The organism is Novosphingobium nitrogenifigens DSM 19370, from assembly GCF_000192575.1.
GTDB lineage: Bacteria > Pseudomonadota > Alphaproteobacteria > Sphingomonadales > Sphingomonadaceae > Novosphingobium > Novosphingobium nitrogenifigens.
This window is the reverse complement of sequence record NZ_GL876926.1, coordinates 1,246,105-1,473,783: the sequence shown is the minus strand read 5'-3', so window position 1 is coordinate 1,473,783 and position 227,679 is coordinate 1,246,105. Positions and strand designations below refer to the sequence as shown.

Here is a 227,679-nt window from a genome sequence, read left to right as displayed (position 1 = left end):
AAAGCCAAGGCGCTGGATTTCTTTGCTTGGGCCGACGATGTGCTGTCCAGGGCATCGGCCCGATCACCGCTGGCCGAGGCGCTGCGCTATGCCGTAAAGCTAAAGCCTCAATTGCTAGCCTACACAGAGGACGGCAGGCTGGAGATCGACAACAACCCGGCGGAGAATGCTCTGCGGGGGATATGCCTAGGCCGCAAAAATTGGCTTTTTGCCGGTGCCGACTGCGGCGGTGAGCGCGCCGCCGCCATGTATTCCCTGCTGGAAACCGCAAAGCTAAATGGCATCAATCCGCAGGAATGGCTCGCCGATGTGCTCGACCGCATCGGCAAGGGGCATCCCATCAACCGGATCGACGAACTGCTGCCGTGGAACTGGGTAGTAGAAAGCGTATCCGCCAGCTTTGATGAAAACGGGTTGTGAGGGGGCGAGCTACGATCAGCGCAACCTCTGATCGTCGAGAATGATTTCAGCTTGCATTCCGGCCTCAAAGTTGCCCGTCCTGGCAATGTCTTCCAGCAACGCCTTGATTGAGGCGCAATCATGGGCCTCAAGGCAATAAATCAGTGTGCCGCGCCTGTTTTCCAAATCCGGCCGCTGGATAAGCCTCACCAGAACATTAAAAATCCGTGGGTCTGAATTATCTGCTAATTCCAACGCGAGCGAATGTCGCTCCGCATGATCGCAGGTTTCCTCAAACCGCTTTAGTTTCTCGATTAGCTCGGCGTCAGTCATGGATTGCGGCCATAATCTGGAAACGCATCGCCCGCTACCGGGCAATTTCTGACCACCGCCTATGTTAGAGCGGTCGAGGCCGGACGCTTACCCATCAGGAGGCCATTCCAGCCAATACTCTCACCTCTCCCGCGTCAGCGGGTTCGTTCAATCACATCAACGCCTGACAATTAATGGGGCTTGAGCCTACGTAAAGCGGAAGCCCGACAGGGTCGTGCGCATGACGTCCTGCGAATAGATGCACTCGCCCGGCCCCTGCGCGGCACCGGCCGCGACCATCAGGGGCAGCAGGTGTTCCTCTCGAGGGTGGGAGAGGCGTGCGGCTGGGGCGCTTGCCCATTGCTTCAAGCGTTCGGCGCGCGCACCGTCTTCGAGCGCGAGGCTTTCCTTGAGCCAGGCATCGAATTCATGCGAGGGGCCGGTGAAGCGGGGATCGCCATAGCCGCGCATGTTGTGAAAGCTCATTCCCGCTCCCACGATCACCACGCCTTTGTCGCGCAAGGGGGCGAGCGCGTGCCCTGCCGCAAGATGGAGCGCGGGGTCGAGGCTGTGGTCGAGCGACATTTCGACGACCGGGATCTGTGCATCGGGCAGCACGACCTTGAGCGGCACGAAAACGCCGTGATCGAGGCCGCGATCCGGGTCGATCCCCGCCTGAAAGCCGCCCTTTTGCAGCAGTTCGACTGCTTCGCCGGCAAGTTTCGGGCTGCCGGGAGCATCATAGCGCAACTGATAGGTGTGAGGCGGGAAACCGTAATAGTCATAGACCAGCGGCGGCTTGGCATTGCCGGTGAAGGCGAATCCGCGCGTTTCCCAGTGGCCGGACACGATCAGGATGGCCGAGGGCGTCTCGGGGAAATCGGCGGAAAGGCCGCGCAGGAACTGCTCCATCCCGGCCCAGACGCCTTGGGGATCGTCCATGAAAAAGCACGGGCCACCCCCGTGAGGAATATAATAGGTCGGCTGGCGAGACATGGTCGTTCCTTTCGAGGGCAGATATGGCGCGATCTCCATTGGGTGAAAATAGGCTCAATTGGAGAATGCGTTTCAACCGTGAGTGTGAAATTGTGCGAAGGGCGGCGACACATTGTCCGCTGCCGGGATCAGCCCGCGTCAGGGCCTCAATTTACAGCGGAAATGGGATCGGCCATATCCGGTACATGTCCGCAAAAGTCCTGAGTGTCGTCCCGCGTGTTTTCGCTGCCGCCCTGGCATGGATTTTGACCGTTTCGGTTGCTCACGCGGCCAATTGTTCGGTCGCGACGGCACAGGGAACGACGGGCCCGTCCGACTGGCAGACTTATTGCTGGATCGATTTTTCGTCCTACAACGACACCACCGCGCGTTCGTCGTCGGGCCAGGCATTCAGCCTGACGCTGCAGGACGGAACCGTCCTCAATTTCACGCTCAAGACGAGCGGGACCGCGCTGACCGCGACGGGGAGCCCGTCGTGGAGCGGAGCCGCGATCGGCAATACCGCGATGACCGGAATTGCCGGTTCGCCGGTGCTGTATCAGACCGGGGCGGGGACCACGACCGTGACAGTCTCCTCGATCCGGATGACCCCACCGGCTGGGGCGGGCGGGGTGACCAGCTACATGCTGGTGGCGGCCGATGGGGAATCCACCAACAGTGGGGAAACACTGCGTTTCACGACCAATGGCGGGGCCTGGCAAACGCTGGGGCAAGCAGGAGCGGTGAGCGGCAGTTCCTATCCCTCGCTGTCGGGGGCGGGGACGACCTCGGTGACGGAAACGGGCGCGACCGCCAATTACACGGGGGCCTATATCTTTGGATCCTCGACGCCGACGCAGATCGGGAGCACGCTGGTCGGGGGAGGGCTTGAGGGTTTCATGCTGGCCGTCCGCTATGCCTCGGTCCGGCTGACCATGGCGATTTCGGGTGCTCGGGTCAGTTCGTCGGATCAGTTCACTTATGCGATCACCGCGACCAGCAATGGCGCGACGCTCGTGTCGGGTACGTCCAGCGGAACCGGATTGGGGCCGTTCACGACGGCGGGCGTTTCGGCAGCCGCATCGGTTCCCCTGACGCTGACCGAAACGATGGCCTCGGGCAGCACGAACAGCCTTTCACACTATGTGACGACCTTGACCTGCACCAACAGCAATGGCGGTTCGTCGACGTCCTTGCCCAGCGGACTGGCGACAACGAGTTATGCCATCCCGAGCCTTTCCTTTGGCGATGCCCTGCAATGCACGTTTACCGAAACGCCCTATCCCCACCTTACGCTGCAAAAGGCGCTGGGAAGTGGTGGGCGCCAGTATTCGACCGACCAGTTCACCATGAACATCGCGCAGGGCAGTACGGTCGTCGCCACGACAACGACCAGAGGAACCGGCTCCACCTTGACCAATCCGGCGACCGCTCAGACGCAGGTCAGCGCGGGGACTGCCTATACACTGGATGAAAGCACTGCGGGAACCACCGTCGCGTCCCAATACACATCCGTCCTTGGTTGGACGAACGCGAACGGGAGTTCGTCGACCAAATTGCCGACCGCGCCGGGCGGTTCAATCACTCCCGCACTCGGCGACGTGGTGAGTTGCACGATCACCAATACCAAGGTCGCCACGAATGCCTCGCTGGCCGTCGTCAAGAGTTCGACGGTCCTGTCCGATCCGGTCAACGGCAGCACCAATCCCAAGGCAATCCCGGGGGCGATCGTTGCCTATACGATCACGGTCTCCAACACGGGCCCCAGCGCGGTCGACAAGAACACCGTGCTGCTGATCGACGCCTTGCCGTCGCAACTCTCGGTCGGAACGGCGGCATCCCCGACGTTCGTGCAGGGCTCTCCGTCGAGCAACCTGACTTTCAGTGCGGCGTCGAACATCGCGTTTTCCAGTTCGACGATCGCGCCGACCAGCTTTGCCGCCTGCACTTACACACCGACCACCAGCTACGATCCGGCGGTTCGCTTCATCTGCCTCAATCCTCGCGGAACCATGGCCGGTTCCACGGGAACCCCGCCGAGCTTTGCGATCACTCTTCAGGCCAGGGTGAACTAACTTTTGCGCCGCACGCCGCGGTCGAGGCCGAGGAAGCCGAACGTGCTGGTGTCGAATTTCAGCCTCATGCTGGCAAAGACCCCGCGACGGGTGTTGTTGCTGGCCGAAAAGTCGGCGTCGCGATAACCGGCAAGGTTGTAGCCGACCATGAGCAGCATATTCTTGGCCGGAACCACGCCGATGCTGGGCCCGACGGCAAAGCTGGTGGTGCCGTCCGAGACATTGGCCCGAACCGAGGCTTGTCCGCCGATCTCGATGCGGTCGCCCAGGCCGATATGCGCCGAGATTCCGGCCATGACGGTGGTTCCGCTGAGGTTGTAGCCGTCATAGGCATCGAAATTGTGGCGGATTGCCGCGAAGAGGCTGACTTCGCTGCGTTCGACGAACTGGTCGTCGTGATGGCCGCGCGGGCTCCAGTCGCTGGAAACCGATACGATCAGACGCCGTGCGTGGGCGTTGCCGCTGGTCACGCTGGTCAGCGAGGAGCCCGCACTTGCGTCCGAGAGCGAGGAGACCGTGCTGGTGGTCGTGCCGGTTCCGGCCTGGGCAAAGTCGCTACGGTATTCGGCGCGGGCGAGCCATGCCGCCATCGCGAAATGGGGGCGCCAGGCCATCGCCAGCGTCGCGTCGAGCACATCGGTCAAAGTGCCGTCGGTTCCCTGCGCATGGGTCCAGGTGACGCCGGTGCCGACCATGCGTCCATCGCCCAGCTGGCGGATGGCGCCGAGCGTCATCCCGTGGCGCGAGGACCATTCGCCGTCGCGCCATTCCGCACGCAAGGTCGTGCTCCACAGGTCCTTGCGCCAGGCGATGCCCGCCGTGACGGCAGTAAAGTTTTCGACCAGCGTGCTTGTCGTCGATCCGCTCGTCGTGCTGCTGCTGATCCCGGTCACGGCCGAGGACAACCCGGTCAGACGCGATCCTGCCAGAACCCGATTGCTGTCGACGGTCGTATCAAGCGTGACATGACGATTGAGCGACAGGCTCTGTGACAAACCGAAGGCGGCGAACGTACGCTGGCCGTTTTCGGCAATCGCCTGATCGCCGAGCCCGGCGGTCACATGGCTGCCGCGCCAGGGCTGCATGTCGAGGCCGACGCGGCCGGTCGCGGTCGACAACTGGCTCGAACTGGCCTGTTCATAGGAGGCGACGACGCGGGTGTGGCTGTTGATGGCATAGCGCAGGCCGACGGTTTCGGTGACGGGCAGGCTGGCGGCCTGGGCATTGCCGAGCGGGATCGACGAAGCCGCCGTTACTTCCAGCCGGTTATCGAGCAGCTTGTGCGTGAGGCTGCCGTCGATCAGCGTCGTCGTGCCGCTGGTGGTGTCGTCACGCTCGCGCAGAGTGGTCACGCCGAGATTGGCCTGGGTCTGGCGATCGCGATATTGCAGCTTGATCGAGCCCTGCTTGCGGTCCTCGACCGTTTGCAGGCCGGTATCGGTCCACAGGCTCGTGGCGATCGCGAATTTTTGGGAAACCTTGCGGCGCAGGTCGACGCCGATGCGGCGATGGCCGACTTCGGCTTCGCTGGTCTGGCCCACGCCGAAATTCTGGTCGGCACTGCGTGCATAGGCGAGCACGTCGAGCGCCTTGTCGTGGTGTTCGCCTTCGATCAGCCAGGCTTGCGAGAGGGCCCCGGCCAGCGTGGAAACACCGCCTTCGGCCCGGATTTCGGTATTTGCTCCGACGCGCAGGCGAAGGTCGGCGGCGGCCTCGTTGCTGCGGCCATTGTCGCCCGCATCGGTGATCGCGGTGGCGCCGATCCGCAACCGCTTGTCCCGGGTGGTATAGTCGGCGCGTCCGGCCCCGACGAGGGCATTGGCGCCGCCCAGCGTGGGGTCGATGTCATAGTCGATCACTGCATATTGCGGATTGAGCGAGGCATCGCGGGAGAGCAGGGGCTGCTTGAACGTGATCGTCCCCGAAATCGCGTCGAGCGTGTAATCGGTGTAAAGCGTCATGGTCGTGGTGGAGAGCACGACGTCAGGACGGAACCGGTCGCGCACGACCACGCTGACGGTTTCCGAATTGAGAATGATCGCGCTGGAGGACAGCGGATAGGGGCCCGACAGGCCGGTGCCGGCGATTTCGTCGTGGCGGTGGGTCGTCGATGTGCGCGCGCCGAACCCCTGGAGATGGACGCGACCCAATTGCGCCTCGGCTTTCACGCCGGTTGCGGTACGCTGGTAATGGGCCAGCCTGGTCTGGTTGAAACCGGCCTCGACGTCGCCGAAAATCGCATAGAACGTCGCGGTTTCGATCCGCAGATACAGCTTGTTGCGGCTGGCAGCGTCGAACCGGCGGCTCGTTCCGTCGCCATAGACGGTGTAATAGGCGCGCGGGTCGATCGTTCCCATCAGGGTCTGGTCGCTGGTCTGCTTGGCGCTGTCATAGGCGAGCGTCAGCAGGAATTTGCCGAGGATGCGCCCCTTGGCATAAAACGCTGCGCGGGCGTGACGGCCCAGATCGCTGGCAATGCCGCCGGTCTTTTCCATGTTGTCGGCAATGGTGCGAGCGCCGAGGCTGCCTTCGGCAAGGCCCACGAGAGTCCAGTCGACTTTGCCCGGCTTGACCCAGCTTTCGAGCGTCTGGGAATGCCGCTGGTCGTTGTCGACAAAGGCGAAGTCGAGTTGCAGCGCGCCGCTCGCCATGGTCGGGGCAAGCTCGATACGCGCGATGCCGTCTTCGCCTTTCACGGTCCAGTGCGGGCTGGCACGGCCAAGCCCCGACAGCGCGCGCGACTGCTGCATGTCGATGGCGTCGGCGCTTTCATAAGGGCTCGACAGCGTGACATCGCCCGAAATTCCGGCATGAACCGGGCGACCGTTGCGGTCGACGATGCGGACCGCAACGACCGGACGGGTGCGACCGTCGGCGACCAGATGGGTTTCGGACGGCACGATCTGCGCCGCGAAAGGGACATGGTTGAAATGGACGGTCCGCGCGAGATGCGCGGCAATCGAGCCATCGGCATTGCGCACATCGGCCGTCAGTTCGGTGGTGTCGCCTTCGAGCGGGACACCGCGCCAGATGCTGACGGCAAAGCTGTTGTCGGGTGCGACCTTGACCGCGTCGCGCATGACGCGCGGCACCGGAGTTCCGTTGGCCGACAACTCGACGGTCTGGTTGGGGCGATGGCGGATGACGACACGGATCGCGGGCGCGCGCGGGTTGTGGTCGGTTGCCGGGAACAGGAAATCGGTCGGGCCGTTCCCCATCGCCAGCCAATCGGTTTCGGCCCCGGCGGCGACGCGTTCCTCGTGAGTTTCGCTGTCCTTGTCCTTTTTGGGATCGGCGGGGGTGGTTTCGGTCCCACGCTCGTTCGGAGCGGCCGGTTGGAGCGGAGGAAGCGATCCGGGGACCAGTTGCGCATGGAAATTCGCAACCATCAGCGCGCCGCCCTGGCCGATCACGAAACGGCTGGTCGCGCTGCCCGCAGCACGGCTGCCCCCGTGGCAGGCAATGAACCGGCCGCCTTCGGGCAAAGTGTGCGGGGCGACGGCAACAACGTGGGTTCCCGGCACGATGCCGTCGAAATGATAACGGCCGTTGCGATCGGTGATCGCGAAACTGCCGTCTTCGAGCATGACGCGGACGCCGGGAATGCCGCGATGCTCCGCCGCGATCGAGCAGCCGCCCTCGGTCACTTCGCCGACAAGCGTCATGCGGCTGGCAAGGCCGTCCTCGGTCACGCGGACGAGCGCGCTTGCCGTGGAGCTGGTGCCGGTGATGTCGGTGACGGTGACGGTGTTTTGCGCACGCCCCTGGCTCGCGTCGTTGCGGACGCTGGCGGCATAAGTGATCGTGTGCTTTGCGCCTGCCGCGAGCGTGCCGAGCGAGACCGTCAGCCTGCTGCCGTCAGCCGCGAATGTGGCGTTCGCACCCGCTCCGGTGCCGTCGATGCGGACCGAATCCTTGCGCAGACGCAAAAGCGAGGAGGGAACGTCGACCATCTGCACCCCGCGCATGGCATGGGTCGTGTCGGGATTGGTCACGGTGACGGTATAGTGGACGAGATCGCCCGGCTGGGCTTCGCTGACCGAGGCGGTCTTGGTCACTTTCGCAGCTGTGACCGTGCGATCGGCGGGAATGTCGACGCGTACCGCTGCCGTGCTCGAAATCTGGAGCGTATTGCCCCACGAGGCCGGGATCAGCGTCATCGCCGTGCCGTCCGAATGCGTCAGGCCCGAGAGCTGCGCGGCGGAAAGCTTTGAAGGCGCCGTATAGGGCGAGGGCGGCGTGACCTGCAGGCGATAACTGCCCACGGCAACCTTGGGAAAGCTGTATTCGCCCGTCGCCATGGTGTGCGTGACGCCGTTTCCGTCGGTCACGGTGCCGCCGGTCTGAACGGTCGAAGGCCATGTGGTGGTGCCGTCAGGCCCATAGACTTTCGCCGGTTGCAAGGTGGTCGCATCGACGATGGTGACAGTGGCACCATTGATCGGCGTGCCGTCGGAACTGTCGAAGACTTCACCGGCCGGATCGCTCAGCACCGTCAGGCTGGTGCTTGCGGCAACCTGGGTGGTGCCGGGCAATTCGGGGGAAATTGTGACGATATCGCCATCTGCGACCGACAACGTGCAGTCGCCCGCGACCGGCTGGGGCGGAACCGCCGCCGTCGCGATGGACCCGGCGAAAAGGCCGGTGTTGATGCCGGTTTCCGCAACGGTCAGTGTTTCGCGATCGCCGCTCCTGGTGGAAATGACGACGGTGATCTGGTCGATGGCCGTGGCAGAAAGATTTCCCTGCGGCATCGAGATCTGGAAATAGAATGCGTCGCCGATCGTGATCGCGCTGGCAGGCGTGACCGAGGCCTGGGCATAGCTGGCCGCCGTTTCGGCCTGCGTCGTCGTGGCCGTGGCCGTGGTCGCCGACGCCGAGCATTGCGACGCGTGATAGGTGAGGACGGTCGAGCCGGTCGGCGATGCGACATAGGCATTGACCGTGATCGGGATCGTCGTCTCGACGAGGCTGACCGTGTTCGAGGCAACCGTCACCGTCTGGCCGCCGACGGGCCAGGATGCATAGGCGGTGTTGGTAATGGTCTGAGCCCTCGCGGCACCCCCGATGAGTGCTGCAAGCAGGCAAAACAATCCCATTACCGCCTTTGCCAGGGAAAGGTCGGCTCGAACGATCATGTGGAAATGTGATGGGGAGCGGTGTCCCGACCGCTCCCCGGCCCCCCGGAAGTCTTAGTTGATGGTGGCGCGGAAACGCATGGTGGTTGCCCCGCCTGCGGCCACGTTGTTGAGCGTGCCGGCGACCGATGCCGGGTTGCTTCCCGAGGCAGCGGTGTAGCTGCTGTTCGAGAGGTTCGCGGTGCCGTCCGAATTGCAGGCGGTGCCGGAATAGGTCCCGTTGAGCAGGATGCCAAAGCTCGAGAGGTACGTGACTTGCGTCGGCAAGGGGTCGCTGATCGAGAGAGCCGTGGTCGAGGCCGCGCCCGATGCGTTCTGGACCACGATGCAATATTCGACGACCGCGCCGGGAATGGCCTTGGGATTGGTCGTGCCGTTGATCGGGTCGGAAACCACCGAGGACAGCTTGGTCACGGTGAGCACCGGCGCATAGACGGTATAGTCGCCCTTGGCCGAGTACTTGCCGTCATACTGGCTGTCGGTCGCGCCGGTCAGGTCGGCGAAAACCGTCTGGACCGTTCCGGGTGTCCAGGCGCCGGTGCTGTTGGTAAGGACCGTTCCTTGCGATCCGCTGCCGCCGCCCTGTTCCGCAGTCGCGGTCAGAACGACGCCCGAAACCTGCGCATTGGTCGCGCTCAGCGGAACATTGGCGAGGACGAACACGGTCTTGGTCGTGTCGGGCGCCAGTTCGTCGAGATAGGTGATCTGCTGGTCGGTGCCCGCGTCGTACTGACCGTTGCCGTTGGTGTCGATGTAGTACGAGAAGCTCGTCACCGAATAGGCGCTGGTACCGCCGTGCGCAGCGGTGGCGCCGGTCGACTGGTTGACCGCACCCAGAGCGAAGTCGAGCGTATCGTTCGAGCTGTTCTGGATGGTGTAGGCGGTGACGGCGCTGGTCTGACCGGGCGAAACCGTGGTCGTCGCGGCGGCGCCTGCAACCGTGAAGATCACCTTGCGATCGACGACCACCGAGTTCGAGGCCGTGGCCGCGTTCTGGGCAATGCCGCTGACCGAGTAGTTGACGGTCGCGGTATTGGTAATGGTCGTTCCGGCGAGCGTGCCGGTCGCGTGGGCAGTGGTCGATCCAAGCATCGCAAGCACGAGCGAGGTGCTCACGCCCAGCAACTTGCTGGCGTGTTTCATGTCAGTCTCCTGATGTGTTTATCCGGTCCGGCCCCCAGAAAATGCCCGCGGACCTTGGGCTGTCTCCTGTCGCGGTTCAGCGAACCACGGCGTGATAATCGAGCGTTCCCGTTGCTCCCGGCGCGATGGCCGGAAGGACCCAGCGGACATGGGTGACGTCGGCCGCCTGCGCAGCACGGCCCGCGCCGTTCGGGCCTGTGACCTTCAGCTCGGAAAGTTTGCCCCAGGTCTTGCCGCCGTCCACCGACACGTCGAAGGCATCGGTCGCATCGGTTTCCAGGGCGACGGCCGCAGGAACCGGATTGGTCACGACGAAGTGGTCGACGCCTTGCTTGCCGGTGTTGTGATAGGTCGTTTCGAAGACGAGGTGGTTGCCCGGAACGACTTTCTGCGGTGCGACGAGTTCATGACGGCTCTGGCCGTTTTCGGTCACGACCTTGTCGAGCTTGATCGTACTGTCGAGCGTCACCGGGCCGGAGGGAGCCGCAAGAGCCATGGAGGGGGCCACGATGGCCGGAGCCACGGCCGCGACCAGACCTGCCAGCAGATGGAGCGAGAGAGTGCGCATGTCGGTCATCCTCAGTTGATCTTGACTTTGAAAGTGATGGTCTTGTCGGCGCCGCCGCCGGTCACGTTGCCCAGTGACACCGCGACACCTGTAGTCGTGGCCGTTCCCGCGTCGCTGTCCGAGGCATCGGTCAGGGCCGAGCCGTTGAGCGTGAGCGTGCCTGCCTGATACGTCGTGCCGGTCGGAAAGGCGTCGGAGACCTGAAGGCTGCTTGCCGTGCCGGACCCGGCGGTGTGGGCGACGATGCTGTACGTCACGGTCGCGCCGGGGACGGGCAGGGTGCCGCCGTAAGGATCGCTGACCGCTGCCGATTTGGTGAGCGTGACCGTGGCAAGGCTGGCGATCAGCGAGGCCAGGGCATTGGCGGTGCCGCCCGACGCGCCCACGACCGCGTCGACTCCGCCCACCCCCTTTCCGGCGAGCAGGGTTCCGGGCGTTCCCGACCCGGTTGCCGAAGTCGCGGTCAGGCGGACTTGCGAGGTTTGCGTGTCGGTTGCCGTGCTCGGCGCGCTCGTAACCAGAAACACCTTGATCGAACCGTCGGGCGCGATCTCGGGACTGGCGGTGCCGTTCGTCAGGGTGGTGTCGACGCCCGGGTCATAGGTGCCGTTGCCGTTGGTATCGATGGCGACCGTCTGAAGCGTGGCGGTAAAGCCGTTGCCGGACACCGTCGGATTGCCGGTCAGGTTGAACGTGTCGTTGCCGTTGCCGGTGTTCGACACCTGATAGGCAAGGACGGCGGTCGAACTGCCGATCGTGACCGGGCTGGTGGTAAGGGCGGTCACGGCTACGCCGACGAGCTGGTCGACTTTGACGGTCACGGTGTTCGACTGGATCGAGCTTGTCGAAGTCCCGCTCGAGAACGTGGCCGTCGCGGTATTCTGGATCAGCGTTCCGGCGAGCGTTCCGCTGGCCAGTGCCGGTTGCGCGCCGAGAAGGCAGCCGACGAAGGCGGCTGCGACCGGAAGGGTGATGGAACCACGAAAGGTGGATGTGCGTTGCATGGTTAATGCAACTAGGGTGTACGGGTTAAAACCTAGTTATTGCCCTTAGCAATTCGATCGCCATTTCGGTGTGATTGATTAGTCAATCAACTCCGAATCGCTGGTTTGGAAAATGCCAGCAAACCATTGCTTTTTGCTGCAACTGCGAACTCGGTGAAGTCATGAATAACAAGGGGATCACTGTGGGGTTCGTGCCGATGCGGTGATCCCGGCTGGTCGCGGCATTGCCGGGGATGGCGCGCAAAGCTCGGTCATGAAGCTTTGAAAATAAGGAAAAAGAAGCCGGAAACGCGTGGCGTGCAGAGAGGGATTGGGCGCGGTCACGCAGGGGAGAACGCCGATTCGGCGCCCGGCGAGATGGACCGGTTCGGAGTGGGTTCGCCATGTTTTTGACCTCCGTCGATGGGGAGGTTTGTTCAACGCCAAATTAACTTGGCTGGGTTAGCTCGGGCATCGTCCTCATCCGATGTGGTTAACTATCGTTGGGGTTAATGGTTAACGCCTGTTGTGAGGCAAGGAGCCGGGGCTTTGGAAAAGAGAATTGAGGGACGCGCTGTTGTCGGGATCGAAGCCAAGTGCAGCACGGTCATTCAGACTTGCGAGATCGACGTCGTGAATATCTCGATCAGGGGGTATTGCATTCGCCATGGCCGCATGTCGCTCCATGTCGGGCAGAAGATCGTGCTGCGGATCGATTGTCTTGAAGGGCTGGGTGGCGAGGTCGTGTGGCTGCGCGACGGTTATGCCGGCATCCTGTTCGAGCGCGCGATGTACGAACCTTCGATCGATCACATCTGTCGCTATAATCGCGATGTGAAAGGCGACGACATGTGGCAGTTCGCCGCCTGACACGGCGATAGGACAGGCTCCGGGGAGCCCCGCACGACCTTTCGCGAAGCGATCAGCCGGTCAGTGCGGTTCGATGCGAAGGTTGCGCACGTGCGCCGGATTTCGGGGCGAGGCGCGCGATGGTTGCCGCCAGCGATGCCGAGGCGATGGCCTGTTGCGCATCCGGCAGACGGGCCAGCAATCCGGGACCGGCAATCCCGTCTGCGCCATAGCAATTGGCCAGATCGATGAACTGTTTGCCGACGGCCTGTCCGGTGTTCATGTCGAAGAAGATCGCGACGATGGGTCGGTCGGGTCGGTCGCTGCTCTGGTCGATGACCACGGCCAGCCGTCCCGACCGCAATTCCAGCAGCGATCCGGTCGGCCAGATGCCGATCGTCGCCTCGAATGCGGCAAGAAGCGCGCGGTCATAGGCGCCGTGGTCGGATTTCATCTGTTGCAACGCTTCGGCGGGGTCGAGGCCGGGCCGCTCGCTGGTCCCGGTCGCCAGAAGGTCGTAGGCATCGCAGATTGCGGCCATGCGACCCAACTGGCTGAGCGATGATCCCGGTCTGGCCTGGGGCCATCCGGTGCCATCCATGCGCTCGTGGTGTTCAAGGCACGCGCGGGCGACGTTTTCCGACAATTTGCTGCGGACGACAAAGGCGTGCCCCAGCGGCACATGTTGCTGCCAGATCTCCGTTGGCAGTCGATGCGGTTCGATTTCGCGCTGCGCGTCGTCGAGCGGCAGCAGGCAGACACCGGCATCGAGCAGCAATCCGGCGAGCCCGGCTTCGTGCAGGTCGAGCTTGGACAGGCGCAGGGTGCGTCCAAGCGCGATCATCAGCGCGCTGACAGCAAGGGCATGGCGATAGGCGAACTCATTGTCCCGCCGAAATCGCATCAGGCCGTTGAAGGCAAACGGGTTGCTTTGCATCGAATCGATGATCGCATCGATGACCGGAATGATCTGGTCTGGTGCGATGGTCTTGCCCAGCCGCATCTCCAGAAAGACGCGGGAGACGATCTTCATGCCCTTTTCCGCAGCGCTTTCTGCTCGGCCGAAGCCGCGCGACGTCGCTGCGGGCAGTGTGGACATCAATCGCGTCCGGGTATGGAGCGCGACCGGCGCCGGGACGCGGGACAGGGGAGTGGGCGAGGGGGCGCTTGGTGCCGCCGGAGTCTCCGGTTCGGGCACCGCATCCGCGGCGAAGATCGGGGCATCCGCGCCCCGTTCGGTATCGATGACGATTCCCGACAAACCGCTGGTGCGGATCTGTTCGAGGCGATCGGGATCGTTCAGCAAAAAGCGCGCGCGCCAGAACGGATGACGGAACCAGCTACCTTCCAGCTTGTGGATGAACATGCCGAGCGTGACATCGGATGGATCGATCCGTTTGAGCATGGCCGCCGCTGATTTACCCCCGCTTGCTTGTCATTGTTTCCGGTCGGGATGCGACACCGTACCGATTGGCAACCAATGAACGACGAGGATGAATTCCGCTTGATCCGGGGCTATGGGAAATCCCCTAGATTCAGGGTATTGGTTTTCCGGCGTGGGGGGTCACGCAGTGGCGCGGCGTCCCAGTCGGGGAAGCCGCGTGCTGGCCAGTACGATCCCGCCAAGGATCATGCAGCCGCCGATGGCAAAGTTGGTGTCGATCTTTTCCCCAAGCAGGGCGATCCCGGCAACGACTCCGAACACCGGCGTCATGAAACTCAGCACGCCAAGCCGCGATGCGCTGTAGCGGCGCAGCAGGGCAAACCAGGTCAGATAGCTGGCAAAGGCGACGACGAGTGTTTGCCAGGTCAGCATGACGGCCAGCCATGCGGTCGGCTTGATCGCCGTCTCGCCCAAGGTCACGGCCATCCCGCCGGCGAGCACGAAGGCGCCGCACAATTGGTAGAACAGCGAGACCGAGGCCGGGGCATTGGCCAGACGCGATCCGCGCAGGATGAACGAGGAAACCGCCCAGGACGCGGCGGCTGCAAGGGACAGGGCATCGCCCAGCCGCATCGCGGGATAGCGGTCGGGATCGCCGCGTCCCAGAAACGCAAGGGCCACACCGGCAAAGGCGATGATAACCCCGATCCATTGTGCGGGGTGCAAACGCTCGTCCCGATAGCGCAGGCCGAGCCCGACAGCGGCCATGATCGGCGCGGAATAAAGGTAGATCGTCACGTGCGAAGCTGTCGTGTAACGCAAGGCTTCACCGGCAAAGACGAATTCGAGGCCGAACGTGCTGCCGACCAGCAATCCGGGCACGAGCGTCGCACGGTTGAGCCATCGTTGTTCGCGCCGGTGAAACGCGACCGCGAGTGTGCCCAGTGCCGCGAGCCCGGAACGCAACCCCATCTGCAAGGTGGCGCTCATCGCCGGGGCCGCCCATTTGATGGCAACCTGTTGGGTGCCCCAGATGAGGCAGAGGATGACCATTACCGTGGCGGCCGTGCGGTCGATCGGCTTGCGTTCGGACATGAAGTGTGTGCCTGGAATCTTTTGGATAAGGGAAATTGCGCAAACGCGAAGGAATGCCTGCCGAATCGACGGCAAGTTGCTGTCATTGCCCGTTAACGGCGTCTTTTGCACGAGCAATCGGCTTTTCTGTTGCTTGCGCCCCAGTCCTGCTTATTGCACAAAACCAATGGCCTGATCGGGCCGCATGGTAATCTGGGAAAGCGAAAAGCCCGCGATGCTGCCTGTTCTTTCCGCCGCTCTTGCCTTCGCTCCGCTCACTCTTGCCGGGGCGATGGTGCCGGACGATCCGCTGGCCCCGTCGGACAAGGGAATGGTGCAATGCTACCAGCCCGATACGAGCGGTCATACTTGCCAGTCGATCGCGGCCTATCGCCGCAATCGTGACGGCACGTTTGCCAATACGGCGACGGTCATGCCCGATCCGACCCAGCCGCTGACGCTTGAGACCGTGACCACGGTGGTCGTGCGTAATGGGGAAGTGTGCGGAACCTTGAGCCGGGACGCGGTTCTGGGCGGTAAGCTGTGGTTTTTCGGGCGGCCGGTTCCCGAGGACCATGCCGTTCCGCTGCTCGATCAGATTTCAGGGACATATACGGGGATTTTCGATCGCGAGATCTGCACGACTTATATCCCGACGCCCGGCGGCTTCATCGCCAAGGGCCGGATGGTCGGCAATCCGCATCCGTTCCCGGCACAGCGGATGATCTGGATCCGGGCCGACGCCGGGTATCGCGTGGCTCCGGCCGGCTCCCCGGCCAATCAGGGTTGAACCAGGGAAGGGCAAGGCTTGGCTGAAATCACATCGCGCACGTGTGTCTACGACGGCTGGTACCGGTTTTACCGGATCGGCGTTCGGCTGGATACCGGGGTGGAAGTCGAACGCCACCTGCTCGACAATGGATCGGCCGTGATGGTGTTGCCTTATGATCCGGATCGGCGGGTCGTGCTGTTGATCACCCAGCCGCGTGCGGGGGTTCTGGCGGCTGGGGAAACGCCGATTTTCGAGGCGATCGCGGGGATGCTCGACGGCGCCCATCCTGTCGACCGCGCGCGCGAGGAGGCGATGGAGGAGGGTGGCTTGCGGCTGGGCGATCTCGATCATGTCGCCACGGTGTGGTCGCTGCCGCCGGTCTCGACGGAAAGGACGGCGCTCTATCTCGCGCGGTATGGTGCGCAGGATCGCGTCGGGCCGGGCGGCGGCGCTGATGGCGAGCATGAGGCGATCTCGGTTTATGAAATCCCGCTCGACGATTTGCGCGGCATGGTCGAGGGCGGCACTCTGACCGATGCAAAGACGCTCATCCTGGCCCAGGCGCTGATGCTGCGGCATCAGGGGCTCTGGAACGCCTGAAAAAGAAACTCTATCAGGTCGATTGAGATTTTTGCTCTCGATTTCCCGGCTCGGCGGTGCAAAAAGCGCCGCGTTTTCCGGCAGCCCGCTGTGCGCCGGAGGGCAGGGGATAATAATTGAGGGATTCCTGATGTCTGTCGATCATCGCACGGTGCGCTTGCGCCGCCTATTGCTTGCAGCCGCTCCTCTGGCCATCGCCGTGCCGACATGTGCCTTCGCCGCCGATCAGGCGCCTGCCGAAGATGCTTCCTCCGCCCCCTCCACCGCTGCCGTGCCGGGCAACAACGACATTGTCGTCACTGCCCAGAAGCGTCAGCAGCGTTCGCAGGATGTGGCGATTCCGCTTTCCGTCGTTGGCGGGCGTGAGATCGAACGGCTGGGGCTGGTTTCGCCGAGCCAGATTCCGCAGATCGCGACCGGCGTGCAGCTGGCTCAGCCCAACGGCACCGGTTCCTACAGCTTTGCTGTGCGCGGGGTGACGCAAAACGACTTTGCCGATCACGAGGAAAGCCCCGCGGCCATCTATGTCGATGGCGCCTATGTCAGCCAGATGTCGGGCCTCGCTTTCCAGCTGTTCGACCTTGATCGTGTCGAAGTGCTGCGCGGGCCGCAGGGGACGCTGTTCGGACGCAATGCCACCAGCGGACTTGCCCAGTTCATTTCGCGGGCTCCGACAAAGGATCTCTCGGGCTATCTCAGCGTTTCCTACGGCAGCTACAATGACGTGAAGACCGAGGGTGCGGTCAGCGGTCCGTTGGTCCGGGGCAGCGACGCGGTGCTCGCGCGTCTGTCGTTCGCGACCGACAACCACGATCCGCTCTTCAAGAACACCGCCGGGTATCAGGATTCGGAAAACGGCAATTCGCAGGCCGTTCGCGGCCAGTTGCAGTTCAACTTGCCCGACGACGCGGCCAAGCTCACTCTGATCGGGCGCTGGGGGCATCAATCGGTCAAGGCCGGGGCGTGGGAAAGCGTGCCTTCGATTGCCGATCCTGTGTCCGGGTACGGGTATTTCGGAGGCAGTACCAACGCGCTCGGCTATGGTCCCAGCGGCGATTTCCAGACCCAGGGCAATGCCAACGGCTATTCCCGGATCAGCACGCTTCAGGGGACGGCGACGCTCGACGTGCCGGTCTCGGCGATTGGTGGCACCTGGACGACGGTCTTCGACTATCAGTGGCTGAAAAAGGACTATCAGGAAGATTCCGATACCACGCCGCTCAGCGTGTTCGAATTCTACAACGGTTCGCGCGTGCATCAGATTTCGACCGAAACCCGCCTCAACGGCGCGACCGGTCGGCTGAAGTGGATCGCCGGGGCCTATTGGTTGCACATTGCCGGCAATTATGACGAGGGTGCCAATGGTTCGTCCTATGGCGGGCTCGCCGATCTCTATCGCCTGACGACTGGGTCGGTCGCCCTGTTCGGGCAAGTCGAATATGCCCTGACCCGCAAGCTCAACCTGACTGTCGGCGGGCGCTATACCTGGGACTGGAAGGATATCGGCTATTCGGCGAGCTATCCCGGTTTCAGCTATGCCTTCGATGCTGCGACTTATGGCGCGCTCGCCCACCGCAACGACGGCTTCTGGTCGGGCAAAGTCGCGCTCGACTATCATTTTACCCCGACCGTGCTCGGTTATGTCAGCGTCAATCGCGGGGTGAAGGGGGGCAGCTTCAACGCGCCGCTCGATCCGACGACGGTTGTGGGCAATCCGGCGTCCTTTTCGTTCAAGCCCGAAACGCTGGTCGATTACGAAGCCGGGGTGAAGAGCGATATTTTCGGCAAGCGCCTGCGTGTCAATCTCTCGACGTTCTATTACGACTACAGCAATTATCAGGCGCTGCGTTTCATCAACCTGACCCAGCTCGTATCAAATGCGAATGCCGAATATTACGGCGGCGAACTGGAAACCCGTTTCACGCCCAATGATCGCTGGACCTTCGAAGCGAACCTTGCCTACAGCCACGGCACGGTGAAGGATATCGCGCTCAATTCCGAAGGAGCGCGCGACTATGTTCCGGCCAATGCGCCGCGCTGGTCGGGCAATGCCGTGATCCGCTACACCGTGCCGTTGAAATCGGGCAAGTTTGCGGCACAGATCGACGGAAATTTCGTTTCAAAGCAGTATTATGCGCTGACCGACGCGCCTGACACGGCTCAGAACTTCTATGCCCTGGGCAACATTCGCCTCAATTACACGACCAACAACGGGCATTGGGACATCGGCTTTGCGGTCGAGAACGTGACCGATCATCACTATGCCACGATGGCTTTCGACGTTGCCTCGTTCCTGGGGCTGGCGCAGCGGTATCCGGGCCGTCCGCGCTGGTTCTCGGGCACGGTGTCCTACCATTTCTGAACCGACGGAGATTTTCGGCTCATGCGCTTTCTTCGTTCCCTCCTGATTGCCGGGGCTGCCTTTGCGGCAGCTCCCGCTCTCGCCGCGCCGACCGCTGCCGATTTCGATACCGCGTACACGGCCTTGCACGCCGGGCGCTTCGTCGATCTGACCCATACGTTTGCGCCGGGCATTCCTCATTGGAAGGAAATGCCCAACGAAACCGTCGAGCGTCGCTTCACGATCAAGCATGACGGCTTCAACATCGACATGTTCACCCATTCTGGGCAGTGGGGCACACATGTTGATCCGCCTGCCCATTTTCACGAAGGCCTGAAGACGGTCGATCAGATTGACCCCGCGCAGTTCCTGCTGCGCCTCGTCGTTCTCGACGTGCACGAACAAGTGGCGAAGAATCCCGATTACACGGTGTCGATGGACGACGTGCGCGCCTGGGAAAAGCGCCATGGCCCGGTTCCTGAAGGCGCCTTCGTCGCGTTGCGCACCGACTGGTCCAAGCGGTGGCCCGACGATGCGGCGCTCCAGAACAAGGATGCGAAGGGCATTGCGCATTACCCCGGCTGGAGCCAGGCGGTGCTGACCTATCTGTACGAACAGCGGCACGTCACCGCGTCGGGGCATGAAACCACCGACACCGATCCGGGCCTTGCCACCAGCAAGGACGACTATTCGCTGGAAAGCTATATTCTGGGCATCAATCACTATCAGATCGAGATGCTCGCCAATCTCGACCAGGTGCCCGAAGCCGGTGCGCTGGTCATGATCAGCTTTCCCAAGCCAGAAGGCGGTTCGGGATTTCCCGCCCGCGTCGTCGCTATCGTTCCGGGAGCCTGACCATGCCCAAGCCCATCGAATATGAAGCCTCCACCGGCGAAGTCCGTGCAGTCTACGACGACATTCGTGCGACCCGGAAAACCGATTTCATCAACAATTTCTGGAAAGTGATCGCCCATCACCCCTCGACGCTGTCGCGGATCTGGGACTCGCTCAAGCGCGTTATGGTGCGTCCCTCCTCGATCGATCCGCTTACCAAGGAAATGATCTATATCGCGGTCAGCGTGACCAACAATTGCCAGTACTGCATCGCCTCGCACGGCGCGGCAGCGCGGGCGAAAGGGTTGACCGACGAACAGTTCGGCGAACTTCTCGACATTGTCGGACTTGCCAACGAAACCAATCGCCTCGCAATCGGCTGGCAAGTCGAAGTCGACGAAGCGTTCCGTCAGGACGCCTGACGAGAGAGGAGGGGCGACCTTGTCCAGACCGCCCCTTCGCTTGCAGCAAGGTCGCTCGCGAGACCGCGTCGAGGTCGGCCGCGCCCGACAATTGCATGGCGATCCGCAATTCCTCGGCAAGGCGGGCATAGGCAGCTTCCACGCCTGCGCTTGCGGCCAGCATTTCGCGACGGCGGATGCCCTGATGCGGCCCGGCCATCAGAAGTTCACCGACACGCGGCCATAGTAATATCCGCCGCTTGGCGCGAAGGGCGATGGCCCATAGACGAGCGAGGCCACGCCGGTATTGGCATCGATCGGCCCCGCTGCATCGGGGCGCACGTTGAACACGTTGGCCGCGCCGACGGAGAGCTTGGCAAAGCGCGTCACGTCGACACCGATGTCGATGTCAGTGACCCATTTGGCACCATAGCGCAGGTCCTGGCTCGAGAATTGCGAGCGCCAGTACGTCAGTTCACCGTAACGGGTAGTCTGGACGTTCACATTGACCGGATGAAGGGCCCAGTTCGCTGTCAGGACCAGCTTGGTCTGCGGATTGCCGACCGAAAGTTCGCCCTGACGGTCGCGGCCGAAGAAATAGAACCCGCTGTCGAGCGAGCCGATCGCGCCGGGGGTGTCGGCAATCTTCTGGATGACGGCCTTGTTCCAGTTGAACGAGGCCGTGAGATCGAGCTTTCCGAACCTGTCGAAGTTGTGACGGCCGTTGATGACGACATCGAGCCCACGGCTGCGCGTATCGACCGCATTGGTGAAGTAGGTCACGTATTCGGTCCCGGTATATCCGTTGGCGAGCAATGCCGCGCGGACATTGGCGCCATAGAGATTGCCGGTGCGGATGATGTGGTGCTTTACCGTCACCTGATAGGCGTCAGCCGTGATCGAGATGTCGCGATTGATTTCCCACACCGCCCCGAACCCGAAATTGACCGATTTTTCAGGCTTCAGGTTGGTTGCGCCGAGCGCACGAGCGAGAGGTGAATCATTGCGTGCAAGAACCGACAGGGCAGGCACGATATTGCCGTTGAGGATCGTCGTGCGGTTGTCGGTCTGGGCATAGGCGATTTGCGACAGCGACGGCGCGCGAAATCCCGTGCCGATCGTCCCGCGCAAGGCGAAATGGCTGGTGAAGTCGAAGCGCGAATTGAATTTGCCTCCGACAGTCGTGCCCGAGGCGTCACTGTAATGTTCGACCCGTCCCGCGACCCCGATATACCATCGACGCAGCGGATAGAGGCCGATGTCGCCATAGCCGGACAGGACACCGCGATGGATCAGTGCCTCTTCCGAAGGACGGATGGTGAAGGACGATTGCGCTCCGACCAAGGCGTATTTGCCGACGTTTACATCCTCGAACTGGTCGCCGGACTGATAGATATAGCTGCCGTTGCGATAACCGTCGGGATCGCCTGCGACCGTTCGGAACGTGTCATAGCGATATTCGGCGCCGAACGAGACTTGCAAAGGCTTGGCAAGGCCGATGTCATAGGATTTGGTCGCGTCGAGATTGCTGACCCATTCCTTGAACTTGTAAGTCGCAAGATTGCCGAAAGAGGTGGGGCCATTCGGACCCAGCGAAGGATTGATCGTCAACTCGCTGAAATGGTGCGCGCGATCACGGCCGTAACTGGTCGAAAGATCCCATTTCCAGCCCGAGAGATCGCCGTCGGCGCCGAGCACGAATTGCCAGTCGTTTTCGCTGATGTTGTTGATGGGAATGTAGCCGTTGGGGAACAGGGAATCGAAACTGGCCTGCCCGTTCTCGCGACGCACATTGTTGCCCGCCGCCGACAGACGCTGGCCGTACGTGCCGAACGAATAGAGCGCGACCGTGTCTGAAATGGGCAGGCGAGCGTTGTAGGCAACGTCCCACGCGTCGATCCGGGGATCGCCATTGTGCGCGCCGTCGCGGTTCCACGTGGCGTTTTTCGCTTGTGCGGCGGCATCGGGGGCTGTTGCCGAGCCATAGAAATTGCCGTTGGTCGCCGGGAAATTCCACCAGGCCATGCCGCGATGGCGTCCGTCGGCGCTGATGTGCAGGAACCCGCCGTCACCCAGTTTGAACCCGGCGTCGGCCTGCGCTTTCCAACTCTGCAATTCCCCCTGTCCCTGATAGAGGCTGCCTGCGGTGAATTGTGCTCCGAAACCGTGATCGGCATTGCGCAACTTGACGTTGACGACCCCGGCGACCGCGTCCGACCCGTATTGGGCCGCTGCGCTGTCTTTCAGCACTTCGACTTGCCCTACCAGACCTTGGGGAATGAGATCGAAATCGGTCGGATTGACGCCGCTGTTGTCGCCGGTCCCCGCTGTGATCTGCGCACTGTTGTGGCGGCGTTTGCCGTTGACGAGCACCAGCGTATAGGCAGGGCCAAGGCCCCGGTTGACGATCGGACGTACGATCGACGTCACGCCCGCCTGATTGTTGACGAAGTTGATCGATGGCAGCAACCGCGCAAGGGCTTCGCCGAATTCGGCACGTCCGGCCTGGGTGATCTGGCTGCCTTGAACCACATCGACCGGCGCCGGACTTTGCGTCAGGCTGCGCAGATGGACGCCGCGCAAGCCGGTGACGACAATCCCCGATGCATCCGCAGGCGTTTCGGCGGGAGCGGTATCGGCGGATGGAGGTGTGGTTTCCGGCGCTTCGGCCGTGGCTGCGCGTGCCATGCCTGCCTGCGTCAAGGCAGCCAAAGCAATCCCTGCAGTCAAAACTGCAAAAGTCGATTTCCTCATGATTTCCCCCGATCTCTCGAACGGGGGGAGCCATGGGCGAGCCTGTTGCAGTGCAGAAATCAGGATTGCTCAATCGGTTATTTCTGCGTGTAACATGCTGCATCATCGTTATGATTTAAAATGTATATTTTATTTTTATGGGAATTTCTTAAGTGCTTATGGTCTTGCCGTGTTTGGTGGGCGGTTTTTATTGGTGACATGCCCGGCTATCAGTTTTGCTCATGCTGTAACAAAGATTTCATCGTTGGCGGCCAGCTGAGTCATCCTTCACAGCGCATCCTTGGCCCGGAATTGCCCGGTTTGGTCTGGAGAGTGACATGATCGTCGAACCACTGACTCCCTCCATTGGCGGGCTCGTGACGGGAATGGACCTGTCGCGGCCATTGACTGACGAAGCGCGAGCCGAATTGAAAGCAGCGCTGGTTGAGCGTCAGGTCCTGTTCTTTCGCGACCAGACTCTGACCGAAGTCGAGCAGCGCGATCTGGCTGCCGGGTTTGGGCCGCTGCATATCCATCCGATCTATCCGAGCGCGCCCAATGTGCCGGAAATTATGGTGCTCGACACCGCGCTCAACGATTTGCGTGACAATGCGACCTGGCACAGCGACGTCAGCTTTACCAAGTCACCGTCGTTCGGGGCGGTTCTTCTGGCCAAGCAGGTTCCCGAAGTCGGGGGCGACACGCTCTGGGCGAGCGCCGCGGCGGCTTACGATGCCTTGCCCGAAGGGATGAAGACCTGGCTGGCGACGCTTGAAGCGACGCACGACATCGCCAAGTCGTTCCCGGCTGAACGGTTCGGCTTCGACGAGGAAACCAAGCTCAAGCTGGAGGCGGCCAAGCGGTCCAATCCACCGATCACCCATCCGGTCATCCGCACCTTGCCCGATACCGGTCGCAAAGTGATCTTTGTCAGCGAGGGGTTTACGACCGGGATTGTCGGTATGGAGCCGCCGCTGGCCGAGCCCTTGCTCGCGATGCTGTTTGCCCACGTCATTCGCCCGGAATTTACCGTGCGGTGGAAATGGCGGGCCGGAGACGTGGCTATCTGGGATAATCGCAGCACCCAGCACTATGCCACGTACGATTATGGCAAGACGCGCCGGGTGATGAACCGCGCCACGATCGTCGGCGATCCGGTGGTCTGATACCAACCTGCGCGGCGCGGTTCTCCCGTTCGGGGATCAGGCGATGGCGGGCGTTTCGGCCATCGCCGCGTAAAGCGCAAAGGGATCGATGACCGCCCGGCCGAGCGCGGTCTCGAACTCGGCCTGTGACGAGACTTGCGAATAGTCACGGCGTGCTTCGCCCGACAGGTTCGACTGGAAAATCCCTGCGGCACTGACGGGCAGGAAATCCTCGTAGGTGATCGGCGCGAGGGTGCCGTCGTCCTTGCGGCGGACATAGATCAGGCCCTCGGCGACGAGCGTGTCGAGGTCGTCGGGAAATACGGCAAAGGCTTGTGCCAGACGCTGTTCGTGCGGGATCGAACGGTCGCCGGACTGGGCTTCGCCCAGCAGGCGGTCATAAAGATCGCGGCCCTTGGGCGTGAGCGCCGCGCCGCGCTGTTCGATTTCCCCAAAGCGCGCGGTGTGGCGTCCGGCTTCGCCCGCAGCCTGATCGGTGAAGCGCACGGCTTCGGTCAGCGCCTTGAAGCTGGTCTGGCGCAAGAGGATCGGCACCGCGCGGGCCGGTGGCCCTTCGATCACGTCCTTGGCATCAATGCCCCGGCGCAGCATTTCGGCCTGCACTGCATCGATGTCGAGCGTGCGCGGCGTGAGGTGGTTGATATGCGGCCCCTTGAACGCGACGATGTCGGCGACAAGCCGATGCTGCGCGGCAAGGTGCTGGTACGTCGTCGAACTGACCGTCGCGTCGGCGTGCCAGCGGAAGGTTTCGAGCAGCGCGACGACAAAGGCATCGGCCTGCGCGTCGTCGAGCCCGCCCGCGCGTTCGGCCTGCGCGATCAGGGCGAGTGCCTCGGGGGTGAAAATCGATCGGCGCGCGAGAATGGCGCCGACTTCCGCGCGCAGGGTTTCGTCCTCGATCAGTTCATGACGCAGCAGCGAGCAGAACACGCGGAACGGATTGGCCGCAAGAGCGGTTTCGCTGGTCGGGCGGAAGGCCGTCGAATGGACCGGGACCCCGGCAGGAGCGAGGTCGTAATAGCCGACCGGTTCCATGCCCATGACGGCAAAGGCGCGCGCCATCGTCGCCAGTTCTTCGGCGGTGCCGACCCGAATGGCGCCATGGCGTTCGATCTCGATGCGGGCTTCGGCCTCTTCGCCGCGTTCGGCAAGGACCCGCGCGTTCACGTCGGCAACGATCGCCAGCAGGTCCGCATAGAGCGGCACTTCGGCCCGGTACATGTCGGACAGGGCCGCGGCAAAGCGGGTGCGGATCAGATCGGGATCGACGAGGGCGCTCATGGGAATTCCTTGACACATCTTGCCGGTCTTGCGGTTCCGGCATACCGATTGGTCATGATTTGCCTTTGCCCAGCCGCGTCATCAAGCAATGATTCCGACTGAAATCATTCCAAACGGGAATGAGCTGCCGTCGGCGCGACGCCATCTGCCGCCGACCGGGCTGTTGCAGGCGTTCGAAGCCGTGGCGCGTCTGGGCAGTGTGACGGCGGCCGCGCGCGAACTGGCCCTGACGCAAAGCGCGGTCAGCCGGCAGATCCGCGCGCTTGAGGACATGGTCGGTCGCGATCTCTTCGTGCGCGAGCGGCAGAGCCTGCGCCTGTCTCCGGCCGGGCGGACTTATGCGGGGGAAGTGCGCCGGGCCCTTGCGATCCTGAGTGCAGCGACGCTCGGGTGCCGGGTCAATCCCGAAGGCGGGGTGCTGACGCTGGCGGTCCTGCCCACGTTCGGAACCCGTTGGCTCGCGCCCCGGTTGGGGCGCTTTGGCGAGCGGCATCCGGGGATCACATTGCACTTGTCCACCCGGCTGGAACCGTTCGATTTCGCGCGTGATCCGCTCGATCTTGCCATCCATTTCGGGTCGGGCGACGACTGGCCCGGTGCAGAGTTGGTCCCCTTGATGGCTGAGCAGGTCGTGCCGGTTCTGGCTCCCGCCCTGGCCGCGCAATTGGGGCTTGAAGTGCCCCTTGCACCAAATGATGCGATTGCCGCCCTGGCCCGCGCGCCGTTGATCGGGCTCGCTTCCCGTCCTGACGGCTGGGGGCGCTGGTTTGCCGGGCACGGCGGGACGGCGCCGGTTCCGGGTATGGTGCTCGATCAGTTCGCGACTGCTGCGCAAGTGGCGATGGCGGGGCTGGGCGTGGCGTTGATGCCGGTCTTTCTGGTCGCCGATGAACTCGCGAGTGGGGCGCTCGTGGTGGCAGGAGGGCTGGACCCGGTCGACAGTGCAGAGCGGTACTGGCTCGCCTTCCCGCCGCATCGGCGCGATTACCCCCCGTTGCTCGCCTTCCGAGACTGGGTCTTGTCCGAGGCGGCCTGATCGACCAGCCAGTCGCGAAACCGGGACAAGGCGGGGGAGGCGGCGCCCCGCGCGTGGACCAGATAATAGGCCGAGCGGCTTTTCAGGCGATGGGCGAACGGTTCGACCAGAGCGCCCGAGGCAAGTTCCGGTTCGATCAGGAAACTTGGCACCATGGCAAGACCCGCCCCGGCTTGGGCGGCCTGTGCGAGCATCATGAACTGATCGAATCGCGCTCCGCCAAGGGGCGGGGCGTCTGCGATCCCCTGGCTTTCCAGCCATTCGTTCCACGCGCGCGGGCGCAAGGTCTGGAACAGGAGGGGCGCGCCGATCACGTCCTCCGGGTGAACGATCCCGTTGACCTGTGCCCAATCGGGGGCGGCGACGGCGGCCTGCTCTTCCTCGAACAGGAACAGATGGTCCGCGTCGGGCCAGTCAGGGGCGCCGAAATGGATCGCGGCATCGAACCCCTCGCGCGCCAGATCGAAAGGATCGATCCGCACGGTCAGGTTGACGATCATGTCGGGATGTCGCGCGCTCAGTTGCGGCAGGCGCGGAGCGAGCCAACGCATGCCGAATCCCGGCAAGGTTGCGATCGTCAGTTCGCTGTCGCGGGCGCGCACGGCCCGCATCGCCCCGGCAATCTGGTCCAGTGCAGGCAGCAGCGCGGCGTAGACTTTTCTTCCCGCGGCATTGAGCACGACCCTGCGTCCGCGCCGTTCGAACAGCGCGGTTCCGGCCATGGCCTCGACCACGGCGACCTGACGGCTGACGGCGCTCTGGCTGAGGCCGAGCCGAGCCCCGGCGGCGGAAAAATTCTCGGTCTCGGCCGCTTCGATAAAGGCATGAAGCGCCCCCATCGGCGGCAGCAGGTTGCGGTTGAACATGATGTCCTTGATGCGTCCGATGCATCAGTCGATGCGGATTCCGTGTTTTGAGATGTCGTTTCAAACCGATAAAATCAACCGCTCATAAAGGCCCAGCCCAGAAAGCGTCCCGGGCCTTGGTTCATGCAATCCGGTCATGATGCGGTGCGGCTTGGTTCGCACCTTTCCATGGCTGCGGTCACAAGCGAGGTCGGCAATGAGCGGGAACGAAGCACTGATGGGCGTCTACAACCGGGCGCCGCTCGAAGTCGATCGGGGCGAGGGCGTCTGGCTCCATGCGACCGATGGCCGTGTCTATCTCGATTGCGTCAGCGGGATTGCGACCAATGCGCTCGGGCATTGCCATCCGCGTCTTGTCGCCGCGCTCAAGGACCAGGCCGAAAAGCTCTGGCACGTGTCGAACATCTTCCGCATTCCCGCGCAGGAACAGCTCGCGCACAAGCTGACGCAGGCCAGTTTTGCTGACGTCGCGTTCTTTGCCAATTCGGGCACCGAAGCGATCGAATGCGCGATCAAGACCGCGCGCCGCTATCACGCCGCGCGTGGCGACGGGCACCGCATCGACGTGATCGGCTTTGCCGGATCGTTCCACGGCCGGACGTATGCGGCGGTCAATGCATCGGGCAATGCCGCCTATCTCGATGGTTTCGGTCCGCGCCTGCCGGGCTATGTCCAGATCGATCTCGATGACGAAGCGGCGCTCGTTGCCGCGATTGCGGCGCCGACGGCGGCGGCCGTTCTGGTCGAGCCGGTGCAGGGCGAAGGCGGCGCACGGGCGCTGTCGCCCGAATGGCTGCTCCGTCTCAAGGACATGTGCCGCAAGGCGGGCGTGCTCGTCATTCACGACGAAGTGCAGTGCGGCATGGGCCGGACCGGTCGCCTGTTCGCGCATCAGTGGGCGCCGGGTGCGGAGCCGGACATCATGGCGATTGCCAAGGCAATGGGCGGCGGTTTCCCGATCGGCGCCTGTCTTGCGACCCGTGACGCGGCCTCGGGCATGGTCGTGGGCAGCCACGGCACCACCTTCGGGGGCAATCCGCTCGCCATGGCGGTCGGCCTCGCGGCATTCGACCTGCTTGCCGATCCGACCCTGCTCGATCATGCGCGCCAGATGGGTGAACGCTTCATGTCGGGTCTCGGCAAGCTGGTCGTGGCCTTTGGCGACATCGCGCTCGACGTGCGCGGCAAGGGGCTGCTGATCGGGGTCAAGCTTGCCGTCAACAATCGCGAGATGATGGCGACTGCACGCGATCACGGGCTTCTTGTCGCAGGGGGCGGGGACAATTGCATTCGCCTGCTGCCGCCGCTCATCATCACGGACAAGGAAGTGGACGAGGCGCTCGACCGGCTGGCCACGGCCTTTGCCGCGACTCGTCGCCGTCTGGCGCAAGCGGCCTGAGCCGGACTTCGATGCTGGTCGTACGGCCGGGCGGTCCGGCGGATACCGACGCCCTGCTCGAACTCGCCTATCTCTCCGGCAAGGGCTTCACCAGCCTGCCGGAGAACCGCGAGACACTGGCGCAGCGGCTGGAGCTCAGCGCCGCAAGCTTTGCCGGGCAGGTCGATCCGACCGAGGCGTGGTACGTGCTGATGCTCGAGGACACTGCGACCGGGCGCATCGAAGGGGTTGCCGGGGTCAAGGGCGCGGTCGGGTTGCAACGCCCGCACTTTTCCTTCCGCGTGGTGACCTTCACGCAGTTCAGCTCGGCCACGTCCACGCGTTTCGATCATCAGGCGCTGGTTCTGGTCAACGAATGCACCGGCCATTCCGAAGTCGGTTCGCTGTTCCTGCGTCCGGGGCGGCGGCAGGCGGGAACCGGGGCCTTGCTCGCCCGCGCCCGTTACATGTTGATCGCGGCGGCGCGTGAACGGTTTTCCCAGACGGTCATGGCCGAATTGCGCGGCTGGTTCGACGAGCGCGACATCAGCCCGTTCTGGGAAGGGATCGCGGCCAAGTTCTTTCGCCTGCCGTTCGAACAGGCCGACCACATGATCACCACGACCGACGGGCAGTTCATCGCCGATCTCGCCCCGCGTCACCCGATCTATCTCGAACTGGTCCCGGCCGAAGCGCGCGAGGCGATCGGCATGGTCCACCGCCATGGCGAGGCGGCGCGGCACATGCTGGAAAACGAAGGGTTCGCCGCCTCCGGCCTCATCGACATATTCGATGGCGGGCCGACCATGGTGGTTCCGCGCGACCGCATTGCGACGGTCCGCGACGCGCGTATCCTGCCTGCACACGTGGCGGACGATCCGTCGCTGGCGGCGGCGCCCGAACGCCTGCTCGCGGTTCCGGCGGCGGCTGCGTTCCGTGCCTTGCGCGCAGGCGTGCTTGTGGGCGATGAAGCGATTGTCCTCTCCTCCGCAGTCGCCCGGGGGCTGGGGGTAGGGTCCGGCGACATGGTCATGGTGTGTTGATGGTTGAGCTGTTGCAGTCGTTCGATCCCGCGACGGGCGATCTCGTCTGGGAAGGCCGCGTGGCTGATGCCGCCGACTGTGCCGCCGCTGTTGCCCGTGCCCGTTCGGCGGGAGCCGACTGGGCCCGTCGTCCTCTGGAGGACCGCGTCGGGATCGCGCGCGCCTATGCCGAGGAACTGGTTGCCCGGCGCGAGGATCTGGCCTGCCTTATCAGCCGCGAGACCGGCAAGCTCTTGTGGGAAGCGCGGACAGAAGTCGCCGCGATGATCGGCAAGGTGGAAATCTCCATCCGTGCGCAGGCAGAGCGCGCCGGGACGAGCGAGACCGCGCAGCTGTTCGGACGGGCGGTCCTGCGCCATCATCCCCATGGGGTCATGGCCGTGCTCGGGCCTTACAATTTCCCCGGACACTTGCCCAACGGGCATATCGTTCCCGCGTTGATCGCGGGGAACACGGTGGTGTTCAAGCCTTCCGAACAGACACCTGCCGTCGGCGCGGCGATGGTCGAGGCCTGGCATGCGGCGGGCGTTCCGGCCGAAGTCCTGCAAGTGGTGCAGGGCGGGCGCGATACCGGCGCGGCGCTCATCGATGAAGACATCGACGGCCTGCTGTTCACCGGGTCGGCCACGGCGGGGCGGCATTTCCGTCAGGCGTTCGTCGATCGGCCCGGTGTCATTCTGGCGCTCGAACTGGGCGGCAACAATCCGCTGGTCGCGTGGGACAGCGAGACCGATCCCGAAACGCTCGCTAATCTGGTCGTCCATTCGGCTTTCATCACGACCGGGCAACGCTGTTCGTGCGCGCGGCGCCTGATCGTGCCGGTGGGCGCGGCGGGCGACGCGCTGGTGACGGCGCTTGTCGATCTTGCCGCGCGCCTGCCCATCGGGGCGGGTGAGGACGAGGCTTTCATGGGGCCCCTGATTTCACCCGAAGCCGCACGCGGCGGGCGGGCGGCGCTTGCCGGGCTGGTCGATGCGGGATGCCGCGTCCTCCTCGATCGCAGCATTGTCGAGGAGCGGGGCGAAGCCTTTTTCGGTCCGGTCATTCTCGACGCGACCGGGATCGACGTGCCCGACGCCGAAATCTTTGCTCCGGTGCTCCGGGTCGTGCGCGTGGTCGATTTCGATGCGGCGGTCGCGGCGGCCAATGCGACGGCCTTTGGCCTGAGTGCCGGGCTGCTGTCGGCCGATGCCGATCTCTGGGATCGGTTCATCGACACCATTCGCGCCGGGGTAGTCAACTGGAACCGTCCGACCACGGGGGCCGCGTCGGCTGCGCCTTTCGGTGGCCTTGGCGAATCCGGCAATCACCGGCCCAGCGCCTATTACGCGGCGGACTATTGCGCTTATCCCGTGGCCAGTTTCGAAGCGCCGCAACTGGCACCTGTCCCGATTCCGGGGCTGGACTGACGTCCTGATCCGGAGCCGCAGATCCAAAAATATTTCGCGCCGCCCGGAATGGTGTAACCATTGCCGGGCGGATTGCGAAATCCAGGGGGATGCGCATGCGGCCGGATGAACAGCACCTCAAGGCCCTTATGCTAAAAGGGATGGACGGCGATGGCACTGCCCACGCCGCCCTTCTGCGTGCGCTCCTGCCGCTGCTGCGCGGATTTTTCCGGCGTCGGTTGGGCGGCAGTAACGACGATGTCGAGGATCTGATACAGGAAACGCTGATTGCCGTGCACCAACGACGCGCCACTTACGATCCGCAGCGCCCCTTTGGCGGGTGGTTGTTCGCGATCGCCCGATACAAGATGATCGACCGCTATCGTCGTCGTGGCCATGCGGTCTCGTTCGACGATATTGGTGACTTCGCCGACGAATTCGCGTTCGAGGAAGCGAGCGATGCCCGCGCCGATGTCAATCGTCTGCTCGAAGGGATACCGGCCAAGCAGGCGGCGGTCCTGAGGGCGACGCGCATCGATGGATTGAGTACCGCCGAAGCGGCAAGTCGTCTGGGGATCGGCGAGTCGGATGTAAAGGTTTCAGCCCATCGCGGGCTCAAGGCTCTTGCCGCACGCGTCAGGGACAGTTTGCGATGAATGAGGAAGACCTCATCGAAGCGCTCGCGCGCGACCTCCGCCCGGTGTCCCGGCACACGCTGGGGCGTCGTCTTGTGGGCGGGATCGTCCTGGGTGGCGTGGCGACGGCCTTGGTGGTCGGCGGCTGGCTCGGATTTCGTCCCGATCTGGCGCTTGCCATGCATGGCCCGACGTTCTGGATGAAATGGGCCTATACGATCAGCCTTGCGTTTTGTGCGACGGCGGCGACCGCGCGGCTGGCCCGGCCCGATGGCGGCGTCGGTGGCTGGCTGTGGATCATGGCGCTGCCGGTGCTCGGCCTTGCCGCGATCGGTATCCATGAATTGATGACGACCCCGCGTGCGGGCTGGCTGGCGATGTGGCTGGGGGCAAGCTGGCAGGTCTGCTCGCGCAATGTCTTCATGCTGTCGCTGCCGATTTTCGGCGGCCTGCTGTGGTCGTTCCGCCGTCTGGCGCCGACACGGCTGGGGCTGGCCGGGGCGACGGCGGGATTGTCGGCTGGGGCATGGGGGGCAACGCTCTATTGCCTGCATTGCCCCGAATCCTCGGCGCTGTTCGTGCTGACCTGGTATACGCTGGGAATGGGACTGGCGGCGATTGTCGGGGCACTGCTCGGCCCCCGTCTGCTGCGCTGGTAAAAGGCGAACGCCGCGATCAACCGATCGCGGCGACAAGCCCTTCGCCCAGCCATTGGCCGAGCAAGGTTCCGGCCATGTTGACCGCGACGTCCTCGTCATGGTCACCGGCAAGATCCGCGCAGATCTCTGCGAACGTCAGCCCTTGCGCGCATTGGCGCATCACGCGTGTTTCCATGGCATCGGCCCGGCGCAGGACCGGCTCGAACCCCTGTCGCCAGATCACCAGCGTTTGCGGCTGGGGCAGGATCTGCGACGCAGGGCTTCCTTCGTCATGGGCCCCTTCGTCATGGGTCAGCGCCAGCCACAGTTCGTCGGCATTGGTCGCGATTTCGAGCAGCAGAAGCGAGGGGACAAGCGTGATCCGCGCGGTGTCCCAGTCGACTTCGCCCAATGCTGCAGGGGCGATCGGTTCGGCGTCGGGCGCGACGAAGGTGTCGCCGACGGCGCGGTCGATCATGGCAAGCTCGCCCGCCTCGGGCCGGTCGGGCCACAGCGCGGTCAGCGTGTCGGGAAATCCGTCGCCATAGGCATCGAGCGTCCAGCTTGAAGGCGGGCGGGCATCGACATGATGGGCCGCCGCCGCGTCGAAATCGCTTTCGCCCAGATAGAGCGCCGCGCGTCCGTGCGTTTCGCGCAGGGCTTCGACCAGCGTGACGCGATAGTTGTTCTGATAGACCGACAGGCCGGGCCCGACGCCGAGCACGGCGGCTTGTTCGCTTGCCCGATCCTCGTCGGGTTCGCGCAGCCATGCGCAGAACCGGCGCTGAAGTTCGGCAAGGGGGAGGATCGTGGGCGTGCTCATGCGGCAAGCTCCCCAGTCTGGACGGTTTCCGTCTGTGCGGCGTCGCGGGCGAGATCGAGTTCGACCACGAGTTCGTCGAGTTCGGGAATGTTGCCGTCGCGTTCGATCATGGTCGGCACCGGACCGGTGCGGCGGATCGTTTCGGCATAGAGCGCCCAGACTTCATCAGTCACCGGCTGGTCATGGGTATCGACAAGCCCATGGGCGCCCATGCTGTGCCCGGCCAGATGGATTTGTCCCACTGCGCCGAGTGGCAGGTTGTCGAGCCAGGACAAGGGATCGAGCCCGTGATTGGTCGCGCTGACGAAGATGTTGTTGACGTCGAGCAGCAATCCGCACCCTGTGCGCCGGACCATTTCCGACAGGAATTCCCATTCGGGCATGGTGCCGGGAAAGGCGATGTAGCTGGACGGATTTTCGAGCAGCATCCGCCGCCCGAGATGGTCCTGCGTAATCGAGACGGCCCGGCATACGGTGTCGAGCGCTTCCTCTGTCAATGGCACGGGCAGGAGATCGTGCGAATTGAACCCGTCGATCCCGGTCCAGCACAGATGGTCCGACACGATCGATGGCTCGATCATGTCGACCAGGGTCTTGAGCTTGTCGAGATAGGCGTGGTTGGGGCCATCGGCCGAACCGACCGACAGTGAAACGCCGTGCAACGCCATGGGATAGTTCGCCCGCGCCCGCAGCAGCGTGTCACGCGGACGCCCGGCGACGCCCATGAAGTTTTCGGAAATGACCTCGAAGAAATCGACCGGCGCAGTGCCGTCGATATAGGCGCCGTAATGGGGGCGTCGCATGCCGAGGCCAAAGGCACCGAGTGCGGGGATGGGGAGGGAAGACGACATCGGCATGTCCTGCTTTTGGCAAGCCCCATACGACAGACGGGCGACCGGTCGATCCGGGGAGAGATCGTCCAGCCGCCCGCGTGCCAGGGATGATTTCGTGCTGCAACGAGCTCATCCCGTCGCAGAAGCGTAAAGTCGCTCCGCTTACTTCGCCGGAGCGGTCAGGCTGCCGCCGTCGGCCTTGCACTGTTCCTTGCTCTCGGCCTTGAAACCCTGGCCCTTGCACGAATTCTGGCCCTTGCACGAATTGTGCGCGGTGGCGCAGTCCGACTGGCCCTTGCAGGCGTTGACGCCGTAGCAGTGAACAACCTTGGCCTGCTTGGCCATGGCCGGGACCGGCATGGCGGCAACCGCAGCAGCGACGAGCGCAGCCTGGCTGGCAAGGGCGAGCGTGTTGAAAGCGAACTTGGCGGTATTGGTCTTCATGATCGGTTCTCCCGGTTGTGCCGGATCGGCGTCCGGTTTTTCGTCCGGCGACGCTCGGGCGTTACAGGTCGGACGAAATATTTCCGCATCCGAGCACCGGGCGCAAGAAATTTGAATGCGCTGTAACCGTGTTTCCGGACCGAGCGAATTGCCGAACACAGGCGGCGCCGAACGCTCGCGCTGCTCCCGAAACACGCATTTCAAGGAATAGACGAATGAAGCTTTCCCATGCCTCTCTTGCCGCGACACTGGCTCTGGGCCTTGCCGCAGGTGTCGCCCATGCAGCGGACAGCAAGCCCGCGATGGAAAAGTGCTATGGTGTCGCCCGCGCCGGACACAACGACTGTGCGGCCGGTGCCGGCACCACTTGTGCGGGAACGCAAAAGACCGATTACCAGGGCAATTCGTGGAAGCTGGTCAAGGCCGGTACTTGCACCTCGATCAAGACGCCCAAGGGTCACGGTTCGCTGACCCCGCGCTGATCGCGTTGCCCTGACTCGCTTCCCTTGCACGGGTGCCGGTTCATGTTCCGCCTCGCCTACTGGAACCCGCGCCAGCCTGGTCCAGCCCCCCTCGGGACAAGGTCGTCAAGGGAAGCGCTTTTTTCCTGCCAGTCGAAAGGCCCGGCGATGACTTCTCTGACCCATCTCTACCGTCGTGCGACCGGGCTCGCCGAGCGACTGCTGCCTGCCTCGGTTCTCCTGTTGGTGGCCCGGCTCGGGATCGCCTCGATCTTCTTCCTGTCGGGACGGACCAAGGTCAGCGGCCTGCTGACGATCACCGACAGCGCCTATTACCTGTTCGAAACCGATTACCGGTTGCCGTTCCTGCCACCCCATGTCGCGGCCCATATCGCGACCTATTCCGAACACCTCTTTCCGATCCTGCTGGTCCTTGGCCTCGGCACGCGCTTTGCCGCCTTGTCGATTCTGGGCATGACGACGGTGATCGAGGTTTTCGTCTATCCCGACGCCTGGCCGACCCATCTGTCATGGGCCGGTTTGCTGCTCCCCCTGATCGCCCAGGGTGGCGGCACATTCGCCTTGGATCGATTTTTTGGCGAGGATAATATTTAATTTTCAGATTGTTTTTTAATGAATGTGATGGCGTCTCTTATGGCGAAGTAAATATTGTGAAGGTCAAGTCCCATTGATTCTTCATCAATTTTATTTTTGTTAAATATTGCGCAATGGAGTGGGATTTTATTTTTTAGAGTTGGCTGTTTTTCGAAATAACTCTGCACATGTTTGAAGTGGTGTGCGACCATGTCGACTAATAGAAAATCAAATGATCTTTTCCTCCACTCCTGTCGAAGGGTGCTCGCTTTGCGTGGATGCGCGGCTCGATCGACAGCATGAAACACCGCTACGCAAGCGAGAAAAGCATGGCGCCCTGATCTCGGATTGCTGCGAAAATCTGCAAATGTCGGATCGACTATTCGCTCGAGATAATCGGCTAATTCCACATCATCTCCATTGTGTGATTTCGGTTGCCCTGAGCCCGGATCAGCCTTCCGCGCTGCTGGTCGAGAACAGGTTGATGACCAGCGTGCCTGCAACGATCATCGCGATCCCGGCAAGGGCGGCGGCGTCGAGCTTCTGGCGATAGACGACCAGTCCGATCAGTGAGATGACGACGATCCCGACGCCCGACCACAGGGCATAGGCAATGCCCATGGGGATCGTGCGCAATGTCTGGGACAGCGCATAGAACGCGACCGCATAGCCGAAGATTACCGCGATCGAGGGCAGGGGGCGTGTGAAACCGGCGGCGGCTTTCAGAGCCGAAGTCGCCATGATTTCACTGCCGATGGCCAGTGCCAGCCAGATCCAGCCCATCCCGTCCTTCATCATGCCCCCTTTCGCGCTGCACCGGCGGTGATCTTTGCCCAATTGGGGGAAGGGGGCAACCGCTCGCACCCTTTTTGCGCAGCAAAGGGTTTTGCCTTGCCTCTCGACAGGCGCGCAATCCATGCAGGACCCACTTCGTCTCGAGGGGGAATCCATGCGCACCGTGACTGTTGCCGCCACTCAGTTCGCCTGCACCTGGGATCTTGCCGCCAATCTCGACACAGCCGAAGCTCTCGTGCGTGAAGCGGCGGGAAATGGCGCGCAGGTCGTGCTGTTGCAGGAGCTGTTCGAGACGCCCTATTTCTGTCCGGACGAACGGGCGAAGCATTTCGCACTGGCTCGTCCGCGCGAAGGGCATCCTGTCCTTGCCCGCTTTTCCGCGCTCGCCCGCGAACTGGGCGTGGTCCTGCCGTTCAGTTTCTTCGAGAAGGTCGGCTCCACCCATTTCAATTCTCTTGTCATGCTCGATGCCGACGGGCGCGACCTGGGGCTTTATCGCAAGAGCCACATTCCGCAGGGGCCCGGCTATCGCGAGAAATTCTTCTTCGCGCCGGGCGATACCGGTTTTCAGGTCTGGGACACGGCGTTCGGGCGTATCGGTGCCGCGATCTGTTGGGACCAGTGGTTCCCCGAATGCGCGCGGTCGCTGGCGCTCAAAGGCGCGGAGCTGATTCTCTATCCGACCGCAATCGGCACCGAGCCGCTCGACCCCGGTTTCGACAGCCAGCCACACTGGCAGCGGACGATGCAGGGCCACGCCGCCGCCAACATGGTGCCGGTGATCGCGTCCAACCGTATCGGCCATGAAGTCAACGAAGACGCCGACATCACCTTTTACGGCAGTTCGTTCATCACCGACCAGTTCGGCGCGCTCGTCGCGCAGGCCGGGCGAGACACGCGCGAAGCCATCGTCGCGACATTCGACCTCGACGAAATCGCGCCGCAGCGTGCCGGTTGGGGCCTGTTCCGCGACCGGAGACCCGAACTGTACGGCACGCTGACGACATACGGAGGTTAGGGTACGCGGTTAGGCGTCCACTGCGGGCTGGTTTTCCATGTGCCAGCCCAGTGCGTCGACTTTCTCGAGGATGGTATCAGCGAGCGGCGAGGGCGGAATGATCTCTGCCCAGGCGATATGGAAACATGCCAGCCAGCCTTCGATCTCCGCCTTGCCGATCGGTGCAACGAAATGTCGCATGCGCAAGCGCGGGTGACCGTATTTGTCGGTATAGAGCGGCGGCCCGCCGAGCCATCCGGTCAGGTATTCGTAGAGTTTCTGCTCGGCGCGCGACAGATCGGGCGGATGGACCGCGCGACATTCGGCGGCTTCGGGCAGAGTGTCCATCAAGGCGTAGAACCGGGCGCAGAGTGCGCGGATGACCGGTTCGCCGCCAAAGGTTTCGTAGGGGGTGACTTCTTCGCTCATGATTTCTTTATCCCCGGGCCCATTCGACGATCCGGCGTGCATCCATCGCTCCGGCAATGCGCCGGATTTCGCGTCCGCCCGAAAAGAGCATCATCGTCGGGATCGACCGGATGTCGTGTGCCCCGGCCAGGGCTTGTTCGGCCTCGGTATCGACTTTCAACAGGCGGACATGGGGTTCCAGCATGTGCGCGGCCTGTGCAAAGGCGGGCGCCATCATGCGGCAGGGCCCGCACCAGGAAGCCCAGAAATCGACCAGGACCGGCAGGCTGCCCTTGCCGACATGGGCGGAAAAGGCCGCAGCATTGACCGGCACCGGATGCCCGGTGAAAAGAGGTTGATGGCACTTGCCGCAATTGGGCGCTTCGTCGAGCCGTTCGCGCGCGACCCGGTTGCCTGCAAGACAATGGGGGCAAACGACGATTTCGTTGTCGCTCATCACTTTGATCCCTTCGCCGGTCGGTTCCGACCGGGCCCGGTGTCCATGTAGGTATCGAACCGCATAATGCCAGTGCGGAAAGCGCTTGTACGCCTTTCGTCGCAGCGATAGAAAGTTGCCATGTCAACGATAATCCATGGGGAAGAGGAAGAGCGCGCCGCGCTCTATGCCCTGACCAACGCCATTCAGCCCGCGCGCCGCGCGTGGCAACAGGTCGCCGCTGCGGCCTTGTCGCAATCGGGACTTTCGGTCGCGGTGGCGATGCCGGTGCTGTTCGTTTCGCGTCTGGGCGACGGAGTGTTGCAGGCGCGATTGGCCGAGGAAATCGGCGTTCATCCCGCAGCGCTCGCCCGCGCTCTGGTCAGCGCGGAAAAGGACGGCTTGATCGAACGGCGGGCGGTTCCCGGCGACCGCCGCGCGCGCGGGGTCTGTCTCACCGAACGCGGACGCGATCTGGCCGCGCGGATGGAAGAGGAACTGGCCTTGCGCCGCCGCATCGTGCTTGGGGACATGCCGATCGGCGATGTCGTCACGGCGGTGCGCGTGCTACGTCGACTGGAAGAACAGGTGCGGGCCGGGTTCGGGCGCCATGACGACTGACTTCCCAAAGGGGGAGGTCGACTGAAATGCCCCGGATCGGCCGTGCCGAGATCACCTTTTCGCTGACGACTTTCGCGGCGGCGATGCTGGCGCTCTACATCTCGTTTCTGGTCGGGCTGGAACGCCCCTACTGGGCGATGTTGACTGTCTATATCTCCAGCCAGCCGGTCGCGGCAGCCGCCTTGTCGAAAGGGATCTTTCGGGTCGCGGGTACCCTGATCGGGGCGGCAGCCTCGGTCCTTGTCGTGCCGATGTTCGTCGATGCACCGCCGGTCCTGTCGCTGGTCCTCGCGCTCTGGGTCGGAGTCTGCCTCTTCATCTCGTTGCTCGACCGCACGCCGCGTGCCTATCTTTTCATGCTGGCGGGCTATACCGCCGCACTGATTTCCTTCCCCGCCGTCGACAAGGCGGAGGACATCTTCAACATTGCGGTCTTGCGCGGCATGGAAATCGCCATCGGTGCGGCCTGTTCCAGCCTGCTGCATACACTGATCCCCGCCCATGATTTCGAAGCCGCGATCGGTGGGCGCATCCGGACGGTGCGTACCGAGATGGGGCGCTGGCTGGACGAAGTGCTCGACGGCAAAGTCGATGCGGAGCGTCCCGACCTGCCCAGTCGCATGGCCGGACACATGACCGAATTGCGGTTGATGGCAACACACCTGCGGTTCCATCCTGACGGTGGGAAGCTGGCGCGGGGCACGATCATGGTGCTGTGGGATCATCTGGTCCTGCTGATGCCGCTGGTCGATGCGATCGAGGACCGACTGACCGTGCTGCGCGAACCGGAAGGCACCTCATGGCCCGAAGGTCTTGCCGACGTGCTTGCCCATTTGCGGGACTGGGTGGGGCAGGAGCCTCAGACGCTGTCGGCAACCCGCGCGGGCGTCGAGGCGAGGCTTGCGGCATGGCATGAAACCCTGTCACCCGACGACTGGCGCGGTCTCATCGCGCTCAACCTCCATGCCCGTCTTGCCGAGCTTGTCATGCGGTACGAGGCGACGCAGTGGCTGGCCGAACACACCCTGCATCCCGCAACGCCGTTGCCTGCCCCGCTAACCCCGCTTTTGCGCGCGAAGGGGCGACGCCTGTGGCATCGCGATGTCGGGCTGGCCTTCCGTTCGGCACTTGCGGCGGTGATCGGCGTGCTGGGGTCCTGCGCAGTGTGGATCGTGACGATGTGGCCCGACGGTGGGACCATGGCGATGATCTGCGCGGTGGTGTGCAGCTTCTTTGCGACACTCGACGATCCGCGTCCTGCGCAGGCGAGCTGGCTCAAATGGACCGCGCTCAGCCTGCCGATCGCGGCGGTCTATCTGTTCGGGATCCTGCCCCATGTGACCACGTTCGAAGGGCTGGTGCTCGCGCTGGCGCCGACTCTGCTGGTCATGGGCGTTTTCCTTGGCGATCCGGCGATCTATGTGAAAACGATGACTCTCGTCGTCGGCTTTTGCGGGGCGCTGGCGCTGACCGCCGCGCTCGAAGCCGACTTTGCCCGCTTCATCAACAGCAACATCGCGCAATTGATCGGCGCGGCGGCGGCGATCGTGACGACAGGCTTGTTCCGGGTGATCGGTGCGGAAGCTGCGGTCCAACGTATCCTGCGGCGAAACTGGGGCGATCTGGCGCGGCTTGCTGCCGGGCGGCTGGCCTTGACCGGAGAAGCGTGGAACAGCCTGATGGTCGATCGGGCGGCACTGCTGTCGCCCCGCATTGGCCATCTGGCCTCGCTGGACGGACGGGATCGGGCGGCGGGCGATGGGTTGCGCGAAGTGCGCATCGGTCTCAACCTGATCCAGATCCGGCAAATGATCGGTGTCGTTCCTGCCGATACGCGGCAGGAACTCGTGAATCTTCAAAATGCGGCGGCAGGCTTGTGCCATGCCCAGAGCCTGCCTGATCGGACAGGGCTCGACGAGTACCGGGCCGAAACGCTCGTGGCCTTGCGTGCGGCTGGGGCAAAGTGCCGAGAGCCTTCCTCGGGCAGCGCGGAGCGGGATCTGCTCAACATTCTCGTCGGCATGACCCGGGCGCTCCTGCCCGAGGAAAGCTTGTAACCGTTACGCTTTTTCGGTGAGCCAAGGGAGGTCCGGGCCGACCGGAACGATCCCGTTGGGATTGAGCGTCTTGATTGAATAATAGCCGCGCTTGATGTGGTCGACGTTGACCGTTGCGCGCACGCCGGGAAGGGCGATTACGCGTTCGAGGTAGGCACTGAGCGCGGGATAGTCGAGCAGGCGCTGCCGGTTGCACTTGAAAATGCCGTGATAGGCCGCATCGAACCGTACCAGCGTGACGAACAGGCGAATGTCCGTTTCGGTCAGGGCGTCGGCAAAGAGGAAGGGGCCTCCCGAAGCAAGGCGCGTTTCCAGCTCGTCGAGCATGGCAAAGACATCGGCATAGGCCTCTTCGTAGGCCTCCTGCGTAGTGGCGAAACCGGCGCGATAGACCCCGTTGTTGAGCATGGGGTAGATCCGCGCATTGAGCGCGTCGATGTCCTCGCGCAGGGCTGCGGGGTAGAGGTCGAACGACGGGTCGGCCAGATCGCCGAAACCGCTGTCGAACATGCGCAGGATGTCGGCGGATTCGTTGTTGACGATCGTCTGCCGTTCGCGGTCCCACAGTACCGGGACCGTTGCCCGTCCGGTATAGTGCGGATCGGCACGGGTATAGAGCTCGTGCATGTAGGTCACGCCGTTGAGCTCGTCGCGGTCGGCACCGGGGTAGTCCCCGAAACGCCAGCCTTCATCGGTCAGCGCCGGTTCGACCACGCTTACCGAAACCGCGTCGGCCAGGCCTTTGAGCTGCCGGGCGATCAGCGTACGCGAAGCCCAGGGACAGATCAGCGCGACATAGAGGTGATAGCGCCCCTTTTCGGCCTTGAACCCGGCCTCGCCGGTCGGACCCGCGCTGCCGTCCGGGGTCACCCAATGGCGAAATCCCGAAACCTGACGGACGAAGCCGCCCTTGGCATCGGTAGCCTGGACCGGTTGCCAGTCCTGCGTCCATTTTCCATTGACGAGCATCGCGGCGACCTTGTGCAGGGGGAGGGTGGAGCCGCGCCTGAGTGGGGGGCTGGGTGGCGCGGCTCCTGGGGGGGGCTTGGGTCAAAGGACCACGCCGCCTGGGGCGGCGTGGCGAAGGGGTATCAGTTGGTCTTTTCGAAAGCGGCGCTGATCTTCAGCTTCACTTCGTCGCTGACATAGGGAACGTACTTGCTGACGCCGAAGTCCGAACGCTTGAGCACGCCCACGGCGCTGAAGCCGATGGTGTAGGCCTTGTCCATCGGGTTGACGCCCGCGCCGCCGAACGTCGCGTTGAGCGTCAGCGGCTTCGAAACGCCGTGCAGCGTGACGGTACCGATGATCTGTGCGGTGCGCGGGCCGGTCTTCACGACCTTTTCCGAGACGAAGTGGAGATCGGGGTACTTGGCCGCGTCAAACCATTCGGCGCCCTTGAGTTCGGCGTCGAGCACGCTGTTGGTGGTCGAAATGCCCGAAACCGGCAGCGACACGTCGAGCTTGGTCGCGGCAATCGCCTTGGGATCGAACGTCAGGGTGCCGGTCGCGCCGGGGATCACGCCGAAGAAATCGTTGAAGCCGAAGTGGTTGACGGTGAATTCGGCGAGCGTGTGGTGGGTTTCGACCTTGTAGGTGCCGGCCTGGACCGTCGGCACGGCAGCCGGAGTGGCGGCGAGCGCAACGGCCGGAGCGGCGATCAGCGCGAGAGCGGCAAACGAGATGGCTTTCATGGGATCAATCCTGTCAATGGGCGCGACCTGACGGAGCGCGACTGTAAGGCCAAAGGGCCAGGCAGATCACGGCGTGAACCGGCCCGGTTGACGACTATATGCCTTCATTGGGATAGGGTGATAATCCGCTCAATCGACGAATATCTTTAAACTGACAGTTTCAAATTGCTCGCTTTACCACTCTTCGGCAAGGCGCGGCATGCGTTCGGCGAGGAAGTCGATCCACGCGCTGGTGCGCGCGTTCGGGCGCCGGGTCGGGTGGGTGACGGCATAGACGGCGCCCATGTCCATCGCCGGGATGTCGAGTTCGAATTCGACGAGTTCGCCGCTGTTCAACGCCTCTGCGGCGATGAAACGCGGGCCATAGACGATGCCCTGACCAGTGCAGGCCGCTTTCACCAGCGCCTCGCCGTTGTTGGCCAGCATGCTGCCCTTGATCGCCACGCGGACCGACCCGTCGCGTCCGAAGCCCCAGGTATTGCCGCCCAGCCGCGAACTGAGCGTGTAGCTGAGGCAGTTGTGGTGTTTGAGATCCTCGACCGAGCGCGGCGTGCCGTGTTGTTCGAGATACGAGGGCGCGGCGCAGAGCGCGAGATGGACGGCGGCCAGCTTGCGCGCCTTGAGACTGCTGTCGGCCAGTTGCCCGATGCGGATGGCCACGTCCCAGCGTTCTTCGAGAAGGTCGACATAGCGGTCGTTGAGGCCGAGTTCGATCGTGACGCCGGGATGGCGCACGCCGAATTCAGCCGCGAGCGAGGAAATGTGCATGACCCCGAACGAGGCCGGGGCATTGACGCGCAACAGGCCCTCGATCACTTGCGAGCGGGCCGAGGCCTCGTTTTCCGCTTCGCGCAGTTCGGCAAGGATGCGTTCGGCGCGGTCGAGATAGTCCGCTCCCGCCTGCGTCAGCGACAGACGGCGCGTGGTGCGGTTGACCAGGGTCGTGCCCAGCCGTTCCTCAAGCTGTCCCAGATGCTTGGCTGCCATGGCCGCCGACATGCCGAGTGAGCGTCCGGCCGCCGAAAGGCTGCCCAGCCGCATGGCAAGCACGAACACTTCGATTCCGGTCAGTCGATCCGCCATGCGATCCTTTGTCTGTCATTGCGATAATGCCGATTGCGCAAGGGGTGTTATCATCCCCACAGGCGAATGCCACCTTTGCGGAAAAAGGGACGATGCGGTTCGGAATAGGGATAGCACTGGGCGGAGCGGTCGGGGCGATCGCGCTGGCCTGTTCGGGCCCGGCGACGCGCGGCGCGCCCGCTCCTTTGCTGGCCGCTGCCTCGCTGACGGTGCCCGACATCGCCCGGCTTCCCGACGATGAGGCGGGGCGGCTGGTCCGGCGCGGGCGCGATCTTGTCGCCCATACCGCCGACCGGATCGGACCGGGCACGGCGCGCGCCTATTCGGGCAACGGGCTCGATTGCCAGAGCTGCCACATCGAGGCCGGAACGCGCGCCTTTGCCTTGCCGCTGGTCGCGGCCTATGCCGACTATCCCCAATATCGGGCGCGGTCGGGGCGCGTGGAAACGATCGCTGATCGCGTCAACGGGTGCATGATGCGCAGCCTCAACGGGCGTCCCCTACCGGTTGACGGGCCAGAGATGACGGCGATCGTTGCCTATCTCCGCTTCCTCTCGAGTGCAGGAGCTTCTTCGTTCGGACGCGGGACAGGGCAGATCGCCGAGCTTTCCCGCCCAGCCGATCCGCAGCGGGGGAGCGGGATCTATGCGCGGGTCTGTGCGGCCTGCCACGGCGTGGATGGCGCCGGACAAAAATCGGATGAGGGCAAGGGATATGCCGTGCCGCCCTTGTGGGGGCGGGACAGTTTCAACGACGGCGCGGGGATGGCCCGGCTGATCCAGGCGGCCAATTTCATCCATGCACAGATGCCGCCCGGTGGTCCTGGGCTCGCGGGCGAGGACGCATGGGACGTTGCCGCCTATGTCGAAGCGCATCCGCGTCCGCACAAAGCGGACCTCGATGCCGATTACCCCGATCGTCGCACCAAGCCGGTCGATGCGCCCTATGGCCCTTATCCCGACGGCTTTGATGCGCGGCAACATCGCTTCGGTCCTTTTGCCCCGATCCGACAGGGCCACGATGGAAAGGGGATGTAGCAAGGGGCCGGCTGTGGCATGGAGCGACCGCATCATTTCTTCAACGACCGGGGTAGGCTGACATGAAGGCAGGCAGGGTCTTGGTTCTGGCCATGGCGATTTGCGCAGGGCTGGGGCTGGCCGGAACGGCACAGGCGGAACAGGCATCGGCAGGCGCCGCTCCGGCCGGGTATTACACCTTTCAGAAAGTCGTCTATCAGAACGACGGCGGCGGGCCCGATGCCAAGGCCTATTTCCAGCGTCTGCTGCATCACATCGGCGCACATATCGCGGCCACGAACGGACAAGTCGAAATCCGCGTCGTCAATTTTGCCTCGGGCGTGCAACTCTTCGTGATGGCGCGCGAGGATGCCGATCTCGCCAAGGCGATCGATGGCCTGCGGGCCAAGGGCGTGCGCTTCATGATCTGCCACAACACGCTCGCGGGCATGAAGCTTACGCCCGCTGATCTCTATGGAGTGAAGGACGAGGACGTAGTGCCGAGCGGGGTTGCCGAGATCGCCCGGCTGCAAGGTCTGGGTTTCGTCTATATCCATCCCTGATCGAGGTCCCTTGCGGCAGGAGTGAGCGATCCATGACGGACGCGGTGTTTCGGCGCGACTGGTCGTCGCCTGTGCCACGGGTGGTGCGGGCGAGCGGGATCGAACTGTTCGATGCCGACGGGCGGCGCTATCTCGATGCGGTGAGCGGCATCTATGTCGCCAATATCGGCTATGGCCTCGGCGAAATCGGCGAGGCGATGGCGCGACAGGCCGCGCAAGTGCCCTTTGTCTATGCAGGTGATTTCGCCACCGAGGCTGAAACCACGCTGGCCGAGCGGGTCGTCGCGCTCGCGCCGGATGGTTTGGCCAAGGCCTATTTCACCAGCGGCGGATCGGAAGCGAACGAAGTCGCGTTCAAGATCGCCCGCCGCTATCAGCGCGCGGGCGGGAACGAGAGCCGCTGGCGTATCGCCAGTCGCTGGCAAAGCTATCATGGCGCGACCATGGCAACGTTGGCGGCGAGCGGCAAAGTCAGCCGCAGGCGCGATTTCCTGCCCTATATGCTCGACTTTCCCAAGCTTCCGGCCGTCAGCCTCTATCGCGCGCCGCTCGGGCTGACCGCGCAGGCCTATGGCGAGGAGCAGGTCCGCGAAGTCGAGCGGCGCCTGATCCAGGAAGATCCCGCGAGCATTGCGGCCATCATCATCGAGCCTGTGACCGGGGCCGGATCGGGGGCGCTGGTCCCGCCGCCGGGCTATATCCGGGGTTTGCGCGCCCTGTGCGATCGCCACGACATCCTGTTGATCGCGGATGAAGTCGTCACGGGGTTCGGGCGGACCGGGGCTGCCTTTGCCTCGTCCAATCTTGAGGCTTTGCCCGACATCATCACCTTCGGCAAAGGCGTGGCGGCAGGCTATGCCCCGCTTGCCGGGGTTCTCATCAGCAGCAAAGTCATCGAACGGCTGGAACGGGCGGCTCCTTCAAGTCTTTTCACCGGCTATACTTATTCGGGGCATGCCGTGTCCTGTGCTGCGGGCCTTGCGGTGCTCGATTATCTCGACCGGCATGACCTCATCGCGCAAGTCCGCAAACGGGAGAGCGCATTCCTTGCTCGCGCGCAGGCGGCATTCGGTCGCCACCAACTGGTCGGCGACATTCGCGGCAAAGGCGCGCTCATGGGGATCGAATTCGTTGCCGACCGGGAAAGCCGCGCACCGCTTGATCCCGCGCTCGGGTTCCATCGCCGGGTGGTCGAGGCTGCGCGCGGGCTCGGTCTGCTCGTGCGTGGGGAAGCGGGCGTGGTCGATGGGGTGAGCGGGGATCATGTCCTTGTCGCGCCTGCCTTCAATGCGACGGAGGCCGAGCTCGACGAAATCTTTGCCATGCTCGCTGTGGCGATCGAACAGGCGGCGCGATCCTTGCATTGATCGTCCGCTTAAAATGTAGCTTTTTGTATCACTACAACAACCTGTCACAAATACGGAACGAGGGAAGAATAGCGGCCCGTGACAAGGGGTTAGTCATTCTTCCGTCGGGCTGGGGCGGAGGGTTTGGCGCGCCCTCAATCCGAAAAAATGACAGGGGTTTTATCGATGATTGTACGGGGTCGCCGCCACGCCGGGTTTGGTCAACTGGGGCTTGTTTCGTTTCTTGCCCTGGCCATGGCGGGAACCGCCCATGCCGAGGCGCCCGCCGCGCCCGAAGCCGGGGCAAAGGATGATGCCGCATCCGGCGAGGTGACCGACATTGTCGTTTATGCGCGCAAGCGGCCCGAAAACGCGCAGGCGGTGCCCATTGCGATCACCACGCTCGGCGGTGGGGAGCTCGCGAAGCAGAACCTTGTCAATTTCACCGATTTCCAGACCCGCTTTCCGGCGTTCTCGGTCTATCTGACCAATCCCAAGCAGCTCAATCTCGGCATTCGCGGGATCGGCAACAACGGTTTCAACACCGACGGCATCGACGGTTCGGTCGGCATTTTCGTCGACGGTATCTACACCGGCCGTCAGGGCATGGTCAGCAACGATTTCAACGACATCGCCGACGTCGAATTGTTACGCGGACCGCAAGGGACGAGCTTTGGCAAGAACACGACGGCCGGTGCTGTTCTCATCAACACGGCCAAGCCCAGTTTCAAGCTGGGGGCCAATGCCGAAATGAGCGTCGGCAACCAGGGCCTTGTCGAAGGGAAGGGCAGCATCACCGGGCCGCTTATCGCCGACAAGCTCGCGTTTCGCGTTTCGGGCTATTACACCCAGACCGACGGCAATTACCGCAACCTGTCGAGCATCGAGAAGCAGAACGCCCGGCAAGGTGAAGGCGTTCGTGCGCAATTGCTGTTCACGCCGACCAACAACCTGTCGATCCGCCTGATCGGGACGTGGAACCACCAGGCGTTCAACACGATGTCGCCGGTCATCACACAGATCTACAATCCCGCCGCGCTGCAGACGCGCATGGCCAATGCGGGCTATACGCTCAACACCAGCGATGCGTCGAACCCGACGGTCAATCTCGATTCCGCGCTCAATGCCCGGACCAATCTCTATTTGGGCAGCGGCACGATCGACTGGGATCTGGGCAAGGGCGGCACGATCACCTCGATCACCGCGTGGGAAAACTGGAAGTGTCTGACCAACAACGACAACGACTATACCCAGCTCAACGCCATTCCCGATTACGGCTCATGCAACAACGAGCATCAGTTCAGCCAGGAACTGCGGTGGGCGACGCCCAAGGGCGGGGCGATCGAGGCGACCGTCGGCGGTTTCCTGTCGCGTCAGCAATTGCAGGTGGATTCGCGCATTCGTTTCGGTGACCAGTATTACATCTGGGCCTCCAATCCGTCGTCGACCGATTTCCCCACGCTCAACGGCAAGACCTGGGCGCAGGGGGCCTATGCCGATGGGATCGCCGGGCTCGGCATGCAGAGCCACGCCTTGTTCCACACCAATACCGAAGCCCTGTTCGGCAATGTGAGCTGGCATCCCGACAAGGCGCATCGCCTGTCGATCGATGGGGGGCTGCGCTATACCTGGGAGCACCGGACCGAAGCCTATGCGGGCTGGGTCACGTCCAATCTGGGCAATCTCAACACGGCGCAGATCAACGACATGTCCTCGGCAGCGGCCAATTCCGCGCTGGGCTCGGTCAATCAGGCCCTGTCCGACAATTCGCTCTCGGGCGAAGGCAGCATCAGTTACAAGGTGTTCGCCGACACGATGGTCTTCGTCAAATATGCGCGCGGCTACAAGTCGGCCGGTTTCAATCTTTTGCCGGTGACCGATGCGCGCATTCTGGCGCTAGGCGGCGGGCAGTCGGTGAAGGGCGAAACCACCGACGATTTCGAAGCCGGGATCAAGAGCGAATGGTTCCGCCATCACTTGCTCGTCAACCTGACCGCGTTCCATACCGTCGTGCAGAACTACCAGGCCAACGAGTCGGTGGGCGTCGGGAATACCGCGCTCAAGTTCCTGGCCAACGTCGGTTCGCTGACCTCGAACGGCGTCGAACTGGAAGCGGAGGCACAGCTGGCCAAGGGGCTCCATGCCAAAGGCTTCATCGCCTATGACCACGCCTATTATTCCTCGTTCCACAATTCGGCTTGCCCGGCCGAAGTCACCACGCTTTCCTGCGACCTGACCGGACGGCAAGTCGCCTGGGCGCCCAAGTGGACGGCCGATGCGACGGTCGATTACACCCATGACCTGGGGCGCGATGTCGTGGGGTACGGCCTGGTCGACGTGAACTGGCGCAGCTCGCAGAACACGACGATCACGCTCGATCCGCTGGCGTGGATCAGCCCTTATGCGCTGGTCAATGCGCGGGTCGGCCTCAAGCTCGCCGGTGGGCGCTACGATCTGCAGATCTGGTCGAACAATCTGCTGAACAAGGCCTATTACATCAACATGCTCGGTCTCACGAAATCGACCGGGATCGTGCAGGGCTATCCGGGCAATCCGCGCACTTTCGGCATTCGCGTCCGCGCCGCGTTCTGATCTCCTGACCCAAGAGGCATCCGCCATGTCGCAATCGCTTCAATTCAACCGCCGTCGCCTGATGCAGGTGCTGGCCGGAACCGGGGTGCTGGCGGCGGGCGGGTGGCCGCTTGCCGGAGAGGCTGCCGTCTGGCCGCGCAATCTCTGGGCCGATCCGCGTTTCGCCGATCATCCCTTTTCGCTCGGCATCGCCTCGGGCGATCCCGCGCCCGATGGCTTCGTGATCTGGACCCGGCTGGCTCCGCGTCCGACCGAGCCGCACGGGGGGATGCCGCCGCAGCCGGTGGTGGTGCAATGGGAAGTGGCGGGCGAGGAAACATTCGCCCTGCCGCTTGCGCGTGGGGAAGCACTGGCCAGCCCGGAACTGGCGCATAGTGTCCATGCCGAAGTGGCCGGGCTGGCGCCCGACCGCCCCTATTTCTATCGTTTCCACGTCGGGGGCGAAACGAGCCCCATCGGGCGCAGCCGCACATTGCCGCTGCCCCATGCCCGGCTCGACCGCCTGCGGTTCGCTGTCGCCGGGTGCCAGCATTACGAACACGGCTATTACACCGCGTGGTGGGGCATTGCCGAAGAGCCGGTGGACTTCGTGTTCCACTATGGCGACTACATCTACGAGACCAACGAGAAGGGCGACAACGAGATCACCTATCTCGGCAATACTTATCCGCGCGCGCGGCGTCACAGCACGCCCGAACCCTATTCGCTCGACGATTACCGCCTGCGCCATGCCCAGTACAAATCGGACCGCGATCTTCAGGCCGCCCATGCGGCGCACCCGTTCTGGATGAGCATCGACGATCACGACGTCGACAACGACTGGGCGGGGCAATGGGATCAGGACGGAACGCCCCCGCAAGCCTTCCTGCTGCGCCGGGCTTCGGCGTTTCAGGCCTATTACGAGCACATGCCCCTGCGGCTTGCCTCACTGCCCGACGGGCCCCGCATGCAGATGTACCGGTCGGCGCGTTATGGCGATCTCGTCAATGCTTTCGTGCTCGACACGCGGCAGTATCGCACCGATCAGGTCTATGGCGATCGCATGGTACCTTTGGGCCCGGACTGCTCCGCACCGCAAAGCGCGATGATGGGCGCCGCGCAGGAAGCCTGGCTCTATGACGGTCTCGCGCGGTCCGACACGCGCTGGAACCTCATCGCGCATCAGGTCATGCTGATGAACCTTGTCTATCGGGATACACCGGGCGGGGCCAAGGTCTACAACATGGACCAGTGGTCGGGCTATCTCGCCAATCGCCGCCGTCTGCTTTCGGCAATCGAGACGCATGGGGCAGGGCGGACCGTGACCGTCAGCGGCGACGCGCATCGCCATTACGCGGGCGACCTTGTCCAGGACGAAGGTGACGGCAAAGTCGTCGCGTCGGAATTCCAGACCACCTCGATCAGCTCGGGTGACGACGGGCAGGGTGACGATGATTTCCGTGCCGTACAGGCGCGCGCGGACAATCCGCACTTGAAAGCCACGGTGGACCGGCGCGGCTATCTCCTGTGCGACGTCGACCGGGCGGCTTGGCACGCCGACCTCAAGATCGTCGACCGCGTCTCGACACCCGGCGGAAAGCTCTCGACATATGCCCGCCTTGTCCTCGAACACGGCAAGCCGGGATTGCAGCGTGCCTAATCAAGACATTCGATGACAAGGCTGGAAGGGTGGTCCTCTCCGTGATGGACCACGAGCGTAATCACGCGCGCTGAAAAGGCTGTGGCGTCGGTGCCTTCGCCCGTGCCCGGATTGACGGCAAAGGCGGGAAAGGCAGCTCCCGCCAAAGACAGGCGCAGGCTTTCGCCCGGCGCCAGCGTGATGCACGTGGCCTTGAGGTCGAGGTCCACCGGGACGACGCCGGTCGCTCCGGCAATGCGGGTATGTCCCTCGGCAAAGGGCAGGACTGCGCCCGACGCAGTCACTTGCGAAAGGACCGCGTGGATATCGAAATGGGCGCTGTCGGACGAAAGGTGAAGCCGTGCTCCGATCCACCCGGACAAAGTCAGCGGCTGATCCAGCGGGGCTGTCGTGAAAGTCGCAATGTCGCCGCGTTCGTCGATGGCACGACGATCGACCGGGCCCGGCGGATTGCCCATGCGGCCCCCGACACTCGGAGCCGGACGCCAGGGGTCATGAACGATCACCTCGCTTCCGGTCGCACCGGGGCGATCGAGCAGCTTGCCTGTTGCGGCATCGATACTGACCCTGCCGGTTCCCGAAAGGAACAGCGTTCGGGCGCTGCCGCCCAGCCTGTCGGCCGAACGCCACGTGCGGGTGCCCATGTCGAACAGCCGGACGCGGGAGCGGTCGAGCGGCTTTCCTTTCAGCCAGTGATCGAACCACGCGACCTGATGCCGGTCTACATCGGAGACTGCGTCGGGGCCGTAATCCTGTCCGCCGACATGACGCCCCCACGGGATATGCGGCCAGGGACCAAGATCGAGCCAGGCCAGCCCGGTCGCCTCCATGGCCCGCCATCCGGCTAGCGTACCGGCGAGCGTGAAATCGTGCCAGCCGCCGATGAACAGCATGGGCAGGGCTCTGGCCGCCAGCGTTTCGGCATGCGCCATCGGGGCAATGGCCTGCCACAGGGGATCGTCGGCTTCCGCCTCGCTCCAGCGCAGCAGATGGTTGTAACGGGCATGGCGGACCAGTGGTTCGGGGCGCAAGGGCACCGGACTGTTGCACGGAGGATTTTGCGCCGCAGCACGCAAGTCGAGCCACGCGGCCTCGTCCCCCTGATGCCGGGCGGTATCGGCGCCGACTTGCGCTGCCCAGCCGATCGCGCCTGCCAGCTGGGGAACGCCTCCTTCCTCGACCAGTTCCCCGCGCAAGTCCCAGCCGATCATGGCCGGGGCAATCGCCTTGAGTTCCGGCCCGGCAAGGGTGGCCGCCAGCAGTTGGTTCATCCCCTGAAACGAAAAGCCGTACATGCCGACCGTGCCGGTGGTGTCCGGTAGGCTTGCGCACCACGCGATGGTATCGGCGCCGTCCTCGGCTTCCTGTTCCAGCGTCCGAAAAACCCCTTCAGACGTGCCGCGCCCGCGCACGTCCTGCACCACCACGACATAGCCCTGATCGGCATACCAGCGGGGATGGGCATAGCACACCGCCGCCGCGACACGCCGACCATACCCCTGGCGCAGCAGCAGCACCGGCCACGGTCCCTTGCCGGACGGACGATAGACATCCGCGTCGAGACGAATGCCGTCGCGCGTGGTCATCGAAAGAGTTTGAGGCAGGATCTGCGCCATCGTCGCGGGGCCTTGTGGAAGGAAGGGGTGGGAGCGGTTTCAGGCGGCGTCGGGGACGTCCCAGCCGGGCATCTTGCCGGGGTTGAACAGGCCATGGGGATCGGACGTCCGGCGGAAGGCGAGTTGTTGCGGATCGGCGACCTGCATGCCTCCGTTTTCGAGAACGTAAGTATGCGGGTTGAAGACCTGACACCCGTGGCTGCGCAGGATGGCATGGATCTGGGCGAGGCGTTCGGCACTGGTAAAGCGCAGCAAGGGGATGCCGAAACAGACGAGTTCGCCATCGATGGTTGCGAATTCGAGGTGCATCGGCATTTCATCGCCGAGTTCGGCCGCGACGGCCAGGACCACCGGGCGGTAATCGGCAGGGAAACCGCATTGCAGGTAACTGATCGACTTGTCGCGCCCGATCGCGTGAAGCGTGGTGTGGTTCCAGCACATTTCATAGATCGCGGGAACGAGGCCGGTCTTTTCGCCCGGAGCGCGGGCAAAGGCGACGGAGCCTCCGAGCTCGTTCGCAGCTGCATCGGCCGACGCAAGGCTGTCCTCTCCGATCATTGCCAGAACGAGCGCGCTGCCGGCCGGAACGGTCTCGGCAAGCGGACGGACCAGAGGGATGACCGCCGCATCGACAACGGCGAGCTGCTTTTTGGCAAGGGTACGATCGCGCCCGATCCGGTCGGCAAGGTCCATGGCCGCGCCAAGGTCGGGCAGGGCATAGATGCGATCATGCCAGCGACCGAGCGGGGCCAGGGCGAGTTCGGCTTCGACGATGATGCCGTTGGTGCCATAGGCGTGAACCGCAGCCTGCGCTTCCGCGCCAGTCAGTTCGATCAGGGTGGGGGTGTCGCCTGCCGTCAGGATCTTGAGCGCAAGGACATTGCCCGGCGTATGCAACGTGCCGTGGCCGATGGCTCCGCAACCGGTCGTGCCTCCGGCAATGAAGCCGCCCAGCGTCGCGCTGCGCCATGTCGAAGGGAAAAAGCGCAGTTCCTGCCCGGTCCGGTTCAGTTCCTGCTCCAGGTCGTACATGCGGATGCCGCCCTGGGCCCGAAATGTGCCCTCGCCGATCGACAACACGCGGTCGAGCCGGGTCAGGTCGACGACCACGCCGCCATGACGCGGCATGCATTGTCCGTAATTGCCGGTTCCCGCGCCGCGCACGGTGATCGGAAGACGGTGGGCAACGCAATAGGCGACGAGTGTTTCCAGTTCGGCCAGATCGGCGGGCGTAGCGATCAGATCGGCGCGCCAATCGTCGATCTCGGCCTTGAGCAGAGGCGAGAACCAGTAATAGTCGCGCGATTTGCGGCGGGTTTCCCGTTCCCCGGTATCGCAGGCGATCGGGGCGAGATCGGCGGCGACGTGCGCCCAATCGGTCGAAGCGGCAGCATCGTGGCTGGTGAAAGACATCGGCGGAACCCTTTTCGGATCAGGGGAATGTTGGATCGGGCGCAGTGGCCAGCCGTTCGCAGAGCTGCCTGCCCATGGTGGAAAAGCCGAAGCATTGCCGGATGTTGTAAAGTGCAGCTTGTGCGCAATACTCGGGCGAGGTCGTCGCCGCGCAATCTTCGAGCAGGAGGCAGTCGTACCCGCGAAAGCTCGCATCCTGTAAGGTGCACAGGACGCACTGGTCGAGGTTGACCCCGGCAAACAGCAGAGTGGTGATCTGGAGATTGCGCAGGATCGCGTCGAGCGGCGTGTCCCAGAAACCCGACATGGCATATTTGGCAACGTGGATGTCGCCGCTGGTGTCGCCCAGTTCGTCGATGACCGCTGCGGCCCAGCTGTCGAGTTCGAGTACCCGCGCACCGTTTTTCAACGGTTGTCCGAGCCCTGCGCCCAGTCCGGCCATGTCATAGGTGTGGAGCGTCGAAGGGCCGAGATTGAGGCGATCGGGACGATTGCCCCAATTGAGCCAGATGACCGGCATTCCGGCCTTACGCACAGCAGGCAGCAGGTCGAGCAGTGGAGCGACCGGGGCTCGCGCGGGCGTAATGTCGACGCCGATCGATGCAAGCCAGCCGTCGGGGTGGCAAAAATCGTTCTGCATGTCGATGACGACAAGGGCCGTGCGCGACAGGTCGATCCGGACATCCTGCGGCGAGGCAGGAAGGTCGACGGCACGAACCGGCGGCATCACGCGCACGAAATCGGCATGCGTTTCATCGACATGCCATCGGTTGCGGGGGGAACTGCCCAAGGGACGCAGCGATGTCATGCGGCAATCCCGGTCAGGATGCGCAAGTCGTCGGCATCGAGTTCGAGCCGCTCGCCTGCGCGGATCAGTTCGGCGAACCCTTCGTTGGGCACCATGAAGGTCAGGGTGTAGAGCTTGTCGGGGCCGGTGTTGAAAATCCGGTGCTCGGTGCCGGGGCGCAGCATGAGTGCGTCGCCTTTGCCGATGGGCTGTTCAACCCCGTCGCACAGGGCTTTGCCGGTGCCCGACAGGACATAGAAGAATTCATGGGCATGGCTGTGGGTGTTGGGTGGCGTCGATCCCCCGACAGTGAAGATCTCGACCACGGCAACCGGCGTGACGCCTTCGTCCTCTGGGTCGAACAGCAAGGCGAAATAGTTGCTGTCGTCAGGAGAGATGCGGCGGACCTCGACTTCGCCGACGCGGCGGGCGATGAGGCCGTTCAGGGTTCTTGACTGCATGATGGGCTTGTCCTGATGAAGGTCAGGGAACGGGGTGAAAGCGTTCCAGCGGAAAGCGGGCGACTTCGCGGGCAAGCTCGTGGAAACGCGCAACGGCAGCCTCGGCCAGAATGCGACCGCGTTCGGCATCGGCGCCGGCGGCATTGCCCACGGCTCCGGCCGGGTTGAGATCCTGTGTCTGCCAGCCGAAACCGAACTTTCCTTCCGGGGACAGCAGGGTGAAATCGCCTTCCATGTCCTGACTCAACGACCGGAAATCGGCGGCCTTGGTCATGTCGACCAGATCGGGGCGCAAGTGCAGCATGAGCGAGGTTTCAAGCTCTCCGCCGTGGATGCCGTGGTGCAATTCGTCGGGCGCGAACAGGCCCGGAGGCATACCCATCGAATACCATGCCGCATTGACGGCCAACATGCCGTGACGGATGCGCAGTTCGCGCGCCACGACGTCGAGCACTTGCGGCTGGCCGCCATGGGAATTGAGCAGGATCAGCCGCCGCACACCCGCTCGCGCCACGCTGTCCCCCAGATCGAGCAGCAGTGCGGTGAGCGTTGCGTTGGACAGCGACAGCGTTCCAGGAAAGGCAAGGTGTTCGTTGCTTTTGCCTACGGCCTGCAAAGGCAAGGCGACGACGTCGAGATCGGCCGGGGCCGTTGCAAGCGCGCGGTCGAGCAATTCCTGATTGATGCAACTGTCGACATAGACCGGCAGGTGGGGGCCATGCTGTTCGATCGCTCCGACCGGAAGGACGGCGACGGTCGAGGCGGGCAAGGCGGTAAACGCGGGCCAGGCCATGTCCTGCCAATACCGGGCAACTCCTGACGCGCTTTTGTCCACGGAATGCAGTCCTTTGATGGAAGGACGCCATGAACATTGCGGTCGCGCCCTTGATGCGAGGAGACTAGGGCGGAGATGGATGCCGATAAAGCATCAGTTTTAGCACAATGTGTACTCTTTCAGGCATCGGTTGGTGTGGTGTCCTCTGCAATCGCCAGTTCGGCAGTCTCGTTCGAGGGCATTGCGATCGGGCCTGCATATCCGGCCTCGTCGATCATCGTCTTGAGCTTTTCGGCAAGGACGCTGGCGAGGGCATTGGGTTTGCGCTGGCTTTCGACGACCATCAATCGCTGCGCATGGCGCGAGAATTCGTGGATCGGCACATAGGCCAGACGCCCGTCGCGACGCTCGGCCTCGATATCGAAAGGCGTGAGGAACACGACGCCGTCGCTTGCCATTGCGACATGGCGCATGATCTCGATCGAATTGGTTTCCGCAATCGTCCGGTAATCGAGGCTGAGGCTGGCAAAGGCGTGATCGATATAAGGGCGGATGGCGGTGCTGGTATCCGCCAGGACAAGCGGAAACGCCGCACAATCGGCCAGCCGCAATTCGCTTTCCTGGGCAAGGGGGTGGCGCGGATTGACCACCGCGCCCAGACGCCCCAGTGCCGAATGGGCGACACGGATGGTCGGGCGGCGCGGAAAGTCGAAGCCGAGCCCGAGTTCCGCGTCCCCGCGTTCGACCGCGTCGAGAATCTGGTCGCCCGTTGTCATCAGGCGCAACCGGACATCGACGCGCGGGTTGGCTTCGCGAAATTCGACGACGGCGCGGGGGATGATGTTGGCGGCAAGGCCGCTCATCAGGGCAAGCGTGACCGAACCGCGTCGCAGCCCTTTCAGTTCTTCGACCAGCGAGAGCGTGCGGTTCATGTCGCGCATGGTTTCGCGCACGTGGCGTATGACCAGTTCGCCTGCCGCAGTCAGGACAAGGCGGCGGCCCGACCGGTCGAAAAGCGGGACGCCCAGATCCTGTTCCAGCCCCAGGATCTGGCGGCTGATCGCGGAGGCCGCGACATTGAGGCGTTCGGCAGCCTTTCGGATCGAGCCCTGGCGGACGACTTCGTCGAGGTAGCTGAGCAGGCGGGCATGGAGCACGATCGGGCACCTTGCGTCTTGATTGTGAGTGGAGTGATCTCTCAATAGCAACATTATGTGCGAAAAACGATGCTGTTTTTAGCACACAGGTCGCGTTAGCTTTCTCTTCGAAGACCAAAACGGGCCCCGGAGGGCAGGCCCGGCGCGCAGAATGAGGGGCCGCCGGGACAGGGTTTCTTGCTTCACCCCGGGCGAACACCTTTTCGATGACGATGGGCATGACGCGATCGCCGGGTCTCGTTGTGCCCGCCGACTGGACACACGAGGTCGGCAGGGCAGCAGCCATCGTTCGAACTGCGGAGAGTTTGCCTTGGGGATGCGATCTTCAGGGAGAAAACGACATGACTTTGCCTCTTATCCGCCTGTCCGGTCCGCCGCTGGCGCTGGCTCTCGTTCTGGCCGGATCCGTGCCGGCCATGGCTGCTTCGCCCACCGATGCCGGTGTTGGCGACACCAATGCGGGTGACAATGGCCAGCTCGGCGAAATCACGGTCACCGCGAACAAGGTGAGCAGCAATTTGCAGACCACACCGGTTGCAGTGTCGGTGCTGTCAGGAGCGACGCTGGATCGCGAACACATCGCCAATCCGGTCGACCTGTCGAACAAGGTGCCCGGGCTCACCATTTCCAATGCCGGCAACTATCCGCCCAACGCCACTCTGCGCGGGGTCGGGTATGACGGATTGCAGAACAATTCGGCATCGCCCGGCGTCTCGATCAATCAGAACGGCGTCTATCTGGGTACCCCCGTCAGCCTGTTCACCGACTTTCTCGACGTGGGGCAGGTCGAAGTGCTGCGCGGACCGCAGGGAACGGTCTTTGGGCAGAATTCCGATGGCGGCGCGATCAACGTGACGACGGCCGCGCCCCAACTCGGCAAGCTCGGCGGCAGTGCTGAACTGAGCTATGGCAGCTATCAGTACGGGCGCGCGCGGGGGACGATCAACCTGCCGGTGGGGCAGACTTTTGCCTTGCGCGCTTCGGCCCAGGTGACGGACCAGAACGGTTACATGAACACGCCGAACATGGCGGGGAACAAGGCCGTGGGGGACACGCACAACGTGATCACTCGCGTCGATGCGTTGTGGAAGCCGGTCGACCGGCTGTCGATCGATGTCTGGGGCGAATACTTCCACAGTTTCGCGCACGGTTCGGCGGTCAAGAACTCGGTCGATCCGCTGACCGACCCGCGCGAAACCAGCAACGACTATTATGCGCCGCAGCGGATCACGAGCAAGATCGTGGCGGGGACCGTCGCCTATGACCTCGACTTCGCGACTGTAAAGTCGATCACCAGCTACCAGTCGTTGACGTATCGCGCCCCGTGGAGCGGCGACCTGCTCGACCATGCGACGGCGGTCAGTCTTTACGGAGTGAAGGACCAGCTTCCGATCAACGATCGTTTCGCCGACACTTGGACCGAAGAAGTCGATCTGGCTTCGCGACCGGGCGGTCGGTTCAGTTGGATCGTCGGCGCCTTCTATCTGCACACCGCGAGCCACATCAACGTGCTCGAATTCCAGCAGACGACACCGATCGCCTATACGCCCACGCTCGATCCCGCGCAGGCCGGGGCGATGTACGCGGCGGGCATGAATTTCGAGAGCATTTCCCATCAGCGGCACCGCTCGGTCGCGCTTTATGGGCAGGCGACTTACGACATCACGAGGACGCTCAAGCTGACGGGCGGGTTGCGCTACACTTGGGATCGGTCGACGGCCGAAACCTCAAGCTATTATGCAACGCCGGTGCCGATGAAATCGGAATTCAACGGCCTGACCGGAAAAGTCGCGCTGTCGTGGCAAGTGGCGCCGACCAACAATCTCTATGCGCAGTTTTCGACCGGGGTGAAGCCGGGCGGTACCAATCTCAATCCGGTTGCGGTGATCATTCCGACCGCGTTCCGCAACGAGCTTGTCCGGGCCTATGAAGTCGGCAGCAAGAACGAGTTCCTGAATCGCAAGCTGCGGGTCAACGTTTCTGCTTTCTATAACGATTACCGCAACTTGCAGCTCGATTCGGAAGATCCGCTGCCATACGAAGGCGGCATGACCAATGTGGCCAAGGCCCATGTCTACGGCATCGAGGCCGAAGCGACTGCCTTGCTTCCCGCCGGGTTCCGCATCGATGCCAATGCTGCGTGGATGAACAGCAAGGTCGACAGCGACAGCTATTTCCTCGACCCCTATATCGCGCAGGGGATCAATCGCACTTACGGCATCTACACGGCGGCCGACCTGGCCGCGCGCGCGGCCGCTTTCGAGAATATCAAGGGCAATCAATTGCCCCGGGTGCCGACCTTCGCGGCCGGAGGGACGTTGGGCAAGACGACCGAAATTCCCGGCGTCGGCACGCTCGATACGTCCCTGCAACTGACCGTCCGTGCGGCGCATTGGGGACGCATCTACAACCGTGCGGGAACCGATCGCCTGCCGATGCTGACGCTCGTCAATTTCAACGCACATCTCGATATCGCCCGGACCCGTTTCTACACCGAGCTGGCCGTGACCAACCTGTTTGATGTGGCGACATTGACCTCGACTTACGCCGAGAATTTCGGAGTGGGCGGGATCTATCAGGTCTTTGCCCCGCCGCGTCAGGTCATCGGCCGGATCGGCTTCAAATTCTGAGAAAACAGCATCATCTCTTGTGAAGGGAAGTGATCCCGCATGACGACATTGACGGCAAGGTCGGGGGAATGGACACCGCGCACGACGGCAGTGGTGGCGACATGCGGGATCGGCAACATCGTCGGCGTGACGACCGTGATCAACGCGACCTTTTCGGCGTTTCTGATCCCGGTGACGGATGATTTCGGGTGGCCGCGATCGGAGTTTTCCTTCGTTCTGACCATTCTCAGCCTGATGGGGGTCGTTTTCTATCCACTGGCTGGGAGGCTGATGGACCGGGTGGGGCGACGCCCGGTCGCGCTTGTCGGCAATGTCCTGTTCGGGGCATCGATCATGGCGCTGTCGGCCATGCCGCGGTCGCAAGCAGTGGCCTATGGGCTTTTCGCGCTTGTCGGAATGGCTGCGACTTTGCCGAGCACGGTTCTGTTCGCGCGGGTCGTTTCGACATGGTTCGAGGCACGACGCGGGCTTGCGCTCGGTCTGTCGGGCGGACTGGCTTTCGGTCTTGGAGGCATGACGGTGCCGGTATTCGCCCAGGCGCTGATCCAGATGGTCGGCTGGCGCGAGGCCTATCTCGGGTTGGGGGCTCTGGTGATTGCAGTGGGGTTTCCGGCGTTCTGGTTCGGTCTGCATGAGAACGACGGGGCGGTTCATCGGGGGCAGGACGATGGGGCGATCGAACCCGAGCGCAGCTTCCTGCGCGACGCCTCGATTGTCCCGCGTGAGGCCGTGCGGACAAGGGCCTTTCGCCTGTTGTTTGTCAGCGTGGCAGCCGGATCAGGGTCGATCGCGGCGATCACTACCCACATGGGGCCGATCGCTGCGGAAAACGGGCTCGCGCCGATGGCCGGGATTGTCGCTTTGGGGGGCCTCTATCTGGCCAATGCGGTGTGGCAGATCGCGGTCGGGCTGGTGCTCGACCGTACGCGAACGCCGCGCCTTGCTGCGCCGTTTGTTTTGACGGCTGTCATCGGAACGCTGATCCTGACGCAGACCCATACGCCGGGCATGGTCATGCTGGCGGCGATCCTGATCGGGTTGGGGTGTGGAACCGAATACGGGCTGCTGCCCTTTTGCATCCCCCGCTATTTCGGCTTTCGCTATTACGGCGAGATCTACGGCTGGATCTTTGGCGCGATCATGCTGTTTCAGGGCGTGACGCCCTTCGTCATGGACGTCCTTTACGAAAGGACCGGCAGCTATCACGCGCCGGTCCTTCTGATCGGGGCAATCCTGATTGCCTGTTCCGGATTGCTGCTCGGTTTGCCGGGCTATCGCTTTGGCCGGGCAGTCGATTCCTAGGCGCGGGAAGGCCTGTCCGTAGCGCCTGCATCCGACTGCGCAGTCGGATGCAGGCGCTACGAAGACTTTCAGGTCAACCCGGCTGCATCGTGCCGGTTTCGAGGAAGCGATGGTGCCAGCCCAGCGCTTCGTTGAGGAGGTGCGGGGTGTCGCCGCCATAGCGGCTGCTTTCCGCGCGTTCGAGATAGCCGAGCAGCATCGGGCGATAGGCCGGATGGGCGCAGTTCTGGATGACCGCGCGGGCGCGCTGGCGGGCGGAGAGGCCGCGCAAGTCGGCAAGGCCCTGTTCGGTCACCATGACCTGGACGTCCTGGTTGATGTGATCGACGTGGGAGACCATCGGCACGATCGCCGAAATGCTGCCGCCCTTGGCAACCGAAGGCGCCATGAAGATCGACAGGTGGGCCGCACGGGCAAAGTCGCCGCTGCCGCCGATGCCGTTCTGCACGCGCGAGCCCATGACGCGGGTCGAATTGACGTTGCCGTAGATGTCGGCCTCGATCATCGTGTTCATGGCGATACAGCCGAGACGGCGGATCACTTCGGGATTGTTGCTCACGTCCTGCGGGCGCAGCACGATCCGCTCGCGCAGGAATTCCATGTCGGCGTTGACGCGCACGGCTTCATCGGCGCTGACCGCAAAGGCCGCGCCCGAGACCGAGAGCATCTTGCCCGAACGGAGCATGGCGAGCATGCCGTCCTGAATGACTTCGGTATAGGCGACCAGATTGTCGAACGGCCCGTCGCCGAACGCGGCCATGACCGCATTGGCGACATTGCCGACGCCCGACTGCAGCGGGGGCAGGGGCGAGGGCAGGCGCCCGACCCGGGTTTCGTGAAGGAAGAATTCCATCAGGTGGCCCGCGATCATCTTGGCGCCTTCGTCGATGTCGCGGAACTTGGCATTGAGGTCGGGTTCGTCGGTCAGGACGACGGCGCGGACCTTGTCGGGGTTAACGCGCAGAACCGGTTCGCCGATACGATCGGCAACCTTGCGGATCGGCATGTCGAACTGGCCGTTGGGAGCGATGCCCGAGGTGACGATGTCGTGCATCCCCTCGATCGCGGGATTGTGGTAGGCGTTGACTTCCACGATCACGGTCTTGGCCAGATCGAGCCAGGCCTGGTTGTTGCCGATCGACAGGGTGGGGACGATGCCGCCGTCCTCGCGAATGGAAGTCGCCTCGACAATGGCGACGTCGATGTCGCCGAAAAAGCCGGAGCGGGCCCAGGGGGCGACCTTGCTCAGGTGGGTGTCGACATAGGCGGTCTTGCCCGCGTTGATCTTGTCGCGCAGCGATGCGTCGCCGTTATAGGGAACGCGCAGGCTGATCGCATCGTTGCGGGCCAGTTCGCCGTCGAGATCCGGGCTGGTCGAGGCCCCGGTGAACAGGCGCACGGCAAACGGGTCACCCTTGGCGTGGGCATCGGCGGCTCGCTGGGCGAGGGCCCGCGACACGGCCTTGGGCGCGCCCGAAGGCGTGAAACCGCCGCAACCAAGGCCCATGCCGTCCTCGATCAATTCGGCAGCCTGTTGTGCGTCGCAGACTTTGGCGCGCAACGCCGGAGAATTGATCCGGTTATTTCCCATGGTATCCTCTTCCCTACTCTTTGAAACCAAAAAAGGCCTATCGGTGGCCTCCGGGCAACGAAACCTAGACTATGGCCTGTCCAATTGTGGTCTTTATTCGGTGCGCGATCTTTGCCAATCTGGGCGGCTGATTCCAATTCGGCGCCAATTGGGATGGCGGCTTCGCACATGGCAGCGCGACAAGAAAAACCCCGGTCCGCTCCTCCACTCGACCACCCAGTCCAGGGCATGACATGGGAAGCGGGGGTGCGGGCCGGGGCAGTTTTCGCACTTCGCCGGGGGCAAAGGCGAATCCGGACCTTGCATGGTCAGAGTGTCGAGAGACCAAGGTCGGATAGAATGGCAAAAATCCCGTCGTTTCCTGTGTGAGAGGTCGTTCCTGACCGAGTGGCCGCAGCAGGCGGAAAGTCGGGGACACGATCGCGATTTTTCTCGGCGACCGCGTCCCCCCTCTCCAACGCGTTGCGGATCGGTTGGCCGATCCTTCTTGTGATGCATCCTCAACCAAACATTTGTTTGAACGCCATCTAGAGGGTGGTGCGGGGGGCTGTCAAGCGACAAGGAAGAGCCCCCTCCGGCCGGATCAGTAGAACAGGTGGCTGCGCATCGTGCCTTCCTCGATCAGGGCGCGGCAACTGGCGATGAAGGCTTTCACTTTGGCCGATTGGCGCCCGTGCCGGGGACGCAGTGTCGAAATCGCGAGCGAAGCGGTGGCATGGGGATCGGCCACCGGGGCAAAGGCCAGTTCATCGCCGAGGGGAGACCAGGGATGGGCCGGGCGCACGATGCGCAGCGAGATGCAGTCGCTGGTTCCGACAAGCGCTTGAGCCGCCGTGCTGATATTGGTGACCATGGCCTGTCTGGGGGTGAGGCCCTGATGACGATAGAGCCCGCTGAACAGTTCAAGGGCGGGCCCGTCCTGAATGTAGATCTGCGGGAATTGGGCAAGCTCTCGCAAGGTGAGCGGGGCGCCTTCGCGATCGAGCGGGTGATGGCGGCGCATCATCGCGCAAGGCGTAGGGCGGCACAGGTGCAAGTGTTCGACCGCCGGGTCCGGTTCGGCATCGACCAAGAACGTGATGAGGACATCGACGTCTGCATCGAGCAGGGGGGCGTTGCCCTGATCCATGAAAATCGTCTTGAGTTCGACATCGAGGCCGGGGTGCTTGCGCCGGACATGCTCGATCGCGCGGGGGGCAAGGGCCCAGCTGAGCCCTTCCTGACAACCGACCGTGAGTTCGCCGGTCAGCGTGCGTCCCTTGGGGGCGAACAGGTTTTCGACTTCGGCCAGATCCTGAAGCAGCCCGTGCGCGAGTCGAAGCAGCCTGCGTCCATCGGCCGTCAGCGAGACCCCGGCCGAGCGGCGACGAACCAGAAGGCGCGTTTCCAGCTGCTCTTCAAGCGCATCGACGGCATAGACGACAGCCGACGCCGACAGGTTGAGCCTTCCTGCCGCCGCAGCGAAGCTACCGGCCTCTACCGTAGCGGCAAAGCACCGCAATTGCTCTGTTTTCAGCATCCATACCCCGAATTTTTCGATGTTGTTCCGCAGATAATAGCATTTTTCCGGTCTAGTCTTCCATGCAAGTCTTCCTCCCACAAGAGACGACACTCTCGACGACATTGGGCAGGAACGGAAAGGGCAAGCATTTCCCCGGCGCTGTGGGACAGGATCAACCGGGCAAAGTCCGGCGACTGTGGACGGCATTTTTGCCGCGCAGGATGATTTCATGAAAACAAGCTGAAACAAAGCCTTGCTGCGCAGCATGCGGCAACGGGCGGCCTTCCTGTGCCGACCCGGCCGTCCCCCCATGCGCAGTCGGGGTATGAGAGGAGGAAGCAAGGCGAAATGGGCCGGATCACCGACGACACTCTGGGTGCGCTTGCCAATCTGGGCGAGCTGTTCGCCTGCCGTGCACGCGATTGCGACGGGTCTGTCGCGATCGTGCAGCAGGACCACGCGCTGTCCTTTGCGCAAGTCTGGGACGAGGCCGGTGCGCTCGCCGGTTTCCTGCAACAGGTCTGCGGTGTCGAGCCGGGCGATCGTGTTGCCCTGATGCTGTCGAACCGTCCCGAATTTGCAGTGGCAACGGCCGCCATCCATGCGATCGGCGCGGTACAGGTCAACATCAATCCCCACTATGTCGCGCGCGAACTGCATCACCAGCTCGTCGATTCCGGCGCCGGGACGATTATCCTGTCGGGGCGCGAGATGGCGGTCCTGCGGGTGGCGGATGCGGATTGCGTGCGTCATGCCGTGGTGATCGACGCTGAAAATGTCGAAACCTCGCCCGGTCTTGCAGTCACGTCCTATGTCGAGGCGGTCGCGGCGGGGATGTCCTTCGTGCCTTCGCGGCGCGGACGCGACGATCTGGCGCTGTTGCAATATACCGGTGGGACGACCGGACGCGCCAAGGGTGCGATGTTGAGCCACGGCAATCTGCTGTCGAATATCGCGCAGTTCACCGGCTGGATCGAAGGGGGCCTGAAGGAGACGGGGCTGGGAGGCGTGCCGCCAGTCGTGCTGACGGCCATCCCCCTCTACCATATCTTTGCCCTGACGGTGAACCTGCTCGGAACCTGGGCAATGGGCGGTCGCAACGTGCTGATCCGCGATCCCCGCGATATTGCCCTGTTGAGCGAGGAATGGGCCCGCCACGGCGTCTCGTTCGTGACCGGGGTCAACACGCTTTACAAGGCGCTGCTGGCTTCGCCCGAATTTGCCGCGCTCAATCTGTCGCAGGGGGTGGTCGCCATGGGCGGCGGGGCCCCGGTTCAACGCCCGGTGTCCGATCGTTGGAGCGAAAGGACCGGGCGCCACATCATCGAAGGCTACGGCCTTTCGGAAACCTCGCCGATCCTGACTTGCACGCCGTTTTTCGAGCGGCGCTTCCTCGGCAGTATCGGACAGGCGATGCCCGGAACCCGGATCGCCATTCGCGATGAATTCGGACAGGATCTGCCGATCGGGGAAACCGGCGAACTCTGCGCCAGCGGGCCGCAAGTCATGCAAGGCTATTGGGGACAACCCGAAGCGACGGCCCAAGTTCTGGGCGAGGACGGCTTCCTGCGCACGGGCGATCTCGCGCGGCGCGATGAAGAGGGCAATTACTATATCCTCGACCGGGCCAAGGACATGATCCTCGTTTCCGGGTTCAACGTCTATCCCAACGAGATCGAGGAAACCGTGTCGGCCTTGCCCGGCGTCGTCGAGTGTGCCTGCGTCGGCGCGCCCGATCCCAAAAGCGGAGAGGCGGCCGTGCTGTTCGTGGTTGCCGATCCTGCCGCGCTCGACGAGGCGGCGGTCCTCGATCACTGCCGCGCCAATCTCACCGGGTACAAGGTGCCACGCCGCGTTTTCGTCGTGCGTGAAATTCCCAAGTCCGCAGTGGGCAAGATCCTGCGCCGCGAATTGCGTGATGCGGCTCCGGCCATGCTTGCCGGGGAGGTTCCGGCCGAACCGGTCCGGGCGGCCTGATCCCCCGCAGGCGGTGCGCAGAGCCGCTTGCGGGAAATAAAATTCAACAACGACAACAAGACGAGGATGTCATGAAAGCTGTGCGTATTGGCGCCGCGATTGCGGCGATGGCGATGCTGTGCCCGGAAACCGGGCATGCGGAGGAATTGTGGAACGCTTACCCCTTGCGCGGTTTCTGGGAAGGTCTGCCTGCCGGGGCAACCCCGCCCAAGGGTGTCTACACCGCCGTCAGCGCCTATTGGGCCAACGATCGGTATTACGGCGAACAGGGCAAGGCAGTGCCGGGAACGGACCTTACCGCCTTCGTGGTGACACCGGTGATCGAATGGGTTCCGGGGGTGAAAATCCTGGGTGGCACATACTCCGTCGGGATCGCGCAGCCGTTCGTCTACAATACGTCGCCGGGTCTTTCGGGCAGCACCGGACGCGGGAACTGGGGCACGTTCAACACCGTGCTCTTGCCTGCCCAGCTTGGCTGGAAACTGCGCAATGTCCATGTGAAGCTGGGCGTCGGTGTCTATCTTCCCAATGCCAGTTCGACAGTATCGGATCTCTATGCGGGCAAGTTGCATAATGGCGGGTTGCCGTCGGGCAGCAATTTTGCCGCCGTCGAACCTGATCTGGGGATCACCTGGATGCACAAGGGCTGGAACGTTTCGGCTGCGCTTCATGCCGCCATTCCGGTTTCGGCATCGACGACGCCGGGATATCGCTACTGGTCGGGGTCGGAATTTGCCGCCGATTATACTATTACCAAGGCACTGGGCAAATGGACGCTGGGTGTCGGCGGGCATCAGATCAACCAGTACGAGGATGACCGCTTCAATGGCGAAGTCGTGCCCGATCATCGCTCGCAGCTTTACGGTGTGGGCCCCATTGCCGGGGTTCAGGCCGGGCCGCTCAATATCACGGCCATGTGGAACCGCACGGTTTCGGCCCGCAATGCGGTTGCCGGCGACATGGTCCAGGTGCGCTTTACCACGCGCCTCTGACCCCTTTCCTTTTCCGGTTTTTCCCTCGGCCGTGGCGGCATGGGTCCGCCACGGCTTCCTCGTTCGGGAGTATGTGTAATGTCGGATGTGTTTCTTCTCTCGGCGGCGCGCACCGCCATTGGCGGCTTTGGCGGCTCGCTCAAGGACTATCAGCCGGGCGAACTGGGCGCGGTGGCGTTGCGTGCGGCGATCGAGCGGGCGAACGTCGATGCCGCGCAGATCGGCCACGTCGTGATGGGGACTGTGATCCCGACCGAACCGCGCGATGCCTATGCGTCGCGGATCGCTGCGGTTGGGGCGGGTATTCCGCATGAAACCCCCGCTTTCAACGTCAACCGCCTGTGCGGTTCGGGCATGCAGGCGATCATTTCGGCGGCTCAGGCCATTCTTCTGGGCGATTGCGGCATGGCGATCGGCGGCGGAACCGAAGTCATGAGCCGCGCCGCGTTTTACGCGCCGACCGCGCGTTGGGGGCAGAAGCTGGGCGATACGGTTCTGCTCGACGCGCTCAACGGCGCCCTGACCGATCCTTTCGACAAGGTCCTGATGGGGATCACCGCCGAAAACGTCGCCGAGCGGTACGGCATCACCCGCGAGATGCAGGATGCGCTTGCCGTCGAAAGCCAGCAGCGTGCCGCAGCCGCACAGGCAGCGGGGCATTTCAAGGATCAGATCGTCCCGGTCGAAGTGAAGGCGCGTGGGGGCAAGCGCCTGTTCGATACCGACGAGCATCTCCGCCCGGATACCACTCTTGAAAGTCTGGCCACGTTGAAGCCGGTTTTCCGTCGCGACGGGGGAACCGTTACTGCCGGGAACGCCTCGGGCATCAATGACGCGGCGGCCGGGGTCGTGCTCGCCGGAGAGGCGGCGGTTCGCGACAGCGGAGCCAAGCCGCTGGCTCGTCTTGTCGCCTATGGCCACGCCGGGGTCGATCCCGCCTATATGGGCATTGGTCCGGTTCCGGCGAGCCGGGCTGCTCTCCAGCGGGCCGGGCTCACGGTTGCCGACCTCGACGTGGTTGAATCGAACGAGGCTTTCGCTGCGCAAGCCTGCGCCGTGGCGCGTGAACTCGACCTCGATCCGGCTCGCGTCAATCCGAACGGCAGCGGCATTTCCCTGGGCCATCCGATCGGCGCGACCGGGGCCATTCTCGTGACCAAGCTGGTCTACGAATTGCACCGCAGCGGCGGTCGCTATGGCCTTGCCACCATGTGCATCGGGGGCGGGCAGGGGATCGCGACGATCTGGGAACGGATCTGATCTCTTTGGGGATCGATGTCGCCCTTCAATCGGCGACCTCGATCCCCGCCAGCCGCAGCGCCGCGCCCAGATCCGGGCCGGCGCTGTCGGCAGCGGGCGACAAGGGTTCGGTCGCGACCCCGAGCCGATTGATCCATGCCGTGCGATAGCCGAACCATTTCGCCCCGAGCGCGTCCCAGCCGCCGAACGCGACGAAGCCGATGTCCTCGACCGGCAGGCCGAAATGCGCAGGACCCATGGCATAGGCCTTGGGCGAGGGCTTGAACGCGTTCACCCGGTCGGTGCTGAGCGGTGGTTCCATCACGCGTTCAAGACCGTGGCGGCGCATGGCGCTTGCCAGCATGTCCGCGCCGATGTTGGAGAGAAAAGCAAGACGCAGCCCCGCCTCGTGCATTCGCGTCAGCGTCGGCAGCGCATCGGGCCAGAGTGGCAAGCGCGCAAAGACCGCGACCAGTTCTGCGCGCTGCGCCGGTGTCAACGTCACGTGCATGGTCTGCGCCGTGAACGCGAGAGCCGCATCGGCAAGCGGGGCAAACCCGCTGTAACGCCCGGCCGAGGTTTCGAGCCACGAGAGCGCAAACAGCTTGTTGGTCCATGCCGAGGCAAGTGCCGCTCCCTGTTCGGGGACCATCGCGATGACCGCTGCGGCAACGGCGCGCACGTCGAACACGGTAAATCCGTCGAAGGCCAGAGCCCGCAGCTTCCGGGGTGCGTCGACGGCAAGGGCGCTTTGCGGCGCGACGAGGGCTGCCGACAGCGCGAGGCGCAAGGCATTGCGACGGTCGAGGGGAATGGACATCGGGGGCCTCCTTGCGAAGAGGCGGCTTTAGGCCATGTCTGTTCCCGCGATAATCGGCCGATACCGGCGGACACTCTTTCGTGAGGCGGGATTATCCTTGGGAGGCGGCCCGCATCGCCTCGACAAAGGCGCGGACATTGGCCGAGCGGGCGCGATTGGCCTGAAACACCAGCGAGACGGGAACCTGGGGCGGATCGTGTTCGGGTAGCAGGGGAACCAGACGCCCGCTCTCGACATGGCGTTCGACCTGATAGGACAAGGCGCGGGTGATGCCGCCCCCGGCAAGCGCCGCATCGATGGCCGCGTCGACGCTGTTGGTCAAAAGCCGTGGTTCGAACCGGATGGCCATGCGTCCGTCGGTGCTGAAGCGCCATTCGCCGTTCTGCGCGAAATTGTCGAAAGCGATGAGATCGTGGTCGTGGAGAGCGGCAACCGAGGTGGGGTATCCCCGCTCTTCGAGATAGGCAGGGCTTGCGACGAGAACGCGCCGGGTCTCGCCGACGCGGACCGCACGCAGGGCGCTGTCGGCCAGATGGGCAATGCGGACCGCAACGTCGATGCCCTCGTCGACCAGACGGACGACCCGGTCGGTCAGTGTGAGGCGGACCGAAAGGCCGGGATGGCGCCGCATCAGGTCGAGCGTGACGGGCAGGACTTTCATGCGGCCGAAGACCACCGGAGCCGTGACGATGAGAACGCCGCGCGGCTGGGTGTTTTCTCCGCTGAGGCTGCTGGCGGCGCTGTCGAGTTCGGCGAGCGCAAGGCGGCAATGCTCGAGATAGGTCGCCCCTTCGGGCGTCAACTGGACCGAGCGGGTCGTGCGGCGCAGCAAGAGAACGCCAAGCCGCGTTTCCATGTCCGAGATGGCCCGGCTGGCCGCAGTCGGCGAAATCCGGCGCGTGCGGGCCGCTTCGGCAAAGCTCTTGTGCTCGGCAACGGCGATGAAAGTCCGGATGGCGTCCAACTGGTCCATACAATCCCGATTTTCGCGATAATGTCGTGCGAATGTGACCGATTATCGCAAATCATGCGAGCAATTATTTCGATCTCCATCCCGACGGCCTCGCTTTTCCGCCGTCGCGAAAGGAGTTTCAGCCATGTCGCGCATTGCCATTCCCTCTTACGAAGATCAGCCGAGCGCCTCGCAGCCCTTGCTCGATGCAGTACAGGGCCAGTTGGGGGTCATTCCCAATCTCTTCCTCCTCGTCGGCAGCAGTCCGGCCGTGCTCGAAGGGCTGATCGCGCTCAACGGTGCCCTCGGCCGCACGCTGGACGTCCGCACGCGTGAACGGATCGCGATCGCCGTCGCCGAGGCGACCGGGTGCGACTATTGCCTGTCGGTACACAGCTTCCTCGCCGCCAACATGGCGGGGCTCGATGCGGACGAGATCGCGGCCAATCGTGCCGGACATTCGCTCGACGCACGCGCGGATGCGGCGGTCGTTTTTGCCCGCGCCGTCGTCCGCACGCGCGGCAAAGTCGACGGGACCGACATTTCGGCGGTGAAGCTGGCCGGATTTTCCGATGCGCAGGTGATCGAGATCGTCGCCAATGTCGCGATCAACGTCTTCACCAATCTCACCAACAATGTCGCCCAGACCGATATCGATTTCCCGATCGTGCGGGCCGGGGCGTGACGATGTTGCGTCCAAAGCCGCTCGCTTCCGCCCTCGCGCTGGCTCTTGCCGCGCTTTCCGTTCCGTTTTTCGCCGCGCCCGCCGTGGCCGCGCCCGAAAGGCTTCTGTCCGTGCACGAAACCTACCATTATGCGACAGTCAAGGGCCGTCAGGTCTTCTATCGCGAGGCAGGCGATCCTTCCCTGCCGACGATCGTCCTGCTCCACGGGTTCCCGAGCAGCAGTCACATGTATCGCGATCTCATTCCCGCGCTTGCCGATCGCTTTCATGTGATCGCGCCCGACTATATCGGCTTTGGCCAGTCGGATGCTCCGGCAGCCGGTGCGTTCACTTATACGTTCGAGGCGTTGACCGATCATGTCGACGGGTTGCTCGATCAACTGGGGCTGAACCGCTATGTCCTTTACATGCAGGACTATGGCGGGCCGGTCGGCTTTCGTCTGTTCACCCGCCATCCCGACCGTGTCGCCGGGTTGGTGGTGCAAAACGCCAATGCCTATCTCGACGGCGTCGGCGACATGCCCAAGCAGGTGTTCCTGCCGCTGTGGCAGAACCGCAATAGCGAGACCGAGGCAGCGGCGCGCAATTTCCTCGCGGCGGGTACGACGAAGTTCCAGTACACGGTCGGCGCCCGCGATGAAGCCGCGATCAGCCCCGACAACTGGACACACGATCAGGCCTTGCTCGATCGACCCGGTACCGAGGCCTACCAGCTCGACCTGCTCTATGATTACCGCACCAATGTCGCGCTCTACGACAGCTGGCACGAGGCCTTGCGCAAATATCAGCCGCAGACGCTGATCCTCTGGGGCAAGCACGATCCGTTCTTCATCCCGGCAGGCGCCGAGGCCTTCCTGCGCGATGTGCCCAAGGCGCGGCTGGTCTGGCTCGACGCGGGGCATTTCGTTCTCGACGAAAACGCCGGGGCCGTTGCCGCCGCGATCAAGGCGGATTTCGCCCCCGCGCATTGATTGCCCGAAGAGCCGCGTTCCGATGCCTTGCACCCCCACTTCTGCGGGGCATCGTCGCGGCTTGCGGGTCGCCCGGCCCGTCGTTGCGCCTCACGTCTCCCCGAGCGTGACGGCGGGTCGGTTATCCAGACAGGATCATCATGATGGATGAAGGATTTGAGGCCGGACGCGTGGCTTTGGTCACCGGCGCCAGTCGCGGCATCGGGCGGGCCACGGCCATTCGCCTTGCGACCGATTTTTCCGCTGTCGCCATCGTCGCCCGTTCCGAAACGGGGTTGGAAAGCGCGGCAGACGAGATCCGTGCTGCCGGTGCGCGGGCGCTGGTCCTGCCGTTCGACTTGCGCCATCCCGATGCCGCCGCCCGCGCGGTCGCGGCAACCGTCGGCGTTCTCGGTCGGCTCGACGCAGTGGCGACCATTGCCGGGGACGTCAGCCAGAAAGGGCTGTTCGATCTGGGCGACGGCGACTGGCACGATAGCCTCGCGCTGAAGTTCCACGGGATGCGGCGCATGGTTCTGGCCGCCTGGCCCCATTTGCGGAAAACCTCGGGGGCCGTGGCGATCACTTCGGGAACCTCTGCCTTCGTGCCCAAGGCTGCCTTTGCCGCCGTCGGCGCGATCAATGCCATGATCCTTGCCCTGTCGCGGACATTTGCCGAGCAGGGGCAGGCCGACGGCATTCGCGTCAACTCGGTCTCGCCGGGACCGGTCATGACCGACCGCCGCCGCCAGATGCTGCACCGCTTTGCGCAAAACCGGGGCCTCGATCCGGATAGTGCCGTGACCGTCTTTGCCCGCGAAAACGGGATCATCCGCTTTGGCGAGCCGCAGGATGTCGCCGAAGTCTATGCCTGGCTGCTTTCTCCTGCGGCTTCGTGGGTCTGCGGATCGAATTTTCGCGTCGACGGGGGCGAGGTCAAAGTGGCATTCTGACCGGGTTGCACGCACGGGCACTTGAAACCATTTGCCGCGCTGGCGCGAATAGCAGGCATCCTCTTTTCCCAGAGCGAGCGAGGCACATGCTGATCCGGAACCCGAACCCCCATCATCCGACCGAAGCCGAAGCCACGGCGGAAGGGCATTACTGGAACCGGCGCGCCATTGTGGCGGGGATGGTCGGGGTGGGGCTCCTGCCTTCCTCGGTGCTTTCGGCCGGGGAGGAACCGGCCTTGGCGCGTCTCGTCGCAAAGCGGACGCGCGACGCCGGGGAACCGGCAACGTCCTATGAAAACGTCAAGCATTACAACAATTTCTATGAGTTCGGCTTTGGCAAGGAAGACCCGTCGCGCAATGCCGGGCGATTGCGTACCCATCCCTGGACCGTGAAAGTCGACGGTCTGGTGGCAAAGCCGGGCGTGGTCGACATCGATCGCCTGACACGCCTGTTTCCACTGGAAGAGCGGGTTTATCGCCACCGTTGTGTCGAGGCGTGGTCGATGGTCATTCCCTGGACGGGATTTCCGCTCGCGGCCTTGCTCAAGATGGTCGAGCCGCTGTCAAACGCCCGCTACGTCGCCTTTGAAACGCTGCACGATCCTTCGCAGATGCCGGGGCAGCGGACCCGTTCGCTGCAATGGCCCTATGTCGAGGGACTGCGGATGGATGAGGCGATGCACCCGCTGACGTTCATGGCGCTCGGTCTTTACGGGCGCGTCCTGCCCAACCAGAACGGCGCACCGCTACGCCTCGTGGTGCCGTGGAAGTACGGGTTCAAGTCGATCAAGTCGATCGTGCGCATCCGGCTGGTCGATCGCCAGCCCCCGACGAGTTGGAACCTGACCGCGCCCGACGAATACGGCTTTTTCGCCAATGTGAACCCGGCGGTTGATCATCCCCGCTGGACACAGTCGCGCGAACGGCGGATCGGCGACTGGCTTCCCCGACGCACGCTGCCGTTCAACGGTTATGCCGACGATGTCGCCGGGCTTTATCGCGGCATGAATCTCGTGCGCAATTTCTGACCGTGGGCACGATGACCAGGGGACGAAGTCTTGCCTTGCGCTGGGGCGTGCAGGTGGCGATGGCACTGCCGCTTGCGATCCTTGTCGGGCGCTGGCTCATGATGGCGGGCGGAGTGTCGCCGCTCGATGCGGGGCTGACGGCAGAGCCGGTGGCGGAAACGATCAATCGTCTCGGTCTCTGGGCCTTGCGCGCCTTGTGGCTTGCCCTGGCGATAACGCCGCTGCGTCGGCTGACCGGTTGGGCCTGGCTGGCTCCGTGGCGCCGTCCGCTTGGTCTCTGGGCCTTTGCCTATGGCTGCATCCATCTCCTCGTCTATTTCGTGCTCGATCAGGGGGCGGCGTTCGATCTGCTCTGGGCAGATGTCGTCAAGCATCGCTTCATCCTGCTCGGCATGGCGACCTGGCTCATGCTTCTCCCACTTGCGCTGACATCGACCCGCGCCTCTATCCGTCGTCTCGGTGGCCGCCGGTGGCAGGCCCTGCATCGCCTCGTCTATCCGGCAGGCGGGGCGGCCGCGATCCATTTCATCCTGCGGGTCAAGGGGTTCCAGATCGAACCGTGGATCTATGCCGGTCTCCTTTTGACCCTGCTCGGCATGCGCATGGTTCCGCGCCGCCGGATCAAGGTGTGACTTAAATTGTAAAAAACTTTCGGTGTTCCCCTGACGATCGGGTTTTGCGGATCGTCCATGATGTGAAACCGGATCGATCCGCTTCGTGGGCAGCGCAGGGATCGGTCGGGAAGGGGAGCACATCGAATGAAACGGAAACCCAGTTTCGCAGCCATCATGGCAGCGCCCGTCATGGCCGTGATCGCCATGGCCCATCCCGTGCAGGCGCAAGCCCGGCCGCAGGGCTTTCATATTCCCGCCCAGCCGCTGTCGGCGGCCTTGCTCGAATTTTCGCGCCAGTCGCATGAACTCGTGGTCGCGGCCGGGGCGCTGACTGCGGACAAGCGTTCGCATGACGTCAGCGGACGGTTCGAAAACGAGGTGGCCATTCGCGAATTGCTGCGCGGGACCGGGTTGCTGGCCGTGCGTAATGCCGGGGGCGGCTATCGCGTGACGGCAGGGGCGCCCCGGGCCGATGCGACGCCGGTTCCGGGGGCGGGGGAAGAGACCCCCGGCATCGTCGTGACCGGGGCCCAGAGGCGCGACCAGCAGATCCTGAAAGTCCCGGCCAGCATCGCCGCGCACGACAAGGCTTCGATGGACCGGCAGGGGGTGCGTTCGCTTGACGATCTCGTGCGCCTGACCCCGGGGCTCAGCAATATCGCCACGTCGAGCTACGGCGGCGAGACGATTTCCATTCGCGGCATCAATTCGAACACCGGGGCATCGACCACGGGGATCTATATCGACAACACCCCGATTCAGACCCGCAACTATCTGGGCGTGGTCAACAACAACTATCCGCTCATTTTCGATCTGGACCGGGTCGAAGTGCTGCGGGGCCCGCAGGGCACGCTGTTCGGGTCGGGTTCGGAAGGCGGCGCCGTCCGCTTCGTCACGCCGACGCCTTCGCTCGACCGCACGCGGATTTACGGTCGCGCCGACGTAAGTTTTACGCAAGGCGGTGACCCCAGTGGCGAACTGGGTGTGGCTCTCGATACGCCGCTGGTACAGGACCGCATCGGTCTGCGGGTCAGCGCGTGGGGACGCCACACCGGGGGCTATATCGACCGGGTATCGCCCACGACCGGAGCCTTGCTGGCCAGCAATACCAACAGCGAAAACGACATGGCTTTCCGGGCGGAAATGCGCATCGTCGCCAGTGACCGGCTGACCATCACGCCGAGCGTATTCTATCAGAACACCCGCCGGGACGACATCGACCTGTTCTGGCCCTCGGCAGGGACGTACAAATCGACATACGGGATGGCCCAGCCCGATCATGACCGCTTTGTCCTGCCGGTCCTGAATATCGACTATGATGCGGGCCCTTTTACCGTGAAGTCGGTGACATCCTATTATGACCGGCGCGGCGAGCGGGTCGAGGACTATGCGCCGCTTTCGGTGAGCGCCCTTACCGGAGGGGCAATGACCTATGTCCCCGGCGTCGATTTTCACGAACGCAGCAATACGATCACGCGGCAAAAGAACTGGTCCGAAGAACTGCGCCTGACTTCGCGCGATGCGGGGAATGCCCGCTTCACCTGGGTTGTCGGCTTCTTTTTCCAGAACAGCACCCAACGGTACGATCAGGCCGAAGTCGACAATATCGACACGCTGATCCCCGCATTGTTCCCCGGATGGACCACCGAGACATTCTATGGTCGCGGCCAGTTGCCCGGCAATGTCAGCTTTCTCGAAGGGCTGACGTATGAAACGCAGGAACGGGCCGTCTTCGGGGATGCCAGCTATCGCATCACCAATCGCCTGAAAGCGTCGGTGGGCTTGCGCGTGGCGCACAACCATTTCAGCTTCGTCGACAATCAGGACGGCCCTTTCGTCGGGACCGAGGCCCTGCATTACAGCGGCGAGCAAAGCGAAACACCGGTCACCCCGCGTTTCAACCTGTCGTATCAGGCAGGGGCCGCACAGGTCTATGCAACCGCGGCCAAGGGGTATCGCATCGGTGGCGCCAATCCGCAGGTTCCGACGACTTGCGCCGGGGATCTTGCGACGCTTGGGCTCACGGCGGTGCCGTCCACCTACAAGTCGGACAGCCTGTGGAGCTATGAACTCGGCGCGAAAGGCAAATTGCTGGGCGGCAAGCTGAGCATGGCAGGCAGCCTGTTCTGGGTGGACTGGAACGGGATCCAGGCCAATGTGCCGCTGCCTTCGTGTGGTTTCGGCTACAACGCCAACCTGGGAAAGGCGGCCAGTCGCGGTTTCGATTTCCAGCTCGACGCCAAGCCCATCCACGGGCTGACGCTGTCGGCGGCGTTCGGCTATACCAAGGCGACTTATCGCACCGATGTCTTCGGCGCCGTCCCAGACGGCAGCGACAGTGCCGTTCTCCTCGCCCGCAAGGGGGACGATCTGGGAACGCCGAACTGGCAATCATCGTTCAGCGGTGAATATGCGCGCGACATTGCCCAGAATACCTCGGCCTATTTCTACGGCGCATGGCAATATTCGAGCGCCTATCACCGGACCGGGTCGGAAGGGGTGAACGGCTACAATCCCTATACCTATCGCGGAGCGGCTCTCAACAGCGTGAACTTGCGCGCAGGGGTGCGCCACGGATCGTGGGACATTTCGGCCTATGTGTCCAACATGCTGAACAGCCGCGCCTATACTTATTACTATCGCGCGCAGGCCGACCAAGGGGATGGCGGACGCGCCATGACCATGCGCCCGCGCACTATCGGCCTTACCGCCACCTTCCGCAACTGAAGGGCCACGGACCATGTCGTTTCCCACTGTCTTTCGCCTCGCCGCGACAGCCGCCGCTCTGGCCGTTCCGCTCTTGTCCGGTTCGGTCCGTGCCGAAACCTCGGCGACGTATCCTCCGGTGGTTCTGCCCGGTACGCAGGATCGTGTGCTGGCGATGATGCCGGGGCGTCCGTGCTGTCGCCTGCTCATTTCCGTGCCCGAGGGGAAAGCACCGGCTGCCGGCTGGCCGGTGATCTACATTCTCGACGGCAACAGCGTGTTCGGCACCCTGCGCGACGAAGTCCGCCGCGAAAGTGCCGACACGTACGAAGCCCCGGCGGTGATCGTGGCGATCGGCTATCCGGGCGATGACCCGTGGAACGATGCGCAGCGTCAGCACGATCTCACCCCGGCGCTTCCGTCCGGTCGTGCGCCGATCGGTCCGGCGGGCTATGCCATTCCCGACACCGGTGGGGCCGAGCGGTTCCTCGATTACATCGCCAATGTCGTAAAGCCCTCGATCACGCGGGATTTTCCGGTCGATCCCCATCGTCAGACGCTGGCCGGACACTCGCTGGGCGGATTGTTCACGCTCTACACGGCTTTCACCCGTCCCGACCTGTTCCAGACGTATGCGGCGATGAGCCCGTCGATCTGGTACGGCGATCGCTATATTCTGGATATCGAGGACAAGACACGTGCCCTGCGTGCGGGGCGACCGGTTCATGCCCGCCTTTTGCTGACCATCGGGGGGTGCGAACAGACGCCCGGCGAATGCGACCCCGGCGTGCCCGGCAGCGTTCAGAAGAACGACTGGTTGCAATGGCAGGGGCGCATGGTCGACGACGTTCGCCAGATGGCCGACCGCCTGAACGGCGCGCGGACGGGGATCGATGCACAGGCGGTGGTCTTTGCCGGAGAGCATCATGAATCCGTGCTGGGAACCTCGATCGCCCGGCTGGTGCGGTTCGCCCTGAGCCCGGCCGAGCAGCGTCCAGTTGCCGGGGAGCGCAAACCATGAAGCGGGCCGCTGCAGTATTGGGAACGCTTGGCCTGTGGCTGGCCCCGGTGGTACCCGCCCATGCGGCCGATGCATGGCCTCCCGCCGAAGGGCAGGGGCCATGCAAGGTTTCGGTCGAACGCGACGTGCCCGCGACCATGCGGGACGGCACCGTGCTCAAGGCCGATGTCTATCGCCCGGCGACCGACCGTGCAGTCCCGGTCATCCTGATGCGGACCCAGTATGGCAAGGCGAGCGCACAAGTTCGCCCGGCTCGCTTCCAGTCCCCGTCATGGTACGCTTCGCACTGCTATCTCGTCGTCATTCAGGATATCCGCGGTCAATACGCCTCTGGCGGCGCATTCTATGAATATGCCCATGATCGAGACGACGGCTATGACACCGTCGAATGGGCCGCGCGGTTGCCCGGTGCCGATGGACGGGTCGGCATGTACGGTTCCTCCTATGTCGGCGCGACGCAGTGGCTGGCGGCTACGGCGACGCCGCCTTCGCTCAAGACCATCGTGCCCTCGAACACCGCCTCGGACTATTACGAGGGCTGGACTTACGAAAACGGGGCATTCCGACTGGGCTTCATCGTGCCCTGGATGATGGAGACGATTGCGCAAAGTGCGGCTCGCAATCGTGGCGACACCGCGCTCGCCGACCGGATGAAGATCGATTATCGCGAAGCGGCGCGGTGGATGCAGAGCCATCCTTACAACCGGTTGCAACCGCTGCACCCCGACGATCCGGCCGTGGCGCCCTATTTCTTCGACGCGCTGCGCCACCCGACCCGCGACGCTTATTGGAAAGCCCTGTCGATCACGGGCCGTTACGACAAGGTCACGGTGCCGGTGCTTGCATTCGAAGGCTGGTACGACAGCTTTCTTTCTGGCGCGCTCGACAACTTTACCGGAATGCTGGCCAAAGGGGGATCGAGGGACGCCCGCACTGCGCAGCGCATCGTGATCGGTCCCTGGGAACATCTGGGCTGGGGGCGCCCGACCAGCCCGGTCAGCCCGCGTCTTGCCAATCTTGGATCGGGTGCGGACAGCCCGGTAAACGGATTGACTCTCGCGTGGTTCGACCATTTCCTGAAAGGGATCGACAACGGCGTTAGCACGGGCCCGCGTGTCGATTACTATCGTCAGGGCAGCAACGACTGGCACAGTGCCGACAACTGGCCTTTGCCTGGAACCGCCTATCGCCGCTGGTATCTGGCGAGTGCAGGGCATGCCGCAACGCTCAACGGCGACGGGACCCTGCTGCCGCAAGTCGGCGCCGGGCGCGGTCAGGGTGTCGATGCGGGCAACGAGATGGGCAGCGCGGCAATCGACGGGCAGGCGCAGGCTGCGATCGACGAATACCTCTACGATCCGCGCAATCCGGTGCCCAGTCTGGGTGGGCATTCGTGCTGTTCATGGACCGGGACCGCGCAGGGACAGTTCGATCAGTCCCCGATCGAACAGCGCGCCGACGTGCTTGTCTATACCAGTGCCCCTTTGACCGAGGCGCTCGATGTGACCGGACCGGTCAGCGTCACGCTGTCGGCTGCGTCCGACGCGGTGGACACCGATTTTACCGCCAAGCTGATCGATGTCTTTCCCGATGGGACGGCCGTCAATCTTTCCAACGGCATTCAGCGGGCAAGTTATCGCGACAGCGTCGAGCGGCCCACGCCGATCGAACCGGGACGCATCTATAGCTACACGATCCACTTGTGGCCGGTCAGTAACCTGTTTCGGCCGGGTCATCGCCTGCGCGTCGAAATTTCCTCCAGCGACTTTCCGCAGTTCGACCCCAATCCGAATACGGGACGCACCTTTGCGACCGATACCGAGGCCAAAGTCGCGCGCCAGACCATCCATCACGAGGCCGCGCACCTTTCCTATGTGACTTTGCCGGTCATTCCTGCGGCCGGGGAGGGCAAGCCCGAGGCCCCGCAACGCTGAAGCGGTCGATACCCGAGCCGGGGGTCAGCTGTGGCTCCCGGCACCGGGTTCGATGACGAAGGCGCCCGCCGCATCGCGCTTCACTTCGACCGGAAGAACTGCGTTCAGCGTGTCGAGAAACGCGGGAATTTCTCCCGATCGGAACGCCGCCGTCACGCGCAGGTCGCCGATGGCGGGCGAGGCGATGTGGACGCCGGGCGCGTAATAGCGGTTGATGTCCGAAGCCAGGTCGGCGAGGCGCGTGTTCTCGAACACGAGTTGTCCGTCGTGATGCGGTTCGAGCAAGGGAAGATCCTTTGCCGTCGCCGGACTGAGGACGATCGGATCGGTCGCGCGCACCGGGATTTCGAGGCGTTGACCCTGATGCAGCATTCGGGACTGCCCCGTTGCCGCCTTGTTGCGGGTCTCGACCAGCCCCTCGACCACTTCGACCTGTACCGATGCTGCGCCGCGATTGACGTTGAAGCGGGTGCCGATGTCGCGCACTTCCGTCGCTCCGGCTTCGACTACGAAGGGGCGGTCTGTCCTGTGCTTCACGTCGAACAGGGCTTCCCCTCCGACAAGGATCACGCGGCGCTCGTTCGCCGAATAGCGAACCACGAGCGAGGAATGCGCGCCCAGCGTGACGCGGGAGCCGTCCGAGAGGGTAATGTCCCGCGCTTGCCCGATGTCGGTCGCAAAGTCGCTTTCGCGGGTGGTCGGAGCAAGCATCAGCGCGAGGGTCGCGGCAATGGCGGCTGCCCCCAGACCGAAACCGATCAGGGCCCGGCGACCGGGGCCATGGAATGCGCGGGCCGAGCGGGCAGGGGCCAGGTCGGAGAGGTCGGGCAAGTCGGCGATGTCCTGCCATGTCTGCAGGATCTCGTGATAGGCGCTCGCGTGACGCGGGTCGGCATTGATCCACGCCTCGAAATCCCGCCGTTCATCCGCATCGAGTTCGCCGTTCTCGATCCGCACCAGCCACATGCTGGCCTCTCTGTCGATGTCGTCCTGAGGCTGGGCGCTGGATGGGGGGGCGTCTCGGAGCATGGGGCGGCTTATCCTTCCCCATCGGCGTCGCGCAAGGCGCGCTGGCATAAAGCGACCGCTTCGGCGAGGCGCATTTTGACAAGGGTGGGGGAACACCCGAGGGCGCGGGCGATCTCGGCGCAATTCATGCCCTGTATCCGATTCATGATCAGCACGCTCCGCCGCCGTTCGTCCATGTTGCGAATGGTCTGGTCGATGATCGCCAGGGGTTCCCTTGCTGATAAGACGCGCTCAGCGGTCAGATCGTCAGTGTCGGTTTCCAGATTCTCCTGCGACCGGGTGTGGGCATTGCGCACTTTTTGCGCGCGATGGTAATCGATCACGAAATTGCGGGCCGACCGTCGCAGGAATGCGCCCGGATCGAGGATCTCCCGGGGATTGCCCAGCCGGGCGAACCGTTCGAACGCGGCCTGAACGGCATCTTCGGGATCGGGCGGTCCCTTGCCGAAACGGCGTTCCAGATATTGGCGGATGGCCGTGCCGTAGCGGCGGTAGAGCATGTCCACTTCGCGCGCGGCCTGCCTGTCGGGATCGGCAAGAACTCTGTTCGGATCCGTGCTCACGCAGGACGAAACCGTCGAGGCAATGATCCTGATGGGAGCGGCAATTCCGATGGCCTCAAGAAACTCTACCGAAGTAGTTATAATGAGGGTGCTTTTCGCCGAACTCAACTTCTTTGTTGGGGAGGCGAGTGCAGGTTGGCGGATCGCAGGCGGGCGGAGCGTTTCCGTGCCCAGAGCAGGATGCCGGTGACGCTCAGCATCGTGACTGCCGCGCCGATGACCGTCATGAAGACCCGCCATGGCCAGCCGAAGACGCGCGCCATATGGAGAGCGACGATCCAGTCGGTGAAACGGTTGGCGGCAGGCGTGGTGTCGGGCGTGCCGAAGTGCAGCGCGGCGCCCGTCCTGTCGTCGAAAGCCAGTCGTGAGCCGCTCCCTTCGTCGGGAATGTCGCCGCTCGTGGTAAAGCCATAGACATAGGCGCCCGCTGTCGGGACATGCCAGAGCCATGACGTGCCATCGGCGAGTGGCGGCGTGGGGCCACGCAGCGCGAGGCGCATGCCCACTCGTGCCGCAGTCCCGAAATCCATGACCGGCGTTGCGGCGGGCGCATGGCGATGCAGGCTTGCCAGCAAGGCACGTTCGTCCTTTTGTCCGGCAAGGGCCATGACCGGCGCATAGACTTGCGGCAGATTGAACGAGACGCTCGACCACGCCAGAACCAGGAGAACGGGCCAGACCCAGAGCCCGCCGGCGCGGTGCAGGTCGAACGTCAGTTTGTGGCCCCGCGCGCGGCGCCGCACTTTCCACGATGGTTTCCAGCGGTGCCACCATGATGCACTGCCGGGGCGTGCGCTTGCCGGGCGGACCGGCAGCGTCAGGTAAAACCCGATGAAACAGTCGAGTGTCCAGATGAGCGCGGCAATCCCCATTGCCAGTTGACCGGGCGTTCCGAGCAGCAGCGAATAGTGCAGGCGATAGAGGAAAGGCAGGAGATTGACCGATCCCTGCGTGATGTCGCCCCAGCGGCGATGACCAAGTTCCCGCCCGGTATAGGGATCGATGAAAAGTTCGTCCCAGTCCGGTGCCGCCTGATGGGCTTGCCGCGTCCCCGGCGCAGGAGCCCAGGTCATGCGCAGGCGCAAGGCATGACCGGGCTCGACCGTCAGCGGCAGGAAATTGGCCGTCATCCCCGGATGACGCGCCAGTGCCCGGGCCCGCAAGTCCAGCGGATCGAGCATGGGCGCGCCGGGGGTGGGCTCTGGCGCCAGCAACAGCGCAGGCGCCGTCCAGCTTTCCAGCGTGTCTTCCCAGGCCAGTGCCATGCCGGTCAGCCCGGCAATCGACAGGAACAGCGCGAGCGTCAGTCCCGCCCAGCGGTGGAGCAGGACCCAGGTCGCACGGGAAACGGTCGGTCGAACCACGGGCGTTGTCACCAATGCCAGGAGATCGTGCCCTGTACCGTGCGGCGCTGCCCGTACCAGCACCAGCCGACCGAGGTGATGTAGCAACTGGTCAGGTACGTCTTGTCGAAGAGATTGGTGACGTTGAGCGCAAGTTCCATGCTCGACAGGCGGTGGCTGGCTTGCCCGAGATCGTAGCGGACGAGCGCATCGGCCAGCGTATAGGCCGGGCTATACGTCGCGACGCCGTCCACTTGCCCGCCATAGACATGTTCGACATGGCGCAGACCCGCCCCCAGCATCAGCCCCTTGAGAGGGCCGCTACGGGCATGCCAGTCCAGATTGACGGCGAGATTGCCGTTGCCCACGCCGATGATGCCCTGACCGATGTTGGTCGGCGTCTCGACATCGGCGACCGTGCGCACTTTCTGGTGCCCATAGGCCCCGCGAAAGGCGAACCCGCCGGGCAGGGGCACCTTGGCCTCGATCTCCAACCCTTCGGAACGGACTTTGCCCGACTGGGTGGAATAGATCGACGAGGGGATTGCGGTCAGCAGGTTCGACTGCTCGATATGGAACCATGCCGCGCTGATCAGCATGGCGCTGCCCGCAGGCTGGTACTTGATCCCCGCCTCGACTTCCTTGCCCATCGACGGCTTGGCCATGGAAACGCTGGCGTCGCTGTGCAGCACTTGTCCGCTCTGGGGCTCGAACGACGTGGCATAGGATACGTAAGGCGCGAGGCCGATCCTGGTCTTGTAGAGAACGCCGACGCGGCCCGTGAACTTGTGGTCGTGCTGATCGGTCGAGCCGTCATTGGCCACGGACCAGTCGTGGCGACCGGACAGCAGCACGCGCAATCCACCCCAGCTCATCTGGTCCTGCGCATAGATGCCGGTCTGTTCCTGATGGACGTCATAGGAATAAGGGCTGGAGGAAATGTCATAGGGCGATTGGGGAACGATCTGCGTCCCATAGACCGGCGCAAAGGCGTTGATCGGATCGGCACTGCCGAACGCGGCCAGCTCGCGGGAGTGGGCGGACTGGTGATCGATCCCGAACAGCAGATCGTGCCGGATCGGTCCGGTCGTTACATGGCCGCTCAACTGGTTGTCGAACGTCCAGTTCGAGAGGTTTTCGTTGGTGGCATAGGATCCGCGCCCGAATGTGGACATGGTAGCGTCCGTCGCCACGCCGGTTTGATAGACGGCGCCAAGGTCGGTGGTCACATGCTGATACCGCCCGGCCGCGCGAAAGGCCCAGCCGCCGCCGAAATCATGGTTCAGGATATAAGTCCCGGCAGCCTGGTTGCGGCGGAAGAAATCGCCCGGTTCCCCATCGGCAAACTGGGTGGAAATCCGTCCGTTGGGATTGGCGAACAAGGTTCCCGAGGCCGGTGCGCCGCCATAGTTGCCGTTATTGGGATCGTGGGAATAGGCGCCCAGAACCGTCAGGGTCGTGCGTTCGTCGATCTTGGCGGTCACCGCGCCGCTCACCGTCTGGCGCACGCGCTTGCCGAAATATTGCTGGGTGTCGGCGCCGTTGACGCTGCCGTAGAGCCGCGCGCTGAACCTGTCGGAAAGCTTGCCCCCGACGTCGGCATCCACCCGGTAAAGGTTGTAGGTGCCGTAAGTTGCCGAAGCCGAGCCGTAGAATTCCTTGTCGAGCGGCAGCTTGCTCGTCATCGCGACCAGGCCGCCGGGGCTGGACTGGCCATAAAGTGCCGATGCCGGTCCCTTGACGACTTCGATCCGGTCGAGGCGGGAAACGTCGATCTGTGGCGCGGCATAGCCGGTGGCACTCGAAAACTGCTTCAATCCGTCGAGGTAGATCGGCGCGTCGAAACCGCGCAGTTTGAACTGGTCATAGATTTCGGCGTTGGCGCCGCGCGTTTCGGGCGTGATGCCCGCGACATAGCGCAAGCTCTGGTTGAGGTTGGCGAGACCCAGATGGTCGATGTCTTCCGAAGAGATCACGCTGATCGATTGCGGTGTTTCGGCAATCGGCAAAGTGCCCTTGGTTCCGGCCGCTGCGCGCGTGCTGTCAGCGGTTCCCGTCACGACGATGTCGCTCGCTCCGGAAGCATCGTCGCCGATCGAGGTGTCTTCGGCATAGGCATGGGAGGACAGGAAAATGAGCGAAGTCGTCAGGAGCAGCTTGGAAACAGGTCTCATTTTCTTTCTCTCGATCCGGAACATGTCCCACACGGCGGATGCGGGAACGGTCACTCATGTCGCTGATGCGATGGCCCCGAGGGCGGGATTCCGCTCTCGATGATTTGCTAATGCGATTCGTTCGCATTTGCAAGAGTGAGGGGATGTTTCGTCGAGTTGTCCGCCCGGGCGCCGATGCATTGATCGCCGTCAAATCCGGCGCCGGACCGAGAGTTGAAAATTATCAAGAATCCGCCGCGACAAGTCGTTTTTACCGGCGGCCGCGATGCGGCACCTTGGCGCCATGCCCGCATTTCGGCGGGGCGGTGTTCACGGAGATTGCCATGCCCGTCGAGTTCGTCGGATTCCTGCATTACAATGAATCGTCCGAAAGCCTGGCTCCGCACGGGGCCGTCGTGCAGCCTGAATTCATCAAGGCATTTGCCCGCGCCCAGGAAGAGGGCGGTTTCGACAAGGCCTTGATCGCCTATCATAGTTCGGCCGGGGATGGTTTTCTGGTCGCCCAATATGCGGCGGCTTTTACCGAGCGGCTCGGGCTCCTGGTCGCGCATCGTCCGGGTTTCGTCGCGCCGACGGTCGCCGCGCGCAAATTCGCGACGCTCGATCATCTTTCGGGGGGGGCGCGCCTCGGTCAATATCATCTCGGGCGGCAACGATGCCGAACAACGGCGCGACGGCGATTACCTCGACCACGACGCGCGGTATGAACGGACCGGGGAATTCATCGACATCCTGAAACGCGTGTGGACGAGCGACACTCCGTTCAGCCACGAAGGCAAATACTATCGCTTCGAGGACAATGTCTCGAACGTCCGCCCGCTTCAGAAACCGCATATCCCGGTGTTTTTCAGCGGATCGTCGGATGCTGCGGTCGAAGTCGGCGCGCGAACGGCCGATACCTATATGCTCTGGGCTGAATCCCTTGCTGGCACCCGCGAGCAACTCGACCGGATTCGCGCGGCCGAGGCTCGGTTCGAGCGCGCGAATCCCCTGCGTTTCAGCCTGTCGGTCCGTCCGATCATCGCGCCGACCGAGGCCGAAGCCTGGGCAAAGGCCGAGGATATTCTCGGCAAGGCCCGCGCGCTTCAGGCCAAAAGCGCGCAAGCCTTCGGCATCGGTCGGCGCGAACGGCCAGGCCAGCCCCAGAACGTCGGCTCGATCCGCCTGCTCGAAACCGCAGCGAAAGGGCGTGTGGTGGACAAGCGGCTCTGGACCGAAATCGCCCAGTTGACCGGCGCCAGCGGCAATTCGACCGCTCTGGTTGGGACGCCCGAGCAAGTCGCGGAAAGCCTGCTGGATTATTACGATCTCGGCATCGACACCATTCTTATTCGCGGTTTCGATCCCTTGCGCGATGCTATCGCCTATGGCCGCGAACTGATCCCTCTCGTCCGCGCCGAAGTCGCGCGCCGCGACGCCGAGGCTGCGGGAAAATCACCGCTTCAGGCCGCTCGCGCCTGAACAAACCCGACGGGCGTGCCGCCGAGGGTGCGCCCGTTTTTCATCAAGTTTGTGAAAGAAAGGGGGAATGGTGCCGGCTGAGGGATTTGAACCCCCGACCTTCGGTTTACAAAACCGCTGCACTACCACTGTGCTAAGCCGGCCCCCTTGGCGCGATTGCTGTGGCGTCGGATGCGCATAGCCTTATCTGGCCCCGAAGGTCCAGCCCTCGGATGCAGCGATTTCGGGGGTAAGTGATTTGGGGTGCCAAAGAGTGGGGTCCGGAGCGGCCCGGCGGAGCCAGGCGGCGGTGAGGAGAGCGTCGCTCGAATGGTCATCGATCGCGCCGGTGTGGCCGAACGGCGCGCTGTCGAGAGCGGCAAGGGCGGTGTCGAGGTCTTCGCCGGTGCGGATTTTCGATCGGGATGCGCTGCGCCCGGCAGTGATCGCCGCGATGGTTGTATAGATTTCGCAGATGACCGAGCCGCTCGGCGGCAGGGGATCGATCGGCCAGACTGCGATATGGCCGGTCAGGCGATGGAGCACGCGCATGCCCGAGAGGCTCGACTTACCGACTTGCGCGGCGCCGACGAGGTTGAAATTCGAATAGGGTCTGCAGCCCATCGCCTCTTGTGCGTGTTCGGTCCTGCGCATGCGTCCTCGCCCGATGCCGAAACGATCGCCGCAACGCCCGCCGTGGCGGCGGAAATGGCGGGCGATTTCCGGGTGATCGATGAAGGCGTTGACGGCAAGGTGCGCGTCTTCGTCAGCCATGCGATCGACCATGGCCCAGAGACTGCGCGCGTCGGTCGGGCTTTCGCTCCAGCCGGGGAAAAAGGCGCCGACATCCGTGAAAGGGAGTGAGATTCCAAGATCCATGCCGACCAGCGTGTCGGGTGGAAGGTCGTCGCGCAGATAGGACAAGACTTCCGTGCGTGACCAGACATGCCCCGGACGGACCGGGGCAGGGGCCTCTCTTCCGGCCGAACACAAAGCGACCGCGATGCCGCGTTGACGTTCTCCGGCAGCACCCGACCAGTCGATCGCGAGGAAATTCGCGAAACGTTCGAGGTTCATTTGTCGCCGCGCCGTTCCTGACGCTTTTTGTCCCACCATTCGAGGCGCCGCAGCACTTCGCGCTCAAAGCCGCGTTCGACCGGGCGATAGAAGGCTTGCGGCCTCATGCCTTCGGGCCAGTAATCGGCGCCGGAAAATCCGTCTTCGGCATCGTGGTCATAGGCATAGCCCGCACCATAGCCGATGTCCTTCATCAGCTTGGTCGGGGCATTGAGGATATTGGACGGCGGGCTGAGCGAGCCGGTTTCGCGCGCGCTGTTCCACGCGGCCTTTTGTGCGACGTAGGCGGCATTCGACTTGGGGGCAGTGGCGCAATAGAGGCAGGCCTGAACAATCGCCAGTTCGCCTTCGGGGCTGCCGAGAAAGTCGTAGGCATCCTTGGCGGCAAGGCACTGGATCAGTGCCTGCGGGTCGGCAAGGCCGATGTCCTCGCTGGCAAAGCGAACCAGTCGGCGCAGCACATAGAGGGGGTCTTCCCCGGCCGTCAGCATCCGGGCAAGGTAATAGAGCGCGGCCTGCGGGTCCGATCCGCGCAGGGATTTGTGGAGGGCCGAGATGAGGTTGTAATGCCCGTCGCGATCCTTGTCGTAGACGGCCATGCGCCGCATCAGGAACTTCGACAGTTCCGCCGGATCGAGCGGCGCGGCGAGGGATACGTCGAACAGCGTTTCGGCCTGATTGATAAGGAAGCGACCGTCGCCGTCCGCCGACGCGATCAGAGCGTCGCGTGCCGCCGGGGTCAGCGGCAGGGGAACGCCGATCGTCTCTTCGGCCCGCGCCAGCAACTGGCCCAGTGCGGCAGCGTCAAGGCGATGGAGGATCAGCACCTGCGCCCGGCTGAGCAAGGCGGCATTGAGCGCGAAGCTGGGATTTTCGGTCGTCGCCCCGACCAGCGTAACGGTGCCGCGTTCGACATAGGGCAGGAAACCGTCCTGCTGCGCACGGTTGAAGCGGTGGATTTCGTCCACGAACAGCAGCGTCCGACGCCCGAGTCCAGCCATGCTCTCGGCCTCGGCAAATGCCTTGCGCAAGTCGGCCACGCCGGAAAAGACCGCGCTGATCGAGACATAGCGCATGCCCACGGCATCGGCGAGCAGGCGGGCAATGCTGGTCTTGCCAGTGCCGGGCGGCCCCCACAGGATCATCGAGGACAATTTGCCCGCCGCAACCATCCGTCCGATCGCCCCGTCCGGGCCGGTCAGGTGATCCTGTCCGATCACGTCATCGAGAGTGCGGGGGCGTAGCCGTTCGGCCAGCGGACCGTTTTCCGGCGCGGCGGCAGTGGGCGTGGGCTCTTGGGCTGGGGGAGGGGCAAACAGATCGGCCATGGTTGGAGCCAAGATAGGCGTCTTGAAAAAATTTTGCATCCGGCTCTTGCTGAACTCGTTCCGAGATATATCTTAGAGCCATCGAAATGAAAGGAGTATATATGCGTTTCGACAAGAGCCGGTGCCGCAAGGGCCGGATGGATCGTGCCGGATGGGCACGTGACGAAGACGAGGGGACGGACACCGAAATGATGGGCGGCCCCGGCATGGGGCGTCGCGGTCGGATGTTCGGGCATTTCATGGGCCGGTCGCGTGGCGGCTGGGGCGACGATGAAGGTGGTCCGTTCGGTCGCCGTGGTGGCTTTGGCGGCTTTGGTGGTCGCGGAATGGGTGGCCGGGGCGGTGGTCGTGGCGGACGGATGTTCGCACAGGGCGAATTGCGCCTCTTGCTGCTGAGCCTGCTCGGGGATGCAAGCCGTCACGGCTATGACCTGATCAAGGCGGTCGAGGAGCTGACCGGCGGGGCCTATGCGCCCAGCCCGGGCGTGGTTTACCCGACGCTGGCGCTGCTCGTCGATGAAGGGCTGATTGTCGAGGCGCCGGGCGAGGGTGCGCGCAAGGCGTTCGTTGCGACCGAGGCCGGAAAGGCGGAGATTGCGGCTCGGAGCGAGGAAATCGGCGTGATCGTCGATCGGCTCAAGGCTCTGGGCGAAGCCAGCGACCGTGAAGCCAGTCCCCCGGTCATGCGGGCGATGACCAATCTCAAGCTTGCGCTCAAAGGCAGGGTTTTTGCCAAGGGCTTCGACGAGGACGTGGCGCACAAGATCGCCGAGATCCTCGATGAAGCCGCGCGGCGGATCGAACGCCTGTAAAAACAGCAGTGCCGGTTCATCGCGATTGTCCAAGGGGCGCCGACCGGGCGCCCCGAGGGCAAGGCTCCGGAACAGGCGTCAGCGGTGCTTTTGCTTCTGCCGGATCAGGCGGAGATAGGTTTCGGCCACGGCCTGGTTGATCCGGTCCCAGGCGAAATCGAGGCTGCGCTTCTCGCCCGCTTCGCCATGGCGTCGACGCAAGTCGGCGTCGGTCACATAAGTGCGCAGGGCCTCGGCAAAGGAATGGACCGCGCCGGGACGGATCAGGCGTCCGTTGACGTGATCGACGACAAGGCTTTCGCTGCCGGTCGCTTCGGCCGCGACAACCGGAACGCGGCAGGCCATGGCTTCGAGCGTGACATTGCCGAAAGTCTCGGTGATCGACGGGTTGAACAGCACGTCCATCGAGGCAACGGCCCGGCCGAGGTCGGCGCCGCCCTGGAACCCGACGAATGCGGCATTGGGCAGGCGTGCCTCGAACCATGCGCGCGCCGGACCTTCGCCTATCACCAGCACCTTGTGCGCGAAACCGCGCTCGACGAGTTCGTCGATGGTGTCGGCAAAGACGTCGAGCCCCTTTTCCATGACGAGGCGGCCGAGAAAGCCGATCACGACATCCTCGTCCGCAATTCCATGCGACCGGCGCCAGGCAAGGTCGCGCTGTCCGGGGTGGAAGATCGTGCGATCGACTCCGCGCGACCACAGCGAGATGTCATAGTTCATCCGCTGGTCGCGCAGGACTTGCGCCATCGATTCCGAAGGGGCGACGAGCGCGTCGCAGCGACGATAGAACCGGCGCAGAACCGCAGTCAGCATCGGTTCGATCCACGCCAGATTATAATAACGCGGATAGGTGTCGAAGCGGGTGTGGACGCTGGCCAGGACCGGCAGATTGCGTTCGCGGGCCCATGACACCGCCCGGTGTCCGGCAACGTCGGGCGACGACACATGGACGATATTGGGGGCGAAGGCCTCCAGATCGTGCCGGGCCTTGTGCCCGAGCGCGATCGGGATGCGATATTCGCTGCGTCCCGGAACGGGCAGGGCGGGAACGTTGACCATGTCCCCGGTGGCGGGGAAAGCCGGTTTTTCGACCACGGGCGAATAGATGCGCACTGACGCGCCCTGGCGTAGCAGATAGCCGACAAGGCGGTTAAGAGCCTGGTTCGCGCCATCGCGTACATAGTTGTAGTTGCCGCTGAACAGGGCGACGCGCAGGCTGGACAAGTCCGGATTGGTGTTTCCGGCGGCAGTGGGGGACTGCGAGAGGGGCAAAGAGGTCTCCATCGCGCGGCCCATACTCCGGCAGAGGCAGCTTGTCGCCTCTCGAAAATGCGGTTGGTCGCGCAAGACTATACGACAGATCGCTAAACGAGCCGTGCCGGCAAGCCGGTACGGCGCTGGCCGTCAGGGTATCGGTGCGAGTTTGGTGTTGAGCACCCAGCCGACATTGTCGTTGTCGTCGGCCACTTCCCACCATAGGCCCGCTTTGTTCCCGGTCGGATAGACCGCCGCTCCGGCAGGCAATGTGCGCAAGGCCGGGCTTCCGGCCACGGGCTTCTTCCGGATCGCCGTCGGGGCGAGCGTGGAAAAGGCTTTCGTCGGGGCCGCTTCGGCGGTGCCGGTCGAGCCGGGTTGCAGCCCGCCAAGCTGGGTCACCAGTTTGGAATAGGCATCGATGAAAGCCAGTGTGACGATCCGGCCGATGTCGGTGTTGTCGTAACCGCCGCCGACGATGCCGCCTCCGATCGCGCCGAAAATACCGCCGCCCGCACCGAAACTGATGTCGTTCTTGGCCGCATAGCCTTCGACTGTGGCGATCGTTTCGGTGGTGCGCACGTTGGTCACCGAAAGCACCGTGTTCGCTTCGAGCTTGCGCGAGCGGATGCCGCCGACAAGGCCACCGAACGTGCCTCCGAGCAGGCCGCCCACGGCAGCGCCCGCGTTGGACCCTTGGACATTGCGATTGGCGCCCTGGATCTCGGCCTGCAATACATAGTCGGCGGCCTTGATCTGGCCCCTGCCGACGTTCGAGCCGCGTTGCAGGCCAAGGTCGCCGCCGATGTCGCGTTCGCGCTGGGCCGCCTGGAGCCCAGAACCTCGGTCGACGAGATTGAAGCAGCCGGAACGCTGGACGATCACTTTCAGCAGTTTTTGCGGCGGTGCCAGATTGTACTGGGTCCAGCCGTAGGAATCGTCGCCATCCACGATCGAGATCGTGCCGAGATTGCGCAGGCAATGTGGCACGTCGTTTTCGGCGCGCTGCTGCATTTTCTGTCCGTTTGACGGATTGGCCGGGCCCGATTGAGCCAAGGCCGTGCTATGGGTTGAAATCATTGCCAATAGCGGCAAGACAAGCGCCAGTCGTGTCATGGCATTCCCCCAATCCGGCTATGAAACCGGAAAAACCCCAAGGCGTAATGCATAAGTGTCCTGGCGATGTGTATCAAGTCCGGCATGTCGGGGTCGTGACATGCGGTAAAAATTGGCTTTGCCATATTGCCATCGCGGTCGCGGTCTGGTCACCATGGGTGTCACGGAATGTATGGATCTGGAGGCAAAATGACGAAGTTTCCCAAACACCTGTTCGCCGAACCTGATCCGGATACCGACACTCTGGCCAATCTGGGGCCGCTCGCGCCGCTGGCCGGGGTGTGGGAAGGCGAGAAGGGCGAGGACGTCAAGCCGACTGCCGACGGCGCGGCTTCCCAACGCTATGTCGAACGGATCGAACTGGTGCCGATCGACCCGCAGATGAACGGGCCGCAATTGCTCTATGGGCTTCGCTATCACACTCACGTCGTCAAGCCAGGCGAAGTCGAGACGTATCACGATCAGGTCGGCTATTGGCTGTGGGAACCGGCGACGGGCCGCATCCTGCACAGCCTGACCATTCCGCGCGGGCAGGTCGCGCTCGCCAAGGGCAAGGCCAAGGCCGATGCGACGACCTTTACCGTCAAGGCGCGCCGGGGGCGGACCGAGAACGGAATTTGCTCGGGCCTGTTCCTCGAAGAGAATTTCCGCACCGACAGCTTTCGCATGACGGTGACGGTCCACGATCAGGACTGCTGGAGCTACGAGGAAACGACCGTGCTCAAGATCAAGGGCGTGGGCAAGCCGTTCGACCACAGCGACCGGAATACCCTGCGCCGGGTCGGACCGGCACAGCCCAATCCCCTGGCCCGGGACAAGGCCTGATTGCATCGGGGCGCCTTTCATCAGGGCCCACATGAAAACGGGGCGCGGAAGTGACCTTCCGCGCCCCGTTTTTTACAGTCCCGAAAGGGACGTCGCGATTACGCGGCGTCCTTCTTGCGCGAAGCCTTCTTGCGTTCGTTCGGGTCGAGGATCGCCTTGCGCAGACGGATCGACTGCGGGGTCACTTCGACCATTTCATCGTCGTCGATGTAGGCGATCGCCTGTTCCAGCGTCATCACCCGCGGCGGGGTGAGGCGGATGGCGTCGTCCTTGCCCGTCGAACGGAAGTTGGTGAGCTGCTTGGACTTGAGCGGGTTGACTTCGAGGTCATCCGGCTTGGCGTTTTCGCCGATGATCATGCCTTCATAGACCTTTTCCTGCGGGCTGACGAACAGCACGCCGCGATCTTCGAGGCCGTTGAGAGCATAGGCGACCGCTTCGCCGGTGGCGTTCGAGATCAGCACGCCGTTGGGGCGGCCTTCGATCGCGCCCTTGTGGGGGCCGTACTTTTCGAACAGGCGGTTCATGATCCCGGTGCCGCGCGTGTCGGACAGGAATTCGCCGTGATAGCCGATGAGGCCGCGCGAAGGAGCCGAGAAGATGATGCGGGTCTTGCCCTGGCCCGAAGGCTTCATTTCGGTCAGCTCGGCCTTGCGGCGCTGCATCTTTTCCACGACCGTACCGGCATATTCGTCGTCCACGTCGACGACGACGGTTTCATAAGGTTCGGTGCGGCTGCCGTCTTCGTCGGTGCCGAACAGCACGCGCGGGCGGCTGATGCCCAGTTCGAAGCCTTCGCGGCGCATGGTTTCGATCAGCACGCCCAGCTGAAGTTCGCCGCGACCGGCCACTTCGAAGCTGTCCTTGTCGGCGCTTTCGGTCACGCGGATGGCGACGTTGGTTTCCGATTCACGCATCAGGCGGTCACGGATCATGCGGCTCGTCACCTTGTCGCCTTCGCGACCGGCGAACGGGCTGTCGTTGACCGAGAATCGCATGGCCAGCGTCGGCGGGTCGATCGGCTGGGCGGCGATGGGCTCGGTCACCTGCGGATCGGCGATGGTGTTGGCGACGGTCGCCTTTTCGAGACCGGCCATGGCGATGATGTCGCCCGCGCGGGCTTCTTCGACGGGGACGCGTTCAAGGCCACGGAACGACAGCAGCTTCGAGGCGCGGCCGACTTCGATGATCTTGCCGTCGCGGTCGAGCGCGTGGATCGGCTGGTTCAGCTTGATCGTGCCCGACTGGACGCGACCGGTCAGCACGCGGCCCATGAAGTTGTCGCGGTCGAGCAGCGTCGCGAGGAAGCTGAACGGCCCTTCGGCATCGAGGTTCGGAGCCGGGACGTGGCTGACGATCTTTTCGAACAGCGGAATCAGCGTGCCTTCGCGTGCGGCTTCGTCGTCGCTGGCATAGCCGTTGCGGCCCGATGCGTAGAGCACGGGGAATTCGAGCTGTTCGTCATTGGCGTCGAGGCTGACGAAAAGGTCGAAGACTTCGTCGAGCACTTCCTGCGCGCGGCCGTCGGGACGGTCGATCTTGTTGACGACGACGATCGGCTTGAGGCCGAGCGCGAGCGCCTTGCCGGTGACGAACTTGGTCTGCGGCATCGCGCCTTCCGAGCTGTCGACCAGCAGGATCACGCCGTCGACCATGCTCAGGATGCGTTCGACTTCCGCGCCGAAGTCGGCGTGGCCGGGGGTGTCGACGATGTTGATGCGGGTCGTTTCGTCGGTCTTGGGGTTTGTCCATTCGACCGAGGTGCACTTTGCGAGAATGGTGATCCCGCGTTCCTTTTCGAGGTCGTTCGAGTCCATTGCCCGTTCTTCGACCCGCTGGTTGTCGCGGAACGTGCCCGACTGGCGGAACAACTGGTCGACGAGCGTGGTCTTGCCGTGGTCGACGTGAGCGATGATCGCGATATTGCGCAATGCGCTGGACATGAAACAACTTTCGTTAAGGGACACGGACCGACCGGACTTGGCAGGCCGGTCTCACATGGGCCCTGGCTGCATGGCATGCGCCGACAGGGCAGCCGATCAGGCTCCATGCGCGCATCCCCGGCGCAGGGCCTGGACACGCGCGCGCTTACAGTTTTGTGGGCTCTGCGGCAAGGGCGTTTGCATCTCGGACGGGCTTTGCACGCCTGCAGACTTGCGCCGGACTTGAGATTGCAAACCGTTCATGCCTTTATCCCGTGCATTCCGCAATGGGAGCTGGCGCGATGATGAACTGGATGTTGATGCCTTATCGGCGCTATGCCGAATTCGACGGGCGGTCGCGGCGGCGGGAATACTGGTCGTTCATGCTGTTCTACTGGCTGGTGATCATAGCGCTCGACGTCGTATTCGGCTTCAATCAGATCATGCGCGGTCCCGGGTCGATGATGGTCGCCTCGCAGGTCATGGGCATGGCCAGTTTGCCCAACGCCATCTTTGGTCTTGCAAGCCTCATTCCCCATCTCGCCGTCAGTGTGCGGCGCTTGCACGATCAGGATCGCAGCGGCTGGCTGCTCTTGCTCTCTTTTATCCCCATCCTCGGCTGGTCGGCGCTGTTCGTGCTGATGTGTCTGGAAGGAACGCGGGGCCCGAACCGTTTCGGACCCGATCCGAAGCGCCCTTATGACATGGATGCATTCGGCTGAGTTTGGAGTCTATAGTTCACGCAAGGCGCGGGCCGGGCGGGTGCGGAGGACCGGGTACGAGCCGCCGAGCGCCAATGCGATAACCAGCACGAGGCCCAGGGCGAGGACCCCGACGATGCGGCTCCAGTCCGGAAGCCAGGCAAAGTCGAACAGCCAATAGATGACGGCCCAGGCGGTGGCCGTGCCGAGCATCAGCGCGACCACCGCCAGAATGGCCGACAGCAGCCCGTATTCGGCAAGGACGAGGACGAGAAGCTGGCTTCGGCTGGCACCCAGTACGCGCAGGATGACGGTATCGTATTGCCGTCGCGCGCGCTGGGCAGCGATGGCGCCAGCAAGCACGGCAAGACCGGCCAGAACCGCGACCGAGGCCGCTGCCAGCACCGCCGCGCCGACTTCGCCGAGCAGGCGGCGGGCTTCGCCAAGTACGGGCCCGACTTCGATCACCGAACTGGCGGGCAGGGCGCGGACAAGGCTGGAGAGGATCGCGCGTCGCACCTCGGGCCGCTTGCCCGCGCCGGGCAATTCGATCGTCGCGGCCAGGTTGTGCGGGGCATCGGCAATTGCGTTCGGACTGAACACCAGCACATAGTTGAAGCCGAACGAATCCCAGTCGATCCGGCGGAGCGAGGCGATCGTCGCGCTGCGTTCCACGCCCAGCAGCGAGATCGTCAACCGGTCGCCCAGATGCAGGCCGAGCGTATGGGCGAGGCCTTCATCGACCGATACGAGCGGCGGCCCGGCATAGCCGCGCGGCCACCAATGGCCTGCGGTGATGACATTTCCTTCCGGAATGCTGTCGGCATACGTGAGGCCCCGATCCCCACGCAGCGCCCAGGCATCGTCGGGAATGGCCTTGAGATCGGCAACCCGGGTGATGTGGTCGGCGGGGCCATAGGCGAGGATCGAGCCGCGCAGGGCGGGGACCGTACGCACCGTAGCCCCCGGCGCAATTCCGGTCACGAGCGTGCGGAATTCGCCCTCTCGGGCCCGGGGGACGTCAAGGACGAAATAGTCGGGCGCGCGGGCGGGAACCCGGCGGGCGATATTGCCGTCGAGACTGGTTTCCACCCCGGCAAGCAGGACGAAGGCGGAAAGCGCAAAGCCGAGCGCGACGACCAGTGCCGGGGTCTGGGCTCCGGGCCGATGGAGATTGGCAAGGGCCATGCGCGCGATCGTCCCGCGCGGGTGCGGCAGGCGGGCGGCAAGGGCGGTGAGCCCCGCGCCGAGCGCGGCGAGCAGAACGAAGAGAGCGGCCGCCCCGCCGAGAAAGCCCAGCGCGAGCAGGGGCTGTGGCGCGGGCAGGACCGCGAGTGCGAGAATTCCGGCAAGCCCGATCGTGACCGGCAGGGCCGCCGCACGCCAGGGCAGCGGCAGGGGAGCGATACGTGCCCGCATCAGTGCCATCGCCGGAAAGGTCCGCGCTCGAAGCAGGGGAGGCGCTGCAAAAGTAAGCGCGATCAGCAGGCCGTCGGCAGTCGCAATGGCAAGGGCGGCCGGATCGAAGACGATCCCCGTCGCCACCGGCAGAACGCCCTTGAGCGCAAGCCCTGCCAGTGGGGTGAGCATCAGGCCGAGAGCAAGGCCGACGGCGATCGCGACGAGACTGGCCGCCCCGATCTGCAAGGCAAAGATGCGGGCGATGTCCGCGCTGGTCGCGCCGAGAATCTTGAGCGTCGCGATGGTCCCGCGTCGCGCGTCGAGGAAACCGGCGACGCCGTTGCCGATGCCGATCCCGGCAATGGCGAGTGCGGCAAGCGCGACGAGCAGCAGGAATTGCCCCATGCGGGACACGAACCGGTCGAGGCCGGGCGAAGCCTTGTCCCGCGTGCGGAATTCGAAGCCCGAGGTGGGAAAGGCCGCCTTGAACGCGGTAACGGCGGCCTGGGGCGAAGCGTTGGTGGGCAAGGCCACCCGGTATTTCCAGCGCGCCATGGTTCCGGTGGCAACAAGACCCGACCGGGTCAGGGCTTCGCCGCTCACGATCATTGTCGGGCCAAGTGCAAATCCTTCGCCAAGGCCGTCGGGTTCCTCGCCGATCACCCCGCCGACGACAAGGACCGTATTGCCGACCTCGACATGATCGCCGGGCTTGAGCCCCAGTCGATCGGCAAGCCCCGGTGCGATCCAGGCGGTATCGCCCGACGGCGCCCGGGCAGGCTTTCCGTCCGCCAGGGTGAAACGGTCATAAAGCGGCCAGCGGCTGTCGACGGCCTTGAGTTCGACCGGGACGGCGGTGTCTTCGGCTCCGGTCTTGCGGACCATGGCCTGCATCCGCACGCCTGCCGAAACCCGGCCGTTGCGCGCGATCTCGGCATATTCGGCGCGGGAGGCCGGGCGCGACGCGACGGCAAATTCGACGTCGCCGCCCAGCATGCTGGCCCCGCGTGTCGTCAGTTCGCGGTCGATCGCCCCGGTCAAGGTGCCGATCGCAGAAAGCGCGGCGGTGCCAAGGACAAGGCAGACCAAAAGCAGGCGCAGGCCCGAGAAGCGCCAGTCGAGCCCGCGCAAGGCGAGGCGCCAGGCCATGCGCCAGGACAGGCTACGCCTTTCGCTTGCGCTCATGCCCGAAGGTCGCTCTGGATGCGTCCGTCGGCAAGGCGGAGGATCCGTCCGCAGCGTTGGGCGAGGGCTTCGTCATGGGTGACCATGACCAGAGTGGCGCCAGCCTTGCCCGCGCGCTCGAACAGGAGATCGGCAACGGCAGTGCCCGTCGCGTGGTCGAGATTGCCGGTGGGTTCGTCCGCGAACAACAGGTGGGGCGCGGGGGCAAGCGCGCGGGCAATCGCCACGCGCTGTTGCTCGCCGCCCGAAAGCTGGGCGGGATAATGATGGAGCCGGTGGGCAAGGCCGACGGCGGCAAGTTCGACCCGCGCTCGCTCCATGGCATCGGAAACCCCGGCAAGTTCAAGCGGGGTCGCGACATTTTCAAGCGCGGTCATGGTCGGCAGGAGGTGAAACGCCTGTAGCACGATACCGATCCGGCCGCGCCGAGCGGTTGCCAGTCCGTCTTCATCAAGGGCCGTGAAATCCTGCCCTGCGACCATGAGCTTCCCCCCGGTCGCGCGCTCGAGGCCGGAGAGAACCGCGAGCAGCGAGGATTTGCCGGACCCGGATGGCCCGAGCAGCGCCAGCGTCTCACCGTTTTCGACCCTTAGGTCGATCCCGTCGAGCACGGCAACGCGGCCATCGCCTTCGCCCAGAACGAGGTGAAGATCGGTGGCGTCGATAATGGGGCTGGTGCTTGTCACTTGCGTTTGGTGACATAGATTGGGCGGACCCGGCAACTGTCCCGATCGGACCTTGTATGCATTTCGTCGACAAGCATTTTCCCGTGCGCCCCGCCACGGCTGGCTCCATGACCGGAAAGGGGCTGGCGCTCGCGGCACTGTTCCTTGCGCTGGGCGGATGCGGGCATGGGGTGGGCGGTGAAGCAGGCGGTGAAACGGGGCAGCAAGCCCCCGATGCAGCAATGGTCGCGCCCGAGGTGGCAGCGTCCGCCCCGCCGCGCGTGGCTCCACCGCCTGATGCACCCGTCATTCTCGCTTTCGGGGACAGTCTCTATGCCGGGTATCGCCTTGATCCGGGGGCGAGCTATCCCGCCCAGCTGGAAAGCGCGCTCAATGCAGACCATGTCCCCGCGCGGGTCGTCAATGCCGGGGTTTCCGGCGACACCACGGCGGCGGCTCTGCAACGGCTGGCCTTCACGCTCGACAATCAGCCGAAAAAGCCGGTTCTGGTCATGGTCGGGCTGGGGGGCAACGACATGTTGCGTGGCCTTCCTCCCGCCGACACTCGCGCCAATCTCGACGCGATCCTCAAGGCGCTCGAGGCGCGGCATATCCCCGTCCTGATGACCGGCATGCTCGCGGCACCCAATCTGGGGCAGGACTATCGTCAGGCGTTCAACCCGATCTGGCCGCAATTGGCGCGCAAGCACCATGCCGGGCTGGTGCCGTTCTTCCTGCAACCGGTGATCGGCAACAATGCACTTCTGCTCGACGATCACATCCACCCCAATGCGCAAGGAGTGGCCGCGATCGTCAAGGCAACCGAGCCGACCGTTGTCGCGGCCCTGAAAGAGGCAACGCGCTAGATTCTTTCGACTTTGCCTTCGTCGACGCGCCAGAATGCGGCCGGCGCGGGAAGGTCGGCGAAGGGGGATGGCTCGGTGCCGGTCATCCACACTTGTGCGCCGGAGGCAGCTAGGCGTTCGTAAAGCGCGCTCCGGCGCAAGGGGTCGAGATGTGCGGCGATTTCGTCGAGAAGCAACAGGCGCGGCCGCTCGCCTCCTGCATCGGGCAAGGCGGCATGGGCGAGCACGATGCTGATCAACAGGGCTTTCTGTTCCCCGGTCGAACAATGGGCCGCCGGGGCATTCTTGGCCGCCATGACAACGTCGAGATCGTCGCGGTGCGGGCCGGTCAGGGTGCGTCCCGCGGCGCGGTCGCGACGACGCCCGTTGCGCAGGGCGGCGGCAAAGGCGGACGCATCGACCGGTGTCTCGCCGTTATAGGCCAGAATGGGGCGGGCAAAGGGGCCGTCGTCCTGCGCGGCGAGCGCCGTGTTGAGCCGTTCGACCAGAGCGCGGCGCGAGGCTGCGAGCTGGGCCCCGGTTTCGGCCATCTGGGTTTCGAGAGCGTCGAGCCAGACCGGATCGGGTTCGTCGGCTTCGCCCAGCAATCGGTTGCGTTCGCGTAAGGCGCCTTCGTACCGGGTGGCGATGCGTGCATGGCCCGGTTCGCCCGCGAGCACGAGCCGGTCGAGAAAACGCCGCCGCGCGGTCGCTCCTTCGGCAAAGAGGCGATCCATGGCCGGCGTAAGCCAGGTCATCGCCAGCCATTCGGCAAGGCGAGTGGCGGGGGTTTCCGCGCCGTTGATCCGCACCGTGCGGCGTCCGGGGGTTGCGGGCGTTGTCGCCGTGTTCAACTGAACCGCCCCGTCTTCGAGTTCTGCGGCTACTGCGAAATCCCCGGCGCCCTTGTTCGACGCCATGTCGGCGGGGTGTGCGCGTCGCATGCCCCGTCCGGGGGAAAACAGGCTGATCGCCTCGAGCACGTTGGTCTTGCCCGCGCCGTTTTCCCCGACCAGCACGTTGAACGTCGCCATGCCGTCCAGCCGGGTCGCGGCGTGGTTGCGAAAATCGCGCAGGGAAAGGCGGGTGAGGGCCATGACGCGGGCCTTTAGGTGACTTTGCCGAGGAAGGCGAGCGGGGCCTTTCTCGGCAAGGGCAAAGCGGTCCTCCCGATCGGATGCCCTGTCGCACGGCATGACGTGCATGAACGAAAGTCAATGATGACATCATGCGGCGGTAATGTTTAATGGGGCGACAAGACGTTGCTGCAGCGCGATAGGCCGAGCCAAAGAGACGCTTCGGCGGGAACCATTTCTGCTACCGGCAGTTGAAGTGCGAATGCTTTTTCCCAGTGATCCCCGTGTGGTCCGGCTGTCCCTGCTGGCGGCTCTTGCCTGTTCCGCGTGCACGCCGCAGCGGCAGGCGAATGGCGCGTTGCACCTTTTGTCGGCCCCGGTTCACGCCGGAGATGTTTCCGCGCCGTGGTGGACGGCGTCGGGCGATCCGGTGCTCGATCACCTGACGGCAGAGGCGCTTGGGCGCGAACCGGCGCCGGTTTGTGCAGCGCCGCATGGCACGTTCGGGCAACGGCTGGTCCGGGTCTTTCATGGTGAACGCGCCGCACGGGTCGAGGCTGCGGCACAGGCCTGGGACAAGGCCGGTGCGCGGCTGACCCAGGCGCGCGACATTGGCCTTGCCTATCTGCGTGCCCGGGCGTGGCAGGCACGGCTCGCCGAACGCATGGCGAGCGAGGCGGCAATCCGCGACAATGGGGAAATCGCGCATTTTCGGCGCGAAGCCGGACTGGTTCCGGGGCTGGACGAGGATATGGCGGGGATCATGGTCGGACTTGCTTCGTCCGATCTTGACGGTGCGCGTGCCGGACTGGACCGCGCGCTCGCAGAACTGGCGCGCCTGACCGGAAAGACGCAAGCCGATTTGCGGACCTTGCTGGAAACGGGGCAGGGCGCAGGGATCGCGGTGGTTGCCGACAGGGCTGGGGACGTCGACAGGGATGCCCCGATCGAGGTTGGCGGGCGTCCTGATCTCCATGCGCTTGAAATGCGAACGCTTGCCCGGCGGGACGTGCGCCATCTCGATGCCGCTGCCCTGCAGAAGCAGATCGCCTCTCCGACCCAGCCTTGGGCGGCGCAGTGGGTGCAGGCTCTTGCCGGGGCGCAGGACGCGGTGCGCAAGGACAGAGGCGATCTTGCCGACGCCCAGGTGTTGCACCGCGATCGCGAGGACGTCGTGAACCGGGCGGACAAGGCGCTCGCCAATGCGCGGCTCGCCTATCGCAACGGCATGGCCGCTTTTTCGACGCTCTATGTAGCGGAGGCTGCGGGGCTTGCCGCGCGGGAGGCCCGCGTCGAAAGCCTGCGGGCGATCGGCGAAGCGAGCGTCCAGCTCTGGACTGACGAAGGGCGGGGCGAAGTCCCCGGGGGAGCGCCCTGTGACTGACCGTGCGGACCTCGACGTCTTTCTCGGTTCGGTGCCGCGCCGTCGGCGTCGGCATTGGCTCACGCTCGGGTTGCTCACGCTGACCGGGATCAGTGTGCTCATCCTGTTCGGGCGTTTTTTTTACGGGTCGCCTTCGCCCTATTACACGGTGCCGGTCGAGCGGGGTGAGATTGCCCCCGTGCTCGCCTTGCGCGGGCGCCTGCATGGTGACGGCGAAGTGACGATCGTTGCCGCGCAGGATGGAACGGTCGTTGGCCTTCCCGATCCGCGTGCGGCACAAGTCTATGCGGGGCAGGAGCTGGTGGTCATGGATACCGCCCAGCTGTCCCGCACCTTCGATGCCGATGTCGCGGCCAAGGCGCAGGCCGATGACGCCCAGACCCGCGCCCGCGACGCCTTGCGCGAAGCGGCGGTGCGGCTCGATCGCTATGAAAGCGTCTGGCGCCGTTCGGGCGGCCGGGTTCCCTCGCTCAATGAAATGGAAGGCGCACGTGCGGCACTGGGGCGTGCCCGTCTCGATGTTGCCGATGCGGCAACCCGTGGCGAAGAGGCCGAGCGGCAAGTGACGCGCGACCGCATCGCTCTCAGCAATGCAGCGGTGCGGGCACCGTTCGACGGTGCGCTGCTCGGATGCCAGGTGCAACCGGGCCAGATCGTTCACGCCGGGCAACCCTTGTGCACGATCGCATCCCATCCCGAGCGCCTGACGGCGACGGTGTCTCTCGGCGCAGTTGATACGGCAAGGCTTGCTCTTGGGGCCAGTGCCGAAGTCGAAGTCGATGGCATGGGCGAGGCGCGTTTCGAAGGGAAATTGTTGCGCGTCGAAGCCGTTCACGGGGCGACCGGGATCGAACAGGTCGCTGTTTTTGATGTGCACAAGGGTGAAAAGACACCGGATCGTCCCCTGCCTTTGCCGGGGCGCGACGTGACGGCCCGGATTGCCCTGCCGGGACGGGCGGACATGGTTCTGGTTCCCAACGTGGCGCTGGGTTTCCGTCTGCATGACGAGACCCGCAAGCGGGGAACCGGCGTCTATGTGACCGACAGCGACGGCGGGGAGGCGCGTTTCGTCCCCGTCACGCTGGGCGGCACCGACGGACGGCACAGCGAGGTTCTCTCGGGTGAACTGAAGCCCGGGGAGCGGGTGATTATCGGATGGCGGCGCGAAGGGGGGACTGCGCCTGCGGGGTATGGCTTGTGACAGGGTTGGATCGTTCCGACCCGACACCAGTGTTTCGCACAAAAAGGTAAGGCAGCGACCATGGACAAACCGGAACGTAGCGACGTCGGACAGATTTCCCGTCGAACTTTTGCCGGAGGCGGGATGGCTGCAGTGATGCTGGCGCTTGGTTGCGCCGTGCCGGGCGGTGCGGCTCTGGCGGCCTCCGCGAACGGTCGTTTCGGTCCCCCGCGTCGTTTCGATCGAGCCTGGCTGGTGGCCGAGGCACAGCGCCGCGCGCAACGCCCGATGGTCGCGCGGCTGGCCACGCATGCGGTGCCCGATTTCGACAGCCACGTGCGCCTGAGCTATGGCGCGGCCGAGACGCTTCCGGGTGGGTTGCGGTTGTTTCCCGCCCGTCGCGATGTGGCGACCAACATGGTGGCGATCCACGTTCTCGATAGCGGAATGGCTCGCGAGATCGTCGATACCCACGGCCTGTTCGGTGGAGGCGAGAGCGCCGACGTTGCCGGTTTCCGCGTCATGAATGCCGACGGCGCGTCGGACTGGCTTGCATTTCTGGGCGCGGCCTATTTCCGCGCTTCGGGCCCACGCGGGCAATATGGCCTGTCCGCGCGGGCCGTCGCGGTCGATACCGGGATGCCCGAGCCCGAAGAGTTTCCCGCGTTCACCGATTTCTGGATCGAGGCGAAAGGCGGCGACCGGCTGATTATCCACGCGTTGGTCGATGGTCCCTCGTTGACCGGAGCCTTCACGCTCGACACCCGGCGAGAAGGGCTCGCCATGACGCAGGCGGTCGAAGGCACGCTGTTCCTGCGCAAGGCCGTGCGCCGTCTGGGGATCGCCCCGATCACCAGCATGTTCGATTTCGGGGAAGGGCATCGTGGTGACCGGGCCGACTGGCGCCCCGAAGTGCATGATTCGGACGGCCTGGCGATCCAGACCGGCAGCGGCGAGCGCATCTGGCGTCCGCTCGACAACCCGCCGTCGCCGCGCGTCCACATGTTGCGCGCCGATCACCTGAAAGGGTTCGGGATGATCCAGCGGGATCAGGCTTTCGACCATTATCAGGACGATTACAGCTTTTATGACCGGCGCCCCTCACTGTGGGTCGAACCGGTCGGGGACTGGGGCGCCGGGGCGATCATGCTTTATGAAATGAACGGCGCCTCCGAGACGGTCGACAACATGGCGGCCATGTGGATCGCCGATGCGCCCGCGCGGGCAGGCCAGCGGCGCGATTTCGCCTATCGACTGGTGTGGACCAGTCGCGATCCGAGCGCGGACGCCAATGCCCATTGTGTCGACGTGTTCGAAGGACCGGGCGGCGTTCCCGGCGCAGATCCGATTGCCGGGGCGACGCGCTATGTCTTCCAGTTCCGGGGTGGCGGCCTTGCCGAACTCGATCGCCGCAGCGGGATCGAGGCGGTGACCGACTTGCCGCCCGCGAGCGTCCTGCTCAACAAGGCAGAGCCGGTAGGAGGCCAGCCCGGATTGTGGCGCGTGACGCTCGACGTGCGGACCGAAGGGCTCAAGCAAAGCGAGTTTCGCCTGTTCCTGCGGCGCGGACAGGACGCGTTCAGCGAGACCGTGATAAAGACAGTCCGTCCATGACCATTCCCGTGCAGCTTCCCATGCAACTTCCGGCAGAGGCACCGTTGGACATGCCGGTCCAGCGTCTTGACGGCAATCCCCCGGCCGCCATCGAGGTCAAGACGCGTCCGCATGGCATGGCGGTCAAGCGTCTGCTGATGATCCTGCTGACGGCGATGTTCAGCCTTGCCGCGTCGAGCGAAGTGCGCCTGTCGTTTTCGCGCGACGGGCTCGACCTGTTCGACGCGATGCTGCTCTTGTGCTTCGTGCCGCTGTTCACCTGGGTCGCGTTCGGGTTCGTCGTTTCGACCATCGGTTTCTTCAAGCTGATCAGCGGGGAGCATCCCGGTTTCACCGCGATCCCCAGTCCGGCATCGGCCTTGCGCCATCGCACCGCAGTTCTCATGCCGGTCTACAACGAAAGCGTCGAGGACACGTTCGGTCGGGTTCGCGCCATGGCCCGTTCGATTGCCCAGGCCGGTGGGGCAGGCTGGATCGATTTCTTCATCCTGAGCGATTCCAATCCGTTCCACGGCAAGGCGGAGCTCGCTGCGTGGGAAAAACTGGCCCCGCAGGCACCGATCCACGTCTATTACCGCCGTCGCGAACAGAACATCGCGCGCAAGCCCGGCAATATCGCCGAATGGGTGCGTCGGTTCGGCGGCGCCTATGAAAACATGCTGGTGCTCGACGCGGACAGCATGATGAGCGGGGCCGCGATCGTCGGCATGGCCGCGATCATGGAGGAGCGCCCGTCGATCGGTCTGCTTCAGACCGTGCCGATGATCACCAATGCCCGCACCCTGTTCCAGCGCTGGATGCAGTTCGCGAGCGAAGCCTATGGTCCGATCGCATCGGCGGGGCTGTTGTGGTGGTCAGGGGCGGAAGCCAATTTCTGGGGCCACAACGCGATCGTGCGCACGCGGGCCTTTGCCGAGAGCTGCGGCTTGCCCGAATTGCCCGGCAAGGCGCCGTTCGGCGGCCATATCCAGAGCCACGACATGTTCGAATCCGCGCTGTTGCGGCGGCGTGGATGGGCTGTGCACATGATCATGATCGGCGGCAGTTACGAGGAATTCCCGCCCAGCATCGTCGATTTTTCCATTCGCGATCGCCGCTGGATGCAAGGGAACCTGCAACACTTGCGCCTGCTCGGGGCCTCGGGCCTCAATGGGGCGAGCCGCTTGCACCTGTTCCTTGGCGCCACCGCCTATCTCACTTCGCCGGGCTGGCTGCTCCTGCTGCTGACCTCGATCCTGCGGGTGGGGGTCACGGGAGACTATCAGCCTGCCGGGGGCATGCCGTTCAATGTCCTGTGGTTGACGCTCGTCTTGCTGTTCGGACCGAAAATCATGGGGGCGATCTGGCTTCTGGCCGATGGGGCCCGGCGTCGGGCTTTCGGCGGTGGGTTCGCGGTGGTGCGGTCGGTCCTGACCGAGACGCTCTTTTCCATCCTGCTGGCCCCGATCACGATGGTGACGCAGACCAAGGCGCTGGTCGGATTGCTGCTCGGCATTCCGTCGGGATGGACGACGCAGACCCGGGACGCGCATCGGATCGAGGTGCGCAGCGTTCTGCCGCTCTTGCGCGAACACCTCGCGCTTGGCGCGCTGTTTGCGGCGACGGCGCTGCTCAATGCGTGGCTCGCGATCTGGCTGCTGCCCTTGACCGTGGGATTGCTCTGCGCGCCCTGGCTGATCAGCCTGACCTCGAGCGATGAGCTTGGCGATGCTGCCGGGCGAGCGGGGCTGTTCCGTGTGCCGCCTCCCGATATCGAGGACGTGGCGAGCGACGAACCGCAAGGGGAGGCGGCGACCGCCTGATTCCTATCCGTTGATGCCGATGCCGTGGCGGCGGAGGCAGTGGCGCAACTGGTCATAACTCAGCCCCAAGGCCTTGGCTGTCTGCCGCTGGTTGAAGCGATTGCGGGCGAGGTGGTGCTCGACGATGGCGCGTTCGTGCGCATCGACTGCCGCGCGCAAGTCGGTCACGCCATCGAGATCGAGGGAGGCGGATGGGGGCAGGGGTGACGGAGCCACCTCGGGCGCGGGGTGAACGCCCGACGATGGCCCGACGGGTTTCCACGGGCTTGCGAACGGATCGAATTGCATCTCCCCGACCGGGCGGTCGGGGTAGTCCCAGCGATAGACCGATCGTTCGACCACATTGCGCAATTCGCGGACATTGCCGGGCCAGGCGAATGCTTCCATTTGTGCTGCGACATCGGGGGTAAAGCCGGGCCAGGTTTCCCACCCCAGTTCCGCCGCCATCCGGCGGGCGAAATGCTCGGCGAGCACGGCCACGTCGCCTTCGCGCACGCGCAGCGGCGGCAGGGTGATGACTTCGAAACTGAGCCGGTCGAGCAAGTCTGCGCGGAACCGTCCGGCGGCGGCCATGGCGGGCAGGTCTTCGTTGGTGGCGGCAACGATACGCACATCGACGCGGATCGGACGGGATGCGCCGATGCGGGTGACTTCGCCATATTCGATCACGCGCAGGAGCCGTTCCTGGGCTGCCATCGACAGCGTTCCGAGTTCGTCGAGAAAGAGCGTGCCGCGGTCCGCTTCCTCGAACCGGCCGGTGCGGGGCCGTGTCGCGCCGGTAAAGGCGCCCGCCTCGTGCCCGAACAGTTCCGCCTCGATCAGTGTTTCGGGGAGCGCGGCACAGTTCATCGTCACCAGCGGTTCCTGCCACCGGCTCGACAGGCGATGGAGGCGCTCTGCGATCAGTTCCTTGCCGGTGCCGCGCTCGCCGATCACCAGTACCGGACGGCGCAAGGGAGCGGCCCGGCTGGTCCGTTCGACCGCGTCGAGAAAAGCGCCTGACTGGCCGATCAACTGGGTCGTGCGATCCATCGCCAAGAAATAGCAGATTTTCCCAAGTCTGGGCAAGATTTCCCAATTCCCGTGCGGGGCTTTTTGATGAAAATGGCGGTATTTCAAGAGAATGCGGATTTGGCACGCGGCTTGCGATTGGGAGGGCGAGGCCCAGCCGGGCCATTCGGTTTTTCGGGAGAGTGCTTGTGACCCAGACTGTCCGCCTTTTCGCATCGCCGCTCGGACGCGCCGTATGGGCCGGGTTTGCCGTTCTGGCCGCGCTCGGCGGTGTGGCCCATGCCAATCATGTGGTCGCCGCCCCGCATGTCATTGCCAGCCCCGCAGCGATTACCGGCGAACTGGCATGACGCCTGAGCCGGTCACGCTTTCCCGGCTTGATCGCGCCATCGTTGCAAGGCAGCGTGGCGCGGATTTTCAGGACATCGAAGGGCGGGCCGGTCCCTCGTCTTCACCGCCTCGCCACGGAGCATCGCTTATGAGCATCTTTTCCCGCACGCGCGACATCATCGCGGCGAATTTCAACGACATGCTCGACCGGGCCGATGATCCGGCCAAGATGATCCGCATGATCATCCTCGAGATGGAGGAAACGCTGGTCGAAGTCCGCGCCTCGGCTGCGCGCAATATCGCCGACCAGAAAGAAATGCAGCGCCATGTCGATCGGCTCGACCGGCTTCAGGCCGACTGGGCGGACAAGGCCCAGCTCGCCTTGTCCAAGGATCGAGAGGACCTTGCCCGCGCGGCCTTGATGGAACGCAAGAAGGCGGGCGACATGGCCGAGCAGTTGCGCGGCGAGATTGCCGTGCTGGCCGATGCGCTCAAGGCCTATGAAACCGACATCGAAAAGCTTCAGAACCGCCTGCGCGAAGCCCGCAGCCGTCAGGGCGCGATCGCCGCGCGACTGGAAAGCGCGGAAAACCGGGTTCGCCTGCGCACGCTGATGACCAGCGAGCGGGTGGATGAGGCGCTCGCGCGGTTCGACCAGCTCGAACGCCGGGTCGATTATGCCGAGGGCCGTGCCGATGCGCTCAATCTGGCGGGCGAAGGCAAGCAGAACCTTGCCGACGAGATCGCCGCGCTCGCGGCCGAGGATCGCATCGACGAGGAACTGGCCGCGATGAAGCGCGCGCTGGGCAAGGGCGGTAACGACGGAACGGGCGCGGCCTGATCCGCACAGGGGGTTAATATGGAAGATGCGATCGTACCTGGCATGGCCTTCGTCACCCTGTTTCTGGGGCTGCCGTGGATCGTGCTGCACTATATCACGCGGTGGAAGACTGCCGCGACGCTAACGGCCGGGGACGAGGCCCTGCTCGACGAATTGTACCGTCTCGCCCGCCGTCTCGACGAACGGATGAACACGGTCGAACGTCTGGTCGCGGCCGATCATCCCGAATTCCGTCCTTTGCGGGACGCGGCCGGCCTTGATGGTGCCGACGCACGGCTCAGTGAGCTTGAACGTCGCCTCGGCGGACAGCAGGAGTCGATCCGATGAACACGACCCGGACCCGGTTCTATCGTGACAAGGTCAACGGCAAGGTCATGGGCGTGTGTGCGGGCATTTCCGATTACATCGGCGTCGATGTGATGTGGGTTCGCCTTGCCTTCGTCGTGCTGACGCTGACGGGCGTGGCCTTTGTTCCGGTCATCTATTTCGCGCTGGGCTTTCTGGCCCAAAAGAAACCGCAACATCTCTATGCCGATGCCGGTGAAGAGAAATTCTGGCTGGGCGTGCGGCAGTCGCCTTCGCGCACGGCACGAGAAGTGCGGGCGCAGTTGCGCGACATCGATCGTCGTCTTGCCGAAATCGAAGCGTTCTACGTCTCGTCCAATCCGCGTCTGGCCGCGGAAATCGAACAGCTTCGCTGAGTAGGGGAAACGATCATGGACCATGGAACCCTTGCCTTGTTGATCCCGCTGGCGCCGTTCATGCTCGGCGGGTTTGCGATCTGGACCCGGCATCAGCGGCGGATCGAGGAAATCCGCGCCCAGGCGACGGCGGAAAAGGCGGCTCAATATGCCGCGCGAAGCGAACGGCTCGAAGAGCGTGTCCGCGTGCTCGAACGCATCGTCACCGATCGCGGGTACAGTCTGGCGCAGGAAATCGAGGCCTTGCGGCTGGAAGATGCTGCAACCACCGGAGAGGGCAAGCATCTCCAGTAAGCGCCAGTAAGCGCCAGGAAGCGATCAGCGGCCGGGGGGGGCGTAACCATCAGGGGGACTTGCGACCCACGGGCCTGCCGCCTAGGAACCGGGCCATGCGCACGCTCGACGACATTTACGAAGAATATGAATTCCTCGATGGCGATGAACGCTATCGCCTTCTGATCGAACTGGGCCGCGAGCTCGAACCGATGCCCGACGCACTCAAGACCGATGCGACGCTGGTGCGGGGCTGTTCGGCCAGTGTCTGGGTCTATCCCCTGGAGGAAAAGGGCGACCGGCTGCACTTTCTTGCCGACAGCAATGCCGCGATCACCAAGGGGATCGTCGCACTGGTGCTTTCGGCGGTGCAGGATAAACCCGCTGCCGAAGTGGCGGCGACCGACATTGCTGCCCTGCTCGCCCGCTTCGATCTCCGGAACCAGCTTTCGTCGAACCGGACGCAAGGGGTGCCCAACATGATCGCGCTGGTGCGCGAACATGCCGCCCGGATCGCCGGGGCAGCCTGATCGTGCACGTCTCCGGGCTCTACCTCTACCCGGTCAAATCGCTGGGTGGAGGTGCGCTCGATCGCGCCACGGTCGAGCCGATGGGCCTCTCGGGCGATCGGCGCTGGATGGTGACCAATCCGGTGGGGCGTTTCCTGACCCGGCGTGAGCTGCCTGCCATGGCGCGGCTGTCGGCGGCGGTGACCGATTTCGGTCTTGTTCTTTCCCATCCCGAGGCGGGCGATCATGCGGTCGCCATTCCGGGCGAGGGCGATTGGCACGATGTGCAGGTCTGGCGCGATCATCTCGACGCGCGCGATGCTGGCGGTGACGTTGCGCAATGGCTTTCGGGCGTTCTGGGTCGGGACGTGCGACTGGTGTGGATGCCTGAAACCGTCCGCCGCCCCGTCGATCCGGCCTTTGCTCAGGTCGATGACCGGGTCAGCTTTGCCGACGGCTTTCCCTTGCTGATCACGACGGTCGAATCGCTCGACGCGCTCAATGCCCGGCTGCCCGCACCGATCCCGATGGCGCGGTTTCGTCCCAACCTCGTCCTGTCGGGGGTGAGCGGGGCCTTCGCCGAGGACGAATGGAACGTCCTGCGCATCGGCACCTTGACCTTGCGCGTGGTAAAACCCTGCACCCGCTGTGTCATCACGACGCAGGATGTCGACAGCGGTGCGATCGCCTATCCCGGCGAACCCTTGCGCACTTTGCGAGCGATGGGACGGATCATGCCGGGGAAGGGTAAGGCGGGCGAGTCGATCTTTGGCCAGAACGCGATTCCCGACGCCACGGCGACGATTGCCGTGGGTGATCGGGTCGAAATCCTCGCCTAGAGTTTCTCGCGCACTATGGCGATGCCCGCTTCGCGCTGGCGCTTCAATTCGCGTTTCAGCACGTGGGGATCGCGGGCAAACACAAAACCGAAGCTGACGCCGCCCTGTTTGCCGATGGTCGCATGGTGCAGCTTGTGCGCCTGGACCAATCGCCGGGCATAGCCGCCGCGCGGGACATGGCGAAACCAGCGTTGATGGACGAGCCCGTCGTGGATCAGCGTATAGACGATCCCGTAGAGCAGGACGCCGAGCCCGATCCACGTCCCCGGCCACCAGGCGGCGTGCCCGCGCACCATGGGACTGCCCAGCGCAAAGAACGTGATCGAGATCGCCGCGCCGAACAGGGCGTAGAGATCGTTGCGTTCGAGAAAACCCTCGTGCGGCTCATGGTGGTCGCGGTGCCAGCCCCAGCCAAAGCCGTGCATCACGTACTTGTGGCTGCTCCAGGCGACGCCCTCCATGGCAAGGAATGCGGCCAGAGTGATGAGAGCGGCAAGCATGGAGGGGATCATAGCAGGGTGGGGCCGTTCCTGCCTATCCGTCGTGTAAGGCAAAAGGGTGCGGGGAGGGCCGTCCGACGGTCGAGCATGCTTGAAAAGCGACGCAGCCGGGCCTAACCGGCATGGCATGGCAAACACTGCACCGCGCACGCTCTACCAGAAGATCTGGGATGCCCACGTCGTCGAACGTCGGGACGATGGCACCTGCCTCATCTACATCGACCGCCACCTCGTCCATGAAGTGACGAGCCCGCAGGCGTTCGAGGCGCTTCGCCTCGCCGGACGCAAGGTGCGGCGGCCCGATCTCACGCTCGCGGTGCCCGACCACAATCTGCCGACGACGGCCCGTCGCGACGGCGAAGGCCATCGTATCCCGATCAAGGATGCGCAGAGCGCCCAGCAGCTCGCCGCGCTCGAACGCAATGCGCCCGAATTCGGTATCCGCTATATCGGCGATGCTGATCGCGAACAGGGCATCGTCCATGTCGTCGGACCGGAACAGGGCTTCTCGCTGCCCGGTGCCACGATCGTGTGCGGCGACAGCCACACGGCCTGCCACGGGGGCCTTGGCGCGTTGGCATTCGGGATCGGCACCAGCGAAGTCGAGCATGTGCTCGCAACGCAGACCCTGCTGCTCAAGCAGTCGAAGACGATGGAAGTGCGCGTCGAGGGCGAACTGGCTCCGGGCGTCAGTGCCAAGGACGTCGTCCTTCACATCACCGGCGTGCTCGGCGCGGCGGGCGGTACCGGCTATGTCATCGAATATACCGGCTCGGCGATCCGCAGCCTGTCAATCGAAGGGCGCCTGACGGTGTCCAACATGGCGATCGAACATGGCGCCCGCGCCGGACTGATCGCGCCCGACGAAAAGACGTTCGCTTACGTGAAGGGGCGTCCTTATGCGCCCAAGGGTGAGGAATGGGACAAGGCTGTCGCATGGTGGGCCAGCCTCGCGACCGATCCCGGCGCGACTTATGACAAGGTCGTGGTGATCGATGCCGCTGCCATTGCGCCCAGCGTCACCTGGGGCACCAGCCCGGAAGACGTCGTCGCGATCACCGGCGTGGTGCCGTCGCCCGACAGCTTTGCCGACGCGTCGAAGCGCGACGCCGCGCAGAAGTCGCTCGATTACATGGGACTGGTTCCGGGGCAGCGACTCGATTCGGTCGAAGTGCAGAACGTTTTCATCGGCAGCTGCACCAATAGCCGCATCGAAGACCTGCGCGCCGCTGCGGCCGTGCTCAAGGGCCGGAAGAAGGCCGATACGGTCAAGTGGGCGATCGTCGTTCCCGGTTCGGGTCTGGTCAAGGCGCAGGCCGAGGCCGAGGGACTCGATCGCATTTTCATCGAAGCAGGCCTTGAATGGCGCGAACCGGGCTGTTCTGCATGCCTTGGCATGAACCCCGACAAGGTTCCTGCGGGCGAGCGTTGCGCATCGACCAGCAACCGCAATTTCGTCGGCCGTCAGGGGCCGGGGGCTCGTACCCACCTGGTCAGCCCGGCCATGGCGGCCGCTGCTGCCGTCACAGGACACTTGACCGACGTACGCGAACTGGTTTGAAAATAACGGGACCGTTCAGGCAGCAGCAAGTGCGCGCTGCCATGAACGGGATCCGGCATCCAGAAGGGTGCTGCAAACCGGGAGGACTGAAATGAGCGATAAGGACGATATCCCGTCGAGCGGCTGGAGCGGCAAGCTGGCTCTGGCCGGTGCGGCAATCGGATCGGCTGCTGTTGCCGCCGGAGTGCTGTTTGCGTCGCGGCGCAAGGAACGCCACGAAAAGGCCAAGGCGCCGACCCTGCCGGAAACGCCGCCGGAAACCGACTGAACCGGACGAGAAGGCGCGGCAAGGCGTTGCATGCCGCGCCGGGCCGGGTATAGGCTTGGCGCCATGGAACCCGTGAAAGAGATCTCCGGCCGCGCCTATCCGTTCGGCCAGAAGAACGTCGACACCGACGTCATCATCCCCTCGCACTGGCTGAAGACGATCACCCGTGAAGGGCTGGGCAAGGGCGCGTTCGAAACCCTGCGGCAGAACCCCGACAATCTCTTCGACAGCGACGAGTTCAAGGGTTCGCCGATCCTCGTCGCCGGGGACAATTTCGGCTGCGGGTCGAGCCGCGAACATGCTGCCTGGGCCTTGCTCGACATGGGCATCCATGCGGTGATCGCGCCGTCGTTTTCGGACATCTTTTCGGGCAATGCCTTCAAGAACGGCATCCTGACGGTGGTTCTGCCGCAGGAAGCCATCGACCGGCTGGTCGAAGTGGCCAAGACCGACCCGATCGACATTGATCTCGAAGCGCAGACGGTGACGACGCCGTTCCAGGACCGTTTCACTTTCGAAATCGATCCGTTCCGCAAGCATTGCCTGATGCACGGTCTCGACGAAGTGGGGCTGACGCTCGAACGCGGTGACGCGATTTCCGGGTTCGAGGCAGAGGTTCGCGCGGACCGGCCGTTCCTTGCGCATGGCGTCGATCTGGCTGCATCGGCTTAATTGGTCGATTAAAAACACTTTCCAATCTGCCGAAAACTTGGCACGAACAGGGCGTCGGACAACGGCGCCCTTTTTCGTTGGGGCCCCGCGTTCGCAGGACAAGAGATTACGCGGGAGAAGGAAATGAAGGCCTTGCGCAGCCACGCCGTCGGCGGACCGGAAACACTCGTGCTGGACGAGGTCGCCGATCCGGTGCCCGGACCGGGGCAGGTTCTGGTCGCGGTCAAGGCATGCTCGATCAATTTTCCCGACACTCTGATCATCCGCGATCTCTATCAGTTCAAACCGGCGCGCCCGTTCGCGCCGGGCGGCGAACTGGCCGGGGTGGTTGCCGCAGTTGGCGACGGCGTCGAAGGCTGGAAAGTCGGGGATCGCGTCATCGGCATGGTCGGCAACGGCGGCCTTGCGACTCATGCATTGGTGGACCAGGGGCGGCTCTTCGCCTTGCCTGACGATGTCGATTTCGACACCGGCGCCTCGCTGCTCATGACCTACGGCACCAATTACCATGGCCTCGTCGATCGCGGGCATATCCGCCCCGGGCAGACCGTGCTGGTGCTGGGGGCGGCAGGTGGCGTCGGGCTGGCGGCGGTCGAGTTGTCGAAGGCATTCGGCGCGCGCGTGGTCGCGGCGGTTTCGTCGGAAGAGAAAGCCGCGCTTGCCCGGGACGCAGGCGCGGACGAGGTCGTGATCTATGGCCGGGCTCCGTTCGACAAGACCCAGTCAAGGGAACTGGCCGACGCGTTCAAGGCCGCTTGCGGTCCGGAAGGGGCGAACATCGTCTACGACATCGTCGGGGGCGACTATTCCGAACCTGCCTTGCGTGCGATCGCCTGGGAAGGGCGTTTTCTGGTCGTCGGGTTCCCGGCGGGCATTGCGCGCCTGCCGCTCAATCTGACCTTGCTCAAGTCGTGCGACGTCTGCGGCGTGTTTTGGGGCGCATTCACGGTGCGAGACCCGGAAAAGTTCAAGGGGCAGGTGGACGCGCTGTTTGATCTGCTGAAGGAAGGGAAGATCCGTCCCCGCATTTCGGCCCGCTATCCGCTCGACCGGGCAGCTGAAGCGATTGCCCTGCTTGAAAGTCGCAAGGCGGTCGGCAAGGTTGTCGTCGAGATCGCCTGACGCGCAAACCCGATGGGCATGGCTCATCGGGTTTTTATCGGATCAGCGGGCAGATCAACTGGCCGGAACGACCAGCACGGCAATGGTCGGGAGCGCGCCCTTGCTCAGGCGCAGGACATGATCGCCCGGCTTGAGCGAGAAATCGACGATCTTGCGGATCCCGGAACAGTCGGGACCGCGCGTGTGGGCCGAGGAATCGATCGGTTTGCCGTCCTCGATCATGTCGATCCACGCCGGGGCATCGAGCGCCACGCGATAGGTACCGGCCTTCGCAATGATGAGGTGCACTTCGCCGAGAAAGGCACCGGGCTGGCCGGACAGCGACACCGCAACCGCGTCTCCGGGGTGCGCGGCATTGGCCGGATGCGGCTCTGCGATGGCCGCAAAGGGCGCAGGGGCATGGATGACGGCCGGGCATTCTGGCTTGGCATCCTCCATTGCGGGCATCTGGGCAAGCGCCGGGAAGGGCAGGAGGGCCGCTGCGAGCGTCAGGAAGAGCCGTTTCATGTCCTGAGCTTACCTTGCCGTGTATCGGTCTGTCGACGGGCCTGTGGGGCGCCCAAAGGAAAAGGGGCCGACACTTGCGTGCCGACCCCTTTTCGACTGGATGCGGTCCGTTGACGGACGGCAGCGCGATCACATGTGGATCGGCTTGCCCCGCACGGCCATCGCCGCTTCCTTGATCGCTTCCGAATGAGTCGGGTGAGCGTGGCAGGTATAGGCGATGTCTTCGCTGGTCGCGCCGAATTCCAGAGCCTGCGCGGCCTGGGCGATCATCGTGCCGGCAACGCTGGCAATCGCCCACACGCCCAGAACGCGATCGGTCTTGGCGTCGGCAATGACCTTCACGAATCCGTCCGGTTCGCGGTTGGTCTTGGCGCGGCTGTTCGCGAGCATCGGGAACTTGCCGACCTTGATTTCGCCGCGCTCACGAGCGGCTTCTTCGGTCAGGCCGACACCGGCGAATTCGGGCTGCGTGTAGACGACGCCGGGGATGACGTCGTGGTTCACGATGCCGGTCAGGCCGGCAATGTTCTCGGCAACCGCGATGCCTTCGTCTTCGGCCTTGTGCGCAAGCATCGGGCCCGGAATGACGTCGCCGATGGCCCACACGCCGTCAACGGCGGTGCGGAAATCGTGGTCCGTTTCGATCTGGCCGCGCTTGTTGGTGGCAAGGCCGATCTTGTCGAGGCCGAGGCCGTCGATGTTGGGACGACGACCGATCGCGACGAGCACGACGTCGGCTTCCAGCGTTTCGGCAGCGCCGCCCGCTGCGGGTTCGAGCGTCAGGGTGGCCTTGCCGTCCTTGACTTCCGCGCCGGTGACCTTGGTGCCGAGCTTCAGTTCGAAGCCCTGCTTCTTGAAGATCTTGGCTGCTTCCTTGCGGACTTCGCCGTCCATGCCGGGGAAGAGCTGGTCAAGGTATTCGATCACGGTGACCTTGGCGCCCAGGCGACGCCAGACCGAGCCGAGTTCGAGGCCGATAACGCCACCGCCGATGACGGCGAGGTGACCCGGAACCTTGTCGAGAGCAAGGGCGCCGGTCGAATCGACGATCACGCCCGCGTCATTGTCGACAGGCACGCCCGGAAGCGGAGTGACCGACGAACCGGTTGCGATCACGATGTGCTTGGCGCTGACCTTGGCGCCGGCAACCGTGACGGTGTGCGGATCTTCAAAGGTCGCATAACCCTTGAGCCAGGTAACCTTGTTCTTCTTGAACAGGAATTCGATCCCGCCAGTCAGTTCCTTGACCGCAGTCGCCTTCTCGTTCTGGAGAACCGAAAGGTCGAGTTCCACGCCGGTGGTCTTCACGCCGAACTTGGCGAGCGTACCGTGGGCGGCTTCCTCGAACAGTTCCGAACCGTGGAGCAGCGCCTTCGACGGGATGCAGCCGACGTTGAGGCAGGTGCCGCCAAGCGTCTCGCGCCCTTCGGCACAAGCGGTCTTGAGGCCAAGCTGCGCAGCGCGGATCGCCGCGACATAGCCGCCGGGACCGCCGCCGATCACCAGCACGTCGTAATCGTATTCAGCCATTGCCATTGTCCTTCGCAATGCCTCCCTTGAGGGATGGGGAGGTGCATGGGGCCCGGCGAACCCGGCCTGCTCGCAGGAGTGCGGGCAGGCCTTGTGCGCCGGGGGCAGGAATATGCCTCAGAGGTCGATCAGCAGACGGGTCGGCTCTTCGATCGCTTCCTTGATGGTCTTGAGTGCGGTCACCGCCTCGCGACCGTCAATCAGGCGATGGTCGTAGGACAGCGCGATGTACATCATCGGGCGGATCACGATTTCGCCGTTACGAACGACCGGGCGGTCTTCGATGCGGTGCAGGCCGAGCACGGCCGACTGGGGCGGGTTGATGATCGGCGTCGACATCAGGCCGCCGAAGACGCCGCCGTTCGAGATGGTGAACGTGCCGCCCTTCATGTCGTCCATGGTCAGCGTGCCTTCACGGGCCTTCTTGCCGTAACCGGCAATGGCCTGTTCGATGCCCGCGAACGACAGCTTGTCGCAGTCGCGCACGACAGGAACGACGAGACCGTTCGGAGCCGAGACCGCAACCGAGATGTCGACGTAGTCGTGATAGACGATTTCGTCGCCTTCGATGCGGGCATTGACCGCCGGGATGTCCTTGAGCGCAAGGCAGGCGGCCTTGGCGAAGAAGGACATGAAGCCGAGCTTGATGCCGTGCTTCTTTTCGAAGCTGTCCTTGAACTTGTCGCGAGCGGCCATCACGGCCGACATGTCGACGTCGTTGAAGGTGGTCAGCAGCGCCGCGTTTTCCTGCGCACCCTTGAGGCGCTTGGCGATCGTCTGGCGAAGGCGCGTCATCTTGACGCGTTCTTCGTTGCGGCCCGGAGCCGCAACCGCGGCAACGGCCGGAGCCGAAGCGACCGCGGCAGGAGCCGCAGCCTTGGCCTGAGCCGCAGCTGCGATCACGTCTTCCTTGGTCAGGCGGCCACCGGCGCCGGTGCCCTTCACCGTTGCGGGGTCGATGCCGTATTCGAGCACGGCGCGACGAACGGCCGGTGAGAGAGCGGCAACGTCGCCTTCAGCAGCCGGGGCGGCAGCAGCGGGAGCTGCGGCAACCGGAGCAGCGGCCGGAGCCGGGGTTGCCGCGGGAGCGGGGGCCGGAGCGGCTGCGGGAGCCGCGGCAGCCGCGCTGCCCGCTTCCTCGATCAGCGCGATGAGAGCGCCGACCGAGACGGTGTCGCCTTCCTGGACCAGCAGCTGGCCGAGGATGCCGGCTGCTGGAGCGGGAACGTCGACCGCAACCTTGTCGGTTTCGAGGCTCGCGATGGGTTCGTCGAGAGCGACGGCTTCACCCGGCTTCTTCAGCCACTGGCCGACGGTTGCTTCGCTGACACTTTCGCCGAGCGTCGGCACCTTGACTTCAATGGACATGTCCTGAGGTTCCTTGCGGAGGTATCTGGGGAGAAATGGTTCTGGAACGTTCGCAGAAAGCGGATCAGGCCTTTGCCTTGCGCCGGATTTCCTCGCGGACCGACAGGGCCAGGGCGTTTGCGACCAGCGCAGCCTGTTCGGCAGCGTGACGCTTGGCCAGACCCGTTGCGGGCGAGGCGGAGGCCGCACGACCGGCATAGCGGGCACGTTCGACCTTGCACTTGGCGGCCTTGAGAGCTTCCTCGATCAGCGGTTCGACGAAGAACCACGAACCGTTGTTCTTCGGCTCTTCCTGGCACCAGACCACTTCCTCGAGGTTCGGCATGCGGGCAAGGCGCGCAGCCAGCGGCTCACCCGGGAAGGGGTAGAGCTGTTCGAGACGGATGATCTGAACGTCCTTGATGCCCTGCTGGTCGCGTGCTTCGAAGAGGTCGTAGACGACCTTGCCGCTGCACAGGATGACCTTGCGGGTTTCGGCATCGCTGGCGCCGTTGATGTCCGAAAGCAGGCGCTGGAAGTGCCCTTCACCGATGAACTCTTCGGCAGTCGACTTCGCCATCGGATGGCGCAGCAGGCTCTTGGGAGTCATGATGATGAGCGGCTTGCGGAACGGACGCTGCATCTGACGGCGCAGAACGTGGAAGTAGTTCGCCGGCGTGGTGATGTTGCAGACCTGGATGTTGTCTTCGGCGCAGAGCTGAAGATAGCGTTCCAGACGAGCCGACGAATGTTCCGGACCCTGACCTTCAAAGCCGTGCGGGAGCAGCATGACCATGCCGTTGGCACGCAGCCACTTCGCTTCCGAAGCCGCGATGTACTGGTCGATCATGATCTGCGCACCGTTGGCGAAGTCGCCGAACTGCGCTTCCCAGAGTACCAGAGTCTTCGGGTCGGCACTGGCATAGCCGTATTCGAAGCCGAGCACGCCGTATTCGGACAGCGGGCTGTCGTGGACTTCGAAGTGGCCGTGCGGCAGCGTCGCCAAAGGCACGTACTTGTGCTCGTCGTTCTGGTCGACCCAGACCGCGTGACGCTGGCTGAAGGTGCCGCGACCGCAGTCCTGACCCGAAAGACGCACGTTGAAGCCTTCGGTGGCAAGGCTGCCGAACGCGAGAGCTTCACCGGTTGCCCAGTCGAAGTCCTTGCCCGAGCGGAACATTTCGCGCTTGGCATCGATCACGCGACCCAGGGTCTTGTGGATCGTCAGGCCTTCGGGAACCGTGGTCAGCACGCGACCGAGGCTGTCGAACAGCTTCTGGTCGATGCCGGTCGCCACGTTGCGGCGAGCGGTAACCGGATCTGCGGGCTTGTTGAGACCGCTCCAGCGACCACCGAACCAGTCGGCGGCGTTGGGCTTGTAGCTCTTGGCCGCTTCGAACTCGGTCTCAAGAGTGGCGACGAAGTGGTCTTCGCTTTCACCCTTCCAGTTCCCGTCGATCACGCCCTGCGCGACAAGCTTTTCCGCGTAGATCGCGCTGACACCGGGGTGCTTGCGGATCTTGGCGTACATCAGCGGCTGCGTGAAGCTGGGCTCGTCACCTTCGTTGTGACCGAAGCGGCGATAGCACCACATGTCGACCACGACATCGCGACCGAACTTCTGGCGATAATCGATGGCCAGCTTGCAGGCGAAGGTCACCGCTTCCGGATCGTCGCCGTTGACGTGGATGATCGGCGCCTGAACGCCCTTGGCGACGTCCGAGGGATACGGCGAGCCGCGCGAGAATTTCGGGCTGGTCGTGAAGCCGATCTGGTTGTTGATGATGAAGTGGATGCAACCGCCGGTGTTGTAGCCGTGGACGCCCGAGAAACCGAAGCATTCCCAGACGATGCCCTGGCCCGCGAAAGCCGCGTCGCCGTGGATCAGCACCGGCAGAACCTGCTTGTGCTTGCCCGGACCGATGTCGTCGCGGAAAACCTGCTGTGCGCGGGTCTTGCCCAGAACGACCGGATCGACCGTTTCGAGGTGCGACGGGTTGGGCTGAAGGCTCATGTGAACCTTGATGCCGTCGAATTCACGGTCCGTCGAAGTGCCGAGGTGGTACTTCACGTCGCCCGAGCCGCCCACGTCTTCGGGATTGGCGCTACCGCCCGAGAATTCGTGGAAGATCACGCGATAGGGCTTGGCCATCACGTTGGCGAGAATGTTCAGGCGGCCACGGTGAGCCATGCCGTAGATGATTTCGCGAACGCCGAGCTGGCCGCCGTACTTGATCACCGCTTCAAGAGCCGGGATCATCGACTCGCCGCCGTCGAGGCCGAAACGCTTCGTGCCGACGTACTTCTTGCCGAGGAACTTTTCGTACTGCTCGCCACGGATGACGGCAGCCAGGATCGCCTTCTTGCCGTTGGGCGTGAAGTCGATGGCCTTGTCGCCGCCTTCGATGCGGTCCTGGATGAACTTGCGTTCTTCCACGTCGGCGATGTGCATGTATTCGAAGCCGATCTTGCCGCAATAGTTGCGCTGCAGGATCGAGACGATTTCACGCGGGGTCGCCCATTCGATGCCGAGAATGCCGCCGAGGAAGGTCTTGCGGTCGAGCGCAGCACCGACGATGCCGTGATATTCGGGCGAAAGGTCGGCGGGCAGGTTCTGGCGCGCAATGCCCAGCGGATCGAGATCGGCAGCTAGGTGACCGCGCACGCGATAGGTGCGGATCAGCAGCATGGCGCGGATCGAGTCGGCGGCAGCCTGTTCGAGCGCGGCTTCGTCCAGCTTGGCTCCGCCCTTCTTCGCGGCTTTCGCGATTTCAAGCTTGAGCGCCATCGGATCGAGCGCGCGGGTGAGTTCGTCGCCGGCGGCCGGATCGGTGATCGGCCAGCGCTTCGAGGACCAGCTCGGTCCGGGCTGCGGACCTTCCTGGGAGGGATCCATTTCGAATTCTTGCAACTCGTGACCCATTTTCACACTCCTTTGCCCCGGGGAGGTTGGGGCTTCGGAAACCCAGCGCAAAGGTGCGCGAGGGGTATTTCCCAATGGCGCTGCAATCGAGCGCGTCCTTGTGTCGTCCCTGGAAGGGGACAAATCAATGACCGCATGGCGCGGAATAGGGCAAATACCCTGGAATACTATCAGGGTTTCATGCCGGGTCGCCATGGCGACCTTATGATGAACCCTTGATTGCCGTGGCCGGTCGGGAAATGGCTTTTTCGTCGACCGGCACGTCAGGAAAGGAGTGATCCGACCAAAGTCGGATCACTCGCTTTTCGATTACGCCAGCGAGGGGTCGATGCCCTTGCACGCAACCAGCAGTTCCTTGACCGCGTCGACCGAGACCTGAAGGTTGGCCTTGGCCGTGTCGTCGAGGGCGATCTCGATGACCTTTTCGACGCCAGCTGCACCGATCACCACCGGCACGCCGACATAGAGGCCATCGACGCCGTATTCGCCGCTGACATAAGCAGCGCTGGGCAGGATGCGCTTCTGGTCGCCGAGGTAGGATTCAGCCATCGCGATGGCCGAAGCTGCCGGAGCGTAGAACGCCGAGCCGGTCTTGAGCAGGGCAACGATTTCGCCGCCGCCGCCACGGGTACGCTTGACGATCGAGTCGATGCGTTCCTGGGTCGAGACGCCCATCTTGATGAGGTCGGTGACCGGGATGCCGGCGACGGTCGAGTATTCGACCACCGGAACCATGGTGTCGCCGTGGCCACCCAGAACGAACGAGTTCACGTCGCGGACCGACACGCCGAATTCCCAGGCGAGGAAGGTCGAGAAGCGAGCCGAGTCGAGCACGCCGGCCATGCCGACGACCTTGTTGGTGGGCAGGCCCGAGAATTCGCGCAGAGCCCAGACCATCGCGTCGAGCGGGTTGGTGATGCAGATGACGAAGGCGTCGGGAGCGTAGGTCTTGATGCCTTCGCCGACGGACTTCATGACCTTGAGGTTGATGCCGAGCAAGTCGTCGCGGCTCATGCCGGGCTTGCGCGCCACGCCGGCGGTGACGATGATCACGTCCGCTCCGGCGATGTCCTGGTAATCGTTGGTTCCGGTGATCTTGGCGTCAAAGCCTTCGACCGGGCCGCACTGCGAGAGGTCGAGCGCCTTGCCCTGGGGCACGCCTTCCACCACGTCGAACAGGACGATGTCGCCGAGTTCCTTCTGGGCGGCGAGGTGAGCGAGGGTGCCGCCGATGTTGCCGGCGCCAATCAACGCAATCTTCTTGCGAGCCATGCTTTACGGTCCTTTTCCCGTAAGTGCGGGACAGACAGGGGCGAGCCACCACCAAGGTGACCTTCCCGCGTCCCGCATGACGGGAAAGGTCCGAGTGGGTGGCCGGTCCGTAGGCCTGTGGGAAAGGGAATGCAAGGCGCAAAAACACGGAAGTCAAGTGTTTTTGTGATAACAGTTCGCAATATCAACTGAGCCGCAGCAGCGCGTTCATCTCTTGGCAAGAAAGGCGTCTTTCGCGCCTTTCCCGACCAGGGGCGCAGCGTCGCGACGCATCTTTTTCCGCACGAGGGGTTCAAGATTGCGGCGTGGCGTCGTCCTTCATCTCGTGGAGTCGTCGCTGGCGCAAGGCCCCGGCAAGCCGCCGGTCGAGCACACGGCACACTTCGTGCCAATGGGTGGCGTTGGCGGCATCGCCGCGGGCGTCGGCGGACGAAGCCTGGGCGGCGGCATGTTCGGCTGCCGAAAGGCCGTGGAGGGCAAAAAGGCGCAAGGCAGCCTCGACGTGTTCGTCGCAGAGCATGGCCACGTCTTCGCGTCCGTTGTCGTTGACGGCCTGGGCCTGCTTGAGCCGTGAAGGCCGGACGAGTGCAGGCGAGACAATGCCGTAGCGAGGGGCGAAGCGCAGCATTCGCGAAATTCCTTTCCGTTCTTCACGCGTTATCCGGTGCGGTCGAGCGGCATGATGGGGTGCGACCCAAATCCATTCATGCCTCCCGCAAATGCGATGCCACCCGGCGGTGGGCGATGCCCGCTGCCTGATAGTTTCGGGCCATGCGCCGTTGAAGCGACACGACCTGCTCATTGCACGTCGGTCTTAGAGCCGTGCCCGTGAACGACCGGTGAGGTGGTAAAGTAAAGGAGATGCAAATTTTCGGCTCCGGTTCAGTCTCCCGAACGCGCGCCGGTCACGTGCCGGGCTGGCGAATCCAGCGGGCAGCATCGTCGTATTGCTGCTGATAGTCGGGGCGTACGGTGCCTGATCCGGGCGGGGTGTGCGTCTGGGATGTCGGCGCATTGGCGCTGTGGGGCGCGTCCGTCGCGTGCGGCAGGGGTTGCTGACCAAAGGCGGCGTTTGCGACGGGTGGGGGTGGCGCGCTGGCGCTGGCCGGAGCGATCTCTGCCTCCTGCGGTGCGGTCGCTGCGCGCAATGCGGCGAGTCGACCTGCCTCGAACGCCTTTTCGAGGGCGATCGGATCGGCGATGTCCGCGCCGGTCGAGACCCAGGTGCGCGGATGCGGGGCGGCGACGGGTTCGCCACCGCTATAGACGGCGGCAAAGGCCTGGGGTTGTCCCGCACTTCCGCTCCAGCGATAGAACCGGTGCGCGCCGATCGTGCGCAGGAAAGTCATGCTGTCCGCCCATGTCGGATGCACGGCGCTGGTGTGGTAATGGGTGGCAAGGCCGATCGGTGTGTAGACGTTTCCGGCCAGTGCGGATTGAGCGACGCGGCGCGCACGGTCCCACCAGATCGCCATCGGGGCTCGGGCAAGCGAGCCGTCGCAGGCGAACGAGAACTGGCAGCCGGGTCGTTCGGATCCCTGATAGACGACGCCGCAGACGGTCTTGGGGAAGGCGGGGTGCGCCACGCGGTTGAGCACGACTTGTGCTACGGCACGCTGACCCTCGTCCGGTTCGCGGGCAGCTTCGTAATAGATTGCAGTGGTCAGGCACTGGAGTGCGCGCCAGCGGTCCTGACCCGTGCCTGCCAGCATGATGGGGTGGGGCATCGTTTCGGGATTTGCCGGTGTCGTATCTGCGTCGTTGTGGATCGATGCCAGGGTGCGTTCCCACGCCGTCCTTGCCGGATTCGCGCCGAACAGCGCTTCGCCGGTCGCGACCTGATCCTGGGCGGATGCCATCCGGATGCCGCGCGGATCGCCCCATCCCAGCATGGCGAGGATCACCGGCATGAGCCCGACGACGACAATTCCGAGCGCCCGTCGGCGCAGGCGGTTCGTCCGGTGCAATTGCCGGCGCAGCGAGGTCATGTCGCGTCGGCGAATGCGGGCAACGAAATCGCGGGGCCGCGCGTCGCCGGCAGGGGCCCAGGTCGGGGCCCATGTCAAAGGAGGGATCTGGTCCGCGCCGCTGCCGTCCTGTTCACCGGTGTCCGTCCCGCGCGGCGGCGCAGGAGGCAGGACAACCGGAGGATAGGCGATTTCCAGTGGCATCGGGTCCGATCGGGTTCCTCATCGCGAAACGGGCGTGATCCCGTTTGGCGGCGGGATACTCCATTTGCTGTCGCAGGGCATCGCGCATTCGCACGGGTGTCCTTATATGACACGCAAACCTGCCGGGATGTTAACCGTGATCTGCGGATCGGGGTAAATGGTGCCCGGGCTTGTTCTTGCCCCATGGTGCGGCTATGCGGCGGATCAGGCCACCGGTGCCCCGTGCGAGCGGGGCCTAGAGGGAATTTTACGGGTATCCCGGACCGGAATGGCCGGTGCGCGATGCTGCGTGAAAGCTGCCCCCGCAACTGTTTCCGGAGAGTGCCTGTCCGATTGTGCCACTGGTGCCGGGTCCGGATAATCGGACCGCGCCGGGAAGGACGGGCAGGGCGAAGACCCGGATAGCCGGGAGGTCTGTCGTTCCGCAACCGGACGGGGTGTTCCGGGGGCAAGCGCTGCGATGGTCCGCTCGGCTCCGTATCCGGCTGATCTTCCCGCCACGGACGGCGAGAGCGACGTTGAGGGGCCGGGAGTATTTTTGATGCGTGCCGATTTGCGCAAGACCGTTCACCATGCTGTGCTGCTTGCGGCATGTGTGCCGTTCGCACCGGCATGGGCGCAGACAGCGGTTCCATCTCCGGCGGCGACACCTCCGGCAGCACCGGCCGGGTCCGGGCTTGATGACTTGCCTCCGCCCGAAGAGGCACAGCCCGCGCCCGATATCGCCCCGGTCCAGATCACGGTGCTGGCGACCGGTGCGCGGCTCGCCGTCGACCGCAGCGGACAACCGATCAGCGTCCTGACCGCCGAGGATCTCAACCGCATTCAGGGAACCGATTTCACCCGCGTGTTGCAGCAGGTTCCGGGCGTCACTTTCGCCAACAACGGCGGGCAGGGCGCGTTTACCGGGATCCACTTGCGCGGGGCGGATTCCGAACAGGTCCTCTTCCTGATCGACGGGGTGAGGGTGGAGGACGTATCGGCGCCGGGGGCGGGGTTCGATTTCGGCACGCTCACGCCCGGCGGGATCGACCGTCTCGAAGTGTTGCGTGGGGCAAATTCGGTCGTCTGGGGCAGCGCGGCGATCGGGGGCGTGATCTCCGTCACCACGCGCCAGACCAACGGCGTCGTGGCCTCCGTCGAAGGCGGGAGCCGAGGGACGTTCTCGGGCAATTTCGACGCGGGCGTGAAGAAGGATCGTTATGCCTATGCGATCGACGCCGGATATACGACGACCAGCGGCATTTCTGCGGCAGCGTCGGGAACCGAGCCGGACGGTTACCACCAGTGGCGGATCGGCGGGCGTGGACGGGTCAGCCTGACCGACGCGCTCTCGTTGCAGGCAACGGCGCGCTATACGGTCGGAAAGACGGACATCGACGGCTATCCCGCGCCGACCTATACCATTTTTGCCGACACCGACGAGTTCCAGCGGACCTACCAGTTTTCCGGCCGGTTGGGCGCTCATTATGAAAAGGGCGTGCTGACCCTCGATGGCGGGTATGCGCTTTCCTCGACCCGGCGTCTGGTCTTCGACCCGTCGACCACACCGGATCTGGAATATGGGTATCGCGGCACTTCCGAACGGGCCGACCTTACGGGTTCGATCAAGTTGCCTTCCGATTTCATTCTGAATTTCGGCGGGGACAACGAATGGACCCGGTTTTCGAGCACCTATGACAGCGAGGCCCATGCGCGGCTGTCGAGCGGCCACGTTCTGTTCGGGTGGGTCGGGCCGGTCGCCAGCCTTTCGGCGGCCATCCGCGTCGACGACCACAGCCAGTTCGGCACGCACACCACGTTCGGCGCCAACGGCAGCGTCAAGGTGACGAGTGCGATCCGCCTGCGTGCCAGCTATGGCGAAGGGTTCAAGGCGCCGACGCTGTTCCAGTTCTATTCGACGTACGGCAACCGCGCGCTCGTGCCCGAAACGGCGAAGAGCTATGACGCGGGGATCGAATATACCTCGCCGGACGGACGCCTGCGTCTGGGGGCGACGATCTATCGCCGCGACAGCAGCAATCTGATCAACTATGTGTCGTGCTACGGCGTGACCGACGGGATCTGCACCGATCGCCCCTATGGCACTTATGCCAATGTCGGCAGCGCCCGTGCCGATGGCGTCGAACTGGAAGCCTTTTACACGCCGACGCAAAAATGGCGGATCTCGGCGCTTTACAGCTATGACCGGGCGGTCAACCGGACGCCGGGCGATGCGAACGAGGGCAATGCTCTTGCCCGTCGTCCCCGCAATGTGCTGACGACGTCGGTCGACTGGACCTCGCCGCTCGCCGGACTGGTGGTTGGGGCGGACGTGCGGTTGCAATCGTCGAGCTGGGATGACGCGGCCAATACCATGCGGCTCGGCGCCGGAGAGCTCACGACCTTGCGCGCGAGCCTGCCGTTCGGGAATTTCCTCGACGTCTACGCGCGGGTCGAAAACCTGTTCAACGATCACCATCCGACAGCCGCCGGATACGGTACGATCGGTCGGGGTGCGTTCGGCGGCATCAGGGTCCGGTATTGAGCGTGTCGTCGGTCCGACCCGAGCGCGGTCGGCAAGGGCGGTTGCGGGGCGCCCTTGTGGTCATCGGTTGCATGGTTGCGCTGGGGAGCGGGCTTGTCGCCTTGTCCCGGCCATGGCGCGCGTCGTCGGGGCCTGTTCGCCCCCGGATCGTCTCGCTCAATCCCTGCAGCGACGCCATTCTGGCCGAAGTGGCCGATCCCGATCAGATTCTGGCGATTTCCTCGTATAGCAAGAACCCTGACGAGGCTTCGCTGTCCCCGGCCGCGGCGGCACGTTTCCCGTCCACGCGCGGGACGGTCGAGGAAGTCGTCGCCTTGCAGCCTGATCTCGTCATCGACGGCGCTTATGCAGCGCCTTCGAGCGTTACGGCGTTCGGGCGTCTCGGTATCCGTTTCGAAACCATGGGAACCCAGCGATCGGTCGCCGATACCGAAGCCGACGTGCGGCGCGTCGCGGCATTGGCCGGGCATCCGGAACGCGGGGAAGTGCTCGTCCGGCGCATGGAGACGGCGCTCGCCGCCGCCGCGCCGCCGGCGGATTTCACGCCGCTCGATGCGGTCATGTGGGAAGGGGGCGGGATTGTCGCGGGGGATGATACGCTGATCGGCGATCTGATGAGCCGCACCGGGTTCACCAATGTCGCCGGGAGGGAAGGGTTCCAGCAGGCCGACCTCTATCCGCTCGAACGCCTGCTTGCCGCGCCGCCGCGTGTGCTGATGACTTCGGGCAGCGGTCGCGCCTTGCACCATCCCGCGCTTGCCGCGCTGCATGAAACGACCCGCGCGGACATGCCGCAGAACCTGCTCTATTGCGGAGGGCCGACGGTGATCCGTACCGCCGGGTGGCTGGCCGCCTTGCGTGAGGCGGTTCGGCGCGGCGAAAAGAACGTCTCCGGGCGCAAGCCCGCCGATGAGCGCGGCCTTGCCGAGCGGGGCCTTTCATGACCCGCCCGATGCTGTTGCTGGTGCTGGCGATCCTGTTGCTGGTGGCCGTGCCCTTGTCGCTTCTGGCCGGGCAGGTGTGGATCGATCCGTTCGGATCGCCGGTGCGCAATGCCGTGCCGATCCTTGCCGAACTGCGTGCGCCCCGGGTCGCCCTGGCGCTGATCATCGGCGGCGGGCTCGGCGCGGCGGGTGCCGCGATGCAGGGCTATCTGCGCAATCCGCTGGCCGATCCCGGACTGTTCGGGATTGCGCCGCTTGCCGCACTCGGCGCGGTGCTGTCGTTTTTCACCGGCCTTGCAGTGCAGCCCTGGGCGCTTCCGGGGTTTGCCTTCGCCGGAGCGGCTCTGGCGATGGTCCTGCTCGCGTTGATCTCGGGTGGAGGCGGGCTTGGGCGTGGCGTCACGTTGTTCACGTTGACGGGCATGATGATCGCCAGCCTTGCCGGGGCCCTGACCAGTCTGGTGATCAGCCTTTCGCCCAATCCCTTTGCCTTGAGCGAAATCGTCACGTGGCTGATGGGAGCGCTTGAAAACCGCAGCTGGCACGAGGTCGTCCTGTCCGCGCCGCCGACGCTGATCGGGCTTGCCCTTCTCTGGCGGGCGGGGCCGTCGCTTGACGCGTTGACATTGGGCGAGGCCGCCGCACGGTCGCTGGGGGTGGTGCCGGGGCGGTTGCAGGCCTTGATGGTGCTTGGCGTCGGTCTGATCGTCGGCTCGGGCGTGGCTGCGGCGGGCATTATCGGGTTCGTCGGCCTGATCGTGCCGCACATGTTGCGACCTTTGACCGATCAGAGGCCTTCCGCGCTGATCATGCCGAGCGCCTTGGCGGGGGCCTTGCTGGTGCTCATCGCGGATAGCCTGTGTCGTCTGTTCCCTCTCGCGGGAGGGGAACTGCGTCTCGGGATCGCGCTCAGCCTCGTGGGCGCGCCGTTCTTCCTCCTCTTGCTTCTGCGCCTGCGCCGGGAGCTGGTCTGATGCTCGAAACATTCGACTTGCGCGTGCCTGGGCGGCTCGACGGCGTGACGACAGGCTTGGCGCCGGGGAGCGTAACGGCGATCGTCGGTCCCAATGGTGCGGGCAAGTCGACGTTGCTTTCTGCGCTGGCCGGTTTGCTTCCGGGCGACGTCCGGTTGAAGGGTCGGCGGCTCGATCAAACGCCTCCGCGGGAGCGGGCAAGGCGCATCGGGTATCTGCCTCAGTCGGCCGAAGTGGCATGGAATGTCTCGGTGCGGACGCTTGTCGGTCTCGGGCGCTTGCCTCATGGTGCGAGTGCGGATGACGATGCCGCTGCAGTCGACAAGGCATTGGCCGACGTCGATCTGTCACGCCTGTCGGAACGCGCGATCGGGCATTTGTCCGGCGGCGAGCGGGCGCGGGCGCTTCTTGCTCGCGTTCTGGCCGGGAACCCGGAATGGATTCTGGCAGATGAGCCTCTCGCAAGTCTCGATATTGCCCAGGTCCGCAACCTGCTGGCCCGCTTTCGTGACCTTGCCGGTGCGGGGCGAGGGGTTGTGCTGGTGCTCCATGATCTCGCGCAGGCGATGAATTATGCCGACCGCGTCCTTGTTCTCCACAAGGGGCATCTGGAGGCTGATGGGGCGCCGGATGAGGCGCTCGACCCCGGTGTCATTTCCCGGATCTGGGGCGTCGATGCCCGCTGGCTGGGAGAAGGCCACGGGCGAGCGCTCGCTTGGTGATTGTCACAGCAGAAAGTCGCTGGCGACGAGGTCGATCGTTCCCTTGAGAGCGATGACGAGATCTGCCTTGCCGTCACCGTTCATGTCGCCCTCGACATAGGTCATGCCGTCGGCGTGAACATAATGCAGTTCCCCGGCAATTTGCTGGCCGCTTGCGGAAAACGCCGCATCGCCGATGAACTTGAATGGCTGAAGTCCACCGCGGCTCACGTTGGTGTCAATGGCGGAGAGATCGATGATGTCATGTTCTGCATGATTGAAATCGGCAATGACGTCGGCCGTCACGCGGGTTTTCCCGGTATCGCCCGCGACGAAATAAAAGCTGTCGGCGCCTTTGCCTCCGTAAAGAACATCCTTGCCGGTGCCGCCGACGAGGATGTCGTTCCCGCTTCCGCCGCGCAGTTCATCGGTGCCGGCGCCTCCGAACAGGATGTCGTTGCCGTTGTCGCCGTTGAGTTTGTCGGCCCCGCCATCACCGTAGATGGTGTCATTGCCTCCCCAGCCATGGATGATGTCTGCTCCTTTCAGGCCGGCGATCACGTCGTCCTGTGCGGTTCCGTTCAATTTGTCCGCATGATCGGTCGGAATATTGGTCGTCGGCGCATCGACTTCGACAATCCCTGACGTTGTCGAAAGCAGAAATGTGTGACCGTCGTTCAGCAGAGTGAGTTCCGATCCCCATTTCAGCGTGGAGAACGTATAGCTCCCGCCGATCGCGATGTGCTGGACAATGATGCCGTTCTCCAATGCGATTCCATCGATTTCGTTGGTCTTTGTATCGATGGCGTAAAGGATGCTTCCATCCGCATTGAACGTGATGCCCGCGCTGTAGCCCAGGTCAGGATAGCTGGTGGCGAGATTTGCGATATAATGAAAGGCGCCGTCGTAAAGATGAAGCCCGCCGCCGGTGACAATGGCAATTCGTCCTGTACTTCCCGATCCGACGAATGCTTCAATTTCATTCGCATAGCCCATGACACCATTCTGATAATCAGTGGTGTTCGCAATGGTGGTGCCGGATGAGTTGATGAGGAAGTAATCGGCAGACGACAAACCAAGCTGTCCAACCAGGATATTGGTGCCGGTTGCCGATTGTACCAGAGATGGCGCACTTCCCAAGCCGGAATAGAAATTGCCAAAGGCCGAAAACGTGACGGTATTGAGGTCAAGCTTTACCAGCGGCGCCCACCCACTCCAGCCCGGAAGGATGTTTTCCGACAAGATGACGGTATTGTCGTCGGTGAACGAAACACCTGCAAAGGTGTAATTGCTGCCTGTCGCGGTATATTGGTAGGTCTGAACGTAGCCGGAGGCGACATCGACCTGATAGACGGCGTCCACCGTTACGTTACTGGTCCACATATTGGACTGAGATGTCGAAACCGGTGTCTGTTCGGTTATGACGAGCTGGGTTCCGTCATGGGAAATGGCAATTCCGCCGAGGTTGTTGCCGACCAGCCATTTGTTCAGCAGCGATCCGGTTGATGAGCTGTATTCTCGCACATATCCGTCGTTTCCGGCGACGAAAATGTCCTTGCTGTCTGGGGAAACCACAAAATTTTCGTAACCATTGGTTCCGACAAGCAATCTTGACATTCTGATTCCCCCAAGGAATCCGGAATTACTGCTATGTTGTTTACCCTTTTAGTCAAGGGTGGGAAATGTCCGGATTGTCGGTCATTCCGAGAGACAGCGGCAGAGTGTCTTGCCGGTTTTGAGGTCGAGGTTGCAAGATGCCAACGAGGCACTTGCCTCTATCGAACAAATATGGAACACGACGGCCCATGTCCCTCAGCACCATTTCCGTACGCGGCGCGCGTGAGCACAATCTCAAGGGCATCGATGTCGATCTGCCGCGCGATGCGCTGATCGTCATTACCGGGCTGTCGGGGTCGGGCAAATCCAGCCTGGCGTTCGACACCATCTATGCCGAAGGGCAACGGCGCTATGTCGAGAGCCTGTCGGCCTATGCCCGCCAGTTTCTGGAAATGATGCAGAAGCCGGACGTTGAACATATCGACGGGCTGTCGCCGGCGATCTCGATCGAGCAGAAGACCACCAGTCGCAACCCGCGTTCGACGGTCGCCACCGTGACCGAGATCTACGACTACATGCGTCTGCTGTGGGCGCGGGTCGGGGTTCCCTATTCCCCGGCGACGGGGCTGCCGATCGCGGCCCAGACGGTCAGCCAGATGGTCGATCGCGTGATGACCTTGCCCGAAGGGACGCGCGCCTACCTGCTGGCCCCCGCGGTTCGCGGGCGCAAGGGCGAATACCGCAAGGAACTCGCCGAGTGGCAGAAGGCGGGCTATACCCGCGTGCGCATCGACGGCGAGTTCTTCGCAATCGAGGATGCCCCCGCGCTCGACAAGAAACTCAAGCACGACATCGAAGTCGTCGTCGACCGTATCGCGGTGCGCGAAGGGATCGAAAGCCGCCTTGCCGACAGTTTCGAGCAAGCGCTCAAGCTGGCCGAGGGGCTGGCCTATATCGATCTTGCCGACGGCCCTGTGCCGGGGCGCGAGGAAGAGGCCAAGGCTCTTGGCGAGGCAAAGGGCAAAGGGAAGGGCAAGGCGCTCAAGGGGTCGGGCCTGCCGGTCAACCGCATCGTCTTTTCCGAAAAGTTCGCTTGCCCGGTCAGCGGATTCACCATCGAAAGCATCGAGCCCCGGCTGTTTTCGTTCAACGCGCCGCAAGGGGCCTGTCCGGCATGTGACGGCCTTGGCGAAAAGCTGCTGTTCGATCCGCAACTGGTCGTGCCCAACGAGCATCTTTCGCTCAAGCAGGGGGCGATCGTTCCCTGGGCCAAGTCCAATCCGCCCAGTCCCTATTACATGCAGGTTCTGGCCAGCCTCGCCGACTATTTCGGGTTCGGGCTCGAAACCGCATGGGACAAGCTGCCCGGCGAAGCGAAGGTGGTGATCCTTTATGGGACAGCGGGCAAGCCGGTGCCGCTGACCTTCGTCGACGGGCGCAAGACCTATACCGTGCAAAAGGCATTCGAGGGGGTGATCGGCAATCTCAATCGCCGCCTGCTCCAGACCGAGAGCGTCGCGACGAAAGAGGAACTGGCCAAGTACCAGACGGCCCAGCCGTGCGAGACCTGTCAGGGCGCGCGCCTCAAACCCGAAGCTCTGGCGGTGAAAGTCGCCGGAGAGGACATTTCCGCGATCACCCGGCTCTCGGTCGCGGCGGCTGGGCAGTGGTTTGCCGGGCTGGAAGCGCATCTGACCGGGCAGCAGCAGCAGATTGCCAAGGCGATCCTGAAGGAAATCAACGAGCGCCTCGGTTTTCTCAACAATGTCGGGCTTGATTACCTCAATCTCGACCGGACTTCGGGAACCTTGTCGGGCGGGGAAAGCCAGCGGATCCGACTGGCGAGCCAGATCGGCTCGGGGCTTTCCGGCGTGCTCTATGTCCTCGACGAACCCTCGATTGGCTTGCACCAGCGCGATAACGACCGTCTGCTCGAAACGCTCAAGCGATTGCGGGATCTCGGCAATACGGTGATCGTCGTCGAACATGACGAAGACGCGATCCGCACGGCCGACCACATCGTCGACCTCGGGCCGGGCGCGGGTGTCCACGGTGGGCAGATCGTCGCCGAAGGGACGCTGGCCGACATTCTCGCCAATCCCGACAGCCTGACCGGACAATACCTGACCGGCGCGCGGCGGATCGAGGTTCCCGCTAAACGGCGCGCGGGCAACGGGCAGTTCATCACGGTCGAGGGCGCGCGGGCGAACAACTTGCGCGACGTGACGGTCAAAGTGCCGCTGGGGACCTTTACCTGCGTGACCGGGGTGTCGGGCTCGGGCAAGTCGTCGCTGACGATCGATACCTTGCAGGCAGGGGCTTCGCGCGTGCTCAACGGCGCGCGTGTCATTGCCGGGCCTCATGACGCGATCCTCGGCCTTGAACAGTGCGACAAGGTGATCGAGATCGACCAGTCGCCGATCGGGCGGACGCCGCGTTCCAATCCCGCGACGTACACCGGTTCCTTTACCCTGATCCGCGACTGGTTTGCCGGACTGCCCGAAGCGGAGGCACGCGGGTACAAGGCCGGTCGGTTCAGCTTCAACGTCAAGGGCGGGCGCTGCGAATCCTGCCAGGGCGACGGGCTGATCAAGATCGAGATGCACTTCCTGCCCGACGTTTACGTCACTTGCGAGGAATGCGGGGGTAGGCGGTACAACCGTGAAACGCTCGAGGTGAAGTTCAAGGGGCACTCGATCGCCGACGTGCTCGACATGACGATCGAGGATGCGGTCGAGTTCTTCAAGGCCGTGCCGCCGATCCGCGACCGGATGCAGATGCTGGCCGAAGTCGGGTTGGGCTATGTGAAAGTGGGGCAGCAGGCGACGACTTTGTCCGGAGGCGAGGCGCAGCGAGTCAAGCTGGCCAAGGAACTGGCGCGCCGTTCGACCGGAAAGACGCTCTATGTGCTCGACGAGCCGACCACCGGGCTTCATTTCGAGGACGTGCGAAAACTTCTCGAAGTGCTCCATCGTCTTGTCGAGCAAGGCAATTCGGTGGTGGTGATCGAGCACAATCTCGACGTGATCAAGACTGCCGACTGGATCATCGACATGGGCCCCGAAGGCGGGGTGCGTGGCGGTGAAGTGGTTGCCGAAGGGACGCCTGAAACGGTCGCGGCCAATCCGCGCAGCTTTACCGGACAGTATCTCAAGCCCCTGCTGACCCGCTGAAGCAGGGGCATTCCTCGATTGTCGGGGCCACCGATCTAGGCCGGTTGATCCGCCCTCCGTAAATTTCCGGTCAGGGTACGTGCTCTAACGGCCTAGTCATCTGGAACTGAAATAAGCATCATTGTATGATGTGATTTCCCGAGAGGGGATCGCAGCATGGCAAACACGATTGGCCGGCTAACGGCGGCTCTGATTTTGGAGCCGGAGGAACGCGAATATCTGGAACGGCAAGTCCGGCGGCAGCGTGTAGCGCGCTCGATGTCGGAGAGGTGTCGGATCATCTTGCGCTGCGCCGATGGCATCCAGAGCAAGGTTGTTGCTGCCGAACTGGGTGTGCATGAACACACGGTTGGCAAATGGCGGCGGCGTTTTTTGAAGGATCGTGTCGAGGGGCTTTTGGACGAAGCCCGCGCAGGATCGATGACGATCAGGTTGCGGCAGTCATCGAGCGGACCTTGCGATCGATACCGGCTGACGCAACCCACTGGTCGATCCGCTTCATGGCGGGCGCGACAGGCTTTTCCCATACCACGTCCGGCGCATCTGGACCGCCTTCGGACTGCAACCGCACCGATCAGAGACGTTCAAACCGTCAAGCGATCCGCTGTTTGTCGATAAGGTCCGCGACATTGTTGGCCTCTATCTGTCCCCGCCCAACCGCGCGCTCGTGCTCAGCGTCGACGAAAAGTCGCAGATCCAGGCGCTTGATCGCGAACAGCCGGTCCTGCCCATGATGCCCGGCGTGCCCGAGCGCCGCACTCACAGCTATGTTCGTCACGGAACGACATCCTTGTTCGCGGCGCTCGACACCGCATTGGGCTTCGTCATCGGCAAATGTTACAAGCGGCACCGGGCAGCCGAATTCCTCGACTTTCTCAAACAGATCGATGCCAGGGTACCGCCTGATCTCGATATCCATATCATCATGGACAATTACGCCACTCACAAGACTGCGCTGGTCAGGGCATGGTTGGCACGGCGCCCTCATTATCACGTCCATTTCACGCCGACATCAGCATCATGGATCAATCAGGTCGAGCGCTGGTTTGCCGAACTCACCCGCAAGCAATTGCGCCGCGGTGTTCATACCTCCACCGCTCAGCTCGAACAGGATATCGGCGCATTCATCGAGCAGCACAACCAGAACCCAAAGCCATACCGCTGGACCAAATCCGCCGATGAAATCCTCGCCTCCGTCAAGCGTTTCTGCCAAGCTACAGAGCGCAGATTATGCGGCGAACTTTAGATTCAGATGACTAGGGCATTGGTTCATCATGCATCGGATCCGTGGGATTCGAGTTCAGGAGCTTGCTTGCAATGAATTTTTCCCGTCTTAGTCTCGTCGTCCTTGCGACGCTGGTTTCCGGACCGGCGTTCGCTGCAGCGCCTGAGCAACCGATGTTATCTGCGCCGTCGCCTGCCGGGACGACGCTCGGCGGACCGGCCATTCCCGGGGTCTGCTATCTTTCTCGCGATGCGGTTCTCACCAACAGCAAGGTGGGGCTTTACGCCACGGAACGCCTGAAGCAGATCACCGCCGCAGCACAGGCCGAAGTCACGGCTGACCGCAAGCCCGTGGATGCCGAAATCGCGACCTTGCGTGGGCAGGTGGGCAAGATTTCCGAAAATCAGCTTCGTGCGCGCGATAAGACGCTGGGCGAGAAGCTGGCTGCGATCAAGGGCAAGGCAGACTTGCGCACCCGAGAGATCGAGCAGACCCGTACGAAGGCGATCGAAGGCATTTTTGGTGAGGTTCAGCCGGTCATCGTCTCGGTCTATACCCAGCACGGCTGTGGAATTCTGCTCGATCGTAAGATGGTTCTCGGCGGAAACCTGACTAATGACCTTACGGCACAGGTCGTAGCTGGTCTGGATGCCCGACTGACGACATTGCCTGTCGAGAAAGTGATTTTGCCAGAAGCGGTTCGTCCCAATTGATCGAACAAAACCGTTTCCTCGAATGGCGGGCTTTCCCATACGGATACCCGCCTTCTTGGCCGCGCGTTTTTGGCGGTTTAGCTGCTCGTATTCTGGGCCTGAGCCGTAACGCGGGCGAGGAAAGCGATGGCGTTCTTGATGTCCGCTTCGCCGATGGCGCCCATGACCATGATCGTACGGCCTGCGCGGTTGTCGCGAATGGCGATCGCGGGGGTTCCCTGAACCCCCGCCAGTTCGCCGACGCGCATTTCGCGAGCGAGGCGCTGGTTGGTCTGCTCGGACACGCTGCACTCGGCGAGGGCTTCGCGATTGCGGGCGCCCGAGGTGGCGGCGAGTTCGGCGACCGGATCGCCTTTCCCTGCGGTGCCGGCGCCGATACCCTTGCCGTTGCTGCCGGTCATGGCCATCCACCCGTCGAGGAAGCGGTAATAGGCGAGGGGGCCGGCCTGATCGCCGACGCACAGCGCGGTCGTCGAAGCGAGCATGGCGTTCGGGCCGTGAAAGGGCAGGGGGAACAGGCGCACGGCGAGATTGACCTTGCCGCCCGACGTGTCGACGACATGTTCAGGTTGCTGCCCCAGCACCTTGCAATAAGGACATTCGGGATCGAGGTAGACGATCAGGCTGAAATCCGCGTCGGCCTTGCCGTAAAGGCGATCGTCCTTGCCGATGGGAGGGAGAAGCGGGGCTTCCTGCCACCCCGTTTCCGCGCTGGGGTCACCGCTGGTTTGGCCCCCTTCGTTCTGGCCTGCGCCGTTCTGGGCCGCGACAGGAAGAGCAGAAAGCGCCAGTGTTCCTGCAAGTGCGCTCGCCGCAAGGCGGGGCCAGTAACGCAACAGCGAAAAGGCAGTCATGGGGACAGGATCCTTGGCATGGGGGGCATGGGTGTGGGTGCCCGCCTTACCTCGCCTTGTCATGTCCGGGGGCAAGCCGCAATGGCTTGCCCCCGTTTCCGTTGTTCGCGCAGATGGGCGCTCAGATTTCCAGCTGGCTGCCCAGTTCGATCACGCGGTTGGTCGGCAGGCGGAAGAACTGCATCGCGCTTTCCGCGTTGCGCACCATCCAGGCAAAGAGCTTTTCGCGCCACAGGGCCATGCCCGGCCGCTTTGACGGGATCAGCGTCTGGCGCGCGAGGAAATAGCTCGTTTCCATCGGCTTGAACGGCCCGCCCGCACGGTTCTCGGCGGAAAGTTCGGCCGGGATGTTGGCTTCGTCCATGAACCCGATGCGGATGATCATGCGGAAGAAGCCGTGGCCGATGTCCTCGATGGTCCGGCGCGAAGCCTGGGGTACGTGCGGCACGCCTTCGGTCACGACGGTCAGGATGACCACGCGCTGATGCAGGATGTGATTGTGCTTCAGGTTATGCAGCAGCGCCGGGGGAATGCCTTCGCTGGTCGAGGACAGGAACACCGAAGTTCCGGGGACACGACGGACCTTGTCGCAGACCGAGTTGAGGAAGAGGTCGAAAGGCATCGAATCCTCGGCCAGCCGTTCGCGAAGGATGCGCCGTCCGGTCGACCATGTGGTCAGCACCGTGAACACGATTGCCGCGATCAGCAGCGGGAACCAGCCGCCATCGGGGATCTTGGTGATGTTCGAGGCGAAATAGGCCCCGTCGACAAGCAGGAACGCACCGGTCAGCGAGCCTGCTAGGAGCGGCGGCCATTGCCACACGGCGAAAGTCAGGATGCCGAGCATGCAGGCGGTGATGAACATGGTCCCGGTGACGGCGATGCCATAGGCCGAGGCCAGATTGTTCGACGAGCGGAAGCCCACCACCAGCAAGAGCACCAGAACGAGCAGCAGCCAGTTGACCAGCGGGACATAGATCTGCCCGGCGGCCTTGGCGCTGGTGTGCTGAATGCGGATGCGCGGGAGGAAGCCGAGCTGGATTGCCTGTTGCGAGATCGAATAGGCGCCCGAGATCACGGCCTGGCTGGCGATGATGGTGGCCATGGTGGCAAGGATCACCAGCGGCAGGCGACCCCATTCCGGTGCCATCAGGAAGAACGGGTTTTCGACCAGCTTGGGGTTCTTCAACAAGAGGGCCGACTGCCCCATGTAGTTGATGAGCAGGCAGGGAAAGGCAACCCAGAGCCAGGCGATCATGATCGCCTTGCGGCCGAAATGGCCCATGTCGGCATAAAGCGCTTCGGCCCCGGTCACCGCCAGGACGACCGAACCCAGGGCAAGAAACGCCAGCATCGGGTCGAGCGCGAAGAAGCGGTAGGCATAGATCGGGTTGAGCGACCACAGGATTTCGGGTGCATGCATGATGCCCATGATCCCGAGGATGCCGATGACTGCGAAATAGACCAGCATGATCGGGCCGAACAGCTTGCCGACCGCCGCCGTCCCGCGCGACTGGATCGCGAAGAGACCGATCAGGATTGCGATCGAGATCGGCAGAACCAGCTTTTCAAAGGCGGGTTCGACCACTTCGAGCCCTTCGACCGCCGACAGGACGGACATGGCCGGAGTGATGATCGCGTCGCCGTAGAACAGCGCCGTCGCGATGATCCCGCACAGGACGGTCATCGTGCTCCACTTGGTCTGTCCGAGCTTGCGCCCGATCAGTGCGAGCAGGGCAAGGCTGCCGCCTTCGCCCTTGTTGTCGGCATGGAGGATGATGAAGACATATTTGATCGTGACGACCAGCGTCATCGTCCAGAAGATCAGCGAAAGCACGCCGAAGATATGCGCGGGGTCGACCGCCAGCGGGTGCGCGCCGATGAAGCTTTCCCGCAGCGAATAGAGCGGGCTCGTCCCGATGTCGCCGAAAACGACGCCGATGGCGCCGATGGCGAGCGTGCGCAGACTGTCTCCGTGATGATGGTTGTCGCAGTCCGCGGGGGCGGCCTGCTGGGCGACGGGATCGACCTGGTCCGCAGAAGCGGCCGGAGTCGCATGGAGGTTGTCGGTCATGGATGGGCCGCTACGCTTCCTTCATGACGGCGACGAGAAACTTTATGCCTTCTTTATGCTCTCGACAGATCGGGTTCAGGAACGGCACCGTGCGAGGGTGAAACCTGTGCCGAATCTCTTTGCCCCGAATCTCCTCGTCCCATCCGGCCCCGACGATCTTGTGCCTGCTGCCGGCCGCAAGGCGGCGGGCGGGGTGGGCCCGCTGGTCGCATTCGTGCTGCTGGCGCTGGTCACGCTGGCGGGCGAGGGGCTCGCGGTTCACGGCAACGATGCCGATATCGCGATGCTCTACCTGATCCCCGTGATCTATGCCGGGACGCGGCAGGGATTGGGAACGGGGCTTGCGACCGGTCTCGTCGCGACGATCGCCTACGATTTCTTTTTCGTGCCCCCCCCGGTTCAGTTTCGCGATTGCCGATCCGTCGAACGTGGTCTCGATGGTGATCCTGATCGGAGTGGCGGTGGTTTCCAGCCAGCTTGGCGCGCAAGTCCGCAGCAAGGCGAGGCTGGCTCAGGCCAATGCCGATCGCAACGGGGCACTCGCCGGGTTTGCGCGGGTGCTGATGGGGGTCAATCGTCGCGAGGAATTGTGGGATGTGCTGAGCCAGGAAATCGCGCGGCTGTTCGATGTGCGCACGATCGTTGTGGCACCCGATCCTCCGGGCGAAGGCGGGCGGCATCTGGTGGTCAAGGCGGCGATCCCTGCTCGGGGCGATCTCGACCTTATCGACGGGGTCGCGGCGCGCTGGGCTTTCGACACCGCCCGTCCCACCGGCCCGGGCAGCGACAGCATGGCGGTGTCGGAATGGCATTTCCATCCGGTACGCGGCGGCAATGTCGCGCATGCGGTTCTGGGCGTTGCGCGCGAGGATGCCGGTACGCCTTTGGGACCAACGCAGTTGCCGCTTCTGGCAAGCCTCCTCGATCAGGCGGGGCTGGCGCTCGCCCGGATCACCGTCGAGGAGGAAATGCTCGCTCTGGGCAAGATCCAGGAGCGCGATCGCCTGCGGGCGGCCTTGCTCTCCTCGATCGGCCATGACTTGCGCACGCCGCTGACGACGGTGCTGGGCATGTTGCGTGCCATCCGGCCCGAAACGCCGGTCCAGCAGAGCCAGCTCGACATGGCGCGCGGCGAGGCGGAACGGCTCGATCGTTTCGTGGCCAATCTGATTGACATGGTGCGGATCGAAACGGGAGGGCTCGACCGCGCGCTCGAACCGGTCGACCTCTCCGAGGCTGTGACGGCCGCGCTTGACGATTTGCGGCGGGTTCTGGGTGGCCATCGCATCGCGGTGGAAGTCTCGCGCGACTTGCCGCTCGTCCTTGCCGATCCGGTCCTGCTTCATCATTGCCTGATCAATCTCATCGACAATGCGGCCAAGCATGGCGGATCGCGGGGCAAAGTGGTCGTTCGCGCCCGTGCGGCGGGCGAGGGTCTTGCCTTGTCGGTTCTCGACGAGGGGCCGGGTATTCGGCCCGGCGAAGAACAGCGCGTGTTCGGCATGTTCACCCGGCTGGAAGGGTCGGACCGGCGCGGGGGAACCGGGCTGGGGCTTGCCATCGTCAAGGGCTTTGCCCAGGCGATGGGGATGGAAGTCGCCGCAGCCAACCGTTTGGAAGGGCAAGGGGCGGTATTCACCCTTTTGATTCCACCGGGAAATTTGCGGCAGGTCGACAGCGCCGCCTGAACCGGGCAGGGAGAACGCGAAACAACGGGGGCGTTCATGGGTGGTTCGGTTCGAATTCTGGTCATCGACGACGAACCGTCGATCCGTTCGCTTCTGCGCGCCGCGTTGGAGCCTGCCGGGTATCGGGTCAGCGAAGCCGATCTTGCCGCGACGGCCATGACTGCGGCCCATGACGAGACGCCGCAAGTCGTCCTCCTCGATCTTGGCCTTCCCGATCGGGACGGGCTCGATCTCATCGCCCCTTTGCGCAAGGCCGGGGCCGCAGTGGTGGTCCTGTCCGCGCGGGACGCGACCGCGCAGAAGGTTGCAGCGCTCGATCGCGGTGCGGACGACTATGTCACGAAGCCCTTCGATACCGAAGAAGTGCTGGCCCGGGTGCGGACTGCGCTACGCCACAGGACCGGGCCGGAAGTGCTGGCGGCGGCCTTGCGCTTCGACGACGTGGAAATCGATCTGGCCGCGCGGGTCGTGCGCAAGGACGGGGTGGAAGTCCATCTCGCGCCCAAGGAATTCGCCATGCTTGCCGAGCTTGCCGCGAATGCGGGCAAAGTAGTTACCCATGCGCATCTCCTGCGCACGATCTGGGGACCGGGACACGAAAGCGACGTCGAATACCTGCGGGTTGCCGCGCGTGGCATTCGACGCAAGCTTGAGGGGGATGCGGGCGACCAGCCGTCTCGCATCCGCAACGAGCCGGGTGTGGGCTATCGCCTTGCAGTGGCCATCGCGGGGTAAGGCGGGGGCGGCGCTGCCGGATCAGTGCGGCCGGATCAGTGCGGCCGGATCAGTGCGGCCGGATCAGTGTGTCTGGGGCAGCGTTCCGGGTGTGGTCGGTGGGGGCGGATCAGTGATCTTGACGGCGGGAACCTGAATTCTCTCGGCCGGGTCGCGTACCGCGCGGCGGTCGTTGCTCTTCGTCGTAACGCCGTCGAGCGTGCGGAGCAGCGGGGTCAGCAGCGGCAGGTCATCGCGATGGCGAACGCGGTCGAGATGGCGCTCGTCGTTATAGCGATCCTGCCCCGGCAATACGAAGTCGGGTTCCATGCCGCCGATCAGGGCCATGATCTTGGCCGCGTCGATATAGGCGGTCGCCTTTGCCGAGTTATACGTGCTGCGCGTGTTGAGCAGTTCGAGCGCGAGCTGCAGGACGTCGAAAGTGGTGTAAAGCCCCTCGCGCTCCTGAACGACGGCGCCTTCATATGCCTTTTTCGCGGCAACGGCTGCCGCGGAATAGTGGTCGATGGCTGCCAGTTGCGCTTTCCAGTCGTTCCATGCGGCCGCGACCGAGGCGCGGGTGTCGCGCATGGCGCCGTCGATCAGGCGCCAGTCGGAATCGTTGGCGGCGACCGCGTCGGCGATCTTGGTCCGGCGGACGCCGCTTTCGAACAAAGGACCGGTCACGACGACCTGGGCCAGTTCCTCGTTATAGCGGGCATAGTTGTTGTACGGGCTCTGGCTACCATAAAGAGCCTGCGCCTTGAGATCGACGCGGGGGAGAAGGTCCGCCTTGGCCGCCGCGACGGCCGCTCGCGACACGCGCTCGCGTTCGTGGGCGGCGAGGATCACCGGGCTGTGCTCCTCGGCATAGGCATAGGCTTCCTCAAGCGTGCGGATCGGCAGGTCGAGCAGCGGAGGATCGGCAAGGTCGGTGGCGGCCCCGACACCCACTTTCTGAACGAACGTGGATTCGCTTGTCGCGGCATCGCGCTGGGCCGCATAAAGCTGGGCACGGCCGAGTTCGACGCGGGTCTTGACCTGCTCCAGGTCGGTGACGGTGATCTCGTGGGACTTGAGCCGGGTCTCGTTGTCGAGCAGTTCCTGTTCCAGCGCGACAAGGTTGTCGCGGGCGATCGCGACTTCGGCCCGGTCGCGGATCAGCCCGGCATAAGAGGAGATCGCGTCGTACAGCGCCTGTTGCTCGGTCGAGCGCAGAACCTGCTTCTGATAGGCGCGCTGGGCAAGCGCCGAGCGTTCGCTGGCGAAATTGCGGCCAAAAGTGAACAGCGGCATGGTCAGGATCGCCATGGCCGAATTGCTCCAACCCCACGAGGTCGTCGGCGTCGTCTGGCCAAGCTGGCGTTGCAGCGCGGTCGGATCGAGGTGATCGCGCTGGAACCCCATCATCAACTGATAGTCGAGTTGGAGACCATAGGCCGCTCGCGCTTCGGGGACGCGATAGTCATAGCTCTTGACCAGCGACCGTTGGGCAAGAAGCGCAGGCGAAGTCCAGTACGCAAGCCCCATGGCCGTATGGAAATCGCCCACGGCCTGCCCGGACAGGGCGGCATCGCGAATGTCGCGCGGCGTTTCGGGCGGCAATTCCACTTCGATCGATGCGCGGCCGTCTTCGGCATCGCTCTGGACGATTTCCCGGCGGACCATGTTGGACTGATTGTCCGCCTGATCATCGGGGGGACCGACCAGCGCCGGTGCATGTCCGGTGGTGGAGGTTTGGGCTTGCACGCCACTCGACTGCATGAGCGCGACAAGGGCGAGACCGAGACAGAGTGCGGCCTTGCGGTTGCGCGGCTGCCGATGTGCAGGAGTGGGGATCATGGTGGACACGCTCAATCGTCGCGGAACGCGCGCACGAACTGGTCGCGGAGCGGCTTGGTGAGGTACGACATCAACGAACGCGACCCGGTTTCGATATAGACTTCGGCTGGCATGCCGCTGCGCAGGTCCAGATGCTCGCGGCGGAGCATGGCCTGATCGATCTCGACGCGGACGGTGTAGTAGGCCTGCTTGGATTCCGGGTTCTCGGTGCGGTCTGTCGCGACATAGATCACCTTGCCCGGAATTTCCGGCGTGGCTGCGCGGTTGAAGCTCGAGAACCGGATTCGGGTGACCTGCCCCTTTGCCACCTGGTCGATGTCGGTCGGGCTGATCATCGCCTCGACCACCATGGTGTCGCGGTCGGGCACGATTTCCATGATGGGTTCGGCCGGGCGGACGACATCGCCGATCGCGACGAAGGCGATCTTTTCGATCGTGCCCGAATAGGGGGCCCGGACGTCGCTGCGCACCTGGGAATCGGTTGCCGAGACACTGCGCAACTGCTGCTGGTTGAGCGTCGAATTGATCTGGTTGAGATCGTTCCCGGCCTCGACCCGGCGCGTCTGCGTCAGCTGGATCGACTGGGCTTGCGCTTCGGTGATCTTGGCGCGGGCCTGCGCGATCTGCGCCTGAAGCGATCCGAGGCTGCCGTCCATGTCGACGGCCGTGCGTTCGAGCTGGTTGAGGCGGCTGATCGTCACAAGCTGCTTGTCCCAGAGTTCGCGCGCGCTCTGGCGCTCGGGCTCGATCAGCTTGCGCTGCTGGCGCAGGGCCGCGATCTGGGCTTCCAGTCCACGGATTTCCTCGTTGTACTGAGCGACACGCGCCGACATCTGCGACTTCATGTCGGCCTCTTCGGTCTGGCGCATGGTGAAGAGGTGTTGCTCGTCCTCCATGGCCTTGCGCGCCGTCGGCGTGTTGGCCCCGGTCAGTTCGGTGGGGAAATCGATCCGCGATTGTCCGAGGCGCTCGGCTTCGAGCCGGGCCTTTTGCGCAAGTAACTGTTCGACCGTCAGGCTGGAAAAGCGTTCGTCCGCGCCGGTCACGCGGTCGTCGAAGCGCAACAGCAACTGGCCTTCGGTCACGTGCTGACCGTTGGTGACCAGAATCTGCTTGATCACGCCTCCGGTCGGATGGGCGATCCGCTTGACGCGCGTTTCGACGGAAACCTGTCCGCCGCCGATGACCGCGCCACCGATCGGCACGGCGATCGCCAGCACGAAGAGCACCATGAGCAGGAGCCCCGTCGCAAGAAGCAGGCGACCAAGCAGGCGCGGCGACCGTGCCTGCGGCGGCGCGCTGTTATCCCAGAGATGAGGGATAAGCGCGCGGGCGGCGTCGGGGGGGAGGGGCGCATTCATGCTTGGGCTCCGTTCGGAACGGCGCGGCCTTGGGCGGCAGCGGTCGGTTCGGAAACCGCAGGACGCGAACTGTCGTTTTCCTGCATGCGGCGAAGCACGGTGTCGCGATCCCCGAAATCGGCAAGGCGGCCGCCCTGAATGATGGCAAGATGCGTGGCTGAGCCCAGTGTCGCCGGGCGATGGGTAATCATGATGACGATCCCGCCACGCCCCTGCACGCTGGCGATGGCATTGGCGAGCGCTGCGTCGCCGGTCGCATCGAGATTGGAATTTGCTTCGTCGAGAACGAGCAGGAAGGGATCGCCGTAAAGTGCGCGAGCAAGCCCGACCCGCTGGCGCTGTCCGGCAGAAAGCTCGACGCCGCCCGCCGAAACCTGCGTCTCATAGCCGTCGGGCAGCGACAGGATCGTTTCGTGCATGCCTGCCGCCCGGGCAGCGGCGATGATCGCTTCGGATGTGGCGTCGGGATCGAAACGGGCGATGTTCTGACCGATCGTGCCATCCACGAGGTCGATCGTCTGCGGAACATAGCCGAGATAGCTGCCGAGGGTGTCGGCATCCCACTGATCGAATGTCGCGCCGTCGAGGCGAACTTCCCCGCGTGCCGGTTTCCATATCCCGAGGATGGCGCGGACCAGTGTCGTCTTGCCCGCTGCACTGGGGCCGATGATCCCCAGCACTTGTCCTGGGTTCAGCGAGAGGCTGATACCCTGAACGGTGAAGCGTTGCGTGCCCGGAGGAGCGACCCAGATGTCGCGGATCGCGAGTTCGTGCGACGGGCGGTCGAGAGCGACGCCCCGTTCTGCCGGGCGGCGGAATGCGGCGATGGCCTGAACCACCCGGGTCCAGCCGGTTCGGGCGGCAATCAGGCCTTTCCAATTGGCGATCGCCATGTCGACCGGAGCCAGCGCGCGTCCTGAAAGAACCGATGAAGCGAGGATTACGCCGCCGCTTGCCTGATTGTCGATCACCAGCAAGGCGCCGACGGTGAGGATCAGCGACTGGAGCAGCATGCGGAAGGATTTGCTGGCCCCGCCAAGGCGCGCGACCGTGCGGGCAAGGAAGGACTGGGCGCCGATGAAATCCTGTTCCCAGGTCAGCGTGCGCTGGATCAGCCGTTCCTGCATCCCCATGGCCAGTGCGGATTCGCTGAAGCGGATTTCCGCCAGAGTGGCAGCCGACCGTCGGCTCGTGATGTTCGCCAGTTCGCGCGATCCCGTCTGGGTCCGTCGATTGGACCATACGGCAAGGCTCGCCATGATCGCCGAGCCGATGAGTGCGGTCAGTCCCAGCCACCAGTGCAGCGCAAAGAGCACCGCCATGAACACGATGACCCACGGCAGGTCGATCAGGGCCAGCGGACCCGATCCGGCAAGGAACCCATGGATGGAATCGAGGTCGCGGATGAATTGCAGGCCGTCCCCGCGATCCTGTCCCTGGCGCAGCGGTCGCGTGACGGTCGCGTAATGGACGGCTTCGAACAGATCGTCGTGAACGCCGTTGGCGATGCCGAGCAGAGCCTCGTTACGGATCGCTTCGAACAGCGACTGGAACACGTAGACCAGCACGAGCATGCCGAAGAGGCCGAGCAGGGTCGGGATGCTGCGGCTCGGCAAGACCGAGTCATAGACCAGCATCATGTAGGCCGAACCGGCGAAAACGAGCACGTTCAAAAGCAGACTCGCCACCGCAACGAGAGTGAGACTCCCCCGGTAACGCTGCAAGAACATGTTGAAAAACTGTCGATCCACGCCTGCTCCCTGCGCCACTTTGCCTAAATTAACGGGATTGCTTCATCAAGACAACCGGGGCGCAAACGCCACCAATTCGGTGCGATCGCGATTTTGGCCTGAATGAAATTAAGGATTACCGATCAGTAATGATGGGCCGTGGTAGGAGGCCCGATTGCGCATCGTGCGCAAGGGGGTGCCGCTCTTGTGCGGCGGGATACCTTTTTCGGCGCATGTTTCTTGGATTTACGCAGCAAAGGCAGTGGGTTGGGTGATCCGCGCAGATGTCCGGACGGGCGCAAGCTGCACAGCATCGGCAATATCGATGATGGCGCGGATTGCGCGTGCTTCCTCTTCGGTCAGGCCTTCGAAATCAGGCACGAAGGCATAGCACGCCTCGACCAGGTTTCCCGGGCTGCGCTGCAATTCGGCGAGATAGTCGTCGAGGGTTGTGCATCCGTCGATGTCGGACCAGCGAACGCCGCCCGGTGCCGGCCGCTCGTGGAATGCCCAGAGCGCGGCGACGGCGCGGTCGCTTGCTTCCCGCACGCGATCCCCCAGCGCGTCGCCGGACGCGCGGGCTTTCAGCTTCTGTCGATAGCGACGCTGGCGCTCTGCATTGGTCATTGCCATGTCGCCGTGTTTGCGCGCCAACATCGGGCGCGGCAATCCGGTAACACGCGGTTACGTAACCATCCCTATTCGCCGCGTTTCAACGAGATAGCGAACACCTGACGGGTTAATCGCAGGGCTCGCTGATCGCGAGAAGAGCGAGTTCGGTGCGGTTGTCGATGTTGAGTTTCTGATAGATGCCGTGAAGGTAGACTTTGACGGTCCCTTCGCCGATGTTCATTTCCGCGCCGATGTCGCGGTTGCGCATGCCGCGCGCCACAAGGCGGGCAATCCGGCGTTCGCGCGTGCTGAGGCGGTCGAGCGGACCTTCTGTTTCGGGATGGAGCGAGAGGTCGAGTGCACGCTGGAGCAGGGCAGGCGCGATGGCTTTCTTCCCCCGGGAAACCTGTGCGAGCGCGTCGAGCAGCTCGTCCTCACTCCCGTCCTTGAGCACGATGCCCTCGATGCCCGCACGCATGGCGGCCATCAATTGCCGGTCGGTCAATTCTGCCGTCAGGAGAATGATCGGACGATGGTCGCCGCGCTTGCGGACCGCATCGAGCACGTCGATCCCGTTCATGCCAGGCATATTCACGTCGAGCAGCACGATCTCCGGATCATGCGTCTTGATCGCCGACAGGGTTTCTTCGCCGCTTGCAGTGTTCGCGACGATACGGAAACGGCTTCCGCGCAGGATGGCTTCGATCCCTGATCGGATGAAGCAGTGGTCATCGGCGACCAGCAAAGTAGTCATGACGCTTTCCTGATTGGCACTTCGATATGGAGTTCGACGCCCGGGTTCGTGTTGGCGACGTTCAGCCGGCCGCCCAATGCGCGGATGCGTTCATCGATCGACCGTGGCGCCGTCGGGGCTTCGGGAAAACCTTTGCCGTCATCCCTAATGCGGATGCGCAAGGTTTGGTCCGGCTCCCTTTTCAGAACCAGTTCGATATGACGACATTCTCCGTGGCGAACTGCATTGGCGACCGCTTCGCGTACGAGTTGCCGCAAATCATAGGCAAGGCCGATTGGTACGTCGAGAGCGACGTGCGCAGAGATCAGGTCTGTCGAGATCTGCCAGTGCTGGCCGATTTCGTCGAGCACGGACTGAAGTTCGGCAATGACATCCGCGTCGCGGTCGCCGTCGGTGGCGTTCCGGAGGCGGTCGATCATGGCGCGAAGGTGTCTCTGTTCGGTACGAAGTGCGCTCTTGATGGCGACGATTTCCTCGTCGGGATCTTCTCCCCGCCGACACCATCCGCGCAAGGCTTCGAGACGGAAGATCGTCCCTGCCATGAATTGCGCGACGCTGTCGTGGAGGTCCCGCGCAACCGCATTGCGGACATTGGCGACCGCAATCGATTGGGCAAGGGCGGCGGTTTCCTCGTGTTCCAGTGCTGCGCCGATTTCCCGTGCGAGCGAGCGTGCCACCGGAAGATCATCGACGCAGGGCGCGTCCATCGTCCATATGAGCAGTTCGCCTTGCGCACCATTGAAGGAGAAGTTCGCGGAAATTCCCTCATTTGCGGCAAATGTATTTGATAATTCAATGAAATAATGTTCCCGCAATATGCCCAGGCGATCGTCCGGGGTGGACGTGATCCGTCGCCCTTTCCGTGTGTCGAAAAGGACGGCTGTATCCGGATCGTCAGCGTGTCCGGCCTGGTCGTCGAAGGGGAGGCGCTCGACGCGGATCTGCCCATGCTCGCGATGGAAGACTTCGGTCCAGAGCTCTTCCTCGTGCAACAGCGCAATCGCGGCTTTTTGGGCGTGAAGCGTGTCGCAGGTGAAGGTCAGGGCGCTCGAAATCAACTCCATCTTTCGTTTGCCGGGGATTCCGCCCGGATCGGGCAATGGCAGCATTCGGGGCGTTTTCGGTCCTGCACCGAGCCACACGAGCATGATTGACAGAGCGATGAGATAGGTTTCGCGGTGCAGAAGTTGGTGAACGCTATGTGCCAGGCCGAGGATGCTGGCACCTGTTCCTACTGCGCCGTAAAGCATCGTCAGCGTGATCGCGGTTAACCCAACCGTCCGCATGCCCCAGCGCAGCGAGGCGGTGATGAGCAGGAACGCGGCAAAAGCGAGAAAAGGGCTGTGAAAGTTGCCGTCGGCTGCCTCGGTGAGGAATGCTGCGGCGGCAAAGGCGAGAATGTCGATGCCCTGGACGAGAGGGGCGAATCGATATTCATGCCACCAACTCCGCATCGCGACGAAGACGAGCAGTGCTGACCAGGCTGCGTAGAGAATGACCATGATGTAGCCGAGATCCGCCGCATAGGCGGTTCCGGGCGGATCGAGCCATACCGCCAGAAGGAATACGCTGGCCAGGCTGGCGCGACTCACGGCCAGAAGTCTGCCGATTCCCCTGATCGACATGCGGCTGGATATATGGCCGCGGTCCATGTGACGCCCCCTCCCGCAGATTTCCCGTCGGGAGTTACCGGGAGGGGCCCCTTGTCGGCAATCGTTTCTGTCATGCCTTGGTCGGATTTTCCTTCGATCGGAAACGGAGGCATATTCGCAAAGTCTCGCCGGGTTTACCAATTTTTGCCAGTTTGTTAGGGGTTAACCTTAAGTATACACACGTCTTGGGGTTGGTGGCGCTACGGCCCCGGACGACGGGCTGTAGTGCGGGCCCCAACGGCGTTACAGGGGATGCAATCGTGATCAGTTCATCGGATCCTGCACAGGTCGATCCGCTCGAGATGCTGACCGCGAAGCAGCGTCAAGTTCTTGATTTGCTTATCCAGCACAAGACATCCAAGGAAATATCCCGGATGCTCGGGATATCGCCCCACACGGTTGACCAGCGCATCATGCTTGCCCGTGGGAAGTTGCAGGTGTCGACCCGTAACGAGGTGGCTCTGGCCTATCGCCAACTGCTTGAGGCAAAGGGGGAAACATCCGTTTCAGCCACATATGGACAATCCATATATGGGTCGCCGGATCTCCCTGAACCATCCGAACTGGTGCAAACGGTTGCTCAGGAAGTCGCGGCGGAAGTGGTGGTTCCGATCAGGGTTCAACCAACGGGGCCCATGGGAAATCAGTTGCATGAGACAGCTGTCCCCATCCCGGAGCCGGAACGGGTAAGCCACTACCACGTACTTCCCGAAGCGTTCGACGGGCAGGGGGGGACTCTGCTGCGGGTGGGTGCGATTGCCTTGATCACGGTATTCGTCACTCTCGTCGTCATGGGTGGTTTCGCGATGTATGCGCAACTTGCCCACATGATCGACGGATAAGCTCGCAGCAGGATCAGACTTGCGTCGTCGTATGCTTTCCTAGTCCAGAAGTGATCGGCGCCGGGGGGCGCCGATGGGAGGCCAGACATGTTGATGACTTCAATGACGCCGCACGTTGCACAACGCCGGATCACCCGTGACCTGCATGAAGCCGAAGCCGCCTTGAACGAGGCTCTGCTTCTTCAGGCCCGTCTTCTTTCCACCATGGTCAATGCCCGCCGCGAAACCGGCGTGGCGCCGTTCCTTGGCCAGGACGCGCTGATGCGTCTGGTCAAGAGCCAGCAGGCAGTCGTTGATGCCGGTGGCGAACTGGCGCGCGTTCATGGACGCCTCAATGCCATCGCCGAGGAAATGACCGGCGATGCTTGCCCGTCGCAGGCCCAGATGGACGTCGACCTCGCGCTCGTGGGCGACGAAGCAGGGTTCGAAACAGCCGCTCGCGCGGCCTGATCCGACGATGGTGGTGTCGGGGACAGTCGCACGGACATACTGAATGCTCTCGTTGTGGCTGCCCCGACTCCTGCTGTGTCTTGCCATTCCGTTCGCCGCCCGCAAGGGTGACGAGCCGGAGCGGCTTGCGGCGATCGTTCTCCTTGCGACTTTCCTGCTGGACGCCGTCAACCATCTGGTTTTTGGCGATCCGGCGTGGTTCGAAGTCAATCCTGGGCATTTCGTGATCGACCTTTGGGCGTTCATCACGCTGACCTGGGTGGCCCTTCATGCCAATAGAGCCTGGCCTTTATGGGTCAGCGCGTTGCAGGCGATCGTCGTCGTCGGTCATTTCGCGAAGCTGTTCGAGATCGATGTGGCCCGGATCTCGTACTGGGCCATGACGCAACTGCCGTATTGGGTGCAATTGCTGATCCTGATCGGGGGGACGTGGACCCACGCCGAACGTGAACAGCGCATAGGGCGGTATCGTTCATGGCGATCCGTCCCTGCAACCAACCGAACGGCATGATCTGCGCCTGGAGTTAGGCATGACCATGCATTACATTTCAAGCACCCGGGCCGGGACATCCGCGCGGCCCGGAAAGGTGGAGCGCGCGTTGCGTGCTGCGCCGGTCGCACCGATCACACTGGTTTCGAGCGAGGACGAAGAGGCTGCGAGCCGCCGTCGCCGTGTCGCGCTGGCTCTGGCACGGGAATTCTATGCCGGGCGGAGAAGGCGTTCGCGTTTTTTCAGCGCGGATCTGTTCGGCGAACCGACCTGGGATATCCTTCTCGATCTTTATGTCGCATCTTGCGAGGGGCGCAGCGTGCCGACGACAAGCGCGTGTATCGGCGCACACGTTCCGCCGACGACGGCCTTGCGCTGGTTGCGTATTCTCGAAACGCGGGGACTGGTTGCGCGTGAAGAGGACGGGCGCGACGGGCGCCGTACGTTCGTTCACCTGACCACGCGGGGCATGACAGCGATCGAATCGTTCCTGGGAAGCATGGGCAATGCGCTCAGCGTTGCTCTTGCCGGTGCGGCAAGGGAAAACCTTGCCGAAGAAGAAGGGATTGCAGTCGCTGCCGAATGAACGCGGTGGGCGGACCTGAGGTCCGCCCGATCCGGCTTAACGACGATGTTCGACCGCGCACTTGCGGCGGCCTTTGCGGGCGATTTCATGTCCGGCAACGCCCCCGGCAACCGCGCCGACGAGAGGTCCGGCAACGCCCCCGGCGATGACCTTGCCCAGCACGGCGCCGCCGACGGCACCGATGACGGCACCCTGGGTCTTGGTCAGGCGCTTGCACTCACGGGCTTCTGCGGGGCTGGCGGCACATGCGATGGCGCCCGCAGCCAGAGCTGCGGCGACCATGGCTGCCGGTAGGCGATGCCGCCGCGTGATGTTCATCATCATTGGGTCCTTCCTGATCCTGTCGTGCCGGAGCCGACCGTCATCGCGACGGGATGGCGCGCGGCATCGAGCGAAACGATCAAATCGGCCCGAGGTTCCCTTTCGGCAAGAAGATTTCGGGTTATGCGCTCGTAGAAAGCGACGAAACGGCGCACGCCTTCATCGTCCATGATCCCAGGGGTGCTTCCGTCTGCCGCGCGGGTTTGCGCGCGCAGGGCCCGCTCCTGTTCCTGGCGCCAACGGACGACCGTTTCGAAGTCGGGCGCGCGCAGCAGGACAAGGGCGTCTATCCGGGCCCAGAGGGCGGCGTAAGGTCCGCCAAGTACGTCGTTGACATAAGTTCGCCAGCGTCCGTCCGCATCGGCTTCGGTTTCGAGTGCATTGACCGCGCGGGCGAGCGTCTCAGCCGGTTCGGGTCTTGCGCCAAGGCACCATCCTTCGAAAATCAGCAGCCGGGTGCCGGCCGGTACGCGGTCCGTTTCCGCAGGAGGGCGGCGGTCATCGCGTGCCTTGTCGAAACGCGGCAGAACGACCGTTTCCCCCCGATCCAGCGCGTCGATGACGCGCAGGCCGAGCGAGACGTCATGGGTGCCGGGAACTCCGCGCGTGGCGAGCAGGGGATGGACCTTCGCCGAGAGTTCAAGGCGTTCGGCGCGAGTGAGGTAAAGATCGTCGAGCGACAGGCAGGCGGTCGCGATCCCCTGCGCAGTCGACGCCGTCGCCAGAGCCCGGGCAAGAGTTGTCTTGCCCGAGCCTTGCGAACCGGAAATGCCGAGGACGACGCAGTGGTCCGGGCCCGTTCGATCGAGCCGGTCGTGCGCAAGAGCGAGCAGTGCGGCAAGGAGATCCGGGTCGACGATGGGCGGCTGGGCTTGGGGCATTGTTTGACTGTGCCGAGCCGGGCGACTTGGGCAAGCGATCTTTGTTATCCTCTCCAGCAAGGGAATCGCTTTCCCCGACGGGCTGTGCTTGACCGGGAGTTCGCCCGGGGGATCATCATCGTGAGTGGGCTATGAGCTACAAATGCGATTTTGCCGGAGAGCGGCACGTTTTCGATACGCTCGCGGCCGTCATGGCCTGTGCGACCCCGGCGCGTTCGGGGGATGCGCTTGCCGGTCTTGCAGCGCAAAGCGCGGCAGAGCGGGTTGCTGCAAGGGCTGTGCTTGCGGATCTGCCGCTGCGGCATTTTCTCGATCATGTGCTGGTTCCTTATGAAAGCGATGAAGTCACCCGCCTGATCATCGACGGCCACGATGCTGCGGCTTTTGCGCCCATCGCGCACATGACTGTCGGTGACTTGCGCGATTGGCTGTTGCGCACCGAAACCGATGCCTCGGCGCTGGCGGCCGTTGCGCCGGGGCTGACTCCGGAAATGGTTGCGGCGGTGTCGAAACTGATGCGCAATCAGGACCTGATTGCGGTGGCGCGAAAGGTCCGGGTTATTACTGCCTTTCGCAACACGATCGGTCTGGAGGGACGGCTTTCCACGCGTCTCCAGCCCAATCATCCGACCGACGATCCGCGCGGGGTTGCCGCAGCGGTTCTCGACGGATTGCTCCACGGTGTCGGGGATGCGGTCATCGGGATCAACCCGGCGACCGACAGCGTTCCTGGGGCCAGTCGCCTCATTCACATGCTCGACGATCTTCGCGAGCGTTATGCGATCCCGACCCAGACTTGCGTTCTCACGCATGTCACCAATGCCATCGCAATCATGGCGCGCGGGGCGCCCGTCGATCTGGTGTTTCAGTCGATTGCCGGGAGCGAAGCTGCCAATCGCGGTTTCGGGATCGATCTTGCTGTCCTGCGTGAGGCGCATGAGGCCGCTCTCGCGCTCGGCCGGGGAACGGTCGGGCGCAATGTCATGTATTTCGAGACCGGTCAGGGTTCCGCGCTTTCGGCCAATGCGCACCATGGCGTCGATCAACAGACGATGGAAACGCGCGCCTATGCCGTCGCGCGGGCCTTCGATCCCCTGTTGGTGAACACGGTGGTCGGTTTCATCGGGCCGGAATACCTCTACGACGGCAAGGAGATCATCCGGGCCGCGCTGGAAGACCATTTCTGCGGAAAGCTGCTGGGCCTGCCGATGGGGTGTGACGCGTGTTACACCAACCATGCCGAGGCCGATCAGGACGACATGGATACCCTGATGACGGTGCTGACCGTGGCAGGGTGCACCTTCCTCATTTGCGTTCCGGGCAATGACGACGTCATGTTGAGCTATCAGAGCCTGTCCTACCATGACGCGCTGGCCTTGCGGGCGACGCTTGGCGTGCGTGGGGCGCCTGAATTCGAGGCCTGGCTGGACGAGATGGGGCTGCTTGATGCGCAAGGCGGCATTCGCGCGCTGACCGATGGGGCGGAAACTCTGGTCCGGCGGCTGGGTGACGCGAGTCTGGCCGCATGAGCGACGAGGTTGAACGTACGCCCCCCGATGCTGCTGCGCTCTGGCAACGGCTGCGTGCAGCGACGCCTGCGCGGATCGGCCTCGGCCGGGTCGGCAATACCCAGCCGCTCAAGGATGTCCTGCGGTTTCAGCTGGACCACGCCCGGGCACGGGACGCGGTTCATGCCCCGTTCGATGCCGAAGCCCTGGCGGCGGAACTCGCGCCCCTCTCGACGCTGATTGTCGAAAGCGAGGCGATCGATCGTGCCACTTACCTGCGCCGCCCCGATCTTGGCCGCAGGCTCTCTGTTGAGGGCAAGGAGCGTCTCGCCGCAGCGATGAGGGAAGATCCGTCACGCCTCAACTGCGATGTCGCGATCGTCGTGGGGGACGGTCTGTCCGCGACGGGCGTGCAGGGGGGAGGCGCTGCGCTGGTAAGAGCCCTCGTGCGGGAGCTGGGTGACTTGTCTCTGGCCCCGGTGGTGATCGCGCGACAAGCTCGGGTTGCGCTGGGCGATGATATTGGTGAAGCGATGCGGGCACGCGTGGTCGTCATGATCATCGGCGAGCGCCCCGGCCTCACCGTTGCCGACAGTCTCGGCATTTACATGACTTTTGCCCCCCGGCGTGGACGGGCGGACAGCGAGCGCAACTGCATTTCCAACATTCATGCGCAGGGTGGCCTGGCGCCCGAGCAGGCCGCCGCAACACTGGGCCGTCTCTTGCGCGAGGCGATGCGGCGCGGGCTGTCGGGGGTCGATATCAAGGACGACGCCGAGACGCTGCTGTCGCCGCCGCCCGCGCTGGACACACCATGAATTCGCCCCGAGACCGGAGATCACGATGAGCGCATCCCAGGAAGGCGGCCTGCAACAACGCCTGAGCGTGTTCCACTTGTGGGGGATTGCGGTCGGCCTTGTTATTTCGGGCGAATATTTCGGCTGGAGCTACGGCTGGGCGGCGGCCGGAACGCTGGGCTTTCTTGTCGCGACCGTTGCGGTTGCGGCGATGTATGTCGCGTTCATCTTTTCGTTCACCGAACTGACGACGGCGATCCCACATGCGGGCGGGCCGTTCGCCTATGCCACGCGGGCGTTTGGGCCAGTGGGCGGCGCGATCGCGGGTTTTGCGACGCTGATCGAATTCCTGTTTGCTCCTCCCGCGATCTCGCTCGCCATCGGGGCCTATCTGCGGGTGCAGTTTCCCTCGCTTGATCCGGCGGTCGCCGCGACCATGGCCTATGTCGCTTTTGTCACGCTCAACATCGTGGGCGTTCACATTGCGGCGACTTTCGAACTCTTCGTGACTTTGCTGGCGGTCGCCGAACTGTTGGTCTTCATGGGCGTGGTTCAGCCGTCCTTCCACCTTTCCAACTTCCTTGCCGGAGGCTGGGCGGGGAAGGATCATTTCAGCATGGCAGCGATCGGAGGAATCTTTGCCGCACTGCCGTTTGCGATCTGGTTCTTCCTTGCGATCGAAGGTGTGGCGATGGCTGCCGAAGAGGCGCAGGATCCGCGCCGCACGATCCCGCGCGCCTATATCGCGGGGGTTCTGACTCTGGTCGCGCTGGCATTCGGCGTGATGATCTTTGCCGGTGGTTCAGGCAACTGGACCGAAATCGCCAATATCAACGATCCCCTGCCGCAAGCGATGAAACGCAGTGTCGGCAATTCGAGCGGCTGGTTGCACATGCTTGTCTGGCTCGGCCTGTTCGGTCTGGTTGCCTCGTTCCACGGCATCATCATGGGATATGCGCGGCAAATTTTCGCACTTGGCCGGGCGGGGTACCTGCCGCGCGTCTTCGCCCGCCTGCATCCGCGGTTCCGCACGCCGGACGTGGCGACGATCGCAGGCGGCGTGGTTGGTGTCGCAACGATCTGGTCCGACAACGTGGTCCATATTGCCGGGCAATCGCTGACGGCGAGCGTCGTGACGCTTTCGGCGCTGGGCGCCTTGCTCATGTACATTATCTCGATGGCGGCGCTGTTCCGCCTGCGTGCAAACGAACCGGATTTGCAACGTCCGTTCAAGGCTCCGCTCTATCCGCTGGCCCCTGCGTTCGCGCTGGGCATGGCGGCGCTCGCATTCGTCACGATGATCTGGAACAATCGCGAGATCGCGGCGATCTTCGCGGTTCTGATGGTCGTTCTGGTCACCGGCGCGCTGGCGTTTCGCCAGCGCGGTCTGGAAGCGGTCGCCGAACCGGCGGAATAGAGGCTATTCGGATTCGAGTTCGTCGGCCGGAGCATCGAGCCCTTCGACGATTTCCTGCTTTTCGTCAGCGGGCAGGGTTTTGTCGCGGTCAAGCCAGCGGCGAAATGCATAGAGCTTGCCCGCGTCGATCCGCCCGGCCTGCCATTGGTCGATGAGATAGTCGGCCGCCTCCGGAACGCCGCCCTTGATGGCCGTGAAAGTGTAGGCGAGCGCATCGTTGGGGACTTGCCACTGCGGGTCCTTGTCGATCAGGCGTGCGGCTTGCCAGGCGCCTTGCGCCGAGCCCCGGTTGGCGGCGAGGCGATACCAGTGGATCTGGCGCCCGCGCGTATCGATAAGGGGGAGGGCACCTTTCTGCTCGTGGTAGAAATCGCCCAGCCGCAGTTCGGCGGCGACATCACCTGCATCGGCCATCGCGGCGAGGCAGCGGCCTGTCGGGGTCGTCTCGACCGGAACTCCGCGGGCGAGCCCTTCGGCGGCAAGGGGGGCATGGGCGTCACAGGAGAGCGGTGTGGCGTGAGGGGGATGATGGCACGCTCCGAGCAGCAGAGGGGCCAGAACGCCTGTGGCGGTGATCGGGCGAAAGCGGGTCGTGCTCATTTCCCACGCCGCTCCATCGCTTCCTGATAGGCAAAGTCGCTGACGGAACCGCTGCACTCGCCGGGGCGGATAAAGATGCAGTTCTGGCGATCCTCGAACGGTAGTGAGGCCTGCCGGTAGCAGGTCACGAGCCTGAACCCCGGCGGGAGGCTTTCGCCGGTCAGGGTCGAGGCAATCGCGACGTTGAAACGCGTTTGCATGGCCAAGGCCTGTTCTCGCGCCTGAGGTCCGTCGAACAGCAGGACCGGGACGTCGCGGTTGAAATAGCTCATCGCCATCGACGGGTGATTGTGCGCATCGAAGCTTGCAAGGCCGCAGAGTCCGGGTTGTTCCCCGGCGAGCACCAGAGTGGTGAATTGCTTGTCGCCTTGGCCCCAGTAAGCGACAAAAGGATTGCAAAGTGCGACGGTGACACTGAGCGCGAGCCATAGTGCGGCAAGCAGGCTCAGGCGCAAGCCGTCGGAGAGATGAAGGTCGGCGAAGGGCGCACGCGTAAAGAGAAGATTGAGAATGTCGACCGATCCGAGCGCGGCCAGCAGAATGAGGCTGGTGGTTCCGAGCAGGACGAAGCGATATTCCTTGTGCGCGATCGCGGAATGCATCGCAAAGACGATGAGGGCGAGTGCGAGGAGGACCGGATAACGACGCGCGCCCATCAGACAGGCGGGGACGAGGAACAATGCCGTCCATCCCCACGTCTCGATCTGGAATGTTGTGAGCCAGGTCGGCGGCATGGTGCCGAACTGCTCGCTTCCCCCGGCCATGATGTTGAACGCGATGCTGCGCCAGATCCACGCCAGCGGAGCCTGCCCGCAGGCCATGTCGCACAGCCCGCCGATCGCAAGGCCGGTAAGCGCGCCTGCAAGCAGGGGGGCGATCGTCCGCCGCGGGGCAGGGGCAAGCGCCCACAGTGCGGTCACGGCCATGGCCGGCAGGTAGTGAAAGCGTACGACGAAGCCGAGCGCGAGCAGCAAGCCGAGGCAGGCGGTCGGGCCAGGAGCCGGGCGCAGGCGCACGCGGCGGGCCAGCGCGATCGCGGGGAACAGCAGCGAGAGGACGATGCCCTCGGCAGACGGACGCACCGCGAAATAGAAGACTTCGCACCAGATAGCCGCGACCCATGCTGCGACAAGGCCGTGCAGGCGGCTGATCGGGCGGCCAAGATCATACCATGCCCAAGGCACCGCCAGCGACAGTGCGCCGAGCGTCGTGCGCATGAGATAGATGTGAAGCTGGCTGTCAGGCGCGATTCCATGGCCCAGTGCCAAGGGCAGAGCCAGCACGGCCGGAACGAACCAGCCACGGATGCCTTCGCGAAATTCCCACGCGTGAATCCAGTGCCCGGTCACGATGCCATAGGCCGGTTCGAGATACTGCCAGACTTCGTCGGCATGAAACGCCGTCATCTGGCTGGCCAGCGCGCCGCGAAAGAACGCGGCCACGACCATGATCGCGATGAACGCGCGGGACAGGCGCCGACGTGCGACGTGCGAGGCCGGACCGCTGGCGGTTTCTGCCTCTATCCCCCGATCTTGCGGCTCGCCGCTCATTGTTCCCCTTGCCATATCCCTGCGTGCGCTCGCATATCGACGCTGGCAGGGGCGGACAAGGTCCTTGCGCGTCGGCGATAGGGATCCCCTTCGTCGCGCTTGACGGAAATAGGGTGCGCGATCGTGTTTCGCGTTTCTCTTGACGTTCCGCGTGCCAGGGCATAAGGGCGCCAACTTCCCGGATGGATCGTTCTGCGATTCCGTCTGGACAGTTTCGAGCTGAACATTGCCGGTGCGTGCGGGTTTCGGGGCAAATCCCCCGGGTTCGCGTCATCCGTCAAAGTAACCCGGTGCTGCGGCACGGGTGGAGCGTTTTCGGCTTGTACGGAAAAAGGCGATGCCCGGTCTGTCGATGCGACAGGCGGCTATCAGTCGTTTTGCGTGCGATCCCGTGTTCACTTCACCGCGTGGCGTAATGCCAACAAGCCAAGGTGAAGTCTTCACATGCCCACGATCAACCAGCTGGTCCGCAAGGGCCGCGTTCCGCAGAAGACCAAGAGCAAGGTCCCTGCGATGGAGCAGAACCCGCAGAAGCGCGGCGTCTGCACCCGCGTCTACACGACGACCCCGAAGAAGCCGAACTCGGCTCTCCGCAAGGTCGCGAAGATCCGTCTGACCAACAGCCGCGAAGTCATTTCGTACATCCCCGGCGAAGGCCACAACCTGCAGGAACACTCGGTTGTGCTCATCCGCGGCGGCCGCGTTCGCGACCTTCCCGGTGTGCGTTACCACGTCCTGCGCGGCGTGCTCGATACCCAGGGGGTCAAGGACCGCAAGCAGAGCCGTTCGAAGTACGGCGCGAAGCGTCCCAAGTAATCCGGACGAAGTGAACCGGCGCATGGGCCTGCCCGCAATGGGTGTGGCGGCGCTGGCGAACCAACGGAAATTCGGGCCGGCCTCGATCCGGCCCAGTCAGAAGGAATTCAAGCATGTCCCGTCGTCGTCGTCCGGAAAAGCGGGTGATCCTGCCCGATCCGAAGTTCGGTGATCAGGTTCTGTCGAAGTTCATGAACAACCTCATGTACGACGGCAAGAAGTCGGCTGCCGAAGGCATCGTCTACGGTGCGCTGGAAACCATGCAGACCCGCGCCAAGGCGGATCCGCTCCAGCTGTTCCACGATGCGCTCAACAACGTGAAGCCGCAGATCGAAGTGCGTTCGCGCCGCGTCGGTGGTGCGACCTACCAGGTTCCGGTGGAAGTCCGTCCGGAACGCGCTCAGGCTCTGGCTATCCGCTGGCTGATCACGGCTGCGCGCAACCGTTCGGAAACGACCATGGCTGCGCGTCTGTCGGGTGAGCTGCTCGACGCTGCCAACAACCGTGGCAACGCGGTCAAGAAGCGCGAAGACACCCACCGCATGGCCGACGCCAACCGCGCGTTCAGCCACTACCGCTGGTAAGGGTCCGGATTGCCGGGGCAGGGGGTGGCTTGCTCCCTCCCGGCGATCACGTCACACTAAGGTCACAGAACTGAACCAATGGGCGGCAGGGCCGTTTCGGCCAACGCCCATCGACCTCAAGGAACCCAACATGGCACGCAGCCATCCGCTCGAGCGCTATCGCAATATCGGCATCATGGCGCACATCGACGCCGGCAAGACGACGACGACCGAGCGCATCCTCTATTACACCGGCAAGTCCTACAAGATCGGCGAAGTCCACGACGGCGCCGCCACCATGGACTGGATGGAACAGGAACAGGAACGCGGCATCACGATCACGTCGGCCGCGACGACCTGCTTCTGGAACGATCACCGCATCAACATCATCGACACCCCCGGCCACGTCGACTTCACCATCGAAGTCGAACGTTCGCTGCGCGTGCTCGACGGTGCTGTCGCGTGCTTCGACGGCGTTGCCGGCGTTGAGCCGCAGTCGGAAACCGTGTGGCGTCAGGCTGACAAGTACGGCGTGCCGCGCATGTGCTTCATCAACAAGCTCGACCGCACCGGTGCGAACTTCAAGTACTGCGTGCAGTCGATCATCGACCGCCTCGGTGCCAAGCCCGCCGTGCTCTACATTCCGATCGGTCTCGAATCGGACCTCAAGGGTCTGGTCGATCTCGTCCATAACCGCGGCATCGTCTGGAAGGACGAAAGCCTGGGCGCCGATTTCGAATACGTCGACATCCCGGCCGACCTCGCTGACGAAGCCGAGGAATACCGCCAGGCGCTCATCGAACTCGCCGTCGAACAGGACGACGATGCGATGGAAGCGTACCTTGAAGGTAACGAACCCGACGTCGCGACGCTGAAGGCGCTGATCCGCAAGGGTACGCTGGCTCAGGCGTTCGTTCCGGTCTGCTGCGGTTCGGCGTTCAAGAACAAGGGCGTTCAGCCCCTGCTCGATGCCGTCGTCGACTACCTGCCTTCGCCGCTCGACATTCCCGACGTGCAGGGCATCAACCCCGACACCGACGAGCCGGACACCCGTCCGACCGCCGACGATGCTCCGTTCTCGGGCCTCGCGTTCAAGATCATGAACGACCCGTTCGTGGGCAGCCTCACCTTCCTTCGCATCTATTCGGGCACGCTGACCAAGGGCAGCTACCTGAATTCGGTGAAGAACAAGAAGGAGAAGGTCGGCCGCATGCTGCTGATGCACTCCAACAACCGCGAAGACATCGACGCGGCCTATGCGGGTGACATCGTGGCTCTCGCCGGTCTGAAGGAAACGACCACCGGCGACACGCTCTGCGCTGAAAAGGCGCCGATCATCCTGGAACGCATGGAATTCCCCGAACCGGTCATCGAACTGTCGGTGGAACCCAAGACCAAGGCCGACCAGGAAAAGATGGGCGTCGCGCTCAACCGTCTTTCGGCTGAAGACCCCTCGTTCCGCGTCACCACCGATCACGAATCGGGCCAGACGATCATCAAGGGGATGGGCGAGCTCCACCTCGACATCATCGTCGATCGTATGCGTCGCGAGTTCAAGGTCGAAGCGAACGTCGGCGCACCGCAGGTCGCCTATCGCGAATACCTGAGCAAGCCGGTCGACATCGACTACACCCACAAGAAGCAGTCGGGTGGTACCGGTCAGTTCGGTCGCGTGAAGGTCAAGGTCTCGCCGGGCGAACGCGGTTCGGGCATCATCTTCAAGGATGAGATCAAGGGCGGTAACATTCCGAAGGAATATATCCCCGCGATCGAAAAGGGCATGCGCGAAACCGCCGCGAGCGGTTCGCTTCTCGGCTTCCCGATCATCGACTTCGAAATCCTGCTCTATGACGGCGCGTATCACGACGTCGACTCGTCGGCGCTGGCCTTCGAAATCGCTGGTCGCGGTGCGATGCGCGAAATCGCGCAGAAGTCGGGCATCAAGCTGCTCGAGCCGATCATGAAGGTCGAAGTTGTCACCCCTGAAGAATTCATGGGCGACGTGATCGGCGACCTCAATTCGCGTCGTGGGCAGATCCAGGGCACTGACAGCCGTGGTAACGCCCAGGTCGTCGAAGCCATGGTCCCGCTGGCCAACATGTTCGGCTACGTGAACCAACTCCGCTCGTTCACGCAGGGACGTGCGCAGTACACCATGCAGTTCTCGCACTACGACGAGGTTCCGGCCAACGTCGCGAACGAACTGAAGGAAAAGATGGCCTGATAGTCGTCCGATCTGCTGCCCCGGCTTGTTCGGGGCGGCGGACGGGCCGATGTCGGTCCCCTCTCTCGCTCCGTCGGAGAATGCGTTTCGCGGGCGACGAGGGAGAGGACCGGCATCGGTCGCGGGGTTTGCCGCGAGGCAAATTTCGTTCAGGATGGTTCACGGCTAACGAGAAGCTTGCCTGTTCTTGACGATCAGGCTAGGGGCGGCGCCTGATTTTCTGGCGTGAGTCCGGCTGGTGCCGCCTCCCACAGCAATCAACCAAAGTTTGAGAAGAAGGTTTGAGCAATGGCTAAGGCTAAGTTTGAGCGGACCAAGCCGCACTGCAACATCGGCACCATCGGTCACGTCGACCATGGCAAGACCACGCTGACCGCGGCGATCACCAAGGTTCTGGCGGAAACCGGCGGCGCTACGTTCACCGACTACGCGAACATCGACAAGGCTCCCGAAGAGCGCGAACGCGGCATCACCATCTCGACCGCGCACGTCGAGTATGAAACCGAAAACCGCCACTACGCGCACGTCGACTGCCCCGGCCACGCCGACTACGTGAAGAACATGATCACCGGTGCTGCCCAGATGGACGGCGCGATCCTGGTCGTGAACGCTGCTGACGGCCCGATGCCGCAGACCCGCGAACACATCCTGCTCGCTCGTCAGGTCGGTGTTCCGGCTCTGGTCGTGTACATGAACAAGGTTGACCAGGTCGACGACCCGGAAATCCTTGAACTCGTGGAACTCGAAGTTCGCGAACTGCTGTCGTCGTACGACTTCCCGGGCGACGATATTCCGATCATCAAGGGTTCGGCTCTGGCCGCTCTCGAAGGTCGTGATGACGCGATCGGCAAGGACTCGATCAAGGAGCTGATGGCGGCGGTTGACGCCTACATCCCGCAGCCCCCCCGTCCGACCGACAAGCCGTTCCTGATGCCCGTCGAAGACGTGTTCTCGATCTCGGGTCGCGGCACCGTGGTGACCGGCCGTATCGAAACCGGTATCGTCAAGGTTGGCGACGAAGTCGAAATCATCGGCCTCAAGCCGACTGCCAAGACCACCGTCACCGGCGTCGAAATGTTCCGCAAGCTGCTCGATCAGGGTGAAGCCGGCGACAACGTCGGTGCGCTGATCCGTGGCATCAAGCGTGAAGAAGTCGAACGCGGCCAGGTTCTCGCCAAGCCCGGTTCGGTGACCCCGCACACCGAATTCTCGGCAGAAGTCTACGTTCTGTCGAAGGATGAAGGTGGCCGTCACACGCCGTTCTTCGCCAACTACCGTCCGCAGTTCTACTTCCGCACCACCGACGTGACCGGCGAAGTCGTGCTGCCGGAAGGCACCGAAATGGTCATGCCTGGTGACAACGTCACGCTCGGCGTCAAGCTGATCGCTCCGATCGCGATGGACGAAGGTCTGCGCTTCGCAATCCGCGAAGGTGGCCGTACCGTCGGTTCGGGGGTTGTCAGCAAGATCACGAAGTAATATAGGCGCCGCTCCGGCAGGGAGATTCGTTTCCCTGCCGGACGGTTTCTCGATCAGTTGACCCGCTTCTCCCCCGCAAGTGCCAAGGCATCGGGGTAGGCAGGGCGGGCCAGCTGGTTTTTTCTTTTCGCTCTTTCGCATCGGTAAACGGACATGGAAGCCCAGAACATCCGCATTCGCCTCAAGGCCTTCGATCATCGTGTGCTTGACCAGGCCACTGGAGAAATTGCGGAGACCGCCCGCCGCACCGGCGCGCTCATCCGCGGCCCCATTCCGCTGCCGACGCGCATCGAAAAGTTCTGCGTCAACCGCGGCCCGCACATCGACAAGAAGTCGCGTGAGCAGTTCGAGGTTCGCACCTACAAGCGTCTTCTCGACATCGTGCAGCCCAATGCGGCCACTGTCGACGCGCTGATGAAGCTGGACCTCGCGGCCGGCGTGAACGTCGAAATCAAGCTGGCTTGAGGCTTTCAGTCTCGCCACGGTCTCGACGCTTCGAGTTTCGGAACTTCGCAAAAAGTTCCACGTTCCTTCCGGAATTCCGGTCTTCTCCGGTTTTCGGCTAAGCGGCTTCAGTCCGCTCTGACATAGGGATACCTCCGGCATTCGCCGTCTCCGTTAAGAGGGGAGGGCACTTGGCCGGGAAAGCGTCCCCCGTTGGTTCCTGCATCGTTTCGGTGTGGGGGCATTCAGCCCGGACGGGGGCACGTTTCACGATACGGGCTGAACACGCCTGTGGGGGATGGGCCCCCTCAGGCCTCTGTCAGGAGTATTGGATCATGCGCACCGGCGTGATCGCGAAGAAGGTGGGGATGACCCGCCTTTTCCAGGAAGATGGTCGGCACGTTCCGGTCACCGTCCTGTCGCTTGAAGATTGCCAGGTGGTTTCGGTCCGCACCGCAGAACGTGACGGTTATGTCGCGCTTCAGCTGGGTGCTGGCGAAGCCAAGCAGAAGAACGTTGCCAAGCCGCAGCGTGAACACTTCGCCAAGGCTGAAGTTCCGCTCAAGGCCGAAGTCGCGGAATTCCGCGTCGCCGACGATGCGGTTCTCGAAGTCGGTTCGACCATTGCTGCCTCGCACTTCGCGATTGGCCAGCTGGTCGACATCACCGGCCACACGCAGGGCAAGGGTTTTGCCGGTGCGATGAAGCGCTGGGGTTTCGGCGGTATGCGTGCCACCCACGGCGTGTCGATCTCGCACCGTGCTCACGGTTCGACCGGTAACCGCCAGGATCCGGGTCGCGTCTTCAAGAACAAGAAGATGGCTGGTCACATGGGTGACCGTCAGCGTACCCAGCAGAACCTTGAAATCGTGCGCACCGACGACGCGCGCGGCCTGATCTTCGTCAAGGGCTCGGTCCCGGGTTCGAAGAATGGCTGGCTGCTCGTTCGCGACGCTGTCAAGGTCAACCGTCACGCTGAAGCGCCCTATCCGGCCGGTCTCAAGCTGGCTTCCAACAACAACGAAGTCGCTGTCGAAGCGGCCGAAGGCCAGGAGGGCTAAGTCGTGAAGGTTCAGGTCCTCACTCTGGACGGAACTGCCGCTGGCGACGTCGAACTTTCGGATGCCGTGTTCGGTCTCGAACCGCGCGCTGACATCCTGCATCGCGTCGTTACCTGGCAGCTTGAAAACCGTCGTGGCATCGCCCGCAAGGCGCGTGAACGCAGTGACGTTGCTCGCACCGGCAAGAAGTTCGGTCGCCAGAAGGGCGGCGGTACGGCTCGTCACGGTGACCGCAAGGCTCCCGTCTTCATCGGCGGTGGTAAGGCTCACGGTCCGCGCGTTCGCGAGTTCAATATCTCGCTGAACAAGAAGGTCCGCGCGCTGGGTCTCAAGATGGCTCTCTCGGCCAAGGCCAAGACCGGTCTTGTGGTTGTCGACACGCTCGATCTCGCTGACGCCAAGACCAAGGTTCTTGTCGGCAAGTTCGCCAAGGCGGGCTTCGGCAAGAAGGTGCTCGTCGTTGACGGCGAAGCGGTGAACGAAGGTTTCGCTCGCGCAGCTCGCAACATCGTCGGCGTGAACGTGCTGCCCGCCATCGGCGCCAACGTCTACGACATCCTGAAGCATGATACGCTGGTGCTCACCCGCGCGGCGGTCGAAAAGCTGGAGGCGCGTTTCAATGGCTAAGGACGCAATCGACACGCGGCACTATGACGTGATCGTGGCTCCCCACATCACCGAAAAGGCGACGCTGCTTTCCGAGCACAACGCCGTTGTCTTCAAGGTCGCTGAAAGCGCGACCAAGCCCCAGATCAAGGCTGCGATCGAAGCGATCTACGATGTGAAGGTCGCTGCGGTGAATACCTTGACGCAGAAGGGCAAGACCAAGCGCTGGAAGGGCAAGCCCTACCGTCGCTCCGACGTCAAGAAGGCCGTCGTGACTCTGGCTGCTGGCCAGACGATCGACGTGACCAGCGGTATCTGAGGCGGGTAGAAGAACCATGGCACTCAAGAGCTACAACCCGACCAGCCCCGCACGGCGCGGCCTGGTCCTCGTCGACAAGTCGACGCTGTGGAAGGGCAAGCCGGTCAAGGCGCTGACTGAAGGCAAGTCCAAGACCGGTGGCCGCAACAACAAGGGTCACGTGACCAGCCGCGGTATCGCGGGCGGTCACAAGCAGAAGTACCGCTTCATCGACTTCAAGCGTCGTAAGTGGAACGTTCCTGCGACCGTCGAACGGCTCGAATACGATCCGAACCGCACCGCGTTCATCGCTCTCGTGAAGTACGAAGACGGTGAGCAGGCTTACATCCTCGCTCCGCAGCGTCTTGCTGTCGGTGACGTCGTCGTCGCCGGTGAAAAGACCGACGTGAAGCCCGGCAACGCGATGCTTCTGTCGCAGATGCCGGTCGGCACGATCGTGCACAACGTCGAGATGAAGCCGGGCAAGGGCGGTCAGATCGCTCGTTCGGCAGGCACCTATGTCCAGCTCGTCGGTCGTGACCGCGGCATGGTCATCGTTCGTCTGAACTCGGGCGAGCAGCGCTACCTGCGCGGTGACTGCATGGGCACCGTCGGTGCCGTGTCGAACCCCGACAACTCGAACCAGAACCTGGCGAAGGCGGGTCGTAACCGCTGGCTGGGTCGTCGTCCGCTGACTCGCGGTGTCGCCAAGAACCCGGTCGACCACCCGCACGGTGGTGGTGAAGGCCGCACTTCGGGTGGCCGTCATCCGGTGACTCCGTGGGGCAAGCCCACGAAGGGCGCCCGTACCCGTCACAACAAGCGCACGGACAAGATGATCATCCGTTCGCGCCACGCGAAGAAGAAGAGGTAAGACCCCATGGCACGTTCCGTCTGGAAGGGCCCCTTCGTCGACCTGCATCTCCTGAAGAAGGCCGAAGTGGCTCAGGATGCCGGTCCCCGCGCGGCTCCGATCAAGACTTGGTCGCGTCGTTCGACCATCATTCCGCAGTTCGTTGGTCTGACGTTCAACGTCTACAACGGACACAAGTTCATCCCCGTCTCCGTTAGTGAAGAGATGGTCGGCCACAAGCTCGGTGAATTTGCGCCCACGCGCACTTTCCCTGGGCACGCCGCTGACAAGAAGGGCAAGCGCTGATGAGCAAGCCTGCAGCTCCCCGCCGTGTCGGTGACAAGGAAGCGCTGGCGGTCGGTACCACGATCCGTGGTTCTGCCCAGAAGCTCAACCTTGTTGCTGCCCTGATCCGCGGCAAGTCGGCCGAAGAGGCCCTCAACATTCTCTCCTTCTCGAAGAAGGCGATGGCTGTTGATGCGCGCAAGGTGCTCGCTTCGGCGATCGCCAACGCGGAAAACAACCACAACCTGGACGTCGACGCTCTGGTCGTCGCCGAAGCCAGCGTCGGCAAGTCGATCACGATGAAGCGCTTCCACACCCGTGGTCGCGGCAAGTCGACCCGGATCCTCAAGCCGTTCTCGCGGCTGCGGATCGTCGTCCGCGAAGTTGAGGAGGCCTGATCCATGGGTCACAAGACCAACCCGATCGGTCTGCGTCTGCAGATCAACCGCACCTGGGACAGCCGCTGGTTCGCCGAAGGCCGCAGCTATGCGCAGCTCCTCAAGGAAGACCTGACGATTCGTAAGTACATCGTCGAGAAGCTGCCCCAGGCAGCGATCTCGAAGGTGGTGATCGAACGTCCCGCCAAGGTGTGCCGCGTGTCGATCTATGCCGCTCGTCCGGGCGTCATCATCGGCAAGAAGGGCGCTGACATCGAAAAGCTTCGCGCGAAGCTTTCGACGCTCACCGCCAGCGACGTGAAGCTGAACATCGTTGAAATCCGCAAGCCGGAAATCGACGCCAAGCTCGTCGCTCAGGGCATTGCCGACCAGCTCGTCCGTCGCGTCGCTTTCCGTCGCGCGATGAAGCGTGCCGTTCAGTCGGCTCTGCGTCTTGGTGCCGAAGGCATCAAGATCACCTGCGGTGGCCGTCTGGGCGGTGCGGAAATCGCCCGCGTCGAATGGTACCGTGAAGGTCGCGTTCCGCTGCACACCCTGCGTGCGAACATCGACTACGCCGAAGCCGAAGCCCACACCGCCTATGGCGTGATCGGCATCAAGACCTGGATCTTCAAGGGCGAAATCCTGGGTCACGACCCGTTGGCGCAGGATCGCCTCATGCTCGAGGCTCAGACCTCGGGTGTGCGTCCGTCGCGCTGAGGGATAAGGTAAGCGACCATGTTGCAACCCAAGAAGACCAAGTTCCGCAAGGCGTTCAAGGGCCGTCTCCACGGCAACGCCAAGGGCGGCACCGACCTCAACTTCGGTTCCTACGGCCTCAAGGCCCTGGAACCGGAACGTGTCACCGCGCGCCAGATCGAAGCGGCTCGTCGTGCGATCACCCGTCACATTCGCCGTCAGGGCCGTCTGTGGATCCGCGTGTTCCCCGACCTTCCGGTTTCGAAGAAGCCCGCCGAAGTCCGTCAGGGCAAGGGCAAGGGCTCGATCGAATACTGGGCGGCTCGTGTGAAGCCCGGCAAGATCCTGTTCGAGCTGGATGGCGTGCCCGGTCCGCTCGCGGCTGAAGCTTTCAGCCGTGCAGCGATGAAGCTGCCGATCAAGACCAAGGTTGTCGCTCGCCTGGGCGACACCTCGCACCTTGGCGGCGAGTAAGGAGGAAAGATGATGGCCAAGTTCGAAGACCTGCGCGTCAAGAGCGACGACCAGCTTTCCGCTGATCTCGCCGAACTGAAGCGCGAACAGTTCAACCTGCGGTTCCAGGCTGCAACCAACCAGCTGGAACGTCCGGCCCGCATTCGTGAAGTGCGTCGCCAGATTGCCCGCATCAAGACGCTGCAGACCGAACGGTCGGGCGCCGGCAAGGCCTGAGGAGAACCGACGTGCCCAAGCGTATCCTGATCGGGACCGTGGTTTCCGACAAGAATGACAAGACCGTGGTGGTCAAGGTCGAGCGCAAGATGAAGCACCCGCTTTACGGGAAGATCATCCGTCGCTCGAAGAAGTACCACGCCCACGACGAAGCCAACACCTATCGTCTGGGTGAAACGGTCCGCATCGAGGAAACTGCTCCCTATTCGAAGCAGAAGACCTGGAAGGTGGTTGATCGCGTTCAGGCCGGTAAGACGGCCGCGATCGAAGCCGACATCTGATGGCATTTTCGAAACCCACCTTCGGGTGGGTTTCGGGATGGCGGCGCCGGCTCTCTTTCCCGCCCGGGATCTTTGGGTTTAGTCCAATTAGGACTTGACCTGGGGACACGGTTGGGGAAGAGGACCGGCGCCGTAGGCCTAGAGAGTTTTGGAACTGCCGGACTGGTTCCGGCAAGCCAGTGAGAAGGAACCGGATCAATGATCCAGATGCAATCCAACCTCGACGTCGCTGACAACAGCGGCGCGAAGCGCGTCCAGTGCATCAAGGTGCTGGGCGGGTCGAAGCGTCGCTTTGCCGGCGTCGGCGACATCATCGTGGTGTCGGTGAAGGAAGCGCAGCCCCGTGCTCGCGTCAAGAAGGGCGACGTTCACCGTGCGGTGATCGTGCGCACCAAGAAGGACGTCCGTCGTCCCGACGGCAGCGTCATTCGCTTCGACACCAATGCCGCCGTTCTGGTCGGCAAGAACGAAGAGCCCATCGGCACCCGTATCTTTGGCCCCGTGGTCCGCGAACTTCGCGGCAAGGGCTTCATGAAGATCATCAGCCTTGCTCCGGAGGTGCTCTAATGGGCGCCGCCAAGATCAAGAAGGGCGACAGCGTCGTCGTTCGTTCGGGCAAGGACAAGGGCCGTACCGGCACTGTTCTTCAGGTTCTTCCCAAGGAAGACAAGGTTGTGGTCGGTGGCGTGAACATCGCGACCCGTCACCGCAAGCCGAGCCAGCAGAACCCGCAGGGTGGTCTCGATCGTTTCGAAGCTCCGCTGCACGTTTCGAAGGTTGCCGTTGCCGACAAGGACGGCAAGCCGACCCGCGTGCGCTTCGAAATCAAGGACGGCAAGAAGGTCCGCGTGGCCGTGAAGTCCGGGGAGACGATCGATGGCTGACAAGTACGTTCCGCGCCTGAAGGGCAAGTACGACGTCGAAATCGCTCAGGCGATGCAGGCGAAGTTCGGCTACAAGAACGCGCTCGAAATTCCCAAGATCGAAAAGATCACGCTCAACATGGGCGTCGGTGAAGCCAGCCAGGACAAGAAGAAGGTCCAGACTGCCGCTGCCGAAATGGAAAAGATCGCTGGTCAGAAGCCGGTCATCACCAAGGCGAAGAAGTCGATCGCGCAGTTCAAGCTGCGTGAAGGCATGCCCATCGGTTGCAAGGTCACTCTGCGCCGTGAACGCATGTACGAATTCCTCGATCGCCTGATCACCATCGCGATGCCCCGCATCCGCGACTTCCGCGGTCTCAACCCGAAGTCGTTCGACGGTCGCGGCAACTATGCGATGGGTCTCAAGGAACAGATCATTTTCCCTGAGATCAGCTACGATCAGATCGACAAGGTGCGTGGCCTCGACATCATCGTCACCACCTCTGCCAAGACCGATGACGAAGCGCGCGAACTGCTGCGCCTCTTCGGTTTCCCTTTCCCCCAGGATGCCGCCGAACAGGCGCAGGCTGCCTGAGGCCATTCTGACAAGAAGAGCTTAAGTCCATGGCGAAACTGAGTTCGATCAACAAGAACGAGCGTCGTAAGAAGCTCGTTGAAAAGTATGCGGCCAAGTATGCCGCTCTCAAGGCCCAGGCTGCCGACGAGTCGCTCGAGGAAACCGAGCGTCTGATTGCGCGCCTGAAGATGGCTGAACTGCCGCGTAACTCGAATCCGACCCGGATTCGCAACCGCTGCAACACCACCGGCCGTCCGCGCGGCTACTATCGCAAGTTCGGCCTCTGCCGCATCGAGCTTCGCGATCTCGCCAACAAGGGGCTGATCCCCGGCGTGACCAAGTCGAGCTGGTAAGGATAGAGCGATGGCATTGACCGACCCCCTGGGTGATATGCTCACCCGTATCCGCAACGGCCAGCGCGCGAAGAAGGACTCTGTTCTTTCGCCCGCGTCGAAGCTGCGTGCGCACGTGCTCGAAGTCCTTCAGCGTGAAGGTTACATTCGCGGCTTTTCGGAAGACACCACCGGTGTTCACCCGCAGCTGCGTATCGAGCTGAAGTATTTCGAAGGCCAGCCCGCGATCAAGCATGTTGCTCGCGTATCGAAGCCGGGCCGCCGCGTCTATTCCGGTTCGAAGGAACTGCCGATCGTCCGTAACGGCCTTGGCATCACCATCGTCTCCACTCCGCGTGGCGTGCTTTCGGATGCCGAAGCTCGCGCCGCGAACGTCGGCGGCGAAGTCCTGGCGGAGGTGTTCTGATGAGCCGCATCGGCAAGAAGCCGGTTGCGATCCCCGCTGGGGTGAGCGCCGATATCGCCAACGGCCAGCTGACCGTGAAGGGCCCGAAGGGCACTCTCACGCTGACGCTTGCCGACGAGATCACCTATGCCATCGAAGATGGTTCGATCTCTGTGCAGCCCGCCAACGACACCAAGCGCGCCCGTGCCTTTTGGGGCATGCAGCGTACGCTGGTTTCGAACCTCATGACCGGCGTGACCGAAGGGTACACCAAGACCCTTGAAATCACCGGCGTCGGCTATCGTGCTACGGCTCAGGGTGCAAACCTGAAGCTGCAGCTCGGCTACAGCCACGACGTGGATTTCGCCGTGCCGGAAGGCATCGAAATCAAGACCCCGGATAACACCACGGTCCTGATTTCGGGTATCGACAAGCAGAAGGTCGGCCAGGTTGCGGCCGAGATCCGTCGCTGGCGCAAGCCCGAACCCTACAAGGGCAAGGGTATCAAGTACCGCGGCGAGTTCATCTTCCGCAAGGAAGGGAAGAAGAAGTAATGGCCAAGCTGTCTCTCTTCGATCGCCGCCGCCGCCGTGTCCGCACTGCGCTCAAGGCGCGTGCCGGCGGTCGTCCCCGCCTGTCGGTGCACCGCTCGGGCCGTCACATCTACGCTCAGATCATCGACGACGCACAGGGCCGTACGCTCGCTGCTTCCTCGACGCTGCTGAAGGGCGAGAAGTCGATCGGTTCGAACGTCGACGCTGCAGTCAAGGTTGGCAAGGATATTGCCGAGAAGGCCAAGGCCGCCGGCATCACTGCTGTCGTGTTCGATCGCGGCGGTTTCCTGTTCCATGGTCGCGTCAAGGCGCTGGCCGACGCTGCCCGCGAAGGCGGGCTGGAGTTCTAAGTCATGGCTGACGAAACCATTGTGGAAGGCGAAGTCGCCGTTGAGGCGACGGCTCCTACCGAAAGCCGCGAAGGTCGTGGCCGTGGCCGTGGCCGTGGTGGCGAACGCGGTGAGCGTGGCGAACGCGGCCGTGGCCGTGGTGACCGCGACCGTCGTGGTCGTGGCAACAACGACGAGGAAGGTGGCGAGGAGCTGATCGAAAAGCTCGTCCACATCAACCGCGTCTCGAAGACCGTGAAGGGTGGTAAGCGCTTCGGCTTTGCCGCGCTCGTCGTGGTCGGTGACGGCAAGGGTCGCGTTGGCTTCGGCCACGGCAAGGCCCGCGAAGTGCCCGAAGCCATCACCAAGGCGACCGCTTCGGCCAAGAAGAAGATGATCCGCGTTCCGCTGAAGGAAGGCCGCACGCTTCACCACGACGGCAAGGGCCGTTTCGGTGCGGGCAAGGTCAACGTCCGTTCGGCTCCGCAGGGTACCGGTATCATCGCCGGTGGTCCGATGCGCGCTGTCTTCGAAAGCCTGGGTGTTCACGACGTGGTGACCAAGTCGGTCGGCACCTCGAACCCCTACAACATGATCCGCGCAACTTTTGACGCGCTGCAGGAACAGACTTCGCCGAAGTCGGTTGCCCAGCGTCGCGGCAAGAAGGTCGCCGACCTGCTCGGTCGCGGCGGCGCTGCTCCGGTGGAGGCTGAAGCCGCCGCCGAAGCCATCGTGGAGTAAGCTGCCATGGCGACTATCAAGATCAAGCAGGTCGGTTCGCCGATCCGCCGTCCTGAGCACCAGCGCAAGATCCTGATCGGTCTGGGGCTCAACAAGCTCAATCGTGTCGTCGAACTTCAGGACACTGCCGAAGTTCGTGGCGCGATTGCCAAGCTCCCGCACCTGGTTGCGGTCGTCGACTGAGCCTTCGGGCACTGTCGACAGGCACAAAGAGCCCCGGCCGCGAGGTCGGGGTTTTTTGTTTGGGGGCGGGGAGGGGTGACAAAGTGCTCCTGCCCCGCTAAAGGGCCGCCTTCCTACAAGCGCGACTCAAAGCGAAAGCGAGTGCAACATGACCAAGCTTAACGACATTCGTGACAACAATGGCGCCCGCAAGGGCCGTATCCGCGTCGGCCGTGGTATCGGTTCGGGCAAGGGCAAGACTGCCGGCCGCGGCCAGAAGGGTGCCAAGGCACGTTCGGGCGTATCGGTGAACGGCTTCGAAGGCGGTCAGATGCCGCTTCACATGCGTATCCCGAAGCGCGGCTTCAACAACATCTTCGCCAAGGACTATGCTGAAGTGAACCTCGGCCTCGTCCAGAAGGCGATCGACGCGGGCAAGCTCGACGTGTCGGCCGTGGTCGATCACGCAGCCCTCAAGGGCGCTGGCCTGGGGCGCGGCGGCAAGGACGGCGTGCGTCTTCTTGCCAAGGGCGCGCTGACCACGAAGGTCAGCTTCAAGGTTGCCGGGGCTTCGAAGGGCGCCGTGGCTGCCGTTGAAGCGCTCGGCGGCGCTGTCGAAGTGACCGTTAAGGCCGAACCGGCCGCCTGATCCGGGGATTTCCGGCTTTGTGATGGGCGCAGGGGTGTTGCATCCCTGCGCCCACACTATATTGGCTGGATGGGGTATGCGTTGGTGGGGGGCTCTTGGAGAGTACGCCACCCTCGCGACGTGTCTAATGGGTCCGAAAGGCTTCGGTTTCGATCATGGCTTCACGCGCTGACAACATCGCCAGCAATCTCAACCTGTCGAATTTCTCGAAGGCGACTGAGCTGCACAAGCGGATCTGGTTCACGGTCGGCGCGCTGATCGTCTTCCGTTTCCTGACGTTCGTGCCGCTGCCCGGGATCAATCCGGCCGCGCTCAAGGCGTTCAGCGACCAGACCAACGGCGGTATTCTCGATCTGCTGAACATGTTCTCGGGCGGCGCGCTCAAGAACTATTCGCTGATCGCGCTTGGCGTGATGCCTTACATCACGGCCTCGATCGTCGTGCAGCTGGCTGCTTCGCTCCATCCCGCTCTTGCCGCCTACAAGAAGGAAGGCGAGACCGGGCGCAAGAAGCTCAACCAGTACACCCGCTATGGCGCGGTGTTCCTGACGGTCGTGCAGGGCATGGCGATTGCACGCGGCGCGGTTGGCTATCAGCTCGAAGTGCTGCCCGAGATGATGTTCTATCCGATCTGCATCATTTCGCTGATCGGCGGGACCATGTTCCTGCTGTGGCTGGGTGAGCAGATCACCTCGCGCGGGATCGGCAACGGCACCTCGCTGATCATCATGGCGGGTATCGTTGCGCAGATGCCGAAGTTCTTCGGCAACCTGTTTGAACAGGGGCGTACCGGACAGCTCAATGCATTCGCCATTATCGGCGTGATGATCCTGCTCGTTGCCGTCGTCATTTTCATCTGTTTCATGGAGCGTGCGACCCGCCGCTTGCTGATCCAGTATCCGCGTCGTGCGACCCAGCACGGCATGATGGCCGCGGACCGCAGCCACCTGCCGCTCAAGCTCAACACCGCAGGCGTCATCCCTCCGATCTTCGCCAGCTCGCTGTTGCTGCTGCCGCTGACGATCACGCAGCTTGCGGGCAAGTCGATTTCTCCGGACACGATGGCCGGGAAGATCGTCGTTTCGCTGAACCAGTACCTGGGGCACGGCAAGCCGGCCTACATGCTGCTTTATGCGCTCGGGATCATCTTTTTCAGCTTCTTCTACACTGCGGTGGTCTTCAATCCTGAGGAAACCGCAGATAACCTGAAGCGGAACGGCGGGTTCATTCCGGGCATTCGTCCGGGCAAGAACACGGCGAACTATCTCGATTATGTGCTGACCCGCATCACCGTGCTCGGCGCTGCCTACATTACCATTGTCTGTGTTGTGCCCGAGTGGATCATGGCCGAGACAGGGATGGGAACTGTTTTCTTTGGCGGCACCAGTCTGTTGATTGTCGTCAACGTTACGGTCGATACCATTACCCAGATCCAGTCGCATCTGCTGGCGCACCAGTACGGCGACCTGATCAAGAAGGCCAAGCTGAAAGGTCGTATGCGTTGACGCTGAAGCAACGCGGACGATGAAGAGGGGGAATGCCAAGTGAATATCATCCTTTTGGGCCCTCCGGGGGCCGGTAAGGGAACCCAGTCCCAGCGCCTTGTCGAACGACATGGGCTGAAGCAGCTTTCGACCGGCGACATGCTGCGCGCAGCGGTCAAGGCCGGGACGCCTGTCGGGCTCAAGGCCAAGGCGGTGATGGACGCCGGGGAACTGGTGTCCGACGAGATCGTCTCGGCACTGATCGGGGACGAACTCGACGTCATGGGGCCGGGGCAGGGAGCCATTTTTGATGGCTATCCGCGCACCGCGGCACAGGCCGAATCGCTCGATGGGATTTTGGCGTCGCGTGGGCGCAAGCTCGACCATGTGATCGAACTGGATGTGGACGAGGACGCGCTCGTTGAACGTATCACTGGTCGCTATACCTGTGCGACTTGCGGCAAGGGCTATCACGACACGTTCGAGAAGCCCGCTGTCGAAGGCACCTGCGACAAGTGCGGAGGTCACGAGTTCAAGCGCCGTCCGGACGACAACGAGGAAACCGTGCGCACTCGCATGGCTGAATATCGCGCAAAGACGGCTCCGATTCTGCCGATCTATGAAGCGCGTGGTATCGTTGCCCATGTCGATGGCATGGCCCAGATGGACGACGTGACCGCCGCTATCGAAGCGGTTATCGCGTAAGAGTGCATAATCGCGTAAGGGATTGTCCGGAGACGCGATCATGCGTGTCCGGATATCCGCTTGCGGGAGAATGATAATGGCATCGTGGTGGCGGGGCGGCATGGCCGTCGGGTCGAGTGCCCTGATCGGGCTTTGCCTTGCGCCTGTCCCCGCTTTTGCTGATGTCATTGCGCGAACGGATATGGGTTTCGTTTCGCGCAATGTTGTCGAGGTCGCCGCTCCGCCCGAAGCGGTTTGGAAGCGTTTTGTGACGCCTTCGGCCTGGTGGTCGTCCGAGCACACCTTTTCCGGGGATTCCGCCAATCTGACACTCGATCCCGTGCCTGGGGGGTGCTTCTGCGAGAAGCTCCCGGGTGGCACCAAGCTGCGCCCACGTGGCGGCGTTCAACATATGCGCGTTGTCTTCGTCGACGATCTCAAGGCCATGCGCCTCGCAGGGGCGTTGGGTCCGTTGCAGAGCGAAGGCGTGAGCGCGGTCCTGACGGTGACGTTCAAGGCGACCGATTCGGGCACCCGGGTGCTGTTCGAATATGTCGTCGGCGGCTTCATGCGCTACCCCATCGACAAGATTTCCGGTGCGGTTGACGGGATGCTGGCGAGCCAGTTGGTCGAATTGGCGAAGACGCTTGGGCCGGTGAAGGCGAGGGCACCGGAGAAGGCTTTGCCGAGTACGCGAGGGGCAACGCCCGCTGGGCTGGAAAATACGGCGCCACCCAGTGCTGAGGCGAAAGCGGCCGAGGATCAGGGGTTGGGGCGTGACGGCCTGTTGTTGCCGCGCGGGCGCATCTGGAGCCTTCCTGCCGGAGAAAAGAACGCGGTTGCCGCAGATGCGGGGAAGTCCGTTCCTGTCGACGACAAACCGTCGCAGCAGCCGGTTCCTGTGACGGGCGGGGTTGCGCCCGCGAGAGATAGTGCGCCAGGTGAGGTTGCGCCAGCTTCCTCAGGCAATCCGGGGCTTGCCGGGGCTAAGGCTGGGAAGGCGCCCAAGGCGGCAGCGCGTGGCGCGAAAGGCAAGGCTGCCAAGGTTGTGAAACCGGTGCCCGTCGATCCCGACGAACCTTCGCTCGATGCGGTCAATTCGCTTTTCGATGCGACGGTGGGTTCTACCCCGGCAGCGACGAGCGCTGCGCCGTCACAGTCCCAGTAAGAGGGCTGGCCCCAGTTTGGGCCCCGACTTCCATCCCCTTGTGTCTATTGCGCGCGGCCGCGTTTTCTTTTGCAAAGATGCAACCGAAACAAGGTGATCCGCTGGTTCACGGCGTCCTGTGCACGGGCGATAACCTGGCGTGGGGGCGCGTCATCCTTTGGGCTAATAGGGAGTTCCAAAGGCCTCTCTGCCATTGCCAGCACGTCGCATTGCTGATTACCTTCCTCCTAGGCCCCGAGTTGGAGGTCGCATGAAAATTCAAGAGGAGAATGGATATGAGCTGGAAGCGTCCCAAGATTGTCGAAATCGCTCTCGGTGCGGAAATCAACTGCTATGCGTGCGCCGAACTGAACGCCTGATCGTTTCATGCGCATGATCGTACTGGGGGCGGCCGCGGGTGGCGGTTTCCCCCAGTGGAACTCCAACGCGCCGGGATGCAATCGGGCGCGATTGGGTGATCCGGCTGCCCCGGCGCGTACACAGGCGAGCCTTGCCGTCAGTGGCAACGGTACGGACTGGTATGTCCTCAACGCGTCGCCCGACTTGCGGCAGCAGATCGGGCAGACCGAGGAATTGCATCCGCGCGAAGGTCTTCGTTCCACGCCGATCCGCGGGGTAGTGTTGACCGGCGGCGACGTCGACGTGATCACCGGCCTTCTGACCTTGCGCGAGCGTGAGTCGTTCACGCTTTATGCGACGACGTCGATCCACGGCATTCTCGATGCCAATCCCGTGTTCGAAGTGCTGGCACGCGATGTCGTCGAGCGGCGGACCGTGTCGCTGGACGAGCCGATTGACCTTGCCGGGGGTTTGACCGTCGAACTGTTCGCGGTTCCGGGTAAAGTGCCGCTTTACATGGAAGTGGGAAGCGGGATGCAGCCGGTGGTGGTCGATGGCACCACGGTTGCCGCGTGCATTCGGCAGGGCGAACGGCGGGTCTTTTTCATTCCCGGTTGCGCGGCCGTGCCCGATTGGCTGGCCAAGCGGATCGATGGCGCCGATGTCCTGTTTTTCGACGGCACGCTGTGGCGTGACGATGAAATGATCCAGTCGGGCGTTGGCCAGAAAACCGGGCAACGCATGGGGCATATCAGCCTCTCGGGAGAAAACGGAACCCTCGCGGCGCTGGCACCGATAAAGATCGGACGGCGCGTTCTGGTCCATATCAACAATACCAATCCGGTCCTGCTCGCCGATTCGCCCGAACGGAAGGAAGTCGAAGCAGCGGGATGGACTGTCGGAGAGGATGGTCTGAGGATTTCACTATGACCGAGACACTGCTGACCCCGGACGAGCTCGAAGCGGGACTCCGCGCCATCGGCCGCGAACGCTATCACAACCTGCATCCGTTTCATCGCCTGCTTCACAGCGGGAAGCTCAATCGTGGGCAGATTCAGGCCTGGGCGCTCAATCGCTATTATTATCAGGCCGCGATTCCGGTGAAGGATTCGTTCCTGATGGCACGGCTGCCCACGCGCGAGTTGCGGCGGGAATGGCGTCGGCGGATCGAGGATCACGACGGTCGCCCCGGTGAAGCGGGCGGGATCGAACGCTGGCTGAAGCTGGTGGAAGGGGTGGGGCTCGACGCCGCGATGGTGGAGCGGGCCGATCTCATCCTGCCCGAGACGCGCTTTGCGGTGGATGCCTATATCCATTTCGTTCGGGATCGTTCGGTGCTGGAAGCGGTGGCTTCGTCGCTGACCGAACTGTTTTCCCCGACGATCATTTCCGAACGGGTTTCGGGCATGCTCGCGAACTATGACTGGATCACACAGGATACGCTCGCCTATTTCACACCGCGTTTGACACAGGCGCCCAAGGACAGCGATTTCGCGCTGGCCTATGTCCGCGAACATGCCGACACCGTTGAAAAGCAGCAGGCAGTGCTCGCGGCGCTGCGGTTCAAGTGCGATGTTCTGTGGAGCCAGCTTAACGGGCTCTATCTCGCCTATGTCGCGCCAGGCTTGATCCCGCCGGGTGCTTTTGAGCCGAGCCTTGAAGAGGTCCTGGCATGACAGGACAAGTCCTGCCCACTGATACGGTTCCCCGTTTTCGTCGTGGCGTGAAGCTGCGCGAGGACAAGGCACGGGGTGGATGGGTCTTGCTTGCTCCTGAAAAAGCCTTTGTTCTCGATGAAATAGGGGTTGAAGTTCTGAAACTGGTGGATGGTGTCCGCTCGGTTTCCGCGATCGGGTCGGAGCTGGCCGAACGGTTTCAGGCGCCGGTCGATGAGGTTACCGGGGACATCGCCGCGATGTTGGCCGATCTGGTCGCGCGTGGAGCGATCGAAGGGTGAGTGTCGTGCCGCCACCGATGGGCCTGATTGCGGAAATCACGCATCGCTGTCCCTTGCAATGCGCCTATTGTGCCAATCCGCTCGAACTCGTTCGGCCGACCGAAGAGCTCGATACTTCCGGCTGGAAACGGGTGATCGAGCAGGCGGCTGAACTGGGTGTCCTGCAATTCCATTTCACCGGTGGCGAACCGCTCGCGCGGCGCGATCTGGTCGAACTGGTCGCTCATGCTGCGGCGAACGGGCTTTACACCAATCTCATCACCTCGGGTGTGCTGTTGACCCCCGATCTGATGGCGGCGCTGGTGACGGCGGGCATTGACCATATCCAGCTCAGTTTTCAGGAGGCCGACCCGCAGGCGTCCGACCGGTTCGGCGGATACAACGGCGGTCATGCGAAGAAGATCGCCGCTGCGGCGATGATCCGCGAATCCGGACTGTCGCTCACGACCAATTTCGTGGTCCATCGTCAGAATATCGACAGCCTTCCGGCCATGCTTGCGCTGGGCGAGGAGCTTGGATCGGAACGGATCGAGATTGCGCACACCCAGTATTATGGGTGGGCCTTGCGCAATCGCGATGCCCTGTTGCCGACCCGGGAACAGCTTGAAGCGGCCAATGCGATCGTGGACGAGGCCCGTGCCGGGCTCGCGGGGCGGATCGCGATCGATTACGTGGTGCCCGATTATTATGCGGCGCGACCCAAGGCGTGCATGGGAGGGTGGGGGCAGAGGTTCCTGCACATCCTGCCTTCGGGCAAGGTTCTGCCGTGCCATGCGGCAGAGACCATTCCTAGCATGACGTTCGCGTCGGTGCGGGACCAGAGCCTTGCCGCGATCTGGGAGCATGACCCCGCTTTTGCCCGGTTTCGCGGGACGGCGTGGATGCCTGATCCATGCCGGAGTTGCGACCGTCGCGAAATCGACTGGGGCGGTTGCCGGTGCCAGGCACTGGCGCTTGCCGGAGACGCGGCGCGGGTCGATCCGGTCTGCGCGCGCTCGCCCGAGCACGATCTGGTCGAAGCGATTATTGCGACGAGAGATCGTGACGTGACCAGCGGCGACCTTCCCCCGCTGGTGCCGCGCCGCTATCAGTCCTAGAAGCGGGGGGCGATGACCGATCCCCTTTGCGACAATGCGCCCTTGCGCGGGCTTTATCCGCCGATCGAACCTTATGAGACCGGATGGCTCGAGACCGGAGAGGGTCATGCCATCCGCTATGAACGCTGTGGCACGCCCGGCGCGAAACCGGCGGTGTTCCTCCATGGCGGACCGGGTGGGGGCATTTCGCCGGGGCATCGGCGCCTGTTCGATCCCGCTCGTTATGATGTACTGCTGTTCGATCAGCGCGGCTGCGGTCAATCGACGCCTTATGCCTCGCTGGAGGCCAATACGACGTGGCACCTGGTCGCCGACATGGAACGGTTGCGGGTCCTTGCCGGGCATGAACGCTGGCTGGTGCTGGGCGGATCGTGGGGCAGCACGCTGGCTCTTGCCTATGCGCAGGCCCATCCCGAACGCGTGAGCGAACTGGTCCTGCGCGGTATTTTCACGGTCGGCCGGGCGGAGCTCGACTGGTATTATCAGGAAGGCGCATCGGCGGTTTTCCCTGAACATTGGGAAGATTTCCTCGCGCCGATCCCGGTGGAGGAACGCGGCGACCTGCGCGGTGCCTATCACCGTCGGCTGACTGGCGACGATCCGCAGGAACAGGCCCGTGCGGCGCAGGCCTGGACTTTGTGGGAAGGGCGGACATCGACCCTGCGTCCGGCAGCACTCGACGGGACCGGTTTTTCCGATCCCCACTTCGCGCTCGCCTTTGCGAGAATCGAAAATCACTTCTTCATGCATGGCGGTTGGCTGGACGAGGGACAGCTTTTGCGTGATGCTGATCGTCTGGCCGCCATTCCGGGGACCATCGTTCAGGGGCGCTATGACATGGTGTGTCCGATCCGGACGGCCCATGCGCTGCACCGTGCATGGCCTTCGGCCCGATACGAAGTGGTCGAGGATGCAGGACATTCCTGGCTCGAACCGGGCATTCTCGACCGGTTGATCCGGGCCACCGACTGTTACGCCGGATAGGAGATGGGCGAGGACGATCTGACGCCGGGGCGCCGTGCCGTCGCGGGGTTCGTCATCTGGCTCGCGATTGCGGTGACCGTGCTCGACAGCACGATCGCCAATGTCGCCTTGCCGGTCATGGCGCGGGATTTTGCCGTTTCTCCCGCTGCGGCCTTGTGGGTAGTGCAGGGGTACCAACTGGCGATTCTGGCCGGGGTGCTGACTCTGTCGGCGGTCGGCGAACGCTTCGGCTATCACCGGGTCTATCTTGTGGGCCTGGGTATCTTCACGCTTGCCTCGCTCGGTTGTGCCGCAGCACCGGGGCTTGACGTGCTGGTCCTTGCGCGTCTGGCGCAAGGGTTGGGGGCAGCGGCGATCATGAGCGTCAACGGTGCCTTGGTCCGCCACACTTTTCCCGCGCGGATGCTGGGGCAGGCGATCGGCATCAATGCCTTGGTGGTGGCGATTTCGGCGATGGCCGGGCCGCCGCTGGCGGGACTGGTTCTGCAACTGGCCGATTGGCGCTGGCTCTTTGCCGTCAATCTCGTGGTCGGGGTGCCTGCCTTGGCAGCTGGCGCGGTGGCCTTGCCGCGCGTTCGCGGCGCACTGGCCGAGATTGACGCTGGGGCGTCGGTGCTGTCGGTGATTGCCAGTCTCGGGCTTCTGGGCGGTCTTGCGCAAGGGCATGGCGTGATTGCACTCGGCGCCGTGGCGTTGGGGCTCATCGCGCTGGTTCTGCTGGTGATCCGCTCGCGCGGGCGGGCCTATCCTCTGCTTCCGGTCGATCTCGTGGCGCTTGCGCATTTGCGGTCGGCCTATCTGGCCTCGATCGCCAATTTCGGCGCGCAAGTGGTGATCGGGGTGTCGCTGCCGTTCATCTTGCATGACGACTTCGGATTTTCGCCGGGCATGACCGGGCTGATGATGGCAGCGATTCCGCTGGGGCTGGGGGCTGCGGCGGTCTGGGGCGGTCGTTTTGCCGATCGCACGCCGGGGCAAAGCGGCAATGGTGGCCTCGGCATGGCGGCGCTCGGGCTGGGCGGGATTGCGCTGGCACCCCACGGAACCGTCGGCGCGGTGGTGCTTGTCGTCGGTAGCCTGATCGCGGGGGCCGGTTTCGGTCTGTTTCAGCCAGCCAACAACCGGGTCATGCTCGGTCGGGCGCCCCGTGATCGCAGTGGGGCGGCGGCCGGCATGATGGCCCTGTCGCGCTTGACCGGACAGTCGCTGGGCGCGGCCCTCGCCGGATTGCTGTTCCGCCTCGGCGTCACCGGGCAAGCCGGGTTCGCCGGTGTTGCTGCGCTCTGCGCCTTGCTCGGCATGATGGCATCGCGAGGGCGATCAGCCGCCGGTGCCTCCGTCGATGCGGGGCAGTGAGTCGATTTCGATTGCGGGATAGAAATGACTGACGCTGCGCTGCAATTCATAACGCGCGGCCTGCATTCCGGCAAAGCGCGCAGGAATCGCGATTTCGCCCGCTTCGGTCATGTCGAGGCCTTGGGCCGAAGCGTCATGGAGGGCCTTGTCGAGCCAGGTCAGCCAGTCGCGTGTCTGGGCAATGCCGCTGCCGTCCTGATCCCACGGGCCATGTCCGGGAACGAGGCGCCGATGCGGTATCGCGGCGAGCCGGTCGAGCGAGGCGAGCCAGGTCGAGAGGGTCGCATGGGGCGTTGCAGGCGCCCGGTCCTTGAACACGAGATCCCCGGCAAGCAGGGTGCCACTCGCTTCGTCGAGCGCGACCAGGTCGCTGGCGGAATGGCCCGCGAGCGAAAAGAGTTGCAGGTGTCGCCCGCCAAATTCGAAGGGACCTGCGGCAAGGCGGCGTCCGGGCACGACCACTTCGGTGCCGCGCATCCAGTCGGCCAACATGCGGAACATGGCGTCGCTCATGCCCGGGCCGTCGCGTTCGATGTCCGCGATTGTTCCGGGCAGGGCTGCAACAATCGCGGGATCGAATGCCGAAGCGCCGAGGCTGTGATCGGGGTGAAGGTGGCTGATGAGGACGAGCGCGGGCGGCTTGCCGGTGAGCTTGCGGGCGAGCGCGGACAGCGCGGTTGCGTAGTTTCGTGATGGGCCGCAATCGAACAGGATCGGTCCGGCGTTACTTGCCATGATGACGCAATTGGCGATGGCGCCGCCGTTGGCAAAGGCGATCGGGGCATCGGCCCCGCGAACCAGCCAGATGCCCTCGGCCAGAGCGACAGGCACAAGGTGATAGGTCCCCGCGAACTGTTCGGCTTGGGCCGCGCCCGTCAGAGAGACGAGGCCCCCGGCAAGCATCCCGAGCGCGCCGCGACGGGTAAGGGCGGTCATGGGTGCTTCTCCGGCTCGGCCGGGTTCAGGATCCCGTCGAAGTCGCGCCCGTTGCTGTCATGCATGGCAATGGTCAGGGGGCGGGCTTCACCGGCAGGCAACAGCATCGTGAACGCGGGATCTTCCGAAACCGAGCCGGTGACGGCCATGTGGCTCAATTCCTGTTTTCCGGCCATGATCCGGATGGTTTCGATGTTGTAGGCGGGAATGTTCTCGACCAGCCCGGTGTCCATCGGATGGCGCACGGCAAAGCGGATGCGGGTCGCCTGTGCCGAGCGATAGACCGCGCCGCGCACTTCTCCCAGATGCTGGGCCCAGTCGCCCTTGGCCCGACTGACCGGAGGGGCAGAGCAGCCGCCGCCTGCGGCATCGACCCAGACCCCTGCGACATGCCAGGTGCCGTCGGGCGTTTGCGCCGCGACCCGTACCGGGGTGCGCTGGTCGAGCTTGATCCGCAGCGACAGCCATGGGGCTGCCTCTCCGGGGGTGAAATCGACCGGCAGGGGCAGGGGGTCGAGATCGACCAGCACGATGATGCGCTTGACTGTTCCCAAAGCCCTGGCGTCGAGCGTCATGGGAAAGACATGCTGATTTTCCGCGATCACCGGAACGTCGACATGGACCGCCGGGTCGAAGACGACCTTGTCCTTTCCGAACAATCGTTCGGCATGCATGTCCCACAGCGGGGACCCAAGGGGGTCGGTCGGGGGTGCCGCCATTGCGGAGGTCGAACCCACGAGGCCTGCGAGTGCCGCAAGGCCGGTCAATAATCCTCTCATACCATGTGGCAATTTAGCGGGCCGCGCTTTGGTCTAGAACTGTACCAAGGGAGTAGGGATGTGCGTGTGACGGTGCGACGGAAAGTGGAGCGCAGACGCGTTCTTGCAGGAGCAATGCTGCTGGCCGGAGTGGCTTTCGGCGTCAGGGCGAGCGCGATGGAGGCCTCCACGCAGGAGTTGCCGCTGTTCGACAGGCTGGGGTTTCGTGCCACGCGTTATCGCGCGGTGATCGATCGTGCGCCCACTCCGGCGATTTCCATGCCGCTCGATCGCGCCTTGCGCCTGCATCCGGGAAAGGACGCTCTGTTTCTCGATGTCCTGCCGGCAGAGGGAGGTCATCTCGACCGGACCAGCGGGCGATGGATGCTCGCCGAATCGCATGACACGATACCGGGTTCCCTGTGGTTTCCCGAAACCGGACGGGGCGTGGTCGATCCGCTTCTCTGGTCGGCCTTGACCGCCCGTGTCGAGGCGGTCCGCCACGATCATCCCGACTGGCCGATCGTGGTCTTTTGCCGTGCCGACTGCTGGATGAGCTGGAACGCTTCGCGCCGCCTTGCCCGTGCAGGTGTCGCCAATGTGTTCTGGTTCGCCGAAGGCATCGACGGATGGCACGATGCGGGTCGCGCGCTGGTGCAGGTGGTCCCGGAAACGGTCTCCGTGGCGCAGGTCCGGAACGCGTCTTGACCTAAAGTACGATTGGCGCGGGTAGGGGTGACGCGCAATTTCGTGCTGTACGTCCGAGGTGGATAGTCCCTGCGGTAAACCCCGGTGCGGACGCCGTTAAGACGACAGAGTTACCAGTTTTCGAACCGCGCCCGGCACGGCTTTTTCGGATCCGGTCAGGGCGCGGCGGAATGTCAAAGGAGAGTTCGATGCTGCAAGAGGCCATCAGCAAGTTTGCCGCAAATTCGCCGATCAAGGAACGTTTTGAAAACTTCATCGGCGGCAAGTGGGTCGCTCCGGTTCGCGGGCAGTATTTCGACAACATCTCGCCGGTGACCGGCAAGCCGGTCTGTCAGATCGCACGCGGCACAGCCGAAGACATCGAACTCGCGCTCGACGCGGCCCATGCCGCGCGTGCCGCCTGGGGTCGTACTTCGCCGACCGAACGCTCGAACATCCTGCTCAAGGTTGCCGACCGTCTCGAAGCCAATCTCGACCTCCTCGCTCTTGTCGAAACGATCGACAACGGCAAGCCGATCCGCGAAACCACTGTTGCCGACATTCCGCTCGCCATCGACCACTTCCGCTATTTCGCGGGCTGCATCCGCGCACAGGAAGGCTCGATCGGCGAAATCGATCATGACACTGTCGCCTATCACTTCCACGAACCGCTGGGCGTGGTGGGGCAGATCATCCCGTGGAACTTCCCGATCCTGATGGCCGCGTGGAAGCTGGCTCCGGCTCTGGCTGCGGGCAACTGCGTGGTGCTCAAGCCTGCCGAGCAGACCCCGATGTCGATCCTCGTTCTTGCCGAACTGATCGCCGACATCCTGCCCGCCGGTACGCTCAACATCGTCAACGGCTTCGGCATCGAAGCGGGCAAGCCCCTTGCGACCAGCAAGCGCATCGCCAAGATCGCCTTCACCGGTGAAACCACCACCGGCCGCCTGATCATGCAGTATGCCAGCGAAAACATCATTCCGGTGACGCTGGAACTGGGCGGCAAGAGCCCGAACATCTTCTTTGCCGACGTGGCGGATGAAGACGATGACTTCTTCGACAAGGCGCTCGAAGGGTTCACCATGTTCGCGCTCAACCAGGGCGAAGTCTGCACCTGCCCGAGCCGCGCGCTGATCCACGAATCGATCTACGACCGCTTCATCGAACGCGCGATCGCGCGGGTCGAAGCGATCAAGATGGGCAGCCCGCTCGATCCGGCGACGATGATCGGTGCGCAGGCGTCGAACGACCAGCTCGAAAAGATCCTGTCCTACATCGCGATCGGTCGCGACGAAGGCGCCGAAGTGCTGACCGGCGGGACCCGCGCGGTTCACACCGGTGAACTCGAGGGTGGCTATTACGTGACCCCGACCGTGCTCAAGGGCCACAACCGGATGCGCGTGTTCCAGGAAGAAATCTTCGGCCCGGTTCTGGCCGTCACCACCTTCAAGACTGACGAGGAAGCGCTGGCGATCGCCAACGACACCGCGTTCGGTCTCGGCGCCGGGGTGTGGAGCCGCAATGCCAACACCTGCTACCGCTTCGGCCGTGAAATCCAGGCCGGTCGCGTCTGGACCAACTGCTACCACGCCTATCCGGCCCATGCCGCGTTCGGCGGGTACAAGCAGTCGGGCATCGGTCGCGAAACCCACAAGATGATGCTCGACCACTATCAGCAGACCAAAAACCTGCTGGTCAGCTACAGCCCCAAGAAGCTCGGCTTCTTCTGATCGTGTGAACGGGGACGGCATGTGCGGGTGCGCATGCCGTCCGTCTTTGTATTTCTTGACCATATTGCAGGCGTCGCGCGGGGCGTGCATCCTGTCGAACATAGGGACGAGGTGCGGCAGGCCGCCGCATGAGGCCATCGACAGGAGACAGGAACATGGCGGAAGACAGCGCCGCGAACAGCCAGATCGTGTTGAACGTGCTCTATAACGAGCCCACCGATCCGGCAGCGTTCGAGGCCTATTATGCGCAGACCCACTTGCCGCTGGTCGACAAGATCGCGGGTCTTGCCAATGCGGTGCTCATCAAGGGCCTGCCCAATCCAGACGGCAGCAAGCCTGCCTTCTACCGTATCGCTCAGCTCTATTTCGACAGTGCCGAGCAAATGGCAGCATCGATGGGGTCGCCCGAGGGGCAGGCGGCCGTCGCCGATCTTGCCAATTTCGCAACGGGTGGCGTGACCGTGGTGGCGGGCACGACGACCTGATTCCAGCCCAACCAGGGCAACCCGCGATCGGCAGCGACTTTGTCTGTCGGAACGCGGGTTGCCGGGAGCCCCGACGATGACCGAGACCCTTTCGAGCCAGTCTGTTTCCCCTGCCGACGCAACTCTTCCGCCACGCATTCTGGCCTCGCCCGAGGCGCTCGAGCTGATGGCGAAGCTGGAGGCGGTCCACGGGCCGCTGATGTTCCATCAATCCGGGGGGTGTTGCGATGGGTCGGCGCCAATGTGTTACCAGCGCGGGGAATTCCGTGTCGGCGGGCAGGATGTCCTGCTCGGGGTGATAGGCAAGGACATTCCGGTCTGGATCGGAGCCACCCAGTTCGAATATTGGCGCCATACCCAGGTGACGATCGATGTCGTTCCCGGGCGCGGCGCGGGCATGAGCCTCGAAGCGCCCGAAGGGTTTCGCTTCATCGTGCGCAGCCGGGTCTTCACCGACGAGGAAGCGGCGGTTCTGGAAGCAGCCGGGGATCCCCCGCGGGGTGATACCTGGGTTCCCGAGGCAAGCGGCGGGAGCTGAGGCGCCGCGGCCGCATTCCGTAGCGTCCCGCCCGCCGGCAATGGTCGAACATGCGTCATTGGCGCTTGGCTGATCGGCCAGGGTGCGCTAAACGACCGTGTTAGACCCGAAAATCGGGCATTTCGGGAGAGCGAGATTGGCGGAAGCCGGCGTCTTGGATGAACTGATCGTCATCACGTCGCATTGTGGTGACCCGGAGATGGTCGTCGCCGATCTGGCGCGGAAGCTGTCCGGGCGCGCATTGGCCGGCGGTCTCATCTTCTGTTCGCACCGTTTCGCGAAACAGCCCTTTGCCCGATCCCTGCAGAACATTGTCGGACAGGTCCCTCTGGTCGGTTGCACCAGTGCAGGCGAACTCAGTGATCGCGGCTATGATGAAGACAGTGTGGTCTTCATCGGTTTTCCCGCAGACAGTTTTCGCATGGCGATCCACTGTTTCGACGATCTCGACCGGTTCGATCCCGCAGTGGGCGGGCAGGCGATCCGTGTCCTGGCCAGTCAGATGACGCGTGAAAGCCTGATCGTCGAAGGATTCGTCAATCAGGCCGCGCTGTTTCTGGTCGACGGGCTGTCCCATCGCGAGGAACTCCTGGCGATGACGGTGCAGGACGCCCTGGGCAAGACCCTGCTGGTCGGGGGCTCGTCGGGTGACGGAATGCGGTTCCGCGAGACGGCTGTCATGGTCGGCGGGCGCTTCCTCCACGACGCAGCGGTCGTCGTCATGCTGGCGAGCCGCCGCCCCCTGCGGGCGTTCAGCGCGCATCATTATCTGCCCGGTGGCGACAAGATGGTCGTGACTGCGGCCGATCCCAAGGAGCGGGTCGTCTACGAGATCAACGCCCGCCCTGCGGCAGAGGAATATCGTCGCGTCGCCGGAGGCGGTCCGGGGCCGCTCGATTCCGCGTTTTTCGCGGCCCATCCGCCGATGGTGCGCGCCGGAGGCAATCATTACGTCCGCGCGATCCAGTCGGTGAACGGGGACGGCAGCCTGACCTTCTATTGCGCGATCGACGTTGGCGTGGTGCTGACCGTTGGCGAGCCGGTCGACCGCCTGAGCCAGCTTGAAGCCATGTTCGACGAGATCGAGACCGAAGTGGGCGAGATTGACCACGTGATCGGGTTCGATTGCGTGCTCAATCGCATCGATGCCGAAAGCCGGCAGATGTCGGGCGCCGTGTCCCAGCTTTACAGCCGTCGCGGTGTGGTCGGCTTCAACACCTATGGCGAGCAGTTCCGCGCTGCGCATATCAACCAGACCCTGAGCGGTCTCGCCATCGGCCGATGAGCCGGCAGCCGGTAAACTGGGGCCTTGCCGGAAACGAACCGGAAGATGACGTGGTGTCGCTGCGCGCCCGCGTCCAGCAACTCGAAGTCATCAATGCCGCGTTGATCGACCGCATCGAACGGGCGAGTTCGTTCGAGGGCAATGCCTTTTCGATGTTCGAAACGGCGATTTCGCTCGAGGCGCTGGTACGCGATCGCACGGCAGCGCTCGAATCCGCCCTGGATCAGCTGTCGCGGGCCAATTCCAGCCTTGCCCTGGCCCATCGCGTTGCCGAGGAAGCACGAACCCGTCTGCGTGACGCGATTGAATCCTTGTCCGACGGGTTTGCGATCTATGACGGCAACGACCGTCTGGTCGTGTGCAATGCGGCTTTCCGGCGGCTCTGGCCCGAAATCGCCGAGCTTTCCGACGACCTGCAATTCAGCGAACTCGCCCGCGCGGTCGCCGAGCGGGGGCGCACGATCGGCTCGCTCGTGTCCCCGGATCGCTGGGTTGCCGATCGCATGGCGCGTCACACGCTGGCGCGCGGGATCCATATTCAGGCCTTGAGCGACGGGCGCTGGTTCCAGATCAACGAGATGCGCACGTCCGAGGGCGGCGTCGTCGGGATCTATACCGACATTACCGAGGTCAAGGCCGCAGAAGCTCGTCAACATGCTCGGCATCTGGGCGAACACAACCTCGCCTTGCAATCGACGCTCGACACCCTTTCCGAAGGGGTCTGTCTCTATGACCACAAGCACGGGCTTCAGGTCTATAACGGCGGACTTGCCCGTCTGCTCGGCTTGCGCGAGGATCATCGCCCGATTGCGACCCATGCGGGGCTGGTCGAGCATTGCCGCGCGCTCGGGCTCGACGAACCGGGCATTCTCGACTGGCGGGCGGCGCCGGGCGAGCGGCAATCGCGGACCTGTCGTCTGGGCGCGCGCGTGGTCGAGATCCGTTCGACGCCGATCGAACCGGGCGGCATGGCCTATAGCTTCGACGATGTGACCGACCGTCAGCTTTACGAAAAGACTTTGCGGGAAGCGGCCGAAACTCTTGAGCGGCGCGTCACCGAGCGCACGCGTGAGCTCGAAGCCGAAGTCGCCGAAAGGCGCGCGGTCGAGGCGCAGCTGATGTCCGCCAAGACGGCGGCCGAACATGCCAATCGATCGAAGACGAGCTTCCTTGCCGCTGCCAGTCACGATCTCTTGCAACCGCTCAACGCGGCGCGGCTTTTCGTTGCGGCGCTGAGCGAGCGGCGGCTGGCGCTGCCCACGCGAGCGCTGGTGCGCCAGACCGGGGTGGCGCTTGATTCGGTCGAGGAACTGCTGGAGGCCTTGTTCGAGATTTCCCGGCTCGATGCCGGGGCGGTGAAACCTGAAGTAACCACGATCGAGCTCGACCGAATGCTGGGCGCGCTACGCATCGAATTCGCGACCCAGGCGAAACAGGCCGGACTGATCCTGCGCATTCCCGATACCGGGCTGTGGGTGCGTTCGGACATTCGCATGTTGCGCCGTATCCTGCAGAATTTCCTGTCGAATGCCTTGCGCTACACCCGCGAGGGCGAAGTCTCGATCGATGTCATGTGCGAGGATGGGGAAGCGCGGATTGCCGTGTGCGATAGCGGTCCGGGAATCCAGCCGCAGCACCTGACCACGATTTTCGAGGAATTCCGCCGGGTCAATCCCGACCGCTCGACGCCCGGCAACGGGCTTGGCCTCGCGATTGTTCAGCGTGCCAGCCAGACGCTGGGGCATCGGATCGAAGTGACCTCGACACCTGGGGTCGGATCGCAGTTCGCCGTCCGCGTGCCGATCGGCGAGCCTGTGCGCGAGGCACCGCCATTGTCGCGCTCCCGCGAACGGGCAGAAGTCGCCGGACAGACCGGCAGCATCGTCATCATCGACAACGACCCGTCGATCCTGCGCGGGATGGAGGCTCTGCTCGAACGCTGGTCCTATCGCGTCATCACCGCGCATTCGCTTGAGGCGCTGATGGAACGGGTCGAGGGCGGAAGCGTGCCGGGATGGCCACCCGCCTTGATCATTGCTGACTATCACCTCGACGACGGCAAGCTGGGCGATGACATCATTGCCGAACTGCGCGCGCGGATCGGTGCGCCGGTGCCCGCGCTGATCATTTCGGCCGACCGCAGCGAGGAAGTGAAGGGGCGCATCCAGCAGGCCGCGCTGCCCATGCTGCAAAAGCCTGTAAAGCCCGCGCAATTGCGCGCTCTGATCAGGACGCTCTTGAGCTGATTTCGCAGGAGAGCCGCAGCCAGGTTAAAACGAAACGCCCCGGACGCAAGCCCGGGGCGTTTCGTTTTGCGACCCGGCAAGAGCCAAGATTACTGGAAGCCCACCCGATTGGCGAGAATGACCGCCTGTGTGCGGGAATAGGCGTTGAGCTTTTGCAGGATCGCCGAAACGTGCGCCTTGACCGTGGTCATCGAGACGTCGAGCTCGAACGCGATCTGCTTGTTAAGCTTGCCGTTGACGAGATGGCGCAGCACGACTTTCTGCTGCGGGGTCAGGGCCTCGATACGGGCGAGGATCGACGCGCGTTCGCGGGCATCCTCGTTGTCCTCTTCGAGAATGTTGGGGATGTAGATTTCCCCTTCGAGGACCTGTCGCAAGGCTTCGACGATTTCCGCGCGCTTCAGTGATTTCGGGATGAACCCCGCAGCCCCGGCGGCGAGCGCCTCGCGCACGGTGATGCGGTCGAGCGCACCTGAAACCATCACGACCGGAATGCTCGGGAAACTGTCGCGCAACCGGTTCAGCCCGGAAAAGCGGGAAACGTCAGGAATGTTGAGGTCCAGGAGGACCATGTCGACTTCACCGGCGGCTTCGAGCGCTTCAATCGCTTCGGACAGCGCACCGGCTTCGAGAATGACACACTCGGGAAAGCTGATTTCCAGGAGGCTTCGCATACCGTCTCGGACCAGGGAATGATCGTCGACAATCAGTACTCGCTCCATGGGCACAACCATGTTCCTGTCGTTCAAAGAATTGAACATAGCATGGTGGTCCGCGCTTGTCCCAGCCGATCGGCTCGTGGTTTGGCCTATCTGGTGAATGGTGATTTCTCCCCGGCAATCGAGCGGGTGACCCCGCCGGTCTGTCCCATGGGGACAGGACCGGCGGGAACCACGATCATTGCTTGGGCAGCTTGAACACCCAGAGCGAACCGCCCTGGCTGATTTCCTTGAACGTCTTGGCGACTTCGCCACCCCAAAGCGGAACCGCGCCGCCCCAGCCGGACATGACGGCCACATACTGTTCGCCGTCCATTTCCCAGGTGATTGGCGAGCCGACCACGCCCGAGCCGGTCTGGAACTTCCACAGTTCCTGGCCGGTCTTGGCGTCGAACGCCTTGAGGTAGCCTTCGGGGGTGCCGGTGAACACGAGACCGCCCGCAGTGGTCAGGACGCCGCCCCAGAGCGGAGCCTTGTTCTTGTATTCCCATGCGATCTTGCCGGTGGTCGGATCCATCGCGCGGAGCACGCCGATATGGTCGGGTGCGATCGGCTTGATGGTGAAACCCGCGCCGAGATAGGCCGCGCCCTTCTTGTAGGCGATGGGTTCGTTCCAGATGTCCATGCCCCAGTCGTTCGACGGGATGTAGAACATGCCCGTCTGCTGCGAATAGGCCATCGGCATCCAGTTCTTGCCGCCAAGGAAGCTCGGCGAGGAGAACACGACCTTGCCCTTTTCCGAACCTTCGGGCGCACCGGGGCGGCCGTCGGCGGTGAAGTTGGGGCGACCGGTCTTGGGATTGATGCCGTCGGCCCAGGTCGTCTGCATGACGAACTTCGACGCGCTGATGAACTTGCCGGTCAAGCGGTCGAGCACGTAGAAATAACCGTTACGGTCGGCTTTCGCGCCTAGCTTCATCGGCTTGCCGTTGATCGTGGCGTCGAACGGAATGAATTCGTTCACCCCGTCAAAGTCCCAGCCGTCGTGCGGGGTGGTCTGATAGTGCCACTTGATCACGCCGGTGTCGGCATCAATCGCCAGCGTCGAGCTGGTGTAGAGGTTGTCGCCCGGACGCATGTGGCTGTTCCACGGTCCCGGGTTGCCCGTGCCCATGTAGATCAGGTTGGTCGAGGGGTCATAAGTGCCGCCCAGCCAGGTCGCACCGCCGCCGGTCTTCCACAGGTCGCCGGTCCAGGTCGCGTTGAGCTTGCCGGTCATGCCGTTGGGCTGACCGTGGAGCGTACCGATGTTGCCTTCGACGGTGGGACGTTCCCAGATCAGTTCGCCGGTGTCGACGTTGCGGGCCTCGATCTTGCCCACGATGCCGAATTCACCGCCCGAGTTGCCGTAGATCACCATGTCCTTGACGATCATCGGCGCGGCGGTGGCGGAATAGCCGGCCTGATAATCGGCCATGGTCTTGTTCCAGATCACCTTGCCGGTGTGGCGGTTGAGCGCGACGAGGTGCGCGTCGAGCGTGGCGAAGATGATCTTGTCGCCGTGGATGGCGGCGCCGCGGTTGACCACGTCACAGCAAGGCATGATGCCGTCGGGCAGGCGGGCGTCGTATTCCCACTTCTTGTCGCCGGTGCGGGCGTCGAAAGCAAAGACGCGCGAATAGGAACCGGTGACGTAGATCATGCCGTCGTAAACGATCGGCTGAGCTTCCTGACCGCGCTGTTTTTCACCGCCGAGCGAAGAGGCGAAAGCGGGAACCAGATTCTTCACGGTCGTGGTGTTGATCTGGGTCATCGGGCTGAAACGCTGTGCCCAGGGACCCATGCCGTAGCTCAGGACGTCGCCGGTCGACTGCGCGTCGTTGTTGATGTCCTGGCTGCTCGGGCCGCTTTCCGCGAAGGCCGGTGCTGCCAATGCAACCGCGAGCGAGACAAGACCTGTCAGGCCGCGCGTGAAACTCCCCTTCATGCATGCTCTCCTGTGACTTCTGCGCCCCCCGTTGACGAGGCGAAGGCTGTCGCGAAGCAAAGGGACGCAGGTCCCCTCGAAAGACTGTCCTTCCGAATGCTTCCTGCGGCACCCTATCCGATGAAAGGGGGGCAGCAATTGAACCTTGGGACAATCACCTCGTCCGATTTGGCAATGGGCCGTCCCGGTGCCCGCCGGGCACGGCAATGCGGCCGCCGGGCCAGTGCCGGACGACCGCATCGGGTGGAATGCGGGACATGGAAATTCAGGCAGCGACCGCCGCGTGCCAGGCAACGCCGTATTGCGCGAAGATCGACTCGATGCGGCCGTTCTTCGTCATCTCGACGATGCTGTTTTCCAGAAGGTCGCCGAGCGTGCGGCTGTTGTCCTTGACCGCCATGGCGATGTCCCATCCGGGCGAAAACAGCGCCGGGATCGGACCCTTGCGACGATGCACCGCATTTTGCGGGCGATCGTGCAGGGCCGCCTCGACTTGGGCGCGTGTCGCGAGCACGGCATCGGCCTTGCCCTCGACCACCGCCTCGGTCGCTTCATAGCCGCCCCGGTAGTGGTGCACGTCGTTGCGCAGGACGCCGCCGAATGCGGTCAGCAGGTATTCGTCCGAGACCGTCGCGGTTTCGGCGGCAAGGCGGCGGCCGTGAAGCTGTGCGGGCGGAACTTCGCAATCGCTCTGTTCGTTGCCGCAGGCCATCGCAAAGCCCTCGCGATAATAAGGCCCGAGGATCGCGACCTGATCGTTCTCGATCATGATCTGCCGGTCGAACGGGACATGCATCATCACGTCGCAGACCTGAAAGCCGAGCAAGCCACCGCGCCAGACGGTGTTGCGCAAGTCGGCGGCGATGTCGTCGCCGGGCATGAAGGCGATGACTTCGGCCCGCACGCCGATCTTTTCGGCCATGGCCCGGGCAAGGTCGGCGTCGATTCCACGAACGACGCCACCCTCGACCCAGGACCAGGGGCGGTTGTCGGCATAGACCGCAACGCGCAGAACCCCGGTCTCGCGGACCTTGGCAAGCGGCGCGGCCTCTGCCTGCCGAGGCAAGGCGACTGCCGTCGCGGCCGTCAGCGCCCCGGCAAGGAACGCACGACGAGCCATCCAGTCAGTCGCGGACCGATGGGGCTTGGGCCGATCAGTCATCGGTATGCTTGGTTTCGAGCCATGCGCGAATGGCCCAACCGGCCTTCTGGCCCAGGACTTCGCCCATCGGCGGCATGTAGACCTTGCCGTCGTGGCTCGAGCCGTGGTGATAGCGCTGAACGAACCATTCGTCGCCGCTGTCGCCGAGTTCGAGATAGCGCAGGTCCGGGGCGATGCCGCCCGAGATCGCGTCGAGGCCGTGGCAGCGGGCGCAGTTCTGGCCATAGGCCGACTGGCCGATCTCGATGGCCTTGGCATTGCCGCGATAGGGGTTGTGCGTGAGCCAGGTGTCGTTGTCCGGCTTGATGTCGGGCAGCGCGCTGGTGTCCACCGGCTGGGGCGTGACATTGCCGTGGGCCAGCAGCTGGGTGCTGACGCCCATCGTTGCAGCGACCATCGCACCGGCCAGGACCAGGCGCCCGACAACCTTCGCAGAAACCTTGGACGTAAACTTGCGGCTCATTTCAGGATCCTCCAGTCGGGCGCGGCATAAAACGATTCCTGCCGGGTCCCGTCACAATCACCACTCTCGATCGTTAGCGGAATACTGTAAGGTCCTGACCCGAACCCATTGTACCTTCGTACAGTATGCCCATCAGGGCGGGGCGAGGATAAAAGTTCCATGGAAATCACGGCATCACGCTCCCTGCGTCCCAACCGTCGGCGCAATCTTCTCCGTCGCGTATTGTGCGCTGCAGCATGGGTGGCATTGGGCAGTCAGGGCATCGCTGTCGCCCATGCCGAAGGGGCTGGAACCGCCTATATCTCGAACGAGCGCGGCAACACCGTCAGCGTGATCGATCTTGGCAGCGGAAAGGCCGTGGCGACATGGCAGGTCGGCGCAAGGCCGCGCGGTATCGCCCTGTCGCGCGATGGCGGGAAAGTCTTCGTCGCGGTCGGAAACGACAATGCTGTCGAAGTGCGCGATCGCAAGACCGGCGCGCTGATCTCGACGTTGCCGTCGGGGCAGGACCCGGAGCAGTTCTATCCCTCGCGCGACGGGCGCCTGCTGTTCGTCGCCAACGAGAACGACGCCGCCACAACTGCGATCGATCTCGCCCGCGGGCAAGTCGCTTGGCAAGTCCCTGTAGGGCGCGATCCGGAAGGGGTAACGGAAAGTCCGGACGGCAAATGGCTGGTTGTGACGAGCGAGGACCAGTCGTTCCTGACCTGGGTTGATCTTGCGACGCATCAGGCCGTCGACCAGACGCAGACCGAGCCGCGTCCCCGTCATGTCGAATTCACGCCCGACGGCCGCGAATTGTGGGTGGCGGATGAAGCGGGGCAAGTGGTCCAGATCGTCGATCCGACCAGCCACAAGGTCACTGCGACGATCCCCTTTGCTCCGCCCGAGACGCAGGCCTACAAGGTGCTTCCCTGCGGCATTCGCTTTACCCGCGACGGCAAGCTGGCCGTTGTTGCCTTGGGCCGGGCCAATCACATTGCGCTCGTCGATGTGCCGACCCGCAAAGTGCTGGGCTATGTCCGCGTCGGCGGGCGCCCCTGGCATCTGGCTTTCAGCCCGGACGAGCGCGACGTGATCGTCGCCAACGGGACCACCGACGATGTGAGCATAGTCGATCTGGCGACGCGGGCGGTGCGGGCGACGATCCCTGCCGGTGGGGGACCCTGGGGCGTTGCGATCGCGCCCTGAAAACCCGGTTCGAAAAGACCCTCGAGAATCGCGTCGCTTTTTGCTGCGTTCGGTTGGGTCGGAAAACTTGCAACGAATTGATCGTGTTGCAGGATTGGATGAGGTTAATTACGGATATTCCGGCCGTTTACGGGATCTATGCGTCCGTCGTCCGCATTGGTCCAAAGTATCAGGTCCCAAAGTCCAATTCCTGACATGGCCGCATGGTCGCATTCTCTTCAATGTGACTGCACAAATTTCGCAGCACAATGAGGGGAGTTCGATGCCAATGAAAAGGTTTCTCGGCGGCAGTGCCGTCGCTATCGCGCTGTGCCTGGTTTCCACATCGGCCTACGCAGGTAGCAGCGCCGCACTTCTCAAGCGCCTGCACGACAAGGGCATCTTGAGCGACGAAGACTATTCCGAACTTTTGAAGGAGGACACCGAGCAAGCGCAGAACGCCGTGACGGCGCCGCCTCCGGCTCCGGTACAGGCCCCCGCGACGGGCGGCGGTCGTATCATCAAGGCGACTGACAGCGGGATCGGTTTTGAAGTCGGCGGGGCGACGATCAAGTTTTCCGGTTCGGTCAACGGCTTCTACGTCAGCGATAACGGGCAGACGCCCGGCGCCAACACCACAGTCGTGGGCGGCGTGACCAATGTCGGCAACAGCACCAGCGCAGTTCGTAACGGTCTCTTGCCCGGCTTCTTCAAAATCGACGTGACCACGACGCAGGGCGGATGGGACGTCGGCGCGCACTTCGGCATGTATCCGGGTATCAACAGCGCCGCGTGGGGCACGCTGGGAGCCAACAACGGCGGGCAGCCGACCGCGCTTGCCACGGCCGGCATCGACTTCCGTCAGACGTACCTGACGGTCGCGCGCAAGGGCTTTGGTGAGTTGAAGATCGGTCGCGACGTCGGCCTGTTCGGCCAGGACGCGATCCTCAATGACATCACCCTGCTGACGCCCGGTACACCCGGCAGCAATATCGCGCCCAGCAATACGACGCTCGGTCGCATCGGCGTCGGTTATATCTACACCGACTTCCAGCCGCAGATCACCTATACGACGCCCAGCTTCATGGGCCTGAAGGCGAGCGTTGGTGTGTTCCAGCCGCTGGCATCGCTGACCGGTCCGACCGAGTCCAACACCCAGCCGGGCTTCCAGGCACGCATCGCCTATGACACCAAGCTGGGCGGTGTCGGTCTGCATTCGTGGGTGTCGGGTATCACGCAGAAGCATGATATTCTCGGCGGCGGCTCCTATGTCGGTCGCGGTATCGACTTCGGCAGCAAGGCGACTGTGGGGCCGGTCTCGGTGCTCGGGTACTACTACACCGCCAAGGGGCTGGGCACGACCGTGCTCAACCTGTTCGACACCGACGGCAACGGCAATACCCGCGGCAGCGAAGGCTATTACTTCCAGGCAGTGCTCAACCACGGAAAGTGGACTCTTGCGGGCAGCTATGGCGCCAGCTTGCTGCACTTCGCCGATGCCAGCGATGCGGTTTCCAACCCCACTCTCGTGCGCAGGAACGAGAGCGAAGTGGGCCAGGTCCGTTACGGCCTGACCAGCTGGGTCACGCTGATCGGCGAATATACCCACAGCCATTCGGTGGCCCACAACAACAACTCCGCCTCCAGCAACACTGTCGCGGTCGGCGGTATCCTGTTCTTCTGATCCACATTCCGGTCGGGTCTGCGCCGTTGGGGGCGCAGGACCCGGTCCTCTCCCCGGGCAGGGTGGCAGGCGGTGTTCCCGCTTGCCGCCCTGCCTGGCATTTGGTGGGCGCCGATTGCCTTGGGAATGGCTTTGGGGCAGGGGGCAAGGATGGATCAGGCAGCCGAATTTGACGTGATTGTTCTTGGCGCAGGTGCGGCCGGGCTCATGTGTGCGGCCCGTGCGGGGCAAGTCGGGCAGCGGGTTCTGGTCGTCGACCATGCCGACGAACCGGGGCGCAAGATCCTGATTTCGGGCGGCGGCCGCTGCAACTTCACCAATATCCATGCCGCGCCCGATCGCTACCTCTCGCAAAATCCCCATTTCGTTCGTTCCGCGCTCAGCCGGTATGGGGCGCAGGATTTCCTCGAGCTGGTCGAGCGACACGGGATCGCGTGGCACGAAAAGACGCTGGGGCAGCTCTTTTGCGACGGGTCTGCCCGCCAGATCCTGGCCATGCTGCTCGACGAATGTGCGCAGGGGCAGGTGGAGATCGCGTGCGGTGCGCCGATCACCGATGTGACCCATGCCGACGCGCAGTTTCGCGTGGCGTTCGGCGGGCGCGTGGCGCGTGCGCGGGCTCTGGTGATCGCGACCGGGGGTCCTTCGATTCCCAAGCTCGGCGCGACCGGCTTTGCCTATGATCTGGCGCGCCGGTTCGGGCTCAAGGTGGTGCAGCCGCGTCCGGCGCTCGTACCGCTGACGTTGCCGGGGGACGAGGCGCTGTTTCGCGGTCTTGCCGGTGTGGCAAGCCCGGTCATCGCTCGCTGTGGCAAGGCGTCGTTTCGGGAGGCGGCGCTGTTCACCCATCGCGGGCTATCCGGCCCCGCGATCCTTCAGATTTCGTCCTACTGGCAAAACGGAGAGGCGATCGGCATCGATTTCCTTCCCGATGAAGCGGAAGGCTGGCTCTTGGCAATGAAGCGCGAGCAACCGCGGGCGAGCTTGCGCAAGGTGCTGTCGGCGCGGCTGCCCGACCGGCTGGCGGACGCCTTGTGCGAACGGTTGGGCATGACCGGCGACCTCGGCAATCTGTCGGATCGGGTGTTGTCGGCGGCGGCGGCCCGTCTTTCGGGCTGGCTTTTCCACCCCAACGGCAGCGAGGGTTTTGCCAAGGCCGAAGTGACGGTCGGCGGGATCAGCACGGCCGAGCTGTCGTCGAAGACGATGGAGGCCAAGCGCGTTCCCGGTCTCTTTGCCATCGGCGAGGCCGTCGATGTGACCGGATGGCTGGGCGGGTACAATTTCCAGTGGGCCTGGGCGAGCGCGGTCGCGGCGGCTCAGGCGATCTGAAGGCCTGGAAGGCGGCAGGGTGCCGATCTCCAACAAAAAGAGCCGCGCCGGATTGTCCGGCGCGGCCCATTGCACGCGATCTCGCCTGGGTTAGTGCAGGGTTTTGAGATAGGCGATGATCTCTGCGCGCTTGGCAGGGTCCTTGAGACCAGGGAACGACATCATCGTGCCCGGCACCATCTGCATCGGGCCGGTCAGCCACTTGTCGAGAGCAGCGTCGTTCCAGGTGATCTTCTGCGCTTTGAGCGCGGCGGAATAGTTGAACTTGGCCGACGCAGCCTTGCGGCCATAAACGCCCCACAGGTCCGGGCCGATCTTGGGACCGGCGTCCTTGGTAGCATTGTGGCAGGCGGCGCAGCGGGCAAAGGAAGCGGGCGCCGGCGCGGCATGGGCAACGGCCACCGAGGCAAGCGCGGCACCGGCGAGCGCAAGCGACTTCAGCAGGGTCATGAATGGTTCTCCCGTCAGGATGCGCAGTCTGTACTGGCTGGGCACCGCCCTGCCACTGCTCGGGGGGCGGGGGTATTGCACTTATGGCCGGGGGCGGCTCGGCCCCCGGATTCAGTAAGCAGTCATTTGCCCTGTGGAACGAGTCGGATCGCGGTGCCGCCTCCGGGCGCGAGCCAGATCGGCAGCGTGTCCCCCTTGCGGATCGCACGCGTGTCATAGGCGATCCGGTGGCGGCTTTCGTCGGCATAGGTGATGCCGTCCGCGTCCTTGTAGATCGTCGCGGTATAGGCCTTGCCCGCAGGCAGGAACCCGAAGTCCAGCGTCAGCGTGCGCGCCGTCGCGTCATTGACGCCGCCCACGTACCAGTCCTGGCTCGCACGATCCTTGCGGGCAAAGATCGCATATTCGCCGATACTGCCCGCGATCAGGTGGCTCTCGGCCCAGTCGGCGGGAACCGCGCGGATGAACTCCAGCTCACGCGGGTATTTCGCCAGATTGTCGATGCTGTCGGCTGCCATCTGGATCGGGGAATAGATGGCAAGGTAAAGCCCGAGTTGCTTGGCAAGGGTCGAGGCCAACGGGACGTGGTCTGCCCCTTCGAGGCTGAGCACGCCGGGGGTGAAATCCATCGGCCCCGACAGCATGCGGGTATAGACCAGCGTTGCCTCGTGCGAGGGCGGATTGGAGAACGCCCCCCATGCATTGTATTCCATCCCGCGCGCGCCTTCGCGGGCGACCCAGTTGGGATAAGTGCGGCGCAGGCCGGTATCCTTGACCGGTTCGTGCGCGTCGATGGCGATGTGGTACCTGGCGGCGGTCTCGACCACTTTCAGGTGGTGTTCGACCTGACGCTGCCCGTCGTGCCATTCCATGCGCAGGCTGCCGGGGGTGTCGCCGGGCGCGACGATGCCGCCGCCGTCGGCGACATAGCCGGTCTTGACCAGGCCGATGCCGACCGAGGCATAGAGTTTCATCGCGTCGTCGAGCTGGCTTTCATAATTGGCGATGTTGCCGCCGGTCTCGTTATGACCGATCAGGCGCACGCCTTTTTGGCGGGCATAGTCGGTCACCGCTTTGAGGTCGAAATCGTCGGCCGATTTCGTGAAGCTGAACTGGTCGCCGTGGCCGAGCCAGTTGCCGTTCCACCCTTTGTCCCAGCCTTCGACCAGGACGCCGGAAAAGCCGTGCTGCGCGGCAAAGTCGATATAGTCCTTCGTCCGCTGCGTGGTGGCGCCGTGACGCGGACCTTCGGCCCAGGTCCAGTCGCCCTTGATCATGTTCCACCAGATGCCGATGTATTTCTGCGGCTTGAACCAGGAAACATCGCCCAGCTTGTTGGGCGCGTTGAGATTGAGTTCGAGATCGTTTTCGACAAGTCCCGCCGCATCGTCGGCAATCCGCATCGTGCGCCATGGCGTGTCGAAGGGGAGATCGCGTACGACCCGCGCCCCGCGCGAGGAGGGCGAGAGCGTGGTGCGGAATTTCTGCCCGTCCTCGCGCTTGAGCCAATAGGCGGCATAATCGACCAGAGCCGCTTCGTGGATGGCGATGTGGGTGCCGTCGTCGAGCCGCATGGTCACCGGGGTATGCGCGGTGGCAACGCCATCGATCGGGGTTTTCTGATAGATCTGTTCGTAGCGGTTCCAGTCGCCGCCGGTGATCCACCATGCGGTCCCCTTGGGCACGATCGAGAATTCGGTTTCCTCGTCGGCAATGCGCATGGTGGTCATCGCCGCCTGCTTGGGCAGTTCGTAGCGAAAGCCGATGCCGTTGTCGAAAAGGCGGAACCGGACGTCCATCAGCCGCCCGCCTTGTTCGCCGGACTGGCGGAAATGGACGAGCATCTCGTTATAGTGGTCGCGAACATAGCGGCGTTCGCCCCACGGCTGTTCCCATGTGTCGTCGCCCGAGGCCGTTTCGCTGCCGGTCACGCTCCAGCCGCGCACCATGTTGAGCCCGTCGGTCAGGATGAAGCCGAGCAGCGAGGGCGCAACCAGCGCCTTGCCCTTGCGCGACAACGACCAGCGCGCGCGTTGGTCGTTGTCGATGGCAACGCACAGGGACAGCGTCGCGTCGGGCGACGTGCGGCACAGCGGTGCGGCCGTATCCGCATGGGCAAGCGGGGCCGTTGCGGCAAGGCCCGCGATCACGGCCCCGGCAAAGGCTCTGGAAAGAGTGAAGCGAACAGGTTTCAAGCAGACGTCTCCCGGATGATTATCGCTCCCCATGGAGGGAGGTGGCCGTTATCGGCCTCGTTGACGGCCAGCAGGACATCGCCGACCGGGCATTTGTGAGTGTGGCGCTGACCACCGATGTTGAAGGCGCAGTGGATCGCTTCGCCATCGACGCGGCGGGTGAACGAGAGAAGGTCGCCTTGCGCGCGGATATGGTCGATGGCCCCGTGGTGCAGTGCCCGATGCCCGCGACGCAGGGCGAGAACCTGTCGCGTGAAATGCAGGAGAGCGGTCGGATCGGCTTCCTGTGCATCGACGGCACGGGCGATATTGCCCGCCGAGAGTGGGAGCCACGGCGTTCCCTTGGTAAAGCCGCCGTTGGGCGCACCGGCCAGCCACGGCATCGGTGTGCGCACGCCGTCGCGACTGAGCGTCAGGGGCCAGTTGGCGATCGCCTCGGGGTCTTTCAGCAGGTGGAACGGGATCTCGTCCTGAAGCAGGCCCAGCTCCTGACCCTGATAGAGGAAGATATTGCCCCGGAGCGAGGCGAGCAGGAGCAGCAGCATCCGCGCAAAGGCCGGGCGGTTGTCGTCCCCGGCCCAGCGCGAGAGGCAGCGGGGCGCGTCGTGGTTCTCGAACGCCCAGCTCGGCCATCCTTCGGCAAGGTGGTCGTGGCCAGTATGACCGTGAACGGGATGATCGGGCCATCCGCGCATGACCCGCGCGACAAGCTCCGCCGTCAGCTCCGGCGCATAGAGAAAGTCGAAGCCATAGGCGCTCGACAGGCGATGGTTTCCGGCGGTGTAGGCCTTCATCCAGCGCATGGGATCATCGCCGCCGACTTCGGCAACGGTAAAGATCGCGCCATGCTCGTCACAGATCCCGCGAATGCGCTCGACAAAGCCGATCACGTCGGGATGGTTCATGCTGTAGACCTTGGCCTGATAATCGTAAGGCCGGGTGCGCGGGCCGTCGTTGTCTGCCGGGGGATTGTCGGTCAGCGCCGGATCGAACATCGAATGGTTGAGCGCGTCGAAGCGGAAACCGTCGACCCCGCGCTCCAGCCAGAACCGCACGACATCGAGCAGGGCATTCTGAACCGCAGGGTTGTGGACGTTGAGCTGCGGCTGTTCCTTGAGAAACTGGTGATAGTAATATTGCCGTCGCCGCCCGTCCCATGTCCATGCCGGGCCGCCAAAGACCGATTGCCAGTTGTTGGGCGGCGTGCCGTCAGGACGGGGATCGGCCCAGACGTACCAGTCGGCGAGCGGATTTTCCCGGTCCGAGCGGCTTTGCGCGAACCAGGCATGATGGTCCGAGGTATGGGCAAAGACGAGGTCGATTGTGACTTTCAGGCCGAGGTCGTGTGCGCGGGCAACCAGCGCGTCGAAATCGGCCAGAGTGCCGAAAGTCGGATCGACATCGCGGTAATCAGCGACGTCATAGCCATAATCGGCCATCGGGCTGGTGAAGAAGGGGGAAATCCAGATCGCATCGACGCCGAGCCGGGCAACGTGATCGAGATGGGCGGTGATGCCTGGAAGATCCCCGATCCCGTCGCCGTTGCTGTCGGCAAAGCTGCGCGGATAGATCTGGTAGATGGCGGCGCCGCGCCACCATTCTACGGTGTCGTTCTGGTTGGAGTCCTTCAAAGTCCGGCACACCTCGTTCATCGTTCGGCCTCGCAAATCACATAGCCCAGCGCGGGCAGGGTAAGGCGGACGGACCCCGGCGCATCCGCCTTTGCCGGGCATGGCCCGGCAAGGGCATGAAACGAACGCGAACGGGCATCGACTTCGACCGCGGCGGAAAGCGACCTCTTTTCCGTATTATAGGCTATCAGTACTTCATGACCGTCGGTTGGGTCGATCCGCGAAACGGCGAAGATGCCCGGGACCGTCGATCGTGCCCGGATGATCTGGGTTCCCGTGCGAAGGGCAGGGGTCTCGCGGCGAATGCGGGCAAGATCGGCAATCGCTCGGAAAATCGGATGATCGGTGGCGAAATGCGGCGTGGCCGTGGTCGTTGTCGTGCCGATCAGTTTTTCGGCGTTGTAGCTGGCGACGTGCGATCCGAACTGGTCCTCGCGCGCGTCCTGGTCGCCGCCGGTCCCGGCAAAACCCTGTTCGTCGCCCGCATAGATCGCGGGGACGCCGCGCAAGGTCAGCAACATGGCATGGGCAAGGATCGTTCGTTGCAGGACTTCCTCGTCGCCTGCCTGCGGTAGTGCCTGCCGGATGGCCCAGCCGATGCGGCCGTTGTCGTGGTTGCTGACGAACGTGACTTCCTCGCGCGCGCCTTTTTCCCCACCGGCATAAAGCGCGTCGGCGGCGAACATGTCCTCGACACGGTCAGTGCCGCCGGTTCCGGTCACGGCATCGATCACCGCACGGCGAAACCCGAAATCGAGCGTCGCGGGAAAGGCGGCGATCCGGGTGAAGCGCGCCTGGTTGGGGGCATTGCCCGCGTCCCCGGCGACTTCGCCGAAAATCGCGAAATGGGGTATTCCGTGCGCCTTTGCGACGGCGCGGATGGCGGGAATGAAGGCGCGCCAGAACGCGGGATCGACATGCTTGGCGGTGTCGATCCGGTATCCGTCGATGCGATAGCGGGTGATCCAGTCCGAATAGATCGCGATCATGCCCCGGATCACCCGGGGGCTCTCGGTCATGACGTCGTCGAGCCCGGAAAAGTCGCCCATGGTCGAGCTTTCGCCCGCGAACGTCGAATTCCCGCGATTGTGATAGATCAGCGGATCGTTGAGCCAGCCGGGTACCTTGGCCTTTTCCTCGCCCGGATCGATCACCGGGGTATAGGCATAGTCCGGTCGGGTGAGGTGCGCGAAATTGGCCTCAGTGCCGATGGCGTCACCCAGAAAGCCCGGATTGATCGGGGCCCCGTCGATCCCGCCGCGCCGTTGATAGGGATAGTCCGCGCGGCTGCGATAGGGGCAGTTGCCGTCGGGGCATTCGCGGTAATGGATGACGTCGGCGGTGTGATTGACGACGATGTCCATATAGACCTTGATGCCCCGGGCATGGGCTTCGCGGACAAGCCGGGCAAAGTCGGCATCGGTGCCGAAATGGGGATCGACGCGGGTGAAGTCGGTGATCCAGTAGCCGTGATAGCCTGCGCTTTCATGGCCCGGAGCGCCCTGAACCGGGCGATTGCGGAAAATCGGGCCGACCCAGATCGCCGTCGCGCCCAAGGCCTGGATATAGTCGAGACGGCGGATCACGCCGACAAGATCGCCACCGTGATAGAACCCCTTGTCCGAGGGATCGAACCCGGTCTTCAGCCGGTCTCCCATGAGGCCGCCGGTGTCGTTCGCCGGATCGCCGTTGTCGAACCGGTCGGGCAACAGGAAATAGACGATTTCGTCGGCGGCAGGGCGCTGCGCCAGCGGAACGGTGGTCGCCGCAAACCCGGTTTGCGGTGGGGCCAGCGCCAGTGCGGCGAATGCGGCTCTTGCGATCAGGCCTCTTGCACGCGCGCCGAAACCCGCTGTGCGTGCCGGTTGGTTTGCAGGCACGATTTCTCCCCTCTTTTGTCCCCTTTGCCATCGCCTGAGGAGGCCGTCACAAGAATACGTATACCGCAAGGGATCGTGCAGGGCGGGCTGCAATGCCGGATCGCGAGGAGGGGAAGGGCGGGAATTCAACGCCTTGTCCGCATGGCGCGGGGGTCGCTTAAACGGCAAGGCGCGGTCGAAGGATGGTAGGGCGCCCTGGCTCCGGTTGTCAGGGTTCAAGCGCGCGATTAGCCTCGGTGCATCATGGAACGCCATCCCCACATGCTTCGCGCCATTGCCGTCATCGGCGGCGGTTCTGCCGGTTCGATGACTGCGGCGGCTTTGGCCGAAGCGGTCGGTCGCACCATTCCGATCACCGTCGTTGAATCCGATGCCATCGGGACAGTCGGTGTGGGGGAAGCGACCATTCCCCCGATCCGTTCGTTCAATGCGCGGCTGGGCATTGCCGAGGCCGATTTCCTGCGCGCCACGCGCGGCAGTTTCAAGCTGGGGATCGAGTTCGTCGGCTGGGGCACGCCGGAAAGCCGCTATTTCCATCCCTTCGGCACGCATGGGGCCGATTTCGATCGGGTTCCGCTCCATCACTGGTGGCTGCGCGAGCGGCTGGCCGGGGACATGCGGCCGTTCGACGACTATGCGATGTGCTGGGCTCTCGCACGCGAGAACCGTTTCGGGCCGCCGGTTCCCGATCCGCGCATGGTCCATTCGACGCACGACTATGCCTATCATTTCGATGCGGGTCTCTATGCCCGGTTTCTGCGCGACTATGCGCAGGCGCGCGGCGTGACCCGGATCGAGGGGAAGATCGTCAGCGCGGGGCGCGATGGTGAGAGCGGATTGCTGACCCATGTGGACTTGTCCGACGGGCGGCGGGTGGAGGCCGATTTCTTCGTCGATTGTTCCGGTTTTCGAGGGATTCTGATCGAAGAAGTACTGGGCGCGGGGTACGAGGACTGGACCCATTGGCTGTCCTGCGATCGGGCTGTTGCCATGCCGTCGGCCAATGCCGGGCCGATCACGCCCTATACCCGTTCGACCGCGCATCGTGCCGGATGGCAATGGCGCATTCCGTTGCAGCATCGGCAGGGCAACGGCCACGTCTATTGCTCGGCGCATCTGGACGATGACGAGGCCGTCGCGGTCCTGCGCGACAATCTCGAAAGCGAACCGCTCGGCGATCCGCGTTTCCTGCGTTTTACCACCGGTCGCCGCCGCCGGGCCTGGGTCGGCAATTGCGTCAGTATCGGGCTGTCGTCGGGGTTTCTCGAACCGCTGGAATCAACCAGTCTTCACTTGATCCAGATGGGGATCGAACGGCTGCTGCGGATCTTGCCCGATCGGCGTCACGATCCGCTGGGCCCCGAAGAGTTCAACCGGGCGACGGCTGCCGAGTTCGAGCGTATCCGCGATTTCATCATCCTGCACTATCATGCCAATTCCAGGCCCGAGCCTTTTTGGCGCGCTTGTGCCGCAATGGCGATCCCCGACGAGCTTGCCTACAAGATCCGCCATTTCATGGGCGCGGCGCGTCTGGTCTCTCCCCATGACGAACTGTTCCGCAATGCAAGCTGGCTGGCGGTCTATTTCGGGCAGGGCATGATCCCGGATGTCTACGACCACCTTGCCGATGCGCGGAGCCACGTCGACGGGGCGGGGCATTTGCGCAACTTGCGCGACATGATGCGCCGGGCGGCTGCGACGTTCCCATCCCACGACAGCGTGCTCGCGCGTTTCGCGCCCGACGTCACGATGGCATGACGGAAGGGGCAGCCTGTCTCGTCGGAGACGGAGCGGGGCAGTGGCGGGCAAGGAACTGGGCGTGGTCGGAAAGAGTGCTTGCCTGCTTTGCTGTGACCTGACGCAGCAGCGTCAGCAGTTCGACCACTTCGGCGGGGGAATGCCCATCGGCGAGAGGGTGCCAGCCTTCAGGCATGATCCCCTGACCGATCAGGACCTGAAGCCAGCCGACTTCGGCGAAAAGCTCTTCGTTCTGTCGCGTGATGCGGCCGTTGGCGCGAAACAGCGCGAGTTTTGCCGCAAGCGTTTCTGGGACCGCCATCGTTGCGCAGGTGCGCCAGAAAGGCTCGGGCCGGGAATTGGCATGATAGTGCAGGATGATGAAATCGCGCACCCGTTCCCATTCGAACACGGTCTCGGCGTTATAGGCGGCGACGTCGGCGGCGCGGATCGGCCCGTTGGGCAGGTATCGGATCACGCGTTCGATGGCTGATTGCACCAGATGGATGCTGGTTGATTCCAGCGGTTCCATAAACCCGGCGGCAAGACCCAAGGCGACGACATTGCGGTTCCAGAACGCCTTGCGCCGTCCGGTCGAAAAGCGCAGCGTGCGCGGCTCGCCGAGCGGTTCGCCGTCGAGATTGGCAAGCAGGACCGCGAGCGCTTCCTCGTCGCTGGTATGGGCCGAGCAATAGACGTGGCCGTTGCCGATGCGATGCTGCAACGGGATGCGCCATTGCCATCCCGCACGATGCGCGGTCGAACGGGTATAGGGGGCAAGGCTGGGAGCGGGCGCACAAGGGATCGCAATCGCCCGGTCGCAGGGCAGCCAATGCGTCCAGTCCTCGTATCCGGTTTCGAGCGCCTGTTCGATCAGAATCCCACGAAAACCGGAACAGTCGAGGAAAAGGTCGGCGGCGATGGCCCGGCCGTCGGAAAGGACGACATCGCGCACTTCTCCGCTTTCGCCGTCGCGGCGGACCTCTACGATGCGTCCTTCGTGGCGGGTGACGCCGCGGGCTTCTGCCCATCCGCGCAAGAACCGGGCGTAAAGCGCGGCATCGAAATGAAAGGCATAGGGAAGGTCAATGCCGTCGGTCTTGGCAAAGCGGTTGCTCCATGCAGCCTGCGCATTGAGTGAATAGGCGTCGAGCGGTTGTCTTTGTCCAAGTTGGCGCCCGCGCAGCCAGTAATGGTGGAACGGCACTGTTCCGGTCGGGCGTCCGACGGACCCGAAAGCGTGGATATACCGGCTTGCCGCCGTGCCCCAGCCGACGAATTCAATCCCCAGTTTGTAGGTCGCCTGGCTTGCCCGCATGAAGGCATATTCGTCGATGCCGAGCGCAGCATTGAGCAGGCGGATCTGCGGAATGGTCGCTTCGCCCACGCCGACGATCCCGATTTCCTCGGATTCGACAAGAGCGATGGAAAACCGCCCCTTTGGCAGAAACCGGGTCAGTGCCGACGCGGCGATCCATCCGGCAGTGCCGCCGCCGACGATGGCAATTCGGGTGGGGGGCGCATCGGTCATCGAGGACCACCATAACAAGGGGGCACGGGCGGACAAGCTGTCGCCCGTGGCCGGAGGTTTGCGTATTCGGGTTTTATGCGGACCTGCGATGAAAGAAGCTCACCGCAGGTTGGTATTACCAGAACTTGACCGTCATCCCCGCGAGATAGGTCGCGCCGTACTGGTCGCGGATGTTCACTTCGTTGGGGTCGTTGTTCACATAGGAAATCGTCTTCGCGTTGGTCAGGTTGTGCCCCTGAACATAGAGCGAGACACCCTTGAGCGGACCCGACTTGAAGTCATAGCCGATCTGCGCGTCGAGCGTGGATTGCGCCTTGGTAAGGTTGGCGGTCACCTGCGCGTTGAAGAGCTGGTAATCGCCGAGATAGTCGCCGCGATGGGTGTACGAGGCGCGGGCGTTGAAGCCGTACTTTTCGAAATAGATCTGCGCCTGGAACACGTCCTTCGACAGCCCGGGCAAGGTGATGACATTGCCGTTCGAGAAGTGGATGTGGCTCGACGTGCGGGCATAGTTGGCGATCACGCCGAACCCGTCGAGCGCGGGGGTCAGCACTGCCAGCGGCACGACTGCGCTCACTTCGAAGCCCAGGACCGATCCTTTGCCATCGTTGATCGGCGCCGATGCCCAGCCATTGGTCGTGTAGGCCGAGTCCGTCAGTTGCCCCGGATTGGTGACGAGCGCGGTATAGGCCGAAAAGTCATAGGCGAACGTGGTCGTTGACGCAGGTCCGCCGTTGTTGACGTTGCCGGTGTTCAGGATCTGGTTCTGCGTCGCGAAATTCGAGATGTGCTTGTAATATCCGGCCAGCGCGATCTTGCCCTGATCGTGGGCGAAGTACTTTTCGACGGCAAGGTCGACGTTGTCCGAGAAGTAGGGGCGGATATAGGGATTGCCGCCCGTCCCCTGAAGGATCGGGGTCTTGCCGTTGATCTGCGGCACGGTGGTACAGCCGTTGGTGCCGCAATAGCTGACCGAGAACGAGGCGTTTTCGTTGTCGAGCTTTGACCGGGCCAGCGTCCGGCTGGCGGCAAAGCGGATGAACGTGCTGCGCGCGACTTCGAAGCTGGTGTTGAGGCTGGGCAGGAAATAGGTGTAGCGCGCCCTGCCATAGGTCGGAACCACCGTGGTCGCATTGGTGGCAACGCCGCCGGTCGAGCTCTGGTTGGTATACACGATCTGCGCGCCGATATTGCCGCGAATGCGCACGTCCCCGGCATTGCCGTCGAAATTGAGCTGGGCATAGCCGGTGAGCAGCCGTTCGCGAACGGTCCAGTCGCGTGCGACATTGCTCGCTTCGGATTGGGGCGCGGTGCGCAGGAGGTTTTGCGCGGCCAGCGGATTGATCGCGATGATGCTCGTCCCCGTCACACCATAGGGCGTCACCGACCCGTTGATGATCGAACTGGGGATGGCAACACTGCTGGGACCGCCGTTGAGCGCGGGCCAGCTGCCGCATCCGGCGACCGTCGAGGTTCCCGCCGCGCCGGGCAGGCAGACGAAGTAGCCGTAATAGCTCGAGACCTTGTTCTCGTCGCTGTAATTGACGCCCACTTCCCAGCGGCGGAAAAAGCCGGTGCCGATGTCGCCGTCGAGTTCGGCGCGCAGGTTCTTGACCGTGTCGGAAAGGTTGGGAACATTGTTGAACCCGACCTGGCCCCAGCCTTGCGGATCGGTCAGTGAGACCTGGTTGGGATCGGCGTAATTGGCCCCGGCGATGTTGACGCCATAAGTGCCGTCCTGTTGGCGGGTGATCGTCGCGGTCGCCGGGTTGGTGTTGTTGAGGAACGAGGTTCCCGCATAGATTTCGTACGTGTTGTCGTGGCGGGTGGCGTGCGACACGCTGGCATCGAGCACCAGCTTGAGCGAACTCGACAAGGCGATCTTGGTGTTGAGGCCCAGAGCGTAAGTCTTGGCATCCGACGTGTTGTAGTCATTGCGCAGCACCGGATTGACCAGCCACTGTTCGGACGCGACATAGCCGTTCTGCGCAGTTTCGGTTCCCGCGATAGGCGTGTCGTGACTCCAGCTAGCCAGCGGCAATTCCCAACCGCGCGAATATTCGCGGGTCTTGGATTGGGTATAGAGCCCGTCGAGCGACATCTCGAAGCCGTCGTTCGGGCGGAAGACGACATGACCGAACCCGGACTGGCGATAGAGCGTGTTCGAATTGGCGTAGTTCTGGATGTCGTCGGGACCGATGTTGCCGAGCGAGTCCGGATTGGTCGGGCCGTAGTAGTTCCCGTTTCCGCCCCCGGTTGCCCAGTGGTAGTCCTGCGTCGGGTCCTTGATCGCCGAGGCGCCGAGCGAAACACCGATGGTGTCGTCGGCAAAGCGGTCGACATAGACGACCGTCGCCTTGTACCCCTTGTTGCTCGCTTCGGGATTGAGCGCGCCATATTGGCCGACGGCGCCCTGGATGTTCAGGCTGAACGTGCGCTTGGCTTTCAGCGGGTCATAGGTCTGGAGATTGACCGTCCCGGCAAGGCCCTGATTGAGGAGATCGGCCGATGGCGTCTTGATGACGTCGATTTCCTGGAACAGGTCGCCCGGATACTGGCCATAGTCGAAACGGCGGTTGTCATCGACGGTGGCGACGATGCGGCCGTTGAGCGTGGCGGTCGTGTAGTCGGGGCCGAACCCGCGGATCGAGATGTACTTGGCACGGCCTGAGGCCTGCTGCACGGCAAGACCGGGCAGGCGCGAGAGCGCGTCGCTGATCGAGACGTCGGGCAGCTTGCCGACGTCCTCGGCCGAAATCGCCTCGACCACCGACGTCGAGAGTTCCTTGATCCGGTTGGCATTGGTGATCGACCGGGCATAGCCGCTGATCACGATCTGGTTGGCAGTATCCTGCGGAGCGGCGCTTTTCGTGTCGGGCGCGTCGGCTGGCGGTGTTGTGGCCTGACCGGCGGTCTGCGCCATGGCAGGCGCGATGCCTGTGATCGCGACCACAGCTACACCGGCCTTCAGAAAATTGCGGAATCGCGCAGCCGAGCCGAAGCTCTCCAACCGCTTTGCCATCTCATCCTCCCTGCCTGTGCGCTTGGCGCATCTCGGCTTATGCAAATATCGGGAGCGATCACGATCGCGTCGATCGTGCATCCCCCGCTATCACAGTTCTGCCGTTCGCCGGGCGGGTTGGAAAGAAACCGGCATACGTATGTCAGTCTCATGCATGTCAGTGTCATGCATGCCCGATCATGCGGCGCCTCTTTTCTCGTCCTGAACGGCTTGCTATCCAACGCATAGAAACAAGAACACAACGGGGGGAGGGGATTGGTCGTCTCCATGAGTTTCAAGCCGACATCGTTCGATATTGCGCAGCGCGCGGGCGTGTCCCAGCCGACGGTGTCGCGCGCCCTGCGCGGACATCCCTCGGTCAGCGAGGCGACGCGGTTGCGGATCGAGGCGATTGCCGCGCAGCTCAACTATGCGGTCGATCGCAATGCTTCGCGCTTGCGTTCGCGCACGACCAATACGCTGGCGCTTCTGTTTTTCGAGGATCCGACGACGGACGGGACGCTGATCAATCCTTTCTTTCTCTCGATGCTTGGCTCGATCGCACGGACGTGTGCCCAGCACGGCTATGACCTCCTGACCTCGTTTCAACAGTCCTCGCGCAACTGGCACGTCGATTACGAATACAGCCGCAAGGCCGACGGCATCATGCTGCTCGGATACGGCGACTATGAAACCTATCGCGAGCGGCTGGATCAGCTCGAAAGCGAAGGCACCCATTACGTCCGCTGGGGGGCGGTCATGCCGGATCAGCAGGGCATGACGATCGGGTGCGACAACCGTCTCGGCGGCGAGCTTGCCGCGCGGCATCTGATCGCGGCGGGCTATCGCCGCATCGCCTTTCTGGGCGAAGCGTCGAGCCACGCGCCGGAGATCGAACACCGCTATCTCGGTGCCTGCGAAGCGATGCGGACGGCGGGGCTGGAGCCCGACCCGGATCTTGTGGTCAGCGCGGTCACGACCGATGCCGCCGGGTACCAGGCCGCGCGCGAATTGCTGGCAAAGGGTAAGCCTTTCGACGCGGTCTTTGCCTCGTGCGATCTTGTCGCGATCGGCGCCATGCGTGCCTTCGAGGAAGCGGGCGTTTCGATTCCGGGTGACATCGGGATCGTCGGTTTCGACGACATCCCGCTCGCCTCGTTCACGCACCCCCCGCTGACCACCGTGGCGCAGGACCATGCGCAGGCCGGGGCCGCGCTGGTCGAAGCTCTCATTGCCAATATTCGCGGGGGGCAGCCCGGGCTCGACATGCTGCCGCCCCGGCTGGTCGTTCGTCAGTCGACGCGCTGATAAACCCGCGCCCGTTCCGGGGCACGGTATTCGTATGCAATCGGGTTGTGACGACGCGGTCGGCATGCCAGCCTTTCGCGCTCCGGCCGCAGATCCGGGGCAAGACGAACAGTGGGAGAGCATCGAATGGAAAAGCCGCGCCGGTCGTTTCTCGGCCTGTGCCGGATCAGCGTCGGCTTCTTTGGAATACAGGTCGGTTTCGCGCTTCAGAATGCGAACATGAGCCGGGTGTTCCAGTCGCTCGGCAGCGGAGTGGATGATCTTTCCGCGCTCTGGGTGGCAGCTCCCCTGACCGGATTGCTGGTACAGCCGGTAATCGGGCACATGTCGGACCGCACATGGCTCGGCCGGTTCGGGCGACGGCGGCCCTATTTCCTTGCCGGGGCCTTGCTGGCCGCGCTGGCGCTCGTCGCGATGCCCGCTGCGACAAGCCTGCTTCCCGCCGCGCTCCTGTTGTGGATGCTTGATGCCAGCATCAATGTCGCGATGGAGCCGTTTCGCGCCTTTGTCGGCGACAGCCTGCGCCGGGATCAGCATGCGGCCGGGTATGCGGTACAGACGGCCTTCATCGGCGCAGGGGCGGTCGCGGGTTCGATCTTCCCTTATGTCCTTGCCCATTTCGGGGTGTCCAACGTCGCTGCGACAGGGGCGATCCCCGATACCGTGCGGATCAGTTTCCATGTCGGGGCGGCAGCACTCGTGCTCGCGGTTCTGGCAACGGTTGTCGGCACCCGCGAATATTCCCCGGCGGAAATGGCTGCCTTCGGAGAAGCCGAAGTCCCCGTCGCTGCGCCCGATCTCGCCGCGCGCGGCTGGCGCGCCTCGCTTGGCTGGCTGGTTGGGGGCGGGGCGGTCATGGCCGCCGTTCCGGTCCTTCATTTCCAGAAGGAAGTTTACCTGCTCGGTGCCTTGCTCGCCGGATATGGCGTGCTTTCGGGGCTTGCCGTGGCGCTGGCCCGGAGCGGACGAGGGGGCGGAATGCTGGCCTCGATCGTCGGTGATTTTTCCGGGATGCCGCCGCTGATGAAGCGGCTTGCCGTGGTCCAGTTCTTCAGCTGGTCGGCCATGTTCATCATGTGGATCTATACGACCCCGGTCGTTGCCCAGCGGTTTTTCGGCGCGACCGATCCGGCAAGTGCTGCCTATCAGGACGGCAGCAACTGGGTCGGCGTGCTCTTCACCTGCTACAACGGCTTTGCCGCACTCTTTTCGTTGTTCCTGTTGCCGCGCCTTGCTGCGGCGTTTGGTCCGGCGCGGACCCATGCGCTGTGCCTGCTGGCCGGAGCGGTGGGGTTTGCGGGCTTTCTCGTCCTGCGCGATCCGCGCGCGCTGATCCTTGGCGAAGTCGGCATCGGCATCGGCTGGGCGGGCATCCTTGCCATGCCTTACGCGATCCTCGCGTCCAGCCTGCCGCAAGCAAAACTCGGGGTCTTCATGGGGCTCTTCAACGTGTTCATCGTCGTCCCGCAATTGCTGGTGGCGACGGTCATGGGCTCGGTGCTCAAGACCTGCTTTCCGACCCAGCCGGTCTGGACCATGGCCTTTGCTGCGGGCTCGCTGCTGATCGCGGCGGGATTTGCGGCGCGGTCGCGGGGCGCTTTGTAAGGTCGGGCGGTTGACACGGGTTTGTCATCCCCGGCAGGCAGGGCTCCAAGAGCCCGTTCTGCCTGTCGGGGAAGGAACTTGCCCATGCTTGATCGCCGTTCGCTTTTGCGCCGCTCTCTCGAAGGGGCAGCGCTCGCGGCCATATCCCCGACACTGGCGCGGGCCGCTGCGATAGGTCCCGATCGTCGCACCGGCACTTTGGGCGACATTGCCCACATCGTCGTGCTGATGCAGGAAAATCGCAGCTTCGATCATTATTTCGGGACCATGGCGGGCGTGCGCGGGTTCGGCGATCGCTTTCCCATCCCGCTCGTGCCGGGGCCGGACGGCAAGCGACGCTCGGTCTGGGACCAGCGCGACGATGCCAGCGAGCACCCGCGCCTGATCCGCCCGTTCCGCATGGCGACGCGCGCGCATTTCGACCTCATGCGCGTGGCGGGAACCCCGCACAACTGGCCCGACGCGCAGGCCGCGTGGGACCATGGGCGCATGGGGCATTGGCCCGAGGCCAAGACCGAACGCGCGATGGCCTATTTCGGGGCCGAAGATCTGCCGTTCCAATATGCGATGGCCGATGCCTTTACCCTGTGCGACGCCTATCACTGTTCGATGCAGACGGGGACCAACTGCAACCGGCTGTTCCTGTGGACCGGCACCAATGATCCGATGGGCAAGGGCGGCGGGCCCGCGATCGAAAATCCCGACGACGACCTGACCAAGCCCGATACCGCCAGTTCGCCACGGTTTTTCTGGACGACCTATCCCGAACGGCTCGAACAGGCTGGGGTGAGCTGGGCCGTCTATCAGGACATGGCCGACTTTTTCAGCGACAATCCGCTGGCCAATTTCATTCAGTTCCGCGCGGCCTATCGCGGCGATCCCGGCGCACGTCCGGTGCTGCGGGACAAGGGGCTGTCGACCCGCGCGCTCGACGCCTTGCGCGCCGATGTCCTTGCCGACCGGCTGCCGCAGATCAGCTGGATCGTCGCCACCGCCGAAGGGTCCGAACATCCCGGGCCGTCGAGCCCGGCGCAAGGGGCGGCTTATACGGCCGAGGTCATTGCCGCGCTCACGGCTAATCCGGCCGTTTGGGCACGCACGGCCCTGATCGTCAATTTCGACGAGAACGACGGCTTTTTCGATCACGTCCCGCCACCCGCGCCGCCGTCGCCCGATGTCGATGCGCCGGGCGGATTTGCCGGGGACAGCACGATCGCGACGACCGGGGAATATCACCGCCTGCATGCGCCGGGGGCGATGAGCGATTTTCCGGGGCTGCGGGGGCGTCCCTATGGCCTCGGCCCGCGCGTGCCGATGTACGTCCTGTCGCCATGGACGCGCGGCGGTCGGGTCTTTTCCGAAGTTGCCGATCACACGTCGGTCCTGCGCCTGATGGAAGCGCGTTTCGGTGTGGCGGAAAGCAATATCACCGACTGGCGCCGGGCGATCTGCAGCGATCTGGTACCAGTGTTCGATTTTTCGGCGGGCGCGCGTCCTGCGGCGCGCGGCGCGCGCCTGACGCCCGCGCTCGAGGCGACCATGCGCGACGCGCCTGCGCGTCGGGCCGCGGCACAGGCCATCGCGAACCAGCCCGCGCCCTCTGCTCCTGAAGATCAGCCGCTGCCCCGGCAGGCACCAGGCATTCGGCCCGCCTGTCCGAGCCGCTATCATCTCGAAACGACCGGCGAGCTTGATCCGGCGCGCGGCGTGTTCCGCCTGCATCTTGCAGCCGGTGAGGGATTGGGCGCGGTGTTTCATGTCTACGATCGCCTGCGCCTGTCGGCGGTGCCGCGCCGCTATACGGTCGAAGCGGGCAAGGCGCTGGAAGGCGAATGGCTGCTGCAAGGAAAGGACCGCGCCTATGACCTCTGGGTGCTCGGTCCGGGCGGTTTCCACCGGGCCTTCGTCGGACGCGGCGGGCACGAACCGCAAGTGGCGTGGGAGATTGCGGGCGATCGCCTGCGCGTAAGCGTGGGGGCAGGACACGGCGGTCTTGCGGTTCGCCCCGGTGCCTATGCGGCGCAGCATGGCGAATGGACGGTTCCCGCCGATGGCGGCACGCACGAGTGGCTGCTCGCGCCCACGCATGGGTGGCATGATCTCGTCCTGCGCGGTCCCGAAGGCTGGGAACGCCGGATCGCGGGCTGCGTTGCGGGGGCCTGGCCCGCGATCAGCGATCCTGCGCTCGGCGTTGTTCCGCCGATAGGCATCTGATCGCCCGGTCCGGCATTTTCGTTGGGGGCCGATCTATAAAACTTTCTCCCCCGGTCGTTCTGGATTGCGGGCTCCACCGGCCCATGCTGACACCGAAGACCGGGCGCTTTGCGGTGCCCGGTCTTTTCGTTTTTATCGTGTACCTTGTGCCACTTGCAGGCGAGGGGCGAGCATGGTCTATCTGGAGCGATAAACGGCACGGAAAGGTGTCGCGTGGTATGGCGGACCAATCCGTTATGCTGCGACAGAGGGTCTGCGAAAGGTTCTAGCGGTGACTACCCGTCGGCAATGGCTCAAATCGACTGCGGCTTTGGCCGGAGCGGGGCTGGGCGGGGCCCTGTTGCGGCACGAAGTGGTTCCTCATGGTGCTGTCGCCGATGTGATCGAGGCGACGAGCGCCGGGGACATGTCCGTCCTGATCGACCCGATGATCGGGACCGGCGGGCATGGACATACGACTCCGGCGGCAACGGTTCCTTTCGGCATGGTCCAGCTGGGACCGGACACCGACGACCGGCGTTGGGACGCCTGTTCGGGCTATCATCATGACGATACCACGCTGCTCGGTTTTTCGCACAATCACCTCAGCGGAACGGGCGTGGGCGATATGCTCGACGTGCTGGTCGTGCCGCGCACCGGCCCGGTCGTGCTGTCGCCGGGAACGCGGCAAAAGCCCGAGGGCAGCTATCGCCAGGCATTCGACCATGCCGACGAGATAGCCGAGCCGGGCTATTACGCGGTTCGCCTCAAAGACAGCGGGATCGAGGTCGAGCTGACCGCGACGGCACGTGCGGGGATGCACCGCTATCGCTTTCCCGCCGCCGGGCATCTGCTGATCGATTTCGATCACGCCATGCAATTGCCCCATCATCATCACACCCGCGTCGAAGGCATGTTGCAGCAATTGGCTCCCGATCTACTGGTCGGCAGCCGACGGGTTCACCAGTGGGCGAACGGGCGTGAGATCCATTTCGCCATGCGCCTGTCGGTGCCTGCTGCGGAAATGCAGTTCTTTGCCCATGATGCTCCGGCAGCGGCAGGGGCCACCGGCCTTGTCGGCGGCGGGCTCAAAGTTGCAATCATGTTGCCCGATGCGGCATCCGCACCGGTCATGGTCAAGGTGGGGATGTCGGGCGTCGATCTTGCCGGGGCGATGGCCAATCTCGACGCGGAAATGCCCGACTGGGATTTCGAACGCATTCGCCGGGCCGCACGTACGGCGTGGCGCGAACGGCTCGACAGCGTGCGCTTTGTCGGCGGCTCCCCTGCGGAACGGCGGATCATGGCGACCGCGCTCTATCATGCGGCGGCCGCGCCCAATCTCTTCGCCGATGCGGACGGGCGCTATCGCGGCATGGATCGCGCCGTCCACACTTTGGCCAAGGGGGAAGGCAACTGGAGCGCCTATTCGCTCTGGGACACCTATCGCGCGTTCCATCCCCTGCTGACGCTGATAGACCCCGACAAGAATGCGGCCTTTGCCCGCAATCTGGCGCGGATGACACTGGAAAGCCCCTCGGGGCCGCCGGTCTGGCCTTTGCAGGGGATCGAGACCCATTGCATGATCGGCTGGCATTCGGTCGTGGTCATCGCCGAGGCCTTGACCAAGGGCGCGCCGGGGATCGACCTCGCCACGCTCTGGCCACGCCTGCGCCGTCTTGCTTTCGAGGAAAAGGGCAACGGGCTCGAACCCTATCGGCGGCTCGGGTATGTCCCGGCCGATATGGTCAGCGAAGCGGCCAGCAAGACGATCGAATATTCCTATGACGACTGGGCGATGTCGAAGATCGCCGAAGCGGCGGGCGCGACGCAGGATGCCTATGCGCTGCGGCGTCGCTCGCTCAGCTGGCGGTCGATTTTCGACATCGATACCAAGTTCGTGCGCCCCCGCTTTTCCGACGGGAACTGGCCGGGGCCGTTCGATCCGCGCGCGGTCGATCACGACGGCGGGTACTGGCGCGATTTCACCGAATGCAACGCCTGGCAGGCGACGTTCCTGGCTCAGCATGACATCCACGGGCTGATGGACCTCATGGGCGGGGATGCCGCGCTCGAAGCCAAGCTCGACGCGCTGTTTTCGGCCGACAGTCGCCTTGCCCCGGGAACCCCGCCCGATGTCGCGGGGCTGGTCGGGCAATATGCGCACGGCAACGAACCGAGCCATCACATCGCTTATCTCTATGCCTGGTGCGGCGCGCCGTGGAAAACGCAGGCGCGCGTGCGCAGCCTGATGGCGACGATGTACCGCGATCAGCCTGACGGTCTTGCCGGAAACGAGGACTGCGGCCAGATGAGCGCGTGGTTCGTGCTGAGCGCGTTCGGGATCTATCCGGTCGATCCGGTCAGCGGGATCTGGATTTTCGGGTCACCCCTGTTCGAACGGGTCGAATTGACCGTTGCAGGCGGGCGGCTGGTGATTGAAGCTCCCGGCGTCAGTGCCGAGGCCGTCTATGTCCAGAATGTCTTCTGGAATGGAAAGGCTTGGGACAAGAGCTGGATTCCCCACGCCGAACTGGTACGCGGGGGGCATCTGGTTTTCGAAATGGGGACGACACCCAATCGCGAATTCGGTCGGGCGCCAGAGGCACGCCCGCCACTCGCTCTGGAAGCCGGAGCAGCGTGACGCGGGTCGACGAGATGATGGACATGGACTACGCATTTTCCGACTTTTCCGCACCCGAACCGCGCAGCCGCCGCCGGGTCTTGCGCGAACTGGCGGGACTGGGCGCCGTCGCGGTTGCCTTGGGCGAAGGGACGGGCATCCTTCCCGAAGGCACGCCGCAGGCGATGGCGGCCGATTTCGTCTCGCGCCGCCCGCCAGTGTCGGCCCGCCGTTTCGTCAGCCCGGCGGTCGAGGCGGAGATCGCCCGCGTCAGCGCGATGATCGGTGACCCCGAACTGGCGTGGCTTTTCGCCAATTGCTATCCCAACACGCTCGATACCACGGTCGAGATCGCGATGCGCGGGGGAAAGCCGGACACGTTCGTCATCACCGGCGACATTCCGGCGATGTGGTTGCGCGATTCCTCGGCACAAGTCTGGGGCTATCTCCATCTCGCGCGCGACGATGCAGCGTTGCAGCGGCTCTATCGGGGGCTGATCGCGCGCCATGCGCAGTGCATTCTCATCGATCCTTATGCCAATGCCTTTGGCCGCGACCCCGGTGCGACGCGCACGCCATTGTGGTGGGCTCTGTCCGACCAGACGCAGATGCGCCCGGGCGTTGCCGAACGGAAATGGGAAGTGGACTCGCTGTGCCACGTGGTGCGGCTTGCCTATGGCTATTGGCGCGCGACCGGCGACAGCGCGCCTTTCGATGCGCAATGGCATCAGGCCGCACGGCTGATCGTCTTTACTTTGCGTACCGAACAGCGGCGCGACGGGACCAGCCCCTATCGTTTTCAGCGATCGACTCCCAGTCCGACCGACAGCCTGCCGATGGGCGGGATGGGATCGCCTACGCGCAAGGTCGGGCTGATCCATTCGATGTTCCGTCCGTCGGACGATGCCTGCGTCTTTCCCTTCCTGATCCCCTCCAATCTCTTTGCGGTACAGGCCTTGCGCTGGCTTGCGGAAATCGCGGCCACGGTCCTTCATGACGGGGCGCTTGCCCACGATGCGGTCGCGCTTGCCGATGAAGTCGCCGCGGCGGTTCAGGCATGGGGGCGGATCGGCGACGGCGCAAACGCCATCTGGGCCTATGAAGTCGACGGGTTCGGCAACACGCTGTTCATGGACGATGCCAATGCGCCCAGTCTCGCCTCGCTCGCCTATCTCGGCTGCGTGGCAAGGGACGATCCCATGTTTCGCCGGACGGAGGCGCGGTGCTGGAGCACGGCCAATCCCTATTACTTCGAACGGGGCGGCAACAGCGGGATCGGTGGGCCGCATGTCGGCATGAACATGATCTGGCCGATGTCGCTTGCCGTGCGCGCGCAATCGAGCGACGATCCGCGCATTGTCGCCAATTGCCTTGCCCAACTCAAGGCAACCCATGCCGGGACCGGGTTCATGCACGAGGCATTCGAAGCGGGGAACCCCGCTCATTTCACCCGCATCTGGTTTGCCTGGGCTAATGGCCTGTTCGGGGAAATGATGATCGACCTTGCCGCCCGGATGCCGGACCTGCTCGGCGCGGGGCGATGAGCGCGATGGACAGGGTGTCCCGCCGCACGGCACTCGGATTGCTTGCCGCGGGGTTTTCCATACCGGGATGGGCCGCATCGGAGGCGGGCCGCGAGGCTGTCGTCGAAACCCCGTTCGGGCGTCTTGCGGGGCAGGACCGGGGTGGCGTGCGGGCGTTCCTTGGCATTCCCTATGCTCCGCCGCCGGTCGGGGGCGGGCGTTTTGCTTCGCCCGGAAAGCCTCCGCGCTGGACCGGAACCCGCCGGGCGCAGGTCTGTGGCGCGCCTTGCCTTCAGGTCAACACCGACTTTCCCGCATGGGTCGATCCTCTCGCGGGATCGGAAGATTGCCTCTATCTCAATGTCTGGACACCGGCGGAACCGGGCGAGCGGCCCTTGCCGGTCATGGTCTGGGTCCATGGCGGCTGGTTCCTGTCGGGATCGGGCGGCTTGCCGCTTTATGACGGCGCGCGGCTTGCCGCGACCGAACGCGTCGTGGTGGTGACGGTCAACCATCGGCTGGGCCCGCTCGGTTATCTCTGGCTCGGAGATCTCGATCCGCGCTTTGCCGAGGCGGCCAATCCGGGACAGCAGGATCTGGTGGCTGCGCTCCGCTGGGTTCGCGAGGGGATCGGGGCGTTCGGCGGTGATCGGGCCAACGTGACCGTGTTCGGGGAATCGGGAGGCGGGTTCAAGACCGGCACCTTGATGGCCATGCCCTCGGCGCGGGGGCTTTTTCACAAGGCGATCCTGCAATCGGGTTCGCTGACCCGGGTGCAGGATCGCGACCAGGCAAGCGAAGTCGCCCGCACGGTCATGGCGCGGATGGGGATCGAGGCCAATCGCCCCGAACGCCTGCGCGAAGTCCCCGTCTCGGCACTGGTGGCTGCCGACTGGCCCTTGCTCGCCCATGCGCGGGGTGGACCGTTCTTTCAGCCGGTCGCCGACGGCACGGTCGTGACGGCTTTCGACTGGAGCAAGGCTCCGCCCGCTGGGGCCGCCGGACTGCCCATGCTGATCGGCACCAATCGCGACGAGGCTGCGGCCTTTGCCGGGATGCTTGCGCCTCCGGTCGATGACGCAGGGATTGCCACCATGCTGGACGATGCGGCGCCGGGCAGGGGCTTTGCCGATCCCGGCGCGGGTCTTGCCCTGGTGAAGGCGGTCGCGGCGGCGCGTCCGGGTCTTTCACCGCAGGCGCTGTTGTTCGAGACGGCGACGCTGGCAGGATTTCGGCATAGTGCGATGGTCATGACGCAAAGCGCGGCCCGTGCGGCGCCGGGGAACGTCTTTTCCTATCGCTTCGACTGGAAAACGCCCTGCTTTGGCGGAGCCTGGGCCTTGCACGGTGGGGAAATCCCCTTCGTCTTCGGCAATCTTGCCTATGGCGCGGCGTGGGATGGAAAGGACAATGATGCCTTGCGCCGCGCGGCCGATCCCGTGGGAGACGCTGATCGTCTTGCGCGGGCGATGATGGGCGCGTGGGGTGCATTTGCGCGGACCGGGCGTCCCGATCCCGCTTGGCCCGCCTATTCGGATGAGAGCCGGATGGTCATGCTCTTCGATCGGACGATCCGCGCAAGTTCGGACCCGGATGGCGACTTGCGGCGGATCGTTGCCGATTATGATATCAGGCTTTGAACGTCCCGATTACCAGACGCGATAATGGAAATCATAGCCGCTGGCCTTGGCGTCGCGGGGGTGGATTTTCACTTCGCCGTGGACGGCCGCATAGAGCCCGGTGCCGCCGGTCACTGCGAGCGTGCTGTCCGCGCCGTCATAGACCGGTCCATCGACGCTGATCTGTCCCTTTTCGAGGAACAGGGTCCAGTGGCATTCCATTGTCTTGCCGACGACGAGACGGACGCAATAGCCCTGATCGTGGCCCAGTTTGACCTGATTGGCAGCGTCGTAGATCGGATTGGTAAACGTGGCGAGGTCGCCGACATTGTCCGCCGCGCTGCCGCCATGGAGGCTGACCACATCGGTTTCAGCGCGTTCGACAAGGTCGATTTTCATTTCGACCGGGCTTGCCGCATGGGCCGGAGCCGCAACGGCAAGGGCAAGAGCGGGAGAGAGGATCAGGGCACGAAGCATCGTTGGCCTCCTTTTTGGGACATGACGGCAGGGTTCAGCCCGCACTGCGAGGGCGCCAGGCGTCTCCTGCCGGAGAATCGCTGCGATCATAAGGCCGTCCGATCACCATGTAGACAAGCCCCGAGACGACTACGGCGACAAAGGTCATGACCATGCCCCAGGATTCGTACCACGGCAGGTCGCCGCCGCCCGGCTGGAGCATGTCGGCAATCGCGCTCACACCCCAGACCAGACCGACGATGTTGATCGGCCAACCCCAGCCGCCCAGGCGGAATTTCCCGTGCGGGCGCCAGCCCTTGGCGCGAGCAAAGAGAGCAGCCATGACCACCATCTGGAACCCGGCATAGATCCCGACGACGGCAAAGCTGACGATCGTCGCAACGGCATTGGCAAAGAACATGCCCAAGACCAGAATGGCCGCCGCGATCACGCCCGACAATGCGAGTGCATTGGTCGGAACGTGGTGGGTTGTCGAAACCTTGCGCAGCCATGTGCTGGCGACAACCATGTCGTCGCGGGCATAGGCATAGGCAAGGCGGCTTGCCGCAGCCTGAAGGCTGAGCACGCAGGACAGGAACGAGACCAGCACGACCACGATCACCGCCTTGGTCCCGATCGGGCCGAAGGCCGCCATCAGCGCATCCTGGATCGGCGTCGTCGAGCGACCGTCGATCACCGCCCCGATGTCGGGCAGCGACAGGATCAGCGCAAGGCACACGAAGATCGATGCGGACATACCGATATAGATCGTCGACTTCATCGCCTTGGGAATGGCAACGCCCGGATTGGGGGTTTCCTCGGCGACGTCACCGCAGGCCTCGAAGCCATAGCAAGTGAACAGGCCGACGATCGCCGCTGACATGAAGGCCGGGAAATAGGGGCCGCCATGCGAAACGCCGTGGGGGTCGAGGATCACCGAGACCGGTTGGTGACGGTGGAACAGCAGGAGGATCGCCCCGACCACCAGCGCGCCCAGAATTTCACAGATGAACCCGAACATGGCGACGCGAGCGAGCGTTTTCGTGCCCGCAAGATTGGTCAGAGTCGAAATCGCGACCAGCGCAATGGAAATGAGCCCGGAATTGACCGGCGTCGCCTCGAACCCGAACAATTGCGCGACGAAGGGGGCCGCCCCCGCCGACACGCCCGCGATCGAGGTGAACAGCGCCCAGCCATAGACCCAGCCGGCCATCCACGCCCATTTCTTGCCGACAAGGCGGCGGCACCAGGGATAGAGGCCCCCGGCGATGGGAAATTGCGAAACGACTTCGCAAAAGGTCAGGCAGACGATCATCTGGCCGATGGCGGCAATGCCGTACCACCAGATCATCGGCGGCCCGCCCGAGGCGATCGCCGTGGCGAACAGCGAATAGACCCCGACCACCGGCGAAAGATAGGTGAACCCCAGAGCGAAGTTCTCCCACAGCGACATGTTGCGGTCGAACTGGGCGGAATAGCCGAGCGCTCTCAGCTCTGCATCGTCGTCGGCGGTCGTTTCGGTCATGCTTGCTCCCCGGTCATTGCTGGCTGCGACCCCCGATCACAGCTTGATCATGATGTGGCGCGGACAGGTGTAGTCCTCCAGCGCATAGAGGCTCATGTCCTTGCCGTAGCCCGACTGCTTGAACCCACCGTGCGGCATTTCGCTGGTGAGCATGAAGTGGGTGTTCACCCATGTGCAGCCATAGCGCAGCGCAGAGGCGACACGCATCGCCTTTCCTACGTCGCGCGACCATACGGACGAGGCGAGGCCGTAATCGGAATCGTTGGCCCAGGTGATCGCGTCCTCGATGTCGTCGAAGCGCGTGACGGAGACGACCGGGCCGAACACTTCGCGGCGGACGATCTCGTCGCTCTGACGCGCGTGGGCAACGACGGTGGGCTGGAAATAGAAGCCCTTTTCGCTGCCCGCTGCGCCGCCGGTGGCGATCTCGATATGCGGTTCCTCGGCCGCGCGCGCGACGAACGCAGCGACACGCGAAAGCTGACGTTCGGAAATCAGCGGGCCGATCTCGTTTTCTTCATCGTCCGCCTGATTGTAGCGCAAGGTTGAAACCGCGCCGGCAAGTTCGGCGACCAGACGGTCGTAAACGGGCGCAGCGCAATAGATCCGGCACGCGGCGGTGCAATCCTGCCCCGAATTGTAGAAGCCGAAAATGCGCAGGGCCGAAACCACTTCGTCAATGTCCGCGTCGTCGAGGACGATGACCGGCGCCTTGCCGCCCAGTTCGAGATGAGTGCGCTTGATCGTCTTGGTCGCGGCCGAAAGAACCTTGCGTCCGGTGGCGATGTCGCCCGTGACCGAGATCATCGCCACCGAGGGGTGGTTGATGAGATGGCTGCCGACGCTTTCGCCGCGTCCGTAAATGACGTTGATGACGCCGGGCGGGAAAATGGCGGCGGCGTCCTCGGCCAGCTTGAAGCTGGTCAGCGGAGTGAGTTCCGAAGGCTTGAGCACGACGGTGTTGCCCACGGCCACCGGCGCCGCGATCTTCCAGATCGCCATCATCAGCGGATAGTTCCACGGCGCGATCGAGGCGATCACCCCGATCGGGTCGCGGCGGATCATCGAGGTGTGGCCGGGCAGGTATTCACCCGCCAGCGGTCCCTGCATCGCGCGGGCGGCTCCGGCATAGAACCGTACGCAATCGACGATCGCGGGAATTTCGTCGTTGAGCACGCAAGGGTAGGGCTTGCCGCAGTTGAGCGCTTCGAGACGGGCATAGGTTTCGGCCTGCGCCTCGATCCGGTCGGCGAGCTTGAGCAGCAGGTTCGAGCGTTCCGCAGGCGAAGTGCGCGACCATGTCGTGAAGGCGGCTTCGGCAGCGGCAACCGCAGCTTCGACCTGAGCGGGGGAAGCCTCGCCGACTTCGCCGATCAGGCTGCCGTCGCGGGGGTTGATAAGTTTCTCGGGGGCTTCCTGTCCTGCCTCGAAACTGTCGCCAATGCGCATCAGGTAAGTCATGTCGACGCTTCCTTTTGTCGACCGGGCGATGGCAAGGCGCGCGCAAGAATGTTGCGGGTGCCCACGCCGGTCTGTTGCGAGGAAAAGGCTATCGGAGCGTTTGAGGCTTCACCATTTCAAATAAGGAAACCGCGCTTTCGCATTTGACGAACGCTGAGCGAGGGTCATCCGACGTTTTCTTCATGCACCGCACTCTGTCCGCGCACGACGGCAAGGAAACCTTTGAGTGCGGCGGACTGGTTGGTGCCCCGGCGCCAGGTGATCGCAACCCGTGCAGGGGTCGGCGGATC

208 protein-coding genes, 1 tRNA gene, 2 pseudogenes and 1 riboswitch (1 of these 212 only partly in view) are annotated in these 227,679 nt (G+C 63.7%); of the genes and pseudogenes, 128 read left to right on the top strand and 83 right to left on the bottom strand.

All coding sequences use genetic code 11. The features are described from left to right. On the top strand, positions 1 to 420 hold a 420-nt coding region (locus Y88_RS06840; protein WP_040702376.1), incomplete at its 5' end, for a transposase domain-containing protein. Positions 421 to 435: 15 nt separating this feature from the next. Here the strand turns inward: Y88_RS06840 and Y88_RS06835 are convergent. Next, positions 436 to 732, bottom strand: a complete 297-nt coding sequence (locus Y88_RS06835) for a hypothetical protein (protein ID WP_018075791.1) — start codon at positions 730 to 732, stop codon at positions 436 to 438. Between the two features lie 186 nt (positions 733 to 918). After that, on the bottom strand, positions 919 to 1,746 hold the full coding sequence (locus tag Y88_RS06830) for a DODA-type extradiol aromatic ring-opening family dioxygenase (RefSeq protein ID WP_008067528.1): 828 nt from the start codon (positions 1,744 to 1,746) through the stop codon (positions 919 to 921). 146 nt (positions 1,747 to 1,892) lie between these two features. Here Y88_RS06830 and Y88_RS06825 point away from each other — a divergent pair, with 146 nt between their 5' ends. Further along, on the top strand, positions 1,893 to 3,761 hold the full coding sequence (locus Y88_RS06825) for a CshA/CshB family fibrillar adhesin-related protein (RefSeq protein WP_008067526.1): 1,869 nt from the start codon (positions 1,893 to 1,895) through the stop codon (positions 3,759 to 3,761). Here Y88_RS06825 and Y88_RS06820 read toward each other — a convergent pair. From Y88_RS06820 to Y88_RS06805, 4 genes are all read right to left on the bottom strand, one after another. Continuing rightward, positions 3,758 to 8,860 carry an isopeptide-forming domain-containing fimbrial protein gene (locus Y88_RS06820; protein WP_232280946.1) on the bottom strand — a complete coding sequence of 1,701 codons (5,103 nt, stop codon included), beginning with the start codon at positions 8,858 to 8,860 and terminating at the stop codon, positions 3,758 to 3,760. The two genes, Y88_RS06825 and Y88_RS06820, sit on opposite strands and share 4 nt — an antisense overlap. A gap of 93 nt (positions 8,861 to 8,953) precedes the next feature. After that, a complete protein-coding gene (locus tag Y88_RS06815; RefSeq protein WP_008067522.1) occupies positions 8,954 to 10,042 on the bottom strand; it encodes a hypothetical protein in 1,089 nt (362 codons plus the stop codon). A gap of 76 nt (positions 10,043 to 10,118) precedes the next feature. Further along, positions 10,119 to 10,610, bottom strand: coding sequence for a hypothetical protein (locus Y88_RS06810; RefSeq protein WP_232280945.1), 492 nt, complete (start codon positions 10,608 to 10,610; stop codon positions 10,119 to 10,121). Between the two features lie 11 nt (positions 10,611 to 10,621). Next, complete coding sequence (locus Y88_RS06805; protein WP_008067519.1) at positions 10,622 to 11,614, bottom strand: hypothetical protein; 993 nt, start codon at positions 11,612 to 11,614, stop codon at positions 10,622 to 10,624. A 528-nt stretch (positions 11,615 to 12,142) separates the two neighbouring features. Here Y88_RS06805 and Y88_RS06800 point away from each other — a divergent pair. Then, entirely contained in the window at positions 12,143 to 12,463 is a 321-nt protein-coding gene (locus tag Y88_RS06800; protein WP_008067517.1) for a hypothetical protein, read from the top strand. Positions 12,464 to 12,515: 52 nt separating this feature from the next. Here Y88_RS06800 and Y88_RS06795 read toward each other — a convergent pair whose 3' ends face one another. Together Y88_RS06795 and Y88_RS06790 are read right to left on the bottom strand one after the other, a co-directional pair. Continuing rightward, positions 12,516 to 13,847: an HD-GYP domain-containing protein gene (locus tag Y88_RS06795; protein WP_008067516.1), complete on the bottom strand. Its 1,332-nt coding sequence runs from the start codon at positions 13,845 to 13,847 to the stop codon at positions 12,516 to 12,518. Positions 13,848 to 14,006: 159 nt separating this feature from the next. Next, positions 14,007 to 14,921 (bottom strand): DMT family transporter, encoded by a 915-nt coding sequence (locus Y88_RS06790; protein WP_008067513.1) that lies wholly within the window; start codon positions 14,919 to 14,921, stop codon positions 14,007 to 14,009. Positions 14,922 to 15,105: 184 nt separating this feature from the next. Here Y88_RS06790 and Y88_RS06785 point away from each other — a divergent pair, with 184 nt between their 5' ends. From Y88_RS06785 to Y88_RS06765, 5 genes are all read left to right on the top strand, one after another. After that, the gene (locus Y88_RS06785; protein WP_008067511.1) at positions 15,106 to 15,690 is read left to right on the top strand and encodes a hypothetical protein; all 585 of its coding nucleotides are present in this window, start codon (positions 15,106 to 15,108) and stop codon (positions 15,688 to 15,690) included. 18 nt (positions 15,691 to 15,708) lie between these two features. Next, positions 15,709 to 16,272, top strand: coding sequence for an NUDIX domain-containing protein (locus tag Y88_RS06780; protein ID WP_026166958.1), 564 nt, complete (start codon positions 15,709 to 15,711; stop codon positions 16,270 to 16,272). A 130-nt stretch (positions 16,273 to 16,402) separates the two neighbouring features. After that, positions 16,403 to 18,634, top strand: coding sequence for a TonB-dependent receptor (locus Y88_RS06775; RefSeq protein ID WP_008067508.1), 2,232 nt, complete (start codon positions 16,403 to 16,405; stop codon positions 18,632 to 18,634). Between the two features lie 21 nt (positions 18,635 to 18,655). Next, complete coding sequence (locus tag Y88_RS06770) at positions 18,656 to 19,468, top strand: cyclase family protein (protein WP_008067507.1); 813 nt, start codon at positions 18,656 to 18,658, stop codon at positions 19,466 to 19,468. Between the two features lie 2 nt (positions 19,469 to 19,470). Beyond that, positions 19,471 to 19,869, top strand: a complete 399-nt coding sequence (locus Y88_RS06765) for a carboxymuconolactone decarboxylase family protein (RefSeq protein WP_008067505.1) — start codon at positions 19,471 to 19,473, stop codon at positions 19,867 to 19,869. Positions 19,870 to 20,067: 198 nt separating this feature from the next. On the opposite strand, the gene Y88_RS06760 is transcribed toward Y88_RS06765, so the two are convergent. After that, the gene (locus tag Y88_RS06760) at positions 20,068 to 22,536 is read right to left on the bottom strand and encodes a TonB-dependent receptor plug domain-containing protein (protein ID WP_018075790.1); all 2,469 of its coding nucleotides are present in this window, start codon (positions 22,534 to 22,536) and stop codon (positions 20,068 to 20,070) included. Here Y88_RS06760 and Y88_RS19345 point away from each other — a divergent pair. After that, positions 22,520 to 22,861: a hypothetical protein gene (locus Y88_RS19345; protein ID WP_169333628.1), complete on the top strand. Its 342-nt coding sequence runs from the start codon at positions 22,520 to 22,522 to the stop codon at positions 22,859 to 22,861. The genes Y88_RS06760 and Y88_RS19345 overlap by 17 nt on opposite strands. A gap of 58 nt (positions 22,862 to 22,919) precedes the next feature. Continuing rightward, the gene (tauD, locus tag Y88_RS06755) at positions 22,920 to 23,747 is read left to right on the top strand and encodes a taurine dioxygenase (RefSeq protein ID WP_018075789.1); all 828 of its coding nucleotides are present in this window, start codon (positions 22,920 to 22,922) and stop codon (positions 23,745 to 23,747) included. A 36-nt stretch (positions 23,748 to 23,783) separates the two neighbouring features. Here the strand turns inward: tauD and Y88_RS06750 are convergent, their stop codons facing one another. After that, complete coding sequence (locus Y88_RS06750) at positions 23,784 to 25,028, bottom strand: VOC family protein (RefSeq protein ID WP_008067502.1); 1,245 nt, start codon at positions 25,026 to 25,028, stop codon at positions 23,784 to 23,786. 88 nt (positions 25,029 to 25,116) lie between these two features. Between Y88_RS06750 and Y88_RS06745 the strand changes: the two genes are divergently transcribed. Next, positions 25,117 to 26,064 carry a LysR family transcriptional regulator gene (locus Y88_RS06745; RefSeq protein WP_018075788.1) on the top strand — a complete coding sequence of 316 codons (948 nt, stop codon included), beginning with the start codon at positions 25,117 to 25,119 and terminating at the stop codon, positions 26,062 to 26,064. Here Y88_RS06745 and Y88_RS06740 read toward each other — a convergent pair. Then, positions 26,013 to 26,930 carry a LysR family transcriptional regulator gene (locus tag Y88_RS06740; protein WP_008067500.1) on the bottom strand — a complete coding sequence of 306 codons (918 nt, stop codon included), beginning with the start codon at positions 26,928 to 26,930 and terminating at the stop codon, positions 26,013 to 26,015. The two genes, Y88_RS06745 and Y88_RS06740, sit on opposite strands and share 52 nt — an antisense overlap. Before the next feature lie 196 nt (positions 26,931 to 27,126). On the opposite strand from Y88_RS06740, the gene Y88_RS06735 reads away from it, so the two are divergent. The 5 genes from Y88_RS06735 (at position 27,127) to Y88_RS06715 (ending at position 32,033) form a co-directional block, all read left to right on the top strand. Continuing rightward, a complete protein-coding gene (locus Y88_RS06735; protein WP_008067499.1) occupies positions 27,127 to 28,329 on the top strand; it encodes an aspartate aminotransferase family protein in 1,203 nt (400 codons plus the stop codon). A gap of 11 nt (positions 28,330 to 28,340) precedes the next feature. Beyond that, positions 28,341 to 29,351, top strand: coding sequence for an arginine N-succinyltransferase (locus tag Y88_RS06730; RefSeq protein ID WP_008067498.1), 1,011 nt, complete (start codon positions 28,341 to 28,343; stop codon positions 29,349 to 29,351). After that, positions 29,351 to 30,760 (top strand): succinylglutamate-semialdehyde dehydrogenase, encoded by a 1,410-nt coding sequence (gene astD / locus Y88_RS06725; RefSeq protein WP_018075787.1) that lies wholly within the window; start codon positions 29,351 to 29,353, stop codon positions 30,758 to 30,760. Before Y88_RS06730 ends, astD begins: the two co-directional genes overlap by 1 nt. Positions 30,761 to 30,900: 140 nt before the next feature. Continuing rightward, positions 30,901 to 31,395 (top strand): sigma-70 family RNA polymerase sigma factor, encoded by a 495-nt coding sequence (locus tag Y88_RS06720; protein WP_008067481.1) that lies wholly within the window; start codon positions 30,901 to 30,903, stop codon positions 31,393 to 31,395. Then, positions 31,392 to 32,033: a DUF1109 domain-containing protein gene (locus Y88_RS06715; RefSeq protein ID WP_008067480.1), complete on the top strand. Its 642-nt coding sequence runs from the start codon at positions 31,392 to 31,394 to the stop codon at positions 32,031 to 32,033. Before Y88_RS06720 ends, Y88_RS06715 begins: the two co-directional genes overlap by 4 nt. Positions 32,034 to 32,049: 16 nt before the next feature. Here Y88_RS06715 and Y88_RS06710 read toward each other — a convergent pair whose 3' ends face one another. From Y88_RS06710 to bufA2, 3 genes are all read right to left on the bottom strand, one after another. Beyond that, entirely contained in the window at positions 32,050 to 32,835 is a 786-nt protein-coding gene (locus Y88_RS06710; protein ID WP_008067479.1) for an HvfC/BufC N-terminal domain-containing protein, read from the bottom strand. Further along, positions 32,832 to 33,692, bottom strand: coding sequence for an MNIO family bufferin maturase (bufB, locus tag Y88_RS06705; protein WP_008067478.1), 861 nt, complete (start codon positions 33,690 to 33,692; stop codon positions 32,832 to 32,834). The genes Y88_RS06710 and bufB overlap by 4 nt, the downstream gene beginning before the upstream one ends. 138 nt (positions 33,693 to 33,830) lie before the next feature. Then, entirely contained in the window at positions 33,831 to 34,112 is a 282-nt protein-coding gene (gene bufA2, locus Y88_RS06700) for a BufA2 family periplasmic bufferin-type metallophore (RefSeq protein ID WP_008067476.1), read from the bottom strand. A 215-nt stretch (positions 34,113 to 34,327) separates the two neighbouring features. On the opposite strand from bufA2, the gene Y88_RS06695 reads away from it, so the two are divergent. Together Y88_RS06695 and Y88_RS06690 are read left to right on the top strand one after the other, a co-directional pair. Then, positions 34,328 to 34,594, top strand: a complete 267-nt coding sequence (locus Y88_RS06695) for a BufA1 family periplasmic bufferin-type metallophore (protein ID WP_008067475.1) — start codon at positions 34,328 to 34,330, stop codon at positions 34,592 to 34,594. A gap of 147 nt (positions 34,595 to 34,741) precedes the next feature. Then, entirely contained in the window at positions 34,742 to 35,188 is a 447-nt protein-coding gene (locus Y88_RS06690) for a DoxX family protein (RefSeq protein ID WP_008067473.1), read from the top strand. Here Y88_RS06690 and Y88_RS19140 read toward each other — a convergent pair. Continuing rightward, a complete protein-coding gene (locus Y88_RS19140; RefSeq protein ID WP_157132592.1) occupies positions 35,185 to 35,577 on the bottom strand; it encodes a hypothetical protein in 393 nt (130 codons plus the stop codon). The two genes, Y88_RS06690 and Y88_RS19140, sit on opposite strands and share 4 nt — an antisense overlap. 40 nt (positions 35,578 to 35,617) lie before the next feature. Continuing rightward, complete coding sequence (locus tag Y88_RS06685) at positions 35,618 to 35,965, bottom strand: DMT family transporter (RefSeq protein ID WP_008067472.1); 348 nt, start codon at positions 35,963 to 35,965, stop codon at positions 35,618 to 35,620. 151 nt (positions 35,966 to 36,116) lie between these two features. Here Y88_RS06685 and aguB point away from each other — a divergent pair, with 151 nt between their 5' ends. Beyond that, positions 36,117 to 36,980 carry an N-carbamoylputrescine amidase gene (gene aguB / locus Y88_RS06680; RefSeq protein WP_008067462.1) on the top strand — a complete coding sequence of 288 codons (864 nt, stop codon included), beginning with the start codon at positions 36,117 to 36,119 and terminating at the stop codon, positions 36,978 to 36,980. Between the two features lie 9 nt (positions 36,981 to 36,989). Here the strand turns inward: aguB and Y88_RS06675 are convergent, their stop codons facing one another. Beyond that, positions 36,990 to 37,388: a group II truncated hemoglobin gene (locus Y88_RS06675; protein WP_008067456.1), complete on the bottom strand. Its 399-nt coding sequence runs from the start codon at positions 37,386 to 37,388 to the stop codon at positions 36,990 to 36,992. Between the two features lie 7 nt (positions 37,389 to 37,395). Beyond that, positions 37,396 to 37,824 carry a thioredoxin TrxC gene (gene trxC, locus Y88_RS06670; RefSeq protein ID WP_018075784.1) on the bottom strand — a complete coding sequence of 143 codons (429 nt, stop codon included), beginning with the start codon at positions 37,822 to 37,824 and terminating at the stop codon, positions 37,396 to 37,398. 120 nt (positions 37,825 to 37,944) lie between these two features. Here trxC and Y88_RS06665 point away from each other — a divergent pair, with 120 nt between their 5' ends. Beyond that, positions 37,945 to 38,424 (top strand): MarR family winged helix-turn-helix transcriptional regulator, encoded by a 480-nt coding sequence (locus Y88_RS06665; protein ID WP_008067454.1) that lies wholly within the window; start codon positions 37,945 to 37,947, stop codon positions 38,422 to 38,424. A 26-nt stretch (positions 38,425 to 38,450) separates the two neighbouring features. Next, positions 38,451 to 40,481, top strand: a complete 2,031-nt coding sequence (locus Y88_RS06660; protein ID WP_008067453.1) for an FUSC family protein — start codon at positions 38,451 to 38,453, stop codon at positions 40,479 to 40,481. Positions 40,482 to 40,484: 3 nt separating this feature from the next. On the opposite strand, the gene Y88_RS06655 is transcribed toward Y88_RS06660, so the two are convergent. The 3 genes from Y88_RS06655 to Y88_RS06645 form a co-directional block, all read right to left on the bottom strand. After that, positions 40,485 to 41,450: a glutathione S-transferase family protein gene (locus Y88_RS06655; protein ID WP_008067452.1), complete on the bottom strand. Its 966-nt coding sequence runs from the start codon at positions 41,448 to 41,450 to the stop codon at positions 40,485 to 40,487. A gap of 122 nt (positions 41,451 to 41,572) precedes the next feature. Next, positions 41,573 to 42,175: a YceI family protein gene (locus tag Y88_RS06650; protein WP_008067451.1), complete on the bottom strand. Its 603-nt coding sequence runs from the start codon at positions 42,173 to 42,175 to the stop codon at positions 41,573 to 41,575. Between the two features lie 174 nt (positions 42,176 to 42,349). Continuing rightward, positions 42,350 to 43,258: a LysR family transcriptional regulator gene (locus Y88_RS06645; RefSeq protein WP_008067449.1), complete on the bottom strand. Its 909-nt coding sequence runs from the start codon at positions 43,256 to 43,258 to the stop codon at positions 42,350 to 42,352. A 92-nt stretch (positions 43,259 to 43,350) separates the two neighbouring features. On the opposite strand from Y88_RS06645, the gene Y88_RS06640 reads away from it, so the two are divergent. From Y88_RS06640 to Y88_RS06620, 5 genes are all read left to right on the top strand, one after another. After that, positions 43,351 to 44,295 (top strand): c-type cytochrome, encoded by a 945-nt coding sequence (locus Y88_RS06640; protein ID WP_018075783.1) that lies wholly within the window; start codon positions 43,351 to 43,353, stop codon positions 44,293 to 44,295. Between the two features lie 62 nt (positions 44,296 to 44,357). Beyond that, complete coding sequence (locus Y88_RS06635; RefSeq protein ID WP_018075782.1) at positions 44,358 to 44,837, top strand: DsrE family protein; 480 nt, start codon at positions 44,358 to 44,360, stop codon at positions 44,835 to 44,837. Between the two features lie 32 nt (positions 44,838 to 44,869). Then, complete coding sequence (locus tag Y88_RS06630) at positions 44,870 to 46,204, top strand: aminotransferase family protein (protein WP_018075781.1); 1,335 nt, start codon at positions 44,870 to 44,872, stop codon at positions 46,202 to 46,204. A 165-nt stretch (positions 46,205 to 46,369) separates the two neighbouring features. After that, positions 46,370 to 48,775, top strand: a complete 2,406-nt coding sequence (locus tag Y88_RS06625) for a TonB-dependent receptor (protein WP_008067441.1) — start codon at positions 46,370 to 46,372, stop codon at positions 48,773 to 48,775. Positions 48,776 to 48,800: 25 nt separating this feature from the next. Next, a complete protein-coding gene (locus Y88_RS06620; RefSeq protein ID WP_008067432.1) occupies positions 48,801 to 50,414 on the top strand; it encodes an alkaline phosphatase D family protein in 1,614 nt (537 codons plus the stop codon). Here the strand turns inward: Y88_RS06620 and Y88_RS06615 are convergent. From Y88_RS06615 to Y88_RS06590, 6 genes are all read right to left on the bottom strand, one after another. Beyond that, positions 50,411 to 52,000 carry a CocE/NonD family hydrolase gene (locus Y88_RS06615; RefSeq protein WP_232280944.1) on the bottom strand — a complete coding sequence of 530 codons (1,590 nt, stop codon included), beginning with the start codon at positions 51,998 to 52,000 and terminating at the stop codon, positions 50,411 to 50,413. The two genes, Y88_RS06620 and Y88_RS06615, sit on opposite strands and share 4 nt — an antisense overlap. Positions 52,001 to 52,069: 69 nt before the next feature. After that, on the bottom strand, positions 52,070 to 53,443 hold the full coding sequence (locus Y88_RS06610) for an FAD-binding oxidoreductase (protein ID WP_008067428.1): 1,374 nt from the start codon (positions 53,441 to 53,443) through the stop codon (positions 52,070 to 52,072). Positions 53,444 to 53,462: 19 nt separating this feature from the next. Then, a complete protein-coding gene (locus tag Y88_RS06605) occupies positions 53,463 to 54,251 on the bottom strand; it encodes a cysteine hydrolase family protein (protein ID WP_008067427.1) in 789 nt (262 codons plus the stop codon). Further along, entirely contained in the window at positions 54,248 to 54,691 is a 444-nt protein-coding gene (locus tag Y88_RS06600; RefSeq protein ID WP_008067425.1) for a cupin domain-containing protein, read from the bottom strand. Before Y88_RS06600 ends, Y88_RS06605 begins: the two co-directional genes overlap by 4 nt. A gap of 22 nt (positions 54,692 to 54,713) precedes the next feature. Then, positions 54,714 to 55,526 (bottom strand): creatininase family protein, encoded by an 813-nt coding sequence (locus Y88_RS06595; protein ID WP_008067424.1) that lies wholly within the window; start codon positions 55,524 to 55,526, stop codon positions 54,714 to 54,716. Positions 55,527 to 55,645: 119 nt separating this feature from the next. After that, positions 55,646 to 56,623 (bottom strand): LysR family transcriptional regulator, encoded by a 978-nt coding sequence (locus Y88_RS06590; protein ID WP_008067423.1) that lies wholly within the window; start codon positions 56,621 to 56,623, stop codon positions 55,646 to 55,648. A gap of 341 nt (positions 56,624 to 56,964) precedes the next feature. On the opposite strand from Y88_RS06590, the gene Y88_RS06585 reads away from it, so the two are divergent. Together Y88_RS06585 and Y88_RS06580 are read left to right on the top strand one after the other, a co-directional pair. Next, entirely contained in the window at positions 56,965 to 59,253 is a 2,289-nt protein-coding gene (locus tag Y88_RS06585) for a TonB-dependent receptor (protein ID WP_232280943.1), read from the top strand. Between the two features lie 39 nt (positions 59,254 to 59,292). Continuing rightward, on the top strand, positions 59,293 to 60,555 hold the full coding sequence (locus Y88_RS06580; RefSeq protein ID WP_018075779.1) for an MFS transporter: 1,263 nt from the start codon (positions 59,293 to 59,295) through the stop codon (positions 60,553 to 60,555). A 73-nt stretch (positions 60,556 to 60,628) separates the two neighbouring features. On the opposite strand, the gene Y88_RS06575 is transcribed toward Y88_RS06580, so the two are convergent. Together Y88_RS06575 and Y88_RS06570 are read right to left on the bottom strand one after the other, a co-directional pair. Continuing rightward, positions 60,629 to 62,146 (bottom strand): succinate CoA transferase, encoded by a 1,518-nt coding sequence (locus Y88_RS06575; RefSeq protein WP_008067419.1) that lies wholly within the window; start codon positions 62,144 to 62,146, stop codon positions 60,629 to 60,631. Between the two features lie 583 nt (positions 62,147 to 62,729). Continuing rightward, on the bottom strand, positions 62,730 to 63,665 hold the full coding sequence (locus Y88_RS06570; protein WP_008067417.1) for a LysR family transcriptional regulator: 936 nt from the start codon (positions 63,663 to 63,665) through the stop codon (positions 62,730 to 62,732). A gap of 330 nt (positions 63,666 to 63,995) precedes the next feature. Here Y88_RS06570 and Y88_RS06565 point away from each other — a divergent pair, with 330 nt between their 5' ends. The 3 genes from Y88_RS06565 to bktB all read left to right on the top strand — a co-directional run bounded on the left by Y88_RS06565 (position 63,996) and on the right by bktB (position 67,876). Beyond that, positions 63,996 to 65,624: an AMP-binding protein gene (locus Y88_RS06565; RefSeq protein ID WP_008067415.1), complete on the top strand. Its 1,629-nt coding sequence runs from the start codon at positions 63,996 to 63,998 to the stop codon at positions 65,622 to 65,624. Between the two features lie 71 nt (positions 65,625 to 65,695). Further along, positions 65,696 to 66,616: a SphA family protein gene (locus tag Y88_RS06560; protein ID WP_008067413.1), complete on the top strand. Its 921-nt coding sequence runs from the start codon at positions 65,696 to 65,698 to the stop codon at positions 66,614 to 66,616. Positions 66,617 to 66,694: 78 nt separating this feature from the next. Beyond that, entirely contained in the window at positions 66,695 to 67,876 is a 1,182-nt protein-coding gene (bktB, locus tag Y88_RS06555) for a beta-ketothiolase BktB (protein ID WP_008067411.1), read from the top strand. Positions 67,877 to 67,901: 25 nt separating this feature from the next. Here bktB and Y88_RS06550 read toward each other — a convergent pair whose 3' ends face one another. Further along, entirely contained in the window at positions 67,902 to 68,675 is a 774-nt protein-coding gene (locus tag Y88_RS06550; RefSeq protein WP_008067410.1) for a haloacid dehalogenase type II, read from the bottom strand. Between the two features lie 91 nt (positions 68,676 to 68,766). After that, positions 68,767 to 69,648, bottom strand: a complete 882-nt coding sequence (locus tag Y88_RS06545) for a LysR family transcriptional regulator (RefSeq protein WP_008067408.1) — start codon at positions 69,646 to 69,648, stop codon at positions 68,767 to 68,769. Between the two features lie 124 nt (positions 69,649 to 69,772). Between Y88_RS06545 and Y88_RS06540 the strand changes: the two genes are divergently transcribed. The 8 genes from Y88_RS06540 (at position 69,773) to Y88_RS06505 (ending at position 79,518) form a co-directional block, all read left to right on the top strand. Continuing rightward, positions 69,773 to 70,312, top strand: coding sequence for a carboxymuconolactone decarboxylase family protein (locus Y88_RS06540; RefSeq protein ID WP_008067406.1), 540 nt, complete (start codon positions 69,773 to 69,775; stop codon positions 70,310 to 70,312). Further along, positions 70,309 to 71,283, top strand: coding sequence for an alpha/beta fold hydrolase (locus Y88_RS06535; protein WP_008067404.1), 975 nt, complete (start codon positions 70,309 to 70,311; stop codon positions 71,281 to 71,283). The genes Y88_RS06540 and Y88_RS06535 overlap by 4 nt, the downstream gene beginning before the upstream one ends. 170 nt (positions 71,284 to 71,453) lie before the next feature. After that, positions 71,454 to 72,215: an SDR family oxidoreductase gene (locus Y88_RS06530; RefSeq protein WP_232280942.1), complete on the top strand. Its 762-nt coding sequence runs from the start codon at positions 71,454 to 71,456 to the stop codon at positions 72,213 to 72,215. A gap of 86 nt (positions 72,216 to 72,301) precedes the next feature. After that, the gene (gene msrP / locus Y88_RS06525; protein WP_008067401.1) at positions 72,302 to 73,243 is read left to right on the top strand and encodes a protein-methionine-sulfoxide reductase catalytic subunit MsrP; all 942 of its coding nucleotides are present in this window, start codon (positions 72,302 to 72,304) and stop codon (positions 73,241 to 73,243) included. A gap of 11 nt (positions 73,244 to 73,254) precedes the next feature. Then, positions 73,255 to 73,875 carry a protein-methionine-sulfoxide reductase heme-binding subunit MsrQ gene (locus tag Y88_RS06520; protein ID WP_157132590.1) on the top strand — a complete coding sequence of 207 codons (621 nt, stop codon included), beginning with the start codon at positions 73,255 to 73,257 and terminating at the stop codon, positions 73,873 to 73,875. A 126-nt stretch (positions 73,876 to 74,001) separates the two neighbouring features. After that, positions 74,002 to 76,584, top strand: a complete 2,583-nt coding sequence (locus Y88_RS06515; RefSeq protein ID WP_232280941.1) for a TonB-dependent receptor domain-containing protein — start codon at positions 74,002 to 74,004, stop codon at positions 76,582 to 76,584. A 13-nt stretch (positions 76,585 to 76,597) separates the two neighbouring features. Further along, the gene (locus Y88_RS06510) at positions 76,598 to 77,584 is read left to right on the top strand and encodes an alpha/beta hydrolase (RefSeq protein ID WP_008067396.1); all 987 of its coding nucleotides are present in this window, start codon (positions 76,598 to 76,600) and stop codon (positions 77,582 to 77,584) included. Beyond that, positions 77,581 to 79,518, top strand: a complete 1,938-nt coding sequence (locus Y88_RS06505) for a CocE/NonD family hydrolase (protein WP_008067394.1) — start codon at positions 77,581 to 77,583, stop codon at positions 79,516 to 79,518. The genes Y88_RS06510 and Y88_RS06505 overlap by 4 nt, the downstream gene beginning before the upstream one ends. A 24-nt stretch (positions 79,519 to 79,542) precedes the next feature. Here Y88_RS06505 and Y88_RS06500 read toward each other — a convergent pair whose 3' ends face one another. From Y88_RS06500 to Y88_RS06485, 4 genes are all read right to left on the bottom strand, one after another. Beyond that, positions 79,543 to 80,547: a FecR family protein gene (locus Y88_RS06500; RefSeq protein ID WP_232280940.1), complete on the bottom strand. Its 1,005-nt coding sequence runs from the start codon at positions 80,545 to 80,547 to the stop codon at positions 79,543 to 79,545. A gap of 8 nt (positions 80,548 to 80,555) precedes the next feature. Beyond that, positions 80,556 to 81,110, bottom strand: a complete 555-nt coding sequence (locus Y88_RS06495; RefSeq protein ID WP_008067389.1) for an RNA polymerase sigma factor — start codon at positions 81,108 to 81,110, stop codon at positions 80,556 to 80,558. A gap of 104 nt (positions 81,111 to 81,214) precedes the next feature. Then, the gene (locus Y88_RS06490; protein WP_008067387.1) at positions 81,215 to 82,474 is read right to left on the bottom strand and encodes a PepSY-associated TM helix domain-containing protein; all 1,260 of its coding nucleotides are present in this window, start codon (positions 82,472 to 82,474) and stop codon (positions 81,215 to 81,217) included. Positions 82,475 to 82,482: 8 nt separating this feature from the next. Continuing rightward, positions 82,483 to 84,627: a TonB-dependent siderophore receptor gene (locus Y88_RS06485; RefSeq protein WP_018075775.1), complete on the bottom strand. Its 2,145-nt coding sequence runs from the start codon at positions 84,625 to 84,627 to the stop codon at positions 82,483 to 82,485. 143 nt (positions 84,628 to 84,770) lie between these two features. On the opposite strand from Y88_RS06485, the gene Y88_RS19800 reads away from it, so the two are divergent. Both Y88_RS19800 and Y88_RS06475 read left to right on the top strand, forming a co-directional pair. Beyond that, the gene (locus Y88_RS19800; protein ID WP_345938750.1) at positions 84,771 to 85,334 is read left to right on the top strand and encodes an LLM class flavin-dependent oxidoreductase; all 564 of its coding nucleotides are present in this window, start codon (positions 84,771 to 84,773) and stop codon (positions 85,332 to 85,334) included. After that, positions 85,231 to 86,088 (top strand): LLM class flavin-dependent oxidoreductase, encoded by an 858-nt coding sequence (locus Y88_RS06475; RefSeq protein WP_345938751.1) that lies wholly within the window; start codon positions 85,231 to 85,233, stop codon positions 86,086 to 86,088. The genes Y88_RS19800 and Y88_RS06475 overlap by 104 nt, the downstream gene beginning before the upstream one ends. Positions 86,089 to 86,156: 68 nt before the next feature. Here Y88_RS06475 and Y88_RS06470 read toward each other — a convergent pair. From Y88_RS06470 to Y88_RS06460, 3 genes are all read right to left on the bottom strand, one after another. Beyond that, positions 86,157 to 86,231, bottom strand: a tRNA-Thr gene (locus Y88_RS06470). 40 nt (positions 86,232 to 86,271) lie between these two features. After that, the gene (locus Y88_RS06465; protein WP_008067381.1) at positions 86,272 to 87,144 is read right to left on the bottom strand and encodes a hypothetical protein; all 873 of its coding nucleotides are present in this window, start codon (positions 87,142 to 87,144) and stop codon (positions 86,272 to 86,274) included. Then, on the bottom strand, positions 87,141 to 88,472 hold the full coding sequence (locus Y88_RS06460; protein WP_008067380.1) for a replication-associated recombination protein A: 1,332 nt from the start codon (positions 88,470 to 88,472) through the stop codon (positions 87,141 to 87,143). The genes Y88_RS06465 and Y88_RS06460 overlap by 4 nt, the downstream gene beginning before the upstream one ends. 101 nt (positions 88,473 to 88,573) lie before the next feature. On the opposite strand from Y88_RS06460, the gene Y88_RS06455 reads away from it, so the two are divergent. Then, the gene (locus Y88_RS06455) at positions 88,574 to 89,284 is read left to right on the top strand and encodes a PadR family transcriptional regulator (RefSeq protein WP_008067379.1); all 711 of its coding nucleotides are present in this window, start codon (positions 88,574 to 88,576) and stop codon (positions 89,282 to 89,284) included. A 78-nt stretch (positions 89,285 to 89,362) separates the two neighbouring features. Here Y88_RS06455 and Y88_RS06450 read toward each other — a convergent pair whose 3' ends face one another. Both Y88_RS06450 and Y88_RS06445 read right to left on the bottom strand, forming a co-directional pair. Further along, complete coding sequence (locus tag Y88_RS06450) at positions 89,363 to 90,571, bottom strand: glycosyltransferase family 4 protein (protein WP_050805619.1); 1,209 nt, start codon at positions 90,569 to 90,571, stop codon at positions 89,363 to 89,365. Between the two features lie 120 nt (positions 90,572 to 90,691). After that, complete coding sequence (locus Y88_RS06445) at positions 90,692 to 91,555, bottom strand: CsgG/HfaB family protein (protein WP_018075773.1); 864 nt, start codon at positions 91,553 to 91,555, stop codon at positions 90,692 to 90,694. Between the two features lie 291 nt (positions 91,556 to 91,846). Here Y88_RS06445 and Y88_RS06440 point away from each other — a divergent pair, with 291 nt between their 5' ends. After that, the gene (locus Y88_RS06440; RefSeq protein WP_008067376.1) at positions 91,847 to 92,482 is read left to right on the top strand and encodes an FABP family protein; all 636 of its coding nucleotides are present in this window, start codon (positions 91,847 to 91,849) and stop codon (positions 92,480 to 92,482) included. A 98-nt stretch (positions 92,483 to 92,580) separates the two neighbouring features. Here the strand turns inward: Y88_RS06440 and typA are convergent, their stop codons facing one another. Beyond that, positions 92,581 to 94,425, bottom strand: coding sequence for a translational GTPase TypA (gene typA, locus Y88_RS06435; protein WP_008067374.1), 1,845 nt, complete (start codon positions 94,423 to 94,425; stop codon positions 92,581 to 92,583). A gap of 362 nt (positions 94,426 to 94,787) precedes the next feature. On the opposite strand from typA, the gene Y88_RS06430 reads away from it, so the two are divergent. After that, positions 94,788 to 95,126, top strand: coding sequence for a DUF805 domain-containing protein (locus Y88_RS06430; RefSeq protein ID WP_408637186.1), 339 nt, complete (start codon positions 94,788 to 94,790; stop codon positions 95,124 to 95,126). A gap of 9 nt (positions 95,127 to 95,135) precedes the next feature. Here Y88_RS06430 and Y88_RS06425 read toward each other — a convergent pair whose 3' ends face one another. Both Y88_RS06425 and Y88_RS06420 read right to left on the bottom strand, forming a co-directional pair. After that, on the bottom strand, positions 95,136 to 97,655 hold the full coding sequence (locus Y88_RS06425) for an ABC transporter permease (protein WP_008067369.1): 2,520 nt from the start codon (positions 97,653 to 97,655) through the stop codon (positions 95,136 to 95,138). A gap of 32 nt (positions 97,656 to 97,687) precedes the next feature. Next, on the bottom strand, positions 97,688 to 98,377 hold the full coding sequence (locus Y88_RS06420; protein WP_008067367.1) for an ABC transporter ATP-binding protein: 690 nt from the start codon (positions 98,375 to 98,377) through the stop codon (positions 97,688 to 97,690). Between the two features lie 56 nt (positions 98,378 to 98,433). On the opposite strand from Y88_RS06420, the gene Y88_RS06415 reads away from it, so the two are divergent. After that, a complete protein-coding gene (locus tag Y88_RS06415; RefSeq protein ID WP_008067365.1) occupies positions 98,434 to 99,222 on the top strand; it encodes an arylesterase in 789 nt (262 codons plus the stop codon). On the opposite strand, the gene recF is transcribed toward Y88_RS06415, so the two are convergent. Next, positions 99,219 to 100,298 carry a DNA replication/repair protein RecF gene (recF, locus tag Y88_RS06410; RefSeq protein WP_018075771.1) on the bottom strand — a complete coding sequence of 360 codons (1,080 nt, stop codon included), beginning with the start codon at positions 100,296 to 100,298 and terminating at the stop codon, positions 99,219 to 99,221. The genes Y88_RS06415 and recF overlap by 4 nt on opposite strands. Before the next feature lie 241 nt (positions 100,299 to 100,539). Between recF and Y88_RS06405 the strand changes: the two genes are divergently transcribed. The 4 genes from Y88_RS06405 to mdoH all read left to right on the top strand — a co-directional run bounded on the left by Y88_RS06405 (position 100,540) and on the right by mdoH (position 106,257). Then, entirely contained in the window at positions 100,540 to 101,661 is a 1,122-nt protein-coding gene (locus Y88_RS06405; RefSeq protein ID WP_018075770.1) for a TolC family protein, read from the top strand. After that, the gene (locus Y88_RS06400; RefSeq protein ID WP_008067360.1) at positions 101,654 to 102,862 is read left to right on the top strand and encodes an efflux RND transporter periplasmic adaptor subunit; all 1,209 of its coding nucleotides are present in this window, start codon (positions 101,654 to 101,656) and stop codon (positions 102,860 to 102,862) included. Before Y88_RS06405 ends, Y88_RS06400 begins: the two co-directional genes overlap by 8 nt. A gap of 123 nt (positions 102,863 to 102,985) precedes the next feature. Beyond that, positions 102,986 to 104,455, top strand: a complete 1,470-nt coding sequence (locus Y88_RS06395) for a glucan biosynthesis protein (protein WP_018075769.1) — start codon at positions 102,986 to 102,988, stop codon at positions 104,453 to 104,455. Then, positions 104,452 to 106,257, top strand: coding sequence for a glucans biosynthesis glucosyltransferase MdoH (gene mdoH, locus Y88_RS06390; RefSeq protein WP_008067355.1), 1,806 nt, complete (start codon positions 104,452 to 104,454; stop codon positions 106,255 to 106,257). Before Y88_RS06395 ends, mdoH begins: the two co-directional genes overlap by 4 nt. A 3-nt stretch (positions 106,258 to 106,260) precedes the next feature. Here the strand turns inward: mdoH and pspF are convergent, their stop codons facing one another. Further along, entirely contained in the window at positions 106,261 to 107,289 is a 1,029-nt protein-coding gene (gene pspF, locus Y88_RS06385; RefSeq protein WP_008067353.1) for a phage shock protein operon transcriptional activator, read from the bottom strand. A 167-nt stretch (positions 107,290 to 107,456) separates the two neighbouring features. Here pspF and Y88_RS19135 point away from each other — a divergent pair, with 167 nt between their 5' ends. The 7 genes from Y88_RS19135 (at position 107,457) to Y88_RS06355 (ending at position 110,761) form a co-directional block, all read left to right on the top strand. After that, positions 107,457 to 107,618 (top strand): hypothetical protein, encoded by a 162-nt coding sequence (locus Y88_RS19135; RefSeq protein ID WP_008067352.1) that lies wholly within the window; start codon positions 107,457 to 107,459, stop codon positions 107,616 to 107,618. Continuing rightward, positions 107,615 to 108,439 carry a phage shock protein PspA gene (gene pspA / locus Y88_RS06380; protein WP_008067349.1) on the top strand — a complete coding sequence of 275 codons (825 nt, stop codon included), beginning with the start codon at positions 107,615 to 107,617 and terminating at the stop codon, positions 108,437 to 108,439. Before Y88_RS19135 ends, pspA begins: the two co-directional genes overlap by 4 nt. A gap of 18 nt (positions 108,440 to 108,457) precedes the next feature. Beyond that, positions 108,458 to 108,766, top strand: a complete 309-nt coding sequence (gene pspB / locus Y88_RS06375) for an envelope stress response membrane protein PspB (protein ID WP_018075767.1) — start codon at positions 108,458 to 108,460, stop codon at positions 108,764 to 108,766. Beyond that, positions 108,763 to 109,140 (top strand): envelope stress response membrane protein PspC, encoded by a 378-nt coding sequence (gene pspC / locus Y88_RS06370; RefSeq protein ID WP_008067347.1) that lies wholly within the window; start codon positions 108,763 to 108,765, stop codon positions 109,138 to 109,140. Before pspB ends, pspC begins: the two co-directional genes overlap by 4 nt. A gap of 15 nt (positions 109,141 to 109,155) precedes the next feature. Further along, entirely contained in the window at positions 109,156 to 109,434 is a 279-nt protein-coding gene (locus Y88_RS06365) for a hypothetical protein (RefSeq protein ID WP_008067346.1), read from the top strand. Positions 109,435 to 109,529: 95 nt separating this feature from the next. Further along, positions 109,530 to 109,943: a SufE family protein gene (locus tag Y88_RS06360; RefSeq protein ID WP_008067345.1), complete on the top strand. Its 414-nt coding sequence runs from the start codon at positions 109,530 to 109,532 to the stop codon at positions 109,941 to 109,943. 2 nt (positions 109,944 to 109,945) lie between these two features. Further along, positions 109,946 to 110,761: an MOSC domain-containing protein gene (locus Y88_RS06355; RefSeq protein WP_008067344.1), complete on the top strand. Its 816-nt coding sequence runs from the start codon at positions 109,946 to 109,948 to the stop codon at positions 110,759 to 110,761. On the opposite strand, the gene Y88_RS06350 is transcribed toward Y88_RS06355, so the two are convergent. Beyond that, positions 110,758 to 111,261, bottom strand: a complete 504-nt coding sequence (locus Y88_RS06350; RefSeq protein ID WP_008067343.1) for a sterol desaturase family protein — start codon at positions 111,259 to 111,261, stop codon at positions 110,758 to 110,760. The genes Y88_RS06355 and Y88_RS06350 overlap by 4 nt on opposite strands. 127 nt (positions 111,262 to 111,388) lie before the next feature. Between Y88_RS06350 and leuC the strand changes: the two genes are divergently transcribed. The 4 genes from leuC to Y88_RS06335 all read left to right on the top strand — a co-directional run bounded on the left by leuC (position 111,389) and on the right by Y88_RS06335 (position 114,884). After that, positions 111,389 to 112,822: a 3-isopropylmalate dehydratase large subunit gene (leuC, locus tag Y88_RS06345; protein WP_008067342.1), complete on the top strand. Its 1,434-nt coding sequence runs from the start codon at positions 111,389 to 111,391 to the stop codon at positions 112,820 to 112,822. A gap of 91 nt (positions 112,823 to 112,913) precedes the next feature. After that, the gene (locus Y88_RS19340; RefSeq protein ID WP_008067339.1) at positions 112,914 to 113,090 is read left to right on the top strand and encodes a hypothetical protein; all 177 of its coding nucleotides are present in this window, start codon (positions 112,914 to 112,916) and stop codon (positions 113,088 to 113,090) included. Between the two features lie 63 nt (positions 113,091 to 113,153). After that, on the top strand, positions 113,154 to 113,762 hold the full coding sequence (leuD, locus tag Y88_RS06340) for a 3-isopropylmalate dehydratase small subunit (RefSeq protein WP_008067336.1): 609 nt from the start codon (positions 113,154 to 113,156) through the stop codon (positions 113,760 to 113,762). 123 nt (positions 113,763 to 113,885) lie between these two features. Then, entirely contained in the window at positions 113,886 to 114,884 is a 999-nt protein-coding gene (locus Y88_RS06335) for an NADPH:quinone oxidoreductase family protein (RefSeq protein ID WP_008067335.1), read from the top strand. 54 nt (positions 114,885 to 114,938) lie between these two features. Here the strand turns inward: Y88_RS06335 and Y88_RS06330 are convergent, their stop codons facing one another. The 7 genes from Y88_RS06330 to Y88_RS06300 all read right to left on the bottom strand — a co-directional run bounded on the left by Y88_RS06330 (position 114,939) and on the right by Y88_RS06300 (position 124,634). Further along, a complete protein-coding gene (locus tag Y88_RS06330; protein ID WP_008067333.1) occupies positions 114,939 to 115,391 on the bottom strand; it encodes a hypothetical protein in 453 nt (150 codons plus the stop codon). A 129-nt stretch (positions 115,392 to 115,520) separates the two neighbouring features. Beyond that, positions 115,521 to 116,921: a dihydrolipoyl dehydrogenase gene (gene lpdA, locus Y88_RS06325; protein WP_018075766.1), complete on the bottom strand. Its 1,401-nt coding sequence runs from the start codon at positions 116,919 to 116,921 to the stop codon at positions 115,521 to 115,523. A 117-nt stretch (positions 116,922 to 117,038) separates the two neighbouring features. After that, positions 117,039 to 118,289: a 2-oxoglutarate dehydrogenase complex dihydrolipoyllysine-residue succinyltransferase gene (gene odhB / locus Y88_RS06320; RefSeq protein ID WP_008067327.1), complete on the bottom strand. Its 1,251-nt coding sequence runs from the start codon at positions 118,287 to 118,289 to the stop codon at positions 117,039 to 117,041. A 64-nt stretch (positions 118,290 to 118,353) separates the two neighbouring features. Beyond that, the gene (locus tag Y88_RS06315) at positions 118,354 to 121,191 is read right to left on the bottom strand and encodes a 2-oxoglutarate dehydrogenase E1 component (protein ID WP_026166946.1); all 2,838 of its coding nucleotides are present in this window, start codon (positions 121,189 to 121,191) and stop codon (positions 118,354 to 118,356) included. Between the two features lie 309 nt (positions 121,192 to 121,500). After that, the gene (mdh, locus tag Y88_RS06310) at positions 121,501 to 122,463 is read right to left on the bottom strand and encodes a malate dehydrogenase (protein WP_008067325.1); all 963 of its coding nucleotides are present in this window, start codon (positions 122,461 to 122,463) and stop codon (positions 121,501 to 121,503) included. Between the two features lie 292 nt (positions 122,464 to 122,755). Further along, entirely contained in the window at positions 122,756 to 123,091 is a 336-nt protein-coding gene (locus Y88_RS06305) for a hypothetical protein (RefSeq protein WP_008067324.1), read from the bottom strand. A gap of 277 nt (positions 123,092 to 123,368) precedes the next feature. After that, complete coding sequence (locus Y88_RS06300; RefSeq protein ID WP_008067323.1) at positions 123,369 to 124,634, bottom strand: cell wall hydrolase; 1,266 nt, start codon at positions 124,632 to 124,634, stop codon at positions 123,369 to 123,371. A 211-nt stretch (positions 124,635 to 124,845) separates the two neighbouring features. Then, positions 124,846 to 125,056, top strand: a riboswitch (cobalamin riboswitch). 119 nt (positions 125,057 to 125,175) lie between these two features. On the opposite strand from Y88_RS06300, the gene Y88_RS06295 reads away from it, so the two are divergent. Genes Y88_RS06295 through Y88_RS06280 form a run of 4 tightly spaced genes read left to right on the top strand, consistent with a single transcriptional unit; the run spans position 125,176 to position 129,801 of the window. Further along, positions 125,176 to 127,161 carry a TonB-dependent receptor plug domain-containing protein gene (locus Y88_RS06295; protein ID WP_008067321.1) on the top strand — a complete coding sequence of 662 codons (1,986 nt, stop codon included), beginning with the start codon at positions 125,176 to 125,178 and terminating at the stop codon, positions 127,159 to 127,161. A gap of 41 nt (positions 127,162 to 127,202) precedes the next feature. Then, positions 127,203 to 128,105 (top strand): ABC transporter substrate-binding protein, encoded by a 903-nt coding sequence (locus tag Y88_RS06290; protein WP_232280938.1) that lies wholly within the window; start codon positions 127,203 to 127,205, stop codon positions 128,103 to 128,105. Beyond that, positions 128,102 to 129,079 carry a FecCD family ABC transporter permease gene (locus tag Y88_RS06285; RefSeq protein WP_008067319.1) on the top strand — a complete coding sequence of 326 codons (978 nt, stop codon included), beginning with the start codon at positions 128,102 to 128,104 and terminating at the stop codon, positions 129,077 to 129,079. Before Y88_RS06290 ends, Y88_RS06285 begins: the two co-directional genes overlap by 4 nt. Then, positions 129,079 to 129,801 carry an ABC transporter ATP-binding protein gene (locus Y88_RS06280; RefSeq protein WP_008067318.1) on the top strand — a complete coding sequence of 241 codons (723 nt, stop codon included), beginning with the start codon at positions 129,079 to 129,081 and terminating at the stop codon, positions 129,799 to 129,801. The genes Y88_RS06285 and Y88_RS06280 overlap by 1 nt, the downstream gene beginning before the upstream one ends. A 3-nt stretch (positions 129,802 to 129,804) precedes the next feature. On the opposite strand, the gene Y88_RS06275 is transcribed toward Y88_RS06280, so the two are convergent. After that, on the bottom strand, positions 129,805 to 131,397 hold the full coding sequence (locus Y88_RS06275) for a calcium-binding protein (protein ID WP_232280937.1): 1,593 nt from the start codon (positions 131,395 to 131,397) through the stop codon (positions 129,805 to 129,807). A gap of 188 nt (positions 131,398 to 131,585) precedes the next feature. Here Y88_RS06275 and uvrA point away from each other — a divergent pair, with 188 nt between their 5' ends. From uvrA to Y88_RS06260, 3 genes and pseudogenes are all read left to right on the top strand, one after another. Beyond that, positions 131,586 to 134,510, top strand: a complete 2,925-nt coding sequence (gene uvrA, locus Y88_RS06270; RefSeq protein ID WP_008067316.1) for an excinuclease ABC subunit UvrA — start codon at positions 131,586 to 131,588, stop codon at positions 134,508 to 134,510. A gap of 156 nt (positions 134,511 to 134,666) precedes the next feature. After that, positions 134,667 to 135,756: pseudogene (locus Y88_RS06265) on the top strand (IS630 family transposase). A 41-nt stretch (positions 135,757 to 135,797) separates the two neighbouring features. Beyond that, on the top strand, positions 135,798 to 136,448 hold the full coding sequence (locus Y88_RS06260) for an OmpH family outer membrane protein (RefSeq protein ID WP_232280936.1): 651 nt from the start codon (positions 135,798 to 135,800) through the stop codon (positions 136,446 to 136,448). 77 nt (positions 136,449 to 136,525) lie between these two features. Here the strand turns inward: Y88_RS06260 and Y88_RS06255 are convergent, their stop codons facing one another. From Y88_RS06255 to Y88_RS19510, 3 genes are all read right to left on the bottom strand, one after another. Further along, positions 136,526 to 137,302 carry a DsbA family protein gene (locus Y88_RS06255; protein ID WP_008067311.1) on the bottom strand — a complete coding sequence of 259 codons (777 nt, stop codon included), beginning with the start codon at positions 137,300 to 137,302 and terminating at the stop codon, positions 136,526 to 136,528. 121 nt (positions 137,303 to 137,423) lie between these two features. Beyond that, on the bottom strand, positions 137,424 to 139,376 hold the full coding sequence (locus Y88_RS06250) for a potassium transporter Kup (protein WP_008067309.1): 1,953 nt from the start codon (positions 139,374 to 139,376) through the stop codon (positions 137,424 to 137,426). Positions 139,377 to 139,386: 10 nt separating this feature from the next. Next, positions 139,387 to 139,638, bottom strand: coding sequence for a hypothetical protein (locus Y88_RS19510; RefSeq protein WP_018075761.1), 252 nt, complete (start codon positions 139,636 to 139,638; stop codon positions 139,387 to 139,389). Here Y88_RS19510 and Y88_RS19795 point away from each other — a divergent pair. From Y88_RS19795 to Y88_RS06240, 3 genes and pseudogenes are all read left to right on the top strand, one after another. After that, positions 139,570 to 139,722: pseudogene (locus Y88_RS19795) on the top strand (hypothetical protein); the annotation flags it as partial. The gene Y88_RS19510 and the pseudogene Y88_RS19795 overlap by 69 nt on opposite strands. Further along, positions 139,685 to 141,064, top strand: coding sequence for a sensor histidine kinase (locus tag Y88_RS06245; protein WP_008067307.1), 1,380 nt, complete (start codon positions 139,685 to 139,687; stop codon positions 141,062 to 141,064). The pseudogene Y88_RS19795 and the gene Y88_RS06245, both read left to right, overlap by 38 nt. A gap of 36 nt (positions 141,065 to 141,100) precedes the next feature. Then, positions 141,101 to 141,799 carry a response regulator gene (locus Y88_RS06240; RefSeq protein WP_008067304.1) on the top strand — a complete coding sequence of 233 codons (699 nt, stop codon included), beginning with the start codon at positions 141,101 to 141,103 and terminating at the stop codon, positions 141,797 to 141,799. A gap of 63 nt (positions 141,800 to 141,862) precedes the next feature. Here Y88_RS06240 and Y88_RS06235 read toward each other — a convergent pair whose 3' ends face one another. From Y88_RS06235 to Y88_RS06210, 6 genes are all read right to left on the bottom strand, one after another. Continuing rightward, positions 141,863 to 143,620, bottom strand: coding sequence for a TolC family protein (locus Y88_RS06235; protein WP_008067301.1), 1,758 nt, complete (start codon positions 143,618 to 143,620; stop codon positions 141,863 to 141,865). 11 nt (positions 143,621 to 143,631) lie between these two features. Beyond that, the gene (locus Y88_RS06230; protein ID WP_008067300.1) at positions 143,632 to 144,981 is read right to left on the bottom strand and encodes an HlyD family type I secretion periplasmic adaptor subunit; all 1,350 of its coding nucleotides are present in this window, start codon (positions 144,979 to 144,981) and stop codon (positions 143,632 to 143,634) included. Continuing rightward, a complete protein-coding gene (locus Y88_RS06225) occupies positions 144,978 to 146,711 on the bottom strand; it encodes a type I secretion system permease/ATPase (RefSeq protein ID WP_085995942.1) in 1,734 nt (577 codons plus the stop codon). Before Y88_RS06225 ends, Y88_RS06230 begins: the two co-directional genes overlap by 4 nt. A 246-nt stretch (positions 146,712 to 146,957) precedes the next feature. Continuing rightward, positions 146,958 to 147,368, bottom strand: coding sequence for a hypothetical protein (locus tag Y88_RS06220; RefSeq protein ID WP_008067288.1), 411 nt, complete (start codon positions 147,366 to 147,368; stop codon positions 146,958 to 146,960). A gap of 82 nt (positions 147,369 to 147,450) precedes the next feature. Next, positions 147,451 to 148,077 carry a response regulator gene (locus Y88_RS06215; RefSeq protein WP_008067286.1) on the bottom strand — a complete coding sequence of 209 codons (627 nt, stop codon included), beginning with the start codon at positions 148,075 to 148,077 and terminating at the stop codon, positions 147,451 to 147,453. Beyond that, a complete protein-coding gene (locus Y88_RS06210; protein WP_157132588.1) occupies positions 148,074 to 149,729 on the bottom strand; it encodes a sensor histidine kinase in 1,656 nt (551 codons plus the stop codon). The genes Y88_RS06215 and Y88_RS06210 overlap by 4 nt, the downstream gene beginning before the upstream one ends. A gap of 260 nt (positions 149,730 to 149,989) precedes the next feature. Between Y88_RS06210 and Y88_RS06205 the strand changes: the two genes are divergently transcribed. The 4 genes from Y88_RS06205 to Y88_RS06190 all read left to right on the top strand — a co-directional run bounded on the left by Y88_RS06205 (position 149,990) and on the right by Y88_RS06190 (position 152,097). After that, the gene (locus Y88_RS06205) at positions 149,990 to 150,571 is read left to right on the top strand and encodes a helix-turn-helix transcriptional regulator (protein ID WP_232280935.1); all 582 of its coding nucleotides are present in this window, start codon (positions 149,990 to 149,992) and stop codon (positions 150,569 to 150,571) included. An 87-nt stretch (positions 150,572 to 150,658) separates the two neighbouring features. After that, entirely contained in the window at positions 150,659 to 151,021 is a 363-nt protein-coding gene (locus tag Y88_RS06200) for a hypothetical protein (RefSeq protein ID WP_008067283.1), read from the top strand. Between the two features lie 43 nt (positions 151,022 to 151,064). Next, positions 151,065 to 151,532 (top strand): hypothetical protein, encoded by a 468-nt coding sequence (locus Y88_RS06195; RefSeq protein ID WP_008067282.1) that lies wholly within the window; start codon positions 151,065 to 151,067, stop codon positions 151,530 to 151,532. Between the two features lie 19 nt (positions 151,533 to 151,551). After that, positions 151,552 to 152,097 carry a helix-turn-helix domain-containing protein gene (locus Y88_RS06190; RefSeq protein ID WP_008067280.1) on the top strand — a complete coding sequence of 182 codons (546 nt, stop codon included), beginning with the start codon at positions 151,552 to 151,554 and terminating at the stop codon, positions 152,095 to 152,097. Positions 152,098 to 152,133: 36 nt separating this feature from the next. On the opposite strand, the gene Y88_RS06185 is transcribed toward Y88_RS06190, so the two are convergent. Both Y88_RS06185 and Y88_RS06180 read right to left on the bottom strand, forming a co-directional pair. Continuing rightward, the gene (locus tag Y88_RS06185) at positions 152,134 to 152,421 is read right to left on the bottom strand and encodes a glycine zipper 2TM domain-containing protein (protein WP_008067277.1); all 288 of its coding nucleotides are present in this window, start codon (positions 152,419 to 152,421) and stop codon (positions 152,134 to 152,136) included. Continuing rightward, positions 152,418 to 153,299, bottom strand: a complete 882-nt coding sequence (locus Y88_RS06180; RefSeq protein ID WP_008067275.1) for a hypothetical protein — start codon at positions 153,297 to 153,299, stop codon at positions 152,418 to 152,420. The genes Y88_RS06185 and Y88_RS06180 overlap by 4 nt, the downstream gene beginning before the upstream one ends. Positions 153,300 to 153,430: 131 nt before the next feature. Here Y88_RS06180 and Y88_RS06175 point away from each other — a divergent pair, with 131 nt between their 5' ends. The 3 genes from Y88_RS06175 to eat are packed head-to-tail and all read left to right on the top strand — an operon-like array spanning position 153,431 to position 157,021. Further along, on the top strand, positions 153,431 to 154,828 hold the full coding sequence (locus Y88_RS06175) for an ethanolamine ammonia-lyase subunit EutB (RefSeq protein ID WP_008067270.1): 1,398 nt from the start codon (positions 153,431 to 153,433) through the stop codon (positions 154,826 to 154,828). Continuing rightward, positions 154,825 to 155,625 carry an ethanolamine ammonia-lyase subunit EutC gene (eutC, locus tag Y88_RS06170; protein WP_008067266.1) on the top strand — a complete coding sequence of 267 codons (801 nt, stop codon included), beginning with the start codon at positions 154,825 to 154,827 and terminating at the stop codon, positions 155,623 to 155,625. The genes Y88_RS06175 and eutC overlap by 4 nt, the downstream gene beginning before the upstream one ends. 25 nt (positions 155,626 to 155,650) lie before the next feature. Next, entirely contained in the window at positions 155,651 to 157,021 is a 1,371-nt protein-coding gene (gene eat / locus Y88_RS06165; protein WP_008067265.1) for an ethanolamine permease, read from the top strand. Positions 157,022 to 157,024: 3 nt separating this feature from the next. Here the strand turns inward: eat and Y88_RS06160 are convergent, their stop codons facing one another. Together Y88_RS06160 and Y88_RS06155 are read right to left on the bottom strand one after the other, a co-directional pair. Further along, on the bottom strand, positions 157,025 to 157,621 hold the full coding sequence (locus Y88_RS06160) for a hypothetical protein (protein ID WP_008067264.1): 597 nt from the start codon (positions 157,619 to 157,621) through the stop codon (positions 157,025 to 157,027). Then, positions 157,618 to 159,171, bottom strand: a complete 1,554-nt coding sequence (locus Y88_RS06155; protein ID WP_008067263.1) for a glycosyltransferase family protein — start codon at positions 159,169 to 159,171, stop codon at positions 157,618 to 157,620. Before Y88_RS06155 ends, Y88_RS06160 begins: the two co-directional genes overlap by 4 nt. Before the next feature lie 444 nt (positions 159,172 to 159,615). On the opposite strand from Y88_RS06155, the gene rpsL reads away from it, so the two are divergent. The 35 genes from rpsL to Y88_RS05980 all read left to right on the top strand — a co-directional run bounded on the left by rpsL (position 159,616) and on the right by Y88_RS05980 (position 183,529). Further along, positions 159,616 to 159,987 (top strand): 30S ribosomal protein S12, encoded by a 372-nt coding sequence (gene rpsL, locus Y88_RS06150; RefSeq protein WP_008067262.1) that lies wholly within the window; start codon positions 159,616 to 159,618, stop codon positions 159,985 to 159,987. A gap of 113 nt (positions 159,988 to 160,100) precedes the next feature. Continuing rightward, the gene (gene rpsG, locus Y88_RS06145) at positions 160,101 to 160,571 is read left to right on the top strand and encodes a 30S ribosomal protein S7 (RefSeq protein ID WP_008067260.1); all 471 of its coding nucleotides are present in this window, start codon (positions 160,101 to 160,103) and stop codon (positions 160,569 to 160,571) included. 130 nt (positions 160,572 to 160,701) lie between these two features. Then, positions 160,702 to 162,774: an elongation factor G gene (fusA, locus tag Y88_RS06140; RefSeq protein WP_008067258.1), complete on the top strand. Its 2,073-nt coding sequence runs from the start codon at positions 160,702 to 160,704 to the stop codon at positions 162,772 to 162,774. A 288-nt stretch (positions 162,775 to 163,062) separates the two neighbouring features. After that, positions 163,063 to 164,253: an elongation factor Tu gene (gene tuf, locus Y88_RS06135; RefSeq protein WP_008067254.1), complete on the top strand. Its 1,191-nt coding sequence runs from the start codon at positions 163,063 to 163,065 to the stop codon at positions 164,251 to 164,253. A 153-nt stretch (positions 164,254 to 164,406) separates the two neighbouring features. Further along, a complete protein-coding gene (rpsJ, locus tag Y88_RS06130; protein WP_008067253.1) occupies positions 164,407 to 164,718 on the top strand; it encodes a 30S ribosomal protein S10 in 312 nt (103 codons plus the stop codon). Between the two features lie 314 nt (positions 164,719 to 165,032). Then, positions 165,033 to 165,758, top strand: coding sequence for a 50S ribosomal protein L3 (gene rplC / locus Y88_RS06125; protein WP_008067251.1), 726 nt, complete (start codon positions 165,033 to 165,035; stop codon positions 165,756 to 165,758). A 3-nt stretch (positions 165,759 to 165,761) separates the two neighbouring features. Next, a complete protein-coding gene (rplD, locus tag Y88_RS06120; protein ID WP_008067248.1) occupies positions 165,762 to 166,385 on the top strand; it encodes a 50S ribosomal protein L4 in 624 nt (207 codons plus the stop codon). Next, positions 166,378 to 166,683 (top strand): 50S ribosomal protein L23, encoded by a 306-nt coding sequence (locus Y88_RS06115; protein WP_008067246.1) that lies wholly within the window; start codon positions 166,378 to 166,380, stop codon positions 166,681 to 166,683. Before rplD ends, Y88_RS06115 begins: the two co-directional genes overlap by 8 nt. A gap of 16 nt (positions 166,684 to 166,699) precedes the next feature. Continuing rightward, a complete protein-coding gene (gene rplB, locus Y88_RS06110) occupies positions 166,700 to 167,536 on the top strand; it encodes a 50S ribosomal protein L2 (protein WP_008067243.1) in 837 nt (278 codons plus the stop codon). Positions 167,537 to 167,542: 6 nt separating this feature from the next. Further along, positions 167,543 to 167,821 carry a 30S ribosomal protein S19 gene (gene rpsS / locus Y88_RS06105; protein ID WP_008067242.1) on the top strand — a complete coding sequence of 93 codons (279 nt, stop codon included), beginning with the start codon at positions 167,543 to 167,545 and terminating at the stop codon, positions 167,819 to 167,821. Further along, positions 167,821 to 168,198, top strand: a complete 378-nt coding sequence (gene rplV / locus Y88_RS06100) for a 50S ribosomal protein L22 (protein ID WP_008067240.1) — start codon at positions 167,821 to 167,823, stop codon at positions 168,196 to 168,198. The genes rpsS and rplV overlap by 1 nt, the downstream gene beginning before the upstream one ends. 3 nt (positions 168,199 to 168,201) lie before the next feature. After that, complete coding sequence (gene rpsC / locus Y88_RS06095; RefSeq protein WP_008067239.1) at positions 168,202 to 168,897, top strand: 30S ribosomal protein S3; 696 nt, start codon at positions 168,202 to 168,204, stop codon at positions 168,895 to 168,897. An 18-nt stretch (positions 168,898 to 168,915) separates the two neighbouring features. Beyond that, on the top strand, positions 168,916 to 169,350 hold the full coding sequence (gene rplP, locus Y88_RS06090) for a 50S ribosomal protein L16 (protein ID WP_008067238.1): 435 nt from the start codon (positions 168,916 to 168,918) through the stop codon (positions 169,348 to 169,350). Between the two features lie 9 nt (positions 169,351 to 169,359). After that, a complete protein-coding gene (rpmC, locus tag Y88_RS06085; RefSeq protein WP_008067237.1) occupies positions 169,360 to 169,566 on the top strand; it encodes a 50S ribosomal protein L29 in 207 nt (68 codons plus the stop codon). Positions 169,567 to 169,577: 11 nt separating this feature from the next. Continuing rightward, positions 169,578 to 169,847: a 30S ribosomal protein S17 gene (rpsQ, locus tag Y88_RS06080; protein ID WP_008067236.1), complete on the top strand. Its 270-nt coding sequence runs from the start codon at positions 169,578 to 169,580 to the stop codon at positions 169,845 to 169,847. 198 nt (positions 169,848 to 170,045) lie between these two features. Beyond that, complete coding sequence (gene rplN / locus Y88_RS06075) at positions 170,046 to 170,414, top strand: 50S ribosomal protein L14 (RefSeq protein ID WP_008067235.1); 369 nt, start codon at positions 170,046 to 170,048, stop codon at positions 170,412 to 170,414. Beyond that, positions 170,414 to 170,731 (top strand): 50S ribosomal protein L24, encoded by a 318-nt coding sequence (gene rplX / locus Y88_RS06070; RefSeq protein ID WP_008067234.1) that lies wholly within the window; start codon positions 170,414 to 170,416, stop codon positions 170,729 to 170,731. The genes rplN and rplX overlap by 1 nt, the downstream gene beginning before the upstream one ends. Further along, on the top strand, positions 170,724 to 171,305 hold the full coding sequence (rplE, locus tag Y88_RS06065; RefSeq protein ID WP_008067232.1) for a 50S ribosomal protein L5: 582 nt from the start codon (positions 170,724 to 170,726) through the stop codon (positions 171,303 to 171,305). Before rplX ends, rplE begins: the two co-directional genes overlap by 8 nt. A gap of 29 nt (positions 171,306 to 171,334) precedes the next feature. Further along, positions 171,335 to 171,640, top strand: coding sequence for a 30S ribosomal protein S14 (rpsN, locus tag Y88_RS06060; protein WP_008067230.1), 306 nt, complete (start codon positions 171,335 to 171,337; stop codon positions 171,638 to 171,640). A 10-nt stretch (positions 171,641 to 171,650) separates the two neighbouring features. Continuing rightward, a complete protein-coding gene (gene rpsH / locus Y88_RS06055) occupies positions 171,651 to 172,046 on the top strand; it encodes a 30S ribosomal protein S8 (protein ID WP_018075753.1) in 396 nt (131 codons plus the stop codon). Beyond that, positions 172,046 to 172,579: a 50S ribosomal protein L6 gene (gene rplF, locus Y88_RS06050; RefSeq protein WP_008067225.1), complete on the top strand. Its 534-nt coding sequence runs from the start codon at positions 172,046 to 172,048 to the stop codon at positions 172,577 to 172,579. The genes rpsH and rplF overlap by 1 nt, the downstream gene beginning before the upstream one ends. Then, complete coding sequence (gene rplR / locus Y88_RS06045; protein WP_008067223.1) at positions 172,579 to 172,929, top strand: 50S ribosomal protein L18; 351 nt, start codon at positions 172,579 to 172,581, stop codon at positions 172,927 to 172,929. Before rplF ends, rplR begins: the two co-directional genes overlap by 1 nt. 3 nt (positions 172,930 to 172,932) lie before the next feature. Continuing rightward, positions 172,933 to 173,649 (top strand): 30S ribosomal protein S5, encoded by a 717-nt coding sequence (gene rpsE / locus Y88_RS06040; protein WP_008067220.1) that lies wholly within the window; start codon positions 172,933 to 172,935, stop codon positions 173,647 to 173,649. 6 nt (positions 173,650 to 173,655) lie between these two features. Continuing rightward, positions 173,656 to 173,832 (top strand): 50S ribosomal protein L30, encoded by a 177-nt coding sequence (gene rpmD, locus Y88_RS06035; RefSeq protein ID WP_008067219.1) that lies wholly within the window; start codon positions 173,656 to 173,658, stop codon positions 173,830 to 173,832. Positions 173,833 to 173,980: 148 nt separating this feature from the next. Next, positions 173,981 to 174,460, top strand: coding sequence for a 50S ribosomal protein L15 (gene rplO / locus Y88_RS06030; RefSeq protein ID WP_008067217.1), 480 nt, complete (start codon positions 173,981 to 173,983; stop codon positions 174,458 to 174,460). A gap of 155 nt (positions 174,461 to 174,615) precedes the next feature. Next, entirely contained in the window at positions 174,616 to 175,965 is a 1,350-nt protein-coding gene (gene secY, locus Y88_RS06025; protein WP_008067215.1) for a preprotein translocase subunit SecY, read from the top strand. Between the two features lie 39 nt (positions 175,966 to 176,004). After that, entirely contained in the window at positions 176,005 to 176,649 is a 645-nt protein-coding gene (locus Y88_RS06020; protein ID WP_008067209.1) for an adenylate kinase, read from the top strand. A 391-nt stretch (positions 176,650 to 177,040) separates the two neighbouring features. Then, positions 177,041 to 177,796, top strand: a complete 756-nt coding sequence (locus tag Y88_RS06015; RefSeq protein WP_232280934.1) for an SRPBCC domain-containing protein — start codon at positions 177,041 to 177,043, stop codon at positions 177,794 to 177,796. Positions 177,797 to 178,065: 269 nt separating this feature from the next. Then, on the top strand, positions 178,066 to 178,155 hold the full coding sequence (gene pqqA, locus Y88_RS19790) for a pyrroloquinoline quinone precursor peptide PqqA (protein ID WP_018075751.1): 90 nt from the start codon (positions 178,066 to 178,068) through the stop codon (positions 178,153 to 178,155). 7 nt (positions 178,156 to 178,162) lie between these two features. Next, positions 178,163 to 179,065 (top strand): pyrroloquinoline quinone biosynthesis protein PqqB, encoded by a 903-nt coding sequence (gene pqqB / locus Y88_RS06005; RefSeq protein ID WP_018075750.1) that lies wholly within the window; start codon positions 178,163 to 178,165, stop codon positions 179,063 to 179,065. After that, positions 179,062 to 179,811: a pyrroloquinoline-quinone synthase PqqC gene (pqqC, locus tag Y88_RS06000; RefSeq protein WP_018075749.1), complete on the top strand. Its 750-nt coding sequence runs from the start codon at positions 179,062 to 179,064 to the stop codon at positions 179,809 to 179,811. Before pqqB ends, pqqC begins: the two co-directional genes overlap by 4 nt. Further along, the gene (gene pqqD / locus Y88_RS05995; RefSeq protein WP_008067201.1) at positions 179,808 to 180,092 is read left to right on the top strand and encodes a pyrroloquinoline quinone biosynthesis peptide chaperone PqqD; all 285 of its coding nucleotides are present in this window, start codon (positions 179,808 to 179,810) and stop codon (positions 180,090 to 180,092) included. Before pqqC ends, pqqD begins: the two co-directional genes overlap by 4 nt. A gap of 5 nt (positions 180,093 to 180,097) precedes the next feature. Next, complete coding sequence (pqqE, locus tag Y88_RS05990; RefSeq protein ID WP_232280933.1) at positions 180,098 to 181,189, top strand: pyrroloquinoline quinone biosynthesis protein PqqE; 1,092 nt, start codon at positions 180,098 to 180,100, stop codon at positions 181,187 to 181,189. Between the two features lie 12 nt (positions 181,190 to 181,201). Continuing rightward, positions 181,202 to 182,173 (top strand): prolyl aminopeptidase, encoded by a 972-nt coding sequence (gene pip / locus Y88_RS05985; RefSeq protein ID WP_008067197.1) that lies wholly within the window; start codon positions 181,202 to 181,204, stop codon positions 182,171 to 182,173. Between the two features lie 3 nt (positions 182,174 to 182,176). Further along, positions 182,177 to 183,529: an MFS transporter gene (locus tag Y88_RS05980; protein WP_008067194.1), complete on the top strand. Its 1,353-nt coding sequence runs from the start codon at positions 182,177 to 182,179 to the stop codon at positions 183,527 to 183,529. On the opposite strand, the gene Y88_RS05975 is transcribed toward Y88_RS05980, so the two are convergent. After that, positions 183,494 to 184,465: a quinoprotein relay system zinc metallohydrolase 1 gene (locus tag Y88_RS05975; RefSeq protein ID WP_008067192.1), complete on the bottom strand. Its 972-nt coding sequence runs from the start codon at positions 184,463 to 184,465 to the stop codon at positions 183,494 to 183,496. The genes Y88_RS05980 and Y88_RS05975 overlap by 36 nt on opposite strands. After that, entirely contained in the window at positions 184,462 to 185,184 is a 723-nt protein-coding gene (locus Y88_RS05970; RefSeq protein WP_018075747.1) for a quinoprotein dehydrogenase-associated SoxYZ-like carrier, read from the bottom strand. Before Y88_RS05970 ends, Y88_RS05975 begins: the two co-directional genes overlap by 4 nt. A gap of 144 nt (positions 185,185 to 185,328) precedes the next feature. Between Y88_RS05970 and Y88_RS05965 the strand changes: the two genes are divergently transcribed. From Y88_RS05965 to Y88_RS05940, 6 genes are all read left to right on the top strand, one after another. Continuing rightward, a complete protein-coding gene (locus Y88_RS05965) occupies positions 185,329 to 185,931 on the top strand; it encodes a rhodanese-like domain-containing protein (protein ID WP_232280932.1) in 603 nt (200 codons plus the stop codon). A 188-nt stretch (positions 185,932 to 186,119) separates the two neighbouring features. After that, a complete protein-coding gene (adh, locus tag Y88_RS05960; protein ID WP_036500316.1) occupies positions 186,120 to 187,640 on the top strand; it encodes an aldehyde dehydrogenase in 1,521 nt (506 codons plus the stop codon). Between the two features lie 155 nt (positions 187,641 to 187,795). Beyond that, positions 187,796 to 188,125 (top strand): EthD family reductase, encoded by a 330-nt coding sequence (locus Y88_RS05955; protein WP_008067185.1) that lies wholly within the window; start codon positions 187,796 to 187,798, stop codon positions 188,123 to 188,125. A 76-nt stretch (positions 188,126 to 188,201) separates the two neighbouring features. Beyond that, positions 188,202 to 188,663, top strand: a complete 462-nt coding sequence (locus Y88_RS05950; protein ID WP_018075746.1) for a DUF779 domain-containing protein — start codon at positions 188,202 to 188,204, stop codon at positions 188,661 to 188,663. 154 nt (positions 188,664 to 188,817) lie between these two features. Further along, entirely contained in the window at positions 188,818 to 189,948 is a 1,131-nt protein-coding gene (locus Y88_RS05945) for an FIST N-terminal domain-containing protein (protein ID WP_008067181.1), read from the top strand. Then, positions 189,945 to 192,194: a hybrid sensor histidine kinase/response regulator gene (locus tag Y88_RS05940; protein ID WP_008067179.1), complete on the top strand. Its 2,250-nt coding sequence runs from the start codon at positions 189,945 to 189,947 to the stop codon at positions 192,192 to 192,194. The genes Y88_RS05945 and Y88_RS05940 overlap by 4 nt, the downstream gene beginning before the upstream one ends. An 89-nt stretch (positions 192,195 to 192,283) precedes the next feature. Here Y88_RS05940 and Y88_RS05935 read toward each other — a convergent pair whose 3' ends face one another. The 4 genes from Y88_RS05935 to pedF form a co-directional block, all read right to left on the bottom strand. Then, positions 192,284 to 192,955, bottom strand: coding sequence for a response regulator (locus Y88_RS05935; protein WP_408637184.1), 672 nt, complete (start codon positions 192,953 to 192,955; stop codon positions 192,284 to 192,286). A gap of 136 nt (positions 192,956 to 193,091) precedes the next feature. Beyond that, positions 193,092 to 194,840, bottom strand: coding sequence for a methanol/ethanol family PQQ-dependent dehydrogenase (locus Y88_RS05930; protein ID WP_008067176.1), 1,749 nt, complete (start codon positions 194,838 to 194,840; stop codon positions 193,092 to 193,094). 265 nt (positions 194,841 to 195,105) lie between these two features. Continuing rightward, positions 195,106 to 196,002 (bottom strand): substrate-binding periplasmic protein, encoded by an 897-nt coding sequence (locus Y88_RS05925; protein WP_018075744.1) that lies wholly within the window; start codon positions 196,000 to 196,002, stop codon positions 195,106 to 195,108. Beyond that, complete coding sequence (gene pedF / locus Y88_RS05920) at positions 195,995 to 196,465, bottom strand: cytochrome c-550 PedF (protein ID WP_008067170.1); 471 nt, start codon at positions 196,463 to 196,465, stop codon at positions 195,995 to 195,997. The genes Y88_RS05925 and pedF overlap by 8 nt, the downstream gene beginning before the upstream one ends. Before the next feature lie 240 nt (positions 196,466 to 196,705). On the opposite strand from pedF, the gene Y88_RS05915 reads away from it, so the two are divergent. From Y88_RS05915 to Y88_RS05905, 3 genes are all read left to right on the top strand, one after another. Further along, positions 196,706 to 197,656 carry a PQQ-dependent catabolism-associated beta-propeller protein gene (locus Y88_RS05915; RefSeq protein ID WP_008067168.1) on the top strand — a complete coding sequence of 317 codons (951 nt, stop codon included), beginning with the start codon at positions 196,706 to 196,708 and terminating at the stop codon, positions 197,654 to 197,656. Positions 197,657 to 197,924: 268 nt separating this feature from the next. Beyond that, positions 197,925 to 199,319: a porin family protein gene (locus tag Y88_RS05910; protein ID WP_018075742.1), complete on the top strand. Its 1,395-nt coding sequence runs from the start codon at positions 197,925 to 197,927 to the stop codon at positions 199,317 to 199,319. A 150-nt stretch (positions 199,320 to 199,469) separates the two neighbouring features. After that, positions 199,470 to 200,651: a BaiN/RdsA family NAD(P)/FAD-dependent oxidoreductase gene (locus Y88_RS05905; RefSeq protein WP_018075741.1), complete on the top strand. Its 1,182-nt coding sequence runs from the start codon at positions 199,470 to 199,472 to the stop codon at positions 200,649 to 200,651. A 90-nt stretch (positions 200,652 to 200,741) separates the two neighbouring features. Here the strand turns inward: Y88_RS05905 and Y88_RS05900 are convergent, their stop codons facing one another. From Y88_RS05900 to Y88_RS05885, 4 genes are all read right to left on the bottom strand, one after another. Continuing rightward, entirely contained in the window at positions 200,742 to 201,101 is a 360-nt protein-coding gene (locus Y88_RS05900; protein ID WP_008067160.1) for a c-type cytochrome, read from the bottom strand. 122 nt (positions 201,102 to 201,223) lie between these two features. Continuing rightward, positions 201,224 to 203,296 carry a glycoside hydrolase family 97 protein gene (locus tag Y88_RS05895; RefSeq protein ID WP_008067159.1) on the bottom strand — a complete coding sequence of 691 codons (2,073 nt, stop codon included), beginning with the start codon at positions 203,294 to 203,296 and terminating at the stop codon, positions 201,224 to 201,226. Next, positions 203,293 to 204,948 (bottom strand): alpha-amylase family glycosyl hydrolase, encoded by a 1,656-nt coding sequence (locus tag Y88_RS05890; RefSeq protein ID WP_008067157.1) that lies wholly within the window; start codon positions 204,946 to 204,948, stop codon positions 203,293 to 203,295. Before Y88_RS05890 ends, Y88_RS05895 begins: the two co-directional genes overlap by 4 nt. Then, positions 204,945 to 206,807 (bottom strand): alpha-amylase family glycosyl hydrolase, encoded by a 1,863-nt coding sequence (locus tag Y88_RS05885; protein ID WP_008067154.1) that lies wholly within the window; start codon positions 206,805 to 206,807, stop codon positions 204,945 to 204,947. The genes Y88_RS05890 and Y88_RS05885 overlap by 4 nt, the downstream gene beginning before the upstream one ends. A 243-nt stretch (positions 206,808 to 207,050) precedes the next feature. Here Y88_RS05885 and Y88_RS05880 point away from each other — a divergent pair, with 243 nt between their 5' ends. Further along, positions 207,051 to 208,565: a tryptophan halogenase family protein gene (locus tag Y88_RS05880; protein WP_008067150.1), complete on the top strand. Its 1,515-nt coding sequence runs from the start codon at positions 207,051 to 207,053 to the stop codon at positions 208,563 to 208,565. On the opposite strand, the gene Y88_RS05875 is transcribed toward Y88_RS05880, so the two are convergent. After that, the gene (locus Y88_RS05875) at positions 208,552 to 210,075 is read right to left on the bottom strand and encodes a tryptophan halogenase family protein (protein ID WP_008067148.1); all 1,524 of its coding nucleotides are present in this window, start codon (positions 210,073 to 210,075) and stop codon (positions 208,552 to 208,554) included. The two genes, Y88_RS05880 and Y88_RS05875, sit on opposite strands and share 14 nt — an antisense overlap. Positions 210,076 to 210,190: 115 nt before the next feature. After that, complete coding sequence (locus Y88_RS05870; protein WP_018075739.1) at positions 210,191 to 213,097, bottom strand: TonB-dependent receptor; 2,907 nt, start codon at positions 213,095 to 213,097, stop codon at positions 210,191 to 210,193. A 267-nt stretch (positions 213,098 to 213,364) separates the two neighbouring features. On the opposite strand from Y88_RS05870, the gene Y88_RS05865 reads away from it, so the two are divergent. The 6 genes from Y88_RS05865 to Y88_RS05835 all read left to right on the top strand — a co-directional run bounded on the left by Y88_RS05865 (position 213,365) and on the right by Y88_RS05835 (position 223,968). After that, positions 213,365 to 214,384 carry a LacI family DNA-binding transcriptional regulator gene (locus Y88_RS05865; protein ID WP_008067146.1) on the top strand — a complete coding sequence of 340 codons (1,020 nt, stop codon included), beginning with the start codon at positions 213,365 to 213,367 and terminating at the stop codon, positions 214,382 to 214,384. A 126-nt stretch (positions 214,385 to 214,510) separates the two neighbouring features. After that, on the top strand, positions 214,511 to 215,989 hold the full coding sequence (locus tag Y88_RS05860; RefSeq protein WP_008067145.1) for an MFS transporter: 1,479 nt from the start codon (positions 214,511 to 214,513) through the stop codon (positions 215,987 to 215,989). 84 nt (positions 215,990 to 216,073) lie between these two features. Further along, positions 216,074 to 218,203: a phosphocholine-specific phospholipase C gene (locus Y88_RS05855; protein ID WP_008067144.1), complete on the top strand. Its 2,130-nt coding sequence runs from the start codon at positions 216,074 to 216,076 to the stop codon at positions 218,201 to 218,203. Positions 218,204 to 218,474: 271 nt separating this feature from the next. Further along, on the top strand, positions 218,475 to 220,826 hold the full coding sequence (locus Y88_RS05845; protein WP_008067143.1) for a GH92 family glycosyl hydrolase: 2,352 nt from the start codon (positions 218,475 to 218,477) through the stop codon (positions 220,824 to 220,826). A 23-nt stretch (positions 220,827 to 220,849) separates the two neighbouring features. Further along, on the top strand, positions 220,850 to 222,349 hold the full coding sequence (locus Y88_RS05840; RefSeq protein ID WP_018075737.1) for a glycoside hydrolase family 125 protein: 1,500 nt from the start codon (positions 220,850 to 220,852) through the stop codon (positions 222,347 to 222,349). Positions 222,350 to 222,354: 5 nt separating this feature from the next. Continuing rightward, the gene (locus tag Y88_RS05835) at positions 222,355 to 223,968 is read left to right on the top strand and encodes a carboxylesterase/lipase family protein (protein ID WP_232280931.1); all 1,614 of its coding nucleotides are present in this window, start codon (positions 222,355 to 222,357) and stop codon (positions 223,966 to 223,968) included. Positions 223,969 to 223,977: 9 nt separating this feature from the next. On the opposite strand, the gene Y88_RS05830 is transcribed toward Y88_RS05835, so the two are convergent. From Y88_RS05830 to Y88_RS05815, 4 genes are all read right to left on the bottom strand, one after another. Next, a complete protein-coding gene (locus Y88_RS05830) occupies positions 223,978 to 224,424 on the bottom strand; it encodes an allene oxide cyclase family protein (RefSeq protein WP_008067140.1) in 447 nt (148 codons plus the stop codon). Between the two features lie 34 nt (positions 224,425 to 224,458). Next, positions 224,459 to 225,928: an APC family permease gene (locus Y88_RS05825; RefSeq protein ID WP_008067138.1), complete on the bottom strand. Its 1,470-nt coding sequence runs from the start codon at positions 225,926 to 225,928 to the stop codon at positions 224,459 to 224,461. 36 nt (positions 225,929 to 225,964) lie between these two features. Continuing rightward, the gene (locus Y88_RS05820; protein ID WP_008067136.1) at positions 225,965 to 227,389 is read right to left on the bottom strand and encodes a gamma-aminobutyraldehyde dehydrogenase; all 1,425 of its coding nucleotides are present in this window, start codon (positions 227,387 to 227,389) and stop codon (positions 225,965 to 225,967) included. 164 nt (positions 227,390 to 227,553) lie between these two features. Next, a protein-coding gene (locus Y88_RS05815) for a LysR family transcriptional regulator (RefSeq protein ID WP_008067134.1) crosses the window boundary here: on the bottom strand, positions 227,554 to 227,679 show its 3' end. Its footprint extends 792 nt past the window's final position; the window shows 126 of its 918 coding nt (coding positions 793-918); its start codon lies off the right edge, out of view; the stop codon is at positions 227,554 to 227,556.

Excerpts from the sequence above, each read along its gene's own strand:
- Y88_RS06835 (WP_018075791.1), bottom strand. The coding sequence starts at position 732 with ATGACTGACGCCGAGCTAATCGAGAAACTAAAGCGGTTTGAGGAAACC.
- Y88_RS06830 (WP_008067528.1), bottom strand. The coding sequence starts at position 1,746 with ATGGAGATCGCGCCATATCTGCCCTCGAAAGGAACGACCATGTCTCGC.
- Y88_RS06825 (WP_008067526.1), top strand. The coding sequence starts at position 1,893 with ATGTCCGCAAAAGTCCTGAGTGTCGTCCCGCGTGTTTTCGCTGCCGCC.
- Y88_RS06820 (WP_232280946.1), bottom strand. The coding sequence starts at position 8,860 with ATGGGATTGTTTTGCCTGCTTGCAGCACTCATCGGGGGTGCCGCGAGG.
- Y88_RS06815 (WP_008067522.1), bottom strand. The coding sequence starts at position 10,042 with ATGAAACACGCCAGCAAGTTGCTGGGCGTGAGCACCTCGCTCGTGCTT.
- Y88_RS06810 (WP_232280945.1), bottom strand. The coding sequence starts at position 10,610 with ATGCGCACTCTCTCGCTCCATCTGCTGGCAGGTCTGGTCGCGGCCGTG.
- Y88_RS06805 (WP_008067519.1), bottom strand. The coding sequence starts at position 11,614 with ATGCAACGCACATCCACCTTTCGTGGTTCCATCACCCTTCCGGTCGCA.
- Y88_RS06795 (WP_008067516.1), bottom strand. The coding sequence starts at position 13,847 with ATGCTCAAACGGATCGATCCATCCGATGTCACGCTCGGCATGTTCATC.
- Y88_RS06790 (WP_008067513.1), bottom strand. The coding sequence starts at position 14,921 with ATGTCCGAACGCAAGCCGATCGACCGCACGGCCGCCACGGTAATGGTC.
- Y88_RS06785 (WP_008067511.1), top strand. The coding sequence starts at position 15,106 with ATGGTAATCTGGGAAAGCGAAAAGCCCGCGATGCTGCCTGTTCTTTCC.
- Y88_RS06775 (WP_008067508.1), top strand. The coding sequence starts at position 16,403 with ATGTCTGTCGATCATCGCACGGTGCGCTTGCGCCGCCTATTGCTTGCA.
- Y88_RS06770 (WP_008067507.1), top strand. The coding sequence starts at position 18,656 with ATGCGCTTTCTTCGTTCCCTCCTGATTGCCGGGGCTGCCTTTGCGGCA.
- Y88_RS06765 (WP_008067505.1), top strand. The coding sequence starts at position 19,471 with ATGCCCAAGCCCATCGAATATGAAGCCTCCACCGGCGAAGTCCGTGCA.
- Y88_RS06760 (WP_018075790.1), bottom strand. The coding sequence starts at position 22,536 with ATGGCACGCGCAGCCACGGCCGAAGCGCCGGAAACCACACCTCCATCC.
- tauD (WP_018075789.1), top strand. The coding sequence starts at position 22,920 with ATGATCGTCGAACCACTGACTCCCTCCATTGGCGGGCTCGTGACGGGA.
- Y88_RS06750 (WP_008067502.1), bottom strand. The coding sequence starts at position 25,028 with ATGAGCGCCCTCGTCGATCCCGATCTGATCCGCACCCGCTTTGCCGCG.
- Y88_RS06745 (WP_018075788.1), top strand. The coding sequence starts at position 25,117 with ATGATTCCGACTGAAATCATTCCAAACGGGAATGAGCTGCCGTCGGCG.
- Y88_RS06740 (WP_008067500.1), bottom strand. The coding sequence starts at position 26,930 with ATGTTCAACCGCAACCTGCTGCCGCCGATGGGGGCGCTTCATGCCTTT.
- Y88_RS06735 (WP_008067499.1), top strand. The coding sequence starts at position 27,127 with ATGAGCGGGAACGAAGCACTGATGGGCGTCTACAACCGGGCGCCGCTC.
- Y88_RS06730 (WP_008067498.1), top strand. The coding sequence starts at position 28,341 with ATGCTGGTCGTACGGCCGGGCGGTCCGGCGGATACCGACGCCCTGCTC.
- astD (WP_018075787.1), top strand. The coding sequence starts at position 29,351 with ATGGTTGAGCTGTTGCAGTCGTTCGATCCCGCGACGGGCGATCTCGTC.
- Y88_RS06720 (WP_008067481.1), top strand. The coding sequence starts at position 30,901 with ATGGACGGCGATGGCACTGCCCACGCCGCCCTTCTGCGTGCGCTCCTG.
- Y88_RS06715 (WP_008067480.1), top strand. The coding sequence starts at position 31,392 with ATGAATGAGGAAGACCTCATCGAAGCGCTCGCGCGCGACCTCCGCCCG.
- Y88_RS06710 (WP_008067479.1), bottom strand. The coding sequence starts at position 32,835 with ATGAGCACGCCCACGATCCTCCCCCTTGCCGAACTTCAGCGCCGGTTC.
- bufB (WP_008067478.1), bottom strand. The coding sequence starts at position 33,692 with ATGCCGATGTCGTCTTCCCTCCCCATCCCCGCACTCGGTGCCTTTGGC.
- bufA2 (WP_008067476.1), bottom strand. The coding sequence starts at position 34,112 with ATGAAGACCAATACCGCCAAGTTCGCTTTCAACACGCTCGCCCTTGCC.
- Y88_RS06695 (WP_008067475.1), top strand. The coding sequence starts at position 34,328 with ATGAAGCTTTCCCATGCCTCTCTTGCCGCGACACTGGCTCTGGGCCTT.
- Y88_RS06690 (WP_008067473.1), top strand. The coding sequence starts at position 34,742 with ATGACTTCTCTGACCCATCTCTACCGTCGTGCGACCGGGCTCGCCGAG.
- Y88_RS06685 (WP_008067472.1), bottom strand. The coding sequence starts at position 35,965 with ATGATGAAGGACGGGATGGGCTGGATCTGGCTGGCACTGGCCATCGGC.
- aguB (WP_008067462.1), top strand. The coding sequence starts at position 36,117 with ATGCGCACCGTGACTGTTGCCGCCACTCAGTTCGCCTGCACCTGGGAT.
- Y88_RS06675 (WP_008067456.1), bottom strand. The coding sequence starts at position 37,388 with ATGAGCGAAGAAGTCACCCCCTACGAAACCTTTGGCGGCGAACCGGTC.
- trxC (WP_018075784.1), bottom strand. The coding sequence starts at position 37,824 with ATGAGCGACAACGAAATCGTCGTTTGCCCCCATTGTCTTGCAGGCAAC.
- Y88_RS06665 (WP_008067454.1), top strand. The coding sequence starts at position 37,945 with ATGTCAACGATAATCCATGGGGAAGAGGAAGAGCGCGCCGCGCTCTAT.
- Y88_RS06660 (WP_008067453.1), top strand. The coding sequence starts at position 38,451 with ATGCCCCGGATCGGCCGTGCCGAGATCACCTTTTCGCTGACGACTTTC.
- Y88_RS06655 (WP_008067452.1), bottom strand. The coding sequence starts at position 41,450 with ATGCTCGTCAATGGAAAATGGACGCAGGACTGGCAACCGGTCCAGGCT.
- Y88_RS06650 (WP_008067451.1), bottom strand. The coding sequence starts at position 42,175 with ATGAAAGCCATCTCGTTTGCCGCTCTCGCGCTGATCGCCGCTCCGGCC.
- Y88_RS06645 (WP_008067449.1), bottom strand. The coding sequence starts at position 43,258 with ATGGCGGATCGACTGACCGGAATCGAAGTGTTCGTGCTTGCCATGCGG.
- Y88_RS06640 (WP_018075783.1), top strand. The coding sequence starts at position 43,351 with ATGCGGTTCGGAATAGGGATAGCACTGGGCGGAGCGGTCGGGGCGATC.
- Y88_RS06635 (WP_018075782.1), top strand. The coding sequence starts at position 44,358 with ATGAAGGCAGGCAGGGTCTTGGTTCTGGCCATGGCGATTTGCGCAGGG.
- Y88_RS06630 (WP_018075781.1), top strand. The coding sequence starts at position 44,870 with ATGACGGACGCGGTGTTTCGGCGCGACTGGTCGTCGCCTGTGCCACGG.
- Y88_RS06625 (WP_008067441.1), top strand. The coding sequence starts at position 46,370 with ATGATTGTACGGGGTCGCCGCCACGCCGGGTTTGGTCAACTGGGGCTT.
- Y88_RS06620 (WP_008067432.1), top strand. The coding sequence starts at position 48,801 with ATGTCGCAATCGCTTCAATTCAACCGCCGTCGCCTGATGCAGGTGCTG.
- Y88_RS06615 (WP_232280944.1), bottom strand. The coding sequence starts at position 52,000 with ATGACCACGCGCGACGGCATTCGTCTCGACGCGGATGTCTATCGTCCG.
- Y88_RS06610 (WP_008067428.1), bottom strand. The coding sequence starts at position 53,443 with ATGTCTTTCACCAGCCACGATGCTGCCGCTTCGACCGATTGGGCGCAC.
- Y88_RS06605 (WP_008067427.1), bottom strand. The coding sequence starts at position 54,251 with ATGACATCGCTGCGTCCCTTGGGCAGTTCCCCCCGCAACCGATGGCAT.
- Y88_RS06600 (WP_008067425.1), bottom strand. The coding sequence starts at position 54,691 with ATGCAGTCAAGAACCCTGAACGGCCTCATCGCCCGCCGCGTCGGCGAA.
- Y88_RS06585 (WP_232280943.1), top strand. The coding sequence starts at position 56,965 with ATGACTTTGCCTCTTATCCGCCTGTCCGGTCCGCCGCTGGCGCTGGCT.
- Y88_RS06580 (WP_018075779.1), top strand. The coding sequence starts at position 59,293 with ATGACGACATTGACGGCAAGGTCGGGGGAATGGACACCGCGCACGACG.
- Y88_RS06575 (WP_008067419.1), bottom strand. The coding sequence starts at position 62,146 with ATGGGAAATAACCGGATCAATTCTCCGGCGTTGCGCGCCAAAGTCTGC.
- Y88_RS06570 (WP_008067417.1), bottom strand. The coding sequence starts at position 63,665 with ATGCTGAAAACAGAGCAATTGCGGTGCTTTGCCGCTACGGTAGAGGCC.
- Y88_RS06565 (WP_008067415.1), top strand. The coding sequence starts at position 63,996 with ATGGGCCGGATCACCGACGACACTCTGGGTGCGCTTGCCAATCTGGGC.
- Y88_RS06560 (WP_008067413.1), top strand. The coding sequence starts at position 65,696 with ATGAAAGCTGTGCGTATTGGCGCCGCGATTGCGGCGATGGCGATGCTG.
- bktB (WP_008067411.1), top strand. The coding sequence starts at position 66,695 with ATGTCGGATGTGTTTCTTCTCTCGGCGGCGCGCACCGCCATTGGCGGC.
- Y88_RS06550 (WP_008067410.1), bottom strand. The coding sequence starts at position 68,675 with ATGTCCATTCCCCTCGACCGTCGCAATGCCTTGCGCCTCGCGCTGTCG.
- Y88_RS06545 (WP_008067408.1), bottom strand. The coding sequence starts at position 69,648 with ATGGACCAGTTGGACGCCATCCGGACTTTCATCGCCGTTGCCGAGCAC.
- Y88_RS06540 (WP_008067406.1), top strand. The coding sequence starts at position 69,773 with ATGTCGCGCATTGCCATTCCCTCTTACGAAGATCAGCCGAGCGCCTCG.
- msrP (WP_008067401.1), top strand. The coding sequence starts at position 72,302 with ATGCTGATCCGGAACCCGAACCCCCATCATCCGACCGAAGCCGAAGCC.
- Y88_RS06520 (WP_157132590.1), top strand. The coding sequence starts at position 73,255 with ATGACCAGGGGACGAAGTCTTGCCTTGCGCTGGGGCGTGCAGGTGGCG.
- Y88_RS06515 (WP_232280941.1), top strand. The coding sequence starts at position 74,002 with ATGAAACGGAAACCCAGTTTCGCAGCCATCATGGCAGCGCCCGTCATG.
- Y88_RS06510 (WP_008067396.1), top strand. The coding sequence starts at position 76,598 with ATGTCGTTTCCCACTGTCTTTCGCCTCGCCGCGACAGCCGCCGCTCTG.
- Y88_RS06505 (WP_008067394.1), top strand. The coding sequence starts at position 77,581 with ATGAAGCGGGCCGCTGCAGTATTGGGAACGCTTGGCCTGTGGCTGGCC.
- Y88_RS06500 (WP_232280940.1), bottom strand. The coding sequence starts at position 80,547 with ATGCTCCGAGACGCCCCCCCATCCAGCGCCCAGCCTCAGGACGACATC.
- Y88_RS06485 (WP_018075775.1), bottom strand. The coding sequence starts at position 84,627 with ATGAGACCTGTTTCCAAGCTGCTCCTGACGACTTCGCTCATTTTCCTG.
- Y88_RS19800 (WP_345938750.1), top strand. The coding sequence starts at position 84,771 with ATGTTTCGTCGAGTTGTCCGCCCGGGCGCCGATGCATTGATCGCCGTC.
- Y88_RS06465 (WP_008067381.1), bottom strand. The coding sequence starts at position 87,144 with ATGAACCTCGAACGTTTCGCGAATTTCCTCGCGATCGACTGGTCGGGT.
- Y88_RS06460 (WP_008067380.1), bottom strand. The coding sequence starts at position 88,472 with ATGGCCGATCTGTTTGCCCCTCCCCCAGCCCAAGAGCCCACGCCCACT.
- Y88_RS06455 (WP_008067379.1), top strand. The coding sequence starts at position 88,574 with ATGCGTTTCGACAAGAGCCGGTGCCGCAAGGGCCGGATGGATCGTGCC.
- Y88_RS06450 (WP_050805619.1), bottom strand. The coding sequence starts at position 90,571 with ATGGAGACCTCTTTGCCCCTCTCGCAGTCCCCCACTGCCGCCGGAAAC.
- Y88_RS06445 (WP_018075773.1), bottom strand. The coding sequence starts at position 91,555 with ATGCAGCAGCGCGCCGAAAACGACGTGCCACATTGCCTGCGCAATCTC.
- Y88_RS06440 (WP_008067376.1), top strand. The coding sequence starts at position 91,847 with ATGACGAAGTTTCCCAAACACCTGTTCGCCGAACCTGATCCGGATACC.
- typA (WP_008067374.1), bottom strand. The coding sequence starts at position 94,425 with ATGTCCAGCGCATTGCGCAATATCGCGATCATCGCTCACGTCGACCAC.
- Y88_RS06430 (WP_408637186.1), top strand. The coding sequence starts at position 94,788 with ATGCTGTTCTACTGGCTGGTGATCATAGCGCTCGACGTCGTATTCGGC.
- Y88_RS06425 (WP_008067369.1), bottom strand. The coding sequence starts at position 97,655 with ATGGCCTGGCGCCTCGCCTTGCGCGGGCTCGACTGGCGCTTCTCGGGC.
- Y88_RS06415 (WP_008067365.1), top strand. The coding sequence starts at position 98,434 with ATGCATTTCGTCGACAAGCATTTTCCCGTGCGCCCCGCCACGGCTGGC.
- recF (WP_018075771.1), bottom strand. The coding sequence starts at position 100,298 with ATGGCCCTCACCCGCCTTTCCCTGCGCGATTTTCGCAACCACGCCGCG.
- Y88_RS06405 (WP_018075770.1), top strand. The coding sequence starts at position 100,540 with ATGCTTTTTCCCAGTGATCCCCGTGTGGTCCGGCTGTCCCTGCTGGCG.
- Y88_RS06395 (WP_018075769.1), top strand. The coding sequence starts at position 102,986 with ATGGCTGCAGTGATGCTGGCGCTTGGTTGCGCCGTGCCGGGCGGTGCG.
- mdoH (WP_008067355.1), top strand. The coding sequence starts at position 104,452 with ATGACCATTCCCGTGCAGCTTCCCATGCAACTTCCGGCAGAGGCACCG.
- pspF (WP_008067353.1), bottom strand. The coding sequence starts at position 107,289 with ATGGATCGCACGACCCAGTTGATCGGCCAGTCAGGCGCTTTTCTCGAC.
- pspA (WP_008067349.1), top strand. The coding sequence starts at position 107,615 with ATGACGCCTGAGCCGGTCACGCTTTCCCGGCTTGATCGCGCCATCGTT.
- pspB (WP_018075767.1), top strand. The coding sequence starts at position 108,458 with ATGGAAGATGCGATCGTACCTGGCATGGCCTTCGTCACCCTGTTTCTG.
- pspC (WP_008067347.1), top strand. The coding sequence starts at position 108,763 with ATGAACACGACCCGGACCCGGTTCTATCGTGACAAGGTCAACGGCAAG.
- Y88_RS06365 (WP_008067346.1), top strand. The coding sequence starts at position 109,156 with ATGGACCATGGAACCCTTGCCTTGTTGATCCCGCTGGCGCCGTTCATG.
- Y88_RS06360 (WP_008067345.1), top strand. The coding sequence starts at position 109,530 with ATGCGCACGCTCGACGACATTTACGAAGAATATGAATTCCTCGATGGC.
- Y88_RS06350 (WP_008067343.1), bottom strand. The coding sequence starts at position 111,261 with ATGCTTGCCGCTCTCATCACTCTGGCCGCATTCCTTGCCATGGAGGGC.
- leuC (WP_008067342.1), top strand. The coding sequence starts at position 111,389 with ATGGCAAACACTGCACCGCGCACGCTCTACCAGAAGATCTGGGATGCC.
- Y88_RS19340 (WP_008067339.1), top strand. The coding sequence starts at position 112,914 with ATGAGCGATAAGGACGATATCCCGTCGAGCGGCTGGAGCGGCAAGCTG.
- leuD (WP_008067336.1), top strand. The coding sequence starts at position 113,154 with ATGGAACCCGTGAAAGAGATCTCCGGCCGCGCCTATCCGTTCGGCCAG.
- Y88_RS06335 (WP_008067335.1), top strand. The coding sequence starts at position 113,886 with ATGAAGGCCTTGCGCAGCCACGCCGTCGGCGGACCGGAAACACTCGTG.
- Y88_RS06330 (WP_008067333.1), bottom strand. The coding sequence starts at position 115,391 with ATGAAACGGCTCTTCCTGACGCTCGCAGCGGCCCTCCTGCCCTTCCCG.
- lpdA (WP_018075766.1), bottom strand. The coding sequence starts at position 116,921 with ATGGCTGAATACGATTACGACGTGCTGGTGATCGGCGGCGGTCCCGGC.
- odhB (WP_008067327.1), bottom strand. The coding sequence starts at position 118,289 with ATGTCCATTGAAGTCAAGGTGCCGACGCTCGGCGAAAGTGTCAGCGAA.
- Y88_RS06315 (WP_026166946.1), bottom strand. The coding sequence starts at position 121,191 with ATGGGTCACGAGTTGCAAGAATTCGAAATGGATCCCTCCCAGGAAGGT.
- mdh (WP_008067325.1), bottom strand. The coding sequence starts at position 122,463 with ATGGCTCGCAAGAAGATTGCGTTGATTGGCGCCGGCAACATCGGCGGC.
- Y88_RS06305 (WP_008067324.1), bottom strand. The coding sequence starts at position 123,091 with ATGCTGCGCTTCGCCCCTCGCTACGGCATTGTCTCGCCTGCACTCGTC.
- Y88_RS06300 (WP_008067323.1), bottom strand. The coding sequence starts at position 124,634 with ATGCCACTGGAAATCGCCTATCCTCCGGTTGTCCTGCCTCCTGCGCCG.
- Y88_RS06295 (WP_008067321.1), top strand. The coding sequence starts at position 125,176 with ATGCGTGCCGATTTGCGCAAGACCGTTCACCATGCTGTGCTGCTTGCG.
- Y88_RS06285 (WP_008067319.1), top strand. The coding sequence starts at position 128,102 with ATGACCCGCCCGATGCTGTTGCTGGTGCTGGCGATCCTGTTGCTGGTG.
- Y88_RS06280 (WP_008067318.1), top strand. The coding sequence starts at position 129,079 with ATGCTCGAAACATTCGACTTGCGCGTGCCTGGGCGGCTCGACGGCGTG.
- Y88_RS06275 (WP_232280937.1), bottom strand. The coding sequence starts at position 131,397 with ATGTCAAGATTGCTTGTCGGAACCAATGGTTACGAAAATTTTGTGGTT.
- uvrA (WP_008067316.1), top strand. The coding sequence starts at position 131,586 with ATGTCCCTCAGCACCATTTCCGTACGCGGCGCGCGTGAGCACAATCTC.
- Y88_RS06255 (WP_008067311.1), bottom strand. The coding sequence starts at position 137,302 with ATGACTGCCTTTTCGCTGTTGCGTTACTGGCCCCGCCTTGCGGCGAGC.
- Y88_RS06250 (WP_008067309.1), bottom strand. The coding sequence starts at position 139,376 with ATGACCGACAACCTCCATGCGACTCCGGCCGCTTCTGCGGACCAGGTC.
- Y88_RS06245 (WP_008067307.1), top strand. The coding sequence starts at position 139,685 with ATGCCGGGACGCGGCAGGGATTGGGAACGGGGCTTGCGACCGGTCTCG.
- Y88_RS06240 (WP_008067304.1), top strand. The coding sequence starts at position 141,101 with ATGGGTGGTTCGGTTCGAATTCTGGTCATCGACGACGAACCGTCGATC.
- Y88_RS06235 (WP_008067301.1), bottom strand. The coding sequence starts at position 143,620 with ATGATCCCCACTCCTGCACATCGGCAGCCGCGCAACCGCAAGGCCGCA.
- Y88_RS06230 (WP_008067300.1), bottom strand. The coding sequence starts at position 144,981 with ATGAATGCGCCCCTCCCCCCCGACGCCGCCCGCGCGCTTATCCCTCAT.
- Y88_RS06225 (WP_085995942.1), bottom strand. The coding sequence starts at position 146,711 with ATGTTCTTGCAGCGTTACCGGGGGAGTCTCACTCTCGTTGCGGTGGCG.
- Y88_RS06220 (WP_008067288.1), bottom strand. The coding sequence starts at position 147,368 with ATGTTGGCGCGCAAACACGGCGACATGGCAATGACCAATGCAGAGCGC.
- Y88_RS06215 (WP_008067286.1), bottom strand. The coding sequence starts at position 148,077 with ATGACTACTTTGCTGGTCGCCGATGACCACTGCTTCATCCGATCAGGG.
- Y88_RS06210 (WP_157132588.1), bottom strand. The coding sequence starts at position 149,729 with ATGGACCGCGGCCATATATCCAGCCGCATGTCGATCAGGGGAATCGGC.
- Y88_RS06200 (WP_008067283.1), top strand. The coding sequence starts at position 150,659 with ATGTTGATGACTTCAATGACGCCGCACGTTGCACAACGCCGGATCACC.
- Y88_RS06195 (WP_008067282.1), top strand. The coding sequence starts at position 151,065 with ATGCTCTCGTTGTGGCTGCCCCGACTCCTGCTGTGTCTTGCCATTCCG.
- Y88_RS06190 (WP_008067280.1), top strand. The coding sequence starts at position 151,552 with ATGACCATGCATTACATTTCAAGCACCCGGGCCGGGACATCCGCGCGG.
- Y88_RS06185 (WP_008067277.1), bottom strand. The coding sequence starts at position 152,421 with ATGATGATGAACATCACGCGGCGGCATCGCCTACCGGCAGCCATGGTC.
- Y88_RS06180 (WP_008067275.1), bottom strand. The coding sequence starts at position 153,299 with ATGCCCCAAGCCCAGCCGCCCATCGTCGACCCGGATCTCCTTGCCGCA.
- Y88_RS06175 (WP_008067270.1), top strand. The coding sequence starts at position 153,431 with ATGAGCTACAAATGCGATTTTGCCGGAGAGCGGCACGTTTTCGATACG.
- eutC (WP_008067266.1), top strand. The coding sequence starts at position 154,825 with ATGAGCGACGAGGTTGAACGTACGCCCCCCGATGCTGCTGCGCTCTGG.
- eat (WP_008067265.1), top strand. The coding sequence starts at position 155,651 with ATGAGCGCATCCCAGGAAGGCGGCCTGCAACAACGCCTGAGCGTGTTC.
- Y88_RS06160 (WP_008067264.1), bottom strand. The coding sequence starts at position 157,621 with ATGAGCACGACCCGCTTTCGCCCGATCACCGCCACAGGCGTTCTGGCC.
- Y88_RS06155 (WP_008067263.1), bottom strand. The coding sequence starts at position 159,171 with ATGAGCGGCGAGCCGCAAGATCGGGGGATAGAGGCAGAAACCGCCAGC.
- rpsL (WP_008067262.1), top strand. The coding sequence starts at position 159,616 with ATGCCCACGATCAACCAGCTGGTCCGCAAGGGCCGCGTTCCGCAGAAG.
- rpsG (WP_008067260.1), top strand. The coding sequence starts at position 160,101 with ATGTCCCGTCGTCGTCGTCCGGAAAAGCGGGTGATCCTGCCCGATCCG.
- fusA (WP_008067258.1), top strand. The coding sequence starts at position 160,702 with ATGGCACGCAGCCATCCGCTCGAGCGCTATCGCAATATCGGCATCATG.
- tuf (WP_008067254.1), top strand. The coding sequence starts at position 163,063 with ATGGCTAAGGCTAAGTTTGAGCGGACCAAGCCGCACTGCAACATCGGC.
- rpsJ (WP_008067253.1), top strand. The coding sequence starts at position 164,407 with ATGGAAGCCCAGAACATCCGCATTCGCCTCAAGGCCTTCGATCATCGT.
- rplC (WP_008067251.1), top strand. The coding sequence starts at position 165,033 with ATGCGCACCGGCGTGATCGCGAAGAAGGTGGGGATGACCCGCCTTTTC.
- Y88_RS06115 (WP_008067246.1), top strand. The coding sequence starts at position 166,378 with ATGGCTAAGGACGCAATCGACACGCGGCACTATGACGTGATCGTGGCT.
- rplB (WP_008067243.1), top strand. The coding sequence starts at position 166,700 with ATGGCACTCAAGAGCTACAACCCGACCAGCCCCGCACGGCGCGGCCTG.
- rpsS (WP_008067242.1), top strand. The coding sequence starts at position 167,543 with ATGGCACGTTCCGTCTGGAAGGGCCCCTTCGTCGACCTGCATCTCCTG.
- rplV (WP_008067240.1), top strand. The coding sequence starts at position 167,821 with ATGAGCAAGCCTGCAGCTCCCCGCCGTGTCGGTGACAAGGAAGCGCTG.
- rpsC (WP_008067239.1), top strand. The coding sequence starts at position 168,202 with ATGGGTCACAAGACCAACCCGATCGGTCTGCGTCTGCAGATCAACCGC.
- rplP (WP_008067238.1), top strand. The coding sequence starts at position 168,916 with ATGTTGCAACCCAAGAAGACCAAGTTCCGCAAGGCGTTCAAGGGCCGT.
- rpmC (WP_008067237.1), top strand. The coding sequence starts at position 169,360 with ATGATGGCCAAGTTCGAAGACCTGCGCGTCAAGAGCGACGACCAGCTT.
- rplN (WP_008067235.1), top strand. The coding sequence starts at position 170,046 with ATGATCCAGATGCAATCCAACCTCGACGTCGCTGACAACAGCGGCGCG.
- rplX (WP_008067234.1), top strand. The coding sequence starts at position 170,414 with ATGGGCGCCGCCAAGATCAAGAAGGGCGACAGCGTCGTCGTTCGTTCG.
- rplE (WP_008067232.1), top strand. The coding sequence starts at position 170,724 with ATGGCTGACAAGTACGTTCCGCGCCTGAAGGGCAAGTACGACGTCGAA.
- rpsN (WP_008067230.1), top strand. The coding sequence starts at position 171,335 with ATGGCGAAACTGAGTTCGATCAACAAGAACGAGCGTCGTAAGAAGCTC.
- rpsH (WP_018075753.1), top strand. The coding sequence starts at position 171,651 with ATGGCATTGACCGACCCCCTGGGTGATATGCTCACCCGTATCCGCAAC.
- rplF (WP_008067225.1), top strand. The coding sequence starts at position 172,046 with ATGAGCCGCATCGGCAAGAAGCCGGTTGCGATCCCCGCTGGGGTGAGC.
- rplR (WP_008067223.1), top strand. The coding sequence starts at position 172,579 with ATGGCCAAGCTGTCTCTCTTCGATCGCCGCCGCCGCCGTGTCCGCACT.
- rpsE (WP_008067220.1), top strand. The coding sequence starts at position 172,933 with ATGGCTGACGAAACCATTGTGGAAGGCGAAGTCGCCGTTGAGGCGACG.
- rpmD (WP_008067219.1), top strand. The coding sequence starts at position 173,656 with ATGGCGACTATCAAGATCAAGCAGGTCGGTTCGCCGATCCGCCGTCCT.
- rplO (WP_008067217.1), top strand. The coding sequence starts at position 173,981 with ATGACCAAGCTTAACGACATTCGTGACAACAATGGCGCCCGCAAGGGC.
- secY (WP_008067215.1), top strand. The coding sequence starts at position 174,616 with ATGGCTTCACGCGCTGACAACATCGCCAGCAATCTCAACCTGTCGAAT.
- Y88_RS06015 (WP_232280934.1), top strand. The coding sequence starts at position 177,041 with ATGCGCGTTGTCTTCGTCGACGATCTCAAGGCCATGCGCCTCGCAGGG.
- pqqA (WP_018075751.1), top strand. The coding sequence starts at position 178,066 with ATGGATATGAGCTGGAAGCGTCCCAAGATTGTCGAAATCGCTCTCGGT.
- pqqB (WP_018075750.1), top strand. The coding sequence starts at position 178,163 with ATGCGCATGATCGTACTGGGGGCGGCCGCGGGTGGCGGTTTCCCCCAG.
- pqqC (WP_018075749.1), top strand. The coding sequence starts at position 179,062 with ATGACCGAGACACTGCTGACCCCGGACGAGCTCGAAGCGGGACTCCGC.
- pqqD (WP_008067201.1), top strand. The coding sequence starts at position 179,808 with ATGACAGGACAAGTCCTGCCCACTGATACGGTTCCCCGTTTTCGTCGT.
- pip (WP_008067197.1), top strand. The coding sequence starts at position 181,202 with ATGACCGATCCCCTTTGCGACAATGCGCCCTTGCGCGGGCTTTATCCG.
- Y88_RS05980 (WP_008067194.1), top strand. The coding sequence starts at position 182,177 with ATGGGCGAGGACGATCTGACGCCGGGGCGCCGTGCCGTCGCGGGGTTC.
- Y88_RS05975 (WP_008067192.1), bottom strand. The coding sequence starts at position 184,465 with ATGACCGCCCTTACCCGTCGCGGCGCGCTCGGGATGCTTGCCGGGGGC.
- Y88_RS05970 (WP_018075747.1), bottom strand. The coding sequence starts at position 185,184 with ATGGCGGCACCCCCGACCGACCCCCTTGGGTCCCCGCTGTGGGACATG.
- adh (WP_036500316.1), top strand. The coding sequence starts at position 186,120 with ATGCTGCAAGAGGCCATCAGCAAGTTTGCCGCAAATTCGCCGATCAAG.
- Y88_RS05955 (WP_008067185.1), top strand. The coding sequence starts at position 187,796 with ATGGCGGAAGACAGCGCCGCGAACAGCCAGATCGTGTTGAACGTGCTC.
- Y88_RS05950 (WP_018075746.1), top strand. The coding sequence starts at position 188,202 with ATGACCGAGACCCTTTCGAGCCAGTCTGTTTCCCCTGCCGACGCAACT.
- Y88_RS05940 (WP_008067179.1), top strand. The coding sequence starts at position 189,945 with ATGAGCCGGCAGCCGGTAAACTGGGGCCTTGCCGGAAACGAACCGGAA.
- Y88_RS05935 (WP_408637184.1), bottom strand. The coding sequence starts at position 192,955 with ATGTTCAATTCTTTGAACGACAGGAACATGGTTGTGCCCATGGAGCGA.
- Y88_RS05930 (WP_008067176.1), bottom strand. The coding sequence starts at position 194,840 with ATGAAGGGGAGTTTCACGCGCGGCCTGACAGGTCTTGTCTCGCTCGCG.
- Y88_RS05925 (WP_018075744.1), bottom strand. The coding sequence starts at position 196,002 with ATGACTGATCGGCCCAAGCCCCATCGGTCCGCGACTGACTGGATGGCT.
- pedF (WP_008067170.1), bottom strand. The coding sequence starts at position 196,465 with ATGAGCCGCAAGTTTACGTCCAAGGTTTCTGCGAAGGTTGTCGGGCGC.
- Y88_RS05910 (WP_018075742.1), top strand. The coding sequence starts at position 197,925 with ATGAAAAGGTTTCTCGGCGGCAGTGCCGTCGCTATCGCGCTGTGCCTG.
- Y88_RS05905 (WP_018075741.1), top strand. The coding sequence starts at position 199,470 with ATGGATCAGGCAGCCGAATTTGACGTGATTGTTCTTGGCGCAGGTGCG.
- Y88_RS05900 (WP_008067160.1), bottom strand. The coding sequence starts at position 201,101 with ATGACCCTGCTGAAGTCGCTTGCGCTCGCCGGTGCCGCGCTTGCCTCG.
- Y88_RS05890 (WP_008067157.1), bottom strand. The coding sequence starts at position 204,948 with ATGAACGAGGTGTGCCGGACTTTGAAGGACTCCAACCAGAACGACACC.
- Y88_RS05880 (WP_008067150.1), top strand. The coding sequence starts at position 207,051 with ATGGAACGCCATCCCCACATGCTTCGCGCCATTGCCGTCATCGGCGGC.
- Y88_RS05875 (WP_008067148.1), bottom strand. The coding sequence starts at position 210,075 with ATGACCGATGCGCCCCCCACCCGAATTGCCATCGTCGGCGGCGGCACT.
- Y88_RS05870 (WP_018075739.1), bottom strand. The coding sequence starts at position 213,097 with ATGGCAAAGCGGTTGGAGAGCTTCGGCTCGGCTGCGCGATTCCGCAAT.
- Y88_RS05865 (WP_008067146.1), top strand. The coding sequence starts at position 213,365 with ATGAGTTTCAAGCCGACATCGTTCGATATTGCGCAGCGCGCGGGCGTG.
- Y88_RS05860 (WP_008067145.1), top strand. The coding sequence starts at position 214,511 with ATGGAAAAGCCGCGCCGGTCGTTTCTCGGCCTGTGCCGGATCAGCGTC.
- Y88_RS05855 (WP_008067144.1), top strand. The coding sequence starts at position 216,074 with ATGCTTGATCGCCGTTCGCTTTTGCGCCGCTCTCTCGAAGGGGCAGCG.
- Y88_RS05840 (WP_018075737.1), top strand. The coding sequence starts at position 220,850 with ATGGACTACGCATTTTCCGACTTTTCCGCACCCGAACCGCGCAGCCGC.
- Y88_RS05835 (WP_232280931.1), top strand. The coding sequence starts at position 222,355 with ATGGACAGGGTGTCCCGCCGCACGGCACTCGGATTGCTTGCCGCGGGG.
- Y88_RS05830 (WP_008067140.1), bottom strand. The coding sequence starts at position 224,424 with ATGCTTCGTGCCCTGATCCTCTCTCCCGCTCTTGCCCTTGCCGTTGCG.
- Y88_RS05825 (WP_008067138.1), bottom strand. The coding sequence starts at position 225,928 with ATGACCGAAACGACCGCCGACGACGATGCAGAGCTGAGAGCGCTCGGC.
- Y88_RS05820 (WP_008067136.1), bottom strand. The coding sequence starts at position 227,389 with ATGACTTACCTGATGCGCATTGGCGACAGTTTCGAGGCAGGACAGGAA.